Source organism: Robertmurraya siralis, from assembly GCF_005502275.1.
GTDB lineage: Bacteria > Bacillota > Bacilli > Bacillales > Cytobacillaceae > Robertmurraya > Robertmurraya siralis.
This window is the reverse complement of record NZ_SWLZ01000001.1, coordinates 173,015-403,700: the sequence shown is the minus strand read 5'-3', so window position 1 is coordinate 403,700 and position 230,686 is coordinate 173,015. Positions and strand designations below refer to the sequence as shown.

Below are 230,686 nucleotides of genomic sequence, written 5' to 3'. Positions count from 1 at the left end.
CTGTAATAATGGGAATCCCCTTCTCAAGTGCTCTTTCGACCATAGGATTGTGATAAGGAATTCCTGGGTTTTTAACAATCAACTCAAAACCTTCATCCAATAATTCAACAGGATGATCCCCGCAAATGACCGTGATTCCTTGCTCAAGCAATCCTTGCGCTGCTGGATTTTCAGATAAAGGCTTCATATCATTGACCGTTACGAATGCCCCCAATCTATGTAAAAGCGAGGCTGCACTCACCCCGCTTTTGGCTAGTCCTAGTACCAATATTTTCTTATGATAGTATTTTTTTATCTGTTTCAATTACATCCACACCTCAATATAGATTCCAAGAACAGCCAAAAGTAATCCAACTGTCCAAAATGTAACGACGACACGCCACTCAGACCAGCCGACAAGTTCATAATGATGATGAAGAGGACTCATGCGAAAAATTCTTCGTCCCGTTGTCTTAAAAGAAATCACTTGCAATATAACCGACAACGTTTCAATTACAAATACGCCACCAATAATAATTAATAAAATTTCTAGCTTTAATAAAATCGCCACAGCAGCAATTGCTCCGCCAAGCGCTAGTGAACCGGTGTCTCCCATAAAGACTTTCGCAGGATGGGCATTAAAAACAAGAAAACCAAGTACTGCCCCGACAACAGCAACCGAGAAAACAGCGATTTCCAATTGTGAAATATTCCAGGCTAATACTGCAAACGCTCCGAAAGCAATCGCGGATGTGCCAGATACTAAACCATCTAAACCATCGGTTAGATTGACTGCATTTGAAAAACCAACTAGCCAAAAAATAATAAAAAGTACATATCCCCAACCTAAATCAATTGAAAAACCAGTTAGAGGAATCGAAATGACTGTCGAAAAATCATAGTGCTGCAAAATTAAAAAGAAAATAACGGAAACAATGATTTGCCCAATTAATTTTTGCAAAGATGTAAGGCCGAGGTTTCTTTTTAACGCCACTTTAATAAAATCATCTAAAAAACCTAATAATCCAAATCCAAATGTCACAAAAATAAGTAAGTACGTATGGATGGTAGGCTGAGCATATTTCCCGATCATAATAAATGTTGTTGCTACAATTGATAACAAAATGACAAGTCCACCCATCGTTGGTGTCCCTGATTTCTTTTGGTGGGATTTCGGCCCCTCTTCCCGAATGCTTTGTCCAAATTTCAACCTTCTTAAGAAAGGAATAAATATAGGAGAAAGAATGACTGAAATCAAAAATCCTAATAATATGGTAAAAAATATCACTTGCTCGAGCATGTTCTATTCCTTCTCCTCTCGAAACTGCTCTATCAGTTTGTTAAATTTTGCTGCTATTACTGCATTATCATATGTCTCATAAAATTCTTTCAGAAGTTTTTCATCTAAAAAAAGGAAATTTGTTTTGTCCTTTTTTGCCATTTTCTTTCCGCTGATCTTAGCTCGATAGGCTAAAAAAACTTCCTTTACCGCCCTGGCAGGATCGTCTGTATAGAATACGGGAAAATGATTTGGCGTATATTTAGGTATTGCCCTTCCTTTTTCCCAAACAACACCGACAGCACCATTGGCAATTGCTTGTTGAAGATCACAAGAAGTTGAATCCACAGGAATGTAAAGTCCTTTTGGTTGATACAAATCTGCTTTCAGCGAAACCGTTTGATAATCCAAATCAAATTCTTTTGTTCCCATTATATCTGAAAAAATCGTGGATAAGTCTTCGTATGTTAAGAACATCCTATCTCTCCTTTGCCTCGTTGAATGAAGTAACTATAATCGTTCATAGACGTAGGATCCTTCTAGGAAGTAGTTCTAATATTTCTTCAGTCGAGCAATGGCTTCTTTTGCTATTTCTCGATCATCGAAATCAAAAACGTTGTCACCAACTAATTGATATGTTTCATGACCTTTGCCGGCAACTAAAATAACATCACCTGATTCTGCCGTTTCGATCGCATGATAGATCGCCTCTTTCCGATCGCTAAACACTTCATATCTTTTTCCGGCAACCCCTGCTTCCATATCCTTTAAAATCTTCTCGGGATCTTCGCTGCGTGGATTATCGGAAGTAAAAATCGGACGTTCACTATATTCACAGGCAACCTTCGCCATAATCGGACGTTTCGTTCGATCCCTGTCTCCGCCACAGCCTACAACGACAGAAATCTTATTTTGTGCAAACTCTTTAATTGTTTTTAAGACATTTTCCAAGCTGTCAGGTGTATGTGCATAGTCGACAATCACTGTAAAATCCTGACCTTGATCGACTAATTCAAAGCGACCTGCCACCCCTTTTATCCCTGCAATAGACGCAATCGCATTCTCGATGGACACTCCCGAACAAAGTGCAGCAGCAATACTAGCAAGAGCATTGTAAACACTAAATTTCCCAATTAAATTCATTTTAACTTGGTGGATGCCAAATGGACTAACTAGTTCAAACACTGTCCCTTGAGCAGTAATTTGTATATGTGTAGCTCGAAGATTTGCCTCCTTGTCAATTCCATAAGTAAGCACATGGGCACTTGTACACTCGATAAACATATTGCTAGCTTCATCATCGACATTTAAAACTGCAAACTTAGGTTTCTGCAAGTGATATGTATTGCCTAATTGAGAGAATAATAAGCTCTTCGCCCTCTTATATTCATCCATTGTATGATGGTAATCTAAATGATCCTGAGTCAAATTAGTAAATACAGCTACATTAAAATCGGTTCCATGCACCCGCCCTTCGACTAAAGCATGTGATGAAACCTCCATTACGGTCGATTGTACTCCGGCGTCTACCATTTGTTTAAAAGTCTTTTGCAACGTCAAGCTTTCAGGTGTTGTATTTTTCGTTTCCAGTTGTTTTGCGCCAATCTTCGTATACATCGTTCCAATCAATCCAGTTTGCTGGTTAGCATCAGAAAGGATTTTTTCGATCAGATGACTCGTCGTTGTTTTTCCATTTGTTCCAGTAATTCCTATCATATGAAGTTTATGACTAGGTTGACCATAAAATGCATCAGATAATACAGCCATCGCACGTTTTGTACTTTCAACAACAATAACCGGAACCGATAATGACAGTGGTTTTTCAGAAATGACAGCAACTGCCCCTTGCTGAACGGCCGCTTCGGCAAAATCATGACCATCGACCGTATATCCTTTTATACAAATAAACAAGCTTCCTTTTACGACTTTACGATTATCATTTTCTATTGATTCAATTTCTAGATTATTGATATTATCAAAATTAATAAAATGAAGATGGCTCAGTAAAGTATGTAATTTCAATTTAATCATATCCTCTCTTAGAAAGTACGAACACCTTGCATTCATGGGTAAGTTCATCGCTAGTCTCGGCCGTGTACGCATTTTTGCTGGATTCCTTCGAGAGCTCTTTCAAAAACTCGCGTATTTTATTTTACATGAAAACCACACTTTTCGCTATTTTTTCTCAGGATATTGTTTTTCTTTATAAAAAAGCAAAGATTTAGGCCGGCACGAAAAAAGAGAGGCGAATTACTTTCAGCCTCCCCACTCATTATTCCTCTTTCTCATCTGTTGTTTCTGGATCATCAAAATAGAGCCTAATGGTTGAACCTTCCTTCAATTTTATGCCGCCTTGAGGGGTTTGTTTGACAACCGTATTTCCTTGACCGCTTGCATCTATTTTAAAATTCACGAAAATTTCTCTAATCTCTGTTTTTGTCATCCCAACCATATCTGGAACCTCGATCATAACAGGGTCATCCCAGCCCTTTCTTACCTTTTCAATTTGCTCTTTTCTCGGCTTTACTCCCAAAGCCCTTAAACTGTCTCCCATAATGTTTCCAACAATAGGTGCAGCAACTGTGCCTCCGAATTGGATCGTCCCCTTCGGATTATCAACAGCAACATAAACGACGAGCTGCGGGTCATCGGCGGGAGCAAAGCCAATAAAAGAAACGATGTGGTTATTTTCCATATAACGTCCGTTCTTAACCTTCTGAGCTGTTCCAGTCTTTCCACCAACTCGATATCCTTCCACAAATGCCTTTCCACCTGTCCCCTGAGCAACAACAGTTTCAAGAGCATGGCGAATTTCTTTTGACGTTTCTTCTGAAATCACTTTTCTTTTTGCTGTCGGGGAGGTTTTCATAACAATTTCTCCACTAACTGGATCAACCAATTCTTTTGCTATATAAGGGGTATATAGTGTACCTCCATTAATCGCAGCGGACAATGCGGTTACTTGTTGGATCGGGGTAACTGATACCCCTTGGCCAAAGGCAGTTGTTGCAAGTTCAACGGGACCTACACGATCTAAATTAAAAAGAATCCCTTTCCCTTCACCTTGAAGATCGATCCCGGTTTTTTCTCCAAAGCCGAAATCTTTAATATACTTAAACAGCTTTTCCTTTCCCAATCTTTGTCCCAACTCAACAAAACCAGGGTTACAGGAATTTTGCACAACCTCTAGAAAGGACTGGCTTCCATGTCCCCCTCTTTTCCAACAATGAAGCGTTGCTCCATCTACCTTCACCGAACCAGAGTCATGAAAATGATCCTTCTCTAAGTCAACCTTCCCTTCCTCAAGAGCTGCTGCTAAAGTAATGATCTTAAAGGTCGAACCAGGTTCATACGTACTCCAGACTGGTAAATTTCGATTATAAACCTCGGGCGCAACTTCTTGAAAATTGGTCGGGTTAAAACTTGGGCGACTCGACATTCCTAGCACTTCACCAGTATTCGGGTCCATTGCAATGGCGATTGCTCCATCCGGCTTGTATGTCGCTTCCGCTATGTCAAGCTCTCTTTCAATAATCGTCTGCACTTTAGAATCGATTGTCAATTTCAGATCAAGACCGTCTACAGGTGCTTGATATTCGTCGGCTTTATCATTCATACGATTATGCTTAGCATCTGCATAAAATTGAACTGAGCCTTTCTTCCCTTTTAATTGCTCATCATAGTATAATTCAAGTCCCATTAATCCTTGGTTATCTATCCCTGTAAACCCTAACACATGAGATAGATACTCCCCAAAGGGATAATATCTTTTCGAATCTTCTCCAACATAAACACCTGAAAGTTCAAGATTTCGTATCTCTGCTGCCTTTTCGTTTGAAATCTTCCGCCCTTCAGAAATCCGCACTATTAATTCTTTCTCTGTTATCTGTTTGTATATCTTCTCCTTTGAAGCATTTAATACAGCTGCTAATTTCTCTGCAGCTACAGCAGGGTCATTTACCTGTCTTGGAAAGACATAAACTGTTGGCGCGCTCATATTAGTCGCTAATGCCACACCATTTCTGTCGACGATATCCCCCCGTTCTGGCTCGAATGGAATTTCACGGCTCCATAAATTTTCAGCTCCATCCGTTAACCAATTTCCAAGAAAAAATTGAACGTACCCTAGTCTGACATCAATAATGAAAAAAACAAGAAATCCGATAAGCAATGCAATGGTTAACCTTTTTCTAACTGTTACATTCGAAACCCGCATATTCGAACGAACCTCCCTTATGTTTGGCTCGTTCAAATATATGCTTGTACAAATATAAATAGAACGCACCATACGTTGGTACGTTCTGCTTTCTTTTTAACTTTGTTATTAAACGGGTCATCTTCGGTTCATTTCGTAAGAAATCAAGGCTTCTCACAGCTTTTTCGAAGGAGCTTTTTCAATGAAACGTTTAGGAGAGAACAAATTTTCTCCTTCGTTTCATCGAAAAAGCACTAAAATAAGCTCCAGAGCAATAATCAACGGGCTTGTTTAGCCCCATTTTTAAGCTCTCTTCTTAGCCGCCTTTAGGGATTTCTGACTCTTCTTCCCCATCTTCCTTACTCAGCTGTTCTTTTGTATCAGGACTTTGCAAATGAACAACCAAATAATCTCCCTCTTTTAATCTCGTTCCCGCTGCTACATTCTGCTGAATTACATAGCCGTTCCCAGTTATGTTCAATTGCAGCTTCGCGAGATTTGCCACCTTCATTACATCTCTCAATGACCAACCATGCAAATCAGGAAGGGTAATTTCACCATCCGTTTGAATGATTACCTTTTCACCTTCCAAGAGCGGCTGTCCTTTTGCCGGGAGTTGATTGACTATTTCTGTGCCACTACCTAAAACAATCGCATTAACCCCAAGATCTTGCAAAGCACTGACGCCGTTTTCAACGCTTCTGCCGATAACATCAGGAATTTCGATCGTTTTTGAGGACGGTTGTTCACTAGGCTGAATACTTAAATATTGCAGACTATTTTTCATTACCTGTTTAAAGATTAATGACACAGGTTTATATCCTTCAGATGAATTAGCAACTTTTGGCTGCTGAACCATGACATATACAATCAGTTCTGGATCATCCGCCGGTGCCATCCCCATAAAGGAAAAGACATAATCATTATCTCCATGAATGTATGCACCTTGATGCGTTAAATTTGCTGTTCCTGTTTTCCCGGCAATCTCATAGCCATCAATATTGTATCGCTTATAGCCAGTACCTTTCGGTGATGTGATCACTGTTTCCATTACTTCACGCACTTTTTTGGCAGTTCCTTCAGAAATTGGTTTACCCACTACTTCAGGCTCCGTTTTTTGGATCGTTTTATTTGTAGCTGGGTCGACGACTTTATCAATGATTTGTGGCTTTAACATACTCCCGTTCCCTGCGATCGCTGTCGCCGCCTGTATTTGCTGCAAAGGAGTGATGGCCGTCCCTTGACCATACCCAGTCGTTACTTTTTCTGACGGATAATTGTAAACAATTTTCCCCCCGGTTTCATTTGGGAGCTCAATTCCTGTTGGATTTTCAAAGCCAAACTTTGTTAAATATTGCCGATACGTGTCAAATCCAAGCTTTTCCTGGACAATTTTTGCAATCGCCACATTCGATGAACGTTGAAATCCTTCCAAATAAGTGATCGAGCCCCAGCCAACCTTATTATGATCTCGAATTAAATCATCTTTTGTTGGCTTGTAAGAACCAGACTCGTAATAGTCATTCAAATTTAACACTTGTTCTTCAAGTGCCGCTGCAAGGGTGAATATTTTCATTGTGGACCCTGGTTCATACGAAACTTCAACAGCCTCATTCAACCATGTTTTCTCAATACCCTCTCGTGTTTTCGGATGGAATGTCGGTCTTTGCCCCATCGCCAAAATATCACCCGTTTTTGGATCAGCGACAATGGCCACCATTTTCGTCGGTTTGTACTGCTCATCTGCTTGATTTAATGCATCCTCCAAAAAGGTTTGAATTTTCTTATCTAATGTTAAGTAAACATCTTTTCCATCTTTGGCAGGTGTAATCTTTTGTTCACTATTCGGCAGAATATAGCCCCAAAGATCACTTGCATAATGAACAGAGCCATTCTCGCCTGTTAAGATGTCATTTAATGATTTTTCAAGCCCTAATTGTCCAACTGGAGTCGTTTCTCCTTTTTTTGTTTCGACAAAGCCAATTAAATGGGAGGAAAATACACCATTTGGATAGAATCGTTTTGATTCCCTAATAAATGTAATTCCCGGCAATTTTAAATCCTCAATCTCTTGTTTTGTCTGCAAAGAAATATCCTTTCCTGCAAGACCAAATTCCACTTGAAATTTCTCTTTCTTTGACAAAACTCTCAAAATCTCTGACTCTGATAAATCAAGATATTTTGCAAGCTCTCGCGCAGTTTTTTCTTTATCTGAAACATAGTTGGGCTTCATCTTTTCATCTAAAATTGCAATCAACGTGTAAGAAGAAGTATCCTCTGCGATCACTTCTCCATTGCGATCATAAATCGTACCTCTTTTCGCCTCTAATATCCCATTTTTATTGTACATTTGTTGTGCCTTCGCAGCCAACGGCTGCCCCGCTGCCTCTCCTGTTACTTGGATGGAAACGAAGCGAAATAATAAGACAAAAAAGAGCAGACAAAATAAAATAAATAAAATCGCTGCTCCCACATTCATATTCGGCTGTTTCCTAATCATTGTCCTTGCACAACCTTGACGTTATTTTCATTTAGTTTTAAACCCAGCTCTTTAGCTTTTGCCCATATTCTTTCATATGTGCTTAATTCTTCTACCTGCATCGCAAGATCAGCGTTCACTTTTTGTTGCGATTGAATGATAGAAGAAGTTTCTTGGATATCCTTATTTATTTCATATATGGCAGCTTGATTTGAAATAATTTGCACAGCACCAAAGCAAAGCGCTACACAAAAAATGAATGCTAATATTTTCTCACCAGGAGAGAAACCCAATCTATTTTTCCTGACTATTTTCGGCGCTTGCACCTGTTTCTGTTGTTGTTCTTGTTGCAGCTTCCTTGCTAAATTTCCCATTCCGTTCCCTCCTTGGTTTTTTTATGGGTTATAATTTTTCAGCTATTCTAAGTTTTGCTGATCTGGCGCGATTATTTTCTTCCAACTCCTCATCGGAAGGTAAAATCGGTTTTCTCGTTATCAGTTTCAATACTGGCTTATACTGCTCAGGGATAACTGGAAGTCCCGGTGGCAAATCCGGTATTTCACTTGCTTTCTTGAAAGTCACCTTACAAATCCGATCCTCTAACGAATGAAATGTAATGACACTTATCCTTCCGCCTGGAGCTAATATTTCAATCGCTTGCTGAAGCGATTTTTCAAATACACCTAGTTCATCATTTACAGCAATCCGTATAGCTTGAAATATCCTTTTAGCAGGATGTCCCCCTTTACGTCTCGCCGGTGCAGGGATTGCATCCTTAATAATTTCCACTAATTCGCCTGTCGTTTCAATGGCCTTTATTTCTCTGGCGGCTTCAATTTTTCGAGCAATTTGCTTTGAAAACTTCTCCTCACCATACCGATGAAAGATTTTTAGTAAATCATTAAAGCTCCAATCATTCACAACATCGTATGCTGAAATTGGCGCTTCTTGATCCATTCTCATATCAAGTGGAGCATCGTGGTGGTAACTGAAACCTCTTTCCGGAGTATCTAACTGTGGGGATGACACTCCCAAATCGTATAAAATTCCATCTACTTGAGTGACTCCTCTTTTTGCAAGCTCCTTTTGCAAATGGAGAAAATTGCTCTTAATCATCACAATTTGTTCACCATATTGAGCGAGCTTCTCTTTAGCATTCGCTATCGCCGTATCATCTTGATCAAAGGCATAGAGCTTTCCTTTCGGCGAAAGCTTTGAGAGGATTAGCGAACTGTGCCCCGCCCCTCCCATCGTACAATCAACATATACACCATCTGGCTTAATATTTAATCCATCAACCGTTTCATGTAATAACACTGTTGTATGTTCAAACATGCTTGTCCACCTTTCCAATCGTAAGACTTGGAAGTTGATATTATTAAATGATTTTAAATATCAAATCCAATCATATTTTCTGCAATCTCTGCAAAAGATTCTTCTGACTCTGAAAAATAGTCTTCCCAAAGATCTTTACTCCATATCTCAATTCGATTGGAAACACCTAACACAACACATTCTTTTTCTAGTTTTGCGTATTGCATCAAAGGGGAAGAAATATTGATTCTCCCTTGTTTATCAAGTTCACATTCGGTGGCACCTGAAAAGAAAAAGCGAGTAAAAGCACGGGCATCTTTTTTCGTTAATGGCAACCCTTTTAGTTTTTCCTCTATTAGGGACCATTCAGATAGTGGGTATCCAAATAAACATTGATCTAAGCCTCGTGTCAAAACAAATGTTTCGCCTAAATGCTCACGAAACTTTGCAGGTACGATGAGACGACCCTTCGTATCAACATTATGATGGTATTCACCCATAAACATACCCACTACCCCCACTCTCTATCCTAAATGTACCACAATCCCCCACTTTCCTCCACCTTATTTTTAAAATAATTCTTCTTCAAATAAAAAAATCCTTCCGCATTCATGAAAAATAGGAAGGTTGTACTATATGGACCTTACGAAGCATTTTTACCAGCCACTCACTTAGAAGTTACATCACTCTTTTTCAAAAAAAAAGAGTGTAGATAAACTCGAAAATTTCTGAGTTTATCCACACACTCTGTTTCAAGGAACTTTCTATATCTTTACTACTTTATGTGTACCGTCAAATTCGAAGGGAAGCTTTGATAATCGTTCAACAAAGTCTAAGCCGTATTTATTTAAAAAATAGTATATATTCCAAACTCGTTCCTGCGGCCCGCCAAACGGTCTGATTGAATAAGCGATACAGTCAAGCTGCTTTAATGCAACATCATGTTTGATATGCAGCGCTTCTTCAATTTTCCCTTCCATAAAAGCAATTTGCTGCAACAGAATTGACTCATTTTTCTGCAGTAAAGGCAAAAGCCCTCTGTACTCTTTTTCTGTTTGCTTTCTTATTTTTTTGTAGCTTCTCATCAGCTGCTCTTTCGTTTCAGAAAATAATTCGTCAAAGGACGTGTCTTTAACTGAAGTTAGAAATGTTTGCTTCTGTTCTGATATTCCGGCCTGTAAAACTTCTTGTAAATTCAGGCCCCAGTCCGCCATACTTGATTCTATTTCTCGTTCTAGAAATGTAATATTAATCCTTGGAATGATTGGAGGCATTTTCATGTTAAAGATTTCAAAAGCATCTTTTAACTCTGCCCAATAGGAGATTTCCCCCGGTCCGGCAATAAATGCCAGTGTCGGAAATAACGTCTCCTGCATAAGCGGTCTTGTCACCACATTATTGCTCAATTTTTCAGGTTGTTCATTCGCTATCGCAAGTAATTCCTCCTGCGAAAAGGAGATGATCCCATCCTTGCCAATAAATGTTTTCGTTTCGTTGTTAAATTCCAGAAGAACCCGTTCAAAATGCTCTTCATCATAATAAAATAAGTTTGCAGCTTCTGGTGATAGCTCAATCGTTCTTGCAAATCCATATTCAGCAAGCTTAGCTTGTTGATTTTCCACAGAAGCCGTAATATTAGCAGCATGATTAATTTGTTCGGCAAACCCTTTTTTCTCTAACTGTCGTAATTGCCTATTTCCTGAATCAACGAGTAAGAGTCCTTGCTCTTTAAATAATTCCATCACAATATATGCAAAGAAATCAACAAAGGTTTCTGAGCACTCAATAGCTTTTTTCGAGAACTCTAGCAAGCGGTTCGTATGCTCTGTCTCTCCAAAAGTTTCAATCACATCTTCAAGCCAAGATTGACAAACCTCTTTATTTAATACACAGTCTGTAACCATTCTTTTATCTAATACTTTGTTTGGATAAACCCATTTTTCCAATTGATTTCGATGTTCCAGGTACACATGGTTTACTTCTGCGTAATCATGATCTTCACCAGCAATCCAAAAAAGAGGAACAACAGGTACTCCTAGTTCTTTTTCTTTTTGTTCTGCAAACGCAATAATTGAAATCACTTTATGTATAGAATATAAGGGACCTGTTAGAATTCCAGCCTGCTGTCCTCCAATTACAACAACACTATCTTTTTTCTTCAGTTTAGCAATGGATTCTAATACTCTTTCCGAGCTCGGAAATGGTTTCATAAAAAACTCAATATGAGCAGCCAGTTCCTCCCTCATAAACGAGCGCTCAGATAATTCCTCCAACCTTTTTTGGTAATGAGAAGAATTTTGATATTGATAATGAAAAAAATTCTGTACCTCGTCAGTCCCATTATAGTATGCCGTGGCAAACCTATTCGTAGCTGGGAGATTGAGATTCATCATCTCCATTTATGTACTTCCTTTCTAAGCAACAATTTACTACGTATGAGTATATCACTGAATACTCACAAAGAAAAAAACTTTGCCTATAAGAAAAGTGGAGGCGGCTTGTTCAGCACCGTACAAACTGGAAGGACTTCGAATGAGATAAAGGAAAACCAATGAGCTCTAGCGAATTGAGTTTGACTTATCGTAAGGAGAAGGCCTGAAGTTTGATAGGTGCTAGCCGCCGCAACTGGACAATGAAAAGTGGAGGTCTTTTGCTTAGCACCGTACGGACTGGACTGAACCGCAGGAGATAAAGAAAGTTGAAAACATAACAATGTTTCTCTGAACTTAAATTGATAATCTTGTATAAAGACAATAAAAAGCCTAGGAAAGTTGTAGAGCCTAAACAATTTTCTCAGACACTCCCATTCCTAGACGTTATTTATGAAACCGCATGCGAAATGCTACGAACGATCCCAATGATTAATAAAATTATATATGCAGAGAAGAAAACAAGGAAATTAAAACGCCAAAAACCCTTGAATACTTTATGGTAATCAATTTCTTGTTTAATCTTCCAATGGAGCAAAACTACAGCTGCCCCAATTAAAAGGATAAGAATAAGTATCAACCAAAGCAATGATTTATTCCATATAGTCATAATCATATAATGAACTGAAATGATAAATAAGAGCGTGCTACCATCCAGCGCCATTTGAACAGCGCGACGATGCTGCTTTGTTGCTTGCTTACAAATAACAAAAATAATGATATAGCCTAAAATTGGAATGGTAATGAGCGCAGCAGCAACATTTGAAAAGACATTTGACATCTCACTTTCCTCCTCTCTCCAATTGTTTCCCTTTAATAAGATGAAAAAGCGCGGTTATCAGCGGTGCCTCAACTTGCAACCGCTTTGCTTCAGCTATTAAATAACCTAAAATCGCCTCAATCTCCGTTTCTCTCCCTGCTTTCAAATCCTTAAGCATGGAGGATTGATTATGAGCGGTATTTAAACAAATTTGCCGCGCATATTCAAAATATAACTGTTCATCATCAAGCCCCAATATTGTACTAACTTCTGTAAACATTTCAGTAAAGGTTTGATAATAATGGGGATTATCAATAAGCATCCCGTTTTCGACATTCAAAAGAGCTGTGAGCGGATTAATAAGCGCATTGACAACAAGCTTTTTTTGAAGCATGCCTTTATAATCGTCAACAAAGCAAAACCGAAATGAAGGATTTGAGGTTTGAACTAATTCATTCACTATCTTTTGGTTACGCCCTTGATAACAGGCTAACTTCGTCTCACCTATTCCCGTATGAATAACAGTATGTCCATTCTCTCGATAAGCGCCATGCTCCACAGATCCGACATAAACATGATTTAATTTAAATCGATCAATTATGTTTAAATGGGCCATCCCATTCTGAATGAATAGACTTGGTTGTCCATGTATGAATTCCATGTCTTTGAGCAATGATTCCAGTTGATATTGTTTAACACAAACTATAACAAGATCTGCTTCATCTTCTTCCCATTCACTAATGAACTTTACTTGCACATATGTATGAAATAAACCTTCTTGATTTCGAACCGTAATTCCATTTGCTTCTATCTCCATTTTTTGCGAGTGACTCCGAACATATAGAACAACACTATGCTCTTGTTTTAAGTAATAGGAAAATAATAACCCTATCGCTCCTCCACCAATAATGGCAACTCTCATTCTATCGCCCCATTAAAAACAATTTAAAACTTATTTCTATTTTACCAAAGACAAGGGCTATTTTCTCAGATTTTGTTGCATTTCCACGAAAAATATATAACTGGAAAAAGTGTGAGCATATCCACAATGCTAGTTTTTTAATACCATCGTGGTAAAAGACCCAATCAAAAAAAATAAGGGGAGAAAAATAGATTTTTTCACCCCCTTACTTTTCGGTATTTCCATGATTTTAGACAACACTTGAAAGACTAGATAAACTATTTTAGTCCGATTAAAAAATTTGTCCACGGCGGTGAGCAATGCGAGCATCGAACATAAATGAAAAAATGAACTTTTACCGAAAAGCTTTAAAGCTTCTATACAGACGTTTAGCAAATTAAACAGGATAAACTGGATGTTTTTTTTCACTAAAAGCTACATCCTTTGTTTCATAAATCGATAATCTGCCGATAAGTGTATTTCTTAGCTGTGAAGGGACAACAATATCATCAACAATCATTTCAGAGGCTAGCTTGTAAATATTTATTTCTTCTTTATATTCCCGTTGTTTCTCTTCGATAAAGGCCTGCCTCTCTTGCGGTTGAGTCATTTCACTAATTTTATTTAAGTAGACAGCGTTAACCGCTGCTTCCGGACCCATGACAGCTATTTGAGCAGTTGGCAATGCCACACAATAATCTGGTTCAAATGCTGGACCTGCCATCGCGTAAAGACCTGCTCCATAGGCCTTTCTAACAATGACCGAAATTTTTGGTACAGTAGCGGAACTCATCGCCGTTATGAGCTTTGCACCGTGGCGAATAATACCAGCTCTTTCCACTTTCGTTCCGATCATAAAGCCAGGAACATCAGCTAAAAATAAGAGCGGTATATGAAAGGCATCGCAAAGCTGAATAAACCTTGCCCCTTTATCTGCTGAATCGACAAACAAAACGCCACCCTTTACCTTAGGTTGATTGGCGACAATACCGACAGCTCTTCCATCTATCCTTGCGAATCCAGTAATTAACTCAGCTGCGAACAGTTTTTTTATTTCAAAGAAGCTTTCATCATCCACAATCGCATCAATACAATCATACATATCAAAAGAAGCATTTTGATTCAAAGGAATGAGCTCTTCAAGCTGTTTCCCTTCTTTTGGAGGGCACGGTTTTGCCCGCTTCGGCTTTTGTTGATAATTGGCTGGAAAATAGGATAAATACTTTTTCGCTGTCTCGATAGCCTCTTCTTCATCAGAAACTAGAATGTCACCACAGCCACTTACTGTACAGTGCATTCTTGCTCCACCCATTTCCTCTAATGTTACCTTTTCACCAATTACTTTTTCCGCCATCCTTGGTGAGCCTAAATACATGGAAGCATTCTGATCGACCATAATCACCACATCACAAAAGGCAGGGATATAAGCGCCGCCAGCGGCTGATGGCCCAAAAAGAAGGCAAATCTGCGGTACCATTCCAGAAAGTTTAATTTGATTGTGAAAGATTCTCCCTGCACCTCTCCTATTTGGAAACATCTCCAATTGATCCGTTATTCTAGCTCCTGCGGAATCAACTAAATAGAGCAATGGTACTTTCAGTTTTTCAGCGACTTCTTGAATTCGAATGATTTTTTCTACTGTCTTCGCTCCCCAAGATCCTGCTTTTACAGTTGAATCGTTAGCCATAGCGCAGACTGTCTGCCCATTTATTTGACCGATAACCGTTACCACACCATCAGCAGGTAATGTTCCATCCTCACAGTTTGCAAATTTTCCATCCTCTTCGTACTGACCTTCATCAAAGAGCATATCGAGCCTCTTACGAACGAAAAGCTTGTTTTGAGATTTTAATTTTTCGTGGTACCTCGCTCTTCCGCCCTCTTCAATTGCTTTTTGTTTTTCCATAAGGTTTGCTGCCAATGCTTTTACTGTATCCATATTCCCCTCCAAAGATTTTAGTAACTTACTCTAATACAAGCAGAACATCACCATCGTTTATAAAATCGCCTTTGTCCACCTTCACTTCACTTACGATTCCTTCCCCTTCGCTTTCAATTGGAATGTGCATTTTCATGGATTCAATTATGACGACCTCTTGTCCTTTTTTTACTGCATCTGCCTTTTCGACCAGTACATCAGAAACAATTCCTGCAATTGTCGATGTAATTATTTTCATTTCAACCCCATCCTTTTCCTTTTTCTCACAGCTCTTTTGCCGCTCATATCAATAAAACTCTGTAATCGCTTACGTCTTTTTGTGAGTATTTTCCGTCTTTTTGTTATATAATGAAGTGGAGTAAGTATCATTCTTCACATTAAATATATGAGACTTCTAAGTTATTCATGATTAAAGTTGGACTGGGGGGAGCAATATGGATTATAAAGTAGAGAAATTAAAAGTTAATTACAAAACATTAGAGGAATTTAAACGCTTTAAAGAATATGGTTTACAGGAACTATCCATGCTTGAAGACTTGCAAGCAAACATTATTGACAATGACAGTGAATCTCCATTTTACGGGATTTACTTTGGGGATCTGTTAGTGGCTCGGATGAGTCTATATAAAGTAGATGCCAAATTTAATCAATACTTTGAACCACCGCATGATTATTTAGAACTTTGGAAACTCGAAGTATTACCTGATTACCAAGGAAAGGGCTACGGAAAGGCTCTTGTTGAATTTGCTAAAAAATTAAGTTTACCAATCAAAACGAATGCTAGAATGAAGTCAAAAGAATTTTGGGAAAAGATGGGGTTTGAGTCTGTAACCTACGATATGGCAAGAGATCGTGGAGAGAATCCGCTTTTTTGGTTCCCGGAAAATTATACACAAAAGGAATTTTAGCCTTGACAAAAAAGAAGCGAATCAATGATTCGCCTTTTTTTGTCTTCATAAGCTAGCCTTTATTTTCTACCCTTTCAAGATTTCCGTTTTTATCCATTTGAAATTTCACTTTTTGTTGGCGATCCTCTTCTTGAAGGACCACCATTTTTCTTGCCCTTTCCATAATTTCTATAAGAGCCTTATAATCCTGCTCGATCGTTTGCAATTCTTTCTTCAAATTCTCATTTTCTGCGGTTAAATAAGCAATCCTTTTTTCTAATTCTTGAAGCTTCTCCTCAGCTTCGCTTGATTGTTCAAATTCTTGGTAGAGGATCTTTAACGTATTGACTAAATCCTCAAAGCTTATCTTCGGTTTATCAACATGCTGGAATGCTTCTGTAGGTTGTTCTCCCTCAATTTCTCGTGATTCAACTGAAGATTGAGTTTGTTTTCTTAGTTCTTTTCGTTGCTTTTTTGCTAATTCTATCCCTGATTTATATTGTTTACGCACATAAGAATTCCAGCGAAAACCACAAGCGGCTGCTGTTCTTGAAAGTTGCTTTCCTACCTCTTCAAACGCTTGAAGCTGAGTTCCTCCTTCGCGTATATGCCTTAAAACTACTTCAGCAAGTAGCAAATCCTCATCATTTGACCAAGCATCTTGGCGATTCGTGGGCATATGTCAATCCCTCCTAGTGTTTTCGTTTTATTCATACATATGCAACTACTAGAAGAGATAGACTGATCTTCCCGATTTCTATTGAGATTATTGATCAGTCATTTTTTTATTTAAAAACTTGTCAACTTGCTTGTGATGGGCGTCCTTTTCCCATAGTAGTGCGCATTGGCGAATTTCACTTTCTATCCGTTCCTTTAAATCAAGCAATCTCATCTTTCGAACGAACATCATTTTATAAGCAGTTAAAACCGTATCCTCCAGAGAGAAAATAAAATCTAGATTATTTCGTAGTCCTTCCCAACGATCGCCTTCATATATGTATTGGACAAATCCCAATTCAATTAATTGCTGGAACGAGTATATTTTTGCTTCTAATAACATTTTCATCGCTGCTGAATGCTGTACCCTTTCTAATAAAATTGTTCCGCCACCCCAACCTGTTGTAATCGCTAATTTTCCCTGAACAAAACCGGCTTTAATCCCTTTTCGGGCAATCCGGATATCGCAGGCAGCAGCAATTTCACAGCCACCACCAATAGCGATCCCGTTTATCAGAGCTACGGTAGGTTTTGAGAGCATCGCCAATTGATACAATAATTCTCCCATTTTAATCAGCATTTGATAGGCTTGTTCTTCTGTTTTTAATTGATGGAATTTACCTAAATCTCCACCGGAACAAAAAGCTTCTTCACCCTCACCAGTAATGACAAATGCCTTGACCTTCGTTTCATTTGCTAATTGTATAGCCTCATTAAGTCCAGCCATTACTTCAAAATTAACGGCGTTTCTCTTGTCCGGTCTAGTAATTGTAAAGACAAGGATACCATCATTCCGCATGCAAATATCATATGATTTCGACATATACAACCACCCTCTCTTCTTTCATTAAACTTCTAATCACCCAAAAAAACAAGAGAGCTAGGTGGTTAAGACTAGCTTTTCTATTAAGAGCCTCAAGAACGACAAAAGCACAGGAACGAATTCGTCCTGTGCTTTTTATCTCATATTGAAGTATTAGTCGTTTACAACTTCTTTTCCTTTGTATGTTCCACAAGCTTTACATACACGGTGAGCAAGCTTCATCTCACCACAGTTTGGGCATTCTACCATACCTGGTACCTGTAGTTTAAAATGAGTACGACGTTTTCTCTTCGCAGTTTTAGAAGTTCTTCTAAAAGGTACAGCCATTATTCCCACCTCCTTAAAGAGTATTAAGAAAGTCATGAAAGCTAGACTAGCTAAACTTTCAACAGTTTCTTGTCTTCTTCATTCATTATGAATTGGAAGAAGGATCATTTTGATCAAATAATTTTGCAAGTCCTGCCAAGCGTGGATCAATTTTATCCTTCTTCTGCTCATGAATAACCTCCCAATCTTTTCCAGATTGTGGAGCTCCTTCTTCGCTTGACCCTTCGTCACAGAAAACTTGTATAGGTACTTCAAGCAAAAGGATTTCCTGCAAGACCGGCTTTAGGTCGATAACATCCCCTTTTACTTGATGAACTTCCTCATCGGTTTCATAATCTAAACCTTTTAAAAGGAAGGTTTCAGTTGTTTCTACATCGATCGGATAATTCACGTCAACTAAAGTACGAGAACAAGGTAAGACTAAATGTCCTCTAATCTTAAGGTGAAAAGAAACTTTAGATGAGTCAATATCTGCTCGACCAGTGATATGCATTGGTGAAACCGAGCGTATCGTTTGATCGATTTTTTTTATCTCATCAAGGTTTACCATCTCATCAATTGGGAATTCCTTGCTTCGATGTTTTTGTAACTGACTTAATGTCCATTTCATAAGAATCACCCCAAGGCAACAAAGGTTATTATAGCTTTCCTATAATTATTTGTCAATATTTTTTCTTTACAGTCTAAAGTGTCCTCAAACAACGATAGCATACAAATTTACACATCTGCTATTATTATGGACATAATCAAATATTTTGACGCTTCGTTCTTTTTTAATGACCCATTCTTTGAAAATTAGTACAATAACAATAAAAGGATAACATAAATAAAGTCAAATTAGCACTTGGCCATTGTGCCTATATGGTAAGTTTCGGATATGAATTTCAACTATATTTGGCTAGAGCGAATGAGCTCAGTTTATTTTTCCGTAAATATTATCACAGACTATTCCGGACATATAAAAATTGGGTCATTCATTAAAAAACATCCTTTTAAATTTGGCTTTATTGTATATCGGTGTTGATTCTTGGCTCATTTTCTCGCTGGACCTTTCAGCATAACTGAAAGACGTGTGAAACCATGGTTCCACATGAAATGGGCCCAAAAACATTTTAACAAAAATTCTATTTAACAAAGCCTATTTTTAAAACGATATTTTTAAGGGAGCGAAAAAATGAAAGCAGTTGGTATTGTAGTAGAATACAACCCTTTTCATAATGGACATGCTTACCATTTACAACAATCACGACAAATAAGCGATGCAGATATTGTCATAGCGGTAATGAGTGGACAATTTTTACAAAGGGGAGAACCTGCCCTCTTACCAAAATGGCAGCGGGCAAAAATGGCTTTATCCGCTGGTGTCGATATTGTTATTGAACTTCCCTATCAATTTGCCACCCAAAAAGCAGATACCTTCGCTTTTGGAGCCGTTTCTTTGTTAAGTCAAATTGGTGCCAGCATACTTTGCTTCGGAAGTGAATCTGGAGAAATCGAGCATTTTTATCACACTTTACAGTTTTTAAAAAACAATAAAGAGAAATATGAAGAAAGAATTAAATTGAATATGGCTCAGGGTATGAGCTACCCTTCCGCAACATCTTCTGCTTTTCTTGAGCTAGACCCGAGTGAAAAAATAATTGATCTATCAAAACCAAACAATATTTTAGGATTCCAATATGTTAAAGCAATCAATGACTTAGGAATCAATATGCGCCCTATAACGATACCGAGGACAAAAGCAGGCTATCATGATGAACGTTTTTCATCCGAAACGATTGCTAGTGCAACAAGCATTCGTAAGTCATTATTTACAACTGGCGGCAGCTTAAGTGAAATCAACAGCTACATTCCAAACACAACCGCCGCTATCCTAGACGATTATTACAGGACGTACAAACAGTTTCAACGTTGGGAGAACTATTGGCCTTTTTTAAAGTATAGATTGCTCCATGCTTCTGGAACAGAATTACGCAACATATACGAAGTGGAGGAAGGATTGGAAAATCGGGTCATTGAAGCAGCATTAGCTGCAAATTCATTTAAAGATTTTATGAGTATCGTTAAAACAAAGCGTTATACTTGGACAAGACTTCAACGGATGTGCACACATATATTAACCAATACCACCTTCGACGAGATGAATGAGATAATGAAGGAAGCAAACTACATTCGATTACTAGGTATGAACGATAACGGAAGAAAATATTTAAATCAGTGGAAAAAACACGCTTCTATTCCATTGGTCTCAAAATTGTCTTCGTATCATGGCGATGATATCAAACTTGATATACGCGCTTCTAGAGTTTACGCCTTGGGAGCAAAGGAGGAAATGACACAAGAGCTTCTGCAGATGGAATATAAACAGCCTCCTTTTTATATGACAAATTAAAAAGGACAAACCTTCAGAGGGTTCCCTTATTTTGCTGTTATGAGAAGGGAAAAGTGTCGATTACAGGTGATTTTCATTACTGTAATCGACATTATCTTTCCAGAATAGCAAGCTTTTTATATTCGGATTATAAGCAGTTAATCTCCATAGTAGGATAGTCTCTTCAACAGTTGCTAACATCGCAACAGCAAAAAGGATAAAAATAGTCCAACTCGATATATTACCGAGTATAATCACAGCTGGTAAGAATAGAAACAGGAAAACACCTGTCCCTTTATTGCCGAACGTATGGATAATACTCCATTGTCTGAATTTCATTTTTGTCACTAATAAGTTTCCCAACCTCATAATTAAGATCGTCATGAAACATAACCCTAACTGGAACATGATTTCATTGCTCGCCATTCGAACCATAACGAAAACCCAGACAATGTAAAACACGAAATCCCCTAAACTATCTAGTTTGCTACCAAGAATAGTTTCAGCATTTAACAGTCTTGCCAAATATCCATCGACGACATCGCTCAATCCGCATAATAAATAGACAACGAAGAAAAGGAAAGAAGATTGACATAAAAATAATAACGTAACAGATAAAATGATACGCAAATAAGACAGAATATTAGGTAATGATTTCATGTTTTTTCTCCTTATTTTTTGAAGCATGCATTGTTCTTATAAACAAAGCATGAGGCCATTCTCGAAACCTTTAGTGGCTTTGCTAAGCAATATTGTTGTTGTAAACCACCGACATATAAGCATTTTTTAAAAAAGACCTCCAAAAAGCCACTTTAACGGCCTTTTTGGAAGCCCCCTATTTCTTTGGTTGCAGCTCTTTCAAATAATCAATCGCCTCATCAAATGTATCAATTGGAACTATTTTCATTTTCGTATTAATATCTTTTGCCGTTTTAATGGCTGCGTTATAATTTGAATCCTTTGCCCCCTGTTCGTTAGGAGCGAAAAAGATCTCAGCCCCAGCTTTATCGGCTGCAACAATTTTCTGTTCAATTCCGCCAATTCTACCAACCTTTCCATCAGCAGAAATCGTGCCTGTACCAGCAATTGCATAACCTTTCGTCAAGTCTTCTTCAATCAGCTGGTTATAAATTTCAAGAGAAAACATAAAACCAGCAGAGGGTCCTCCTATATCGTCCGTTTTGATTTCAACATTTGGATTCACGTGTAACTCTTTATCATCCACAAGTCCAATCCCAACACCAACACGGGTTGCATCATCAGGAAATGGCTGTACTTGAATCGTCGTGCTCTCCTCTTCTCCTCTTCGCAAATAGGTGAGCGTAATTTCAGTTCCGGCTGTTTGTTTGCTAACAAATTCAATAAATTCCTCTGATGAAGTAAACTCATGACCATTTATTTTAAAAATACGGTCACCTGGCTGCAATTTGTCAGCAGCTGGCATATTGTCCACCACATTTAAAACATATACACCTTTATATTCATACTCAATCGGTATTTCTGCTTTCTTATAAGCAACCTCTATTGCAGATTGCTTCGAACTAGCCATTAGGTGCATTTGTCGTACATTGTACTCCTCTTCAGTTTCTTCTTCACCACGGACAGCATTCAACGGATAAATCTCTTGATAATCACTTAATGAGGCGAGCAAATAGGAATAAATATTTGCTTTTCCCATTCGAATGGTCGTCAACATAAAGCTTCCCTGTTCATCAAAGCCATTCTCAACTTCAATGATCGGTTTCAACTCTTTGGCCATCCCCGGTTTAGATACGTAATATGGCAATGAAATAAATGAGGCGATAACCATAAATAAGGCCGCTAAAATGAAAAAAAACCGAAAATAAAACCTCTTGTTCATCTAGTGCTGCTCCTTCCACTCCTCGATCTGTTGCCGAATTTTTACAATATATTTTTCCGTTTCTTCTTCTCCAATTTGAATAATTTCATCTATGTTTGTAAATGCCCTTGAGCTAAACATTTCAAGGGAAGGCTGAATCATAACATCAGAAGCGATTTCCCTATTTGCGACAATCTCCATTTGCAAAATGTCGATACTCTGCATGATGACATCATAGATAGAAGTAATTTCCGTTGTCCGATTTACACGAGAAACATCAACGGCAATAATAATGTCAGCTCCCATTTCTTTCACAACGGAAACAGGTACCCTATCAACTACTCCTCCATCCACCAACAATCTTCCTTCGAGTTTTTCCGGAACAAAAATTCCAGGAATTGAAATACTAGCTCTAACAGCATCAGCAATCGACCCGTTTTTAAAAACCACTTTCTCTCCGCTCATTAAATCAGTCGCAACAACATGGACAGGAATGTCTAATTGTTCAAGGTTTTTCCCATGGGTAAAAATTCGAATAAGCTCTTTCACACGATTTCCTGCGATGAAGCCCATTTTTGGCAGTGTGAAATCCAGATAATATTTTCTCTTAAACACGCGCGATAAATGATATAGACGTTCAATGTCTGAGCCGGCACCATAAAAACAGGCGACCATTGCCCCCATGCTGCTGCCAGCAATGAGATCAATCGGAATTTTTGCATCCAGCAGCTTTTTTATTACACCTAAATGAGCAAACCCTCTTGCTCCACCTGAACCAAGCGCTAGACCAATTTTCGGTTGCTGCAAAAATAAGCGCCTCCTTTAAAAAGGAATGTGGGCAGACATAAGCTCCATCTTCTCCCACTTTTTATATATTCTTATGGTCTATTTTATTTTTCTATGAGTATATTGATCTATATGAGGACAAGACCCAGTGAAATAAGGCTTCAACAAAGATGGAGCAATCAACATCATTCTAGATTTTACACGATTGAGTAGTCGTGCATTTACTGATTTAATAATCTTTATTTTAGCATTATTTTCTAGAAGATGCACTTTGCTTGCGTCATCAGTAAATCTTCGAGGGAGGATGCATGAGTGGTAAAATCGAAACTAAAAACCATTATACTAGCCTCGGCAGTTTCCATAATGGCTATTTCGCTAATTGCTTTTCCACAAGACTCTGTGAACGCGTCCATTAGAGGATTGGATATGTGGTGGAAAATCGTCTTTCCCTCATTACTTCCATTTTTTATTGTGTCCGAGATGTTAATAGGCTTCGGGGTTGTAAAGTTTATTGGTGTTCTGTTGGAACCTTTAATGAGACCGTTATTTCGTGTTCCAGGAGTCGGGGGCTTTGTGTGGGCGATGGGAATGGCCTCTGGCTATCCTGCTGGTGCAAAGCTAACGGCCCGTTTAAGGCAGGAAGGACAGTTGACAAAAATTGAAGCAGAAAGGCTCGTAACATTCACTAATTGCTCGAACCCATTATTTATCTTTGGGGCTGTTTCTGTTGGCTTTTTTTATAATCCACAACTGGGCATTATTTTGGCATTAGCTCATTATCTTGGTAATTTCACCGTCGGAATTATGATGAGATTTCACGGTAAAAATCATGAACACACCGCAAAAAAGAATGTAAAATTTTCCTTAAAAAATGCTTTTAGAGAACTGCACCGAACAAGAATTAACGACAAACGGCCGCTCGGAAAATTGCTTGGGGATGCAGTGATGTCTTCTATCCAAACGTTATTGATGATCGGTGGCTTCATCATTTTATTTTCTGTGATAAATCAACTTTTATCGAACTTACACATTATTGAAATGGTTGGTTCGTTGGTTGCTTTGCTACTGCAGTTAATCCATCTTCCAGAGTCATTTAGCATTCCATTAATATCTGGAATTTTTGAACTCACTTTAGGAAATAAGCTAACCAGTCAGGTAGAAAATGTTACGCTGCTACAACAAGCGATAATCGCTAGTGTCATTCTTGCATTCAGCGGATTAAGTGTGCAAGCTCAAGTAGCCAGTATCCTTGCACAAACAGACATCAAATTTAAACCCTTTTTTATAGCGAGAATCTTTCACAGTGTTTTTGCTGGATTTTATACATGGTTGCTTTGGAATCCCCTTTATGAAAAATTAAACCCACAAAATCCTGATTCCCAAACGGTCCCTGTCGCCCTTATTGATGAAGGGAAATGGGCGTTTGATACATTGAAACTGATCAGTGACACAGGACCAATATTAACGCTTATTTCATTGCTGGTCTACATCATTGTCTTTGCAAGCCGGATGCAAAGAAACGAACACGAATAAAGATGTGCAATTGCTGTAAAAATAAATTATAGAAGGAGCAGCTACGATTAGACTGTAGAAAAAAAACAACTAGGAAGCAAATAAAAAGCGAGCGTTTGCAGTATCAGTCAAACACTCGCTTTTTCCACAATATGTAACATTCGTTCACTAGCTTTTAAATTTGGCTTGAAGTGCTTGTTCCACTATCGGTGGGACTAATTCAGAAATATTTCCGCTATATTGGGCAACTTCTTTCACAATACTTGAACTCAGGAAGGAATATTGGTTATTAGTCATGATATAAAATGTTTCAATCTCATGATTAAGAAAACGGTTCATAGAGGTTAACTGCATTTCATATTCAAAATCAGAGACTGCCCTTAAACCCCTAATAATTGCATTCGCTCCAATTTCTTTCGCATAATCAACTAATAGTCCATGAAAGGAATCAACCTTAACATTTGGGATATCTTTTGTTACTTCACGAATTAATTGGATACGCTCCTCCACAGTAAACAAAGGCTTCTTTGATGAATTGTTTAGTATCGAAACATAGACTTGATCAAACACTTTCGCTCCCCTAGAAATAATGTCTAAATGACCAAAAGTAATCGGGTCAAAACTCCCAGGACATACAGCTATACTTGCCATCGTTCTCCCCCTCTAAAAATGGGCCTTTTCATATATAGATATGGTAATGATTCCATAGGTTTCTTGTTTGATCCGAACAAGACCTTCGATTTGTGCTGGAATTTGAACATCTGAACTATGTTCACAAACAATAACTCCTTCGTCCTTTAACAATTGATGCTTATCTATCAATGCCAGCGTCTCTTTCAATTGTTGTTTAGCATAAGGTGGGTCAAGAAAAATATAATCAAAACGAAGTTCCCTTTTTATAATTGCCTTTAAAGCTCGAGTTGATTCATTTCTATATACTTCAGCCTGTTCTTCTAAATTACATTGTTTTAAATTCTCATAAATTGTTTGAATGGCTTTCCCATCACGGTCAATAAAGAGCACCTTATCTGTTCCCCGACTTAGCGCCTCTATTCCAAGACCTCCGCTGCCTGCAAAAAGATCAAGACATAATCCACCATTAAAATAAGGACCGATCATATTGAAGATCGCTTCCTTCACTTTATCTGTTGTTGGCCTCGTCGATTTTCCTGGCACTGCTTTTAACGATTTTCCTTTCAATTTGCCTGAAACGATTCTCATGAAATTATCACCTGCACTGTCAAACTTCCTTACCATCCTAACATAATCAAAGCAAAGTGCCAATTATCGACAACCATCTATTTTTTCATTACTAATCAGTTCATTTTAATAAAGCAAATGGCTGTCTATCGCAAAATCAACTGCATGATAACTTTGCAAAAAAAATGATAACGATGTATATCCGACTCTTTTGTGGAAATACTGTAATTAACAACATCTATTCGAGGATGTTGTTGCCAACCGCGGAGAAGACTTACGTTTCCCCATAAGTTCTTCCTCCGGTTTCTCCTCTCCCTTTGCCTTCTTTCCTTATAAAGGAGATGGAAGGACCCTGCAGTTATCTGCAGGGTTTTCTTTTTTTATTATTGACTTAAAACAAAGATCATTGAGAAAATAAGCTAAAAATCCAAGTGTAGTATTTACTCATTCAGCGAAAGTTTGATTTCATCTTCATTTTCATTAAAGGATACTTGAAAAAGTGATTTTAACATACGGTTTGACATATATGGTCGGCCATTAATCATACGAAGCGGGTTTTCCAATAATCCTAAATGCTTTTGATTGTAAGAGTAAATATTTTGACTTACATAAAAACGGTAACTATCATTCCGTAAATTTACAAGTACGGTCTCATGATCGTCGAGCAGCTGTACTTTATAGCCTAGAGCACTCATCGTTTCAATAAACGGAAAATATTGTTCATTACCAACAAGTATCACATCGATGTCTTTTTTTAGAGCGTCTCCGATATAGAGTGAGCGAGAATCATAAAAATAAAGCGGGAGCGCATTCGTTTCAGCATTTTTATTCAATGAAAAGAAACGGGTGTTTTTTTCGGCGATAGAGCTGAGAATCTCGTCCATTTTTTGCGGAGTGAGCGAATTTTCTTTTACGATTAATGCTAAAAACTGGGCGATCTCATCTTCCGTAAAATGACGTTTCAGTTCTTCAATTAGAAGATTTACTTTTGGGTTATGACTTTCTCGTTCCTCTACAATCGATGTTAACACACCGAGTATCCACCTTTCTTCAGATGGAAGTTCAGGAGCCTTTTCAAGAAAATAATGATCGATCATTCTACGCTCAAGTTTTTGACTATCTAGACTTGGTTTCGCAATCATTAAACCATTGCCATTTGTTTCTGCGAAGCTATCGGTTAAAACCACTGCCATCTCATTGAAATTAGGAATTTTTTCGAATGGTCCCTTTGATAGATTAGCTTGAGAATCATTCGTTGTATACAACTGAATTCCGTTGCCACCTGCTCGCTGGACTAAAGGTGTGGGCTGCCAATATAGAGAACCGTTGCCACCTTTGCCTTCAAAAACATAATAGTCAATATATTCTAATTTGCTGTAACCTTTGAGCGGAAAACCAGCAACCCATGTTCCCTCTCTTCCCGTTTCTGAAATAACATCAACTGTTGTATGGGTTACTTCTACATCTGGCAATTGAATCAACCAATCGCGCAAAAGAAACGCAGAGTCGTCATCATTTAGTTTGATTTGGTAGCGAAAAGTTAGCGACTCGTTTTGAGCCTGTAATGAATTAGAATTGTCATCTTCAGAACTACAAGCAGCTCCATCATCAGTAGCACATTCCCACTCTGAAATAATATTAGGCGCATTTATTCGATATTCGTCTTTCCCTTCCAAACCTTCAATCACTTGTGTAACAGAAAGAACTCCGCCTTTAGACTCAATCGTGATGTGTTGAACCGCTTTCTCATCCTTTCCTAGTTCAGATGGATTATGGTATTCAGAATAAGCGTTCCATTGCCACAGCAACATAGCTCCAATAGTAACATTTAAACTAATTAGTAATGTGAACGCAAGCTTCCACATATGCATTCCCCTTATATTTTAATCAAATTATTCCTCTATATTAACAATAGCAGAAGGCAGGATCGACGTCATTAAAAAATAATTAGAACAAAAGACCTACTTTCTCTTTTCAATTCTTTCATAGCCATTCTAGATTAAGCATGGTAAAGTAGTCATGAAGCTAAGATAAGGAGAGAATGCAGTATGATTCAACGTTTTATTGAATTAGGCGAAGGATATTCTGACATTTATGAGTTAATTGAGATAGCAAAAGCAAACAAAGAACGGCTTTTACATATGATGACCTATCATACCGTTATAGAAAATAAAGAAGTCTCTTCTCTGGTGGTTATTCTCAAACCGACTATACCTGGCGATTTCCAGCCTTTATACATTTGTCGCGAAGGCATTCCCAATCCAAATAAAAAACCGAATAAACGTTATCAACTATTCCAACAAGCTGCAACAGAGCTTAAAAAAGAAATTATTGAACTTGAAGTCAAGCCTTCCGTGCAATTCTCTGAAAAGGAACTTTATTATCAATATTTAATTGGGATTTTAAGAATGAACCGTTACATACCACCATTAGCTTAAGAAAACAATTACAGATAAAGCAAAGAACGCATTTTGCTGGTGACAAAGGGTTACAAAAGGAAAAAGCTATGGTCAAAAGGTTATTCCTGAACAACCTTTTGACCATAGCTTTTTAAATTCCCATCCGATAATCATATTCTTTAGCTTTATCCGGCTTTGAATTTTCGTACTCTGTTTTTAAAAATGGTTTAAATGAAGGCTCAACCTTTTTCACAAAGGAATAGCTTTCTATTTTTTTCATAATCGTTTCAACATCCTCTAAATCACAGTAGAGAACAACGTATTTTAATCGTTTGGAGACAAAATGAACATTTCCAAACTTTCTTAACATTTTGGCTTGTTTTAAAGAATACAGCCATACGATAATCCCTTGACGTTGTCCCAGCATACTTTTTTCCCCTTCAAACACCTTATTTTTTTCTAGTCTAGCAGACAAACCTGGATATTTCAATGCTCAAGAACAAAAGGACAGCAACATTATTCCAGCGAGGATGAATCAAAGAGGTTGTTGAAATACTGATTTTTTTACAGGAGCATTTGTTAGGCTTTGCCGCTTCTGCTAGTAAGGAATTAATTCTATATTATTAAGAACTAGTTCTGTAGTTTTAAAAACGCAAAAAAGCTTAGGTAGGTTACCTAAGCTTTTTACGAACATCCACAGCTTCCGCCTGTGCTACATCCGCCACCACAACTAGAGGAGCTATCAAAGAAAGGATTTCCAGTTGGAACCTTTATTTGTTCAGATACAGATTTCCCAATTAAAACACTGACTTCATCCAACAAAGCCTGTAGATCATTTTCAGCTTTTTTGAATTCAGCTACATGAATATCCATATCCATTTCTCTTTTTAACTCCCGAATATTTTTCATCACTTTGTGATATTCTGGATGGTAGCGGCCAAACCGTTGCACCTCTTCATAGAGCTCCTTTTCTTTAGAAAAAGCTCTAATTTTACGCTGTGTATCTCTATTTGATTTTACTTTATTTAAACAGACCATATAATATTCAACGACATCCGACTCCATAATCATCATCGACAACTGTTCAGCCTGATCTAATATTTCCATTCTTTCCAAAGTAGCAAGCAAATCTAGCTCACCTCCGCTACTTATTTTAACATGGAAATGTAAAAAAACGAAAGTTTAATGAACAATTTAAATTAGCAGTAACTCTCAATCACCATTACGATACACCATTAGAAAGTTCATTAAGTTTATCGTTTATGGAATGGATACTGTAAACTCCTTCTCTAACTGATATGGTTCATCATTAGGGGTTACAACCTCTAATTTTACTCGGTGAGTTCCTTTCTCTAATCCTTTAATAATAAATGCAGCTGTCGTAACCTCCTCCTTCTTCACGCCATTAATATAAAGAATGATTTTCCCTTGCTTTTGCTCACTGTCATCGCGGAAAGTAATGGCTGGAAGCATACATTCGACAAAAACGCTATTTCCTCTTATATGATGCTGAACTTTAAAAGGCTCACTACTTTGTTCAATCGTAACTGGCATATCATGGGCTGTGTTGACAGTGCTCATCGGTATAACCATTAACTTTTTGGCCTCTGGCTCCGGTAAGTCCTTTTGACAGCCAACCGTCATTAACACCAGCATCATTAAACTTAAATATATGGTTCTCATTGGCAATCCCCCTCTAATGTAAAGTCCCATAAACATAAATTATAATGATATTGTTTGCTAACAAATCCATTTTTACTCCATTGCATCCATGAAAAAACAACCTTCTCAATACATGCGAGAAAGTTGTTCACGAAAGATTATTATTCATCGCTTGAAACATGCTCATCATCATTTGCGCCATATAGACGCCGTTAGAAAATTTTTCTACCCGATGCGGAATCGTTTTCCTATGATAATGTAATGCTGCGATTTGAAATGCTTGAAAATCATTTGGATTTCTTGCTAATTTCCTATACCATATCGGTTGTTCATGTAAAAACCTTTTCAAATCCGGATCGGCATTAATCATTTCCATCATATCTTTCCTCATATCCATCCCCCTTTTCAATCTTTTCTGAATTGGAATGGATGCGAGCTTTGAGCGGGCTGATTACTGCTCGAAGCGTTTCCTTGTTTTCCTCCTTGAAATTGGAGGATTAATCCTTGTATCGCACCTAAAGCTTGACTCAAGTTGGTAATATGCCCTTGGAGTTGGTTTGGATCTACATTTTTTACAGCATTCATAATTTGTGGAAGCCATTCTTTTTTATCTTCTTCCTTATCCTGTACTCCTTTAAACTCATTCCAACGAGTGTCTTCTTCTCCAAGTAAGTACCATTCCTCAAAAAGCTCCTGCCAAGTCGCATTTCCCTTCCTGACTTCCATCACCATTTTCGGATGCTCCTTGACGAATTCCTTAAATTGCTGAACAGAAGGATGGAGTTTTTTCTTTTCCATACTTATTCACCTCGAACAAAGGGCATGTATAGATGAGCTGGTTCGTATTGGTGTATCGGTCGTATTTCAACATCTTGAAATCAACAGTGATTATCCAATTCTATACCGTATCTTCGTTTCATTTTTTGTTATATTTCGTAACTAAGTTTCCTATGATACGATATGATAAAGCAATAAAAGTTGTGAATCACGCCTACTCTATAGAAAAAATAAGGGGATGAACTTATTGCAAGAAAACTTAAAGAGACTTTTTCAGCAAGTACTGGAAAAAGGTACGAATGAGGAATTAGAAGTTCTAAAACATATTCTGGAAGGTTTGAATCATCAAGATCGTACATTTATTAACCGCTTACTCCATATGGAAAACAAAAAGACGAATGAAGGAATAGAAGTAAAAATTCCTTTAAACGCAATGGTCAATAACCCTTTAAATATTCTTCATGGAGGAATTACAGCTACAGTTATTGATAGCGCAATGGGGATATTGGCGCATCAAAGTTTGCCTGATGGAAAAGCTGCCGTTACAACTCAGCTTTCTATTCATTATATTGCCCAGGGCATTGGAGATTTCATTACTTGCCAAGCAAAAATCGAGCACTTCGGTTCAAAAACACTTCTAGCTTCAGCCGATGTATTTCGCTCTGATGGGCAAAAAATTGCCCAAGCAACCGGCAGCTTCTTCATCATCGAAAAGAGACAGAACAAAAAGTGAGAGCTGTACTTACGAGCTCTCACTTACCTAATGAAATAAATAATTACTGTATATCGTCTAATCTATTCATTTTTACCTATTGACGATTATTCTTCATGCCATTTTTGAATAAAATTCTGTGTGTAGTGGAGATGGTAAACTCCTACACCAATGTGCGTAAATTGTCCGTTTAGAAGTGTCTCGCGATGTCCTTTACTATTCAGCCATCCTTCCATTACGGCAGGCGCATCTGCGTAATTCGCTGCAATATTTTCACCAGCAAGTTGATAAAAAATCTCACTTGCTTCCAATCGATCAGATAGTTCACCAGAAGTCTTCGATGTATGGGAAAATTCTTCATTTTCATACATATCAATACTATGGGCTAAAGCAACCTCCGCTACCATTTCATCCTTTTCGAGCGGAGCTAGCTCGTGCCGTACCCGCATTATATTAGAAATATCAAAAATCTGCTCAGCATTTCCTTTAGCCACTTCAGACTCACTTCCTGCTTCCCACGGCTTAACCTCTACTAATTCACCGACATAAACCAATTCATACGGCTGCAATTTAATTAAAGTCTCCGCATCCATAAACCTTACACTTGACAATGTTCCATCGAACTTATCAATATAAAATTGAGCATAAAAATCTCCCATCTGTACAAGCGGGCGTGTGTTCATATCATCTTCAGTTAATTCAAAGCGATAAGAGCTCCCCTCATACATTAAGCTTATATATGGTCCAATCGGCACTGAGGCATAAATCTCTTCGACTGGCTGTCCTATTTTGAAAGGAGGAATATCCACATCACTGCCTATAGCATATATCGTCACAACCGTTTCATCACGAATACCTACTTGAATATACTCTTGCAAACTTTTTTTGTATATCCACCAATCATATCCATAAGCAGAAGGATCCACTCTAGAAGGCTTGCCTAATTTTTCTTCTAATTGGGACATATCTTTTCCTATCAATGTTGCTATTCCCGAACTTGGGGCATCAATTTGAGGATTATCTGTGCCGTCGTCTGTCTCTTCTTCCAGTGATTCATCAACCTGATGTGAATTTGGATGTTCATTGACTAATATATCGTCTTCAAAAGATAAATTTAAGTAGAATATAACTGCTAACATGGCGGCGATTAATATTAAAATTCTTATAAGGGCACGCAGAGGTATGCCTCCTCTCTTTTCTTGAACTCATTATTAATAATCCTATCTATATTTTCTATTATTCTATGCATATAATAGTTTAATATGATTATATCATCTATTATTTTCTTTGAAATCTTTCAATACAAATATAAATCGTTCCCACCGTTTAAATGGGAACGAAAATATTGACTCAAGTTAGATTTTGTTATGGATTGGCTAATGTTCTATTTGCATATCATTCGGTTCAGATATTTCCGAAAGAGCCTTTCCTGCTTGGCCATCCGTTAACTTTCTTACCGCAAAATCACCAAGGGAAACAATGCCGACTAATTTATCTCCTTCAACGACTGGCAGGCGTCGTATTTGATGATTTGCCATCAATTCTGCAGCATCCTTTGTGCTCATTTCCGCTGTCGCTGTTATCAGTTCTTCGCTCATTACCTCTCCAACTTTCGTGGATCCTGGTTTTTTCTCGGCAATCCCGCGAATGACAAGATCTCTGTCAGTAATCATTCCAACCAATCTCTCCCCATCAACAATCGGAATTGCTCCAACATTCCATTCCTTCATTTTGACAGCCACTTCATAAACATTATCAAGTAACGTACAACATTCCACTTCATTACTCATAATTTCTTTTATCTTTTGCACTTCCTTACCTCCTAATATGCATAATATTATTATTAAAGATTTCCTTTAAATAGTATTCCCAAATCACGTTCATTCATTAATAAGGTTTAATTGAAATGTGAAAGAACTATGTTTTCTTTTAGCATGTCATTGCAACTTTTTCACTTTTCCACTATTATTAGATTTGGGATTATTTTAGTAAAATTCTACAATAGGTATTCACACTTATAATGTTTCACTTGTTTGAGGAGGGATCGAGATGAAATTTGAGAATTTGGGATTCGATAAAGTAAAAGCTGATTTAAAACGGTTAGACGATGTTATGGCGGATTACGGATTGATCCGTGCTGAGCAGTGGGATTATGAAAGAGTATCCTACGATCGCAAATTTGAATTAAAAGAAGGAGTATTCTATCTTCGCATTTTAGGTTATGCAGTCGAAGGTGATGTTGGTGCCAATAGAGCGGTTCTGCAACTCCTCACACCATTGTTAGGGAAGCATTATTATCCTCATGGAGTAGAATATGGTGAGGAAGAAAATTTTCCAAGCTCTTTAGTAAGCCAATGCGAAAAGATTTTAACCGAAGTAAAAGCAGAAATAGACAAGTTTGTTAAGTAATTTCAATTTTATCTTCTCAAAATGACAAAGAAAAAGACCCATTTAGCGAATGGGGTCTTTTTCTTTACCTCTATAGAATGATCCCATCCATCATGTTGTTTCAATAATGGTTGCATACACACGGTCATTTATCTATAGGCTAATGTTAGATGAGTCAGTTATTGATATTGCTTTTTTAAAGTTTACACCCCAAGTTAAAGAGAGTGGGAATCGCCTAAATACATACGGGAAACCAGATTCCATTTTTCAATTGAGCGCTCGAGCTATATCATAAAATACAAATGTTTATATCAAAATAAGCAATCAGCCTATTTTTATAATTATAGAAAATTCGCTCTCTGATTCATCGATTTCAATTTTTAGCATCCATTTCAAAAAAACGGATGGTTGTACTTTTGTTATTGAGAAAGGGGTTCTATCTTGTCCAGTATTTTCACAAAACGGGTGGCAATGATCGTTGTAATCGCTCTCCTCGTCGCTACCCTTCTTTATTTTATTCTACCTGTATCCGTTCCACTGATCGTAGCTTTCGTTACAGCTTTATTTTTGCACCCAATTGTTAAATGGCTGCGTAAAAAGACGAAATTAAATCAACAGCTTGCAGTATTATGCGTGTTCCTACTTTTTCTACTATTCATTGGAGCTAGCGGTTATTTTGTGACAACGAAAGTTGTAACGGAAATTATTAAACTCGTCGAGAATGCGCCACTATACATCAATGAAATTACGAGAGCTTGGCTTAATATTGAAAAAGACTTTGCGAACGCAGCAAAAGATATGCCTAAAGAAGTGGTTAATGAGATCAGTAATCAAATTCAAAGCTTTCTTAATAAAACAAGAAATGATCTCGTCGCTTATGTCAATATCGATACAGTGAAATCTCTATTAACAAATATTCCAAACTATTTAGTAAGCTTCCTTGTCTATTTGATTGCCCTTTTTTTGTTCTTGCTTGAACTTCCACGGCTCCGTAAAGGAATGTATTCCTTCTTAACGGAAAAAACCGCACAAAAAGTTCAGTTTATGACATCAAGACTTTCCTTCGTCATTTTCGGATTTTTTAAAGCACAATTTTTAGTAAGTATTATTATTTTCGTCGTTTCTCTTATCGGCTTATTATTTATTAAGCCTGAAGTTGCCTTAATAATGTCACTTATTATTTGGATCATCGACTTTATCCCGATTATCGGCTCAATCGTGATTTTAGGACCATGGGCGCTCTTCTATTTAATTACAGGGGACATTTCCCATGGTACACAATTAGCTGTTCTCGCGGCAGTATTGTTAATCATTCGCAGAACGGTAGAACCAAAGGTAATGGGAAGTCATATTGGTCTATCACCTTTAGCAACATTAATTGCCATGTATCTCGGATTGAAGCTCCTCGGAATTCTTGGCTTCGTAATTGGGCCGTTATTGCTTATCGCCTTTAATTCTGCAAAAGAGGCTGGTATTATTAAAATGAATTTCAAAATTTAAACCATTCATTATTGAACAAAAAAACAGCTCCAGAATCTTATTTACAGACTTTGGAGCTGTTTTTTTATATTCCTAAGATCGCTTTAATAACCGATGTTGTTTCTCCACCATGGTAAAACACATAAAGGAGCAGGTAGACAGCCACACCAGTAATCGCTGTGAAGAACCATACAACGCTTGTAATCGGCCCTATTTTACGATGCACCGCATATTTTTTTTGGTAACCAGTAACAAGAGATATAATCCCAAGAACCGCCCCGACAGTAGCTAGTGTAATATGGAAAATAAGAAAGAGGGTGTAATAAATTTTAATATCATCAGGGCCGCCAAATGCTGTATTTCCAATAAAAACCGTTCTGGAAGCATAAATAATAAAGAAAATGATCGCAAAAATGGCTGCTAAAAACATTGTTTTTTGATGGGCTTCTCTTTTCCCCTTTTTTATTTGGCCCCAGCCAATGGCTACTGTTATTGCACTTAAAATAATAAAAGTCGTACTGATTGTCGGTAAAATAGGTAAAGTAAAATTCATCTCTTTTTTTCCTTTCTAAATCTCCAAATAAAATGCCAACCTCGCTCCTAGTCAATTGGGAGAAGAGCATTCTCATACATAAAATTAATTTTAGTGGACTGCAAACATATTTTCAATCTTAAGTTAGAAAAACAACAAAAATGTACTGTTTTTGTCATATTTATTGTGATAAATGTGATTTTTTTAACTGATTCTATTTAATTCTGTTAAAACATAAAGGAAAATGGCAAGGTTGAATCATAAAAAAAGCACCCGGGTAAGGTGCCAATGGATTATTTAATTGTTTGTGGATCAAGCAAATGCAACTCTGGCTCTGACTCCTCCTGCTCTCTTCTATACCATTCAAAAAACACTTGAAATAATACTACACCATAAACAATTTCTTGAATGACTTTCATAAGTACTCCGCCTAATTGCTGATCATGAAGCAATGACATTGAATTAAACATTTCAGGTCCACTCAAGTTTAACCCTGATAAGACAGTTGGTGAAACACAAAGCTCGAGAGCCTTTGCCCATGAACTTGGATCAGAAAAAGTAGCATACATCGGAACATCAGCAAAAATAATTAACGCACACGCAGGTGTTAACAATACCCCGTCAGCAAATATATAGCCAATCTTCTTTACTCCGCTTAACCTTTTTTCCCCCTCTACTTGATTAACGAGTGGCCACCACATGAAGATCGCCATTAAGAACAGCAGCATCGTATAGGATGTGTGTAATAACATGTCTGTCTTGATAACATCAAAGATTAATGGGATATGATAAAATGAAAAAATCCCATTAAAAAGAATTAAAGCGATGATCGGTTTTGTAAAAAATTTGAATAGAGACCGAATAACTGGAAGACCCAATAATTTTTTCCAAATCCACTGTGGAATTCCTACTATAAAAAGGGGTGGAATAATTAAATATAAGACAGCCATCTGAATCATATGAGCGTAAAACATAAGATGACTCATTAAGTCAATTGGCGAGCCTTTGATGATATATAAAAGAATAACCCCTGTTGAAAAAATGATGCCTTGTCTTGTGGTTAATGGTTCTGAACCGTTAATATGTTTTCTCCATGTGATCGTGATGAGAAAGTAAGCAGCTAACAATGCAACCATTGCCAAAAAGAAAAATGGACTCCATAACGCTTGAAAACCAAACATATCTAAAGATAACATTGACCCATCACCTCTGTAATTTCCTTTTTCATTTCTCTTTAATGTATTCACCGAAATGTGAATGCCACATTAATATTATAACTTAAACTACTAAAAAGTTCTCCAAAACCAAGGAAAACAAGCATTTCCTTTGCAAAAGGCTTTGTTAAACAATATTGTTAATAAAACAATTTCGGGTACTTTTTATGACACTTTGCTTTCACAGGCCTTTCAGTGAACAAACGAGAAATTGAGCCGAAATCCATACCCAACACATAACAAACTTAGCAAAAAGAAAATCGGCTTAATATAGCCGATTTTCAAATGATTTTACCACCAAACAATCGTCACAAATGCGAGGATTGTTATTAAGCCAACAAGCAGGCCAGAATACAAGAACAATGCTGGTGCTTCATGACCTTTATGGCTCATATGCATAAAATAATAAAGCTGAAAGGCCACTTGAACTGCTGCAAGCAATAGAATGAACGGAACAGTAAACCAGCCTGACATTCCCGCACCAACCGCTACAAAGGCAACAATTGTTAAAAAGATCATCAAAGTAAAAGTAATGACCTGATGTCTCATTTCTTCTGCATTCTTTTTACGACGATAAGCGATATCTACAGTCGCATTTCCCGTATTCGTCTGATTATTTTCCATAGTTTATCCCACCATTCCCATTAGATATACTACAGAGAAGATAAACACCCATACAACATCGATGAAATGCCAATATAGACTAGCAACATAAAATTTAGGTGCATTGTATAGACTTAATCCTCTTTTCGCATTCCGTACCATTAAGGTTATAATCCATGCCAATCCAAATACAACGTGTGCCCCATGAAATCCTACTAATGTATAGAACGCTGAACCAAAGGCGCTACTTGTAAATGTATGACCATAATGGTGTACATAATGATAAAACTCGTAAATTTCGCAGCCAAGGAAAGCAAGACCAAGAGCGACAGTAATCCCAAGCCAAAGCTGCATTTTTTTAAATTCAAAGTTCTTCATATGATACATCGCATATACGCTTGTAATAGAGCTTGTTAAGAGCAACATAGTCATTAAAAATGCTAATGGTATTTCAAACAAATCTTTTGCTAATGCGTGATCTGGCCCTGGAACCTTATCTTTTAAAGCGAGATAGGTTGCAAAGAGAGAGGCGAAAAGAACCGTCTCTCCTCCAAGGAACAACCAGAAGCCAAGAAATTTATTTTTTGCTTCAAGGGTTTGCTTTTCAGGCGAAGCAGGCCATTTTTCAAGTGTCATTTTTTCTTCAGCGTGCATTATGCCTTAACCCCCTTATTATCATCTTCATCGATTAATTCTTCCTTATGAATATGGAAGCCATGATCATCTTTTACAGAACGTAGGAACATGGAACCGAACGTAATGGCCAAACCAATAATAAGCACCGGCAAGCCCCATCCATAGTCTAAACGGTACATTGCCCCAAATGCTGCTACAAATAGTCCAAAGGAGATAACGAAAGGAATGAATGATGCATTCGGCATATGAATATCTCCTAGCGGTTCTGCTGGAGTCATTCCTTTTTTCCCTTCCATTTTTTCAATCCAAAGAGGGTCTAAACCGCGTACCAATGGAAGTTGTTTAAAGTTATAAAATGGTGGTGGAGATGGGATGGCCCACTCAAGTGTTCTGCCATCACCCCAAGGATCATTGCCTACTCTTTCATTTTTAACAGTCGTTATTATAATGTTAATAACTAACACCACTGTTGCAGCGGCCATGAAGAATGCACCTACTGTACTTACAAAGTTTCCTGTTTCCAGACCTTGACCTTCAAGGAATGTGAAAATACGTCTAGGCATTCCCCATAATCCTAAGAAATGTTGGATAAAGAAAGTTAAATGGAATCCAATGAAGAATAACCAGAACGTGATTTTTCCTAAAGTTTCATTTAACATCGTACCGAACATTTTTGGCCAGTAGAATGTAGTTCCGGCTAGGATTGCAAAGACTACCCCACCGACAATTACATAGTGAAAATGAGCGACTACAAAATACGTATCATGGTACTGATAGTCAGCTGCTGCACTTGCTAGCATTACCCCTGTAACTCCTCCCATTAAGAAAGAAGGAATAAAGGCTACGGCATAATGCATTGGCGTCGTAAATTTGATACTTCCTCCCCACATCGTAAAGAGCCAGTTAAATATTTTTATACCCGTCGGTACGGCAATCGCCATCGTTGCAACGGCAAAAATCGCATTGGCAATCGGTCCAAGTCCAACTGTAAACATATGGTGAGCCCAAACCATGAATCCTAAAAAGCCGATTAATACTGTCGCGAATACCATTGAGGAATATCCAAATAGTCTCTTTCTAGAGAAAACTGGAATAATTTCCGAAAAAATACCAAAGGCCGGTAAAACAAGAATGTATACTTCCGGATGTCCAAAAATCCAGAATAAATGCTCCCAAATAATCGTGTTACCGCCTGCAGCAGTAACAAAGAAATTAGAGCCAAAAAGTCTATCAAACATTAACAAGAAAATCCCTACTGTTAATGGTGGAAATGCAAATAAAATGAGTGCAGATGCGACAAATGTTGTCCATGTGAACAACGGCATGCGCATATAAGTCATCCCAGGTGCACGCATGTTGATAATCGTCACGAGGAAGTTAATTCCCCCCATTAACGTTCCTGCACCAGATATTTGCAAACCTAATAGATAAAAATCAATTCCGTGCCCTTCAGATGCAAGAGATAATGAAGCATAAGACGTCCACCCTGCATCAGGCGCTCCTCCTAAAAACCAGGAAAGGTTTAAGAATACTCCCCCAAAGAAGAATAACCAAAATCCAAGTGCATTAATGAAAGGAAACGCTACATCGCGAGCACCGATTTGCAACGGCATAATTGCGTTCATAAATCCAAATAACAATGGCATAGCTGCCAAGAAAATCATCGTCGTACCGTGCATGGTCAAAATTTGATTATACAGGCCAGCACTAACGAAATCACTGTTCGGTACCGCTAGCTGAATTCGGATAAACATTGCTTCGAGGCCACCGACAACGAAAAAGAATCCCCCTGCAATTAAGTAAAGGACTGCAATTTTCTTGTGGTCAACCGTTGTTAAATAGTCCCAAACGGTTGCTCCGAACCCCTTTTTTTGAGCGTACGTACTCACAATTTTACCTCCCTTTGAAAACTAATCCCCTTGCTATACATACAATATAATTCAGGTTTTGTATCGTTGTAATTTGTCGTTCTTCTTTATGAAAATACGACTATTCTTGCACTTTTAACTCCATTAAATAAGCAGTTAAAGCATCAATTTGTTCAGGTGTTAATTCTCCGTATGTCTTACTCATTTTGTTTCCCGGCTTAAGCGTTTCTGGATCTGCCAACCACTTTTTAATGTTTTCTTCATTATTCTCTAAAATCCCCGCTACATATGCTCTGTCACCAAAATCCGTTAAATTTGGTGCAACGCGAGCTGCTTCTGGAGAAGCATTGTTTGGTGTGATCGCATGACATCCAATACAGCTTTGGTTGAAAAGTTCCTGCCCCTCTTGAGCTAATGCAGTTTCCGGTTGAATCGGCTCCTCAATTCCTTGCATCGATGCTACCCATTGATCGAATTCATCACTAGGAACTGCTCTTACTTTAAAGTCCATTAAAGCGTGGGATGGACCGCAAAGCTCTGCACATTTTCCATAGAATAGTTCATTGGCCTTTTCTGCACCTTTGGAATCAAATTTCAACCAGAACTTATTTATATTATCTGTATTCGTATCCATCTTTCCACCAACTGACGGAATCCAGAAGGAGTGCTTTACATCAGATGCTTTTAAATTAAAATAAACCCTCTGATCCGTTGGAACCACTAACTCCTGACTCGTAACGATCTCTTCATTTGGATACTCAAATTCCCACCAATAAAGATTAGCACGTACGTTAATCACTAGTGCATCTGTCTTTCCATCTTCATTTACCTCGTCCATGGCAGAAACATCAGCAAGTCTAAATGTTTCAATTACCGTTGGAACAGCTAAAACAAGTAGTAATAGAATTGGAATAACTGTCCATATGATTTCTAATTTATGACTACCTTCCACTTGTTTAGGAATTTGTTCATCTTTGCGTTTAAAACGGAAAACGACAATAAGAAAGATGATGGTTACAACTGCAATTACCCCAACCATAATAATCGTACTTAATTGCATAAGATCATATTGTCTTTGGGCAACCTCACCAGCTGGCTGGAGAGTTGATAAGTACGGCTTGCCGCAACCGGAAAGAATGAGCGCCATTAACGCTAATAATGAGAACAGACGCCATTTTGCTAGCTTTTTCATAGCTTGAACATACCCCTCTTTCGTAAAAAAATAATTGAATTTGGATGAGTAAATTTCACAAAGTCAACTTATTTAACAAAACGAATACGATTCCAATGAAATGGTCAAGAATTCCATATACACTTCATGCTAAATTAATGTCTGATTCGGAAGTCGTTATCATCAGCCGTGCTTTATGAAATAAACTCTCCCTGAAAATTTTATAGATAAATCCCCTTTACTAATAATAGTGTAAAGAAAAATTCTCCCAAAAAATAAATGTTCATTTTAGATATTCTTAAATTTTGTTAAATCTAAAGTGGAACTTCTTATGTAAGAGACAAAATGTTGTACCATAATTACACAAGCGTGACAATTACCATAGCTACAAACATAATCGTCATATATTGCAGAGAGTATACAAACATCGACTTTGCCCACTTCATGTCATCTTTTTTTCGATAACCATTAATACCAATTAACAACCAGCCTACATTTAATAGGGTAGCTAGTATTAAGAAAGGTATACCTAGTGAAGTTAATAAAAACGGTATTGGAAATAATATGATGACCCAAGCAAGGATATGTTTTTTCGTTACTTCAAACCCCTTGACCACAGGGAGCATTGGAATACCCGCTGCCCTATACTCATCTACTCTTCTCATTGCTAATGAATAAAAATGAGGGGGCTGCCAGGCAAACATGATTAAAAATAAACTCCATGCAATGACATCAAGACTTGGATCAACGGCTGCCCATCCAATCAAAGGAGGAACAGCTCCTGAAATACTGCCAATAATTGTATTTGAAATAAATTTCCTTTTACTCCACATCGTATACAAGAAGACGTAGCTCACGATTCCTAAAATCCCAAGCAGAGTAGCTGTAAACGTTGTCAGTAAAAGAAAAAGAACTCCTAAAACAATAAAGCCAATTCCCAAAAGTAACGTAATTGTCGGACTTATCTTTCCAGTTACCGTTGGCCTCACCTTTGTTCGCTCCATTAATGGATCAATATCCCTATCATAGAAATTATTGATGGCGCAGGAACCGGCAATGATAAGAGCTGAACCCACCAGTGTATATAGAACAATATCAAGATTGGCTAAAAATCTTGCCTCGGTAAAATAAAGTGCCAACCAAAGACCAGTAAAAGTAGTAATCATGTTTGAATTTACAATTCCGACTTTGATCAGTGCTAAAAAATCCTTCCATGCACTTGTTTTCGGTATCACAGCTTCTACATTTTGCTCACAGCTACGCGATGGCACTTCATTTAAAGCCCTCAAATTACTCATTTCCCTTCCTCCTAAATAACCTGTCACGAAGACATCTTAAAGATGCTTGGGCAACTATCAACAATCCCGTTCTTGATCAATGCACTTGCAACAGAGACGAGGGTATCCTTTCAAATTTTTTTCAGGATAATTTTTTCACTATTACCATAGTGTTAATGTTATTTAATAACCGTATTTAATAAGGTTTCCTGTCTCTTTATTAAACCATATTTTAGCATGAACTGTGAACTTTTTTTGAATATTTTTTGCCTATTTTGTGAACTTTGGATAAAACTTCTATTTCTACTTGTTATTTTTTTACAATAACAATGTAATTAACATAAAAATGGTATTTTTGATATTATGTATAGATAGAAAAATCCAACGATATTTTCTTGTTAATCACTTAAGCTGAACCCGTATGAAATTTACTCTTATATATTTCTAGCAAACTCTTATTCTTTTTGCAACCTTTTTACTATAATAACCTTGTTTAATTTTCATACCATTGTAAATTTCATTATTTTTGTGTACTATCAAAAAAGTGGTGAAAAAAAAGTGGTAAATCTGTTCTTTTACTAAAATATTCGTTATATTGTTTACAAGCAGTTTTTCTTTGATTGCAAAGCGAAATTTTTATTTTGGAACTTTTTCTTTTCTTTAATGAAGACCCCATAATTTATTATTTCTAAATGATAATAAAATTTCTTCAGAAATTCTTTTTTTGTTTACTACTAAAAAAGTGCTCTCTTACAATGACAAAATGATCTTAATTAAAGTAGGTGTATTAACTTGAAAAGGTCACTAAAATGGTTTGCTGTGCTCACCACAATCGGAATGCTGTTCATTCTTCTTGGTGGTGCGCTAGTGACGAAAACAGATTCTGGAATGGGGTGTGGTCGCTCATGGCCATTATGCAATGGGCAACTCATTCCAACCGATATTACGATGGAGTTAGTGATCGAACTCGCCCATAGAGTAGTATCGGGAGTTGTCGGTTTAATGGTGCTTATTTTGTCCTATTGGTCATGGAAAGCGATTGGGCATATCCGAGAAACAAAATTCCTTTCTTTGCTTTCATTCTCCTTTTTAGTATTACAAGGACTAATCGGTGCAGGGGCTGTCATATGGGGACAATCTGATTTCATTCTTGCGATTCATTTCGGAATCTCGCTCATCTCATTTGCGGCAGTATTCCTTTTAACCTTGCTGATTTTTGAAGTCGATAAGAAGTTTGCGGCCGAAAAACTGGTGTTGGATGAACGGATGCGCAAGCATATTATCGGAGTTACGTTATATAGCTTTATTGTCGTATACACTGGTGCATTAGTTCGCCATGTCAATGCTAGTCTAGTATGTCGAGATTGGCCATTGTGCGTGAACACAGCCCCGAATATACCTATTTCTTTCCATGAATGGGTTCAAATGGGACACCGTTTTGCAGCAGCGTTAATTTTCTTCTGGATTGCTTATATTACTTATATGGCGATTAAACATTATAAGCACCAAAAAGTTGTGTACTGGGGCTGGATCGTTTCTTTTATTCTCGTTACTCTCCAAGTAATTGCCGGTGCACTCGTTGTATTAACGAAATTAAATTTATTTATCGCGCTATCACATGCATTTTTTATTTCTTGTCTTTTTGGTGTTTTAAGCTATTTTATCCTGTTAACATCAAGAAGCAAGAAAAATGAAATCTTATTAAAACAGCAAAACTCCAATACTTCGCAAATTATTGATTAAACGAAAAGACAGTGGGCCGCCCCACTGTCTTTTTCGTTACCTTTAATAGCAGTTTTTTATTTGGTAAGCTCAATCAGTAAATCACCCGTTTGGATTGCCTCCCCGTTAGAAACAAAAATGTCTTTGACCATACCGGAAAATGGAGCTTGTACCGTTGTTTCCATTTTCATTGCCTCCGTTATCATAAGATGATCGCCTCTTTCGACCTTCTCACCTTTTTCTACAATAACTTTTATTACTGTTCCAGGCATGGAAGCGGCGATATGCTGCTCATTTTTCGGATCTGCTTTCACTTTTGAGACAACTGTTGATTTGATACTTTCATCTTTCACAATCACCTCTCGCGGCTGTCCATTTAACTCAAAATAAACAATTCTCGTTCCATCTGGTTGCGGTTGTCCCACTGAGACTAATTTTACAATTAACGTCTTTCCCTTTTCAATTTCAACTTCAATTTCTTCACCTAGTCTCATCCCATAAAGGAATGTAGGAGTATCTAAAACAGATACATCGCCAAATTTGTCTACTGTAGCCATATATTCTTTAAACACCTTTGGATATAGGGCGTACGCAATCGCTTCAAAGCTTGTTACCGGTCTTCCCAGCTCTTTATATAACTCTGCCTTAATAGCCTCAAAATCAACCGGCTCTAATAATTCACCTGGACGAACCGTAATTGGTTCTTTGCCCTTTAGAATGACCTTTTGCAATTCTTTCGGAAATCCTCCTGTTGGCTGGCCTAAATAACCTGAAAATAATTCGACAACAGAATCTGGGAAATCAAGGCTGTTACCTTTTGCCAGAACATCCTCTTCACTTAACTCATTTTGCAGCATGTATAAAGCCATATCACCTACGACTTTTGATGAAGGAGTAACCTTGACAATGTCACCGAACATTTGGTTAACGCGCGCATACATTTCCTTCACATCATCCCATTTATCACCTAATCCAACTGCTTTTGCCTGCTGTTGAAGATTGCTATATTGCCCCCCCGGCATCTCATGCTGATAGATCTCCGTATGCGGCGCCATCATTCCACTCTCAAAATCCTGATAAAATTTCCGCACATCCTCCCAATAATGTGCCAACTGTTCCAGTGCAGAAATATTAATATTCGGCTTTCTGTCGGTCCCCTCAAGAGCATAATATAATGAATTAGCGCTTGGTTGCGAGGTTAAGCCTGCCATCGTACTTAATGCAACGTCAACAATATCGACACCTGCTTCGATTGCTTTCGCATACGTGATAATGCCATTTCCGCTTGTATCATGGGTATGGAGATGAATCGGAAGATCTATTGTTTCCTTCAACTCAGATATCAATCTATAAGCAGATTGCGGCTTCAAGAGGCCTGCCATATCTTTTATTCCAAGAATATGTGCACCTTGCTGCTCTAGTTCCTTCGCAAGATTTTTATAGTACTGCAAATTATACTTTGTCCTAGCTGGGTCTGAAATATCTCCCGTATAACAAATGGATGCTTCAGCAATTTTCCCTGTTTGTCTAACTGCGTCAATAGCCACTTCCATTCCTTTAACCCAGTTCAAACTATCAAAAATTCGGAAAACATCAATGCCTGCGAAAGCTGATTTTTCTACAAATTCGCGAATAACATTATCAGGGTAGTTTTTATAACCGACTGCATTAGATGCCCTTAGAAGCATTTGCAATAGTACATTCGGCATTTGCTTTCTTACGGTTAGAAGCCGTTCCCAAGGATCTTCTTTTAAGAAACGATAAGCAACATCGAATGTTGCGCCGCCCCACATTTCAAAACTAAACATTTCTGGAAGAAGTTTTGCTGTCGGTTCGGCAATATGTTTAATATCCGTCGTACGTACACGAGTTGCCAGGAGGGACTGGTGAGCATCGCGAAATGTTGTATCTGTTAATAGCACTTTTTCCTGCTTTTTAACCCATTCGACCAGTCCTGCCGCACCTTTTTCATCTAAGATCTGCTTCGTACCGCTTTGATATGGAGCTGTTAATTTAAGTTTAGGGATTCTAGGTGTATCGAAAACCGGACGTTTCTTCTTTTCGATCCCGGGAAAACCGTTTACTGTTACATTCGCTATATATGTCAGCATTTTAGTTCCCCGGTCTTTACTTACAGGGAATAAAAACAATTCTGGCGTCTTATCGATAAATGAAGTATCATACTCGCCTGAACGGAATTTTTTATGCTTTACGACATTAACCAAAAATGGAATATTCGTTTTAATGCCACGAATTCGAAATTCTTGAAGATTTCTTACCATTTTCGATGCTGCATGTTCAAAGCTCAATGCATGTGTTGATAGCTTTACAAGCAATGAATCATAGTATGGAGTAATAATGGCGCCGGCAAAGCCGTTCCCTGCATCTAAACGAACACCGAAGCCTCCACCAGAACGATATGCATTAATTCGACCTGTATCAGGCATAAAGTTATTTAATGGGTCTTCTGTAGTAACACGTGATTGGATCGCATAACCATGGATTTTAATATCTTTTTGCTCAGGTATCGCTACTGTTTCAGAATGGAGGGAATGACCTTCTGCCACCAGAATTTGCGATTGAACAATATCAATTCCCGTTATCATTTCGGTAATCGTATGTTCTACTTGAACACGCGGATTCACTTCTATAAAAAAGAATTCTTCATTGGCAACAAGAAATTCCACCGTCCCTGCATTCAAGTAATTGACATTCTTCATAAGATTAACTGCAGCAACACAAATTTCTTCTCGCAATGAATCGGAAATCGATACACATGGAGCAACTTCTACTACTTTTTGATGACGGCGTTGGACCGAACAATCTCTTTCGTATAGGTGGACAATATTGCCTGCCTCATCTCCAATAATTTGTACTTCTATATGCTTCGGATTTTCAATGAACCTTTCCACATACACTTCATCATTCCCAAACGCCGCTTTAGCCTCAGATTTTGCCCGATCGAAAGCTTGTTCTACCTCATCCATGCTTCTGACAATCCTCATGCCACGACCGCCTCCGCCAAGAGATGCCTTAATAATTAGGGGGAATCCATATTTTTGCCCAAATTCGAGCACCTCTTGTACATTTGAAACCGGACCATCACTGCCAGGGATGACAGGTATTTTGGCTAGTTGTGCCTGAGTACGGGCTTTTACTTTGTCACCAAACATATCTAAATGATGCGATTTTGGGCCGATAAAAATTATTCCCTCTTCCTCGCACCGTTTGGCAAAATGAATGTTTTCTGATAAGAAGCCATAGCCAGGATGAATCGCATCGACGTCACTAGCTTTTGCAATTTCAATAATTCCGTCTATATCCAAATAAGCATCGATCGGTTTTTTTCCTTCACCAACTAAATAAGCTTCATCTGCTTTGTAGCGGTGGTAGGAGCCGGAATCTTCTTTTGAATAAATAGCCACTGTACGAATATTTAATTCGGTGCACGCTCTAAAAACACGAATTGCAATTTCCCCTCTATTTGCAACTAAAACCTTGTTAATCTTTCTAACCATAAGAACACCTCTTTTATCGATATTTTTCATTTACGGTTTATAGCATACTAGCAATTTTTTATTGCTAGTCGGCCATTTCGATGATCTACATACTATAAAAGCACAAATTTTGAAATTATTAAAATATATAAAATTTTATTATTATATTCTACTATAGTTAGATAGAATTGCACAACGCTAGAAAAATGGCTCAGCAAAAAACGGCTCCTTTTTTAGCATCATTCAGTCATACTTTATCTCTTCTGCCATTTTCCCGTACCAGCAAAAATCGTCTTTGCCATTAACGTTGTGCAATCGTTATTTAATCAAAAAAACAATCATTACGCTTTAAATTCACTTTTTTTATTGGGCCGAACGGTGGGTCCTTCCATATTAACTTTGGATTTATATTTTGCTTCGTAATTAACAAACATAGAAACATTAACTAAAATCCCCATTGCAATTGATAATTGTAGCAACGAAGAACCGCCATAGCTTACAAATGGCAGAGGAATTCCCATAAGTGGGAAAATGCCTGAAATTCCAGCTAGGTTGATAAATGTTTGAATTCCGATCATACTCGCAATCCCGATCGCAAGGAGACTCCCGAACGGATCTTTCCCCTTTAGCCCAATGAAGAGTCCTTTTAATACAATATAGCTTAATGAAATAAGAACAAAACCAACTCCAAACACGCCAAGTTCTTCAGAAATGACTGCCATTATGAAGTCAGTATGCGGCTCAGGCAAGTATCCTAATTTTTGAATGCTCTGCCCTAAACCGAGGCCCTCAACTCCTCCTCCTCCGATTGCATAAAAAGAATTAACAAGGTGATAGCCACTATCGTCAGCAACACCTTCTGCAAAAGGATCGACAAGGACTTTAAATCTATCGAGGCGAGTGGCAGAGAAGATTTTATCGCTTAAAAACAACACAAGCGGAATAGACATCACTCCACCAAGTGCGCCAAGCTTGAGAATGCTTTTAAAGTTCATTCCAGAAGAAATAATAATCGTCCCTGAAATTAAAAGAATAATCGCTATAGTTCCGTAATCCGGCTGTAAAGCAATTAAAAATGAAACAAGAATGATAAATACTAAAGGCGGTAAAACCCCAGTATTAAATTGGTTTATGTATTGCTGCTTTTTAGCGTAAACAGCTGCTAAATAGACAATGACTGCTACTTTCACAAATTCCGAAGGCTGCAGTCGGATTGGTCCAAAATCAAACCAGCTCCGAGCATTCCCCGCGATCGTTCCAAATTTTAAAACCCCAATCAATAATATGAGGGAAATAAGCACGATAGGAATTAACACTTTATTATTTAAATAAAGCTTGTACGGAACAATAGCAAAAAATAAAAAAACGACTAATCCTACCAACAAAAATATTTTTTGCCTGATAAAAAAATGATCACTTTCAAAACCATACCTCTGCATCGCTGTGACCATACTAGCACTATAGACCATAACGAGACCGAACAAGGACAGTAATATAACGACAATTATAAGTGAATAATCGTATGATTTTAGTACTTTTTTTAGCATCCTATCTCTTCCTTATCTCCATTTATTCTATTGTTTTTTAATAGAAGCACGTTATCAAAAACATATGTAAAAAAACTCAAACGATTCTTCCGTAACGTTTGAGTTTTTTATTTTAGTCTTTTTCGTGTAGATATTATTCAATGTTCTATCTACCGATTCCTGTAAGAAGGAATGACCTTATTTTTTTTGTGAAGCTTCATGCAAAGCTGAAAGTTCCCTTTCTAATTCATCCAAAATAGCTTTCCCTACTCTATCCTCGATTAAACCGAGGCGAACTGCAAAATCTATTTCTCGAGATAACCCAAACATCTGCGTGTCCAATACCTCTTCATATAAAGGGCATTGCGGCATTGTAAGATTATCCATCTGCACTTTAATTAGCTTCAATATTTTATCAGCATCAGCCTTTAACAGAGCATTTGCCTTTTCACGATGATCGATTATCATTTCTGACGCCAACTTGATCCCCCCGTTTCCGAGCGATTATCCTTCTATAAATTCTAACCTTATAAGAGGAAAAAAGCAAGTAGATTAGGATGATCACTGGATTTTCATCATAAGATTTCAGAAAAACTGAAAATATGACATTTTCATACATTATCGGTATACTATTAGAAAAGCGGAAGCAAATTTCTTTAGCACAACTGCTAACTTAAATGCGCCGATAACTAGTATTAGCCAACATTCATACAAAAATAAGATGTTGAATAACCGCTTTTGCATGTCCATTCACAACGACAAACACAGAAAGTTGAGGGAAACAATGGAATCAATCGTTATGTTATCTGGAAATGTAAAATATACGATTACTTTAGATCCAAGTGTTTGGATTTTCGACGATCGACGCCAAGACCTACTAACCTATTTCGAAAAGCAACATGATGAAAAAAATTCCCTAGAGGAGTATACAAAAGAAGTATCAAAACATTGGGATCGGGAAATTATGGAAGGTGCCATTTTACCTCCAACATTAAAAACCGAGGAAAAATATTTAAAAGAAGAGCTGTTAACAGGTACTTTTTGCATTCCTTTTAAGCCTTTCCTTTTGAACGCTGAAGTTCTTGAACATGCCAAAACAGTGATAATCGAAACAGTTGACGACTCTGTCACCGTCCCTTTAGCAAAAGCGGAGGAAATGGTGCTTGGCTTTTCTGAAGACGGAAAACCATTGAAGGAAGATGGACCGATACATTGCTATTTTGGGGATGGTTCAAATTATGCAAATCCAATCAAAAATGTAAGGGCATTCCGAGTCGAGTAATATAAAACTGAGCTAATTTAAAATTATCGATGAATTATGTTTAGAAAAGCAAGTGGAGAAGAAATGTATTACATCTCTCACTCCACTCGCTTTTTTGCATGACCATTTTTCAGTCCACTAAAGCAAATCTGCAGCTAATTGTGCCAGCCCTGATCTCTCTCCTTTATAGAGCTTTACATGACCAGCGATAGATTGACTTTTTAATTTTTCCACAACATATGTAAGCCCGTTGTTATAAGCGTCTAAGTACGGGTGATCAATTTGCTCCGGGTCCCCCATTAAAACAATTTTACTTCTTTCTCCAACCCTAGTAAGGATTGTTTTCACCTCATGCTTTGTCAAGTTTTGAGCCTCATCAATAATGATAAATTGATCAGGGATGCTTCTACCGCGAATATAGGTTAATGCCTCCACTTCGATCGAACCCATGCCTGCTAAAATCGCATCCAACTCCCCAGGTTTTTTCACATTAAATAAATATTCAAGATTATCAAAAATCGGCTGCATCCACGGGCGCAGTTTTTCTTCTTTTTCGCCAGGTAAAAACCCTAAATCCTTTCCGACCGGAACAATCGGCCTTGCCACCAGTAATTTTTTATAGTCTCCATAATCTTCTGTCTGCATCAATCCTGCCGCTAACGCTAGCAATGTTTTCCCAGTACCGGCTTTCCCTATCAACGTAACTAAAGAAATGTCTTTCCGTAATAAAAGTTCAATGGCCATTGTTTGTTGGACGTTTCTCGAACGAATTCCCCATATATGATCATGATCAAAAACAAGCTTTTTAACGGTCAATCCCGTTTGATCAACCATTCCAATGGCGGAAGTCGATGAACCTAAGGAATCCTTCATCAAAATAAACTGATTGGGATATAAGGATAAATTACCAAGCTCTGATAATGGAAGTTCTTTTTTTTCATAAAAGCTATTTAGTACCGTAATATCAACAAATTTCTCAATAACTCCTGTATAAATATGATCATTTTCAATCACTCGATCACTGAGAAAATCCTCTGAATATAAGCCGATCGCATCTGCCTTCACCCTGACAAGAGCGTCTTTGCTCACCAAAATCACTCGTTTACCATCTATTTTTGTTTCCTCTTCCAATGATAAATTTTTGGCAACTGCTAAGATGCGGTTATCATTTGTTTTTTCCACAAAAATATCCTGAAGCTGATGAAATGAGCGGTGATTTAACTCAATTCGTAACGCGCCGCCATTTTCAAGAGGAATTTTTTCATGGAGCTTTCCAGCTTGTCTTAAGCCGTCAATGAGTCTTGATACTTGTCTCGCGTTTCTTCCAATCTCGTCCATATTGCGCTTTTTCGAATCCACTTCTTCAAGTACAACTGCTGGGATTACTACTTCATTATCCTCAAATGAAAATATGGAATATGGGTCTTGCAACAAGACATTTGTATCTAACACATATATTTTTGTCAAATCTATGCCTCCTGCTCCTCATAGGTCTTTTTTAGGCTTCAGATCCTGATTTTAAGCCCGTTATCCACTCGTTGATTAGATAAAGCTTTGTAAAATATATGTTTTCCCGAATAAAGATAGAAGAAATTTTGCACAATAATCATAATGATTCTCTTAGTAAATTGAAGGCAGATCAAGAACTTGTACATCACTCTCATTCTTCAACAAATTTGGAGGTGCCATACACGATGAAAAATAAACTTTTCGTGCTCCTTCTCGTATTTATCATTACAGGCTGTGGAGCAAATCGAAATGAAGCAAATGAAACAAATAATCAACAGCAAGCATTAAATGTACGAAACTCTACAATTCAAAACGTTGACCGTAAAAGCGGTCAAGAAATTTCCCAACACCTTGTTGACTTAGCTGCAAGCATTCCAAATGTAAATGATGCCGCAGCAGTCGTCCTTGGAAATTATGCCATTGTTGGAATTGATGTAAATGAGGATCTGGAGCGCTCAGAAGTGGGTTCCATTAAGTACTCTGTAGCAGAGAGCTTAAAAAATGATCCTCATGGTGCACGAGCTGTTGTCGTAGCCGACCCAGATATGACGGCAAGAATAAGGGAAATTGCCAATGACATTCGTGACGGAAAACCCATTCAAGGAATTTTTAACGAGCTTGCTGATATTTCTGGAAGATTAATGCCCGAAATACCAGCAGATATGGTTGATCCTGATGCAAAAGAAAACACCGTCGATAAACCGAAAGAGCAATTAAACAATCAACAATCTAAAAAATTGGAGGAAAAACAAAAAGAACAATCCAATCGCCATTTAGATTAATATTGCAAGAAATGCGAACAACAAAAGAGCTTAGCACAAAATGCCGCTAAGCTCTTTTCATTTCATCCATAACCTGACGATCTAAGCGCATTGCTGCTTCTTGATCGTATGTTTTATCATATTGCGGTTCAACAATAATCTTTGAACCATAAAACATTACGTCCCTTACTTCAAGAACATTAATCTTTACTAACGCAAGCTTCAACGGAACATTTTCCATCAGTTCAGCTTCTAGTGTCGCTTCTCCGCTAATAGAATACGTACTTTCATTAACAATGACATTTAAAACGACTTGATTGTTCTCTTGAATATTTTGGACAATTCTGGAACGATTATCGACAGCAAAAAAGATCGTTTTCTCATCCTTGGCAAAAATCCATGAAATTGCATTAACATTGGGTCCGCCTGTTTCATAGTCAACCGTTGCTATCGTGACGAAGCGTTCTTTTTTTAATTCATCAAGTAGTGGCGTGATTAAAATGGGTTCCACTTGATTGGCCATTCCTATCCCTCCTACCATTCCATCCCAATATAATATTATAACCATGTTACCACAAATTCTAATGAAGAAATGTTAAAAAATATGCTTTTATTGATGATTTTTGTAAAACCATCCGACTTGCCACATGTAACGGCAACGTTATAATATTTACAAGCTAAGACTTTTTCTCTTGAGAATGGTATACTAGAAAGAATGAAACCAATATTGTCTAGTAAAATAAAGAGGTGTAATAATGAGAGTTAAATGCGTAATTTGTGACAATATAGAATCCATTGACGATCATTCTTTTCAAGCAAAAAAGTTAAGAAATCGCCCGATCCATACATTCATGTGCAAATCCTGTGAAACAAGAATTACCGAACGAACGAACGAGAGAATTGCGACGGGAAATTTTAGACTATATCGTTCCAACAACGAAGAAGAAGATTGGTGAACAAAAGCGAAAAAGGAAAAACCTTCTGAGTTATTGAAAGGTAAATCTGGAGTGCTCGCCCTCCCTTAGAGCTGTACTAAAAGTGTGATTCTACACCAACTTTACGTCTCATTTCCTAAACGAAAAAGCTTGCTCAAAGCATTTGCGGGACCGATAAGACCTGCTGAAGCGACTGCGAGGCCACTGAAAAAGTTTTTAGTGGTCTTTTTTTTGCAGAATTTCTAGAGCTGCTGTCCTCTATTCTGTCGGGGTAGAAAACAAATGACATTGATTCCGGCAAGGAAGTTAGCTGTATATTAACGCTGTTAATCGAATTGAACTCTTGCAGACCTCATTTGTTTCAGTCAGTCGAATTGAGAGCATAATTCGTCCTTAAAAATTTCACTTGCTCCGAACGAAGAGACTTCTCATTCGGACTGGAGACTTCTCGCTTTCCCGGTTATGTCCGTATACACCTCTTATTGAGCTCCGCATCCGCTGAGGCTCACCGCACGCTCCCCCGGTAAGCAAGCACCTGGGGTGGCAACGTATTTTAACCTCAATGCCAATCCCAAAATACCAAACGATACCGAGATATAATACTCTCGATGCCTGGTTGACAAACAAAACTCCGCTCAAAGCTTTGAGCGGAGTTTTGTTATTGCGGATAATTGCGATACTTTTCTGGTTGCTGGTTAATCTGATTTAACATGATTTCAATTAATTCTCGGGGAAACCTTTGCTTTTTTCTTTCACCCTGTTCATCAAAGTGAACATAGTACATGTCTTCATCCTTGGAAACTTCAATATTCGAAAGCATATGCTTTTCTAACAAAATGTCATAAAACATTTTCTCTGTTTCAACGGCGGCTGTATCCTCCGGGCGTGCATCAATCACAATTTTGATCGTTAACCAATTATAGATTGCATCTTGAACTGAATTCATAGTTTTCCCCTTTACACCTCATGTTCTTTATGTTTTCTCTCTTGATGTAAGCGAATTTTATATATGATTAAAATGAGCGCTGCCACCACTAACCCTTCCGCAATCGGCAAAAACACGGCAAAAAAGGTTAAAATGGTACATCCGAATATTAAGAAGGCATAAATAATAATGTTCTGTAATAAAGGTAACTTTCTGGCAAATCCTAATTTAAAGACGATCACACAGAGAATGATGACAGTAATATAAAGCAGCCACATTCCCAATTTAGGATTCTCATCCACTTTAAACAGTGCAGCGAAAAAAGTCAGGCGTTCAGTAATATCCATTCTCCATTACTCCCCTTTTAAAGCACTTTTTTTCTCTTAAACAGTTTTCTTTTTCTTCGCAACTCTTTCTCTTTCCCCTTTATCAAGGATCTTTTTGCGAAGTCTGATTGATTCAGGTGTCACTTCTAAATATTCATCCTCATTTAAATACTCCAATGCTTCTTCAAGCGACATAATACGCGGCTTTTTCATTGTAGTCGTTTGATCTTTAGTCGCAGAACGCACGTTTGTTGCATGCTTAACCTTTGTGATATTAACCGTAATGTCATTCTCACGGTTATGCTCTCCAACAATCATTCCTTCATAAATCTCAGTCCCGGCATTGACAAAGATGACGCCCCGATCTTCCACTTGCATTATACCATAAGTTGTTGCTTTCCCGGATTCCATTGAGACAAGAACTCCTTGACGTCTTCCCCCGACCTGACCTTGGGCAATTGGCTGATAGCTGTCAAAGCTATGATTAATAATTCCATATCCACGAGTCAATGTTAAAAATTCGGTCGTATAACCGATCAGTCCACGTGCTGGCACCATAAAGATAAGACGCACTTGACCAGAACCATTATTGATCATGTCAAGCATTTCTCCCTTTCTCGCACCAATTGACTCCATTACAGCACCTGTATGCTCTTCAGGTACATCAATTTGCACACGTTCAACAGGTTCACAGCGAACACCGTCAATTTCCCTCACAATTACTTCTGGCTTAGAAACTTGAAGTTCATAGCCTTCACGACGCATGTTTTCAATAAGAATTGATAAATGAAGCTCGCCTCGACCTGACACAATCCAAGCATCCGGCGAATCGGTATTCTCAACCCTTAAGCTAACATCTGTTTGTAATTGCGCCCGCAACCGCTCTTCGATTTTTCTAGAAGTTATAAACTTACCTTCTCTTCCTGCAAAAGGACTATTATTCACAAGGAATGTCATTTGTAAAGTCGGTTCATCAATGCGCAATACAGGGAGTGCTTCCTGATGCTCAAATGGACATACCGTCTCACCAACATTAATGTCTTCCATCCCAGATACAGCGATTAAATCCCCAGCGTACGCTTCTTGAACTTCCTGACGTTTTAATCCAAAAAAGCCGAATATTTTTGTTACGCGGAATTGCTTAACCGTGCCATCAAGCTTCATCAAGGCGACCTGCTGACCAACCTTCATCGTTCCACGAAAAACACGACCAATTCCAATTCTTCCAACATAATCGTTATAGTCAAGCAAGGCAACCTGGAACTGTAAGGGCTCTTCTCTATTATCAATTGGCGCTGGAATATGTTCAACAATCGTATCATATAATACTTGCATATTATCATCTTGCTGCTCAGGATTTGCACTTGCAGTACCATTAATCGCCGAAGCATAAACTACAGGAAACTCCAATTGATCTTCATTTGCGTCCAACTCAATAAATAGATCCAAAACTTCATCAATGACTTCTTTCGGACGAGCAAAATCACGATCAATTTTATTAACAACAACAATTGGTGTTAAGTTTTGTTCTAATGCCTTCTTTAAAACAAAACGAGTTTGCGGCATACAGCCTTCATAGGCATCGACTACTAATAAGACACCATCGACCATTTTCATGATTCGCTCCACTTCACCGCCAAAGTCTGCGTGGCCAGGAGTATCTAAAATATTGATTCTAGTGTCCTTATATTGAATCGCAGTATTTTTCGCCAAAATCGTAATACCACGTTCTCTCTCGATGTCGTTAGAATCCATTGCACGTTCTTCAACATGCTCATTTGTGCGGAATGTCCCCGATTGTTTTAATAATTGATCGACTAGGGTTGTTTTCCCGTGGTCAACGTGTGCAATGATCGCAATGTTGCGAATATCTTCTCTTATCTTCAAAAATTCCACTCCTACCTTTATTCATCTTTACTCTATTTATTATTCTGTAGCCTAACTGAAATATTATAACATAAACAATGTAGAAACCTATACGCTTTTTATGTTAAATTAGATGAAGAAATGGAAAGGAAAGCGCCTTCGAAATGAAAAAAAGGGGGTAAATCCATTTTCAGAGGAAGCTGTCCTATACTTAACAGGGGGAACTTATAGTGAGTAACATTAAATGGCCATTCTTATTTTTAGCAATAGCTGCAGTTGCTTGTATGGGGGGAGTAGGTATTGCTATTAGCTATCGAAGCATAATCGGGGCTGTATTTTCCCTTATTGCATTTATAGTCGTAATGGGGTTTGGCTTTACTTTAAAACGGAAATATAAAAATGAAAGCTGAGTTGATAGAATCTCTGTCGACTCAGCTTTCATTTTTGTAAAATTTACCATTTTTTATTTCCTAAATACTTCTTTAAAATCTCTTCATGGAGTCCAGGTTTAGAAATAAATATTGAATTTTCGTCTAATAGTTGAATTGGCTCACCTTTTAATGTGCTTGCTACTCCTCCCACTTCTTCGATAAGTACTAAACCACCAGCGAAATCCCAAGGAGAAAGGCGTAGGGTCATATAGGCATCCAGCCTTCCAGCAGCTACTTGGGCAATTTCAATTGCTGCAGAACCGTATGACCTTGTCCCACGAGCATCCTTTACTAGCGCCCCCAAAATAGCTGGGTCAATTCTTCTATTCGGTGTGACCCATGTCGCATTTATGCCAATAATCGCTTGAGAAACAGTGGCTTCTTCAAGTGTGTGTAAACGTATATTATTCACGAAAGCCCCTTCACCTTTTATGGCATGGTACAGTTCATCATGAACCACATCATAAATAAGACCGATCTTTCCGACCCCGTTCTCATATATTCCAATAGAGATAGCAAAATTTCTCTGCTGATGAACAAAGTTCATGGTGCCATCGATCGGATCAATGATCCAGACAACTCCAGATAACTCTTTTAATGTGTCACCATTCCCTTCCTCTCCTAATACTTTGTGTGCTGGATACCGCTCTTTTATTTTCGTAATAAAAAAACGCTCTGTTTCTTTATCAATATTCGTGACAAGATCATTGGCATTCGATTTAGTTTCTATATTAAGAGTTGTTTTGAAAGATTCTTTAATCCTCTCTCCGGCTTCTTTTATCCAGCTTGAGGCACTTGCAAAAATCTCATTATTATTCACTTAGATCGCTTCCCATCTTCTATAATTAGTTCTTCTCACTAGCGTAGATCAAATTAGTGTACGGTTCAACTAATTTTACTTTTCCCAAATTAAATTTCATCGACACGTCTCAATCGTTTAAAAAAAATAAAAACGAACACCTACCTTGTTCATAGGAGTTCGCTTTCAACCCGAATACTGTTCCATTTTTCTGAGCATTTATTCATAATTCCCCTTGCCACTATAATGCCTTTAAACGTAAAAGTTCTGCTCGAATTCTTTCAAGCTTTTGCTTTGATTTTTCCTTTTGATCATCATTATCTTCAGCCATCGCATCGAACAATGTTAATAGCTCATAATCCAGTTCCAGCCTTAAAACAGCTTTTCTTTCCTTTTCTAAATCTCTCTTTTTTAACGTATTCATCAATTGCTTCATAAAACAGACACTCCTTTCGCTTTATTAAAACGCTCTTTTAATAAAGATTCGTAAATTATGAACTTTTTAAAGGTGTTTAATAGTTGTTTGTATTGTTTTTTTTCATGTTAATGTCGTTAAAAAATTCTAACTTTTTATATATGATATGAGGATTTGATTTTGGATGCAACTAATTTGTGTTATCGCCTAATTATGACGTGATTCGATTTATTCCGCCATACTTAATTGAATGGTTTCGAAAGTAGGGCGCAAAAGGCTTGATATTTTTTGTTTTGAGGGTGATTATGCTACAATATTTGACAAAGGTCTGAGGAGGGAAAGTATGAAATTATCTAGTTTTACCGATGCTGATTTTAATGTATTTAAAATAGATGGCTTTGAAGATAGAATGGAAGCACTTAAGGAAAATATTAGTCCAAAGCTTGATGCATTAGGTCACCATTTTGCACCAACATTATCTACCCTAACTGGCTCGGAAATGTATGCTCATGTTGCGAAGCATGCGAGAAGGACAGTGAATCCACCGAAAGATACGTGGGTTGCATTTGCCGGCAATTCGCGCGGTTATAAGATGCTACCACATTTTCAAATTGGTTTGTGGGAAACACATGTTTTTGTTTGGTTTGCTGTAATATATGAAGCAACAAATAAGGCTGAGTTCGGAAAAAAATTAGAGAAAAAGCTAACATCGATCTATAAAGATACACCTAAGGACTTTGTTTGGTCTGGTGATCATACAAAGCCTGATGTAATTCCACATAAGAATCTGAAAAAAGAGGAATTAAAGGCTTTGTTTGAGCGTTTACAAACGGTTAAAAAAGCTGAGATTCTCTGCGGCTATCAAATTCCTAGAGAAGAAGCGGTTGCGATGTCAGGCGATGACTTTGTTAAAAAGGTTGAACAAGTATTTAATCAATTAATACCCCTTTACAAAATGGCTTAAACTTGTGAGAATGCCCAATTTAAAAAGCAAATTAAGTTTCAGGCCTTCCATTAATCTAGACTTTGTTAAAAATATTGTTGATAAATCAGCATCTACAAATAACAAATCCTTAATTTAAAGGAATTTACTTCCAATCATTTTTTCTATTCAAAAATAAAAAACTAGCTGATGAGACAACAATCCACCAGCTAGTTTTTGCGTTACACCTTTCGCAATCAAAATCAGCAATTCTCTGCCGAGAACTCCTTTTACATTTTAATCATTTGTCCTTGTTCACTTTCCTTCGCTTTTTTAATGGTGCGATAAGAAGAATAACCGCTGTTCTCTTCAAACTCACCACATAGCTTTTTTTCCTCTGACTTACTTGGAACAATCTCTTTAAATCTTCGATACGATGCCATTAAAACATCCCGTTCAATTCCTCTTTCATATGCTGCTTCAATGTGTTCGAAAAATTTAATCACGTCAACAATTTCTTCCGTAGACCAATGATAGTCAATTGGATATTGATATTCCATGTTTACATCCGCTCGCTTTCCTTAACTACAGTGATTTTAGCGTCTCTTTTCAAGAAAAGCAAATTATCTTCCTTTTTCCTAAAAAAATAATGGCAGCTTCCGGTTATTTTCGTGTTTCCTTCAAAAACTATCAGTATTACGTTAATTTTTCTTTGCACTGGTACGGATTAATGCTATAATTCATTTGTTTTCCTTCATTATGATAAAGATAATACGATGAAATACTTATATTTTAATAAAGAGGTGTGGAAATACTTTGTCACAATTTGAAACACCGTTATTTAACGGTCTACTTGAACATGCAAAAAAGAATCCAATCCAATTCCATATTCCCGGACATAAAAAAGGGGTCGGAATGGATGCTGATTTTCGAGAATTTATCGGTGACAACGCATTATCTATCGATTTAATTAATATTGGACCACTGGATGATTTGCACGCTCCAAAAGGAATTATTAAACAAGCTCAAGATTTGGCAGCAGAAGCATTCGGGGCCGACTATACTTTTTTTTCAGTCCAAGGAACAAGCGGTGCGATCATGACCATGGTGATGACTGTATGCGGACCTGGAGACAAAATTATCGTCCCCCGAAATGTGCATAAATCGGTAATGTCGGCGATTGTCTTCTCTGGTGCCATCCCCATTTTTATCCACCCAGAGGTTGATGAACAGCTCGGCATATCTCATGGAATTACGACTGATTCTGTAACAAGAGCAATAGAACAGAATCCTGATGCAAAGGGATTACTTGTCATTAATCCGACCTATTTTGGTATATCCGCTGATTTGAAACAGATTGTGGAGATAGCCCACTCTTTTGACATCCCCGTGCTGGTCGATGAAGCACATGGAGTGCATATTCATTTTCATGAAAAACTGCCAATGTCGGCAATGCAGGCAGGAGCAGATATGTCTGCCACAAGTGTTCATAAATTAGGTGGTTCTATGACACAAAGCTCCATTTTGAATGTAAAAGAAGGGCTTGTTTCCCCAAAAAGAGTTCAAACAATTTTAAGCATGCTGACGACGACATCGACTTCTTATTTGCTGCTTGCGTCTTTAGACGTTGCTCGTAAGCAATTAGCTGTAAAAGGGCATCAATTAATTGAAGAAGCCATTCAACTGGCCCAATATATGCGTCATGAAATTAATCAAATCGAACATTTGTATTGTGTCGGAGCGGAAATTCTCGGCTCCATGGCTACCTATGACTATGACCCAACGAAATTGATCATTTCGGTGAAAGAACTTGGAATCACTGGTTACGAGGTCGAAAAATGGCTGAGAGGAATGTATAATATTGAAGTCGAATTATCTGATCTTTATAATATCCTATGTATTGTGACCCCTGGAGACACAAGGCGGGAGGCTGATATTTTGCTCAAAGCCCTTAGAGAGCTCTCAAAAAACCGGATCAGGAAAACAGAACAAGTGGAAAGTAAAGTGTTATTGCCAGATATCCCTTTACTTGCATTAACTCCTCGAGATGCATTTTATGCTGAAACTGAACTTGTACCATTTGATCAATCTGAAGGAAGAATCATTGCGGAGTTTATAATGGTATATCCTCCTGGAATTCCGATTTTTATTCCTGGAGAAATTGTCACGAAAGATAATCTCCTCTATATTAAGAAGAATATCGAAGTTGGTTTACCCGTACAAGGACCAGAGAATTTTGATGCACGGATGCTGAGAGTGATAAAAGAACATAAAGCGATCCAATAAAAAATAAACCTGACTTAGCGTCAGGTTTCAGACCGTAGACAAGCTCGAGGAGTTCGAGTTTGTCTACGGTCTATTTTATTTTAAAATAAACTTTTCATATTTAATAAATTCATTTTTGAAGTTAATTGTCAAACAAAATTGATTTAATGTGTTATACAATTTTAACTTGAATATTTAAATATGTTATATTATTATTTAATTAACAGCTATTAAACGCTTACATTCCTAAGTTTATGACAACATTAATAAAAAAGGAGACTGGAAAATGGGTACAATCGTTTGCCAAACATGCGAATCAACTGTTGAGCATTTCGAGGATGAAAAGGTAACTATTCTGTACGCCAAATGCAACTGCTGTCAATCTTCAAAAGAAGAAAAATAAAATTTTCTAATCCTTCTTTCAATGATTGAGCATGTCCTGTCATTATTTCAGACATGTTCTTTTTTCATTCTCATCAAATTTAGACTACTGCAAAAACGAAATTATTACCTATTGTAATAGTCAGAACGTAAAAAAAGACCAAATAGGTCTCATCTTATTCATATTGAGGTTCAAAAGGAATATGTGGAATTGCTGTTTTAAAAAACTCAATTAAATCCGATGCCTGTTGTTCATCTTGAATGCGGAATGCAGATTGAATATATTCAATATCAGCGAGGTCTTTCGAGTCGAGGAGTGTTGAGCGGCCAGTTTGCATACAAACGACTAAAGGCTTACCAAAAAATTGATTCGTGTAGACAATACCAAAATCATATCGTGTTGTCTCCGTCACAAATCCAACAAATCGCACCTTTGCTTTTTCGTGCTCATCATATAACTTATGAAAATATTCCATCATCGTTATCGCCTCCTTTTTATTGTAATATTCCCAATTTTATTATAGTTGATCAAAATAAAGAAAACAACGATATTACCAAAGTGTCAAAATATCGTCAACTTTCCTTTTTCTCTGTTGTCACCTATCTGAAAACTTTGCTAGAATAGAAGAGGATGATGATCTACTTTATCTTTGGGATAATTAGGGGGATGGGACATGTCTAGTCATGCATACATAAGACTCGTACCTTCATCAGAAAAGGAAAGCGTTACCACTGATGAAGTAATCGAACTATTCAATTATTATAAAAATATTACCAATAAAACCGGTGATCAGCTTAATTGGGAATACAGGGAAGCTGCCTTCCCGTATGAGATTGTCGAAAAACCCGAAGGAAAGGGAAAGTGGTTTTATCTAAAATCAAAAGAAGCGAATTACAATATCATTTTAATCGGTGTTGATAAACAGACTTTACATCAAGAAGAAGCGCCATTAGAACAAACGTATATTCAAATCACCCTACCAGAAACCTCAACATTTGGAGATAAAGGAAAAGCAAACGAATTCTGTAAGTTTCTGGCAAAAAAACTAAAAGCTGAACTGCAACTATTTAATGGACGAATCATGTATTTTTATCCACGAAAATAGGCAAGGACAAATATTTGTCCTTGTCCTTCATTTATTCAGGGACCTCTATAAGATCTGGATCTACTATTTCATAGCCTTTCTCCTGCAACCCTTTAACAATCCCTTCTAAAGCTGCACTTGTCCATTTTCGATCATGCATTAATAAATTTGCCCCACTATTTAAGTATGGACTATTAATCATTATTTCCGTCAACGCATCTTTTTCCTGAAAACCTTTTTCCCAATCATATCCGTACGTCCAATTCATAACAACCATTTTTTCTTCTACTGCTATTTTTTTAGACTCGTCAGTGTTTGCCCCATATGGAGCTCGGAAAAACTTTGGTCGTTCACCTGTAATCTCCTCTACTAGATCATTTACAGCGATAATCTCCTGTAACTGTTTTTCCTGATCAAGATTAGTTAAATTTTGATGAGAGTAGGTGTGATTGCCAATGATAAATCCTAGATCATGAATTTCTTTTAAAATTGTTGCTTTTTCATGCGTGTCAATAAAATGGCCGTTTACAAAAAAAATTGCTTTAACACCTAATTTTTTTAATGTATAAGCCATTTCCAACGCATGCTTATCCGGTGCATCATCAATTGTTAGTAAAACAACTTTTTCGTTTGCCTCCTCTATCGGAACAACCGCCCAAGTTCTGTCATCGATCTTATATAACGGTTCATCCGTCTCAGCACCATTTGTTTCCAGCCCTTCCTCATTTAATAATTGCTTCCCGTTTTCCTTTTCAATCAATTCATTCTGATCCTCATCGACCAATTGCTTATCAGTTTTTGCTAGAGAATCATTTGAATTTTCATGACTGCAGCTAACCAAGAGAAGACTAGTTGCCATAAACACTAACCACCGTTTCAATGCTGTCACCTCAAAATAATTACGAATTTTAATATATCCCTATTATTTTATCCATTCATTTTCATCATTGCTAGAAAAGGTTCAAAAAAATATGAATGGCACAATAGACAGTTAAACTAACAAGGGTGACAAAGATCGTTTTTTTTGTTGACTTCAAAATCAAATTACTAGCAACCATCCCTAAATAGACAAATACGAAAAACATCGCAACATTATAAATTATTTGATCATATTTAGAAAGCGATTCAAATAAAGTATAAACGCTCCAAATCATAAGCTGAATTAATATGACAATATAATTTCTCAACTTATATCACCTACTTAAGTATACAATATTTACTAGCATTCTATGATTTCAATTCGAATGATATTTTTCAATTATGTATCATTTAGGTGACATCCCCTATTTATTTTGGTCTCTATGCTACTATATGGGTAATTACGCGTTATTTACTGAACAGAATTTCTTATTTGAATGTGAGGCTATTTCAATGAATTTCGCACCTATAATAATTATTATCTTATTCATGATGATATCTGCATGCCAAAAAAGCGATGCTAAAAGCATCGAGATTGATAGTAGCGTTAAACAAGTTCTCTTTTTTTCAAATGAAACAGAACATGGTAATCTTCAAATGGAAGCTCCTTATTACGATGCGATTATTGAATTGCGGCAACGCTTTCCAGAAGAATTCAGTGAGATAAAAACTTTTGCTCCCACTACTGATAAAGACATTTTTACAAAGCTTGAGGTTCAAGATTGTCCAGCGATTATCATCCTTCACAACGATGAAGTTTTAGCACAAGTAGCAGGTGAAAGCTCTAAAGAAGAAATCCTTCAACCCATCGAAGCTGCATTAACGAATTAATTATTTTGATATGCTCTTTTGAAAGCTCGATTCACAAAAGGTTAGCAAACATTTTTTACAAATAAAAAACGATTGCTGCAAACAGATTGAAGGACAATAGAGCTGTTCTGCACTACACTCTAGTTAAGATAGCTGCGAATCGGTTGCCAAACATTTCCTTTGTTCTTAGAGCCGTACAAACCTTATAACAGGAAAACCCCTTTTATCCACCATAAAATAATACTCAAATAATTACAAAAAAAAGCTGATATCAAAAAGTCGTTTCAACGACCTTTTGACACAGCTTTCCTTTATTGTTACCTTATTTAATAATGTGAATTGGGCTGCCAATTGCTACTTCTGCAGCTTCCATTGTAATTTCACCTAATGTTGGATGAGCATGAATGGTCATTGCTAAATCTTCAGCAGTCATTCCCGCTTCGATCGCTAAGCCAAGTTCTGCTATCATATCAGAAGCACTTGGTCCAGCAATTTGTGCGCCAATAACAAGTCCATCCTCCTTACGAGTAACAAGCTTTAAGAAACCTTCTGCAGCATCTAAAGCAAGGGCACGACCATTCGCAGCAAATGGAAACTTCGAACCGACCACTTCGATTCCTTCATCTTTCGCTTGTTTTTCTGTATAGCCTACAGAAGCAAGCTCAGGATCAGAGAATACAACTGCTGGAATTCCAAGATAATCAATTTGCGCATTATGACCTGCAATCGCCTCTGCCGCGATTTTTCCTTCATAAGATGCTTTATGAGCTAATTGTGGTCCAGGGACAATATCACCTATCGCATAAATGTTAGGGATATTTGTACGGCATTGTACATCAATATTGATGATTCCACGTTCAGTCATATCAATTCCAAGTTGGTCAAGACCCATTTCATCAGTATTTGGACGACGGCCTACAGTTACAAGAACATAATCTGCTTCAACTGTTTTTTCTTCACCTTTAGCTTCATACGTAACAACTACGCCATTTTCATTTTCAACGACACCTTTGGCAAGTGCATTTGTAACGATATCAGCACCTTTTTTCTTTAAGTTGCGGGCTACAATAGAAGACATTTGCTTTTCAAATGCTCCTGCAAATAATTCACCGCTACCTTCAAGAATCGTTACTTCAGTTCCAAAGTTTGCGTATGCAGTTCCCAGCTCAACTCCAATTACCCCTCCACCGATGATAACGAGCTTCTTTGGAATTACAGGTAGGTTTAAAGCACCTGTTGAGTTGATAACACGATTAGAATACTTAAAAGTAGGAAGCTCAATCGGACGAGAGCCTGTAGCGATTATTGCATTTTTAAAAGTATATGTTTGGGCAGAGTTATCATCCATGACACGAATTGTGTTAGCGTCAACGAAATATCCTTCACCGCGAACAATTTCTACTTTGTTTCCTTTTAATAAACCCTCTACACCAGAAGTTAGCTTATTTACAACGCTACCTTTCCATTCTTGAACCTTCGAGAAATCAACTTTTACATTTTCAGCAGTAATCCCGATTGATTCAGAATGTAAAGCCGTTTCATAGCGGTGACCTGCAGCGATTAATGCCTTAGAAGGGATACAGCCAACATTCAAACATACGCCACCAAGATTTGCTTTTTCAACAATTGTAACTTTTTGTCCAAGTTGTGCCGCACGAATTGCTGCTACATAACCACCAGGACCTGCACCAAGGACAAGTGTATCTGTTTCGATAGGAAAATCTCCAACTACCATTTTATTACGCCTCCATTAACATTAATTCTGGATCATTTAATAAGCGTTTAATATGATTTAGGGCATTTTGCGCAGTAGCACCGTCAATCATACGGTGGTCAAAGCTTAATGAAAGTGCGAGCACAGGGGCTGCAACAATTTCACCATCTTTAATCACAGGCTTTTCAGCAATGCGTCCGATACCAAGAATGGCAACTTCCGGATGGTTAATTACTGGAGTAAACCATTGCCCACCAGCAGAACCGATGTTAGAAATTGTACAAGAAGCACCTTTCATTTCGTCTGGAGCTAATTTACCATCACGAGCTTTTCCTGCTAATTCATTGATTTCTTGAGAAATATTGAAAATCGACTTGCGGTCTGCATCCTTCACAACGGGTACTAATAAACCTTTTTCTGTATCAGCCGCAATCCCAATATTGTAATAATGCTTATGAATAATTTCATTTGTAGCATCATCTAATGAAGTATTTAAAGCAGGGTATTCACGCAATGCACTTGTTAGAGCTTTTACTACATACGGAAGGAATGTAAGCTTAATTCCTTTGCCTGCAGCAACTTCTTTGTACTTCTTACGATTTGCTACAAGGTTCGTTACATCGACTTCATCCATAAGTGTTACATGTGGAGCAGTATGTTTAGAATTCACCATTGCCTTTGCAATTGCTTTACGAATTCCGCTCATTTTCTCACGAGTTTCCGGGTATTGACCAGCTGGAATTGGAGCAGATGCTGGTTTTGCCGCTTCAGCCTGTGCTGCTGGTGCATCTTCAGTTGTTGTAGAAGCAGCCGCTGGTGCCCCACCATTTAAGAACGCATCAATATCATCTTTTAGTACCCGGCCGTTATCACCCGAACCTGTTACTTGACGAATATCAACACCTTTATCACGAGCATATTTGCGAACAGAAGGCATTGCAATAATGCGACGGTTTGGATCAGCAGGTTCTGCATTGGCTCCTGCTTCTGCTGCTTCTGCTGTTGCTTCTGGCTGAGCAGCTGGTGCGTCTTTAGGAGCTTCTTCACTTTCATCGCCTTTAAATTTAAGATCTTCATATCCAGGTGCATCAAATGTAATTAATACCTGCCCTACAGTTGCCACTGTTCCTTCATCTACTAGAACTTCCTCAACTGTACCTGCAACAGGAGATGGAATTTCAACAACAGCTTTATCGTTTTGTACTTCACAAAGTACATCATCTTCTTGGACTTTATCGCCTGGTTTCACGAACCATTTTACAATTTCACCTTCATGGATACCTTCACCAATATCAGGCAGTTTAAATTGGAATGACATGGATTCATCCTCCTAAAATATTCTTGTTTGTATGCCGTTTGATCGAATTTAAGGGTAATGGACAACCCATCTCCCTTAAACACGGTCTATTCGTTCAATTTTTTTAGAAATTAAGTACTTTTTTGCTTGTTTCAATAATATCTTTAACGTTAGGAAGCCATACAGATTCAGCTTGTGGAAACGCAAATACTGTATCCGGTGCAGCAACACGTAAAACAGGTGCTTCAAGACTAAGGATTGCACGATCGTTAATTTCAGCAACAACTTGCGCTGCAATACCAGCTTGTTTTTGTGCTTCTTGAACAACAATTGCACGACCTGTTTTTTCAACTGAAGCGACAATTGTGTCAATATCAAGCGGAGCTACTGTACGTAAGTCCACAACTTCAACAGAATGTCCTTCTTTTTCAAGTTCTTCGGCTGCTTTAATTGACTCATGAACCATTGCACCATAAGTGATGATTGAAAGGTCAGTACCTTCACGCTTCACTTCAGCCTTGCCAAGCGGAATTGTATATTCTCCCTCTGGTACTTCTTGTCTAAAGGAGCGGTATAATTTCATATGCTCTAAAAAGATTACTGGATCGTTATCACGAATAGCTGAAATTAATAACCCCTTTGCATCATAAGGTGTGGAAGGGATAACCACTTTCAAACCTGGTTGTTGTGCCATTAAGCCTTCTAAGCTATCAGCATGCATTTCAGGTGTGTGCACTCCACCACCAAATGGTGAACGAATCGTAACCGGCGCATTATAACGGCCACCAGAACGGTAACGCATACGAGCTAATTGACCGGAAATAGAATCCATTACTTCATATACGAATCCAAAGAATTGGATTTCTGGAACAGGACGGAAGCCTTGTAAACTTAGACCAACTGCTAAACCACCAATACCAGATTCAGCTAATGGTGTATCAAACACACGATCTTCCCCAAATTCTGCTTGGAGTCCTTCAGTTGCACGGAAAACCCCACCGTTTACACCTACGTCTTCTCCGAACACTAATACATTCGGATCATTTTTTAATTCAGTGCGTAACGCATCCGTGATTGCTTGAATCATTGTCATTTGCGCCATGGCTTACTTCGACTCCTTCTCTTTATATATTTCATATTGCTCCTCTAGGTTATGCGGAAGCTCTTCATACATAATTGAGATCAAATCCGTTACCTTTTGCTTCGGAGTATTATCTGCTTCTTTAATCGCTACTTTAATATCTTCTTTAGCTTGTTCAATTGTTTCATTTTCCAACTCTTCGTTCCAAATCCCTTTTTTCTCTAGATATTTGCGGAAACGAACAAGTGGATCTTTCTTTTCCCATTCGTTATCTAAATCAGACGTACGGTAACGTGTTGGGTCATCCCCAGCCATTGTATGAGGACCATAGCGGTATGTCATCGTTTCAATTAATGTTGGCCCTTCTCCATTAATAGCACGCTCACGAGCTTCTCTAACTGCACTGTAAACAGCCAGTGGATCCATTCCATCAACAACAATTCCCGGAATACCAGCGGCAACTGCTTTTTGTGCTAATGTTTTAGCAGCAGTTTGCTTTTCACGTGGTGTTGAAATCGCAAATTGATTGTTCTGAATGATAAAAATGGCAGGAGATTTATAAGCACCTGCAAAGTTGATCCCTTCATAGAAATCACCTTGAGAAGTTCCACCATCACCTGTATACGTAATGGCAACCGCTTTTTGACCACGTTTTTGCATTCCGAGCGCAACTCCAGCAGCTTGCACATATTGAGCCCCGATGATGATTTGTGGAGAGATTACGTTAACACCTTCAGGAATATCTCCACCTTTGAAATGTCCTCTTGACCATAGGAAGGCTTGAGATAACGGTAAACCATGCCAGATAAGCTGTGGAACATCACGGTAACCAGGAAGGATAAAGTCTTCTTTTTCTAACGCAAATTGCGATGCTAGTTGTGAAGCTTCTTGTCCAGCAGTTGGTGCATAGAAACCAAGACGACCTTGACGATTTAATGAAATAGAACGCTGGTCAAGTATTCTTGTATAAACCATGCGTTTCATTAGTTCCTGTAGTTGTTCATCACTTAAGTTCGGTACAGCCGCTTCATTTACGACTTCTCCCTCTTCATTAAGTATTTGAAATGTTTCAAACTGCTCTTCTACCTTTTCAAGCTGCTTCTTTGCATCAAAACTAGCTTTATTTGTTTTAGAAGCCATTAAAAGTCACCCTTTCATACAAAATATATTAAAGTACAAATATTTTTGGTTCCCATGTTTGCTTCCATTTCAAGCTATGTATGGGAAAGAAAACAATATTATAGTACCCAAATCTATCTCATCTTAGAAATAATACACTTATCTGAGAATGGTAAAGCGCTTTAAACACACATGATTACGAATAGTTTTCCTCAATCTGTTTGAAATAAAACGCTCCCTTTAAAACCAGTTGTCGGCAAAAGCTGTACTATAATTTCAGAGAGATAAATTGATACAACTACAAACTTCGTTTTTAGTGTACACTAATCAAATCAGCCACGTCAATTACTAAGCTTCAAGTTTTTTAATCTATTCACGTTTTTTAATGTGTTAAATATTTATCAAACTGTATCATTAATATACAATTTCTGTACTATAAAAAATAAAACAATGATAGCGCTGTTATAATAAAGAAAATTATATAATAATAATTATAAAACAAAAATGAAAGGAATCGAATTTTCGATTCCTTCAGCTTTCTTGCTCTTTACTTATTTCTATTCCAGCAGCTTTGTAAAATTCAAGTTTAATCTCATTGTATTGTTTCGTATACTCGTTGAACTCTTCATTAGAATCGAGAACGAGCTTATACGTATCGTTTATTTTTGTAATTTGTTCTTCAAGCTCATCAATCGATAATCCTTCTTCCTGAAACATTTGGTACAGTTCTTTATCATATTCAATCCCCTTCATATAATTATCAAAAAGGGTATCATGAGTGGCAAATCGTTTCTGCATTGTTTCGTAAAGCCCATTCGCTTTAGTTTTTAATTCACCTTCATCAAGCTTTTCGATTAAAGGAACAAATTTTTCAAACTCCTGTTTCGATGCTTGGATGCTTTCTTCTTCTTTTTGCATATGCTCTTGCCTTTTATCAACAATTGTTAAGGCCTTTTCAGAAAGTGATACAATTTGCTCAAATTCCTTCATTCCTAAGCCGATAATCTCACTGTATATTTCCTTTTCTTCTTTCTCTAGTTCTACTAATGGCTGCTGCTGCTTTTCAAAGTCTTGCTCTAAATCGACGACATTTTCTAACACAGCATACATTTCATCCGTAGTAGTGGTTCGATTAAAACAGCCCGTCATAGCAATGATAGTTATGAAAATAAGCAATAAAAACGGATGCCTCCAATTGAAAATTGACACTTTGTAACCCCCTTCATATGACAATTATTACTATATAGTTTGTTGCATATTTTTACAATAGTACATAAAAAAAACCGTACAACAATGACCATTCAGTAAGGTATTGATGTGTATGAAAAATGAGCTTCATTACCATGATATATCATATATATTGCTTGCTGGACACCTGTAAAAAACGAAAATTGATACGATTAATAGATCCTATTCAAATCTATTATTAATTATGTCCCTTACTAGTAAATTGTTGCAACTATACGGTCATTATAAATTCTGTTAAAATAATGCACGAGAGAATTACGTGGGAGTGAAATACATGCTTACGATGGAAGACATTATTAAAGACGGTCACCCTACTTTGCGTTCCGTTGCAAAAGAGGTCCCGCTTCCAGCATCAAAGGAAGATAAAGATACATTAAAAGCTCTAATGGAATATGTAATCGCAAGTCAAAATCCTGAAATTGCAAAAGAAAAAGACTTAAGACCTGGCATTGGTCTAGCAGCACCGCAAATCAATGTTTCAAAAAGAATGATTGCAATCCATGTAACCGATGAAAAAGAAAATCTGTACAGCTATGCCTTATTTAATCCAAAGATTATCAGCCATTCTGTGGAGAAAGCTTATCTTACAAGCGGCGAAGGCTGCCTTTCCGTGGATGAGTCAATTCCAGGGTACGTCCCAAGATATGCAAGAGTAACGGTGAAAGCGACGACATTAGAAGGTGAAGAGATTAAGCTGAGGCTGAAAGGTTTACCTGCTGTTTGTATTCAGCATGAGATTGACCATCTTAATGGAATAATGTTTTATGATCATATCAACAAAGACGATCCATTTGCACCAATTGAAAATGCAACACCAATCGAAAGATAAAAAAAGCAAAGGAGTTCTACAAAGCTCCTTTGCTTTTTTTATATAAAGGCGAAATCGCTTAATTTTAACAAATATGTTAATACCATGTTTATCCATGAGAAAAATAACTATTACTTCATATAATAAAGATAAGAAATATATAACAGGAGAGATTTATCTTTACTTTGGACAAGGATCGTATAATATAGGAAGTAAGGAGATGATCCACAATGTTAAAGAAGCTGAAGAAAAAGCTTGTTCGACATTGGAAAGATTTGCTTCGAAAAAAATCCATCGCGTAAATTAATGATGAGCCCTTCATGCTTGCGAAGGGCTCCTTCTTTATAGTAAATTGGAAAACGATACTTCAAAAAAGCAACTCAACAAAAGGACAAGCATCACTGCAAAAAGAAAATGAATGAAATTACTTCCTATTTTATATATAATAGATAAAGTTACTATCGGAAATACTTGGGAGATAATTAAAAATTTCCCCTTGCTTTAGATTTGATTTAAATCCCACTATGACATGAATCAATTTCATAATGACAATGGTTAAAAACGGGTTTTTTAGAAAATCTATACATATTAGATCCGTACTACAGCATTAATAAAAATTCGTTTTTATAAACAGCTGGTGCTTATGAAATTGAATCACATATTTTTAATTTTTTATAACAAAGGAGAGAAAAAGGATGATTTTTAAAGTTTATTATCAAGAATTAAAAACAGAAGCTCCAGTGCGTGAGAAAACAAAGACCCTTTTTGTAAAAGCGGACTCTGTACGCGAGGTACGTGCAAAATTGGCAGAGTATCCGTACAATATTGAGTTTATTACCCCTGTAGATGGAGCATTCTTAGAATATGAACAGAAAAATGAAAATTACAAAGTATTGGAGATTGGATAATTTATGAAATTTGTTAAAAATGATCAAACCGCTGTTTTTGCTTTAGGCGGCTTGGGTGAAATAGGTAAAAATACGTACGGTGTTCAATTTCAAGACGAAATTATTTTAATTGATGCTGGAATCAAATTTCCAGAAGATGAATTACTTGGCATTGACTATGTCATCCCAGATTACACTTACTTAGTTAAAAATGTCGATAAAATAAAAGGACTATTCGTCACACACGGACACGAGGATCACATTGGGGGTATCCCTTATTTATTGAGAGAAATAAATATTCCCATTTACGGCGGAAAGCTCGCTTTGGGTCTTATTCGAAATAAATTAGAAGAGCACGGTCTATTAAGACAAGCAAAACTTTATGAAATTCAAGAGGACGATATCATTAAATTTAGAAAGACATCGGTTACGTTCTTTCGAACAACTCACAGTATCCCTGATTCGTACGGTATTGTTGTAAAAACACCTCCTGGACAAATTGTTCATACAGGAGACTTCAAATTTGATTTCACCCCTGTAGGTGAACCTGCCAATTTAACCAAAATGGCTGAAATCGGCAAAGAAGGAGTCCTATGCCTCCTCTCAGACAGTACGAACAGTGAAGTCCCTGATTTCACCATGTCTGAACGAAGAGTTGGCGATAATATACACGATATTTTTAGAAAGGTCGATGGCCGCATTATTTTTGCAACTTTCGCCTCAAATATTCACCGCTTGCAACAAGTAACAGAAGCCGCAGTCGCAAACGGAAGAAAAATTGCTGTATTTGGCAGAAGTATGGAAGCAGCGATCAATATCGGACAAGAATTAGGCTATATTCGAGCACCGAAAGATACATTTATTGATGCCCAATCGATTAATCGTCTTCCAGCAAATCAAGTAACGATTTTATGTACCGGTAGTCAAGGAGAACCAATGGCTGCGTTATCACGTATTGCCAATGGTACACATCGGCAAATTCAAATTATTCCTGGGGATACAGTCGTGTTCTCCTCCTCTCCAATCCCAGGAAATACAATAAGTGTTAGTCGAACGATTAATATGCTCTTCCGTGCAGGAGCAGACGTTATTCACGGAAAACTAAGTGATATTCATACATCAGGACATGGTGGTCAAGAAGAGCAAAAACTGATGCTTCGCCTTATTAAACCAAAGTTTTTTATGCCGATTCATGGGGAGTACCGCATGCAAAGAATGCATATGAAACTTGCTGTTGACTGTGGAGTAGAGGAAGAAAACTGCTTTATTATGGACAATGGAGAAGTTCTTGCTCTTAGTGAGGATGCTGCCCAGATCGCTGGCAAAATACCTTCTGGCAATGTCTATATTGATGGCAGTGGCGTAGGTGACATTGGAAATATCGTTCTTCGTGATCGCCGTATTCTCTCAGAAGAAGGATTAGTAGTTGTTGTCATAAGCATCAATATGAAAGATTTCAAAATCGCAGCTGGTCCAGACATTATCTCACGCGGTTTTGTCTATATGAGAGAGTCTGGTGATTTAATTAGCGATGCCCAAAGTCTTATTTCCAAACACTTAAATAAAGTAATGGAAAGGAAAACGACTCAATGGTCAGAAATTAAAAATGAGATTACGGATACGCTCGCTCCATTTTTATACGAAAAAACAAAGCGTCGACCAATGATTTTACCGATCATTATGGAAGTATAGAAACATCGCCGTCCAATCATAAAAGGGCCTGATCTTACGATATAGGAAACCTACGGTGCTAGCACCGTAGGTCAACTTATCGAAGGGAGGGTGAAGTTTGTAAGGCGGTAGGCGGCTGATACACCCATTAAAAGCGTTCACCACAACAAAAGAAATCTATTATTTCCTAGAACATTAAAAACCAAGCATGCGACTTAATGTCAACTGCTTGGTTTTTTACTTTAATCGTTCATCACTTTTTTCTGAAATCGATGGATATCTGAATCAGCACCAATAACAATTAAAACGTCGTTTTGCAGAATAACTTCGTTCGCTTGAGGGGAAACATTAATATCATTTCCTCTTTTAATAGCCACTATGTTTATTCCATATTTCGCGCGAATGTCGAGTTCTAATATCGTGTGCCCAATCAGCGCCCCACCAGCAACAATCTCAACAATACTATGTTCATCAGAAAGCTCTAAGTAGTCTAACACGCTGTTGGAAACCATTTTATGAGCAATTCTTTTGCCCATATCCCTTTCAGGATGGACTACAGTGTCGGCTCCTATTTTTAATAAAACTTTTTCATGATAATCATTTTGCGCTTTAACAGTTATATGTTTAACCCCAAGTTCCTTTAACATTAAAGTCGTCAAAATACTTGCTTGAATATTATCACCGATTGCTACGATAACGTGATCAAAATTTCGAATCCCTAACCCCTTTAAAACAGACTCATCTGTAGTATCACCCATTACAGCGTGGGAAGCAATCATAGAAAATTCATTAACCCGGTCCTCTTTTGTGTCAATTGCCATTACCTCCATGCCTTCTTCAGCTAATTCACGAACAATGCTGCCACCAAAACGACCTAACCCTATAACTGCAAATTCCTTTTTCACTTTCATTCCTCCGAAGCAGATGCTTTTCAAATTTCAAAACAGCCAAAAAGTATGTCCTCATTTTAGCATATTATTTAAAAAAGGACATGTACCAAATTAAACTGAGATTCATTCGATTTCAAGCTTTAGATCACTTTCTAAAAAAAAGCACCACCATGAAGGTAGTGCTGTCATTTATACCGCATTAAGCATATTAAATTGGGCTTTTATCAGTTGATAATATTCGCCCTGCAAATTCATTAGCTCTTCATGATTGCCCTGTTCAATAATTTCTCCATGATCAAGAACAATGATGTTATCTGCTTCACGAATTGTAGAAAGTCGATGTGCGATAATAACTGCTGTTCTTCCTTCCAACAACGTCTTCAATGCTGTTTGGATTTTGATTTCTGTTTCCGTATCAATACTTGCCGTAGCTTCGTCCAAAATGATGATGCGTGGATCTGCAAGTAAAGCTCGAGCGAATGATATAAGCTGCCGTTGACCAACCGAAAGGATATTACCTCTTTCTTCCACTTCAGTTTGATAACCGTTTGGCAAGTTTTCAATAAATGAATGTGCTCCTATCGCCTCCGCTGCTTTTTGAACTTCTTCATCCGTAGCGAAAGGATTACCAAAGCGAATATTATCAGCAATCGTCCCAGAAAAGATAAATGTTTCTTGAAGGACAACACTTATTCGCTGGCGTAAATCCTTTAATGAAATATCTTTTAAATTATGCCCATCTAATAAAATCTCGCCACTCGTTGGATCATAAAAACGGCTGATTAAATTGGCAATCGTCGTTTTCCCGGAACCAGTATGACCAACCAAAGCCACTGTTTGACCTGCTTTCATTTCCAGATTAACGCCTTTTAAGGCAGTTCTTTTTTCATCATAAGAAAAAACAACATCTTTGAACTCGATATGCCCTTTTACTTCCTCCAAGTGGAGTGCTTCTTTCTTTTCGGAAACAATCGGTTTTTCATCCAAAAATTCAAAAATACGTTCAGACGAGGCCATCCCCATTAGTAATTGATTGTATACCTGGCCAAGTCTTGAGATTGGTTCCCAAAACATACCTAAATAAAAAGCGAAAGAGACAAAGATCCCAATTGTCATCGTTTCATTTTGGATTAAGGAAGCACCAAACCATATTAACACCGCTGTTCCTACCGCATTCGTAAGCTCCACCAATGGTCTAAACATCGCATTTTTTTGCGATGCGACACGCCAGCTTTCAAAGGTCTCTGTATTGACTCCATCAAAGAAACTCATATTCTCCTTTTCTTGAGTAAAAGCCTGTGTAACTCGAATGCCCTGAATGCTTTCATTTAGATGCGAATTTAACTTTGATTGAAAGAGTCTCACTGTTTGCCAAGAACGGCGAATATTTCTTCTAAGACTGGTCGAGATAAAGAACATTATCGGCAAAATAACCATGACCGCCAATGTTAATTCTGGGCTTAAGCTAAACAATATAGCAAATATCCCTATAAGCAGGATAATATCCATTAATAAGTTAATAACACCATTTGTAAATAATTCTTGCAGTGAATTAATATCATTCATAATTCTAACGAGAATCGAACCTGCAGACCGCTGATCAAAAAAACGATGGGAGAGATTTTGAACATGTGTAAAAAGATGCTTTCTTAAATCATAGATCACACTTTGACCTAGCTGATTCATCCATCTGATTCTTAAAAAATTTGCCACATACGATAAAGTATACAACCCAGCAATTGCAGCAATTAATATCGTAAGTAAGCCCGTATCCTTATCAACAATCGCCTTATCGAGCACGTAAACCCCGATAAGAATTGGAATAATCAGGCGAACAGCTGTCGTGATTAAGACCATTAAAATTGCTAAGGGCAGCAAAGTTTTTCGATAAGGCTTCATATAGCTGAAGAGCCTGAGCATTTGCTTCCAGTTAAATGGTTTTTCAATGACTTGTTCAGTAGAATAATGAAACCTCTTCAGCACATTTTCATTCATCATGCGTTTTTCATTCTTCATTTCTCTCCCCCCTAACCCATTTGTTTTTTCAAAATTTTGTCTTTATCTTGGTATTGAATATCATATATCCGTTGATATGGGCCTTTATTCTTCAGTAACTGTTCATGCGTTCCGCGCTCAACTATTGTGCCCTTTTCAAGAACGAGGATTTCATCTGCATGTTTGAGCGAGGAAATACGATGAGCAATAATAAAGGTTGTTCTTCCCCTCATAACCTCTTTCAATGCCTTTTGTATTTTAAACTCTGTCTCCATATCGACTGCGCTTGTTGCATCATCAAGTATGAGTATGCTTGGATCCACACAGATGGAACGGGCAATCGCGATTCTTTGTTTCTGACCTCCAGAAAGCCCCATTCCTCTTTCACCTAGCATCGTATCATAGCCATCTGGAAGTTCCATAATAAAATCATGAGCCTGGGCCCTTTTTGCTGCATCAATAATTTCATCCATTGTTGCATCGGGTCTTCCATAAGATATATTTGCCTTGATGGACGAAGAAAACAAAAACGATTCCTGCAATACAAAACCAATATTGCTTCTAATGGATTGCAACGAGTACTCCTGCACATCAACGCCATCAATAAAAATTTGACCCTTATGAGGTTCGTAAAACCTTGTCATCAGCTGGGTTAAACTTGTTTTCCCGGAACCGGTAGAACCAATTAAACCTACTACTTTTCCTGGATGGGCATGGAAAGAGATATCAAACAATGCATCTTTGTCCTCTTCCCCATAGCGAAGGGTCACATCCTTAAATCGAACATCCCCACTAAGCTTTTCAGAATAATATGGCTTCTCTTTTTCAGTAATTTCATTTTCTGCTTCTAAAATTTCCAATAATCTTTCACCAGAGGCTTTTGATTGTGAAAAAAGATTAATAACAAAACCTAAATTCATAATTGGCCACATAATATAACCAACTAAACTGTAAAATGCAACTAGCTCCCCTGGGCGAAGACTTCCATTGATAACTAAATAACCTCCAAAAGAAAGGAGGAGAACCACACTCAAATTCCCTAAATACTCCATTAACGGAAAATATTTTGCCCATATCGCCGAAGTAAAAAGATATTTATCCTTGTAATCGCCATTTGAAGAATTAAATTTATCAATGACATAGTCTTCACGGGATAAAGATTTTACTGTATTAATTCCGCTAATATTCTCCTGAACATTTGTATTCAGCTTTCCAAACGACTTGCGAATTGCTCGAAATGCCGGATGAACTGACTTCTCAAATTTATAGACGACAACTGCTAAAAAAGGCAATGTTATTAACGTGACAATTGTCAATGCAGGAGAATAATAGAACATCACTGCAAAGGTTGACATAACAAGGATGATTAATCGCAGCAGTTCAGAGAACCCAAATGAAAGAAAAAATCGAAATCCTTCCACATCCGCTGTCAATCTAGACATCAAATCCCCTGTTTTCGCATTATCATAATAGCGAAAAGGTAAGTATTGCAGCTTCTCATATAAAGAATTTCTTAATTTATAGACAGAAGTAATTCCAAATAAATCTCCTGTATATTGATGTATGTAAGTACCTATACCTTTTACAATCATTATGGCAATGAAACCTAATGCTAAGTAAGGAATCCAATTGTTTTTCCCACCGAGGACCACTTCATCAATGGTGACCTGAAGGATGATTGGATAAACAACCGTAATTCCAGTTATCAGTAACATAAATACAACCGACCATATAAAATAGCTTTTAAATGGCCAATAAAATTCTTTTAATTTCTTAAAAGTTTCCATTGCTCATTCCCCCCATCTGCTATCCATTTATACAGACTAATTTCTCTATTATTTATTTAGAATGTTAAAAAATGGATTTTATTCATAAGAAAAATATGAACGTATTTACAAATATAACGGAAATCGAAATAATTTGCTACTGTTTTTTTGAATTATGTATCTTTTTTTAAATTTCTTGCAAATGACTAAACAAAGACGGGGTACGTCACCTTCGGAGTAGTTAAAATATGCAAAGGATGAATTTCCTCTCGAGAAAGCACTAGAAATTGTAAGAGATTCAAAGTTTAGAACTACTATACATTCTGATCAAGGGTGGCATTATCAACATAATAAATGGGTAAACACGCTAAAAAAAACAAAGTGTTCCAGAGTATGTCGCGAAAAGGAAACTGTTTAGATAATTCGCCCATGGAGAACTTTTTCGGCTCATTGAAACAAGAAATGTATTATGGAGAATCACTGTGCGCTTTTGAGGAATTAAAAAAGAGAATTGAAGAGTAAATAACAAGCGTATAAAGCAAAAATTGGCAGGCATGAGTCCGGTTCAATACCGTACCCATACCAACCAATTAGCTGCTTGAATTAAAACTCTAACTTTTGGGGTCACCTCAGTTTACCTAGTTCTTTTTTTAGTTCATTATTCACTTTTAGTCCCTTTATAATGAATATATTTTGAAAGCATCGAAATAGCCACATCAATTGCATCTTCCTTCGGATTCAATTTTGAATGGTGCAAACCGTACCGTGAATCCGCCCCAAGCCAAAACATGAATCCTGGAATTTCTTTCAGCATATAGCCGAAATCTTCTCCAGTCATTGCTTTTTCACATTCAATAACTTCAACATTTGTGTCGTTACGAACATATTCCATGAACTCTCTCGTTAACTTCCCTTCATTATATACCTGATAATAGCTGCTTCCAAAGTCAATCTTGGCTTCACATTCATAGCCAACTTCGATACCTCTCACAATCGATAATATTCGCTTTTTAACTTTTTCCATCGATTCCACGGAAAGAGTACGAATCGTTCCCTCTACACGAGCTTTTTCGGCGATAATATTTTGGACAGTGCCACCGCTTATCTTTCCAATTGTTATGACCGCACTGTCTAAAGGATTAACATTTCTTGCAACAATAGTTTGTAACTGAGTAACTAAAGAACAAGCAGCAACTACCATATCATTCGTTTGGTGTGGGTATGCCGCATGCCCTCCCTTACCTGTTAAATCAATAAAGAGCTCAGATGTATTGGCAAATAAAAGACCTTCCTTAACAGCAATTGAGCCAACTGGATATTCAGGAGCGATATGAAGAGCTAAAATCATGTCCGGCTTCCAGTCATTCATAATTTCTGATTGGAGCATCGGCTCTGCTCCACCAGGCCCTTCTTCAGCAGGCTGAAAAATAAATAAAAGATTATCATCAATTGGCTCATTGAGGAAATGAGTGATAAGCCCCAAAGCAATGCTCATATGAAAATCATGTCCACAAGCGTGCATTTTTTCTGGATGCTCTGAAAGAAAAGGAAGCCCTGTTTCTTCAACAATTGGTAAACCATCCATATCCGCTCTATAGCCAATCGTTTTCCGAGGATTGAGGCCCTCAATCCTTACAAATATACCAGTTTTCCATGTTTCTATTCGCATTCGTTTCTGCGGAAGCGATTTTAAATAGTTCAGCAAATACGATTGTGTTTTGTATTCCTGGAAGCCTAATTCAGGGATTTTATGTAAATCTCTTCTAATTTGAACAAAAGACATTATGACCTCTCTCCTTTTACTAAAAAAGCAAAAAGCAGCCTCAAAAAATCGTTCCTGCGCATGTTCTTTGAGTGCCTTCCTCGTGCTCTCGCCAGCACAAAAAATCTATTGAAATCAGCAATCATACACCCGTACAAGCAATTTCATTTTTCTTTAAAAAAAGTGCGGATAAAAAATCCACACTTTTTGTCACGATTAAAGATTGCGTAATGCTTGCATAATTTCTGTTTTTGAAAGAGTTTTTTCGTCAATCTCTTTAATCACTCGCGCTGGAACGCCTGCAACCAACGTGTTTGCTGGAACGTCCTCAATAACAATTGCTCCAGCTGCAACACGAGCACCTTTTCCAACCGTCACACCTTCAAGGACTACAACATTAGCACCGATTAGAACATCGTCTTCAATGACAACTGGCTTCGCAGAAGGTGGCTCAATCACTCCAGCTAACACCGAACCAGCACCTATATGGCAATTCTTCCCAACCGTAGCTCTTCCGCCTAGAACTACGTTCATATCAATCATCGTACCTTCACCAATCACAGCACCAATATTAATGGATGCGCCCATCATGATCACAGCATTTTCACCAATTTCGACTTGATCACGAATGATGGCTCCTGGCTCAATTCTTGCTTTGATCCCCTTCATATCTAATAATGGAATCGCCGAATTTCTACGGTCATTCTCCACCACATAATCTTCAATTTTTGCCTGATTTGCTTCAATTGCTGGGCCAATTTCGCTCCATTCCCCAAATATCGTTCCCGTATTGCCTGAAATGAACGTTTTTGAGCTAGGTCCAAAATCAATTCCAGTTAATTCACCTTTTATGTAAACCTTTACGGGTGTTGACTTTTTACTATTTGCGATAAACGAAATAATTTCGTTTGCATCCATCATTTTGCTCATTTCATAATACCTCCACTCAATTCTATTCTGTACATTATGAATTTTACTTTAGCAAATTAAAAAGAACAAGACAAGCATTAATTGTTATCACTCTTTGCTCTTTCTTCATCCTCCTTGACATGTTCCTTAATTAAATCGACAAATGCTTGGACTTGCTTCAATTTAAAAGCGGAATCATAGCCAATTAATGAAGTATCTCTTTTTAATGGCTCATCATTCTCATCAAGAAGGGGAATTTTAAAGATATCTTGTTCTCCTCCATTAAGAGTGATAGCAGGCAATATCGCATAGCCAATCCCATTAAAAGCCATTTGCTTGCATGTTTCAATTTGATCGACAACAATTGTCCGTTTAGGCATCGTTTGAAATTGCCGATGCCACCAATCTTGTATCTCTTGATAATAATTGGAATCACTTTTAAATTGAATAAACGGTCGATCTGTTTTCAACACTTGTTCTGGAGAAGTGATTTCTTTATCAACCAAATAAAGATGATCTTCGAATAAGGGAATTTTTATCCCTTTCCAATCAGGAGTTCCACGCACAATTCCAATATGTACATGATCTTCATACATCGAGCGCAGGATCTCACTACTCCAGCCTGTTACTAATGAAACTTTTGCATGGGGATAACGCTCGACGAATTTCTTCAATACTTTAGGAAGCCAGTTTTGACTGACTATATTGGCAACGGCAATTTTTAAAGTCCCATAAACCTCTGAATTCATGGCACTGATCGACTCTTTTACTTTCTCCTCTTTTTCCAAAACTTCATTAACAAATTTAATGACGATTTCCCCCGCTGGTGTTAACGTAAGCCCTTTTTGTGAGCGAATGAAGAGCTTCGTTCCCCATTCCGCCTCAATCGTTTGCAGCCTTTGGCTAAGAGCAGGTTGTGAGACAAATAAACGCTCCGATGCTTTTCGCATATTCATTTCTGCTGCTAAAACGGAGAGAAGATGAAATGCTGATAATGTTGACATGAATTCACCTCATTCATTACTTGATCTTCCATTGGATGTTTCTCTCTCCTTCTTAGGTAAAAAAAGAATGAGCATAAAACTTAGCAACGCAAAGATAAATACTGTGATATAAACCGTATGGATGGAAAAGGTTAAGCCTTCCTGTAAAACGGATTTAACCCCTGGAGAGAGGGCGCTTCTTTGTTCTTCATTTAATAATATATTCGCGGCATCGAGAGAAAGCTCCTTCGAAATTGTTTCACCCTGTTTTTTAATATACGAAAGCAACTGACTATTAAGAATTCCTCCTAAAAGAGCTGCTCCAATTGTATTTCCTAAATTACGCATAAACATATTTGCTGCCGTGGCAACACCGCGCTGCTCCCAGCCAACCGTACTTTGGATTGAAACAATAAAGGAGGTTGTCGTCATTCCCATGCCAACACCAACAAAGAATGATGCCAATGCTGCCCAGACAGGCCCCATCTCCGGAGATAAGAAGACAAACATAAGACCACCAATGACCAAGGAAGCTCCACCTATAATCGCAGTAATGCGAAACCCAATTTTCAAAAGGAGATTCCCCGCTACCGTGGCCGCAATTGGCCACCCGATCGACATTGTTGTTAGCGTGAAGCCAGCCACGATCGGCGGTTGTTCCATCACACCTTGAACAAAAGCAGGCAGAAAGCTAGAAATACCGATCAACATAACCCCTGTTGTTAGTGAGGTCATATTGGCAATGAAAATCGAACGCTCTTTCCAAATGGAAAAGGGCATCATCGGTTCAGATGCACGTCGCTCTTGAAAGACAAAGAGCGGAAAAGCAATAAGCGTGACAGCGAGCAAACTTAACACTTGAGGTGAATTCCAAGCCCAATTTGTACCACCTTCAACTAGAAGAATCATTAATGCCGAGATGGCAACCGTTAATAAAAAAGCCCCTTGAAAATCAATTTGATGTTTTTTCTTTTCTACTTTTTCATGCAAGAATAAACTGATTCCGATAATGGCTAAAATTCCCAATGGGACATTAATCCAAAAAACATATTGCCAACTGACGTATTGAACAAGAATTCCCCCGATCGCCGGACCTAAAATTGCCGAGATCCCCCATACGCTTGATAAATATCCTTGAATTTTTGCTCTTTCTTCTATTGTGTAAATGTCACCAACAATAGTACTGGCTATCGGCATAACTGCTCCTGCACCAAATCCTTGTATAAAACGAAAAACGATGAGCATTGTCATTGATTCAGCAAAACCACAAAGGATAGAACCGATTAAAAAAATAATGATGCCAATCGTTAAGATCGGTTTTCTCCCGTACAAATCTGATAGCTTCCCATAAATTAAGACTGTCACTGCATTCATTAATAGGTATGATGAAAATACCCAGCTATATCGAGTAAAACCACCTAGATCACCAACGATTGCAGGCATAGCAGTTGCTACAATCGTCGCTTCAATAGCTGCCATAAACATCGCCAACATAACTGCTGCTAATACAAATGGTTTTTTTGTTTGTTGTTTCTGATTCATTTGACTATGTACTGCGTCCTCCATTACGGCACCTCATATACAAAAATTGAGCCTCCTAATGTTAGGAGGCTGTAGACTAAACATATTCATTGCTTTACTGTAATCCACTCATCATTATGCGCCTTTATTGAAAAACAAGGAAAAATTTTTTAAAGTGTTAAAGTTATGATATCAAAGCGAACAGACCTCTTTACATCGCTTATCCTTCACACTGTTCTGGAAGAAGTATATTGATTTAATTGCATTAATACCGATCTTCTTGTTAAAATCCCTTCAAAAAATCCTTCGTCACTTTCCACACACAGAAAAGGATGATCAATCAACAACGTCAAACAGGATTTGATATCCGAATCAATTGCAATTCTTGGAATTTCTCGATTCATAACACCTTCGACACGTTGTTTCTCCAATAGTTCAAATTCAATTCTTTCAAGCCCGAGTATTGACTCCATAATCAAGGGGGTACTAATAAGACCCTGCAGCTTGTACTGCGGATCTAATACAGGTATTGCCGAATACCCACTTTTAGTAAGAACTAATAAAGCGTGCTCCAAGCTATTTTTTACCTGTACATGGGCAACCCGTTCAGAAGGAATCATCAAATCTTTAATATTAATCTCCAAAAACTCTCCACTGTGAAGATCTATCATAGTCGAAAACTCCTCGTAAATGTTTTCATTCTATTTTATTCTATCACAGTTTCAGCAGTGATGCTTCATAGAACACCCTGGAACACGATAAAATGCATAAAATTCAATTAGCCTTTGCTCGTATGAATATTTCGCACTTCATAATGACATTGCGGACACTTATAAATGACATTTTGATTCGATTGCGCTGTTAAAACATGATTCATTTCTGCAATGTAAGAACATTTTGGGCATTTAACTGTTGGCAACAAACGTGATCGCTCCTCTTCAAATTGATCATTATTCAGCTTTTTCAATAAGTCCATTTCACTTACTGTATCAGGTCAAAAATTTCAATCGTAATCATATCAATATTGTCAAATTGATAACGCTTAGGCTTTTCTTTCTCATTATATACCTCGAGCTCAAACGTTTCTGTTTTGGGGTGATATGTAACCTGACACTTTCTTTCGCCATTTACTTCAAAAAAGCGTTGCGCTGATTCTCCAGCGCCACCTTGTTCTTGAAGACTTTTTAAACGTGTGATGATACCTTGTAGCTGTGACATGTTTCCTCTCCTTTCACAAAAACCATGTATGATATGCATTCCGCTTTATCCTTAGGTTTCTCTTTTGACATGTTTCTATCCATAAGTAATAATTTCAGAAAATTCAAGTTATTATCTTTACATGCCAATATTAACAGCATAAAATAAGACATAGGTTTGTACAAGAAAAAGGTATGAAATGGAGGAATTTTTTTGAGCACTGTTGAAAAGCTTTTTGAGAACCTATATTTAATTGACGCGCTTGATCTCAATATAAAAGAAAGAACTGGCTCCTACGTTTTACTTGAACGGGAATTAACAATTATTGAAACAAGTGCCAGTCCCTCTGTTCCACATATTATCAATGGTTTGAAAAGTCTAGGGCTTTCCCCAAAAGATCTGAAATACATCATTGTAACCCATATTCACCTTGATCATGCAGGTGGTGCAGGTCTCCTTTTACATCATTGCCCTAATGCAAAAGTTATTGTCCATCCTAAAGGAAAAAGACATTTAGCTGATCCTTCCCGGTTAATCGCTGGCGCAAAAGCAGTCTACCGCGAAAAGTTCGACACCTTCTTTCATCCGATTGTCCCAATTCCTGAAGAACAATTAATTTCGATGGACAATGGAGACAAATTACACATATCCGAGGATTGTACCCTTACGTTCTATCATACGCCAGGACACGCAAATCACCACTTTAGCATTTATCATCCAAAATGGAATGGAATGTTCACCGGAGATACAGCGGGAATTTATTATCAACTAAAAAAAGAGATAGAGTTCTACCTTCCAACTACGACTCCTTCAAATTTTGATCCTGATAAAATGGAACAATCGATTGAATTATACAAATCAATGAACTTAGACTATATCTTTTTTGGCCATTATGGAATGTCCGATAACCCAAAAGAAGTCTATAAACAAGTGCTCAGTTGGATTAAACCCTTCGTTGATGTGGCCGCTGCCGCCTTTAAAAATGGGGGTACTCCTGAAGAAATGATAGATGTAACAAAAGTAGGACTCTTTCAATTAGTTTCCTCTCATTTAGACAACTTAAATATACCTAGAGAACATGAAATATACGATATTCTCGCACTTGATCTTGAGGTATGTGCAATGGGATTAATTGATTATCTCTTCAGAAAGAACAAGTGAAAGCATGGCTCCTATGTTCCATGCTTTTTTATTGATGTTATCCTTTGCTAATTTAGCAGCACTCACTTACCATTCTTCCTTTAAAATAATTCGCTGCTTCTTTCATTTTAGCTCCATACCAGAACATTTCTCCATCGACAATTAACGGCACTGCATCTGGTAAAAATTCTAAAAATTCTTGTTTATGCTTCTCCTTAAAATGAAACGGTTCTGTGGCGAGAAAAATGTAATCTAGCTGACTTTCTTGAAACTCTTCTTTTGTAATTGAAGGATATCTTTGAGGAGAAATTGCAAATGGATTTTGAAATCCCATTTCTTCCAATACAGAGTTTATATATGTGTTGCCCCCAACAACCATATATGGATTTCTCCAAATAACATATGCCGCTCTTTTCCCAGTAATCTTCGGCAGTGTCATAAACTCCTTTTTTATGGAGTCTATAAGGCATTGCGCATTATTTTCGTGATTTGTTATGATTCCCATATCTTTTATCATCCTGTATGATTCAGTAATCGAACGCACCTCAGCAACAAATACGGGAAAGTTGTATTCCAATAGCTCAACAATCTCCTTCGTATTCTCTTCTTTTTCTGCAATGATAAGGTCAGGGTTTAATTTTCTTACCATTTCCATCTCAATATCTTTTGTACCTCCGACAATCATTGCTTGTTCCACTTTGTCTTTTGGGAAAATACAATAGCGGGTTCGCCCTACTATTTCGCTTTCTAACCCTAGGGCATATAGAGTTTCCGTAATTGCAGGACAAAGCGACACAATTCTTCTAGGAGGATACTCAAATTCAATCTTTCTTTGAAGATGGTCTTCCATTCTTTTCAGCACAATAAAACCCCCTTCTAATGATTTGGAACTGGTTTCAAAACGGTTAACTTGTAACTGTTTCACAACTGATAAAAGTCTGCATCAGTTTTGCAATGCTTGATCAAATGAACAAAGATGAACCAGTTCTCTTTTATGGATATTATACCGCCAAATCACTATCAACACTTAAAAGAGTTCCGTTTGCTTAACCTGCTCCATCAGAAGGCAATCTTGAAAGTTAGATGGATACTTCTTCTAGTCAAAATTTTATGCAGTACTTATTTCACTAGTCTTCTTTTTTAAGATTAATAGTTTTAAGTCTGCAGGAATAACAATAGTCGATTTGTTCATTTTACATCTCAATGCTGTTTACTACCAGAACGGACGGTACCGCGTTATAATTAATTTATCAAAATGTAAGCGGAGGAACATATATTGACAAAGATTACAATTTATACTCAGCCGGATTGTCCATCATGTGAAATAGCTAAACTTTTTTTACAAGAATATGGCTTTACATTTGAACTTAAAGATATAAAAAAGGACAGCAAGGCTCGCAATGACTTACTCAACAAGTATCAATCATACTCAACTCCTACCTTTGTCATCAACAATGATACTGTGATTACAGGTTTTGAAATTGACAGGCTAAAAAAAGCATTGGCGATTGAATCATAAATAACATTTCATCATGTACGACCATTAATTAAAAACAAACAAGACTAATTTTTCCAATGAACACATCAAAAAGTAGACATGCAACTAAAAACTATAGACAAACTCGATTGTTAGTGAGTTTGTCTATAGTCAGCACCAATTTACCAATAAATTGCTGTAAAAATAATTAACAATAGAACTAAAACTGCAAAAGCAAAAAAAGTGATAAAGACCGGGTTGCGTTGATATATTCCTTCTTGAACTTTGCCGGGAATGGATGTGTCCAACTCACCCTTCAATCTTTTTTGAGTTTTTGTCACCGCCAATGTGTACCCTAAAGCAAAAAGAACGATTGCAACGGCAATAATCGTCAAAACAAGCATATAAGTTGTCAATATTCTCACCCTTACAGAATGTATTACTCTTACATTCCCTCTAAAGGCAAGGGATTATTCGACTCCTCTTTACCAATTTACAGCAATTCAAGATGCTCTAAAATGAACTCATAAGATATATCTATAAATAAAAACTGCTTATCTTTCAATGGATAAGAAAATGTTCGCACGTTTTCCCCAGTCTCAATGTCACTATATAAATCCGACAGAATTCCCTTTTTTTCTTTACTCATTTTCAAAATATTTTCAAGAAAGTACGGTCTCCAACTCCAATTTTTATAGACATACTCACGTTGTACAAGCCATTCATTTTGAGTTTTGAAAAGGTTGGGAGAGAGTTGAAAACCGTTTTCATCACAAATATACATTCTAAAAGCAAAGTTCTCCATTTCCTTTCCCAAAACCATTAATAACTCCTCATATTTTTCTATTTTACGATATTTTTGCAATAACTCAGAAACAACACTTTGGAACTTCTCCGTTTGTTCAAACAGGGCCGCCAGTTTTTTCTTTTCACTATCAATAAATTGCTGACATTCATTTTTCAATTGTTCCTTCAGTATATCCCGGTCAACGAATTGAGAATGCGGTTTTTGCAAATAATAACCTTGATAATACCTCCCCCCATTTTTCCATGCATATTGAAGCTGATAGACCATCTCAATATTCTCGAATAAAAGGGTTGCTCCAATCTTTCTTGCTAAAAGTGAGTAAGAATAAATAATATCTTGAAAGCTTGAGGCGAGCCTTGTTGATCTTAAAGCCTGCAAATCAACTTTTAGAATAGTAGGCGAAATCAGACCAATGAGGTCAATTTGATGACTACTATCTCCGAGTTTGTCAAAGGCAATTTTAATGCCATAAGTTTTGTAATAGTTAATTAAATGACCAATTCTTTCAGCATCATCTAAATGGTTATTGAAAGAAATTTCAATAACCACCCTTTCGATTTTGACTCCTTTCTCGCCAAATTCTAGTAAAAGATGAAGTAACTCTTCATTTTCATCATATAATAATAAATCGGCATCCCGATTAATAAAAAGAAGAACATCGTCATCAAGTGCTGTTGCCTGTTGAAGGGCTTTTCTTAAAACTGTATTGTCAAGCTCTAAGCGATATTCCTCAGGAATACCCTCATCAAGAAAATAAGGACCAAGGCTAATATGATCATCGTCAGTTTTAAATCGGCCTAATACCTCATACCCTATTACACGATGTTCATCAGCACTGAATATCGGTTGGAAGAATGGAATGACATTTTCAAGATCGGTTAAAATATCCAATGCATCCATTTACATCCCTCCTATCAAAGTAAACTATTGCTTTTAAAAATTATATCATGTAACAAAGTTGATTTCACAATGTACAAAAGCAAAGAAAAAGCCAGCACTTTAGCAAGTTATTCTTAAATATTTTCATCCCCCATTTTTATTTCCCGTTCAGCTTAAGCTACAGTATTATTAATGTCATTCATTTTATTTCAAATAACGAATTTTTCCTTCCTTCCAAAGATAAACATCCTTCTTTTTCTTCTTATTATTTGATAGTATTAACTATACAAGCATGAAAAAACATCGTGTTTATTACATTATTGAGTATTACCTATCATGATTCAATCATATGATTGAGGACAGTCCCAACATTCAAAAAAAAGACAATAAATGGATTTTTATTTCATGGTAGAGAGAGCGGAATTTTTAAAGTTAGGTTGGTAAAGAAAATGCCCAAAAAAGTTTCAAGAAGATCTTTTTTGAAAAGATTTTTCGGTACATTACTAACGACAATTGGATTGTCAGTCGGCGGATATACTTATGCTGGAAGGATAGAGCCTAAACTGCTAAAAATCAATAAATATCAGATTTCTCATCTTGATATTCCTGCGGATTTTGAAAATATTAAAATTATCCAATTCAGTGATACCCATTTAGGTTTTCAATATACATTAGAGCAGCTTCAAGAATTAGTTGAGGAAATTAATCATCACAAGCCGGATATTCTCTTTTTTACAGGGGATTTATTAGACGAGCCGAATAAATATGGAGAGTTTGAACGTGTGATCACGATTTTAAAAAAGCTTAAGGCCCCACTCGGGAAGTACGCTGTATATGGAAACCATGACCACGGTGGATATGGAACAGATATTTTTAAAAGAATTATGGAAGAGTCTGATTTCACTTTACTTCTTAATGATTCAATCAAAATTGAAAAAAATGCCCAGAATTCCATCTACCTTCTTGGCATTGATGATGCCATGCTTGGTCAACCTGATATTAGTGCAGCACTCGCCAACGTGCCTGATGACGCATACAAGATTTTATTGTCCCACGCCCCAGATCTTGCAGATAACGCTGCAATGTTTAATATCCAATTACAACTAAGCGGTCATAGTCATGGAGGGCAAATTCAAATTCCTTTACTTGGAGCATTAGTCAAACCGCCATATGGTGAAAAATACTATGAGGGATTTTACACGGTTGGAGAAGAAAAGCCTTTAACATTATATGTAAACAGAGGATTAGGTACAACAAGACTACCCTTTCGCTTCCTCTCCGTACCTGAATTAACGATTTTCACTCTTTCCCGTAAGTAATGCTGTCGTTTTTACAAGTAGCGATGACTTTCTATCTATTGAAAGTATAGGAGGTTTTTAGTCTCCACCTGCTGCATTATGTCCATGTTAACATCGAGCCATAAGTATGAACAACATGAGCTAAAGATTCAGTCACGGCGCTTTTTTATGAAGATATTCAGCTTTTCCACAAAAGCCATCGAGAGTGATGTCTTTTGTTATTCCCACACGAGATTGCGGGTAAATTCATTGATTTCCACTCCAAGTACTTGCTTTCCACGGGGTGTTCGCCAAGCTTTCTCGTTTTGAATTTTCCATCACCTTTATTTAGCTATGTCGGTGTTGATTTTGGGCTCATTTCATGTGAAATGAGCCCAAAATCAACACCGACATATAACAGAGCCTTCTTAAAAAATAACCATTTCCTCATTGCCGTTAAAGATTTTGAATTCAACATCTGTTGCACTAATCGGGCTAGAGAATAAGTATCCTTGACCTTTATGGCAATTCGCTCTCATCAGAAACTCAGCTTGTTCCTTCTCTTCTATACCTTCAGCCACTACTTCTATACCGAGACTATTGGCTAAATGGATGATAGTTGTGGTAATTGCTGCATCCTTCTCACTATTTATAACATCTCGAACAAATGACTGGTCAATTTTTAAAACATCAATCGGGAATTGCTTAATATAATTTAATGATGAATAGCCTGTTCCGAAGTCGTCAATTGATATGGTTACTCCGAGTTCTTTTAAACTATTAAGAATAGGTGAAGTCTCCGCCGTATCCTGCATCGCACCTTCCGTTATTTCAATTTCTAACAGCGACGGTTCAATCTTATGTTTCCGGATCGATTCTTTAATCGTCTCGACTAGCTTTGGTTGTAAAAACTGTTTTGGCGATATATTAATGGCAATTTTTATCCCTTTTTTGCCCAGTTCCGACCATTTCTTAATTTGCCTGCACGCGGTATCGATAACCCAGTTACCGATCGGAATAATTAGACCTGTATCTTCCGCTAAAGGAATAAAATCGGCAGGTGAAATCATCCCTAACTCTTTGCTATTCCAGCGTATTAATGCTTCAAAACTCTTGACCTTGCCCGTTGCTAGACTCACTTGTGGTTGGTAAAACAACATAAATTCATCTTTTGCGAGAGCTTTTCTCAGATGGGTTTCTAATGAAACAATATGGGCACCTACGGAATTCATTTCTGTTTTATAAAATTGAAAATGAGCCTTGCCTCTCTCTTTGACACGAAACAGCGCCTCATCGGCATTTTTTATAATCGTTTCAGCATTTTTTCCGTCATGCGGATATATGCTAATTCCAATACTTGGTGAGATAAAATATTCTTGATAATGAAGATAAAAGGATTTAGTAAAAAGCGAAAGAATTTTTTGAGCTAACGATGTAATTTCCTTTCTTGAACCCTCAAAAAGGATGCTGAACTCATCTCCACCCTGACGATAAACTTTAATATTGTCATTATTAAATATACTTAATCGCTCGGCAACTTGAATCAAAACTTGATCGCCGGCTAGATGTCCTAACGTATCATTCAAATATTTAAAGCGATCCAAGTCGATAGAAAGGAGCGCAAACATGCCTCTGTTTTTATTTGCCTTAATCATTTGCTCCAAATCGTTTAACAAAGCCCGACGATTATATAGACCTGTTAGGTGGTCATGGAAAGCCATATACTTAATGGTTTCAGCATTTTTCGCATGTTCAGAAATATCTCTTGTGATGACATAAACACCTTCAATTTTTGAATTGATGACAATCGGAATTGTCTTAATATGAGTGGTTATACCGTATCCTTTTGAATGAATCAAACGACAATCAAGTGACTCCAACGCAACGCCAGCTTCGACTGTTTGTTGAAATAAATCGATAAATTTTTGCACCTCAGCATCAGGAATTAAATCAAAAAAAGAGCGTTTTGTCATTTGTTTTTCAGCATACCCTAATAATAGTTGGCCAGAAGGATTTACTTCTAAAATCTTGCCTTCCAACGACACAGTAAATACACCATCTAATGTATGATCAACGATAGATCGGTACTTTTGCTCTGCATTAATAAGCCGATTTCGTTCTTCGACCAACTCTGTAATATCCCTTGTCACAGCAACAATATATTTTATTTTATTATGTTCATCCCGAACTGGGGTTAATAAGGATTCTGTATAGCCCATGCTTCCATTCGGAAACATGATTTGATCCGAATAAGTAACTGAATCATTTAAAATGACAACACGATCATATGCCTTTTTTATTTTTAAGTAGCGTTCATATGGCAGAACATCCTCCATTGATTTCCCAATCGCTTCTTCTGATATCCCAGCATAAAGAAGCCCCATTTCATTAACAAATAAGTATTGAAATCGGGGACCTTCTTCAACCTTCATAACAAAAACCATATGCTTTACATAATTGAAAATTAAATTGTAAATGATCGATTCAACTGTACTGTCATCTGATATTAACTTCTCTCTTTCCTTTGCATTTTTTCTCAGTGGCCCCACCTTACCAACCTCATTCCATTGAGAAGGTTTTTCTTGATCATCCCTTTTCCAGTCACTGTTTTTTAAAAATTCATCTCGGCTGCTGCTACTCAGAATGAGTACAACAACGTTTCATTTTTTTTAGGCGAGCAGATCAAATAAATTCCAAAAAACAATGTTTGTGAAAAAATCCTCATCAAGTAAAAAACCTTGTCGTCTCTATCTTTTCGTTTCTCTGAATTAATGCATTAGTATAATATATTATAGCATTGATTAAATAGTGCAATCAATTTCATAAACCGAAAGAACTCCTAAAAAACGAACATTACCAATCATTTTCGAAAATTTTACGATTTATTGACGAAATATAATTATCTTTTTAAATATATTATTCGTTTTTAGATAAATAATTGTATATTTCGCAAATCTTCTGATTCTTTAATCAGATTATTGCTTTCAATAATTATTCAAAGCTACGTTTTATAACGCATTTCCTTATCGTTACCATTTATTCAAGATATTATCAATCACCATTTCCTTTTTTATGATAAAAAGGGTATACTATGTGAAGAAGGAAATTTCATTTTGAAAGGAGCAAGCATTTTGAATCGGGATAGGAATCACTCTCCTCATTTGGACCCAACGGTAGAAAACCTCTCACAAGCAATCTTCACGGTTAATCGTCATGCAAAAACGGCTCCAAACCCAAAATTTCTTTATAAGTTAAAGCATGATGCCTTAAAAAAATTACTAAAGGAAGGGAAAGCCAAAAAAGTTGGTCTTCATTTTTCAAATAATCCTAAATATAGTCAACAACAATCAGATGTTTTAGTTGTCTGTGGCAAATATTCTTTCCACCTGCCCCCTTCAAAGAGCGATTTTGCGTATTTACCTCATTTAGGAAAACTGGACAAAAATGTTCGTAACCCTAAAGCGCATCTTTCATTGAATGAAGCGAAAAAATTACTTTCACTGTATACTGGACTAAAAGAAGAAAAAAAACAGTCTAATAACAATAAAAAACGTTATGAGAAACCTGTATTTAAAAGACTTGGAGACAATTATTTTTAATTCGATCCAAAGCAAATTAACAACCATAGTGTATGTAAACTTTAACAAGCCCATTTTATGGTTCGATATGATAAAACGATTTTTAGCTCAACAATTCCATATAATAAAAACGGCAATTAAAAAAACACCCCTAACTCGTTTAAATTTTTTACTTTTAACCAGTTAGGGGTAGGTTTAGCTCTTATTTATCAAGCTTGTCTCCAAATTTAAAACGCTCACTTTTATTCTACGAATCTTCTCTATCGAATTAGAAACAGTCAATGACATTATTCATAGACGAAAAAGATAAGGCAGTAAAAGATCCGCTCACTTATAAGATGAGTTCGTCAATTAATAAGACTAATTCAGCTATCTCTGGTTTACTCACCTGCCCATCAGCTCCAACCATTTGACCTTTATGGCGTAAATCATCGGTAATTAGGGAAGAAAAAATGATTACTGGAAGTTTTGCAAGTTGCGAATCGTCCTTAATTCTTTTGGTCAAATGATGACCATCCATCTGTGGCATTTCAATATCTGTAATAACTAATTGCACCACGTCTGCGACATCTTTGCCAGCCTCTATCACAGACTCCAAATAGCTTAACGCGTCACGACCATTTTCAAAAAATTCAACTTGTTCATACCCTGCTTCACCAAGAGTGTCACTGAGAAGCTTACGCAATAATGGAGAATCCTCTGCGACAACCAATTTTTTCGATGAGCGCTCTCTTTTTCCTAGCTTCTTTATTTGTCCAACATTAATACCTGAATCAGGGTTAATTTCTACAACAATCTTTTCAAAATCTAGCAATAACACCATTTCACTATTAATTTTTACAACACCGATTACTTGACTATCCGTTCCCTGATACATGTCAGACGGTTTTTCAATTTGATCCCATGAAATACGATGAATTTGAGTCACACTATGTACATGGAACACTACCTTTTGTTTATTAAACTCTGCTACAATAAATTTGTCGAGTTCAGGGTTAGCTGATGGTGGAAAACCAAGAGCTGCTGCTACGTTAACAACTGGCAAAACTTCTCCCCTTAATTCAATAATCCCTTCCACGTTTTGGTGAGAGTGAGGAATTTGCGTTATCGCAACAGGATTAATAATTTCTTTTACTTTTATGACATTAATTCCGAATTTATTTTGACCGATGCTAAATTCAACCATTTCTAACTCATTTGTACCGCTCTCTAATAATATTCCTTTGTTTATTTCCATCCCAGTTCTTCCTTCCTATTTCTTAAGTAACATATATACATACTACTATACCATGAATAGGTAAAAGAACTAATTCCATTTTTCATTTTAATGATAAAAAATTTACGTCCTTTTCATCATTATTGAGCATTATGTGAACTTTATAACAATCATATAGACTTTTTAACGCTAGAGGAATACAATTCAGTTGAACAAATAAGTTAGGATTAAAAGAGGTGCAATTGCAAATGAAGGGAACTGCCATTCTGTATAAGAAAGACCAGACTCTTACAATTATTGAGAATATCGATCATTCCGTATTTAATGAAATTCAAAAACAATGTGGTTGCGATCAATGTACCTGTAAATATGATAACAAGGTTGTGAATTTCGGAGCAGTGTCACCAGTGTTTTGGCACGAAGATGAAATTGATTGGGATTATGGATATTAATATTAGTGCTCCCCCTGCTTATGGCAGAGGGATTTTTTTATTGTTTCAAGCAATGAATAATATTTCATAATCAACTTCACTTTGCTAAAATAGATCCATAAATGGAGGTTGAGGTTATTGGAACATTTAATTAATGCCAAAGTTAAAAATATAGAAATCTCAGGAATTCGGAAATTTTTTAATTTAGTTGCTGGCACGGAGGACATGATTTCCCTAACAATCGGGCAGCCGGATTTCCCGACACCCTTTCACGTAAAAGCGGCGGGAATTAAAGCGATTGAGGAAAACTTTACTTCCTACACGCATAATGCAGGGACGTTAGAGCTCAGACGCGCAGCAGCACAATTTGTCAAAGAAAAATATCAACTTCACTACAATCCAGAAACAGAAATTATTACTACTGTTGGAGCAAGTGAAGCAATTGACATTACTTTCAGAACTATACTAGCTGAGGATTCCGAAGTAATCTTGCCTGGTCCAGTTTATCCCGGTTATGAGCCGATCATTCGATTATGTGGTGCAAAACCAGTATACGCAGATACAACAACAAATCAATTTCGATTATCTGCAGAAATAATTGCAAACTACATAACAGATAAAACTCGCTGTATCGTTCTTCCGTACCCTTCTAATCCGACTGGAGCAAGCTTAACAAAGGAAGAACTAACCGAAATCGCTGCGCTAGTAAAAGAAAAAGAGATTTTTATTGTCGCTGATGAAATTTACAGTGAACTCGTCTATGAACGGGAACATTTTTCAATTGGAACTATACTAAAGGAGAAAGCGATTATCATCAACGGCTTATCGAAATCTCATTCGATGACAGGTTGGAGAGTGGGCTTTATCTTTGCCCCCGAAATCATTGCGAAGCATATTCTGAAGGTTCATCAATACAACGTCTCCTGTGCAACTTCAATCTCTCAAATTGCTGCGCTTGAAGCGTTAACCAATGGAAAAAATGATGCACACGAAATGAAAGAGGAATACTTAAAAAGAAGAGACTATATGTACATGCGTCTAAAGAAGATGAAGCTTAATGTCGTAAAGCCTGACGGTGCTTTTTATTTCTTTGTTAAGCTGCCTTCCCAATACGAGAATTCCTTTGAATTTGCCCTCGCGCTTGTTGAACAAGCTCGGGTAGCTGTTGTTCCGGGCAGTGCATTTTCTCCGATCGGAGAAGGGTATGTGCGGCTGTCTTTCGCCTATTCAATGGAAACCATTAGAGAAGCGATGGATCGCATGGAACAATTTTTCCTGACATCCATATAAATAGGAATACCCCAAGAATACGTTCTAAACCAATAGCATGGGAAGAAAATGGCTTTTTTCTTCCCATGCTTTTTTACACGACAATCCGTGGGATGAGTCTAAAAAAATGGCTTTGTTGAAAAGCGTATTGGCATTTTAGCACAACTAAAGGACATATGAAACTCAAGTTTCACACAAAAGTTTTGAACAGCAACAACAAAAGAACAATCATTGCCAATACTTATATAACGCTTGTGTGCCGCTGTTTTCCTCACCACGCTCAGCCAGCTCTTTATATAATGACAACGCTAACGCCAAGCCTGGCGCTTCCATTCCCATACTTTCCGCTTCTTTGAGAGCAATCGACATATCCTTTATAATATGTTTAATAAAGAAGCCAGGTTCAAAATTACCTTCAATCATTTTCGGCGCCAAATTAGAGAGCGACCAGCTTCCAGCAGCTCCAGAGGAAATGCTTTTTAAGACGTTTTCTGGATCCAGTCCGGATTTGACTGCATAAGCCATCGCTTCGCTAACCCCTATCATTCCTGAAGCAATAGCAATTTGATTACACATTTTTGTATGCTGTCCAGCACCAGCTTTTCCTTGATAAACAATATTTGTTCCTAGCACATTCAAAATCGGCAACACTGCCTCAAAATCTTCCTTATCTCCGCCAACCATAATCGAAAGTTTACCTTCCCTTGCACCGATATCGCCGCCTGATACAGGGGCATCAAGAGCATGTATTCCCTTCTTTTTAGCTTCTTCATATATTTCAACAGCAAGGCTAGGTGTGGAAGTTGTCATGTCAATTACATAAGTATCCCGATTCCCATTTGGAATTACACCATGATCACCTAAATATACTTCTCTTACATCTGAAGGATAACCGACAATCGTAATAATAACATTAGCTTTTGTAGCAACCTCTTTACTTGAACTCCCCCATATTGCCCCTTCTTCAAGGAGACTTTGTGCCTTAGCTTTTGTCCTTGTAAAAACGACAACAGGATACCCTGCTTTTAAGAGGTTTGTGGCCATACTTTTTCCCATAACACCTAAGCCTATAAAGCCAATTACTGTTTGCTCCTTCTTTAACATACATATTCCCCTCTCATTTTTCAGCATTTCGAAATTTATGTCATTATTCTACCATTTAATAGAAGGACAGAGGAGAATTTAGATGAAAAAAAAGCCGACTGGAAAAAACAGTCGACCTTAATTAGGGAGAAAATAGGTTCACCAAGTGCCTTGGTTCCTATACCCTTATTTTTATCCAATTAAACCTAATTCTTGCTTGTAGCAGCCGTCACCATTTCAATGACTTCTTCAGTCGTTGATTTCTGTAATGCCTCTGCCGCTAATTTTTCCATCTCAGCCTTGTTTAAATAACGAATCTGGGAGCGCGCTTTTAAAATGGAAGTTGCGCTCATGGAAAACTCATCCAAACCAAGACCCAATAGAAGTGGAATGGCTGTTTCATCTCCGGCCATTTCCCCACACATGCCTGTCCATTTTCCTTCTTTATGAGCGGCATCAATGACCATTTTTACTAACCGTAAAATAGAAGGATTATATGGTTGGTAAAGATACGAAACTCTTTCATTCATGCGATCTGCAGCCATCGTGTACTGAATGAGATCATTCGTACCGATGCTAAAGAAATCAACTTCTTTTGCAAATTGATCCGCAAGAACCGCTGTTGAAGGAATTTCTACCATAATACCAACTTCTATTTTGTCTGAAACCTCGATACCTTCACCTTGAAGCTTTGCTTTTTCTTCCTCAAGCATTGCTTTCGCTTGTCTGAACTCATCTAAAGTCGCAATCATCGGGAACATTATTTTGAGATTTCCATACGTACTAGCTCGAAGTAATGCTCTTAATTGTGTTCTAAAGATTTCTTTTTCCTCTAAGCATAAGCGAATTGCCCGGAAGCCAAGGAAAGGATTCATTTCTTTCGGCAATTTTAAGTATGGAAGCTCTTTATCTCCACCTATGTCCAACGTACGAACAACAACTGGCTTCCCTTCTAAGCCTTCGAGGACAGCCTTGTAGGATTCAAACTGCTCCTCTTCTGTTGGCAGCTCGTCTCTTCCCATGTAAAGAAATTCAGTTCTATACAGGCCGACGCCTTCTCCTCCGTTATTCTTCACACCTTCGAGATCGTTAGGCGTTCCAATGTTAGCAACTAATTCCACTTGATGCCCATCTGCTGAATAAGTATGTTCATTCTTTAGCTTCGCCCACTCGGCTTTTTGTGCTTCAAAGTCTTCAGTCGCTTTTTTATATTGTTCGACAAGCTCAGGGGTAGGGTTAATATGTACCTCTCCCTTTAGACCATCAACAATAACTAAATCACCATTCTTAATGTCCTTTGTCACTGTTTTTGTACCAACAACCGCTGGAATTTCTAAAGAACGCGCCATAATTGCTGAATGCGATGTTCGCCCGCCAATATCAGTTGTGAAACCTTTGACAAACTGACGATTTAACTGAGCAGTATCTGAAGGAGTTAAATCCTCCGCAACAACGACAACCTCTTCTGAAATCATACTAGGATTGACAATTTTCACGCCAAGTAAATGAGAAAGAACTCGTTTCGTAACATCACGAATATCAGCTGCTCTTTCTCTCATATATTCATTATCCATGGATTCAAACATGGAAACGAACATATCTGCTGTTTCCTTTAGGGCAAATTCAGCATTTACTTTATCAGACTTCACCTTATCCTTTATTGGATTTAGTAATTCTGGATCACTTAATACAAGAAGGTGAGCTTCAAAAATAGCCGCCTTATCAGCACCTAGATTTTCTCTCGCATTATCGCGAATCATTTCTAATTCACTTTTGGATTGAGCAATTGCAGCCTCAAAGCGTTCTACCTCAGAATCTACCTTCTCAATCGTTTTTTTTTCAAAAGATAAATCAGGCTCAACTAAACGATATGCCTTCGCAATTGCAATTCCACTTGATGCAGCAATACCTTGTAAAAAGCTCATTATGCAGTTAACCCTTCTTTTTTCATTAGTTCTTCAAGGCTTTGAAGAGCATTCGCTTCATCTCCACCTTCAGCAGAAATAGTAATTTCAGCTCCTTGACCAATTCCTAATGACATGACACCCATGATTGATTTCAAGTTTACTTTTTTCCCTTTATATTCAAGTTGAATGTCAGCTTCAAATTTACTAGCAGTTTGTACCAACACTGTAGCTGGACGTGCATGAATTCCTGTTTCAGCGATTACTTTAAATTGTTTTTCTACCATAATTCATCAAACCCCTTATCAAATTTAATAATGTTACATGTTTACTTTATAATATATAATACCTTTTTAATAAAAGGAATACCTACCTCCATTATTGTTTTACAAATAAACATGTTTCATGTAACCTCGAAGAAGCTTTTCTATCTAATTCGACAAAAAAAGCACCCAGTGAAAGAATAACAAAAACTTGACTATTTTACAAAAAAATCGCATCAATTTATGTGAAAAGTTTGTGAAAAATCATACAAAATTTTTCGACATATTTCATATTGCTTTGTTTAACAATTATCTGTATCATAATCAATAATTCATTTCCACTTCTCAAAAAGGAGCCATAAAGAACTTATGAAAATGTTGTGAAAACGAAATTCCGCTTCCTTGACCAATGAAAATCCCATTTCGCACGCTTTTCAACATATTCAATAGTAAGGCTTTATTATATGTCGATATTGATTTTCGACTCATTTTTTAGCACACAAACTGAGCAAAATTCGTTTTATCAACCATATGGTTTCCAAAGCCAATAGAAAAAGGAGCGCATTTGCATGCTTTTTAAAAGAGATGAGTCCTTTCGTTTTACATTCGAGAATCCGGTTAAGGCTACATTCAAAGTTTTACGATTAAATCAGCTCAATAACGACTTAAAAGAAGGCTCTGCCTTGATTATAGATTTGAGTCCTAACGGTTTAAGACTCTCTTCCTCTCTAGATTTACCGATAAATGAAAAAAAATATAGTATTGATGATTTCATTTGTATTAAATGCTCAACCACTTTCAATCATGGCAGAGCCAATTTGGAAAAAACGCACTTCTGCTACTTCTTTTTCCTATGGGCTTGTAGGTGTGAACGACGAGGAAACGAAGAGCATGATTATAACTGAATTAAAGGAATACACGAAAAAAAACAGCACTCATAATGTCTAAACGGCAACTTTAAATCTGAAGCCTTGTTCTATGATTTTAGTTTATTTTCTCTCTGATTCCATACATAAAATGAGCCAAAAACAGTTTACCAATATTATTGTATCTCAAAGCCGAATCTTAAAAACAGTTTGACTCAAATCAATAGTTGAATTTTCCACCATTTCACTAAAAATGTGGATATTCGCTAAATATTTACATCTTTTTCTTTACGAATGATGGAATTTAGTGCAAACTGTTACTTATAATCATTCGACTTTGTGAGAAAAAGGAGAGAGGACAGATGAAAAAAGCAGAAGTTGGAAATATTATAGAATTTCGCGATGGCCTTCAGGGCGTTGTTGAAAAAGTAAACGAAAACTCTGTTATCGTGGATTTAACCTATATGGATAATTATCGCGACCTCGAACTTGAACAAAGAACCGTTGTCAACCATAAGAACTATAAAGTAATTAAGGAATCAATTTTGTAATATGTTCAACACAAAACCCTAATGGTTCGCCAATAGGGTTTTTGTATGCTGCTAGAGGGAAATCTTTTATCTTGCCAACTCCTTAAGTGAGTAAATTTAACCCTATCGTGTTGCTCTTCTTTGTTCTTAGTCCAAAGTCTTTTTTGTTTTAGTCAAATAATTGTCCTCCTTTTAACTAACCTATATAATGAATTAATAGATTTACTTCCTCCTTTTTCAATGGAATAAAGATAGTTCTTTAAGTGATTGCAGCCAAACCAACTCCTGCCATTTGACGATAGTAGAAAGGAGCTTTTCATATGGCCATACCTAATTGGGCGAAAGATTATCGATTTATCATTGGTTTTCTTCTTGCTCATCTTTTGATCTTTTTCACCTTCCAAGATAAGAGTATATTTTGGTATATTTTCACTGCGACGATGCTATTTCTTATTAGCTATTCAATCATACATGAAGAAATTGAAGATAGAGTTCCACTCTTCACATATTTATCTCTTGGTGGTATGTCTGGGGTCATTCTCTTTTTAATATTTTTACTAGGGAGTCTTCTTATCGATTTATTTCAGCTCCCCTTTTCAAACGAAATTGCAAGGCTGTACAGTCGTCTTTCTCCTACTGTTCTTTGGCATTACATCGTTTTGCTGCTGGTGATCATCCCTGGTGAGGAGATCTTTTGGAGAGGCTTCATTCAAAAAAGAATTCAAAAGACTGCCAGTGTGACGACCGCAGTATTCATGTCGTCTATACTGTATGCATCGGTACATGTTTATTCAGGCTCGTTCATTCTTCCACTTGCTGCTCTGATTAGCGGTGTTTTTTGGGGATATTTATACGCATGGAAAAAGAGTCTGCCATTAGTAATCGTATCACATCTTATTTTTGATTTATTTTTGTTTGTCATCTACCCATTAAATTAAGTGGATCGATTTCATCATGTACGATCGCTAATTAAAAAACGAACCATATCACGTTTAATAATCATTTTATATCCGTATTTACTCCTTAAAATAATGTAAAAGGTAAATGAACGTTCGTTTTTTAACTTGAAGTGCTCAATGATGAATTGGACTCAAGTTTATGAGAAAGCAATCAATTTCACAATACCATTTTACAAACCGAATATTTACTTTTTGAAAGTAAACATTCGGTTTTTTCGTGTTACACTATTTCAACTGCAGTTAGTTCATTTTTTTTCAATTTTATCTAATGGCTTCATCCAAAGCAAAATGATGAAAATAATGCTAATATAGCCAAAAACAGGATACAGATAGGATAATAACGTACCATACTCAATTTGGCTAATTAGAAAGGCAATAGTAAGTATACCTCCTACAATCGCTATACTTGGCAAAGGCAGAAAAGTTTTAATTTGTCTTTCTAAACCAAAAACATTGCCGATTACAGAAGTAAATATTTCGCCATAAATAATTAATATATACAAGCCGTACAATCCTGCCGCTAAACTTTTCATGACCACTGCCATTGGAATTTCAAAAGCTTCAACGTTAGGAAGCATTACCAATGTGAAATGACTTGATAAGAGGATGAGGGTTAGCGCAGCTCCTCCTATAATTCCGCCCCACTTTACCGTCTGTTCATCTCTTATTTCTGCCGCAACAGGAACCAATACTGCTTGAGCAAGTCCCAAATTCAGCGCAGTATAAGAAAAAGGGGCAACGACTGACTTCCAGCCGTCATCCACAAAGGGAATGAATAAAAGTTGATCTAAAAAATTGGGCAACTGCACCGACATAACCATTAAAATAAAGCTAAAACTAATCATTAGCGGAACAACAATTGTGTTAGCTGCAAATAGTCCTTTTATACCAACGATCATAACGATGATGGAAAGTGATAGTGTTAAAATTAATCCAAAACTTCTCGATAAACCAAGCTGCTCGCTAAACACCGCCCCTGCTCCGGATAACATGACGGCACATACTCCTAAGAGCATAAAAAGCATAATGACATTTATGATTGAACCGAATACTCTCCCAAATAAAAAAATATTAAATTCCTGATAAGAAGTTGCTCCGATCTTGGCAGAAATTCTCATCAGTTTTGAGCCTTGAGAGATAAAAATATAACCACTAAATAATATCCCTATTAACCCTATAAAGCCGAATCTCGTAAAAAACTCAACAATTTCTCGTCCTGTTGCGAATCCAGCTCCAACGACAGTTCCCACGTAAACAGCTGCGATTTGGAAGGCAGCTCCCCAGTTTGTTTTCATAAAATATCCTCCCTCCATTTCAATATATGAAAAGAAGGACAAACAATGACGAGCATTTTAAAATGATTTTAAGTTGCTTAGAAAAATGTTCATTTTTCCCTTTTTACATTAAATTACCAAAATAAATTGGGTAGATTCTGATGCAAATCACTTGAAAGTCAAAAAAGGTCAAATTATAATAAAAACAAGAAGGTCAAAGTTAGTCAAAGTCAAAAAAATAGGAGGAATGTGAAATGCTTTGTCAAATTTGTGAGCAAACAGACGCTCAAGTACATGTAACGATGAATTTAAATGGTGTTGAGAAGCAACTCCACCTCTGTCAAAATTGCTACAAGGAAGAGGAAGCAAAATTGACTTCATCCTTTGGTCCAAGCATGTCAGGTTTCTCTCCCTTCAATCAAACACCAATGGAAGATCTTTTTAAGAAATTTTCAGCAGCAAATAATCAGCAACGGATGAACATACAGCCTTCACACGGTCGTGGAGGAACTGGGGGCTTTATTGATCAATTTGGTCGCAATCTCACCCAAATGGCACGCGCTGGACTCATAGACCCTGTTATTGGTCGTGATGAAGAAGTGAACCGTGTAATTGAAATCTTAAATAGAAGAAATAAAAATAACCCTGTCCTGATTGGGGAACCTGGTGTTGGAAAAACCGCCATCGCTGAAAACTTAGCTGTTCGAATTGCCGATGAAAAGGTTCCTAACAAATTAAAAAATAAAGAAGTATTTCTATTAGATGTTGCGTCTTTAGTTGCGAATACAGGAATTCGTGGCCAATTTGAAGAAAGAATGAAGCAAATTATTGCAGAGTTACAGCAAAGAAAAAATATTATTCTCTTTATTGACGAAATTCATCTATTAGTTGGCGCAGGTTCTGCCGAAGGCTCGATGGATGCGGGAAATATGTTAAAACCCGCGTTAGCCCGCGGCGAATTGCAACTAGTAGGTGCTACAACTCTGAAGGAATATCGTCAGATCGAAAAAGATGCAGCGCTTGAACGCAGATTTCAGCCTGTTCAGGTTCATGAACCTAACACACAACATGCAATTGAGATTCTGAAAGGATTAAGAGAAAAGTATGAGAACTTTCATGAGGTTACTTTCTCAGACGAGGCTCTCGAAGCGTGTGTCACATTATCACAACGCTATATTCAGGACCGCTTCCTTCCGGATAAGGCAATTGATTTAATGGATGAGGCAGGTTCAAAACTTAATTTAATGTCAGACTACAGTTCTGCAGAAAAAATAGAAAAAAGACTTGAAGAGATTGCTAAAGAGAAGGAACAGGTACTAAAAACTGAAAATTATGAAGCAGCAGCTAAACTTCACCAAGAGGAAATGGAACTTGAAAAAATACTTCAATCCAATCCAAATCAAAAGCGACCAATTGTAGATGTTGCACAAATTCAAGCATTGATTGAACAAAAAACAGGAATTCCTGTCGGGAAGCTTCAAGAAGATGAACAAACAAAAATGAAGAACCTTCATAAGCTACTTTCAGAAAAAGTAATTGGTCAGGAAGAAGCTGTTGAAAGGGTTACTAAGGCCATAAAAAGAAGTCGTGCAGGGTTAAAAGCGAAAAATAAGCCAATCGGCTCCTTCCTTTTTGTTGGTCCAACTGGTGTTGGGAAAACAGAGCTGTCTAAGACGCTTGCACTTGAGCTATTTGGCTCCAAAGATGCGATGATCCGCTTGGATATGAGTGAATATATGGAAAAGCACAGTGTATCAAAGCTCATAGGCTCACCTCCTGGTTATGTTGGACATGAAGATGCGGGTCAATTAACCGAAAAAGTCCGCAGAAACCCTTATAGCATTATTCTACTAGACGAAATTGAGAAAGCTCACCCTGACGTTCAGCATATGTTTCTGCAAATTCTTGACGATGGTCGTCTTACTGACAGTCAAGGCAGAGTCGTCAGTTTCAAAGACACAGTGATTATTATGACAAGCAATGCTGGTGTCGGACATAAACAAGTTAAAGTTGGGTTTGGCCAAGATCATACAGCGAAAGAGCTTAATATCCTGGATTCTCTTGGAAGCTTTTTTAAGCCAGAGTTTTTGAATCGCTTTGATAGCATTATTGAATTTAAACCGCTAGAAAAGGATGGTTTATTAAAGATAGTTGATTTAATGCTGCAAGATCTAAATGCCATGTTAAGAGAACAAAATATGACGCTTAAGGTCACAAACGAAGTCAAAGAATATCTTGTAGAGAAAGGATACAATCCAACTTTTGGTGCCCGTCCTTTACGAAGAATCATCCAAGAAATACTCGAGGACAAAATAACCGATCTCATCATCGATGATTCCTCAACAAAAAGCTTCATCGCTGAACTAATTGACGGGGAACCTGTCATCAACCGTTTATAAATGAATTCAGTTGACATCACAAGTTATCCCTGTCAAAATAAAGAAAAACACTGTACATACTACTAATTGCACAGTGTTTTTCTTTTTTTTTAAGCTTTTTTATTTTTTGGGCTGTTGAGCCGGGAAGTAATCATTTGTCGCATGATCCTTCTTCTTAAAGTTATCCGGCTCACTCTTAACAGCCTCTTTTACTTTTTCTATCTCTTTATCTAATTCTTCAATACTTACACCTTTTTTCACTAATTCCTCTGTCGCTATTTTAATTGCTCTGAATGATTCCTCTGAGGAGATTTTCAGTGTATCCATTGCTCCTTGTGGATTATGGAAACCAGCAGCATTTTCGGCTGCAACATAATCCCAGTACCATTGTCCCTTACGGATATGGTTTTGAGCTTCTTTTATCTTCTCTTCACTTACTCCTGAAGTGATCATTTTGTTGACATAATAATGAGCATTAACAGATATATCCTCTGCTTCATGCAATGCTTTCATATGATTATCCTGAATTTCTTCTACACGATCGGCCAGTTCATCTAAATCGCGATTACTATGACAGGTTGCACAAGATTGTTCCATCGTCTTCAAAGGAGATGTCCACCAATGGGAAGTAATTTTCTTTTTACCGTCAGCACGTTCATATGGCATATGACAGTCCGAACAAGTAACATCTGCCTGTCCATGAGGACCAGTCATATGAGTTTCAAACTCAGGATGCTGAGCCTTTAAAATCGGTGTCCCTGATATGTTATGAATCCAATCCTGATTAAACCCGCGATCTTTTGCCACAGTCTCATAGTATTCATACATATCCTCTGCTTTAAATCCTTCAGACCAAGGGAAAGTAACCTCGCTATTTTCTGGAGCAAAATAATATTCAACATGACATTGACCGCAAACATAATTGCGCATTTCATTTTTTGTAGGATTAGACATGTCTACTCCTTGTGATTCCATCGCCTTAATAAAGCTTGGACGGGTAATGCGTAAATCCATTGTTTCTGGATCATGACAGTCAGAACAGCCAATTGGTGAGTGACCCATTGCTTCTGCTGCTGGCCAAATGTCATTATTGAAATTTCCACCCCAATAATCATCACCCATTTCTTCGATTAAATGTGGGACAGCAGTAGATTTACAGGTTAAACAAGAACCGACTGAAGCATCAGTAATACGCGCAATTTCTCTTACATCTTCATTAGCATAGATGTGACCGCGGTCTTCATTATATTCTGTGGCAAATCCATAACCATTAAATAAAATTGGTAGCAGTGGTTCCTTATCTTGATCATACTTACTTCTCTTTACAGAACCACTATATTTTGTATCTTCCATTTCTTCATTTTTCATGTAGCTATCATACTGAAGCGGAAACAGATCTTTAAACGCTTCATTGCTTATTTCATCTTTGCTCAAACCGGTTTTGGCATCAGCGGATGCCTCGGTATTATCTGAACTTGAACAGCCTGAAACAAGTAAAATGACAGCGACTAGGAGCAAATATGCCCAGTGAATTTTCCTAGCCATTATTCATTGTACCTCCTTTGTTCTCCAAAAGTTCTCCTGGTTTCGCTGGTTTAAAATAATCTTCTGTCTTGAAGTCGTTTCCATGCGGAAGACCATCATGACAACTAGTACAGCTATCTTTTGCATCATGGGAAACATTGTTTAACGTCTGCTGATGACAGTCTATACAGTTTTCATTTATGATCTCCTTCGAGTTTTCTGTTGTGTGCAGCACTTTAGGAATTTTATCTGCTCCTAATGTGTTGTAATAAACATGCCCTACACCTGACTTTGCCTTATTTGTCAATTTATTGACAACTGAGTCATGGGGCAAATGACAATCACTACAAGCCAATTCGGCATGAGTGGAATCAGCAAACGAATCATGTACTTGAGTCATAATGTGGCAGCTACTGCAAAATTCGGGTGAATCTGTGTATGCTAGCCCTTTTACTGTAACGACAGACAAAATGATTCCTACGAAAACCCCGATAAACAAGAGTATTTTTTTATCGATTGACAGGAACTTTTTTAACATTTTCTCACCTCCCTCCAAATTAAAGCTATATAGCTAAACAGTTATTAGAGTGAGGCTTTCTCTTCAATTAGTGTAATGAGATCAGTTTTTTTTGTCGGTCCGGTAAAGCGCTCGACAATAACCCCTTCTTTATTAATGATGATGGTGTCAGGCTGACCAATCACTCCATATTTCTTTGCAACCTCCTCTTTTGTATCGAGCAAGTAGAGCAGCTTTGAATTTGTTTCCGAAATATATTTCTCCATTCGTTTCTTTGACTCACCCTTTGCAATAATTAAAAGCTGTGCGTCTTTATATTCTTGGGCGAATGCTTCAAGCTCAGGAGCTTCATCAATACATGGCTGACACCAAGTGGCAAAAAAGTTTAACACCACGGTCTGCCCATTAAAATCAGAAAGCTTATATATATTTCCCTTCACGTCTTTAAGTTCGAAATCAATCGCTTCCTCACCTGGATTGGTCGTTGCTTTTCCTTCAAGACCACTAATGAGAAAAGCAACAATCCCAAATACTGCACAGATGATTAAAATTGGGACAATTTTTTTTGCCATCACTATCACCTACTTTTTGCTTTAAGCATTATTGTTCGCTGTTCCATTCCTCTAATTGCTTCATTTCTTTTTTTAAAGACATTTGTCTTTTCCCAAGCACAATAATATAGCCTGCAATAAGCGCCCAAGTAGCTGTATAAGCGATAAATAAATAATTCATCTTTACTCCCTCCTTATTATAAGAATTCTAGCTTGCTAATTTGTTAATTAATTTATTTTTAGATTTTTTAACGATGTGCCGCATTTTCTCAATTTCTGCCCCCTTACGCATAAGAAACACATAAAGAATGGTAATCGTAAAAACGGAAAATAATAGGGTAGCCAGCATTTCTGGTTCAATCCCCCCTCCAGATTGATTTTTCCCTTCACCAAAAACAACTGGATGAAGCTTAGAGTTCCACCAGCGAATTGCCATAAAAACAATCGGGACATTTAAACAGCCAATGATTCCAAACACAGATGAAAGCTTGGCGATTTTTTCCCATGAACCATCCATTTTTCTAATAAATAAATAGGCGACATAAATAAACAGTAAAATTAGGGTTGTCACAAGTCTCGGTTCCCAGCTCCACCATGTATTCCAGCTTGCTCTACCCCAAGTCATGCCAGATAATAATGTAATTGTTGTAAAAACAACTCCGATTTCAGCAGAAATACCTGCATAAATATAGCGATTCATATTTGGTTTTATCAATGTCCAAACGCTATAGAAACCGACAACAAAGAAGGCGAGAAAGGCTACCCATGCCGTTCCCACATGGATGTAAAATATTTTCTGTGTTTCGCCCATAATTTTCTCAACAGGGGACCAAATAAAAATCAAGTACAATAAGATAAAAACTGACGGGATAAGAATATATAACAATATTCGATCGAAAAGATTTTCCTGTCTCATTAAGATTCCTCCATAATATATTCAAATAGCAAAAAGCAAACAGCTAAAAACAGAAAATCATATGCTATCATTAACTTAAGCCATGAAATGGCATCCGTTATCTCAAGGCTCTCAAGAACAATTCTTGTAGCCTGGACTCCTGCGATCAATAATGGGCTGATTAACGGGAGGAGCAAAACAGGTAGCAGCATCTCACTATTTTTTGCATTAGCAGCAAGTGCCGCCAAAAAGGTGCCGACAATAATGAACCCAATAGTCCCACAAATTACGATACAGCAAAACCACAGATATGACCCGGTAAAGCGGTAACCAAATAAGAGAAATAAAACCGGAATACTGATCAGTTGTACGGAGGTTACGAGCGAGAAATTTGCCAGCACTTTTCCTAAATAAATACTGGATGGATCAATCGGTGCTGTTCGCAAGCCTGTTAAACAATGATTCTCTAACTCTGAAACAAAGGAACGATTTAAACCGAGAATGCCTGCAAAAATTGTAATAACCCAGACAAGTCCCGGAATAATTGCCTTAACCGTATTACTGGTAGGATCAAAGGCAAAGCTAAAAATAATGATGACAAGTGCCGAAAAAACGAGCATCATTCCTATCGTTTGCTTTGACCTTAATTCCCCCTTTAAATCCTTTCCTGCTATCGTTAGGGCATCCAGTAAAATTGTTTTCATCCTTCCGTTACCACCTTTTCATACCATTCCTTCATCTCATAAAGGTTCGATTCTTCCCCCATCGTAAGAGTGTCGATAATCCTCCCGCTTTTTAAAACGGCGACACGATCGGCCAACTTATGAACTTGCTCAAAATCGTGTGAAATCAGAATAATCGATATTCCTGCAGCCTTTTTGCTTAGAATTATGCGATTGAGAAGAGCCACTGCCTCTTGATCTAGTCCAGTATGAGGTTCATCGAGCATTAAAATTTCCGGTTCAGAAAGGAGTACTCTAGCAATAGATAACCGTTGAATCATGCCTCTGGAAAAAGAGCGAATCGGTACATCTTTGAATAAATGAAGCCCTACCTCCTTAAGAAGCAAGGGAATTTTCTCTTCTAAATGATTAACCTTATATAATTTTCCATAAAACAGCAAATTTTCCACTGATGATAAAGAGCTATATAAATAGGATTCATGACCAAGAAAGCCAATTTTACGTTTTGCTATCAGCGATTTTTTCGTCAATTGCCGCCCAGCAAAAGAAATATCTCCACTACTTGGCTGTAGAAGGCCGACTACGCATTTGAAAAATGTACTTTTCCCCGCCCCGTTTGGTCCAATTACAGCTAGAACTTCTCCCTTATTTAATGTAAGGGTGATATTTTTTAAAACTAGTTTATCCGCAAGGACTTTGGTCAAATTTTTAATTTCAAGCATATCAGCCATCTCTTTCATCATGTAATTTTCTTCCACTTCATATGCGCTCAGGCTTTCTTTAAACGGCTACGTGAACTCTCGTAATTGCCCTTTTGTCAACCTTAATTGCCTTTCCAATTCCTTCTTCTTCCTAGCAGTTTCTTCCGAGCTTTCAGGTTGAAGCATCAGCAGTTCTTGTTCGAGCATTTGCTTTTTCTTGAGCAAATGCTGAAATTGAACCTCTTCCTGATCGATTGCTGCACCGCTCCTTTTCTTTCTCCTTAATAGAAAGAGAGCAACGATAACCGTGATGACAACAACGAGCATAAGATGGGGATCTACCTTATTTAATCCAGGAGTGCTGAGCCAAAAATGAATGAGCCAGCTCGGATGTAATGGAGGTGTATCCATTTTTTTTCATCACCCTTCCTGTTTTCTAAGCTTGTGGAGCTCTGCTAATAATTCAAGCTCAAGATTGTCTGTATTTTTAGATTGTGAGCGCTTCGTTTTTTCAGCTCCCATTTGCTTCATCATTTTAGAGGCAAGCAGTTGGTACTCTTCCTTTAATTTCAAGTAATGCTCTTCGTTTACCTTTTTCATCAAATAATCCATTTCAAGTTCGTTAACAGCACGATAAATGGCTTCAAGCGTTAATTCATCATTGCTCTCGTCTCCTTTTTCTTCATCGCTTTCCTTAGTGAGAAAAAAAGGAGAGAGTATAAAATAAATACACGCTAGAATAATAAGCGAACTTATGATTAAAAAAACGTAAATCATGATTATCAGCTCCTAAAAATGCTTGCGGCGCTCTTCTTCAAAAATTTTCTCTGTGATCTCTTTGTCTTCTTCAGACTCCCAGGCTATTTCTGGCACAGATGAATCAACACTTACTTTTTTCTTTCCCCTCTTCAACCAATAAAAGAGAACAGCGATGCCAGTTAATACCCCCACTATTGGCATGCTCCAAGCAATTAATCCACTTTTATCTTTCGCAGGCTCCTTTAATGCTGATTGACCATATTCAGCTACATAAAACTCGATGATCTCTTCAGGGGTCATCCCTTCATCAAGCATTTCCTGCACTTCTTTGTAATACATTTGCTTTACCTTACAGGTTGCCAAATCATCATTGGAATGTCCTTGCATATCAAGCTGGTTTACTACTTCTTGGAATTCCTTTGCATTGTAATCAAAGTTCGCCCATACAGAGGTTGGAGAAGACAAAAAGAACAATAACAAGACAAACAGCAAGTACTTTCCTTTCACTTTAAACACCTGCCTTTTTATGTTGTATTCCCATTTTGTACACACGAGAAGTCGTTGTCTTACCCCCGATTAAGGCTATAGCCGTACCAAATACCATCAGCATGCCGCCAAACCAAATCCAGCTTACAAATGGGTTGACCTTGACTTGAAATGTCGCTTTATCTTTGCTTTCCCATGAGCTTAATACAACATAAAGATCTTCTTTCCAATTTGTTTTGATCGCTACTTCTGTTGCTGGTTCTGGCCAGGTTTCATAGAAGATCTTTTCCGCATTTATGGTCCCTACGCTTTTCCCTTTATAAGAAGTTTCCAGTGCTGCAACAACAATGCCATTTCCGTTCTTAGAGTGCTCCGTTAAACCGTTAAATGTTAATTGATAATCACCAATCTCCACTTTTTCACCAACACTTACCGTTTGCAGCGTGTCTTTTACATAGGCGTGCGATGAGATAACTCCAATTGCAATGACGGCAATGCCAATATGAACGATATAACCGCCATATCTCCTTTGATTCTTGACTAATAGCTTACACGTGGCCATTGCCACACTTTCTTTTGTGGCTTTTCTCCTCGCCCTGATCCCGTCATAAAACTCCTTGAGATGGGAAGCAAACATAAACACAGTTGAGGCAAGACCTACAATTGCAAAACTCCCTTTTATACCGATCGCAACTAAAATGATTGCTGAGATCACTCCGGCAATAAGAGGCCATAATGCGCTCTTAATAAATCTTTCAAAAGTTGCTTTTTGCCACGCAATGAGCGGACAAATTCCCATTAATACAATTAATCCAAGCAGTATCGGCGCCATAACCTTTTCAAAATATGGCGGTCCAACGTTTACTTTTGTTCCCGTCAGAGCCTCGGATATTAAAGGATACATTGACCCCCATAAAACAGCGAATGCTCCTCCAACTAGAATCAGATTATTTAATAAAAATGAACTTTCTTTTGAAAAATATGATTCAATTGGATTTGTTTCTTTTTTGATCAACTGGTACCTTGTTAAGACGACATAAAGTGATAATACAATCATAAAGACCATAAAAATAAGAAAATATGCGCCTAGATTTCCATCACCAAAGGCGTGGACGCTTGTCAAAACACCGCTTCGAACTAAAAAAGTTCCAAATAAAGTTAGTAAATAAGATATAATAACCAGGCTTATATTCCATGTTTTCAGCATTCCTTTTCTTTCTTGAATCATAACCGAATGTAAAAAAGCTGAAACTGTTAGCCATGGTAGGAAACTGGCATTTTCAACCGGGTCCCAGGCCCAGTAGCCTCCCCAGCCTAATTCTAAATAAGCCCACCAGCCGCCAATAATATTTCCTAACGTTAAAAATACCCAAGCAACAAGTGTCCACCTTCTTGTCAGTTTAATCCATTCCGCATCCATACGTTTTAAAATAAGAGCGGCAATGGCAAATGAAAATGGGACAGCGAGTCCAACATAACCAAGATATAATGTCACAGGATGCAGAATCATACCAGGATGCTGGAGCATCGGATTCAAGCCTTTTCCATCTGCAGGTATTGTTTCTGTCATTTCAAACGGATTGCCGCTAATGACAATGACAATAAAGAAAAAGAGAATATTAAGAAGCATAATAATAGAAACATACGGCATCATCGGATTTCTTTTTTCCTTTGAGAAAACAAGAAATCCTGTATATAGACAAAGTAGAAACAGCCACAGTAATAGAGAACCGGCGTTTCCAGCCCAAAAGGCAGTTAGCTTGTAAACTAACGGAAGGTTTTCGCTTGTATACGCAGCTACATATTTGTATTGAAATTGACTTGTTCCTAAGTTGTACAACAAAAGAAACGTCGCTATGCTTGAAAGAAGAACAAGTGATAAAACTCCTCCACGTGCACTGTTAATCATTTTATTATTTTTATTTTTCAATCCCCAAACGTATAGAATAATTGAATAGAATGCGATCCCAATTCCTAAATAGAGGCTTAAATTCCCAATTATATACATGCTGCTCACCGCCTGTCTGACTTAATCTTTTTGCTCCCCTAAAATCTGTTTATGTGTCTCGACATCATAATTTTCCATATCTTCGCCTTCATATTTAGAAGGACATTTCGTTTGCACCTTTTCAGCTTCAAAGACGCCATTTTTATCGAGCATTCCCTCAACGATTACGATGATATCGTCTGAAAAATTGTCCGGTTTAATTCCCTTATGAAAAACGGGTAGTGACACATTATTTTCATCATAAATTTCGAACTGAAGCTCAATTTTATCAGCATCCCATTTAATAGACTCCTTATTTAATAGACCTTGTGTCATTAAATATTCGCCAACATATTCAGCTTTATTTTGTTCTAATTCAGAAATCGATATTTCCTTACTTCCTGCACTGGGCATTGATGAGAACATCATGATCGCAATGGCAACTGCCGCAAGCATTAAGCCCGTAATGATTTTTTTGTTTTTAGTCATTCCTTCAGCCTCCTATATTTTTTTCATTAATTCGTTGTATTCTTCCTCTGTAATAGTACCTTCAAGCAGCATTTCACGAAGCTTGGCTTTCTTTGCATGATTTTCCTCTTTATTTTTAGGTTGCTTTAATTTTGTCTTAGTTTTTGCACTGTATTTTTTTAGAAAATAAACAAGCAAAATAGCAGACATAACCGTAATGACGCTAATGACAGTAATAATCAACCATGTCGGAATCTTCTCCTCGTTATTTCGCACAGAGGCTTGTTGCATTCCAGCACTTCCTGCCATTTCTTCCATAATTTTCGTTGTTGTTCGGTCATCTGCTCGTTCATATTCCAATTTTATTGATTTTTCGTCTCCTTTTTTCATCCCTTGAACTTGGTACAGAAACATGTTCATGTTATAGCTATTTTTTTGGTGCGTTTCTGCTTCAGGTTCAAGCTTAAAGCTTTCGGTCTTTAGCGGTTCCACAAAAATTAAGTTCATTAAACCAATATCGGCAAAGCTTTCGAAATGAAAGTCCAATGTCTTTTTATCTCCATCAACGATAGAGTCTGTATAATATTCAATCACAAAGCGATACAATTCCTGCGGTTGAATTTCTTCACTTGTCTCCCATGAGATAAAGCCTTCTTTTTCATCCAATTCATACTCAATTTCATACATATCCCGCATATCGGCTGAGTAATCTGCAACAAAACCTATTTTAAAATTCTTCTCCTTTGTTGGAAGAGGAATCTGAATTTTTCCCTTCTGTGCTTTGTCTGTATTATTTAATAACGAACCATGATAGCCAACAAGCAAAGGCGGTCGCTTTCCTTCCTTATCTTTTGGATGATAGGAATACTCAGGCAAGATCTGGACAGTAAGTTCTTCCATTTTCAGTGAATCTTTTGTTTCTTCTGCAGTTGCACTTCCCGTTACCATCAAACTTAAACAAAAAACAAACGTCCATAAGAACGATAATCTTTTCAATGTGTGTACACCCTTTCTTCCTTTATGAACACAATAGTGACATTTTTGTGAACTTATTCACATTAATGCTAATGAATAACTAATTCCTCTCCATCATTCAATCATTTATATCAATTCCTCTTCTGTGATCTATCGCACAAAATATGATCATCCTATTACCAAATTGTGAACAAATAAAGATCACTTAAATCAAATCAAGCCTTATGTTTCCTATCGTTGACAGGTTTTGCAAATACAAAAGGCGCCACTCTCTCGCTGTGTCGAAAGAGTGACGCATTCTTGAATCAACAGGATGATTAAATTTTGATAACGACTTTATTGGTATCATTAACTCAAACTTTACTGCGGACTAAAAAAATACAAAGTAAAAATGCGGATAATAACCTAGTAAAAAATATATTTTATTAAGCCAAAATGGCAAAATAAAAGCTGGCGTATATTAATATATAAAGTAAGTGGCGATATTAGTATCCTTTGATTCCAATGTTGAATGGTGGCTTAGATAGTAAAAGCTTAAGATACGGATTATTATGTTCCAAGTTTCGGATATATGTACAAAAAAGAGGGTGATATAATGAACTATATTATGAAATACGGTAAAAATTTTATTGGTATATCCAATAATATAGAAGCTGAGTGTCATAAACACTGGTTATTGCAAATGTTCTTATCCAGCCAAAAGGAATTAACTATTGAAGTTAATGGACAACCTATCCCGTGCAGCTCCATTATTATTAACATGGATACCCCCCATAAATTTAACACCCAAGGAGAACCTCATTTCACCATGCTGATTGATCCTACAACAAAGCTTGGGCAAGTAATGAGAGAGCTGCTAAACAATCGCCCCTTCTTTGTTATTCCATACGAAAAAAATAGGATTATGCAAGAAAATTTCAGAAATATGCTAGAACAGAAAAAGGATGAAGCTATTCAATTCTTTATTCAGAGTGTTATCTTTCCATTTTCTTATAATAATCTTAAAGCATTTGATGATCGAGTGATACAAGTATTGAATCTTTTTGATGACTTTACGCCCGAAGATGAAATCCTTCAAATCAAGTATCTTTCTAAGAGAATCGGACTTTCTGAAAGCCGTTTGGCACATTTATTCAAAGCAGAAACAGGTATTCCATTAAAAAGCTTTATTGTTTTGCGCAAACTTCAGAGAGCATATGAGTTAATTTTTAATGGGGAAAATATTACCACAGCGGCTCTCAATGCTGGCTTTAATACTCCCTCACATCTTGCACATACTAATAAATTGATGACTGGAATGTCTGCAAAAAATATTTTAAGAAATAGCGAGTTTTTGAAAGTTTTCCAATGAGTACTTTGATAATGTGTAATCAAGCAAATAAGGAGGGTTACACAATGAATAAGTATTTGCAAGAAACTAAAATGTTGAATTTTAAACATAACTCAATCCAAAGATTAATAATGGAAAAGAGCTGGGGAAATTATGATGATTTCCAAAAAATTTTACAAATTTATAATTTTGTACGTGACGATATCGTATTTGGATATAATACAGACGATACGATTTCCGCCTCCAGAGTCTTAAATGATGGTTATGGACAATGTAATACAAAAGGTACATTATTTATGGCTCTTCTAAGAGCAGTTGGAATACCTTGCAGATTTCATGGTTTTACCATTGACAAGGAATTACAAAAAGGAGCAATGACAGGAGTCATTTACAGGCTTGCTCCACAAAGTATTGTTCACAGTTGGGTTGAAGTACTGTATAAAGATCAGTGGTATAACATGGAGGGTTTCATTTTAGACAATCAGTATTTGAAAAAGCTCCAAGAAAAATTTTCCGATTGCCAAACTAGCTTTTGTGGATATGGCGCCGCTACCGATAACTTTCAAAATCCTCAAGTAGAATGGAATGTCAATGATACCTATATTCAAAAAGAAGGGATCAACCATGATTTCGGAGTGTTCAATTCACCGGATGAATTCTTTGAGAAATATCAACAGCAACTGACACCACTTAAAAAATGGATTTATCAGAACATTGCACGTAAACTTATGAACCGTAATATAGAAAAAATTCGTAATGAATCCAAAAAATAACCTATATATCTTACGAACAAAGATTAATAGATTAAACCACTTTTACGCTTCTATTTTATGTCGGTTTAAGCAGCCGTCATCTCCTTTCTAAGCGGACTTGCTTTAAACTGATTGAAAACGTTTGTCACATCACCGCAATGAAGCCTTGAAAGGAGAGAGGAACCATAGTCAATAATCTTACTGCCCGAACTTAAGCATTTAAAGCTATTTAGATTCCAAGTACTTTTGATATTGCTGGGAAGTGCAGCCAACAAGGAAAGCAACAAAGAAAGTGAACGTTTGCGGGCAGTAAGACAGTTTGAGCCATCTGCTTAGTATTTTTTTATCTTAAATATAACTGACAGCCCTTTTATATTGGGACTGGTTCGAAAGAAAATGAAAAGGGCAAAAGTCTCAAATCAATCATAAACTTTTATCATCAACAGTGTTTAACCATTTTTCAATTTCTTCAACTACGGACTGTACACAGCCTTCTTTAAATGGAGAAATTAAGTTTGCTTCCTTCACAAGTTCCGTAAATGGTAAACTCCCCCCTAATTTACACAGCTTTAAATAGTCACTCCATGCTTCCTCATGGTTTTCCCTGGAGCGCTTCCAGAATTGAAATGCACAGATTTGAGCCAAAGTGTAATCAATATAATAAAAAGGGGAGTTATAAATATGACCTTGACGCTGCCAAAATCCTCCATTTTCTAAATATACATTGCCATCATAATCTCGATGCGGCAAGTATGCCTTCTCAATTTCTCTCCAGACTGCCTTCCGTTCCTGTGGAGTTGCCTCCGGATGATCATATACCCAATGCTGAAATTCATCTACTGCAACTCCGTAGGGAAGAAATAATAGGCTTGAGCTCAAATGGGAAAACTTATACTTTTCTGTATCTTCTTTAAAAAATAATTCCATCCATGGCCAAGTGAAAAACTCCATACTCATAGAGTGAATTTCTGCTGCTTCATATGTTGGCCAATAATACTCCGGAATGTCAAAGTGACGGCTTAAATAAATTTGGAATGCATGGCCTGCTTCATGCGTTAATACATCAATATCACCGGAAGTACCATTAAAATTAGAAAATATAAACGGAGCTTTGTAATTTTCGATCAAGGTACAGTAGCCGCCTCCAGCTTTCCCCTTTTTTGCAACAAGATCCATTAAGTTCTCTTCTCTCATATATCGAAAGAATTCACCCGTCTCTTTGGAAAGTTCATTATACATCTGTTGACCGTTGTCAATAATCCATTCAGGATTGCCTTTCGGAACCGCATTGCCAGAAGTAAAATTAAATCCTTCATCAAAAAACTTTAAAGAATTGACGCCTATTCTTTCCTGTTGGCGTTTTCTTAATTTACTAGCAATCGGGACAATAAATTCTTTTACTTGATTGCGAAAATTAGCAACCATTTCCGCATTGTAATCCGTTCTGTACATTCTATAGTAAGCTAGTTCAACAAAATTATTATAGCCAAGTTTTTGAGCAATCTCTGTACGAACCTTCACTAATTCATCATAAATACGATCCAATTCATCCTCATGTTCTGCAAAAAAGCCAAAACGTGCAGTACTTGCCTTCTTTCTCATGCTTCGGTCCTTTGACTCTGTAAAAGGTTCTAATTGGGCAAGCGTTCTTTCTTCACCTTCAAACATTATTTTCGCAGAAGCGATAAGCTTAGTATATTCACTTGAAAGTTTATTTTCCGTTTGCAGCAGTGGCACTACTTCTGGCGAAAAAACCTTTAGTTGTGCTTCTGCAAGAGCAAATAACTGTTTGCCCCATTTCTTTTCAAGCTCTGGGCGAAATTTCGAATGAACTAATGCTTCATAATATTTTGTCACAAGCCCATCAATCTGTGGCTCTAATTCATCGGTGGCATCCTGTTCTTGCTTATAAAATACATCATTTGTATCAATTGAATGTCGAATATAGACTAAATTAAACATCGTTCCAACATCGTTGCGAATTTCATTAATCTTTTTCATTATTTCATTTTGCCCATCAGCGGTTTGTGCTTCATTGAAACTTTTAATCAATTCCTCAAAATTTCTTTCAATCGATTCTAAATCCGGTCTCGTATATGTAAACTGCTCAAATCCCACTAAATAGCCCCCTATTCGAAAAATTTAGAAATTACAAAGTAATTATACAAGAAAAAGACAAACCAGTCTATTTAATAGAAAAATAGGGCTTTGTTAAATGACGGTATTGATTTTTGCCTCTTTTACTCACCTTTTCAGGATATCTGAAAAAATATTGATGCTTACTAGATCGGATTTTTACAGCCAATATCCAAAAATGACAAAGGCCATCGAGAGGTTGCCTCTCGATGGCCTTTGTCGACACTCTGCAGCAATATGTCAATTGCCTTCCTTACGAAACAGATAAACCCAATTTTTTCAAAAGGGCAATCGCTTCACCTTTTTCCTCATTAGAAAGTTCGGACATTATTTCATGAATTTTTTGTTCATGCTGAGGAAAAACATCTTCGATGAACTGCTTTCCACTATCGGTTATTTGCGCAAACGTAACCCTTCTATCACTTGGACAAGCTACACGAACTAAATATCCCTTTTCCTCCAGTTTGTCAACCACGTAAGTAATACTACCGCTTGCTAAAAGGATCTTTCCCCCAATTTGTTGGAGAGGTTGATCCCCTTTATGATAAAGCAATTCTAATACAGCAAACTCAGTCGGATTTAACCCATAAGTATGAATTAATTTATTGACATTTTCATTGACCGCGCGATAGGCACGGGATAATACGATAAATAGCTTAAGAGATTGTTTAATTTCATCGTTACTCATTTGTCTCAAATCCTTTAAACGAAATATAGTTATTCAAGACCTATGCCTACTTAGATCATTATTAGGAGAATTAGGAGAAGGTCCCATAATATCTTGATTTAAAACTATTATAGAGAAAACCCTTGTTCTATGTCAATTTCATGAAGCTTTTCACTTTATTATGGAAATTGTGAAGGCTTACTAAATCAAAATCTCTGTTATATTGGTCGTGTTATTTGGCCATTCAGCATAATTAAAAAGCGTTTGAAACCAAGATTTCACACAAATGAACCAAAAATCGTAGTTAAACACAGACAAAAAAGTTCGTCTCTATAAATAATTCGCTGTTATTTAATGCTATAATATTAGTGAACTATCCAGTTTTTACAAAATCTAAAGCACTGTTAAAATTCATCATCATAAGCTGTTGTTTTATGCTGGAAATTAACATGGCGAAATTGCTCAAACTTTGACCATCAACAGCATGTGTACTTTTTTGCAATTTCTCGCTCAAATTTGATAAGGTGTGTATATTAACAAATTCACTTAACTAAAGGCTTTGTTATATGTCGGTGTTGATATTTGGCTTATTTTCTCTCTGGTTTCACATGCAATGAGCCAAAAAGCATTTTATCAACAATTCTATTTAACAAACCTAACTAAATAATGAATAAAGCTTTGGAGCCACTGAATGAAAAAACATCTGAAATTATTGATTATCTATATTTTTGTCGTATTTGTTCCTACCATTATTGGAAGTTCTTATTTCATCCATTTACGATCGATAATTAATTTAAATGAACGAATAAATGAAGCCAACTGGATTGCCTCGATTCATGAATCACATTGGGATAAGTTTATTAGCGGAACCGTTACTTCCCTCGAAATGATCTCTATGACCGCAAAAACTCTATTCGCTGATTTAGAGCAAATGAAACCTTTACTCGAAAAAGCCCACCAATCAGATCCACGCTATGGGGGAATTTATTTAGTAGGGAAAAATGGGGAGATTATTGCCGGTTCAAACCAGCATTTACACGAAAGTAACTATATTGAAAAAGAGTTAGTTGATGAAGTGATGAAAACAAAAGATGTTATCATCTCAAATAAGTCATTTTCTTTAGAAAACGGACAAACGGTCATTGGAATTTCCTATCCAATATTAGCCGGAAACAATGAATTGATGGCAGTATCATTGGCACTGTTACGAATTGATTACGTTGAAAACTTAATGAAAGTTCTCACACCTGACTCAAAAATTTTGCTGTTGAGTGCAAATGAAAATATATTAATGACATTTAATATTAAAAAAACCGATAAAATCGAAGACCTTTCAAATGAGGAGAAATGGGTCACTTACCCGATTGAGCGTCTGCCATGGAAAATAAAAGTGAAGGTGGATGAGGAAGAAAAAACTGCGATATATTCATTGATCATTATTGGAATTCATTTGATCCTCACCCATATTCTATTTTTATTAATCAATTATTTATTGCTTAAGCGTCAAGCAGCAATCGAAAGAAAAGAGAATGAGGTGCAAAAGCTAGAACTAGTCGGCACTTTAGCGGCCAGCACCGCCCATGAAATCCGCAATCCATTAACGGGGATTAAAGGGCTTGTACAGCTTCTTAGTGAAAAATACGATGAACCGACTGATCGCATGTATTTTTCCGTCATTGATAAAGAAATAGAGCGGATCAATGAAATTGTGAGTGAATTTCTAATCTTAGGGAAGCCGACAGCGCAAAAAATGGAGATTGTTGATATTTCTGGTGTTCTTAGAGAACTTTACCCACTGATTTTATCGGAGGCAACGTTTAATAGAGTCCATCTTCATTACGAAGTTGTACCAGAACCAGTTCTTGTCAAATGTACAAAAGACCAAATGAAGCAAGTCATTTTAAATATTACAAGAAATGCTTTTGAAGCAATGAAGGGCGAAATAAAATGCGATGGAATCCTGACAATAGAACTGCGTAAAGAAAACCATCTCTGTGAAATTATCATTACGGATACAGGAGTTGGAATCAACGAAAAGGTGATTGAGCAAATATTTACTCCTTTTTATACTTCAAAAGAAACAGGAACTGGACTCGGTCTAGTCGTGTGCAAACGTATTTTACAATCATTTAATGGAGAAATTTTAATCACAAGCGAAGAACATAAAGGAACTACAGTCACACTTAAACTACCTTTAATAGGTTCTTCTTAACAAACACCCCTCTTTTAAAGGCAGTCCTGTTTTCATCCAAAACAGAACTGCCTTTTGCATTCTTATGAAAAAACGTTTTTGTCGAGTATCCATAAAAAAGGAGAGACGAGTGCTGAAAATTGCTAGTAACTGGATATAAATACCTCATTTGAAAGAGATATTCACAGCAACAAATTCTATAATTTAATGAGCGGCTCATTCCTTTCAATGCGTGCTCTTATTTCCTTTAACAGAGCTTTGACCCGCTCACTTCGATCCTCTGTGGCAATTTTCTTATGAAATACAGAATATAGTGTTACATCTCTTAACCGCAAAAAAAGTAAAACTTGCTTTATCCAATCATCTGGCAAATTATTTTCTGTTGTATAGCCCGCTATGAAAGACTCTAAAAAGATGCTAGCAAATGCATCCCTTTCGCCTTTCTTATTGTCAGGATAACGAAATAAAGTGGCGTAATATATTGGAATTGCAATATCTGAACAAAACCAGTGAAAACAACAATCATCAAAATCAAATACATGAATGTCCTTTCCATCATAAAAGAAGTTACCTTGATGAAGATCAGAGTGAATCAAGCCGTATTGGTCAGCCGTTCTTTCTAAACGTTCAATGTTTGCAATCAGCTTTTTCGCATTGGAAATAACAAGCTCCTCTTCCTTAGGAATGTACCTCTCGATTGCAAGTAGCTCATCTTCATTCCAATGTAACCTTTCTTTCACTCCCTCCCCACGGTGATACTCTTTCGTTGCAGAATGAATTTTCCCAATCGTACTCCCCCATTGATAAAATAATTTCTTTGAAAAATTCTCATCATTAACCTTGACTGGACTGCCTGGAGCCTTTGAGAATAAGGACCCAAAAAAATAGGAACCATCCCTTGCCCGTATGGCTGCAACAAGCTTGCCTTTAACAGTTTCGTAGACTTTTGGCACATTCATCCCGCAATTGTGAAGATAGTTGATCCAATCCAATTCTGAACAAATGGATTCCTGACTTCTATGCGAACTATGAGTGAGCCTTAAAATATATGATTGTTTATTCTTTACTACTTCATAAACATAATTCTCAAAATCACCAAGCTTTTGCATTTCTTTTTGAATTGAAAACTGTTGAAAGGCTGTCTTCATAATTTCGTCTGTAAATACATCAGCAACTCTTTTTTCCAAGCCCAATCCCTCCGATTGATTATTAACATCTTCATTTAATTCCTCTTCTCGAAGTGAAATCCTTCATTCTTTTAAATTTTTTTTACGAAATCGATCAAATTCATCCCAATTTCTTGTAAGATAGCATTATCATTATTCGAAAGAAGGGTATAAATTTTGAGTCAAGCTGCAATAACTTCTCAACTATACAAAAAGGAAATGGAGAAGACGAATTACAAAATTCTGATCATTATGGGTATTTGCCACTTATTAAACGATTCTATTCAGGCAGTTGTTCCTGCTATGTTTCCCATCCTTGAAAAATCGATGGGATTGACCTTTACACAGTTAGGAATTATCGCTTTTGCACTAAATATGGTTGCTTCCATTATGCAGCCAGTCGTTGGAATCATGACTGATAAAAAACCTATGCCTTTTGCTTTACCAGTAGGTTTAACATCCACATTGATTGGAGTATTTGGGCTCGCTTTTGCTCCCTCATTTGCTTCAATTGTCTTGTCTGTCCTATTGATCGGTATAGGCTCTGCCGTTTTTCATCCAGAGGGTTCGCGAGTCGCTTACATGGCCGCTGGACAGAGGAGAGGCCTCGCTCAATCTATTTATCAAGTAGGAGGAAATTCTGGGCAAGCACTTGCTCCACTCATTACTGCTCTAATATTAGTTCCATTAGGGCAAAGAGGTGCAGTCTGGTTTACTTTTGTTGCGGCTATCGCCGTTTTGCTTTTAGTATACATCGCAAACTGGTATACAAAGAAGCTGCGCTTCGATTTAGAAATTTTAAAGCGAAAAGGCAAGGAAGCGACTGCAATAAGTTCCCCTTATTCAAACAAAATTGGGCTCTACTTAACGCTGCTTTTATTTTTAATTTTTGCCCGTTCATGGTACGTATCTGGAATGACCAATTACTATGCGTTCTTTGCGATTGAAAATTACCAGTTTTCCATACAAAAAGCCCAGGTTTATTTATTTGCCTTTTTAGTAGCTGGAGCCATCGGGACATTTTTTGGCGGACCTTTAGCTGACCGCTTTGGAAAAAGAAACATTATTTTGCTATCACTAATCGGAACATTACCATTATCCATTTTGCTTCCATTCGCTTCACCAGCTTTTGCTTTTATCCTTTTGGCATTAACAGGATTTGTCCTCATGTCAAGCTTCTCTGTTACAGTTGTTTATGCTCAGGAACTTGTCCCTGGAAAGATTGGATTAATGTCTGGTTTAACAGTCGGTTTGGCATTTGGCATGGGAGCCATCGGTTCAGTAGTTTTAGGATATTTAGCAGATCAAATTGGGATCACGTTAACCATCATTTTGACAGGCTTTCTCCCAATCTTAGGGGTATTGACATTATTCCTACCACAAGATAAAAAGTAAATTTCTGCAAACAGGAACATCGACCAAGCATTATTGTTCGTATTTTCCTGTTTCTTTTTCGTTTAATCGTTTTAATTTTTCGAAAATTAGTAACAAAATAGAGCTACATTTGCTTACATTACCATATATAATAATAATACAAAATAAAAAATGATGGGAAAGGAGGAATTACACCATGCATTTCCAAAATTATCGCGATTTTTATCAATTGAAACTCATCCCAATTAACTTTAATGACAAAATACCATCAAGTGATGTTACACATTGGCTCATTGCATTAGAAGGGCATGCTCCTTCCGATGTTTCTGAATTTTATATTTGGAATGTCGTCGTTTATCAAGCAAACTCTGATGGGTATTTCCATGAGAAAAAACCATATTATATTTCTTCAAGTTTTAATTGCTTCCATAAAGCATGTCAAGCAGCATCAAAATTAACAGAGAAAATGAAAAACCCCCATTTTAATTTTGTTGCCACTGAAAATATTGGCTAACCTCACTTACTCTTCTATTAGCATCTCCCTTCTTTTTAAAAATCCATGTGAAAAACTATACAGATAGTAAGAAAAACAATTAAAATATCGTAAAAATTTTCTTCATTACCCAAGAAATCATTAATAAAAATTTAATTTTAAGACAAACTAACGATAACAGGTGATGAAGAAGGATAACTAATGTTTAGAATGTGCAACTGCTTCATCCTTGTGAAACTTTTTCTCATAAGAAAGGTGGTTAGTATGGAACATTTTAAGGCATTAGCACTTAAATTTCTTGCAACGTTGGCACTTTTGTATATTATTTTAGGCTTATACTATGGAATGACGTTTGGAACGGTATTTCTAATTACACTTATCGTAGGAATTATTTCTTATATTATAGGTGATTTAGGAATTCTTCCAAGAACAAACAATGCCATTGCAACATTAGCTGATTTTGGACTAGCGCTAGCTGTCATTTGGGTGATGATTTCATTGTTAACTGCTTCAACAAATGCATTTACGATGGCATTATTTTCTGCTATCGGAGTAGCGATCTTTGAATTTTTCTTCCACAGCTATATGGCAAATATCTTGAAAAATCCTCAAGATCGGAATGATCAAACAAAAAGAAGAGATCTGCAATATCAAACTGAAGCGTCGGAAGAATTTACACCAGAGGTTAATAAAGATTACGAAAATAGAAGATAAAAAACAAAAGGCGAAAGCGTCTTCGGAACAATCATAAAACAGATTGTTCCTGTGATGCTTATTCTTAAAGCCTTTCCCTAGTGCTCATCGCCGTACATAACTGAAGGGCCTGTTCTTTCGATAAAGGAAACCTACGGTGCTTATCGTAGGGAGGAGACCTGAAGTTTGTCAGGGGATAGGCGCTGGAGCATAACATAGATACACTCATTGAAAAAATGGTACATTTCCTGCAAAGAAAAAGTGGAAGCTGTTTGCTTCCACTTTTTTTCTAAGCAAGCCTAAAAACGATGCCATGTCCACCTTTTGGATATTCCCACTTAATGTTTTGCTGCGGGCAGCCGATTCGACAACTTCCACATTCATGGCAGCCTTCATACCCAACTTGCATTCTCGTTCCTTCCCATTTATACACTTCCGCTGGACAAAAAATGGTACAAAATTTTTCCGGACAATTGTTTTGGCAAACCTCATGGTTAACAATCGTTAAATGTGATTTTGTGTCTGCCTTAAATCGAGTTAAATATTGTTTTTCTTCAATTGTACTTGTAGACATTATTTCACCGCCTTCCATGCACGGTAAAGATCTTTGATCACATTAAGAGTTCCCTTTTCCCCTGTAAACCCTTTAACAATTTGTTTTTGCTTTTCTCTCTTCGGTGTGCCATCAACGGTAAAAAATTTACTCATTGCTTGATTCAACATTGGAACATAATCGTTGAAATACTGTGGGTGATGCTCAAATGTATGAGCTGCATCCTTATATTTCTCCAAATCTTTTAGGATAAAGCTTTCATACAACGCTTCCCGATACTTATTCAAGCTTGCTTCACTAAAATCTTGACGTTCTTTAGCTTTAATAATCGCCTCTGCAGCCATTTTTCCAGACGCCATTGCCATATTAGATCCTTCGCGATGGATGGCATTGACAAGCTGAGCAGCATCACCAACGACGACCACTCCATGCCCAGCCACTTTTGGAACTGAATGAAATCCACCTTCAGGTATTAAATGGGCAAGATATTCAACAGACTCTCCTCCGGCAAGGAGCGGTGCGACCATCGGATGGTTTTTTAAGTAATCTAATAAATCATAAGGTTTTAGTTTAGCGTTCATCATACTCGATAATGTTGTTCCAACACCGATATTCAAACTGTCTTTATTTGTATACAGAAAAGCTGTTCCTAAGTTTCCTTTTGTTGAATCACCGAATATTTCAATCGTACATCCTTGATTGTCTTCAAGATTGAATCGATCGTTAATTTTTTCCTTCGGTAAATTGATGACCTCCATGACCGATAGAGCGACTTCATCTGGCTTTAGCTCTTTACGAAAGCCTAACTGTTGGGCTAAAAGTGAATTAACCCCATCTGCTAAAACAACTACATCTGCCAAAATCTCTCCATCGGGACGGTCTGTTTTGACCCCAACCACTTTATCATTTTCAACGATACATTCTGTGACAACCGTCTCATTTATTAAAAGAACCCCTTGCTCTACTCCCTTTTGGGCAAACCATCTATCAAAAGGAGCACGTAAAACAGTAAAGTTATTGTAAGGCTCCTTTGCCCACTCCAACCCTTTGTAGCCAAACGTAACGGTCGACTCTTTATCCATCATCCAAAAGCGCTGTTCGACAATCGGCCTTTCTAACGGTGCATCATTCCAAAATTCTGGAATAATCTCTTCCGTTTGCTTACGGTATAATACCCCTCCCATTACATTTTTGCTACCAGGGTATTCTCCTCTTTCAATTTGCAATACTTTTAAACCACTTTTCGCACAAAGATACGCACAAGCGGTACCAGCAGGGCCTGCTCCAACTACTATCACATCGAATTTCTCAGACATAGCTTACTTCACCGCCTTGTTCCACTCGCAATTGTTTTACCTGTTCGATCAATTTCGGAACAACTTCATGGGCATCGCCAACAATTCCATACGTGGCGACTTCAAAAATTGGTGCATTTGGATCGTTGTTGATCGCAATAATAAGCTCAGAATTTTTCATTCCAACAACATGCTGAATCGCTCCTGATACCCCGATCGCAAAATATATTTTTGGAGTAACCGTTTCGCCTGTTTGGCCAATTTGCAACTCATGAGGAAGCCATCCAGCCTCTATTACATCTCTTGTACCACCTACGCTTGCCCCGATTGTATTAGCAAGTTCATGAATCAATTTAAACCCCTCGGCATCCCCAAGCCCTTTACCTCCACAAACGATAACATGCGCATCAGCCAAATTTGCCTTTTTCGTTACATCCTTCACAATGTTGATAACCTTTGTCCTCATATCCTCTTCATTTAATACAATCTCCTCTTCGATGATTTTTCCTTGTCTACTTTCATCAAAGGATAGTGCCTTCATTACTTTCGGACGAACGGTCGCCATTTGCGGGCGATTTTTCTTACATAAAATGGTTGCCATTATATTACCACCAAATGCCGGCCGACTCGCTTCCAGCAGCCTTTTATCAATATCAACATCCAACATCGTTGTATCGGCTGTTAATCCAGTGCTTAAATCTGTTGCAACGGCACTTGCCAAATCCTTACCATTTGGGGTTGCTCCGTATAAGAATATTTCTGGCTTATACTTTTCCGCCAAAAAGTTAACACCCTTCATATAGGATTCTGTTCGGTAATGTTTTAAAACAGGATGATCGATTAAATAAACAATGTCCGCTCCGTAGCCAATGACTTGAGATGAAAGCTCTCTTATTCCTTCACCTAATAAAACACCTGCAAGCGGTACATCTAATTTTTCAGCGAGTTTGCTACCTGCTCCTAATAATTCCTTAGAAACTCCGGCAATCTCCCCATCGCTCTGTTCGATAAATACCCATACACCACGATACTCTTCTATCATGTAGGTCTCCCCCATCATCTTGACTTATTGAAATATTGTTCACTACTTCACATTAAGAAGTTCTTTTCTCTCTGATAATACTTCAATCAGCTGTTTCACTTGTTCATCGACAGCTCCTTCGAGTAGCTTTCCGCCGTCTAATTTCGGAGGTGTAAACATTTTTCCGACGACAGTCGGTGAACCTTTTAATCCAAGCTGGGCTTTATCAACTGCTTCTAAGTCTCCAACTGACCAAATATTTGGCTTATATCGGGCAGCTCTAATCATATTTGGTAATGGAGAGTAGGCAATTTGATTAATTTCCTTTTCTACAGTCAAGAGGCATGGTAGCTGAACTTCGAGCTCTTCATAGCCATTCGTAAGCTTTCTTTTGACTAGTATTATCCTATTCTCCTTGTCAAATTTAGTCACTTCAATGACATTTGTAATCGGTGGAATATCCATTCTTCTAGCAATTCCTGGACCAACTTGACCGGTATCCCCATCAATAGCATGCTTTCCGCATATCACGATATCAATGGGATGCTTAGCAGCTATTTTCTCCAATGCTTTTGACAATGCATAACTAGTGGCCAAAGTATCTGCTCCGGCAAACGCACGGTCTGAGATTAAATAGCCCTCATCTGCCCCAATCTCAATGCTTTTCTTAATCACTTCAGTTGCTTGTGGTGGCCCCATAGATAAAACAGAAATTTTTCCCTGCCCTAAAGCTTGCTTGAGTTTAACAGCTTCTTGTACGGCATGTGCATCATAAGGATTTAAAATGGCTGGTGCGCTCCGCCTGTCAAGCGTATTTGTCTTTGGATTAATTTTAATAATTTTTGTGTCTGGCACCTGTTTAACACAGACGACAATATGCATGCGTTAAAAACCCCCTTCTTAGTTCGATAAATTTCACCATATATTTTGTAATGACTTCTGCTACGAAGACATATTACAAACAGCTACGATTCGGTTATAAATAAATTGTGTTAACCATTCATGTTGTTGGATTTTTTACAATGTTTGAAGTTCTGGAAGCTTGTTGAAGGAATCAATTGGAGTTAGGTTGTTTTTTTACAAGTATGTCGGTCTCGCTAGCGGATTGATGCTTGGCCACAAACTTTTTACCCTTTCATTTGTCCTGTATTTTCTTTTTTACATTTCAGACTATCTCAATGTTGCATTTTATTTTACCGTGTTGCTGAAAGAACACTCTCTCAATGTAAGCTCTCTTTCACTATGTTTTATTGGTTCAGAGCTAAGTCATATTGCTGAACAGAGTCTTAATAAAAACCATTGAAATCGTTTACACTCATCATATATTAATTACTCATCATGCAACTATGATTTTTATCACATAATTCAAAATTTCCCATTTTTCCAATACTGTTTTAAGCGTTGGCTTTGTTAAAAATCTTGTTGAGAGAAACAATTTTTGGGCTCATCTTCTCAGTAAGCCTTTCAGCATGCGTGAGAAACCCTAATTTGACAGAAAATGAGCCAAAAAATCAGCAGCAGCATATAACAAAGCTTAAATATTATAGATTCAAAATGATCTTAATCGGGATAATGAATAAACGTCATCGTAAAAAAAGCGGTAGACAAAGAAAAAGAAGACCTCTTTTGAAGCCTCCAAGCTTGTACAACTATTAAGTTTTTAGGCTAGCACCTGTACTTGTGGGATAATAAACATCATTTGTCTGAAATTTAGCCTCATTTCGTCTTCTCTTTTATTACTAAAAAGACATTGATATTCATAAATGAGTTGATCTAGCTCCTGGCTGTATCGAATCGTATCATCATTTGTGAAACCTTTTCTATTTGCTGTTTCAATCATTTTCTCTCTCTTTTTTTGTATTTCATCCAGCATTAACCTACTATCATATTGCACCTCATATCCCCCTAATCATCATCCCATAATCCATTTCATTAGGCTCTATTTTGTATTTCCAATCTGGAACATACGTTTATCATAGTTAATGCCAAAATCATAGGAAACATATCTTTTATAGTATCCTTGATGAATTATTACAAGAATTAATTCAAAAGTAAATAGAATCGCAATATTAGACAAAAAAATCTCCAAACTTAACAATAAATCTCAATCTTCTAAGGAATCTACCAGTTTAATTCGACATTTTTCTTCTCTTTTCTTTCACTTTTTAAATGAGGCGCCTTCTAGTAAGAGAAGCTGTTCTTTTATATTTGTCCGCTTCCCAGCATAACCTGTCAACGTTTTATCCTTGCCTATTACTCGGTGACAAGGAATAAAAATAGGTAATTGATTTGCTTTATTAGCCTGTCCAATCGCCCTCACTGCTTTTTCATTTCCGATTGCCAATGCAATGTCTTGGTAGCTCTGCGTTTTTCCATATGGAATTTCCTTTAATGCTTCCCATACCTTCATTTGAAATGAAGTTCCCTTTGCCCGTAACGGGAGGTCAAATGTTTGCCTTTCTCCGGCAAAATATTGATGTAATTGGGTAACTGCTTTCATTAATAATGGTTGTTCCTGATCCAAAGCAATGAATTTCTGATCTTCCGCTTCAATGAAATCTTCCTTGCGCTGATAGAGAGCGGTAATACTATTATTTTCTGTAACGATATAAAGCTGACCGATGATCGAATCATAGGTTGCGTAATATTTCATTTTTCTCAACCATCCTTGTTTAAAAATTACGTGCTTGAAAGAACAAAAGGGCAGGGGACAAGGAATAATTGAAGTGCAAATTATTCCTGCATTCTAACAGTCAAAAAAGCTTTCATTTGTGCTCGGACGCAGGACAAACGATAAAGGTCTGCTATCAATAAAGGAAACTTACGGTACAAGCACCACCATTGCCTTAGTCGATTGTATACCGATTTGTGAAAGTCACATGGTTTGCAACGACTGAAATCGCTCAGAAAAAGTAAGTATCATTTCCCTTTTCAAAATATTAATTTAAATCATGCGATGAAATATTGTTCATCTCAATTTACCATTGTACATTTATGAAATCGATTTAATAGGCAATTTAATATGAAAGGTCGTGCCTTTACCTTCCTCACTTTCAACTTCAATTTTTCCTTTATGTTCATCAATAATCCGATAGGAAACCATCAATCCTAACCCTGTACCCTTTTCCTTCGTCGTATAAAATGGCTCTCCTAGTTTTTGGAGCAGTTCTGCATCAATTCCTTCTCCCTCGTCTTGAATGGAGACGTATATATAATCACTCTCTTCCTTCATTGAAATATTAATAAATCCACCATTGCTCATTACTTCAATCGCATTTTTTATAATGTTTATAAACACTTTTTTCAATTGATTGGGCTCGCAATAGATCGATGGAATATCATTCTTTAACTCCAGCTTAAATTGAACATTATGTAGTACGGCTTGTGGCCGTAACAGCTCGATTGTCTCCCTCATAATCTGGACTATGTCTTTTTCTAAAAATTTCGTTGCTTGAGGCTTGGCTAACACTAAGAACTCATTAATGATCGAATCGATCCGGTTCAACTCTGTTTTTATTACGCCAAAGTACATAGAGTGATCGTCGGTCATCGTATCTTCCAATAATTGAATAAATCCTTTCAGGGCTGTCATCGGATTGCGAATTTCATGAGCAATTCCAGCAGCAAGTTGTCCAACTACACTTAAAGTATCTGATTTGCGCAAATGTTCTTCAATTTGGAGTTTATCGGTAATATCTCGAAACGTACTTAAATTTAAATTCGAAAACACATTCTGCTTCGTTGAATATTCCATATTCAGACGGACACCACTCTCGAGTGTCATTGTTAAAATGCCTGTAGCATGACCGTGTAACCGAAGCTGTTTTAAATGCTCCTCGATTTCCTTTGAATCAACTTTTTTGTTTGCAAGTATATCGAGCAAAGAATGGCCAACTAAATCTTCTTTACGACCTCTAAAAAGCTTTTCTCCTGCCGGATTGACATCTACAATTTTAAATTCATTGTTCCAAAGCAATAAGCCCTCTAATGTTTCTTCAAAAATGCTCCGAAATTTTCTCTCTCTTTCCCGCAATTCTTGTTCCATCTCGTATCGCTCTGTAACATTCCGAAAAATAGTCATATGATGGTCGTTTACCGAATGAAGCTTTGTCGTAAATTCGAGTATTTTCTTTTGTCCATTCGGCATTAGAAAAACTAGTTCATCACGTATTGAATCTTTATTGTACATTTCATTAAGCACTTTAATCGATTTACTGGATTTGCTATAAATAAAGTCCTCAATTTTTTTATTTTTTAATTCCTCTTCACTGCTCTCAAAGATTTTACACGCCGATTGATTCGCCTCAACGATTCCCTTTTCACTGCTCCAAAATATTATGCCATCTAACGCCTCTACAAATAAATCCCGGTACAGTTCTCCCTGTTTTTGCACCTTATCTTCACGTATTGGCCATCTTGCGTCCTTTTTTACGGCTACTGACTGTAATTCCATATGATTTTGCTGACACTCTTTCACCGTTTTCCCCCCTTTGTGCAAAGTAAATGAAATCCTCTAGGTTTTTCAAAACTTTATCATACAACACTGCAAGTTTTGAAAAAGACGGCGTTTCGCAACCTTAACAGCACTATTTCAGTTATTTCCTGCGGTTTAAAACTGCTATAATTTTCCTAAGGAAAGATGAATATAGTTTCTATTCTACAAAAGGGAAAAAAACCCTTCCTTCTTAATTAGAAAATGAAGAAGATTTATTGAGAATGTTGAATCTTATCGAATTAAACAATAGAGCCGGTTTCAATTTTGACGCATTCACATGCTCCTGAACGCTAACCATAGCGAAAAACGCCGTAGACTCTTTTCCAATATTAAGAAAAGAGCCTACACGTCGTAATTATTATTCTATTTCAGACAAACGTCCCCAGTTTACTCCTTGTGAAATTTTTCTTTCTACAAGAATGAAATTTTCATGCAGCTTTCACCACTAGCAAATGGCTCTTTATTTCACTTTGGCATAAAAGATTTACAACAATGGATTTTCATGCTGCGCCTTTAATCGATTCCATCTTCTTTCTATTTCCTTCTCAAAATTTGCAAGAAGTTCTTTATTTTCTTCCTTTAATAAATGCTTAGTTTTTCCCATATATTTTAACCACTCAGTTAAAGGAATGGCCTTTTTCTTTGTTTCAGGATTATACGTAATCGTTGTTTCTCCTTGTTCCACTTCATATAATGGGAAGAAATTACAATTTACCGCAGCTTCCATAATCGTATTACCATAACGGTCTTCAGATTTCCAATTTAAAGGACAAGTGATTAAAATTTTTCCATAGACAGTCCCAACATGTTGTGCATACCACTGAGCTTTCGCTGCTTTTTTCACAAGGTCCTGTGGAAAAGCTTCAGTTCCAGTAAACACGTATGGAATGTTAGCAGACGCCATAATTTGTGCTGTATCCTTATGATGGAATGCCTTACCTTGTTGTCTTTTCCCCACATTTGTTGTACTTGTCATATTTCCAATTGGAGTTGAATAAGACATCTGAGATCCTGTATTCATATAACCTTCGTTATCATACTCAAGAATAATCAGCTTATGATTGCGAAGAGCCGTTCCGATCGCTGAGCCCATTCCAATATCCATACCACCATCACCAGTAACCATAACAAACGTGACATCATCAGATACTTGAACTTCACCCCGCTCCTTTAATTCTAAGAAAGCTTCCAAAGTACCGGATAAGGTTGCCGCACCATTTTGAAATAAATTGTGGATCGTCGTTTGCTTATGGGAGGAGTACGGATAAGCAGTTGTCGTCACATAAGCACATCCAGTTTGGAATAAAACAACGACATCTCCTTCTATACCTTTAAAAAACAACTCTAGTCCACCAAAAATGCCACAGCCTGGACAAGCCCCGTGCCCTGAAGCAATTCGCTTTGGTTTTGAAGTTAAAGCCCTTAATGGTGGGATTTTAACCTTTAGTTTCTTTGTTTCTTCATCTTGTGTTACTTGGATCAGTCCCGTTTTGTACACATCTCCATACTGTGGCTCGATCACTGGTTTTAAAGCATTTTCAGATTTACCTGGAACATGGCCATAATAATCAAATGGTTTTACAGCATAGCCCTTTTCCATCGCTTCTAATGCCATATTAAAGAAATGTTCTGCATCATCGGCATAAAAGTCTTTTCCGCCTAAACCAAAGACTCTGCTTAAAACAATCGTTTTATTCTCTTTATCATCCTGTAGTGCAGATTTAACTTCGTGCGTTAAATTTGGACCGTTCGCACCGTAAGAGTCTGCTCTTTCTCCAACAAGTAAGGCTTTGACATTTTTCAATGCATTCCTAATTGCTTCAGAAGGAAATGGTCTGATGATATTCGGACTAATGACACCTGCTTTTATTCCTTGCTTGCGCAGCTTGTCAACGACATCCTTGGCAGACTCTGCCGCAGAATTTAAGAGGAATAAAGCCACCTCAGCATCTTCCATTTTATATAAATCAAGAACAGGGTAATCACGACCGGAAATTTTTGCATATTCCGCTGCCACTTCCTCAAACACCTCAGCAGCTGCATACATTGCTTCTGATTGTTGAAAATGATTGTTTGTTAAATCTTCCCCGTTCATATGGGCTCCAATTGTTACTGGCTTTCGTGGATCTCTGGCAAAGTGATAATCCGTCGGACATTCCCCCACAAAGCTTTGCACGGCATTGCGATCTTTGAAATAGCTTACTTTCCGCTTCTGATGGGAGGTAAAGAAACCATCATATGCCACAATAACAGGAAGTCGTACTTTACAATGTTCCGCAATTTTTAATGCCATAATATTCATATCATAGACAGCCTGGGGAGTTCTTGCTGTTAAAATGACCCATCCTGTATTTAATGCATAATAAAGGTCTGAATGATCACCGCGAATATCTAACGGGCCGCTGATCGAGCGGGTTACTAGATTCATCACCATAGGGAAACGCGTCCCCGATTGAACAGGAAGCTGTTCGAGCATGTACATAAATCCATTTGCACTTGTAGCATTAAAAACCCTTGCTCCAGTTACCGCTGCACCATAGCAAATTCCTGCTGAACCATGCTCTCCATCAGCTGCAATTAGCTTAATATCATGTTCTCCTCGAGCCTTCATTTGATCTAAATATTGTGCTACTTCAGTTGAAGGGGTGATCGGAAAGTACCCCATAATATGATAATTAATTTGAGCAGCTGCCATCGCAGCCATTTCATTTCCTGATTCAAAGGTCATAAGTTGTTCTGCTTTCGTCTCTTTCAACTCAGTTTCTAATATTGACATTAGGAAACACCTCCTGCTACATATGGGAAGTTATGCTTCACTTGATGCTCTTCTGCAAAACCGATTTTTTCCCGGATTTCTTTTAAAGCTGAAGTTGGACATGCCTCCACACACTTTAAACACCCTTTACAAAATTGATAATCAATTCCCTTAAGAAACATTTGCTTCCGCCCTCGTTTGTCTTCTCCCTCTTCCCAGACAAAGCAATAATCAGGACAAACATTGTCACATGCCGCACAATGAATACATTCTTCACGGTTCAATTCTGGCAAAAATCCTTGCCTTGAGCCGCTTAAATCTTTTAATATACTATTTCCTTGAGCTGCAATGACTCCGCCGAGAGCTTGAGTTTCATAGCCTAATAGAGGGTCTGGTCTGCTAAATGTTTTTCCGACAGCATTAACAGGAGTTTCAAATGTACGAAAATGCACTTCTTGATAACCACGATCAAAAGTGCGAATATTTGGCTCAACTAAATGGGGATACTTTTTTTCAAATGTTTTGCGAATAACTGATCTCATCGCATCTGGATCAAGAAAATCACAAATACGGAAAAGAGCACCTAACATTGCTGTATTGACTTTTGTCCGTTCTTCAACAGCAATACCTAGCGCGTCGACAATCGCTAACGTGCCATACTCGATTTGTAAATCTTCCTTTATAGCTGAAAAATCTCTTGTTGAATTTACGAGCACGATTCCATCTGAGGTGAGGCCGCTGACAACATCTACTGTTTTGTAGAGTGCTTCATGAAACACGCCAATCACATGGGGTTGTTCTATTGGACTGTGATCTCGAATTTCGACCTCTTCATCGCAGAAACGGATGAAACTTTTGACTGGAGAACCTTTCTTTTCAGATCCATAGGATGAAAAGTTTGAACCATTTAATCCCAGCCCAAGCACTCCTGCTTCAGCTAGCATTTTTCCTGCTAAATTTGCTCCTAATCCACCGATCGACTCTAAACGTATTTCAAAAAATCCCAATGAATTTTTTTTCGGTAAAATAGACATAATCTCCCTCCCTATATACGTCCTGTGTGAATAGTTTTTTTATCCCCAATTATCAGTTTAGAGTAATTCATTTGTGCTAGCTGTGATAAAAATCAAACATAAGCATAAAAAATTTGAAACAGTTAAAAAAATCTATATATACAAAGGATGAAAGTTATATAACAGTGTTATTTTTGTATTATAACAGAATTGGTTGTTTTCATAACAATGGCACCTTACTTCATCCTTATCATTATGTAAACTTTAAAGGTATGAAGGGAGGGTGCCTGAAGTTTGTGTGGTACCAGAGGCCAACGTAATACATTGTGAAATCGACCATTTTCAAAGTGAAAAAGAGTCGCATCCTAAATTGGTTGCGACTCGAACTATTGAAGTATATTTCTATCTCGATTTAACTTTTCAACTATTTTATCGTATTTCACGAGATTGGCGACAATATTTTTATAAATCTTCGATCACAATGTAAGTTGCCTTAATCGGACCATGAACACCGACGACCAATATCATTTCGATATCTGCTGAATTACTCGGTCCGGTAATAAAGTTCACACACGAAGCCACTTGCTCACCATTTTGAACTTTTTCACGAATAATTTTCGCAGCTTGTGTCATTCGCGGAACGATGCTGCTCTTCGGAACAAGAATAATTGAGGTTGCCGGCAGAAAACTAACTGTTCTGCCCCGATCCTTGTTGCTGAAAAGAACAGCAGTTCCAGATTCAGCTAATGTAATATCACTAATCGTAATGCCAACATTGGCGCAGTTGGCTTTTTCAATATTTTCCGCGCCTTTTGTATAGTCCCATTCATGAAGAGAAATTCCTTTAGCCACCCACTCTTCCTTCATTAATGCAGAAAGTCCAAATTGGGCAAATCGCTCATCCTTCCACGATACGATTGGGCCACCACCATAGCTTTCAACAACCTTATTTAGTGCTGAGGGGAGAGTATTCGTATCCACGAGAACAAAATTTGTATGAATGTTTTTGCATTGTTCCTTTAAAACTTCTACAAGCTGATCCTGAGAAGCATCTTTCAAGACCTCTTCTTGAGGATTGTAGTTCCATTCAGGTTTCGCAATTTCTGTTCGCCTTTCACGTCCAAGACGACTCGCCAATTTATTTAAAAAGGCATCGCGATTTTGGATTGTTCCGATCATGAGTGTTCCCCTCCTTTTGAGCGATTCTTAAACCAATCACGGAATCGTTCTTTATTTGGCGTTGGGAAATCGCGAATTTCAGTCCAAGCCTTTAACGGGCCAGGTCCCTTCGAGATTTTCTCACCGTCAGAAAAAGGATTCATCGCGGCTGGTGCCATTTTCGAACCAATTTTATAAAGTGCTGGTGTTGAAGCACCGATCCCGAATGCCTTCATTAAAAGTTTTTCTGAAATAGGGGCTCTTCCCTCTTTTTCAACAATCACTTGGCGATGCTTATGAAGAAGATCATGTAACGGAATCTTTACCGGACAAGCTTCAGTACAAGCACCACAAAGAGTGGATGCATATGGTAATTCCTTATAATCATCATATCCACCTAATAAAGGTGACAAAACAGCGCCAACTGGCCCTGAATAAATGGATCCGTATGAATGCCCGCCAACATGGCGATAAACTGGACAGACGTTGACACAAGCCGCACAACGGATACATTGAAGGATCGATTGGAACTCTCCTCCTAAAATATCAGAACGTCCATTGTCAACTATGACAAGATGAAACTCCTCTGGTCCATCAACATCTCCCTCATCCTTCGTTCCAGTTAAAGTCGTAATGTAGCTAGTAAGCTTTTGCCCAACTGCACTGCGGGTTAACAGACTAACAAGAACTTCCATTTCTTCAAACGTGGGCACCAACCTCTCCATTCCCATCACTGTAATTTGTGTTTTTGGTAGCGCAGCTACTAAATCAGCATTTCCCTCATTCGTTACTAATGTAACAGAACCGGTTTCTGCAACTGCAAAGTTACAGCCTGTAATCCCCACATCTGCAGATAAATACTCTTGACGTAATTTCTCACGTGCATGCAGTGCCAATTCTTCTGGCTGATCAGAATTTTGATACCCATGCTTTTCTTTAAATACGTCCCTTATTTGTTGCCTGTTTTTATGAAGTGCCGGCACAACGATATGTGACGGAGGTTCGTGATCATCGACTTGAAGAATATATTCCCCAAGGTCGGTTTCAATGACATCACAGCCTATCTTCTCAAGACAAGCATTCAAATTGATTTCCTCTGTAACCATTGATTTCGACTTGACTATTTTTTTCGCATTCTTTTTCTCTATGACGTTCTGAATATATTCAGTGGCTTCTTCTGCTGTTTCTGCAAAAAAAACATGACCACCACGCTTCGAAACGCTTTCACTTAACTCATATAAATAATAATCAATATTTTCTAACACATGCTGACGAATTTCTTCACCATGTGAACGCCATTCTTCCCAATTTCCTAACTCTTCAGCTGCGCTTAATCTCCGAGATTGGAAGCGTTCCTGCGCACTTGAAACAGCTCCACGCATAAAAGCATCTTGAATGCCTTTGTCAACTCTTTCCCCAAATTTTTCATTGCTCGTTTTCATTGCCATACGCTATTCCCCCTTTTGTCGATGTCCATTTTTCATTTCCCTTACTTGTTCATCGACTATTAAGAACCTCCGCTATATGCATTACTCGAATCGGCTTTCCTTTTCGGTCAATTCTTCCACCGATATTCATTAAACACCCTGCATCAGCGCCAATTAGAATATCTGCCTCAGTTTCTTCAACACACTGAACTTTTTCATCTACCATCTGTTCTGAAATATGCGTCATTTTAACTGAAAATGTTCCTCCAAAACCACAGCATTTATCTTTAAAAGGCAATTCGGTAAATTCAAGACCTTCAACATTTTTCAACAATTCCATTGGCGCCTCTTTTACACCAAGCAATCTAGTCATATGACATGATGTATGATAAGTAGCTTTGCCCTTAAGACTTGCGCCGACATTTTTCACACCTAGAACTTCGACGATAAATTGCGTTAACTCATACGTTTTATCTGCTAACGCTTGAGCTTTTCGCTCCCAAATCGGGTCACCTTTAAAAATATGTGGATATTCCTTAAAAAAATAAGCGCACGATCCAGATGGTGAAACGACATATTCAGCATGCTCAAATGCTTCAATCATTTTTTTCATTGCTGGTTTCGTATCCTCAACATAGCCGCTATTATAAGCTGGCTGTCCGCAACAAATTTGCGACTCAGGAAAATCGATTTCACAGCCTAAACGTTCTAGTAACTCTACAGTTGCCTTTCCAACATCTCCTTGAAACATATCTACTAAACAAGTAGCAAAAAGGGTTACTTTCATTTTCCCGCTCCTTAAAATACTTTTTTAAAATTCTTCCTTCAGTCAACCGGTCATCTGATGACTAAAAACTGGAAGACTCAATTTCTGTTATTTTTATACTACTACAAATAATTACGGTGATGAAAGAGTTTTCACAAAAAAAATAATAATGGAAAATATATCCTCACTCAATCTTTCCTATTAAAAAATAGGGCCTATCCCAATACAAGAATAAGCCCTGCTTTTATTACCGAATTTCCTTTTCATCAAAATACTTTTGGAGTATGTCCTCCACATTTTCGAGATGTGAAAGCATCGCTTTTCTTGCATCATCTTCATTTTTTTCCAGAATTGCTTTATAAATGGCTACATGCTGCTCATAAAGTTTTTCACTTGTTGTTTGCTTTGAAAATAACCACAATCTACGTGTTTCTTTCTGCGTCTCAAACATGAGCTCAGAAACTTGAGCCATCAATCCAGATAAAATCGGATTATGCGCAGCCTCTGATAAAGCTAAATGAAACTTAAAATCAGCCTGCTCCCCTAATTCTCCATCCCCTTTCACATTTTTCATTTCCTCCAAAACTTGCTCCATTGCTTTTAAGTCTTCATTCGTACGCTTTCGTGCTGCCGCAGCAGAAGTGCCTGCTTCTATAACTTTTCTAACCTCTAGGAGATTGGCAATATCCTCCTTATTCATAAGAATGGCTGTTGATAAAGGAAATGTAATTTGTTGAGCTTCAAAGCTTTTTATAAACGTTCCTTCCCCCTGCCTCATTTCTACAAGTCCCATTGCTTTCAATGCAGAAAGCGCTTCACGTATTGCTGAACGTCCTACTTGAAAATTTTCTGCAAGTTGTTGGACGGAATCAAGTCTATCACCAGGGCTAAGCTCACCTGTTCGAATCATTTCATGAAGTGCTTCCGCTACCTCTTCATAAATTTTTTTTGGCTTAATTTGTTTATATTTCAAGTATGTCCACCTCATCTAATCCCTTTGTCCATCGTAAGACATAGCTATATTATACTCGAACCCTACTTTAGTTAACAGTATTGAAAATGTAGTCACGCTAAAAAATAGATAAAATTTTGAAAAAACTGTTGAAATATGTTTTCGAACCAAATATAATTTGAAACATCCAGTCATCTGATGACCTTATCATCTTGTAATATGCTATTTTGAAAACGATTACTTTTTTAAAAGGGGAGGAACATTTTTTCACGGGGAGATTCATTTGAAGGTTATTTAAGCTGATCCATTATCAAAAATATTCATCAATTGGGGGAAGTTATTTTGTCATTTACTCAAAACTACACAGCAGTTAATAACAGTTTAGCTTTAACAGCAATTGTAGCTCTTATTCCAATTTTGTACTTTTTCTGGGCGTTAGCCATAAAAAAAATGAAAGGCTATGTCGCAGGTTTGACCACATTGCTTGTTGCATTTGTTCTGGCCATTTTGGCATTTAAAGTACCAGTCAGCACAGCCTTGATGTCTGCCAGCCAAGGTGCAGTCTATGGACTATTACCAATCGGCTGGATTATTATTGCCTCAGTTTTTCTCTATAATTTAACTGTAAAAACCGGACAATTTAATATCATCCGTCATTCTGTATTATCGATTACAGAAGATAGAAGAATACAGGCTTTACTTGTCGCTTTTTCTTTCGGGGCATTTCTTGAGGGAGCAGCTGGATTCGGTGCACCGGTTGCCATTTCTGCCGCCTTATTAGTGGGACTTGGTTTTAATCCATTATACGCGGCTGGTTTATGTTTAATTGCGAACACCGCACCGGTTGCATTTGGTGCAATTGGCGTACCAATTACAGCAATGGAAGGTCCAACTGGAATTGCTGCTACAGAAATTTCAAAGATGGTCGGACGCCAGCTTCCATTCCTATCTGTTTTTATTCCATTTTTCCTAATTGTCATTATGTGTGGCTTTAAAAAAACTTTGGAAGTAATGCCAGCAATTCTTATTTCTGGTGTTTCTTTTGCTGTCACACAATATTTAACTTCTAACTTTCTAGGTCCAGAATTACCAGATATTCTATCCGCATTAGTTTCTTTATTTGCCTTAGCTATTTTTATGAAATATTGGAAACCTAAAAATATTTATCGATTCTCTGAGGAGCAGGAAATGGCTTCAGCTTCTGCAGCAAATGCAGCTTTACAAAACTCCTCTTATACTGGAGGACAAATTTTTAAAGCATGGTCACCTTTTATCGTTTTAACTGGATTTATTTCACTTTGGGGAACACCAATCATTAAAGCTGCATTAACTGGACATTATGAAGGAACCAATATTATTCTGAAAGGCATTAATACTATTGGACATGCCTTAACCTTTGTACCAGAGGTCCCTTTCTTGCATAACAAAGTTATTGACGGGGCAACAGGGGAAGCGATTGCAGCAGTTTATAAACTAGAACTACTAGGTGCAGCAGGTACTGCTATCCTCCTCTCAGCTATTGTGACAAAATTTATATTCAACATGAATTGGGGCGAATGGGGAAAAACATTCTTTGAAACCATAAATGAAATCAAATATCCACTCATAACAATTTGTGCAGTTGTTGCCTACGCATATGTAGCAAATGTAGCGGGAATGACAACAACGCTTGGAATGGTGTTAGCTAAAACGGGGGCATTATTTCCATTCTTTTCACCTGTTCTTGGTTGGCTTGGCGTATTCATTACTGGTTCGGACACTTCAGCAAACGTCTTATTCGCCAAATTACAACAAGTCACAGCGACATCAGTGGGAATGGAACCTGTACTCGCTCTGGCAGCAAACTCATCTGGTGGTGTTACTGGGAAAATGATATCACCTCAATCTATTGCGGTTGCTTGTGCCGCTGTAGGGTTAGCAGGCAGAGAATCAGAGTTATTACGTTTTACCCTTAAATACAGTATTTTCTTATTATTAATTCTTTGTGTGATTACAATGTTGCAGGCTACTGTATTTACTTGGATGATTCCATAAAAGCATAATCGCCTAAAAGCTGTGTCAAAAGGTCTTAAAAATGACTATAATTGACAACAGCTTTTTTCTTTACTTTTTTCCAGCAGAATAAATAGCTTTATTAGGCTTGCCGTAAACGCTTGCTTCTTTTGTAGCTTTGTTTTATCCGGTGCTCGTTTTACCGCTCCACAAAAGCACTTTTGTTAAGGCTTTGTTAAATAGAATGGTTGTTAAAATGATTTTGGGCTCATTGCATGTGAATCCAAAGTTTCACATGCAATAGCTCCATTTTATATTGATCGTTATTAATTACGTTTTCATTTTGTCTGCTCTGCGAAAAATATGTATACTAATAGAGTTAATCATGAAAACTTTTTAAGGAGTCTGCGATAACATGAAGATCGTCTGCACTACATTAAACGCTAAGTACATACATACCAATTTAGCCATTCGTTACCTTAAGGCATACGCAAAACCCGAATTTGATATTGAAATCGTTGAATTCACCATTAAAGACCCTACCCTAAATATCGTAACAGACCTAATTCAAAGAAAACCTGATGTAATTGGCTTTAGTTGCTATATTTGGAATATTGAAGAGACACTTAAAGTGATTAAAATGATAAAAAAGATAAATTCCTCCATTCGCATTGTTGTTGGAGGACCTGAGGTCACCTATGATATATACGAATGGATGGAAAGAGAAACAAACATTGATTTTATTGTCATAGGCGAAGGTGAGGAAACTTTTAAGCAACTTCTGCACCAACTCAGTCACAACCATGATTTTTCGCAAGTGATGGGAATTGCTTACCGCGAAGGTGAACGAATTCGCATAACACCGCAAAGCAATAAAATTGATTTACGCGAGCTCCCGTCACCGTTTCGATTTGAAGAGGATATCCCCCATCTATCGAAAAGAGTTACCTATGTAGAGACGAGCCGTGGCTGTCCCTTTAATTGTCAATTTTGCCTTTCTTCAATCGAAGTAGGTGTTCGTTATTTTGACAGGGAGAAGATAAAGAACGATATCCGCTATTTGATGAAGAATGGTGCTAAAACAATTAAATTTGTGGATCGCACCTTTAACATTAGCCGTAGCTACGCGTTGGAAATGTTTCAATTTCTAATTGATGAGCATGAAAAAGATACTGTCTTTCAATTTGAGATTACAGCAGATATTATGCGCCCTGAAGTGATCGAGTTTCTTAATAAAGAAGCTCCAAAAGGGTTATTCCGCTTCGAAATTGGTGTGCAATCAACCAATGATTTTACAAATGAACTTGTGATGAGAAAACAAAATTTCAAGAAACTTACCCGCACAGTTACAATGGTAAAAGACGGTGGAAAAATTGCCCAGCATTTAGATTTAATCGCTGGTCTACCCGAAGAAGATTATGTTTCATTTCGTAAAACCTTTAATGATGTGTTTGCCTTAAGGCCTGAAGAGCTTCAATTAGGGTTTTTGAAGATGCTCCGCGGAACAGGCTTAAGAATTCGGGCTGATGAACATCAGTATATATATATGGATCACTCTCCATATGAAATACTGGGGAACAATGTACTTTCTTTTGAAGATATTATAAAGATCAAACAAGTGGAAGATGTTCTTGAAAAATACTGGAATGACCATCGCATGGATCATACAATTGAATATCTTATCCACCACTTCCCCAGTCCATTTGATTTCTTTCAGGAATTCGGCTCTTATTGGGAAACTCAAGGGTGGGCAAGAATTGGGCACCAATTAGAAGATTTATTTACAAGACTTGTTCAATTTTTACAATTTATCAAATTTAAAGAACTGGAAACAGTCGTTGGATTAATGAAAATCGACTATTTATCGAAAACGAAGTACAAGCCGCGGAAACCTTGGTGGGAGCCTACATTAACGAAACAAGAGCGTTCAAAAATTTATCAAGCCGTACTTCAGAAACAACTACAAATTGGGCAAAAATTTGAAGCGCTACATTTAAATGAACGAGATCTGTATAAGCATACTCTTGTTGAAGAATTACCATTTGATTTAGGTAAATATTTGAAGACAAAGACTATTGTAAAAACAAATACGTTTATGATTGTTCATTTTGATTCAACTCAGGAAAAAGCAAATTTCTATTATGTAAGTGACTAATTCTTTACAAAACACACGGTCCAATCGACCGTGTGTTTTTAACATTTTTTCTTTTTACTTGAAACATCCTTCTTTTCTTTACTGGCAAACGGGATCTCATGATGTTTGGCGGCATTCAAATCGCCAAATTCATTTCCAAATTCAACACGGCTTGCAGCCTCTTCTTTTTTCTTACTCATTTTTTTTCCCCTTTCGCCCTTTCTTAGCATTACGATTAAAACCCTTCATTTCATTTTCACCATGAGCAAATTCAGCAGAAAACTCTGCTTCTTCTATATTTTTCTTTGGTGTTCTACTATGTTTTGCTACAGCATCAAACTCTGCTTTTCTTTTTGCCATTTTGCATCCTCCTCATGAAATCTCCGCTCATTGTTAGGAAACGCTGTCATTAATACGTTCCTTATACAATATTATTTACAAAGATTTTCACAATACACTCCCTTTTATTTCATCGATAATCGAACTGTCCTTTGGAAAAATTAAATTTGTACCTAAAAAAGGAGTGATAACAATGAAGAAGCTAAAAAAAATTACGGTTGATGAAACAATGCCTCATCAAATTGATTCACCCGATTTTAAAGATACAAATATGAAAATGAAGCGACCATTTGTAAATGATTTTGGTGTGGTCATCGGTGATAGTCAATATTCATCTGCCAATTCCCCACTTGAGCAGTGGAGCGATGAAATCGATCCGGCAATCATGTCTGGTGAAGAGTGGGTTCATCCGACAAATGATATTGGTTGGAATACTCGAGAAAACAGAGAGTTAATTGAAAGCAAAAAAAAACCTAATGCTTTTCCATTTATGCATCCTACAAAAGATGTCAATCACGGAAAAGATTAGGTTTTTTACCCAATAATAACTCTTTCTTTTGGATAATGATAGTTTGTTTTTTCTTCCTTCCCACCGATCATAAAAAGGAAAGAAAGAAGTCCAATTCGACCGATAAACATTAAGATCATAATAACAATTTTTCCAAATGAGGATAACTCCGATGTGATTCCCATCGAAAAACCGGTTGTACCAAATGCCGAACATATTTCAAACATAAGCTCCATCAAGGAATGATCTTCTGATATGGATAAAGCAACAAGGGAAGTCGTACATAGGGCAAAAGCAAGCATCGTTACGGCTAATGACTTGCGGATGTCATCTTCATGCAACTCTCTGCGAAAAATTTTAATATGGCGATTTCCCTTAGCAAAATGCCATAAATAAAGAATATTTAAAGCAAAAGTTGTCGTTCTAATGCCTCCTCCAACCGAGCTTGGTGAAGCCCCGATAAACATCAAACCACTCATAACGATTAAGGTTGCTTGTGAGAAATTGCTAACATCAATCGTCGCCAGCCCGCCACTTCTTGTTGAAGCAGATTGAAACAGGGCATAGAAAAATGATTTATGCCATGTTTCATTTGCAAAGGCATGACGCCACTCTAACAGTAAAATCACCACTGTTCCAAATACAAGAAGAGCAAGGAATGTTATTGAAGTCAATTTTGTAAATAGGGAAAATCGAAATGCCTGTTGACTTTCCTTTTTTATTAAAAACTGTTTCACTTCAATTAGAACTGGAAAACCAATCGCACCAAGGGTGATTAAAATAATATTAATCAACTGGACAAAATAATCATTTGCGTATGGTTCAAGCGATTGACCAGTGATATCAAATCCACCATTTGTGGTCGCACTGATCGATGCAAAAAGACCATGAAAAAAAGCATCCTGCCAGTTTGAATAATAATTCAGGAAATATATCCCTAAAATAAGTGTTCCAATTAATTCAATCAAAAGGATGATTTTTAAAATATCTTTAATCAAATTAACAAGCCCGGCTAGACTCGTTTGATTTTGGTCGACCATAATCAAACGGCGTTCTTTTAAGCCAATCTTACGTCCAAGCAAGAGCCAAAAAAAAGTTCCTAACGTCATGACCCCTATACCACCAAATTGGAGGATCGCCATTAATACGAAAATTCCAAACACACTATATGTCTCGGAAATATTAATGACCGTTAAACCTGTTACACTGACAGCGCTCACCGCAGTGAATACGGAATCAATGAAAGGAATTTCTACTCCATTCTTATGCACTGCTGGAATCCGCAGCAAGAAAACTGAGACTGTGATCGCCAACGCATAATAACCGACAATTACTTGTGCTGGTGTTCGTTTTTTAAGAAAGCTTTTAACATTTGTCCACATTTTATGTTCCTCTTTGCCTAATTTAGTCCATTTCACTTTTGAATTCGACTAGTTTCATTATCTCATGATCTATTCCCCTATCATAAAGAAATTTGTTCTATATTTAAAGCTTTTACGAAAATTTTGTTTGGTAAATTCAAGGCAGCTTCCACTCCACACTTGTTAAATATTCTCCCCTCATAAACGAAATCGATTATACTTAATGAAAAGGAGGCGAAAATAATGCTCTATAAAGAACTAGCAGATAAGATCGTTTCAGAGGTGCGAAGATTATTAGACGAGGACATTATTGTCGTCGACACAACCGGAATGATTATCGCAAGCACTGATCCAAAAAGAGTAAATTCATTTCATGAAGGGGCGTTAATTGCCTCGCAAAGAAAGGAAAAACTTATTATTTCAGAGGCCGATCAAGCGATCTTAAAAGGAGTGAAAGCCGGGATTAATTTACCCATTTTTTTTCAAGGCAACGTAGTTGGCGTTATCGGTATTACCGGCACACCTGAAGCCATATCTCCTTTTGGTGAAATCATCCGCAAAATGACCGAGCTTCTTATTAGTGAAAGCTATTATACAGAACAGTTTGATTGGCAATCCCGTTCAATGGAGGCGTTTCTTCTTGATTGGCTATATTTAAAAGAATGGAACGAAAATTTCCTGGATAGAGCTCATCTTCTTGATATCGACATGAACATCAATCGCCAAGTAATGATTGCAGAAGTTACGCAGGATCCTTCATTTCTCCACCGTGATGTCTGGTTATCGATTTTATCTTGGCAGGAAAAGGGGCATTTTGAAATCATTTCAAGATGGGGAAATAATCGCATCATTTACCTGCTTACCCCACAAAAACAAAAGCAAGATTACAGTCGAGAAAAAGCGAAGCGTTTTCATCAATTTTTAGTAGATTGTTTGCACACAGATGTTTCTGTCGGGGTCGGATTAGCCGTTTCACCACTGCATATTCAAAATTCCTATCAACAAGCAATTAGAGCTTTAAATGCGTGTAAAACAAAGCGTGAAGTTGTTTTTGATGAAGATCTCGCTTTAGATATGATTCTCGATGAAATCAGTCAGCAAACGAGAGATGATTTCGTTAAGAGAACGATAAAAGCGCTACTGACTGAAGAGGAGCTAATACTTACTTTAAAAAAACTAATTGAGCACCATTTCTCCTTAAAAAATACGGCTGAGGCTTTACATATTCACATTAATACACTCCATTACCGCCTTAAAAAAATCACGGATCTAACGAAATTGAATCCTCGCAATATCGATGATCTATTTGTCCTTTATTTAGCACTTCAATTTTTAGAAAACCAATCATGACAATGCTAAAAACTGGGCAAAACGATCATATAGATATATAGACAAAAATAAGGATATAATATCAATATTTTTTATATAAATATACATAGAAGATTTCCCCTTTATTTTTTATACTTATAGTGAGTAAGTAATATTACGACTATACTGTAAGCGTTTTAAAGGCAAATAAAATGACGGGGGAAATGCATTTATGATTAACGAACAAATAAAGGAAAGGATCATCTCTATTGTAGGTACCGAAAACTTTGATGATAGCAAAGTAGGAAGACTGACTTATTCTTATGATGCAACACCAAATTTTCAGGCCCTCCCCGATGGGGTAGTAAGTCCTAGAAATACTGAGGAAGTTGCTGAGCTTGTGAAAGTTTGTAATGAACATCATATTCCTGTTGTACCACGAGGTGCAGGTTCAAATTTATGCGGCGGTACATGTCCTACTGAAGGTGGATTGGTGTTTCTTTTTAAACACATGAACGAAATTTTAGAAATCGATGAAGAAAATTTAACTGCAACAGTTCAGCCCGGTGTTATCACCCTTGATTTAATCAATGCAGTGGAAGCAAAAGGCCTGTTCTTCCCTCCTGATCCTGGTTCGATGAAAACATCAACAATTGGAGGCAATATAAATGAAAACTCAGGCGGACTACGCGGATTAAAATATGGAGTCACTCGCGATTATGTCATTGCACTTGAAATTGTACTTGCTAACGGGAGCATTATCAGAACTGGTGGAAAACTTGCCAAAGATGTAGCGGGATACGATTTCACCAGATTGTATGTTGGTTCAGAAGGCACTCTGGGAATCGTTACGGAAGCAACTTTAAAGCTTGTCCCGATTCCAGAGACAAAAAAAACAATGCTTGCCTTATATGAAGACCTTGAAGCAGCAGCTACAACCGTTTCGAAAATCATAGCGAATAAAATCATTCCAGCCACTCTTGAATTTTTAGATCAAGCGACACTGAAAGTCGTAGAGGATTATGCAAAAATTGGACTTCCTACGGACGCAAAAGCCGTCTTATTAATCGAACAGGACGGAGCTCCTGAGGTTGTCGAAAGAGACATTAAAAAGATTGCTGATCTTTGTACTGAAGAGAATGCCGTATCGGTGCAAATCGCGAAAACAAAAGCTGAAGCAGAAGCGTTAACAACCGCTCGCAGAGCTGCTCTTTCTGCATTAGCCCGCTTAAAGCCAACGACTATTCTCGAGGATGCGACTGTTCCTCGTTCACAAGTTGCGAACATGGTTAAGGCGATTAATGAAATTGCCGAGAAATATCAATTGAATATTTGTACGTTCGGACACGCAGGAGATGGGAATCTCCACCCTACTGTTCCAACTGATGCTCGTAACAAGGAAGAAATGGAAAGAGTGGAAAAGGCATTTGAAGAAATATTCGAAAAAGCAATCGAACTTGGAGGAACCATTACAGGAGAGCACGGCGTCGGCATTATGAAAGCTCCTTATTTAGAATTAAAACTTGGTCAAGAAGGTATTGCAGCAATGAAGGCGATAAAAACAGCTCTTGATCCAAACAATATTATGAATCCTGGAAAAATATTTGCCAAGGATAGCAGAAAACGTGTGGTGATTGGACAATGACAACTTTGCAAGAACAACAAGTAATCCAAGATCGCTTTAAGGAGCGCATGGATGAAGATGAATTATTAAATTGTATGCGCTGTGGTTTCTGTTTACCTAGTTGCCCCACCTATATTACTTCAGGCTTTAAAGAATCCCATTCACCAAGGGGAAGAATTGCCTTAATGAAAGCGGTTGTTGATGGTTTAATTGAACCAGATGAGGATTTTGAGACCTCTCTAAATCAATGTCTTGGCTGCCGAGCTTGTGAACCAGTTTGTCCATCTGGAGTAAACTACGGTCATTTGCTGGAGGAAGCCCGCGATATTATCAATCAAAATAAAAAGCACTCCTTACCTGTAAGAACAGTCAGAAAAGCGGTTTTTGAAGGACTATTTCCACATCAAAATCGCATGAGAAATTTTACCGGTTTGCTAGGATTTTATCAGCGTTCAGGACTACAAAAGGTTGCTAGAGCCACTGGAATTATGAAGCTTTTTCCTGAAAGCCTAGCAACCATGGAACGTGTCCTACCGAAAGTGCCTACGATGAAAGAAATGAAAAACCGTCCACGTTTTTTACCTGCCGAGGCACCTGAGACGAAAAAAGTTGCCTTTTTTACGGGCTGTTTAATGGACACGATGTTTCTTGAAACCAATAATGCAACAATGAAGCTATTGCAGCTAGCTGGCTGTGAAATCATCATCCCGGAGAGTCAAAATTGCTGCGGTGCTTTGCATGGACACAGTGGTGAAAAGAATGGTTCGAAGGAACTTGCCAAAAAGAACATTCAAGCATTTGAAGATTTGGATGTTGATTATATTATTACAAACGCAGGTGGCTGTGGAGCATTTTTAGTTGATTATGATCATCTTTTAAAAGACGATCCAGCATGGAAAGAGCGCGCATTAGCTTTTAAAAATAAAATCAAAGATATTACGGAAATTCTTTTTGAAGTACGCTTCCATGAGAAAGTTAAATTAGAGCTCCCTTTTCAAATTGTGACCTATCAGGATTCCTGTCACTTACGCAATGTAATGAAAACAGCAGCAGCACCGAGAGCACTTTTACAAGCGATCGAGGGCATTGAGTTTAAAGAGATGAAGGATGCTGATCGTTGCTGCGGTTCCGCCGGAATTTATAATATTGTTGAATCCGAAATGTCGATGCAAATTCTTGATTACAAAATGGAGCAGACAAAGGCAACACATGCGTCCACCGTCGTAACGGCAAATCCAGGTTGTCTGCTACAAATGAAGCTTGGTATTGAAAGGGAAGGCTTAAATGAGAAAATGCGTGCTGTCCATATTGTTGATTTATTAATGGAGGCTGTAAAATAATCACAGATATTATCCAAAAGGAACTGAAAATCTTCAGTTCCTTTTTTGTCTCGTTTAGGATTTTTGACAAATTTACCACTCATGGATTTGATTCCATTTCGAATACTATTTTTACAAGGAGTTTTTATCCCTTGTTTTAAAAAATAAAGGAGTTGAGAAAAATGGCAAGAAGCAGCAACAAATTATTAGTTCCTGGAATTGAACAATATTTGGACCAGGTTAAGTATGAAATCGCGCAAGAATTTGGCGTTAATCTTGGCTCTGACACCGTATCAAGAGCCAACGGATCTGTTGGAGGAGAAATTACAAAAAGACTTGTAAAGCAAGCGCAGTCTCAACTTTCTGGTCAACAAAAGTAAGTACTTATAAAATGGAAATAAGTCCGACAAATTTTGTCGGACTCATTTTTAATTCAACGGTAGTGCCTATCATTGATAAATTGTTTTTGGTTATTGTTTTTCTGATTATTATGCTTTTTATTCTTATTTTGGTGGTTATTTTGATTATTGTTCTTTTTATTCTTATTTTGATTATTATGCTTTTTATTATTTTTGTGCTGGCTTTTGCTGTTCTTCATCTGTTGATGCTGTTGATTATTTTTATGCAACTTGCTCTTTTCACTCTTGCCATTTTCTTTGTACTGTCTTTTATGAGCAGAATTACCTTTTTCCTTTTGTTTTTCCTTAACTTGCTTATATCCATTCTCATTTTGTTTTTTTGTTTCTTTATTTATCACTTTTTGCTCTTTAGTTTTTTTAATTTCCTCTCCATTTCTAGTCGGAGTTTTTGAGTTTGATCGATTTCCTTTTAGCTCTTTTTTAAATTCTTTTTTCGGTTTTTTTCTTTGATTCATCTCTTTAGTCGTCGTTTTTTTCTGTTCTGAAATTAATTTCCCCGGCGTAACTCCATTTTCAATCGCCTGATCCCGTTCTTTAACAGTAGCCTCATAAGAAGTGACTTTTGCATGTTCTTCTGAAATTGTTTTTTCTAAATCACTAATGGTCTTTTCAATTTCTTGATCAGCCTCTTGTTTAGATTCAGCAATATGAACTGTACTAATGACAATCTCCTGCTCTTTTTTTAAATAGCCCTTGCTTTTAATTGTATTTAAAATACTGTCTGCCACCTCATGAATGCCTTTAAGCTTCCAGTCTCCCAATTCTTCGATGATCTTCTTGCCCTCTTCATTATAAGGAATCAGTTCAATTACCTTTAAATTTTTATTAAAGCCAAGCTCTATGCTCGGATTCACATCAATGCTCATATATGCATATACTTGATTTTGATTTAACGGAAAAAAGGCAAAGAGCAAAAATAAACAAGCGATTGCCAATGCTACAACGGATTTTCTTTTTAACCTTTGCCAAAAAGCAAAAGGTGAGCTTTTTTCTTCCTCAAGAACAGGGATCGGGATTTCGTCACCTATGTCATGATGCACTCCATCGCTTGAAACTTTTAAAAATTCACCATCAGGGGTTAGCAATGTTAAAAAACGTCCATCTTTATCCATAATAATACCCGTTTTCACGTTTCCAACACCCCTTTTATATAATCTCTTAAATATAAGTAATCCCCGAGCAATATTAAGGAAATCGCTATAATGTATTTACGGTTTCTTTCAATTGTTTTTCTGCTTACCTTAACGGTTTCTTCAAGTTGCTTAATCGGCAGTTTCTTTTTTTCAAGCAAATATTGTTTAAGTTCTGCTTGTTCTACTAGCGTTTGCGCCACTTTCATGGCATTTTTTCTAGCATCAGCATGCTTTGGCGAATTTTTTACAAGTTCATCAAAAGAGAGATCGTATTGTTGTAAGATGCCGGCAAACTGAATAATTTCACTTTTTCGATATTCTGCTTCCATTTTTCTATGAAATTCATCAATAGATAGTTGAGCCTCTATCGATGAATGCTGACTGTCTTCTTCGAATTCATCATTTATTTCAAGACTTATATTTTTATATTTTGCCTGCGAACGAATATAATCAATCACTTTTCGCTTAATTAATATATCAGCAAAGCTCAAAAGAGATCTTCCTTTGGAAGGGTCATATTTTTGGATAGCTTCATTAAATGCTATTAATCCAATACTAAATTCATCATCCGTTTCTGTAATATACCGCTTACAAATAGATGATACTGATTTTGCAACAAAGGGTTTATATGTTTCGATCAATTCATTTTCTAAACTATGATCACCCTGCTGAATGGATTGTACAATTTCTTCTAGTGATTGCTTTTTCTTTTTTGCCATGAATATTAAGCCAAACAACAGTCTCACCCCTCTTTGATCACATATAATATATTACGCTATGACGATCTATTTTTTAAGGGTAAGAATTTGGAAATTTATTCTGTGATTTTTGGGTAAGAGATTTATCATTGTTGGCTTTTTATCAAAAATTAATACTATTAATTATCGTTTTTCCCCCTCTAAAATTTGAGTGGCCACTGTTAATATAAAGATACGGAGAGTCTATTCATATTTATGGGGGTTAATTTTCTGCAGGTATTGTATATGTCGGTGTTGCCATTTTGTTCATGTCTTTTCAGCATCACTTAAAAGGCGTGGGAAGCCTTGGTTTAACCCCCAGTGAACTACATATTTTAGAAAAATATCACTTAGCAAAAAAAGCCTTTCTGTAAAAAAGAAGACCCTTTCTGATCTTTTTTAATCGTCGCCAGGAGGGAGCAAGAACTCCCCTTTGCACTTTCATTCTAGCCCTAAAGACAGTGACTGATTGCTCCTTCTCGAGTATTGGAATAGATATTAACTCCTCTTTGAATAATGAAAAGATCTGAGCCCAGTATTCTGGACTCAGATCTAAGAATTTGCTTAAATTAGGTTTGATCTTTTAGAGACAGTTCAAATTTTCTAAGGATGGTATAGCACTTTCAATCGCCTTGAATTCATAATATCAGCTCTATTAACGCCCTTCCTTTTGGTCATTTTTTTCATCCTTTTGTTCATCTTTGCCACTCTCATGAACGAGCTTTAACAGTTCTTCCAGCATTGAGGCCATATCCGCTTTACTGTATTTTCCCGAATCTGTACTCGGATACTGTTCTTCCCCTTCTGTCATCTCTTCTTCCATTTCAACTCTTTTTTCTAACAAATAGGCCGGAATTAAGTGACCTTCAGGTGTAGCATACATTTTATTTAATCTTCTTGTTTCCTTATCGAAAAAGCTATAAACAATCGGGATAATAAATAGGGTCAGCAAAGTACTGCTAATAAGCCCACCGATAACAACAATTCCCATCGGCTGCATAATTTCTGCACCTTCTCCAATCCCAATCGCCAATGGAATTAACCCTAAAATCGTTGTTACCGCCGTCATCAGTATCGGCCTCACCCGATCTTTTACAGCGACGATGATAGCCTCATAGGTTTTTAGCCCTTTTTCCTTCTTCTGATTAATATAATCTACAATCACGATAGCATTATTAACAACAATTCCAGCAAGCACAATAATGCCGATCATCGCTGTTAGTCCAATCGGAGTTTCTGTTAATATCAAAGCGATGGCAACACCAATAACCATTAATGGTACAGTAAATAATATAACTAATGGATATTTTAATGACTCAAACTGAGCCGCCATGACAATGTAAATTAATACAATCGCTAAAGCAAGTGCCATAAATAAATCATCCATTGTTGATTCTAATAAATCTCTGTCACCGCTGTATACAATTTCTGTTTCTCCATCTAAATCAAGATCAGCAATTTTCTGATCAACCTCTTTGGACATATCTCCTAGATTCGTCGTATTTTTATATTTTACCGTAAACTGGACAGCATTTTGTTGGTTGATTCTTTGAATATGAACCGGTCCTTTTCCTCTTTCAATTGTGACAACCTGATCCAGTGTAATATATTGACCATCTGGCTTTTTGATTAAAAGACCTTCTAGTTGCTCTAAATCCTGAGTGATTTCTGAATCATATTCAACAAAGACACCATAAATATCCCCTGTCTCATCAACCATTTGCGTAGCTTGGCTGCCCCGTGTCACATCATTGACAATCATGGCAATTTGAGCGGGGAGCAAGCCTTCATCAAAAGCTTTTTCCCGGTCAACTGTCAGCTTTATTTCTTCAAGTTCCTCCATTCTGTCTGTTGTTAGCTCGGTTACATCATCTAATCCTGCAAGAGCATCATAAATACGTTCAACCGACTCATTCAAGCGCCCTTCATCTAAATCTCTTACACTGAAAGTCAGCGTATTTGGACTAGAGCCAGTGGAAGATTGAAGCTTAAAGGAAATTTCCGCTGTATCATTGAGCGAATGTGCCGTTCTTTCTACATCTCTTTTGATCTCATCAACAAAATCAAAAGTCGAAATCTCACGCTCTTCTAAATCCTTCATTTTTACATAAAGTTCTGCCATATTAGCATTTTTAGTTCCTCTGAAAGCTCCTTCTTGTGTAGTTCCAATTAAACTGACGTAGGTCTCAACCTCATCGTGAGCAACGAATTTTTCTTCAATTGCACCGATCACTTTTTCTGTTTCAGTTAGTGCTGCTCCATTTTCTAATTCCACTCGAACCGTGAAATACCCTTCGTCTGTACTCGGAATAAACTGTGTTCCCACCGTTGTTAAGCCGTAGCCGCCAACACCTAAAATGAGTAGGCTGACAAGCAGAACGACAGCACGATGACGCAATGCCCATTTTATCGACTTTTCCAACCATTTCATTGAAGATGAATGCTGCCTTTTTTCTTCTACATTATATTTTGGCTCTTTTAGCCATCTGCTTGCCAGCATTGGAACAACCGTTAACGCAACAACTAATGACGCGAACAAACTAAATGATATCGTCAAAGCAAATTCTGTAAACAATTCACCGATAATCCCAGTGATAAATATAACTGGTAAAAATACTGATATCGTCGTTAAAGTAGAAGCGATAATCGCCGGACCGACTTCCTTTGCCCCATCTCTTGCTGCCTCTTTCGGCTCCTTGCCCATCGATAAATGGCGGTATATATTTTCTATTACAACAATTGCGTTATCCACAAGCATTCCGATTCCTAATGCAAGACCACCTAAAGTCATAATATTTAAGGTGAAATGAGAAAAATACATAAGTACAAATGTGACAATCACAGAGTAAGGAATCGCCACTCCAATAATTAACGGGCTTTTCACACTTCGCAAAAAGAAAAACAGCACAATCATGGCTAATATGCCGCCCATGATCAATGTCATCGTTATATTATTAATCGCCAGTTGAATATAATCACCTTGGTCAAAGAGAACATCTGATTCAATACCTTCAAACCTTTCCCTTTCAAGGAGTTTACCTAACTCTTCTGTAAAACTTTTCGAAACAGCCGCCGTATTGGCGTCCGATTGCTGCATGACACTTAACAAAACAGAAGGCTTCTCATTCGTTCTTGTTATTGTTCGATCATCTGCATTGACAATTTCAACGCTGCTTACTTGAGATAGAGCAACCTTTTCACCATTTTGTCGATTCACCGTCACGGTAAGATTCTTTAACGTGTCAACTGAATCTAAAGAGCTGATAATTCTAGTTGTTAGTTCTTTCCCTTCGGTTAAAAGCGTGTCTCCTGGCATTGAGATGTCATTAGAGCGGATTACATCGACGATATCCGCCTGACTTAGGCCATGCTCCTTCAATTTTTCCTGATCGAGCTCCACCCTTACCTCTTTAACAGTCGTACCAGAAAGGTTTACACTCGCTACTCCTTCAACTTTTGAAAGTTCCAGTTGAAGCTGGTCAGCCAATTCTCGCAAGCTCTCTTGATCTGTATCAGAGCTAAGTGAAAGCTGTATAACTGGAAGCTGTGACGGATCAAACTTCATAAACCGAGGTTTTCCAACATCTTCTGGAAGAACAGCACGATCCAATCTTTCGATAACGTCACTTTGAACGTCATCAATATTAGAAGTCCACGAAAATTCCAGCAAAATTAAATTATTCCCTTCCTGAGACGTAGACATCATCGTCTTTATTCCAGGAAGTGTTGCTAATGTTCGCTCAAGGGGTCTCGTTACCTTCTCCATGACCTCTTCTGGGCTTGCCCCTTCATAGGAAGTCACAACAACACCAATTGGAGGATTAATATCAGGAATCAGCTTTAATGGAATATTCGATAATGATACTGCTCCAAGAATAATGACTAGAAGCATTGTTACAAGTGTAAAAACTGGACGTTTAATCGAAAAATTACTAATTTTCAATGACAAAGCCCCTCTCGTAATCAAAACTAAATATGGTAAGAAAAAGCTAATAATAAGGACGAAAGCTACATCTTACTATATAGAAGTCATTTTTTGGATGCAAGTGAAGAGAAATCTTTGAATTCCATAACGCTGTGACAGCAATTGCCCTTCATAATGCGAGGATGAATCAAATCGTTTTCCTTCGCGTTCTTCGCTATCCAAATGCTAAATGTTCTTGTACTAAAGAAAACTTGCAGTTTAATCACCTTCACTTGGCTTATTCAGAGGCTGTAAAAATTCAAGTTTGTAATGGGATCTGAAGTTTGTAAACGTTGGCACTTTGTGAGGGACTGGTTACACTCTTTTAATGTATAATCCACAGTTCATTTCTAAACCATAAAAAAACAGCCGATTATGTGTCGTTAGCTCCACTCGAACACAAATCAGCTGTTTTCTAATCATTCCCTTACAATCGTTAATCCTGTAAATCCGTAGAATAGTGTTATCACAGGACATAGCAAGCAAAAGAATGCAAAAGGCAAGTATTCTATTGTAGGCACCTCGAGCACAGTTGTTAAAAAGATTCCACAAACCCCCCATGGAACGAGTGGATTAATAACCGTCCCTGCATCCTCCAGCACTCTTGATAAATTTTTCAAGTGTAATCCAGCTTCCCTAAATGGCTTTATAAATGCATTTCCAGTTAAAAGAATCGATAAATATTGCTCACCAACCAAGAAGTTTATTCCGACAGCAGTTGTCACGGTTGTCGCATAAAGAGTCGGTAATTTGTAAAGCAGCTTGGACATGCCATTTAATAAAGCCGGGATAACACCTAGCTTAAACAAGAGGCCACCCAGTGCTAATGCGAGAAGCACTAGCGAAATCGAAAATAACATGCTTTCAATCCCGCCTCTACTTAATAATCGATCAATTTCTTCAACTCCACTGTCAATCGTATAACCTGAAAACAACAATTCCAGCATTCCTTTAAAATTCAAATCTTTCTGTATTAAGAAAGCGAGAAGCAAAGAAGAAACAATTCCAGATAATAAGGTAATCATTGCTGACGTCCGCTTGATCGCTAAAAAAGCGAGAATGAAAAATGGCAGGAGTGAATAAATGTGAACGAGATTAAGGTGCTGCAACGTTTCTTTTAGACTGATTATTTCCTCAAAACTAACCGGCATTTCCTTTGGCGATAGAATTGTAAATAGAACCAATGAAATGACAAAAGCGGGAATGGTTGTCCACAGCATATTTTTAATATGTTCAAATAAGTCTACCTTTACAACCACTGATGCAAGATTAGTAGTATCAGACAACGGAGACATTTTATCACCGAAAAATGCACCAGATATTACAGCGCCTGCAGTAATCGGTAATGATAGCTCCAACGCACTGCTTACACCAATAAATGCCACTCCAAGTGTTGCAGCTGTAGTTAAGGAGCTTCCGATACTTATTCCAATAACCGCTGTCACGATAAAGACTAAACTATAGAAAAAATGTCCACTTACTAATTCTAAAGCTAAAAAGATGAAAGTTGGGATCGTCCCACTCACCATCCAGCTACTGATAAGCATACCAATAAAGAAAAAGAGCATAACTGCGCCTAAACCTGATTTTGCCCCTTCTATCATACCATTTTCTAATTCTTTCAGCGGTACCTTTTTCACAATCCCAAAGAACAGCAAAAGAAATATTGCGAGAACAATGGGGATGTGGGGATCTGCATTGTAGCGAATGATCGAAACGCTTATTCCAACTAAAACTATAGCGATAATAATAAACGCTTCTAGCGTTTTTAATTGTATAATCGGCTTTCCCTGATTCATTTTTTATCCTCCAAATTCATTCACTGGAAAGTTCATTTTCGCACTTAAACGCTTTTTAGCACTAAAGTATATATTGCTATTTTAATATATGTTTTTTCATTATCCTTGTCAATGATCATTAAATTATTTTTTTACATCATCGTTCAGTGCGATAAGCAAATTGAACTTGGTTTTCTGTTTCATTAAACAATTTTACGCAGGGTTGTTGCTCTATGTGGACAAAGGTACTGCTTTTCTTCCTTGTTCCAGCTTGAATCGAAGCTTTATTCGGACTAAACTAACTTTGCGCTTCTTCCTACCGGTTCAATCAAGGCTCTATTCGGATTTTACTCTCTCTTCATTTCCTCCTTCCGGTCCTATCATCCCGTTTTCAAATTTAAGACTCTACCCAGATCCCAAAAAAAACGACTCTATAGAAGAGTCGTTTTAGACTGTCGACAAAATCCATCGAAAGGGCTCCCTATCGATGGATTTTGTCATTTTTGGATTGGAATTGCGCTAAAAACGTTGATTTCCTCTCCAGACGCTTGCTTTCCGGGGGGCGTGCGCCGAGCCTCCTCCTCGCGGATGCTCGTGCGGGGTCTCGGCTGTCACGCTATTCCCCCAGGAGTCAAGCGCCTTCCGCTCCAATCAACGAGTTTGGCACTCACTCAAGCAGGTTGCCAAGTCCAAGTGGCCATTTTCTTTAAGTTCATGGCAGCAAACGTAAGCATCGCCTGCATAGATTTGTTTTTAAGACCTCGTCAGGTTGTCCATCGCACACCATGCTTTTCCTTCGCATCCGCAAAGGCACGTTCAATCGTCTCCTTGCGTTTCGCGTATATCTGTTTGATTTCATCGTTGTGACGTAGATGTTCTGCCTCTTCTATGTAAGCTTCCCAAATATGACGCAGTATAAGTTTTTGATGGTTTTTACTTTCCGTACACTGGGATAGAAACGGACATTCTGCACAAATGGATGAATTTGATTTATATTGCCGATATCCTTCTTTGTCGTCGTGTACTTGAAGACCTGCACTTGCAGGCAGAGATAACAATCATCATACTCATCATACACATAATCATGCTTTCGGAAGAAACCATCTTTTGTTTTTGGACGAGTGTAAGAAAGGACAGGGAACATTTGATTCTCTAATAGAAAGTTCGCAATCGCTGGGGTTTTATAAGCTGCATCAGCAGCTACTGCAAGTGATAATTGTGCTCTATCATTTGATTGATTTCTCCTCATCATTGTAAGTCACCTTAAAAATTTCTTTATTCTATATTCAAAAAGATAAAGTGGATTGGAGCGGAGGGTGGCGACTCCTGCGGGAAAAGCGGGAAAGTCGAACCTTGGACTGAGCGTAGCGAGGGAAGCGGCTCGGCCCCGCCCACGGAAAGCGCCACCCGGAGTGGAAATTAACCTACGTTATTTAATTAATTCTATTTTAAAAGAAAAAAGAGTGTAGACAAACTCGAAAATCTTCGAGTTTATCTACACTCTGAAACGACTCTATAGAAGAGTCGTTTTAGAAGTTCTGCAAAATGAGCCGGGAACACTTAGCTCGAGGTCATTTTGTCACGTTAAAAAATGCAAAAATGGTGACAGAAACTAAGCTACCTCGCCCTTTTCTCCTTGTTGATGAGTTGAACAGGGTTAAGAAGCACTCTTTCCCATCTATAAAACATATTTTTGCTTGAAGCATAGGCGGTGTTATTGATAATCATCCATTGGATTATATAATTTAATCTCAGGATTTTTATCTTGGAACCACCTTAAAGCAAAGTCATTTTCGAATAGGAAAGCTTTTTTTCCATAGCGATCATTGACTAGAATACTTCTGGCAGCGGATAAACTTTCATTGACCTCGTCATTTTCGACCCAACGGGTAATTTTTGACCCTAATCGCTCCATAATCACTTCAACATTATATTCATTTTTCATACGGTGCTCAAATACCTCAAATTGAAGCTGTCCAACTGCCCCTAATAAGTACTCTTCCGTTCGGACATTTCGGAACAACTGAATTGCACCTTCCTGCACAAGCTGTTCAATTCCTTTATGAAAGTGCTTCTGTTTCATAACGTTTTTTGCAGTCACTCTTACAAATAGTTCTGGTGTAAACTGCGGTAATTTTTCATACTGAAATTGATTTTTTCCAACTGTTAACGTATCGCCAATTTGATAAGTACCCGAATCGTATAGCCCAATAATATCACCGCTAACTGCTTCATCAACTGTGCTTCTGTCATCAGCCATAAATTGCGTAGATTGAGCAAGCTTCGTTTGTTTTCCTAATCTTGGGATATTAACCGTCATCCCTCGTTCAAATTTTCCTGAACAAATTCTCAGGAACGCGATTCTATCCCTATGTGCAGGATTCATATTGGCTTGTATCTTAAAAATAAATCCGGAAAATTCCTCCGTTAATGGATCAATTTTACCTTCTGTTGATTTTCTTGCCTGAGGCGACGGTGCAAATTGTAGATAAGTTTCTAAAAAAGTTTGCACCCCGAAATTTGTAAGAGCACTTCCGAAAAACACAGGAGTCAGTTCCCCTGTCTCTATCCTTTCTCGGGAAAACTCATTCCCAGCTTCATTCAAAAGCATTATTTCTTCAAGAGTTTGATCATATAATCCTGAATCCTTGAGCGGATGAGGTCCGTCAATTTCGCCCTTATCATTCAGTGCAACATATTTATTCTCCTCGTCGACGCGAAATTGTTCAATTCGGTTGTAAAAGCGATCATAAATTCCAAGAAATTCTTTCCCCATACCGATTGGCCAATTCATCGGGTATGACTCAATCCCCATCACTTCCTCAAGCTCAGCAAGAAGTTCAAGCGGTGCTCTTCCTTCACGATCAAGCTTATTAATAAAAGTGAAAATAGGGATTCCGCGCATGCGACAAACCTTAAAAAGCTTCAGCGTCTGTTCCTCAATTCCTTTGGCCGAATCGATAATCATAACCGCACTGTCAACAGCCGTTAATGTACGATACGTGTCTTCGCTAAAGTCTTGGTGTCCTGGTGTATCAAGTATGTTGACGCGACGATTTTGATACTCAAACTGCATCACACTGGAAGTAACAGAGATTCCCCGCTGCTTTTCGATCTCCATCCAATCGCTTGTTGCAAACTTCCCTGTTTTCTTTCCTTTTACGGTACCAGCATCACGAATTGCACCGCCAAATAACAAAAGCTTTTCAGTTAACGTCGTTTTCCCTGCATCCGGGTGAGAGATGATCGCAAAGGTCCGACGGGATAAAACATCTTCTTTAAAATCTTTAGCCATAAGTAATTGTGTCCTTTCCATCAAACAGCATGTAATATTTTTGCGCTATCGTGTATGAATCTGATATTTGGCTCCCTTTCGCTCAAATTCAATGAAAGCTCACTATCCCAACATTTAGCTATTGTACGAAATTAGCCAAAAACGAGTTATTACCCGTATTGTTTAACATAGCCAATATTTTAAAACAAACATTCATTTTATCGTATTCATCTGCAACGATATATTATATCAAATAGTTGCTTTTTTACATAGTCCTAATCCAATATAATAAGTACAAATCATAATCAAGCAGGTGAGCAAATGGATTCGGTTACACACACATTATTTGGACTAGCATTATACGGAACAATTGATAAATCAACATTTGATTCTAAAACAAAGAAGGCTTATTTTACAACTGCTGTTGGAGCAAGTTTGATTCCTGACATTGATGTCATTTCGCAACTTTGGGATACAGACGGCCTATATCAAATGTGGCATAGGGGCATTACCCATTCCATTTTCTTAACGCCCATTTGGGCACTTTTATTTTACCTTTTAGCCATTTTACTATTTAAGGTGAAAGATAAACGACTTTTTTTCCTTGGTTTATTAGCTGTATTTATCCATAATACAAGCGATCTTTTTAATGCATGGGGAACGGGATACTTAGAACCTTTTTCCTCAATCCGAATCACCTTCGGAACCATTCCAATTGTCGATCTCATTTTCTGGATCATTTTAGCAGTCGCATTTTTACTATCACGAAAGAACAAGAAGCTTTCCCCATTTTACTTTCGAGCTGCTTGGGGGTTTATCATACTCCATCTTGTTATTCAGACAGCACAAGGGGCCCTTATTTATAAAAATTATCAAGCGGACTATGAGCAAATTGCCTTATCAGCTGATTTTGTTCCTTGGAATTTTACTGTCATTACGAAAACAGGAGACGAGGTTATGCTTTTCCACGATAATCTTTTTAAAGAAAAGGAACTTCTCTATACATTAAAATCTTCTGAGGACGCAGATTTAGAAGAACTTTTTGTTGAAAAACCAGAAGCAAAAACACTCGTTGAATGGTCTCCATTCGTTGTCATTGTAGAAGACGAGGAACGGATCGGCGTTTATGATCCGCGTTTTTATCGAAATGGCCAGTCCTTTTTGTTTGAGTACTTGGAAATGAGATAATACTGGAAGAAGATAATCCAACACATCATTGTGGTCTCAAATAAGGAGCTACCAAATGTTATTCTCAAAATTTTCTGGTGGACGAATCTTAAAAACAGGGATTTCTGTCTTTTTGACAGCTTTGATCTGCTTAGCACTGGAATGGCCAGCGATATTTGCTGTTATAACGGCCATTGTAACTATAGAACCAACTGCATCTGATTCAATCAAAAAAGGAATTGTTCGCTTTCCTGCATCGGTAATTGGAGCTGCCTATTCCATGTTTTTCACCGCATGGTTCGGGAATTCCGCCATCACCTACTCCCTTTCTGCCATGCTGACAATTTTCACCTGCCATAAACTAAAGCTTGACGCAGGAATACTTGTTGCAACATTGACCGCTGTCAATATGATCCCTTTTACTGACGCTCAATTTTTTGATAACTTTCTTGTTAGATTAGGAACGACATCGATCGGACTAGCGATTTCAACCGTTGTTAATTTATTGATTTTACCGCCGCACTATGGAAAATTTATCGTTGATTCTACCGCCGAATTGTTGGCTAACAGTGCTATACTGCTCAAAATGGTTTTTATTGATGTTTCAAAAGGAAAAAAGAAAAAAGGCACGCTCGATCTCTTTCATCGCGTTCTAAAGGATCTGGAAAAAGCGGAACAATTTTGTCATTTCCAACGGCAGGAATGGAAGTATCATAAACACAGCGAAAGGGAAATGCAAAAGGTTCATTATGAACATAAAAAAATACTCGTAATAAGACAAATCCTCTTTCATCTTGGCAATATCATTCATGCTCCAATAAATAACAGCAATAATAACCTTAAGAACGGAAAAGAGATAATAGCTGTTGTTAATTCCCTTGCTTTAATGTTAGCTGACAGGGGCAATGACAAATCGCCGGATCATGATGCATTGATCGCCAATCTTTTGCAATATTTTTGGGATTTAAAAAACGAAAAAATAATGTCCTGCCATTTCACGGCTGAAACAACGGTTTTATATGAGGTTCTTGTTTTAAACGATCTAGTGGAAAAACTTCACGAAATCGAATTAACGAAAAAGTAAAAACAAAAAGAGCTTCCTACTCATAAAACTCATCTTTTAATGTAACATTTGAGGATACGAATAATTAACGCACCCTTTAAAAAGTTCTGATTGACCGATTTTACTAGCCAGCATTGCTCCGAATTCAGTTTTTCTTTACTGGCTTGTAGAATTATTAACGCTCATCCACCTCTCAAAAAACGTTTTGCCAAAAAGCTGTATTAACACTTCCTTGCAAAGGGTTGCTGCAATTAGAGTAAACTTAAAAAGACTCGATCGATAAAATCCCTTCCCCTATCCGGCTTTCTATTTGGGATGATGATATCCCCATTAGTCTATCAAAGCAATAATTGCAGACAATGACGGAAGAAAAAAAGAAGGCGGAATTTCCTCCACCTTCTTTTTTCCCTCTTACCACTTAAAGCACGCTGCTCCAACAATAATCAATAGGATGAATAAAACTACAATTAAAGCGAAGCCACCACCATAGCCGGCACCTAAACCGCCGTAACCGTAGCCACCGTAACCACATCCGTATGGCATTCAATCTCCTCCTTTAATGTTCGTTTATTCATTAATAAAATCCGCCGTAACCCCAAGAAGCACCGATGATAATCAATAAAATAAACAGTACTACTAATAGGGCAAAACCGCCGCCATACCCGTATTCAGCTGACATATTTTAGACCTCCTTATTGTGAGTCAATATATCCTATTCACTTCGATAAAATATGGGAATAGACAAACGCACATTTTTTAGGTAAATACATCACAAAAATAGGGCATTTTTCTCGAAATATTAGTGACCAACTGCCTTAAACCAGAACCAAAGTGCAGAGTGAGCTACTGCAGCACAATTAAAATACCGACATATCGCAATTTTTTCCCATAAAAAACACAGACTGCAACTCAGTCTGTGTCCTTTTTTTTCCTAGGAATATAATCAAAAATCTCTTTAGATTCAAAGCTGTTAACTAAACGCTGAAGCCAATCATAATATTCTAATGCGTAGTCTAGTTTAGCTAACATCTTTTCTGCCTCTAATCGAACCTCGTCATCGAGGTTGTCGCAATTTAAAAGTTCAAATAATTCTTTTTTCGACTTTTCAATCGCATTTATGTTGGCCGAGACGCCTGCACGCCACTTTATTGTAAAAAGGTCACTAAAGGTTTGATACCAATCCATTTCGGCGCGATATAAATCCTTTCGTTCTCCTCGCTTCCAAACCTTTTCCACCATCTTTAATTCCATTAATCCCCTTACAGATGTACTCATGCTTGTTTTACTCATTCCAAGCTCATCTTTCATCGCATCCAACGTCATGGGTTCTTCCTGAAAGTAAAGGGAACCATAAAGTCTGCCGACAGATTCGGTTACTCCGTACAAATTAATATTTTGAGCGATCGCATCGATTACTCTCTCTCGTGCTCTTTCAAGTTGTTCATTACCACTCAATTTTCTTCACATCCATTTATTGCGTTACTGATAGACTATCATGTTTAAATTAAAAGTTAAAGTGTTTACTTATCTTGATATATGGTTAATTCCTATGTAGACCTGAAATAGCAATACACGCTATTTCAGGAGTTTTTCCGTTAGTCATTAATAGAAGCCACCGTAGAAAGGATATGGTGGATAATACGGATAGTATGGCGGACTAATCAAAGCACCTGCTGCTAACCCACCAAGAAAACCTAACTGAAATCCAAAACCAAAGCCGAATGGTCTAAAGCCAAATGGTCTAAAACCAAATGGCCTAAAGCCGAACGGTCTTATTATTCGAAGGTCATGATTAGAAGAATGGCTCATATCGGGCACTTGATACACGTCATATTCCTCCCCTAATTAATAAAATGTGGTCCCATTTATAGACTATTCAAATGCATCATAAAACAGCTAGGTAATTGCCCCATTTTCATGAGATTCTTTTCTTACATTAATTAGCAAAAAACTAAGTCAAAGCTTTTTACTGTAGAGTATTTTTATACACGAAACTTTTCACAAGGTAAAGAACTGATTTAATAACTAAATTGGGATAAATAAAGAAAATCAAGGCGACTATATTGTGAAAGTAAATAGGCAGACTTCTGGGCATTAGGTTTTCTTAATGTATTTAGAGCTCTTATCATCTCTTCCTTCGACTTTATCCCTATTCCATGTCCAAAGTATTGATCATCTCCGAAATAAACGGTATTTTCACCAATCCATACCGGATATAAATAATCTGGATTATGAAAATATAATACATCTCCTGGAATAAAGTCTGTACCTACTTTTGTAATAATGCGTAAATCTTCATCATAGCTCCAATCCCATACTAATAAATTAGGAAAAATTCGATTAAATGCTTCAAGATTAATGGAGTTCAAAACAGCATAGTAATAGATGACAACAATAGCCGTTGAGCATTCGAAGGAATATTCCTGGCCGTTTTGAAAAATGTCCTCAATCGCTTGAGATGGGAGGACAAACGGATTAAGCAAATATCCTCCTTGCGTTTTTGTCCAATAACGAGGATTAAACTTTGAGTCCTGGAACACTTTAAATTCAACCGAACTGTGGGCAAGTTTATTAGCTGCTTCAATGATGTTTTTGCGAAGCAGCAGTTCAAAGCGGAGGTGTTTCCATGACTGATATTGATGCGGAAATTCACTTTTCAATAACGCATCATATATATTTTTTTCTAAATCACTTAAATTTGTCGGGGGTGGGCTTTGTAATTTTGCCCCCATCATGATAATCATCTATAGTTACACTCCAATCTTCTGTCATTAGAAAATTTGAGCACATGATAAAACAAACCTTCACTCCCATTATAATCACCATCATGACCCAAATTAGGAATTCTACTATAGAGTATGCGACCTACAGTAAAGGGTTTTAGGCTCTAATTATAAATCCCATTTTTTACTTAAGAAATCAATAGGAGCTGTAAAATCTACATCGACATATCACAATTGCCATTAATAAAAATTTCCTTCGACTTGTCCTTCTCCTTCCTTTCCCTGCATAGAGTATTAAAGGAGGGGATATCAGCATGTTTCAATTTTTAGAGAAAGCAATTATAGGAATGGCTCTTTTAAGAATATTATCAGGAAGTATCGAGATATTCGCAGCACTGTTGATATTAAAAGTAAATCAAATTGAAAAGGCCTTGATAATTAACAGCTCTCTTGCTTTAATTGGTCCAATTATTTTAATTCTCACCACAACGATTGGACTTATTGGGATCGCTGAAAAAGTTTCTTTTACGAAAATGCTTTGGATTTTTTGTGGAGTTGGTCTAATTCTTTACGGGGTTAAAAGCTCATAGACGCTTTTCCCCTTTCCCAAAAAAAAAAGACTCTATTTCCATTAGAGTCTCATAATCTTGAAAGCCGTTCGTATACATCATGCAAATTTTTGCAGCCAAGCGTTTTTAGTTTTTCAATATATATACACCATAATTGTGCAGTCAGCTTTGCATCACCAAGTGCATGGTGCCGAGCAATTACTTTAATCCCATTGTACTCACATAAATCCTCCAATCTTGACATCCTATGTTCTCGCTCCGCAATACGATAAAGAAAGGAGGTATCAACAATTCGATGCTTAAAAGGGGTTCGAAACAACTTCCAGCTTGCATTTTGTAAAAAACTTTTTTCATGCTTTGCATGATGAGCCACCAGCGTCTCATTTTGCACAAATTCAAAAAAAGCGATCAACACTTCCGATAAAGGTTTTGCCTCCTTAAGCTCAGACGATGTTATCCCCGTTAATTTCTCTATTTCTAATGGCAATTCCTGTTCATATCGAACAAGTGAATAAAAAACCTCTTCATCATTCATTTTTCCATTACAAACTCTTACGGCCCCAATGGAAATAATTTCATCCCCTAGGTCTGGATAAAAACCTGTCGTCTCAATATCAAAAACAACTACGCTCAACTGATCGAGCTTAGTATGCAGGGCACTTTCTTGCTTTAGTTCTTTTTGCATTTGCCTAAAAAATGCAATCTGCTGAGAGCTTTGAAGATTCCCGTCGAAAATCGATAATCTACCTTGAATTCCTCTCATTAATTGACGAAACGATTCTAACGGCACTCCTTCTCACTCCTTTCCCCAATCGAAAATTAACGCATGAGTAAATTTGAGACATAATGATGAAGTTTTTTTCCATCCTTCAATATTCTTTTTATTTCCTTCTTTTCTTCCTTGCTTAACTCTTTTACACTTAAATAATGAGTATCATCATAAGTCTCAGCCTTATATAAAGAATTTCGATATTTTAATAGCGTCATAAAATATTTTCTGCTTTCCCTTAATACTGGATTGTAACCATTCATTCTCGCTAAACGATTCATCCGCTCAATTGTTGAGGTTTCATACAAGCCTTCTTTTATAGCCAACAGACGAACTGCATTAACATATGGAAGAAAGGCTGTGTATTTCAAGTTGATGGAACCCTCTTTCGTTCCATGCTCTTCGACAATAAGTTGGCCAAGCGGACCGACACTATTTTTTATATGCTTAACGTTTTCCATAAATCGCTTCAGTAACGAAGGATGTTGTTTTTGATATTCATAAAAAACATCCTTTAAATCTCGAACAAGAAAATCATCCCCTTTTAATGTCCTGGCATCATAAAAAATTTGCAAATTTCGCACCGATTCCCAAGAAGCTTCCTTCATCCATGCTTGAAGCTGCTGTTTCCACCCATCCAAAGACTTGCACCAAAGCGGATTTGAGCTCATTACATTGCCCTGACAGTACGGATAGCCAACTATGTTTAAACCTAATGAAATTTCCTTTCCCAGCTCAGAAAAATAATCATCGTTGGAGCGATTAGATGTCGCATAGACGATCCCATGATCCTGATCACTTATTGGCCCTTGCTCAAATCGCCCTCCACTCCCGGTCACAAACCAGGAAAACTCACATGGAGGCTCACCTTTATTGAGCCTTTGAACAGCCAAATTGAAGACCATTCCCATTGCTTCATCATGGCACTCATTTAATCGAAATGGATCAGAAAAATTCGCTTTTACCTTTTCATCCTTATCATTTTTAATCGTTTCATACGATCTTAGTTGCATCAATCATCACCACACCCTCACATCCTTCAAATATGATAAAAATGTTAAAAAGCCTCTATAAAAGAGGCCCTCATCGTTGGTTCATTCATGTAGAAGTTAAGCTTAGTTTAGCATAAATTAGCTTAACTTCACTTGAGAAGAATCACCTTTAACTGTTTTAGATGCTTCAAATTGTTCAGGATAGCCATAGCTGCCATGTTCACTGATATCAAGACCCATGATTTCTTCCTCTTCAGTAACACGGAGCCCGCCCATCACTTTATCCATAATCTTTAAAAGAATATAAGCAACAACAAAAGCATACACACCAGAAGCAACAACACCTAATGCTTGAACACCTAATTGCGTGAAGCCGCCGCCATAGAATAGTCCTGCTTGCCCCCAACCAATATCAGTTGATAAGGCAGGAACTGCAAATAGTCCATTTGATAACGTCCCCCAAATACCGACTGTTCCATGAACTGATAATGCTGCAATCGGGTCATCAATTTTGGCTTTATCAAAAAACTTCATACTGAAAACAACCATAATTCCACCAATTAAGCCGATTAACACTGCTGCCCAAGGTTCTACGAATCCACATGAAGCTGTGATAGCAACGAGACCTGCCAGAGCACCATTTAAAGTTGTTGGGACATCAGCTTTTCCTGTAAGAACCCAAGCAGTAAACATCGCTGCAATAGCACCAGCCGCTGCTGCTAATTGCGTGTTGAGAATAACAAAACCTAAAAAGCCATCCTCCACTCCAAATGTACTAGCTCCATTAAACCCGAACCAGCCTACCCAAAGGATAAGTACTCCCAATGCTGTAAACACTTGGTTATGCCCGGCAATATTATTAGAAGAACCATCCTTATTGTATTTGCCAATTCGCGGTTTTAGGATTATTGTTGCTGCTAAGGCAGCCATAGCCCCAGTTAAATGAACAACCGTTGAACCCGCGAAATCCTGCTTACCATGATCAGCTAACCAGCCACCGCCCCAAATCCAATGTGCAACAACTGGATATACAAGAGCTGAGAACAAAACAGCAAAAATGACATAAACAGATAATTTAGCCCGCTCAGCAAATCCACCGAACGCAATCGTCAGTGACACAATTGCAAACATAACTTGGAAAGAAAAATCTACTGCTGGAGTCAACCCTTCATCAACTGTTGATGCGTCACCATAAAAGAAGTTTGATAATCCAATAAAGGCATTTCCATCACCGTAAATAAATCCATAACCCACTGCCCAAAATACCAAACTGCCGATTCCTGCTGTAAAAATGGTTTTACCAGCAATATGTCCGGCATTTTTCATTCTAGTAGAGCCTGCTTCGAGTAATATAAATCCACCAATCATAAAAAATACTAAAATTGCTCCAACCGCTACCCACAGGTTATCCATAAGCACAACCGGATCCAAATTAATTCCCCCTTTTATATCCGTTATAATTCCTATCATCATATGTAAGGAAATATAACATTCATTAATTAATACTTATTTTACTCTATAAATTACATATGTCAATACGATTTTTAGATTTTTTTGAATCTTGTGTTATAAAACCTAATATCTTATTTTGATTATGATTTTTATTGACGATTCATTGTAATGCATGTATTATTTTAAGTAGTATTAATAACTACATGAAGAATCAAGGAGGTATTTATGATGAAGTATATTCGTGAACCTATAAATGGATTAACACATTTAAGCGCTGCCCTGCTGTCTTTCGTTGCATTACTTGCAATGGTGATCAAAGCTTCTATCTCAGCGCAGACAGCCCTCTCGATTGCAGCTGTTATCATTTTCGGTGTTAGCATGATCCTACTTTATTCAGCATCAGCTACATATCATATGGTCATAGCAAAAGAAAAAGTGATTGCTTTTTTAAGAAAGATCGATCATTCGATGATCTTTATTTTAATCGCTGGTACGTACGCTCCTTTTTGCCTGATCAGTTTAAACGGAATAACTGGATGGGTGCTTTTTTCCCTCATTACATTTGCAGCATTATGCGGTGTGTTATTTAAAATGATTTGGTTTAATTGTCCTCGATGGCTTTCAACTTCCATCTATATTGTAATGGGCTGGATGGTTATATTTGTTGCTCCTCCATTAGCTAAAGTGTTAAGCAATACCGGTTTGTTTCTCCTTGTACTCGGAGGAATTTTTTATACGATCGGCGGGATCATATACGGAACAAAACCAAAATTTCTTGAATCAAAGTATTTAGGATTCCATGAAATTTTTCATATTTTTATTATGCTTGGCAGCACCGCCCATTTTCTTTCTGTTTATTTATATGTCCTATAAAGAATAAAAGCTAGGAGCGCCTTCGGAACAATTCAAGTTCAAACTGTTCCTTCGATGATGGATCATAATCGTTTTCATTCGTGCTCATCTCTGCACCTGAAACCGTTAGACTTTGGCTCCTTGTGCTAGACGTAGATGCACTCATGAAGAAGTTTCTACAACAATCGAAATTGCTGTTTTCTTAGAGTAAAATAAAAAAAGAAGATGCTTCACTCTGAACGAGTCCAGCATCTTCCTTTTTAGTTATTACAACTATTTTTCTTTCATCATCAAAAGCTTTTGCTTCAAATTGTTTTCCATGGTCGCTAATTCATATTCAGCTTGACGGCGTTTATTTCTACCTTCCTCCTGAATCCTCATTGTTTCTTCAAGAGTGGAAATTAAATTTTCCTGCGTTTTCTTTAATGTTTCTATATCGACGAAGCCACGTTCATTTTCTCTCGCTGTTTCAATCGTATTCGCCTTCAGCATTTCCGCATTTCGCAGCAACAGATCATTGGTTGTTTTCGCCACCTGCTTTTGAGCTTCCACTGCACTTCGCTGTCTAATTAATGTTAACGCAATCGCGACTTGGTTTTTCCATAACGGAATAGCGGTGAGAATCGACGATTGAATTTTCTCGACCAACGCTTGATTTGTATTTTGAATGAGTCGAATTTGCGGTGCACTTTGGATCGTAATTTCACGACTTAGTTTTAAATCATATAAACGTTTATCTAATCGATCGGCAAACTGAATCATATCATTTACTTCTTGAAACTTCATTTGGTCTTGAGAGAGCTCTGCCGCCTTTTGTAATTCAGGAATTGTCTTTTCACGAATCTCTTCTAGCTTTAGCTCCCCAGCTGCAATATAAACATTCAAAGCATTGAAATAATCTTTATTGTTCTCATAAAGCTTTTCCAAATAATGAATATCACTTAAGAGCGTATTTTTGCTCCGTTCAAGCTGTATGCCAATTCGATCAATTTGCGCACCTGTTTTTTGATATTTCGATAACACCTCTTGGATGGAACTTGAAATTCTCCCAAACATCTTCGATAAAAAAGAGGGCTTCTCAGGTTTTAAATCATCTGGATTCACACTGCTTAATTTTTGCATTAAATTATGGATAATATCGCCTATTTCTCCGACATCCTGTTTTTGAACATGCTCTAACATCGTATGGGAAAAGGATAAAAGCTTTCCTTGCGCTTGAGAACCATAAAAAATCATCGCTTCATGGTTTTTCGGATCAATTTGCTCTGCTAATTGATAGGCTTTCGCTCGATTTTCTTCAGGTATGACATCAATAAGCTTGACTGGTTTTTTCCCTTCGGCAGTAGTGTTTGCTTCATTCTCTTTTGATTCTGCAGCGAAAGGATTAGCCAATAAATCGTCAAATACATCACTCGTATTTCCAAAAAGCGAATCGTTTTTTTGTGTCATTTTAGTTTCCTACTTTCATCAAGATATCGCGTTTCTTTCAATGTATTCATGTTATGCTTCGCCACATCAAGCTCCAAATGTAACATATCAAGATCATTTGCTAAAATTTGTTGAAGGTCCTTCTCCAATGAATATCTCATTTCTTCCATCATTCTTCGAGTTTCCTTTAATGCTTGGCTCATCTCGACATTTTTTGTCGGTTGTGAGGATAAAAAAGAATATTTCTCAGCCAATTCAACAAAAGAATCTAAATGATAAAAATAAAATCGCTCAGCAAAATAAAATCTTTTTGGCTCTTTTTTTGTAATACGATAAATCTTTCTAGCAACGCGGGCGATTTCCATATTTTGCTTTAACATCCCCACTTGTCTGACTGAAAATAAAGCCTTCGTAAGTCGATTAATTTTCATTTTTGCTTCGTCTAAATTTTTTTCTATATATTTATATTCACGCCTTGTCAATCCTTGGTTTTTAATAAAGCGATGCTGCATAACCCCTTTTACAACGAAGTAAGCAAGACAGCCACCTACAAATGAAAATCCTGTTGAGGCTAAAAGGGTTTGATCAAAACCGAAAAAACTAATTAGCCAAACGAATCCAGCAGTTGGGATTGCGATAAACGTCCGTAGCATAAACGAGATAAATGGATTCATTTAATATCGACTCCTAACATAAAATCCTCTATTTGTATTACGATTGGAGCGAAAAAAGGTTTCGAATACACCTTACCAAAATTCTACTCTCAAATCTTCTTACTGTTATCATACCAAAAGATTGCAGATTTTCTATAGACTGAGTAAGTAAATGAATCTAAGTCTTAAGACGTATTTGTGAGGTTATTAATGACTATGAGGGAAAAGGCGAAGATAGTTCTCTTTTAAAAAAATAAGCTATATTATATGCTGATGTTAATTTTGGCACTTTTTCCCTACCTTTTTAACATAACTAAAAAGCTTGTAAGACCAAAGTTTCACACGAAATGAGTCAAAATCCTTTATCATTTATCAATCCTAAAATTATTTATGTACGATTTCTCCGTTGCCGTTGCAACAGAGGCAATAAAAGTTTACAAACAAGCATTAGCCAAGCTTGCGGGATCTCATCCAAACAAACAGAGCTTTTTTGCCCGATTGCACCGATCATTAAGGCTGCAACTGATGGGGAGGCCATTGCCCTTGCTGGTGATACAGAATATGGCTTAAATTCTGCCATTTACACAGCTGATCTTCAAAAAGGAGAAGAACTCGCACTTCATATCGACGCTGGCATGACCCATATTAACGACCAAACCGTTAATGATGCCCCATTTATTCCGTTCGGTGGAAATAAATCGAGTGGATTGGGCCGCTTCGGAAATCCGTGGGTTGTCGAGGAATTTACTGCAACCAAATGGGTGTCTGTTCAGACAAGGGATCGTCAATATCCATTTTAATTTGAGGAAGAAAGTTTATCAGGCTGTTCGAATAACATTGTACTATCAAAGGATAGCAAAGGCTTGTCGACAGCCTGAGTATTTATTTCGCAAATGTGTACATCATCCAAAACCCGATATCTTCGAAGCCAATTCGTTTATAAATCGCTCCTGCGGCAGGATTATCATAAAAAAGACAGAGTTCTTTTCCCTCCTGCAGCAACTCTCTACAAAGTTTAAGCACACATGCTGTTGCATAGCCTTTTTTCTTATATGCTTCCAATGTGGCAACTCCAACAACCATCGCCGACATGGAATTTTCTGCAGCCGTTGAGGCAGTGGAAACCATTTTTCCATCCTCCTCAATATAAAAAGTACGGGATGTACCATCCTCTAAGCCTCGACGTTTTTTTTCCACCGTAATGATGGAATCACTGAACTCAGGAATTTGATTAACTAATTCGACTAATCGCTCTGCTTCACCAGGACTTGCCTTCTTCACAATCGAAACCTCGCTCTGTGATATTTGAAGTTTCGTACATTTCGCATAGTAAGTTTCCCGTTTACGGACAAGTCTCTTTTTGAGAAACGGCTCGATTTTTGCTGTAACTTCTCTTAAACCTGACATCATCAAAAAATCTCGATCCTGTTCCATTATTACTGCAAAACCTTCCGCATCAAACTCCGCAACCGCAAAAGGAATATAATTATTTTCATATTTCAACAGGACTGCAATTAGCTTTCCATCCGTACTAAAATCTCCCCAAACCTTCTGAAATTCTTGATCATAGCCATATGCCTCAATATCACCGATAATAAAAAGGTTCTCTGCCGGTGCGGTTTTTAATAGTGCAAAACACTGCTCATGATCGTCTTTTGTTAACCTTCTAATCATTTTCGCTTGCCCCCTTTAATTTTTCTATTTTACCTCAAACTTTTTGGTAAAAGATAGCCCTTTCCAAATCTTTTTAGCGATCGTTATCGGCTTCGTTAATCTAAATTATTGCTAAGAATCATTACCGACATATAGCAAAATCAAATTAATGATGCTCGAATTATCGTAAAACAAAGAAAATAGCGTGCAACCTCTAAAAAAAGATTACACGCCATTTTTTTATTATTGCAGAGCTGTATTATCATTCATTCTCAAAATCACAACAATACTTTCTGCTAGTATTTCCATGATTCCTCACATAGAAAATTGATTCATCCTACCAATCGATTCCAACTTTTAATGGTGATGATGTCCGTGACCCTCTTTTGAGGGATTTGTGATTTCAAATTGTGGTTCTGGAACATAGAAGTATTTAATCCAAACTCCATCGAGAAATTCTTCCCGCTTATCAAGGAGAATGTCAATTCCTTTATCCGTCTTTACAATCTCATCATGCTCGGTAGGTGTATCAAACCTCAAATCATAATGAGCATGATCACCATGCATATGTGTAATGAAAACGCGAATCATCTTACCTTCAGCTTCTTCACGCGCTAACATTTCTTTCAATACCTTTGCTGCATTTTTGTTGATTTTGCAATTCATTTATAATTCCTCCACATAAATAAGTTAGAAAGCTCTTATTCATTATACAAAGAAAACTACAGCATAGATAATGACATGCCTCACTCATATCCTACACAAGGTATAAAAAAACGCAGAAAAAGTGAGCAACACTGCCACCAATCACAAAGACATGCCAGAGGGTATGGTGATATTTAAACCCCCGCCACACGTAAAATACAGAACCGAGCGTATACAATAATCCACCAATCACGAGAAGAAGAATGGCATTTTGCGGCAGGTTATTCATTAAAGGCTGCCAAGCAAAAACAATGAGCCATCCCATCAGAACATACAATAATGTTGAATAAAGAACAAATTTTTTCACAAAAAAAGATTTAAAAACGGTACCTGCAAGGGCTAGACCCCACACAATACCAAAAATAGTCCAACCAAGCCAACCTTTAATAACGAGAAACAAAAATGGTGTATACGTTCCAGCTATAAAAAAATAAATGGCTGAATGATCAAAGATTTCAAAAATATCCTTTGCCTTCCCTGAAGGTAAACTGTGTAGCATTGTAGAACATAGATACATGAGCAGCATCGTACTTCCGAATAATGTAAAGCTTACGATATGCCATGGGCCACCATGAACAACAGACTCGATTATCAAGAACACTAAGGCAACTACACTTAGTAATGCCCCAATACCATGGGTAATTGCATTTGCAATTTCTTCACCTTTCGTAAATGTATGCGTTTCGCTCATTTTATCTCCTTCTTTCCATTTTGTTCTTCCATTATTTCATCAACAAGTTGTTCAGCAGCCCTTCTATACAAATTACTGATATGAGCAAGCGAAGTAATCAGCATCACTTTACGCAAGTAGTCACTTTTTTCTGTTTCAAGTTTGGCTACTTCCTTATCAACCTCCGCTGCTCTCTCCTGAATATCCTTTTTAAAATGAACCGTGTTCTCTTTACTTAGCTGTAAATAACTATGATAAAAAGGTTCTAATTCAAAGCTTTCCTCTTCTACTATCATCTTATTAATTCCCTGAAAAGTCTCCTTAATATCACTGATCGATAATGACCCTTTTAATTGGTAAATAAGACTGATTAATAATAAATGTTCCTTTGAATACTTTTTATTTTTTATTGGAAAAAATAATTTTGCTTTCGCATAATTATTTATCATTGTTTTCGTTAAAATTTTCTCATCTTCATTTCTTTTTGTATCCTTAAAATGATTTTCGAACAATTGAATCACTTGATCCATATATAAATCAATCTCAGGAATATCTGTAAGTGATATTTCATGCTGAAGGTCAAGCCCTTCCATAAACTGATCTAGCCTTCCCATTAACAGACCTCATTTCATCTAAAAATCCCCTTTATTGTAACTTAAAAACCGGATGATGTAAACTCACCACTACATAACAAATTCCACAAACAACAAGAAGTAGTTATAAAAACTACTGATATCTTTATTAAATAAAAGCATTAAAGGAAAAATTCTGTCCTATTTCTTAGAATAATGATAAAATATGAAAAAGTTTAAAAATTTGTATTTGAAAGCGAGGGAATGAAAGTGGCAGAATTACGAAGTAACATGATCAAAAGAGGATTTGACCGTGCACCCCATCGAAGCTTGCTTCGAGCTGCTGGTGTAAAAGAGGAAGATTTTGATAAACCATTTATTGCTGTTGTAAACTCATATATTGATATTGTTCCAGGACATGTGCATTTACAGGAGTTTGGGAAAATTGTCAAGGAGGCAATTCGCGAAGCTGGCGGTGTACCGTTCGAAATGAATACAATCGGCGTTGATGATGGGATTGCCATGGGGCATATCGGGATGCGCTATTCACTCCCTAGTCGCGAGATCATTGCTGACTCTGTTGAAACCGTTGTTTCTGCCCATTGGTTCGATGGTATGGTTTGTATTCCGAACTGTGACAAAATCACACCAGGGATGTTAATGGCTGCTCTTCGTGTAAATATTCCTACGATTGTTGTCAGCGGCGGACCAATGAAAGCAGGAATCGATAGTCAGGGGAATGCCCTCGATTTAACCTCCGTATTTGAAGGCGTAGGGGCATTCCAAGCTGGGAAAATTGATGAAGCTAGATTAACTGAAATCGAGCAAGTCGCTTGTCCTTCATGTGGTTCATGTTCAGGGATGTTTACAGCGAACTCAATGAATTGCTTAGCCGAAGGGCTCGGTCTTGCTCTTCCGGGAAATGGTACTATTTTAGCGGTTGCCGAGGAACGTAAGGAATTTGTGAAGAAATCAGCGAAGCAATTAATGACATTAATCGAGAACGATATTAAACCGCGCGATATCGTCACGATTGAAGCAATCGATAATGCCTTCGCATTAGACATGGCCATGGGCGGCTCGACCAATACGGTTTTACACACATTAGCATTAGCCCATGAAGCTGAAATCGAATACTCACTTGAGCGTATCAATGAAATTGCTGCTCGTGTTCCCCATTTAGCCAAAATCGCACCTGCATCGAATTACCATATTGAGGATGTTCATAATGCCGGTGGCGTCAGTGCGATTATTAATGAAGTTTTAAAGAAACCAGGGGCAATGAATGGAGATTGCTTAACTGTAACTGGGAAAACATTAAAAGAAAATGTTGCAGGCTGTGATATTTTAGATAAGGATGTCATTCGGCCATTAGACAATCCACACTCCGAAAAGGGCGGGCTCGCTGTTTTATTTGGGAATCTTGCTCCAGAAGGTTCTGTCATCAAAGTTGGTGCCGTTGACAAAGAAGTCGGCGGCTATCACAGAGGACCAGCCATTTGCTTTAATTCTCAAGAAGAGGCATTATCAGGCATCATCACTGGAAAAGTTAAAGAAGGTGATGTCGTTGTTATCCGTTATGAGGGACCAAAAGGCGGACCAGGAATGCCTGAAATGCTGGCACCAACCTCTCAAATTGTCGGTCGAGGTCTCGGTGCAAAGGTTGGACTTATTACGGATGGAAGATTTTCTGGTGCTTCTCGCGGAATTTCAATCGGCCATATTTCTCCAGAAGCCGCTGAAGGCGGACCAATTGCTTTTGTCGAAGATGGAGATATTATTGAACTCGATTTAAATAACCGTAAAATCACCTTGGAAATTACCGATGAAGAATTTGCAAAACGGAAAGCAAACTGGAAGGGTTTTGAACCAAAAGTGAAAAAAGGCTATCTTGCTCGCTATTCAAAGCTTGTTACCAATGCGAGCACTGGTGGTGTACTGAAAATATAAGCAAACTAAAGAAACAGCCCACTTTCCAATTGGGCTGTTTCTTTTATAATTATTAAACCAAAACACTGTTTCTTGCACTTTGAATTCTCTAACAATTTCTTGTAATTTTCACGTATTGCCTAACCAAATTAAAAAACTGCTAACAAACTCAATTATAAAGTTTACCTGCAGTTTTACTGTCCATGCTGTTATTCGCTCCTTATATTTTAAACTCTGCAACAGTCTCCTGAAGCTGTTCAGCAATAGAATTTAGGGAATTGGCTGCTGACAATATTTGTTGCATAGAAGCCAGTTGCTCCTCAGTTGAAGCAGATACCGACTGTGTATGATGCAACGATTGCTGGGCAATTTCCGATATCCCGCCTGACGTGGCAGATACTTCCTCGGAACTTGCTGACATTTGCTCCGCAGTTGCTGCCGCTTCAGTAATTTGTATTTCCATCTCTTCCATCGCTTTCATGATCTCTTTAAAGCTAACCTCCGTTTTCTCAACGATTGACAACCCTTGGGAAACATCTTCATTCACCTGATTCATTGATTTGAACGCATCCACCATATCATTGTTAATCGCATAAATCAGTTCAGAAATTTGCGTCGAAGATTGCTGTGCTTGCACAGCCAACTTTTGTACTTCTTCAGCAACAACAGCAAAGCCTTTCCCGTGCTCACCGGCACGCGCAGCTTCTATCGCCGCATTTAAAGCTAACAAATTGGTTTGATTGGCAATCTCAGAGATCGTATTCGTAATCACTCCTATTTGTTTCGAACGCTCATCTAATAATCTTACCGCCTCGGTACTTGCATTGACAGATTCGTGAATGGTTTCCATTTGTGCGACAGTCTCATCAATTAGCACTCCCCCGCGCTGTGCATGTCCTCTTGTCGTTTTAGTAGATTCAGAGATCAGCGAGGACGTTTCTGCGAGATTATTAATGCCAATCGTTATCTCATCCATCGCACGAGCACTCTCTTCTACACTAGTTGCTTGTTTTTCAGCTCCCCCAACAACTTCTTGGATGATCTGTGTAATATGTTCTGTTGCTGCAGTTGTTTGCTCGGCCCCTGCGGTCAATTCCTGAGATGAAGCAGCAACTTTTTCAGAATTTGTCACTACCTTTTCAATCATCACACGCAAATTATCCTTCATTGAATTATAGCTATCAGCGAGTGCACTTAGTTCATCACTTTTACCATCGTTAACTTCTATTGTAAAATCACCATGCTTTGCAGCATCCAAAGCGGTCGAGATTGCCGATAATCTCTTCGTTAATCCTCTAGTGAATAGATAAACAACAATAATAGAAAGGGCAATCATTACGACAAGAACGATGAGAAATATTTTCATAAATGCAACGAGGGTATGATCAATAATATCCTGTGGTGCACCCACATAAAAAATTCCAATCGTCTCACCATTTTTATCATGAATAGGCGTGTATCCGGTTACATAGTTATTACCTACTACATTTGCTTCACCGAAAAAATCCTTATTTTGTTCTAACACGGCTTGAGCAACTTCTTCAGATACTTGTGTACCAACAGCCCTTTCACCGTCAATCATAACATTTGTAGCGACACGGGTGTCTCCTTGAAAAATTGTCACCGTATCCCCAGTTTGTTTCCCTATTTCATCAACAATCTCAAAATTCCCACTGATTTGCGTTTGGCCCTTATAAAGATTTCCATCTTTAATTTCCCAATCACCAGGGTATTTAGCATCAATATAGCTTTTGCCAAGATTTAGGTCTCCCCTCGCCTTTTCCAATGCAAAATCTTTTATTCCCTTGGTAACTTGTTGAACAACTACTCCTCCAACAGCTACAGCTAACAACAACATCATAATTAAAACAATCAAGTTAATCTTTGGACCAAGCTTCAACTTTAATTTCATACATGTGTCTCCCCTAAGTTTCATTATAGATTGTCCAAATAGTATATATTGAGAAAAAAAATGGGCAATGATAAATTTCACACATTCGCCAAATTTCACCAAATACCAAGACTTGGATTATCCGAGTGCCTCAATTGATCCATAACAGTTAAAAACTGCGAAAAATTTCATGCAGTCAACCAAAAATAAACAATCGGCACTGTAACATTTTAAAGGAAGTCTATTGGCTTATTGTGCATCCACCTTACTAAAACAACTATCTATTTTGATTGAAATTTATACTCCTTTAAATTGAGGCTGTCGACCTTCACTAAATGCCAGAAGAGCTTCGGTTCGATCTTTTGTTGAAATGATAGCCTCGTATGCTTTCGCCTCCATCTCAAGACCTGTTTTCAAGTCGACATTGTTCCCATTATTGATGGCATATTTTGCCTGAATAACAGCTAATGGTCCATTTTGCAATATTTCTTTAGCTAAATCAATCGCACTATTGATAAGCTCATTCTGCTCTACCACTCTATTCAAAATCCCCAGCTCTAAAGCTGTACTGGCATCAATCTTTCGAGCTGTAAGAATCAATTCTTTCGCTTTCGAGACCCCGATTAATCGAGATAACCTTTGCGTTCCACCTGCTCCTGGAATAATAGCCCAACTCACTTCTGTTAAACCAAGAATGGCATTCCTACTCGCATAACGAAAATCACATGCAAGTGCTAATTCAAGCCCTCCGCCTAAAGCAAAGCCGTTTATAGCGGCTATTGTCGGTTGGGGCAGCTCTTCGATTTGTGTAAAAACATCACGAATCTTTTGGACATTTATTCGCACTTGCTCCTCATTTAACTGCTTTCTCTCCTTCAAGTCGGCTCCCGCACTAAACGCTTTATCCCCAGCACCAGTAATAATTACAATTCGAATATCAGAATTGGTTTTAATTTCCTGGACTATTTTTTCAAAATCATATAATGCTGCCAAATCGAAGCAATTTAATTTCTTTGGACGATTAATTGTTATAAAAGCAATTTTTTCTTCCTTTTTAAACATAATTTTCTCCATGTCGCTCACTCTCCCTTTTATTACTATCATACTTAAGAGTTTGTAAAACATGCTGTCAATTTATTTGTTACAAGTAACTACAAAATAGGGAATCGGATTACGTTTGAAAGTATTGGATTTTTCAGTGATCGGTCGCTAAAAGGATCAATAAATTTATGATTTAGAAAGACTTAAATGCTACACCATGAGCGGTTTTGACAATTCTCATGCGAAAAACAAAATTGTCCGGTATGGAAACTTTGAACATTGTGAAATATATAGATAAGGTTCTAAACAAGAACTCAAAAGTTTAAGCAGAATCAGATAAGTAATATTCAAGCGCACTTTAAAGGACTTTATGTGGAACGACAAAATGCCTGTAAGAGCAAATACTCAAGCATAAGATAAAACAAAATCATTTGAAGGAGGTAAACGTATGTACTTTTATAGAGAAGATTTGATTAATATGATTGTTCCTGATAAACCAGATCCAGCTGCTGCAAAAGTCATGCAGGAGATACTCGGCGGTCGTTTTGGTGAAATGAGAACCATGATGCAATTCTTTTTCCAGAGCTCAAACTTCCGCGGTCCTGCCAAACAGTTTCGCGACTTGCTTAGAGGGATATTTTTAGAAGAGCTTGCTCACGTGGAACTTGTCCAAACTACCATTAACCAATTATTAAATGGTGCGGGAGATGAAGGGGTAGGAGCAAGCGGAAGCGATGCAGCACCTCTTGATGATGCAGTAAAACATGCAAATCCACACCACTTTATTATTGGTGCTCAAGCATCGTTACCAGTTGATGCCTCAGGTTTGCCTTGGCAAGGAACGTATGTATACGACCATGGCAACTTAATTAGTAACCTGCTTGATAATTTAGTACTTGAGTCTACAGGTGTTCTGCAAAAATCACGGATATACGAAATGAGTTCAAATAAAACATTTAGAGAGACGCTTGCATTCTTAATAGTCCGTGATAATGCACACCAAAATGCATTTGCCAAAGCATTAGAAACACTCGGTGTGGACTGGGCCAAATTGTTCCCGGTTCCAAATTATGATATTAACAAATATCCAGAATGCCGAAAATATGTAGAAGCAGGCTTCCATAATGCACAATTTAATTTTAGATTAGATAGTACTTTAATCGGGGAGATCTTCTCTGGTGAAAGTCCTAGTCGAAATGGCGGAGATCTGACTGTTACAGAACCTCCACAAGGTTATCCGGTACCTCAACTTCCTGAAATGCCAAACGAACACAGCCCTGGTCTTAGCGATCTAAATAGATAAAAAAATCAAAGCTTACTGAATTTTTAGTAGGCTTTGATTCTTTTGATTGCCTTAAAAATATTATCTACTGCTGTAGCTGATATGATCCTATATTGTCCTATACTCATTTATAACAAAAACTTATAAACCCTGGCTCACTCTTTATACACGACGCAGTGTTTCCGCTAAGATTTTTGCTCCCTGATGTAGAGCAGATTTATCAAAAAACATTTTTGGATGATGAAGTCCGGGCTTTAAGTTTGCGCCTACTCCAATCATTGAAGCCTTTACATCTGGCCTCTTAATTGTGTAAAAATGGAAATCATCTCCTCCTGGAGTAATCACGAATGGAACAAATGCTTTCTCACCAAATAGGGATTTTATTGCTTCTTCCACAATCTCTTCAGCTTCCTTTGAAACTTCTGCTGCTGGAGTATAACCGGTCCACTCCCAATTGATTGTCATTTCAAAAAGAGCCTCTAATTTCCCAATTATTTGCTCTACTTTAGTGCAAATTTTTGAAAGAACTTCATTCTTCTGTGCACGAACATCAATAGCAAACTCCGCTACACCCGGAATAATATTGATACTCTCGCCGCCGGCAATAACCTTCGTTAACTTAACCGAGCAGGCTTCAGAAGGATCGATATAGATTGTCTTTAATAATTGATGAAGACTTGCGATGACATCAAGAGCATTCTGTCCCTGATGTGGTCGTGCTGCATGAGCATCTACTCCTTCTACTTTGCCAATAAGCGCGACATGGGCACCATGACGAATTGATGCGGAAACCTTTCCTAATGGTAATTCCTCAATCGGACGAAGATGAATGCCGAAAAGATGGGTGACTTGATCCATCACTCCTTTCTCGATCAACGCCAGTGCCCCTTCACCTTTTTCTTCAGCAGGCTGAAAAATGAAGCGAATTTTTTTTGCTAATCCCGTGTCTTTCAAGGAAAAAATTGCCCCTAACACCATTGCAATATTAGCGTCATGACCGCAAGAATGATTCCCTTGCCATACTCCATCTACCTCTTGCCAAAGAGCATCAATATCAGCCCTAACGGCTATTACCTCGTCACCCTGACCCATCTCGGCAACAATTCCCGTCATGTCGGGGAAGCGTTGGTAGCTGACTCCGATTTCATCCAAAATGGCAGCGATTTTATCTGTTGTCTTGAATTCCTTCCAGCCAACCTCTGGAATCACATGAAGTTCCTCATACCACCTTATTATTTCTTTCATCTCTATGCACTCCATTCAACCCTATACTCAGTCATCCTTCAATCATATAGAATATGTCTGATAATTTCAACTATTAAAAAAGAAAGGAATCTGCTTCAGAGAACAGATTCCTTCTGTGGTAACGGCTTCACTTTTTGCTGAAAATCAAAATCAACCAGTTTAGTAAACTGAGCGTACACAAACTCTCCTTTCGCTATTGGGCCGATTTCACGATATTTCTCCTCATTAAGCTCTGCCTCAAATAATATATCCTCATCAAGGCGAGTTAGTTGGATGCGAACAGTTGAACCAATAAAGTGAACATGAACCACTTTTGCCGGAAAACTCTCGCCAAGAGGAGCCCTTTTTAAACTTACTTCATGCGGTCGAATATATCGGCCATTAACCTCATTCACTCTACCAAGAAAACGATAGACAAACTCATTCACCGGACGTCGGTAAACCTCTTCAGGTGTACCTGTCTGTACCACTTTCCCCTCATTCATGACAACAATCGTATCAGCCATTTCTAAAGCTTCTTCCTGATCATGAGTGACAAAAATAGTCGTTATTTTTAACTTTTCGTGAATCTCTCTAAGCCAGTGCCTAAGTTCCTGACGCACTTTTGCATCCAAGGCTCCGAACGGCTCATCAAGCAAGAGAACGTCCGGCTCGACAGCAAGTGCCCGGGCCAATGCAATCCTTTGCTTTTGACCTCCAGACACTTGTGATGGATAGCGCTCTGCCAAATGTTCAAGTTGGATAAATTTTAATAAATCATATACCTTCTCTTTTATTTCCTCTTTGCTTGGGCGAAGATGTCGTGGTTTTACCTTTAAGCCAAATGCAATATTGTCAAAGACAGACATATGCTTAAATAGCGCATAATGCTGAAACACAAAACCGACTCTCCGCTCTTTCACCGCTTTATTCGTGTAATCTGTATCGTTAAATAATATTCTGCCAGAATCCAAGTTTTCCAAGCCGGCAATCATTCTGAGCAGGGTAGTTTTTCCCGAGCCAGAGGGACCTAAAAGAGCAGTAAAATCCCCTGAAGGAATTTCCAAGTACACATTATTTATCGCTTTGTATTCTCCAAAGTTTTTCGAAACTTTTTCAATTGTAATTCCCATTTTACCTTCCCCCAGTAACATTTTCTTGCCTTTATTTAGTTTTCCATTCCACAACACTCTTTAAAAATAACGTTACAATCGCTAGCATTGCTAAAATGGAAGCGACAGCAAATGCAGCACTGAATTGATATTCATTATATAAAATCTCAACATGGAGAGGGATTGTATTTGTCAAACCTCTAATATGACCAGATACTACAGACACGGCTCCGAACTCCCCCATCGCCCGGGCATTACACAGAATTATCCCATAAAGGAGACCCCATTTTATATTGGGAAGCGTAATGCGGAAAAACATTTGCCAACCGTTCGCTCCTAATATTCGGCCTGCTTGTTCTTCATCTGTACCTTGCTCTTGCATAACAGGAATTAACTCCCTAACAACAAAAGGAAAGGTAACAAATACAGTTGCTAAAATAAGTCCAGGGACGGCAAAAACAATTTTAATATTATTGGCTTCGAGGAAGGGGCCGAGAAATCCCTGTGAACCAAATAAAAGGACAAACACAAGACCAGCGATGACCGGCGAAACAGCAAAAGGAATATCAATGAGTGTGATGAGAAAATTCTTCCCTTTAAATTGAAATTTTGCAATCGCATAAGCAGCTATAACACCGAATATAGTGTTAAGGGGAACAGCAATTGCAGCAACCAGTAAAGTAAGCTTTATCGCTGAACGGGCATCTGGATCCATTAATGAGGCAAAATACAGCTCTGCTCCTTTGCTAAAAGCTTCAGTAAACACCGCGATTAATGGAACAACAATAAACAAAGCTAAAAATGCGAGAGCTACTCCGATCAATCCCCCTTTCCGAAAAGCTTCGAAATTAAAATTCAGACGGTTAATTTTATAAGGTGATTTGATTTTATTCATCTTTTACTCTCTCCTAAACCGTTTCGTACTTCTTCGATATTCTCCACTGCCAGAAGTTAATTAAAAATAAGAGAATAAAGGAAATAACAAGCATAACGGCTGCAACCGCAGCGGCTCCAACATAATCAAACTGCTCCAGCTTAGTGACAATTAATAAAGGTACAATTTCTGTCTTCAACGGCATATTTCCTGATATAAAGACGACCGAACCATATTCTCCCAATGCGCGGGCGAAAGCTAACGAAAAGCCTGTCAAAATAGCTGGAAAAATGGTTGGTAAAATAATTTTCATGAATATTTGCAAAGAATTGGCTCCAAGGGTTGAAGCAGCTTCTTCATACTGTTGATCCAACTCCTGCAATACCGGCTGTACTGACCGAACGACAAATGGCAGTCCAATAAAGATTAATGCAATCATAATACCAAGTGGTGTGAAAGCAACCTTTATTCCGAGTGCTTCAAAGAATCGACCGATCCATCCGTTTGGAGCATAAAGCGTTGTTAAAGCAATGCCTGCCACAGCAGTTGGCAATGCAAAAGGCAAATCAACGATTGCATCAACGATTTTTTTGCCAGTAAATTGATATTTTGCCAGAATCCAAGCTATTAGCGTTCCAAATATCGCATTAATGAAAGCTGCCATAAAAGAGGTAGAAAAGGTTAGTTGAAAGGAGGCCAACACTCTTCGATCCGTAATAATGCTCCAAAAATCATCCCAGCTGATTGCCGCTGCTTTTATGAATAGAAAAGCGATCGGAATGAGAACGATCAGACTTAAATAGACAAGCGTATAACCCATCGACAACCCGAAAGCGGGCAAAACTTGATGATGGCGTTTTTTCTTCTTAAACACGGACTCCCCGCTCCTTCTTTATGGTTGATAAATTTGATCGAAAATTCCTCCATCTGCAAAATGAGTTTGTTGAGCATTTTGCCAACCACCAAATTGTTCATCAATTGTAAAAAGCTCAATTTTGGGGAACTGATCTTCATATTTTTCAACCACTTCTTCTGACCTTGGCCGATAATAGTTTTTAGCGGCGATCTCCTGTCCAGCATCTGAATACAAATAATCAAGATAAGCCTTCGCTACCTCTTCCGTCCCATGTTTTTCCACCGAACTATCAACGATAGTTACAGGTGGTTCTGCCAAAATACTTACAGATGGAATAACAATTTCAAACTTATCTTCACCAAGTTCATTTAATGCTAAAAAAGCTTCATTCTCCCACGCCAGTAAAACATCACCAATTTCTCTTTCAACAAATGTAGTCGTTGCTCCCCGTGCGCCTGAATCTAGAACAGGCACATTTTTAAATAACTTTTGTACAAACTCCCTTGCTTTTTCTTCATTACCGTTATTTTGTTTTAGCGCATACCCCCATGCTGCTAAATAATTCCATCTTGCCCCTCCAGATGTTTTCGGATTCGGGGTAATAACCGAAACATCCTCTTTAATCAAGTCATCCCAATCTATTATATTTTTCGGGTTCCCTGTTCGAACAAGAAATACAATGGTTGAGGTATAAGGAGAGCTATTATGCTCCAATCTTTCCTGCCACTTATCCGCAAGTTTGCCTGCTTCAGCAATAGCATCAATATCATAAGCAAGTGCCAATGTTACGACATCCGCCTCTAGCCCATCAATGACAGAACGAGATTGTTTTCCAGAGCCACCATGCGATTGGTTTATTTTCACCTTTTGCCCGGTTTCCTTTTCCCAATATTCAGCAAAACTTTGATTGAACTCTTCGTACAACTCTCTTGTAGGATCATACGAAACATTTAATAATTCAATTTCTTTACCTTGATTTTCTGACTGTGAATTAGTCGGATCACTTCCGCAACCGCCGATTAATAATAGAAAAATTGATAAATATACGCTGACAAGTATTTTCTTCATTCCCTTACTCTCCCTTTCACTCTTATACTCGTTAGGGCTTTTCAATAGACGATGTGTTATGCTGATGTTGTCCATAAGGCTGCAACATCTGACCTCATATTCCATCGCGTTGGATATGCACTCCATTGCTTAACACAGTCTATCAATAAAAAAAGCCCCAATAATTTTCAAATGTACATGAACGTACTGAAAACTAAAGGGCCTTCGGGTGTCCGATCGGCGTATGATTCATTTTAATACCTCTGTTTTGACTTTTTTCCATTTGGCTGCTGCCTCATCTTTCCTTGAGGTGGGAGACGATATTTTTCCAATCGGTCAATTTGTGTAATTTCAGAATCATGAACAGTAATTTGAACAGTCCCATATTCAAGTCCTTCTAGTAAACTGACTATCTTTTCAATTACTTTTTGATCAAGCGTCCCTTTTAATGGCAACTGAAGCATCTCCTTCCAGCTTTGTCACACGATTTTGCAACAAATCTTCAAGTGTAGTCCGTTCCAAAACATAGGCGATTGTATCTCTAACCAATGTCCACAATGGTTTTAATTGGCAGCCCTCTTCCAGGGCACAAGGTTCATACTTCGTAATCGAAGCACAGCCCATTGGAGATAATGGGCCTTCTAATTGACGAATGACCTCCCCAATATTGATTGTCTCCGCATTCATTTGAAGTATGTATCCTCCCTTTGCTCCCCTTTTGCTTGTTACATACCCAAGCTTTTTTAACTGAAGCAGCAATTGCTCGAGATAATGAATACTGACCAACGTTTTTTCGGCAATTTCTTGTATCCCGATTACTTTGCCTGGGTGATTTCCAAGTAGGATTAACGCTCTTAGTGCATACTCTCCTTTACTTGACACCTTCATCGAATTCCTCCTTGCAATCTTGAGTATTTCAGTCAACATTTGCAGCAAAAATTCCAGCCCATATTGCAATTTTTACTTTTAAAGTATATGCACGAAAGAACAAAAGGACACTTATCCCATTTAAAAGGATAAATGTCCTTCAGTTTATCTGATCAGACAAGCTCAATAAATCCCGATTAATTCCATTGGAATAATATTTATTGATTATCATAATACGGATTTTTAATAAAAGCAATTGTTTTTTTGGAATTTTTCGTTTTTTTAACTGCTTTCTTTTTTAGTTACCATTTCATCCTCCAATTTAAGATACTGGAATTATTGTCAATGTTGATAAATCTCTTCTTTAGAATGGAAACCGTCGGAAATGACAGTTTCGGCAATATTGTTTTTATCAACAGAAATAGGTGGGAGGAGAATGGATGGGACTTCTATTTTTCCATTATTGATTTTTCTCTCCGTTACGATGTTTTCACCTTTTGCCAACCGGACTGCCGCTTTTGCTGCAGCAACAGCTAAAGATTTAATCGGTTTATACACCGTCATCGTTTGAGTTCCATTAACAATCCTTCTGATCGCTGCCAATTCTGCATCTTGACCAGCTACTGGAGTTTTGCCTGCAAGCCCGTGACGAGAAAGAACTTTAACTGCTTCCTCTGCCGTCGCATCATTTCCGGCAAACACTGCATCTATTTCATAATTATTAGCTTTAAGTGCGGCTTCCATATTCGAATAGGCATTCGTCGGAATCCAATTTTTTGTCCATTGGTCATAAACTATCTTGATATCGCCTTTATCGATCAGTGGCTTCAAAACATTAAAAACTCCCTTTTTTAAAAGATGAGCATTATAATCAGTATCAGCTCCGCCTATATAAACATACTTTCCTTTCGGCACGAGAGCGGTAAGTGCCTTTGCCTGCAATTCTCCTACTTTTTCATTATCGAATGAAACATATAAATCAATTTCAGCATTCTTTACAAGACGATCGTATGAAATCACTTTAATTCCTGCGAGATGGGCCTTCTGAACAATGACACCCGCCGCTTCCGCATTATAAGGTACCATTACTAGCACATCTACACCCTGTTTGATCAAGGTTTCTGCTTGAATGATCTGTAAAACCTCATCACCGTTTGCTACCATGATTTCCACTTCGGCTCCAATTTCTTCTACTGCCTCCTTAAACAGTCTTTTATCCTTTAACCAGCGCTCTTCCTCTAACGTATCCATCAGAAACCCCACTTTTATTTTCCTGTCCTCACTTTGAACAGAAGCATCAGCTTCAGGAGGAGATTCTGTTGGATTCGTCATTTGCGGCACAGTTTTCTCGCAAGCTGCGCCAAGGAAAGCAAGGACGATAATGCTCAGGAAGAACATAGGCTTAACAATTCTCTGTTTCATCTACATTCCTCCTACATTAATTATTGGCGGCAAATAAGTTTTTTCTGTAATCCTTTGGCGATATTTTACAGACCTTTTTAAATACTTTACTAAAATAATTAGGCTCGTGATAACCGACCTCATAAGTAATTTCCTTAATACTTTTCTCCGGATCACACATCAATATTTTTGCCTTTTCTATCCGACACTCTGTTAAAAAATCAATATAATTAATCCCTAATTTTTCTTTGAACATTTTACTAATATAGATTGGGCTTAACCCAACCTTCTTTCCTAACGATTCTAAAGAAATATCTTTATGGGAATGCTCCATAATATACTGTTTGAGCTGTCGAATCGTATCGGCTTCGAATTGATCGTAATGCTCAGCATGGGTTTGCTTCATTTTTTCGAGAAGAAGATTAACTTCTGCACGCAATTGACGATAATCCTGAATTTTAAATGAATACAATGGGGTAATCGTTTGAATTCCAATCTCGCTCATAATTCTTGAGATAAGCCAAAGCACTTCCACAACTCTTTGCTGTGTATGAACGATGGGAATTCCTTCTTTTTCATAAGTTTGAATAAAACCCATCACATTCATCTCAACTTTATCCCATTCACCAAGACGAATTTGATCGAAAAACTCCTTTTCCCGTAAAGCCATTATGCTCTTCTCGTTTCCGGCTACCGTCGGCACATCCGAATAAAAACGATATTTATGAGAAAATTTTGTTTCGCTCGTAGCTATTAATGAATCGTGGTAGGATTGTCTTATTTCCTCTAATGAACTGACGACACTCCCTATTCCGATAAACCATTCTTCATGCTCCGATTTCCTGACAGAAAGCAGTTCACGAGCTAGATAAATTGCCTGAGAGCGAAACGTTTTAGCCGGATCTCTAAAGACGATAATCGGAAGCTGTGTTCCATATAAAGCTCCTACCCAACACCCGCCTAATTTTCTTAGCTTCTTTTTAATGAGAGGATATAGATTGTCTTTATCCTGTGGGAGTAATAAACACATCACGAACATTTCATTCGTGGATTTAATATCTAACATTTCCACCAACATGTCTAAGTGAACTTCATGTACGTGATCAAATAAGAGTTGTGTCACAACATCAGTCTCCACAAGGGCTAATGCTTTTTGATATTCCTGCTGCTTTTGTTTGCGCTCTTCTGCCAACCTCTTTTCCTCTTCAATCTGTTGCAATACCTTCCCCACAGTTTGCAATATATCGCTCGCCTTGCTAGGCTTTAATAAATAATCCTTAACCCCGAGCTTGATTGCCTCTCGCAAATATTCAAACATATCATAAGCTGTAACCATGATAAATTTTATATTTTCATGCTTCTTTTGAATGAAAGCAACCGCTTCCAATCCACTCATACCTGGCATTTTAATATCCATTAAAATTAGATCAGGGCAAAAATCCTCTGCCATTTGCACAGCCATTTTACCATTTTTCGCTTGTTCAATTTTAATATTTGGATAAGCCCTCTGCAAAATTGCTTGCATTCCTTCTCTTTCAACTTGTTCATCGTCAACAATTAGGAGCTTTATCATGTTTTTTATCACCCCTTTTTTATTTTGAGCGTAACGGTCGTGCCTTTATTTTCACTGCTCTCAATTGCGATTACATCTTCGTATCCATAAAAAAGTCGCAAGCGTTTTACTACATTACTAAAGCCAATCCCGGTTGAATGTCCTTCAGTTTGAACTTGTTGCTCCCTTAAGATCTGCTCGATTTTTGCCGCAGACATTCCTACTCCATCATCTGCAATGTGAACTTGCACCCAGCCAGGTTGATCTTCAATTTTCAATGAAACCCTACCACCATCTTCCTTTGGCTCCACTGCGTGAATAACGGCATTTTCAATAATCGGCTGTAATGTTAAGGCAGGAATGCGAACATTCAGGCTGGCCTCATCAATTTCTGTCTGAAACGTTAAACGATCTGTGAACCTTGCCTTTTGAATATCCATATACTGTTTTAACACTTCCACTTCTTCCGACAAAGTAACTGAACGATCTAAACGCTTTAAATTATAACGAAGCAATCCTGCTACACTTACAAGCAAATCACTCGTTTGCTCGGAGCCTTCCAAATAAGCCTTTTTCGATAATGTATTAAGTGTGTTAAATAAAAAATGAGGGTTTATTTGACTTTGGAGGCTACGAAACTGGCTTTCCTGTAAAAGTAATTTATTTTGCTGAAGCTCATGTTCAAGCTGTGCTTTTTGTTTAATCTCTAAAATTAAATTATTTATATTGATGCGCATCCGATCGAATGTTTTCGCTAAAAATGCAATTTCATCATTGGCCTCGACATGAATTTTCACGTCAAAATCGCCCCGTGACAATTCATTGGCTGCGTCTGTTAACCTTTGAATCGGTTTTGTGATGCTTAGTGAAAGCCAATATGTGATCATAAGCAGTGCGATCGTAATTAATAAAATGAGCCATATGCCGAGTTTGATTAACTCTTCTGACTGCTGAATGATCGTTCGATAAAAACGATCGTACGTCCTCAGCTCTGTGTCCAGCAAGGTTAATTTCATTTCTGAGATGTAATTAGAAATTCGATTGGCTTCGGAAAACTCTTTGGTAACTGACTCTGAATCATCCCCATTATTGAATAAAATTAATCTGTCAGTCGTCTCAACTAAACTATCCACTAGATTAATATAATTCGTTAAAGCAAATTGATTTTCCTCATTTCTTAAAGGAAATACGTCATATTTTGCTTTTTGAATTTTTTCCTTGCTTAATTCAAGCTTCTGTAAATTTTCTGCAGTTGGACTAAGCATATAGTTATTTAAGTAGGTGACCATTTCTTGACTGACTCTTGTCACTTCATTCATGCTTAAGTACCTTTGTAATATTTCGTTGTAATGATGCTGTGTTTTATAATTGTAATACGTAAGAGTAAACCATATACTTGCCATAATAAAGAGCACAAAGGTTGTCAGCATTAAGATCTTTTTTTGGATACTAATCATCATAGTCCATCGCTTTCACAATCCGAATATCTGTAAAATAACCATCAATATTGAGTGGCATCGTTTCTCCAGTAAGCCAACCCTTTATTAACTGAACGCTTTTTCTTCCCATCATTTCTGGAGTTTGCTCCACTAATCCATCAATTTTTCCTTCTTGAAGAAGCGAAATGGAATCTTGTCCATCATCAAAAGAATAAATATAATAAGGCTCCACTTGAGAACGTTTACTTATTTCTTGAACCAGTGCGGATGCAATATCAGAATTGATCGCAATAATCGCATCAACATCTGGCCATTTATTAAGTATATCCTGCGTTGCGGCAATCACTTCTTCCCGTGAACTTGATGTCTCTGCCTCTACAAGTTGAATCTCCCAATGACTTTCAAGTACTTCCTTCATTCCTTCCAGTCTCTGCAATTGATAAAACTCTTTATCACTATTATACGTAATCAGAACCTTGCCCTTTGATCCCATATCTTTTAATAATTCCTCAGCGATCATCTTTCCTGCTTTATACTGGTCTGAACCAACATAAGTTCTTCTCAAACTTTCTTGAACAGGAACATCATTTGCAACCGTTATAACAGGAATTCCATAAAAAGAAGCTTTAACTTTCGTTAAATATTTAAAATCATCAGAATCAAGCCCTTGAACAATAATCCCATCCACTTTTGAGTGAATGGCAATTTCCAGCTTCTTTAAAAAGTCTTCACGATTATTTCCGTAACTGCCCCAAATTTCGAGTGAAGCGCCTTCCTTTTGAGCCTGATCCATCGCTCCGCTCCCAACCTTATTCCAAAATGGAGTCTCTGTATCTTGTGTAATGAGAACGATCCTATGTTGCAATTTCTCTTGTTCAATAAATTTCGGCATTTGTCTATCTGAGCGAAAAACAATTTCAGATGAAACAAATGTGAGATACAGCAGGAAGGAGAACAGGACAAACAGTAAAATAAAGCCTATTTTTCGCAAAAGCTGATCTCCCCTCATTTTTCCCGCGTTTTCGATAAAACGCTTTCATAATGTAATAGTTTCATTAAGTAAACGACTAGATTTCAGCATCTCTCTTTATCAATAAAGACTGATTTTACTCTCATCATACCACTAACTGGGAATCGACTGAAAGTGTTGGCAAACTTTTATATTTGCGAAATGAATTTCTTGCCTTTTTACTATAGTTATTCAGCTAAACCCTTTACAGACCTCTTCGCTTTGCATCTTCCCCCTCAACTATTACGCAATACCCTTTCGCAGATTGAAAAAGAGCATCCTTTTTTGGATACTCTTTTCTACTCGCCAAGAGTTATCCCAGCGCGCATCTATCTCTTTTTCCTCGTCATCACATCAAATATTACCGCTCCTGCCAATACGCCGCCCCTAATCATGTATTGATAGGAAATACCGACACCGAGCAGATTCATCCCGTTCGTAAGAGAGGCCATGACAATCGCACCGATGATTGCTCCGGTCACTTTGCCGACGCCTCCCGCTGATGATACACCACCTACATACGCAGCAGCAATTGCGTCAAGCTCAAATAAGGTTCCAGCAGTAGTTGTAGCTGACTGTAAGCGAGAGGTAAAAAGAATTCCTGACAATGCTGCAAGCATTCCCATGGAACCAAAGACAATATAAGTGATTTTCTTTACGTTAATTCCGCTTAAATGGGCTGCTTCTGGATTGCTTCCAACTGCATAGATATGCCTTCCGAGTACGGTCTTTGTTGAAAGAAAATGATACACGATAACGACTAATAGCATAATAATGATCGTCCATGAAAAACCATTATAACCTGCTAAAATCCAAGTGATGTAGGCAATAATGGCAGACATAAAGAGCAATTTTAAAATAAATATATTTTTCGAGACGACCTCAAATTGATATTTAATTTTATTTTTGCGGTTGGATATTTCACTATAAATATAGACGATAATCCCAAGTAAGCCAACGATTAAAGAGAGAAAATGCAAACCGTTTATTTGAAAGAGAGATGGGATATACCCATTGCCAATTGCATTAAATTTATCATCTTGGATAATAATCGTTCCTGTTTTTTCTGTCACCTGAAGTAAGGCTCCTCTAAAAATCAGCATCCCCGCCAAAGTTGCGACAAATGCCGGAATTCCTATACTAGCAACTAATAAGCCATTGAATAAACCAATCACAATTCCTAGCCCGAGAATAATGGGAATCGTAACAAAAACGGAAACACCTGCTTGCGTAAGCAAGATGGCAGCAATTGCCCCAAGAAATCCAGCAGCGTAGCCCACTGATAGATCAATGTGGCGAATAACAATTACAAGTGTCATACCTACAGCTAAAACAGCAATATATCCGGCAGAATCAAGAAGATTACTAATGTTTCTAGAAGACATAAACAAACCATTTGTCATGATCGTAAAAGTAAGGATAATCACAACCAAGGCAATATACATTCCATAGTCGCGAATATTATCCTTAATCAAATTTTTTGCTTCATTAATCGTATTCATCGTACTGATTCCTCCTATTGCGTAGCGAGCTGCATAATCTTTTCTTGTGTAGCTTCCCCACTTGCCAGCTCCCCTTTTATTTCTGCCTGGGCCATAACGTATATTCGATCACTCATTCCTAGCACTTCGCCCAATTCTGAGGAAATCATAATAATACTCATTCCCTCTCTTATTAATTTGTTCATTACCGAATAAATTTCAAACTTCGCTCCAACATCAATCCCACGTGTTGGTTCATCCAGTATTAAAAGCTTTGGACTTACAAATAGCCATTTTCCTAGAGAAACCTTTTGTTGATTGCCTCCACTTAAATTTCCAACACTTTGTTCAACAGAGGAAGCTTTTATATAAAGTGATTTTCTGTATTCATCAGCAATTTTTATTTCTTCATTATCGTTGATTAAACCGTTTTGTGAAATCGCTTTTAAATTCGAAGCCGAAATATTATTTTTAATATCTTGGCTTAAGAAGAGCCCATCCCCCTTTCGATCTTCGGTTACATAGGCAATCCCCGCCTTAATCGCCTCATTTGGATGTTTGAATGCACGATGTGAGCCATAAAAAATAAACTCGCCTTGAAGCTTATACCCTTTTGCATTTCCAAAAATGCTTAAGGCAAGCTCTGTTCTCCCTGAACCCATTAATCCTGAAATACCGACTATTTCGCCTTCGTTAACATGCATGTTGATATTTTTAACAATATTTCGACCTAACTGCGGATCATATGCGGACCAATTATGCAGTTCTAAAATTTTCTTACCTATTTTTTGCTCCGGCCTTTTGGGATAAATATCGTTTATCTCCCGGCCAACCATATTTTTAATAATCACCGCCTCTGTAATTTCATCTTTTTTGCTATCTAAAGTACAAATGGTTTGCCCATCACGAAGGACTGTTGCTCTATCGGCAATATGGATCACTTCCTTCAATTTGTGGGAAATCATGATGCAGGTAATTCCTTGTGATTTTAATTCCTGCAACAAATTCAATAGATTCTCACTATCATCCTCATTTAACGCTGCTGTCGGTTCATCTAAAATAAGAAGCTTAACATTTTTACTTAACGCTTTAGCAATCTCGATTAGCTGCCTTTTGCCAACCCCTAAATCCTTTACAAGCGTGTCTGGATTGACATCTAACTTAACTTTATTTAACATCTCCTTCGCTTGGACGATCGTCTGATTCCAATCAATAACTCCACCACGCTTCACTTCATTGCCAGCGAAAATATTCTCATAGACCGTCAGATCTGGAAACAAGGCTAATTCCTGATAGATAATGGCGATACCTGCTTTCACACTATCACTGATTTTATTAAATGTTTGAATTTTTCCTTCAAATATAATATCACCACTATATGTCCCGTATGGATGGACGCCGCTAAGCACTTTCATTAAGGTTGATTTGCCCGCACCATTCTCGCCAATTAAACAGTGAATCTCTCCCTTCTCCACTTTAAAATTGACATCACTAAGTGCCTTAACTCCACTAAACTCCTTGGAGATCTGGTTCATTTCTAAAATGTAGTTCTGCAACCTTAGGTCCCCTCCAATCAATTACAATTCTTGGAAACGGGAATAGTGATAGACGAATCTATCACTATTCCTCAAGCAACATTTATGGTCGAGCTTATAAACCTGTAAATTCACTTGCTTCATAATACTCGGAATCTATTAATTCCTCTTTTACATTTGCTTGATCGACAACAATTACATCTGTTTGTTTCGCTTTTACTTCAATTTCACCATTATCATAGGTACCAGTTGTCTCAGGCGTTTTACCATCAAGAATCTCAACCGCCATACCCATTGCATCCTTAACTAAAGTTCGCACATCTTTAAAGACTGTCATCGACTGTTTTCCGTCAATAATATATTGAATCGAAGCCTTCTCAGCATCTTGACCAGTAATGATATAACTTGAAATCTCAGAGTCTGCGGCAAAGGTATCAGCAATGGAACGAGACGTACCATCATTTGGTGCAAGGATTGCAACATCCCCTTTCATCTCTGCCCCTGCTGCAGTAAGATGTGTTTGTGCTTTATTAATCGCTTCATTAGGGTCCCAGTTAGTCGTGACCTGTCCGAGAATTTTACTCATCTCATCACGAGTCAGCTCAGACTTGTCTTGCAAAGCTGTCGCTTCACTTGAGTTGGCAATTTTAAATGTTCCATCAGCAATTTTCGGCTGAAGGACACTCCATGCTCCCTCAAAAAATAAAAATGCATTATTATCTGAGGCTGCACCGGCGTATAAATAGAGAGGTACACCTGAGCCGTTTGTATTGTCGACTAAGTACTGCGCTTGTGCAGCGCCAACAGCTACACTATCAAAGGTTACATAATAATCAACTGCATCTGTATTCGTAATTAAACGGTCATAGGCAATTACCGTTACACCATCTTTTTTTGCAGCTTCAACCGCAGCCCCTGCTGCCTCGCCATCATGCGGACTAATGATTAACACATCAATCCCTTTATTTAATAATGTTTCAACATTTTCTTTTTCTTTAGCAGAAGAACCTTGGCTGAACAAAATCTCCGTTGTATACTCAGAGTCAGCTAAAGCATCCTTGAAACGTTGTTCATCTTGGACCCATCTAGGCTCATCCTTTGTCGGCAAAACGATCCCTACGCTCACACCTTTGCTGCTGCCGCCAGTGCTACTGCTGTTACATGCAGCTAAAAAAGCCACAACAAAAAACGCAACAAATAAGAAAGAAATGACTTTAAACCCCTTTTTCATCATAAAACTCCTTTCATTTCCCAATATTTTTATTTGGCTTCGCTATTGGCTCATTGTTTGCGAAATCAGGGTATCGAATGAGCGAAACATCACTACTATGATTTAACAAAGCCTTTTTTAATTACAACTAGATTATATCCCTATAACCCAATTATGAAAGCGTTAACAAATGGTAATATTTTGATTACTTCCTATACTTTTTTAACCTTTTATTTAACAACCGCCCTTGAAAAGAGGTAATATAATACTGAAAGCAAAGGAAGGGATGAGGATATATGGAAAGATTAATGTTTATAGAAACTGGCATGGGAATTGATGTCCACGGTCAGGATATTACGACAGCAGCTGTAAGGGCAGTAAAAAATGCGATTCATTTTAACTCGATGCCAGGAATTCGCTCTGTTTTGCCAGATAACAGTCTTGATAATATGAAAGTGAACGTGAAGCTAGCTGTTCCATGTGATAAAGATAAGCTCAATATTGAAGATGTGAAAGCAACATTGCCATATGGACAAGTTACAGTGGAAATTATGGATGGTGGCATGCTTACTACTAGTGGAATCGTTCTTGAAGAAAAGGGCGATAAAAATGATTTAATGTACATAGTTGTCGCTTCCGTTGAAGTTGGTTATTAATTTTGGAAAAACCAAAAAGCAAGAGAAAAACACGTTATTTTCTCTTGCTTTTTTAAATGGATATTTTTTTGTTGAAAAGGTTTCACCCGAAATAAACGAAAAATCGGTAATCAACAATGTAATTTATCTAGGCCGCTGAAAAATCCGCCTTCAATACAAATGACAAAAAGTTGGAAATTCAGAGTGAGTTTGATGGATAAGTCTGACTTAATGGCCGAATGGTTCCTCTATTCGGACTGAAACTTGACAGTAAAACGGTCTTGGCGCAGAATAATCGCTCTATTCGGACTGAACGTACAAGCAAATCCCTCCAAACAGACAAATGTCCAAAACCATCTCTTGTTGCAACTCAAGATTTTGCTAAAAAATTGACTTTGGGTGCATTCTTGTCTGAATCGTCTTTCTTATACAGATGGCAAGCCACATAATGATCCTGCTCTATTTCCTGCCAATTAGGTTTTATTTGAGAGCAAACCTCCATAGCCTCAGGGCAACGGGTCCTAAATACACAACCGCTTGGCGGTTCAATTGGACTTGGAATATCACCTTCTAAAATAATACGCTCACGTGTATCCTCTATATCTGGATCAGGAATTGGAATAGCCGATAACAATGCTTTTGTATACGGATGAAGCGGGTTTTTGTAAAGTTGCTTACTTATTGTCTGTTCAACAAGATGGCCTAAATACATAACACCAATACGATCGCTAATTTGTTTAACCATTGACAGGTCGTGAGCAATAAATAAATATGTTAATCCTTTTTCTTTTTGCAGCCTTTTTAACAGATTGACAACTTGTGCTTGAACGGAAACATCTAAAGCAGAAATTGGTTCGTCTGCGATGATAAAGTCTGGATCCAAAGCCAAAGCGCGAGCAATCCCTATTCTTTGCCTCTGTCCACCACTAAACTCATGTGGATAACGATTGGCATGTTCGCGATTTAAGCCCACATCCTCCAGCAATTGATAAACTCGTTCTAGTCGTTCCAGCTTATTCGCATATAACCCATGAACCTCCATCGGCTCTGAAATGATTTCCTGTACAGTCGACCTCGGATTTAACGAAGCATATGGATCTTGAAAAATCATCTGCATTTTTTGATGCAATTTAAACTTTTCCATTTTAGTGAGCGTATGGACGTTTTGTCCGCTAAACTTAACCTCTCCATCTGTTTGTTCGTATAAACCAATAATTGTCCGTCCGGCAGTTGATTTGCCACAGCCTGATTCACCGACAACTCCAAAGGTCTCTCCTTTATGAATATGAAAAGAGACTCCGTCAACCGCTTTTAGAACTGTTCTTTTTGAAAGTGGAAAATACTTTTTCAGGTTTTTTACCTCAAGCAGAATCTCTTTTTTCATTTTTCATTCCTCCGCATCACCAATAGCGCCTTGCTGCACACAGTTCTTTTTCATAAAAAGTATCCTTCAGTTCAATGATTTCAATTACTTTTCCAGTCTTTGGCGAATGCAGCATCTTCCCATCACCATAATAGATGCCGACATGATGTATTTTTCCTTTTCCTTCTTCATAAGCAAAGAAAAGGAGATCCCCTGGCTCAAGCTCAGATAATTTCACCGGGACTCCATCCTGAGACTGATCCACTGCATCACGAGGGATTATGTATCCATTAGCTTTACACATATTGTAGGTAAAGCCAGAGCAATCATATCCAAAGCTGCTCATTCCACCCCAAAGATATGGTAAATGTAAAAATTTTTCCCCTTCTATAACGATGTCTCTGCCTGTGCGTTTTGTTTGTTCAGACTGGGGAGTGACCAGCGCTACATCAACCTTTTTTAACAAGCCTAACCCTATTGGTGTCCGTACCTTCACCCATTCCCCTTCATGACGAAGTAAAGGTAATCTTGTTTGGTAGCTTAATAGGGTGACACATCTCTCCTCAACATCGTAAAGCGTTGCTTTATTGCTTCTTACTACAGCGATTGCACCGTTTTCCACTTCCCAATCCTCAATCTGAACCAATTGTCCTTTTGGTATCCAGCCTGGATAACCTCGCTCGTCTTTCGATGTAGGCTGACTCGGCACCAATACCTTTAACCACTCAGCTTTCTCCTCTAGCACTTGTACTTTTTCACCAAATAAAACCTGTGTTTGCACTAGATTTGCCTGGTGAAGTTCCAATAATTCCCCATAGGATTGCCCTTCAATCCAGTCTTGGATATCTACTGGGTTCGTAATCGCCTTTTTATCAAGGGGACGAGGTGAACTAGGCAATGTCCATATTGTCGCAACTGGCACATTGACTACCCAATTGTTATTCATCTCAGCCATCTCCCTTCACCATTATTTGTGAAATGCCTAATCCAACTTCTTTTGGAAAAGTAATCCTCCTTCCATTGTAAATTAGGCCTCCTTTTACAATTTCTTTGGCAAGCATAAGCGGAGCATCAAAATCGTAGCGCGTAATATTCTTTTTACTTGCTGCAAAATGAGCAGCCGCTGTAATACCGAGACGGGTTTCAATCATACTTCCAACCATGCATTCTACACCACTGACTTCCGCCAATTGGTTAATAATAGTAGCTTGATAGATTCCCCCCGCTTTCATTAATTTAATATTAATTAAATCAGCACTTCTTGTTTTCACTACTTCCAATGCCTGTTTAGCCGTAAAAACACTTTCATCCGCCATAATCAATGTATCTACCGAATCTGTTACTTTTTTTAATCCTTCTAAATCATGGGCCTTTACTGGCTGCTCTACCAGTTCAATATTTAAATCCAAGTCTTCCATTTCGCGAATCGTTCTTATTGCATCCTTTGCTTTCCAGCCTTGATTGGCATCGAGTCGAATCTTAATGTCTTTTCCGATACGTTTTCTTATTTCAATGATTCTTCTGAGATCAGTTGCTGCATCATCCTTGCCAACTTTGACCTTTAAAACATTAAAACCTTGCTGAATGTAATGAACGGCATCTTCTCCCATTTCTTCCGGTCCGTTCACGCTTACGGTAAAATCCGTTTCAACTTCATCCCTATACCCTCCGAGAAATTGATAAAGGGGCATTTTGCAATATTGTGCTAAGCAATCATACATCGCCATATCAATTGCCGCTTTTGCACTTGAATTCCCGACGAGAATATCCTGTAACCCTTGAAAGAGAGCTTCATAGTTGAGGAGATTTTTATTTTGTAAAAACGGCTTCATGATATGTTCAATTGCCGCTTCAATACTCGCAAGGCTATCACCGGTAATGACATGAGTCGGAGGTGCTTCTCCCCATCCACTGATCCCATTGTCGCAAATCATTTCAACAATGATTGACTCAGCGACTGTAACCGTTCTTAGTGCCGTTTTAAAAGGTTTGTAGAGAGGGACGGCTACTTTAAACGTTTTTATCTCAACAATTTTCATCGCTACCATCCTTTTTTCTCGGACGTGATAGAAAAGGGATGCCTTGAAAGAACATCCCTTCTTATCATATTTATTGCTTATCTGCCCATTTGAATTCAATATACCCAACAGGATGACGAATAACACCTGTTACCGCATCATTCTGTAAATATGGTTGGTTATAATAATAGAGTGGAAAGATAGGCGCTTCTTCCATTAAAATTTGTTCTGCCTTATAGAGGAGCTCAAAACGCTTTTCTTCCTCTGCCTCATTTTTCGCATCTGTGATTAATTGATCGTATTCAGCATTGCTCCAACCAGTACGATTCATCGAATGACCTGTTTGAAAACTTTCCAGAGAATTAATCGGATCGGCAAAATCGTTTAAGAATGAGCTTCTTGAAAGTTGGTACTTTAATTGTTTTTGCTCATCTAAAAATACGCTTGACTCTACACTTTCAAGCTTCACATCAACACCTAACGTCTCTTTAAACATCGGTTGAAGCGCTTCGGCAATCTTCTTGTGCTGTTCACTTGAACTATATGTTAAAACCACTTCTGGAAGGGTATCATAGCCCTCTTCTTCCATCCCTTTTTCAAGCAATGCCTTTGCTTCTTCAATATTTGTTTTAAGAAGGTCCCCGTTTGTCTCGCGAAAATCCTGACCGTTGGCATCTGTGAATCCTGGTGAAACAAAGCCATATGCTGGTTGTTCACGATTTTTCGTTACAAAATCAACAATTTGCTGTTGATCGACTGCCAGTGCAAAAGCTTTACGAATATTTTTATTTTGGAAAGGTTCCTGAGAAACATTAAACCTAAAAAAGTACAGTCCTGCCTGATCAACAATGTCGACTTCACCTTCTTCAAAGAGCTTTTCACTCAGTTCTGCGGGTACATCAGATGAATCTAACTCCCCTGATTGATACATTTGATATTCAGTATTTGAATCATCAACCATTGCCCAATGAATTTTATCGACTTTGACCGTTTCAGCATCCCAATATTGTTCATTCCTTTCCATAACAAGATGACTATCATGCTGCCATTCAGTTAGTTTAAATGGTCCATTCCCAACAAATGTCGCTGCTTCAGCAAACCATTGTGGATTATCTGCTGCAACTTTTTCGTTAATCGGAAAGAATGTTGGGAGTGAAATAATGTTTAAAAAATATGCTTGCGGACTTGTTAACGTTACCTCTAAAGTTTTTTCGTCTAATGCCTTAACAGCAACGTCCTCCGCTGATCCTTCTCCGCTATTGTAGCTTTCTGCCCCTTCGATTAAATAAGCCAAAAAAGCCGATGAAGCTGCTAGCTCCGGGTCTAATGCCCGCTTCCAAGCAAATTCAAAATCACCTGCCGTGACATCATCCCCATTCGACCATTTTGCATCATCACGAATATGAAATGTATAGGTTTTTCCATCTTCCGAGACATCCCAATTCTCCGCAATGGCAGGCTGTGGAAGATGTTCTTCATTTAAGCGGGTAAGTCCCTCCATAATGTTATTCAATGGACTCCATGACACAGCATTAAATCCCACTGGTGGATCAAATGTCGTTGGCTCCTCTCCATTATTCCAATAAATCACTTTTTCACTTGTTTCTTCCTGCCTGTTTTCATCAGAGTCACCATCGGTCTCAGTACCAGCATCTTCTCGTGCCGTACAGGCTGCAAGTAAGAAGATTAAAAGAATAGCCATTAAAAATTGTGACGAGCGTTTTTTCATTTGTTTTCCCCCTTACTTTCTATAAAAATATATAACTTCTAGAGAAAAACTAATTCTCCAAAAGAAGCTACCGTTGTGAAGCAAGCATCTGTTTTGCCCGTTCGTCCTGAAGCCAGCAATTTACGTGGTGTTCTTTCCCATATTTCGTTTTTAACGGATAAACTTTATCACACACTTCCATTGCATATTGACATCTGGCTACAAATGGACAGCCAGGCGGTGGAGCAAATAAATCGGGAGGTGAACCAGCAATTGGAATCAGCTCTGCATTTTCTAAATCCAAGCGAGGAACAGAATTTAACAATCCTTTCGTGTAGGGATGTTGAGGCTTATAAAAAATATCCCTTCTTGTTCCCGTCTCTACCACTTTTCCGGCATACATAACTGCTATTCGATCTGCAACTTGAGCAACTACACCTAAATCATGAGTAATGAGAATAATCGACACTCCTGTTTTCTTTTGAATATCTCTAAACAAATCAAGAATTTGAGCTTGAATGGTTACATCGAGCGCTGTCGTCGGTTCATCTGCAATCATCACTTCAGGTTCACAAACCAACGCCAGCGCTATGACAATTCTTTGTCTCATTCCCCCGCTAAACTGGTGAGGATACTGTTTTAGACGACTTTCCGTACTGGGTATTCCAACTAAGCGCATCATTTCCAGCGCCTTTTTCTGCGCTTCACTCCGTGAAATTTTCTGATGCTGAATGATTCCCTCAACCAGTTGAGTTCCGATCGTCAAAGTTGGATTCAAAGCAGTCATTGGATCTTGAAAGATCATCGAAATATCGGCCCCGCGAATTTTACGCAAATCCTTATCCTTCAATGCCGCTAAATTACTTCCTTTAAAAAGAATCTTTCCATCTGTTATTTTCCCTGGTGGATTTGGAATTAAGCCCATAATACTTTTGGCAGTCACACTTTTCCCACAACCGGATTCGCCAACAATCGCAAGCGTTTCCCCTTTATATAAATCAAAGCTAACACCGCGAACTGCTTGAACCTCTCCACCAAATGTTGTAAAGGAAACATGCAGTCCCTTTACTTCAAGAATTTTCCCCATGATGATTACCTCCTTAACTTCGGATCTAATGCGTCTTGTAATCCATCTCCCAAAACATTAAAAGAAAACATTGTTAAAGAGATGAAAAATGCAGGAAAAAACAGACGCCACCAATCTCCTGAAAGAATGACAGGCAATGCATCACTTGCCATTGAGCCCCAGCTCGCTAACGGAGGCTGGATACCAATTCCAAGGAAGCTAAGGAAAGCTTCAGCGAAAATAGCTGAAGGTACCGTCAATGTCATTTGAACGATAATCGGACCCATCGTATTCGGAAGAAGGTTTCTGCGAATGATTCTAGACGTTTTCGTACCAAAGGTTTGCGATGCAAGGACAAATTCATAGTTTTTGATTTGCAGAACTTGTCCTCTTACCATCCTGGCCATTCCTACCCAGCCTGTAATGGAAATGGCAAAAATGATCGAAAACAACCCGGGCTCCAGAACAACACTTACTAAAATAACTACTAATAAATAGGGAAGACCGTAAAGAATTTCTACAAAACGCATCATGTAATGGTCGATCTTTCCACCTTTATAGCCTGCAATTCCTCCATATGTAACGCCAATGATAAAGTCGATGAGCGCTGCAACAACACCAACAAAGAGTGAAATTCGCGCCCCTTCCCATGTTCTCGAAAAAACGTCACGTCCTAACTCATCGGTGCCAAACCAGTGCTCAGACGAAGGAGGCAAATTTTGTTGTTGAAGCACTTGATGGGTTGCGGAATGAGGCGAGATGATCGGTCCAAAAATAGCCATAAATACTAGTAAAATTAGACAAACCAAACCAACCATCGCCAGTTTGTTCTTGAGCAAACGACGCCACGCATCCTTCCAATATGACACACTTGGCCGAATGACAGTCTCCGCTTCTCCTAATGTTCTTTTTTTAGGTACGAACCACTCATCCATAACGCCGGCTCGTTGACTCTCTTGCTGCTTCGGTGCTTCCATCATTTCGCCTCCTTCTTGTGCAGCTTAATTCTAGGGTCGAGAAGACCGTAGGCAACATCCACTAAAAATAAGAGAAAAATTAATAATGTGCTGTAAAAGATCGTTGTTCCCATAATAACCGGATAATCGCGGTTATTAATGCTGTCAACAAAATACTTGCCCATTCCTGGGATCGCAAAAATCTTTTCAATTACGAAGGTCCCTGTTAATATTCCTGCAGCCAGTGAGCCGAGCACAGTGACAACTGGGAGCAGGGCGTTTTTCAAAGCATGCTTTAAGACAATTTTTGCAGGAGTCAACCCTTTCGCTTTTGCCGTTAAAATATAATCCTGAGTCAATACTTCCAACATACTTGAGCGGGTTAAGCGGGCAATAATGGCCATTGGACCAGTGGCGAGAGCTAAGGTCGGCAGCACCATATGCCTCCAGCTTTTCCACGTCGCAACAGGCAATAGTTCCCAATTGACGGCAACCTGTTGAATAAGTAAGGTTGCAAAAACAAAGTTTGGAATTGAGATCCCTAAAACGGCAATCGTCATCGCCATATAATCAATAAGCCCATTATGGCGAAGGGCAGCAAGGACTCCCAACGTTATTCCTGAAAGAATCGCTACCGTTAAAGTTACGAATCCAAGCTCAAATGAGACGGGAAAACCTCTGCCCAACAATTCATTAACCGTCTGCGAGGATTTTTTTATTGACGGACCAAAATCAAACTGAATAACAGATTTTAAATATTCTATGTATTGGACTGGAACAGGCTTGTCTAAATTAAAATGGGCTTCCAAATTCTTCTGAACTGCCTCGCTTGTGCTCCTTTCCTCATTAAAGGGAGAACCAGGAAGAGCGTGCATCAGAAAAAAGGTTAATGTAATAATAAGCCACAAAGTAATCAGCATAGCGATGAAGCGTTTTACTAAATATTTCGTCATTGTCTCACTCCCTAACAGAAATCGGTATGCATCGCTAACTCAGTCATAACAAGCATTGCTTGATAGGCTTCTAATATATTTTTTGCTTGATAACGCACAATGGTTGAATTTGCTTCAATTTCTGTTCCTGGCATTAAATGGGCCCATTCAGCCTGCCCGTAATTGGCGAATTCAATTCGTAATAAAGGAGCTTCTGGAGGGATGAGTGGTTTAACCAACGCTCTATTTTTCAAAGCGATTTCTGTCTTTTCTTTTAAAAGTTGGCCAGCCTTTGTTGGGGTAAGAGTTTTTACTGCAGAGCGTGTAATCGTTTCTTTCACTACGGCTGTCGTTACGTTAGGAATTAATTCTTCAGCTTCTTTCGCAGCCTGATCATCACCTGCGACCATTAAAACAGGAACACCGTAGTAACCGGCGACATAGGCATTAAAGCCCAGTTCACCAACAGGAATATCATTTATGTAAAAATGTCGAACGCCAAAAATCATCGAATGACTCATAACGCCTTTCATGGAAGCTCGGGCGTGATAACCGACAAAGATTGCCCCAGAAAAACTGTTATCTAAACCTTCAACCATTGAAAAAGGTTTAACACCACCATTGATTAACTGTGTTTCTGGATGAAGTTTTTCTACTAGTAAATTATTCATTTTGGAATGGCTATCATTAACGATTACTTCTTTACAGCCTTGCTCGAAAGCCGTAGTAATTACATAATTGGCTTCATCTGTCATGATTTGGCGCGAACGCTCATAATTATGGGCAGAGGAGTCAACATGAGTATAATCTACTAATCCCGTTATTCCTTCCATATCAACGGACATATAAAGTTTCATACACGAACCCCTTTTTAAAATTATTTTAATATTTTTAATTATTATAAATTATAGAATTATCTTATTCAATGAAATAAAAATAAAATAACTAATTTTTCTAAAAAATTTGAATATAAAGACCTATACTATAAGCTATAGGTCCTAACTTCTCGACAACTTTATAGTTTTCAACCAATGGATGAATGGGAAATCGATATTTGCTTCGCGATTCCCGTACTAACAATTTTGTTATAACTGGTATTTCTCTTCATCATTTTTATTTAGGCTTTGTTAAACAGAATTTTTTGATAAAAATCAATACCGACATTTAACAAAACTTGATTTTAATAAAAATGACCGCTGGCAAGCTTGAATTGATCGAGTTTGCCAACAGCCTAAGTTCTACAATGCTATAGGTCCACATTTTTTATAACTTTCTCTTTGGATAAGAAAGAATTAGTCTTAAAACACTGCCGAAGATAACAACGAGTACAGCAAGATTGACAAGTGTATTTACCCCAACTAAAATGTATGCAAAAACAAACAATAGTAATGGTTTCGTTAGTGTGAAAGCAATCATTTTCCATAATAATTGAAATTTTAATCTTCTCTTCATCAGTTTTCCTATAAGAACACTTAAAAAGGATAACAGAGAAATCCCAATTACAGCATAAAAAACGATAAAAAATGGATATAGAATAAGAATTTGGGCCTTGTAAACATAGGCTGGCACCTCATTCATTACTCTAGAACTTTCCTGCAATAAGATTATTTGCAGCGGTATAACCAGAATCAACAATAATATGAAAAAATAGCCTGCTGCTGCCTTTAGATCAATTCGATTTAAACGTACTACCGCTTCTTTTTTTGGCAACAATAAACAATCTCTAAAAATATCTAATGATTTCAATTTCCTTCCACCGTCTCCCCCTCATGGAACATTATTATGATTAATTAATGGCAAAATTTTTCCTGCTTCTAATTTATCTTTTTTCATTTGTTCAATTAACGGGTCCAAGCCTTGAAATTTAATTTCTTCCCGTAGGTAGTGAAGAAAGGAAACGGCAATTTTTCGTCCATAGAGGTCATCATTAAAATTTAAAAAATGAACTTCAATTAAATAGTGATCACCGTTAACAGTCGGGCGATAGCCCGCACTTATGAGAACATTCCACTTTTTTGAATAAGCATCCACTGTCGCCCGACCGACATAAATACCTGGTTTAGGTAGGACATAAGTATCTGTTAATTCCATATTCGCAGTAGGAAAACCAAGTTTTCTTCCAAGTGCCTGACCACTAATTACTGTTCCAATAATGGTAAACGGGCGATAGAGCAGAGCATTCGCTTCCTTAATCTTCCCTTTTCTAATAAAAGCTCGAATCAAACTGCTGCTCATTTTTGCCCCATTTTCTGTTTCAAGCGGAACGACAATAACTTGAATATTTAATTTTCTGCAATATGTACTGAGCTCCTTAGTCCCACCTTCTCTACCCTTCCCAAAAACAAATCCTTCTCCAACGATGATTCGCTTCACATTTAAGCGTGCAATATGCTCAAGGATAAATGTTTTTGCTGAAAGATTCGCATATTCCTTTGTGAATGGAATACGATAATATCGCTTTACTCCAAACTCTTGAAGAAAACGGATTTTCTCCGGCTCTGGCGTGAGCTTTTCCTTGTATGCAACATCACCTGTCAATATCCAAAGCGGATGCTCTGAAAAGCTCATGACAGCAAGAATTTCCTCTTTTTGTTTGTATAATTGAGCTGTTTCAAGGATTTTTTGATGACCTTTATGAATCCCATCAAATTTTCCAATCATCAATACAAGCGGTTGAGAATCATCTGGAGGCAGTGTTTCAACTTCGATTATCTTCATATAAAAAACTCCTTATTATTTTTTGAAACTTTTTATATAAATTAGTATAAAAATACCGTAAACTTGTTATCAATTAATTAGAACATATTTCTCTCTCTAAAAGCAACAATCTCAGTTAATATTCGTTTTCTCAAAAATAATGTTTAATAATGCATAGGTATAGAAAAATGCTTTGTTGTTTCAGCCAAGCTATTGTTCCTTTCTGAAAAAATAGTATCAATACAGAAGAAATGCTACAGGGATTAATATAAAGCCTTCCCCGTGTTTTAGGGCAACATAAACTATGAAATGCTGTTCTTTCAAGCCAAGAAACCAAGCATACGTAAGTAATTATGACTCTTCGGAAATGAGAAACTAAGATTTTTAGGGATTAATCGTAGTTACACCAATTTTAATGAGTGATCTAATCAAGAAAAAGCTTAGTATCCCAAACAAAAAAACAACCTAGAATTCATCACTGGAATTCTAGGCTCTAACATTATTTCTCAACAATCTCAGTTTGAATTTGCAGTCCTCTTCTTAGTGTATTCCCTATTGTACATGCACGTTCTGCCGAAACTACGAGCTTATTTTTATACTCTTGAGAAAAATGCTGAGGCAATGATATGTTCACATTGCATTGTTCAAAACGTGACGGACTGTCACTCGCCTTAATCGCATTCACTTCTATCGATATATCATCATCTTGCACTTCAACCCCATCTCTTTCAAGCATCCGATTAAGAACTATCGTAATACATAAACCTAACGATGCTTCAAATAATTCTTTCGGGTTTAATCCATCACGATTCGCGGAAAAACTTCCTTCTACTTGAAATCCTGCATTATTATAAATACCAACTTTACCTTGCTCCTTTTTAATAACAGTCACCCAGCTCACTCCTTCAATACTTGTCCAAAAATTATTCATATAAATGACATGCTACATAATGATCTTGTTTCATCTCTTTTCGCTGCGGCACTTCGATTCGGCATTTTTCCAGTGCAAATGGACAGCGAGTATGAAACATGCAGCCTGATGGAGGATTTAATGGAGAGGGAATTTCTCCTTTCAAAACAATTCGCTCCCTTTTTCCACCGCGATTCGTACGCGGTACAGCGGAAAATAATGCCTGGGTATAAGGATGAAGAGGCTTGGCAAAAATGTCTTCATTTCGACCCTCTTCAACGATATTTCCAAGATACATGACCCCAATTCGGTCTGATATATGCCTGACAACACTTATATCGTGGGTAATGAAAAGATAAGTTAAATGCAAATCATCCTGTAATTTCTGCAATAGATTAATTACTTGCGATTGAATTGATACATCGAGTGCAGATACCGGTTCATCGCAAATAACAATTTTCGGATTGACAACCAACGCCCTTGCTAACCCGATTCGTTGTCTTTGGCCACCGGAAAATTCATGAGGAAAGCGGTAATAATGCTCCATACCTAAGCCAACTTTTTCTAAAATATCAAAAACCCGTTCTCTTCTTTCGTTTTTACTGACATTGGTATGGATTATTAATGGCTCCTCTAATATTTTTCCAATTCGCTTTCTCGGATTTAAGGATGAGTATGGGTCCTGAAACACCATTTGTATATCTTTCCGCAAACGGCGAACTTCCTTCTTCGAAGCTTGAAAAATATCTTTATCTTGAAAAAGTACCTTCCCACCCGTTGGTTCAGTTAATCTCAAAATCGTACGCCCGGTTGTACTTTTACCGGATCCAGATTCTCCAACAAGGCCATAGGTCTCTCCCTCATATAGCTTAAGTGTCACATCATTTACAGCTTTTACCTGTCCTTTTATTCCCCCTAAACGTCCAAATGGACCGGTAACAGGAAAATATTTTTTCAGCTTTTGAACTTCTAAAATGGGGTCGAGAGTTCTATTCGTTTGATGATTCATGAACAGCCTCCTTTTTGAGGATCTCTTTGTAATGCCAGCACCTAACCTTTTGAGTGGCACTATAGGCCTCCAATTCTGGAGCCTGTTCCTTGCAAAGCTCATCTGCATATGGACAGCGCGAGGCAAAACGACACCCGTGCGGAACTTTTTGCAAAGAGGGCACTGTTCCATCAATGGTATAAAGCTTTTGTAAACGCTCCCCTTCCAATTGTGGAATTGATTTAATCAAACCTCTTGTATATGGATGAAGCGGCTCTGAAAAAAGGCAATCCGTATCCGTCTCCTCCACAATCTGACCAAGGTACATGACCATCACTCGAGTACAGATTTCAGCAACAACTCCTAAATCATGCGTGATGAAAATAACCCCCATGCCAAGCTGAGCATTTAGCTCAGCGATTAAATCCAGTATTTGCGCTTGAATCGTAACATCCAATGCTGTTGTTGGTTCATCTGCTATTAATAATTTGGGCTGACACGAAAGGGCGATCGCGATCATAACTCGTTGCTGCATCCCTCCGGACAATTGATGCGGATATTCATTTATCCTTTTTTCTGGAGCAGGGATCCCGGTCAATCCAAGCATTTCAATTGCCTTTTGCTGCGCTTCTCGCTTATTAAGATTTTGGTGGATCATTAAAGATTCGCGAATTTGATCACCAATCGTGTACACAGGGTTTAAAGAGCTGAGCGGATCTTGAAAGATCATCGAAATATCATTGCCACGAATTTTCTGCATCATTGCTTTCGATAAGTTTAATAGATTTTCACCTTGAAAAAGAATTTCACCCTCATACTTAGCCGTGTATTTTTCATCGTATAGCCGCATTATCGACTGTGACATTACGCTCTTTCCACAGCCTGATTCTCCGACAACACCTACAATTTCGCCTTCATTCAGATGAAATGTGATTCCATCTACTGCAGTTATTTGGCCACGCTCGGTATGAAAATGAGTTTTTAAATTCTTTACTTCTAAAAGAGGCTTCTTCTCCATTCTTTACCTCCTTGCTTTCTAGAAATCATTTGGATTTTTTTCCTGAGCTGTGCGGATCAATAAAATCTCTCAGCCCGTCACCTAGTAGATTTAGTCCTAATACTGACAAAACGATCGCCAAACCTGGGAATACAACCATCCACCACGCCTTAAAAATAACTAATTTCCCAGCTTGTAAAATATTTCCCCAGCTTGGGTCTGGTGCCGCTATCCCTGCACCTAAAAAGCTGAGTGCCGCTTCTGAAATGATCGCTTCTGCAAACACAAACGTTGCTTGTACGATCAGTGGAGAAATTGTATTTGGTGCAATATGTTGCCAAATAATTCGTGTCGCACTTGCTCCCTGTGCATGCATCGCCTCAATAAATGTCTGTTCTCTAATTACTAATGCTGAAGAACGGACAATCCGTGCAATATTTGGAGTAAAAACAATGCTTAAAGCGATGATTACATTAAGGGGGGACGGACCTAAGGCAGCCATTAATGCGATCGCTAATAAAATTCCCGGAATAGCCATTAAACCATCACATATTCTCATTAAAATATGATCAAGAGCAGCATAATAACTAGCATATAAACCGATGACCAACCCTAAAATGGAGGAGATCAACGTTACGATTAAACCAATCCCCATAGAAACTTGGGCACCATAAACAATTCTTGTAAGCAAATCCCGACCGAATTCGTCGGTTCCGAGCCAGTGCTCTCCGCTCGGTGCATTCAACCTTTCCGCAACCTTCATTTCATATGGATCATATGACACGAGCATTGGACCAATTAAAGCAATGAGCCCTAATACGATGAATATGAAACAGCCCATCACCATTAATTTATTGGCAAAAAATCTACGAAAAAACAATTGACGTTCTTGTTTTTTGAGACTTGCTTTAATAGTGCGAACCCTGTCTACTTCTTTTACAGCGGCCACTCTCTCACCTCCTTGCTATTTGCGTTCGAGCCTTACCCTTGGATCGATCACACCATATAATAAATCCACGATCAAATTGATAAATACATATATTAAAGTCACAAACAGGACAATTCCTTGAATGACAGCAAAGTCTCTGCGTTCAATGGAATTAATAATCAACTGGCCTAAACCTGGTAAATTAAAAATCGTTTCAACAACAACAGCTCCTGTAACCAATGTACCAAAGGACTGGCCGATCACCGTTAAAATAGGGAGAAATGCGTTTCTCAAAGCATGCTTCGTTATGACTTTATGCTCTTTCACCCCTTTTGAACGTGCTGTTTTCACGTAATTTTTATTTAAAACCTCCAGCATTGAAGAGCGTGTCATTCTGGCGACAAGTGCAGCCTGTATGGCTCCTAAAGAAAGCGCAGGTAAAATTAAGTAGCGCAAATGTGTCCATAAGCCTTCAGTTAATGGCTTATATCCAGCAATAGGCAACCATTGCAAATAAACTCCAAATGATAACATTAGCAACAGTCCAAGTAAAAAGCTAGGGACAGCCATTCCTAATAAAGTTGCCACCATAAGGGTATGATCGGTGAAAGAGCCTCTCCGGTAAGCAGCAAAAATGCCAATTGGAATGGCAATAATTAACGCTACAATTTCAGCTAAAATGGCTAGAGAAATAGTCGGACCCAGATGGCTCAAAATCGAATCTAACACAGGTTCTTTCATGAAGTATGATTGGCCGAAGTCTCCTTGAAGAACGCCCCCAACCCAAAGCAGATATTGCTTAACTATTGGTTCATTCAACCCCATTTCTTCATTCAAGCTTGCTATTTGTTCTTCTGTAGCTTCCATTCCTAAAATAATCGCAGCGGGATCTCCAGGAGTAATATGTACGATTAGGAAGATAGCAACCGATACAACAAATAATACTGGGATAAGTGAGTAAATTCGTTTGAAAAGATAACTGAGCAAATGAATCCCCCCTTTATTAAAAATAAGGCTTTGTTATGCTGGTACTGATTTTTGGTCATTTTCTCTTCTTTCAGTCATACAAAAAAAGGTGTACGATATCAATGTCAAAAATCGTTATATCTTCAATTCCTTTTAAAAAGCAAAAATAAAAAAAGAATTAAGCATAGCATGAATCCTCCATCGCAAACAAGCAATGGAGGATTCATTCTATTCGATCACTTTCGTATTCCAAATTATAGGGGCTTCAAATACTTCTAATCCTTCAAGTTTATCAGTAGTCGCTAAAATGCTGTTATATTGACCAATAACCGTGGAAGAAAGAGTTTCATATAAATATCCTTGCAATTCATCCCACTTCGCCTTCGCTTCTTCTGGACTATCGGCTGCTCTAATTTGCGTCAATAACTCTGCAACATTTGCGTCATTTAATCCTGCCCAATCAGGATTAACAGCCAATAACTGCGGCGGTGTTAATTGGTAACCATTGCTTGTGATAAAAATATCCCATTTGCTCAAGTCATTCTTTGTTTCCAAGAAAGTTGGAAAATCATAGTTTTCTATTTTTACATTTAAGCCCAATTGTCTTAATTGTTCTTGCACAACAGTAGTGGCTGTATACATTTCAGCATAATCTTGCGTAGTTAATAAAGTAATTTCCTCACCATTGTAGCCAGCATCCGCTAGGAGTGTCTTAGCTTTCTCAAGATCAGCCTGATTATAGTACTCTTTACCAGCATCACTAGCCCACTGAATTTGATTTGGATTCATATAACTTGGATCTAAGCTGTACAATTCTTCATTGACAAAGCTCGCTAGCAGAATCTCATCCATATTAAATGCAGCATTTATCGCCTGACGAATATTTACATCTGCCAATACGCCTTCGTTAGTGTTAAAAAACATCGTCAGCGTTCCTCCAACAAATGTATATACCTTTATATCATCGATGCTATTTAATTGCTCGTAGCTTTCTGTTGGAATGTTATCAGCAATATCATATTCGCCAGTTTGAATTCCAGCAATGCGTGTAGAGTGGTCTGTCACAAAGTGATAAAACACATCTTCCACAAACGCTTCTTTTTTGCCTGCAAATCCACTTGCTTCTTCGTCGACTGCCTGATACTCATCATATTTACTCAACTTTATATATTGGTCTTGCTTCCATTCTTCAAATTGAAAAGGACCCGTTCCGATATACTCAGTTACGCCTTCAGCAGGAGCAGAATCAATAATTTCCTTAGGCATAATGGCTGGAAAATTAGCCTGAGATGCCATAATAATCAAAACATCTGACGCTGCGTTTTCTAAATTTAAAACTACCGTATACGGATCTTCAGCCACAAAATTAGCATTTTCTAATAGAGATTTTGCACGTGAAGATTTTTCTAACCAACGATTCATTGAAGCTACAACATCCTCGGAAGTCATCTCTTTTCCATTATGAAACAGTATTCCTTCCCGCAGCTTAAAGGTATATGTCTTTCCATCATCGCTAATGTCCACTGATTCAGCTAACATTGGCGTAGGTTCATAGTCTTCATTCAAAGTGTAAAGCGTTTCAAAAATATTACCTGCGATATCTAAGGCAACTTGCGATACAGTCATCGCCGAATCAAGTGTCGGCGGCTGAGCCGTTACTGCAATATTGATTTCATCTTTGTAGCTAACATTTGCGCTGGAATTATCATCTGACTTTCCAGCTTTGCTATCATTATTGCTGCAACCGATCGCTGTCAAGGCTAATAACGCCAGCAAAAATACAACCCCCAAAAATTTCCTATTCATATGTATTCCCTCCTGTTGATTATAATATTTTAGTTTTCTTATAATTCTTACCTTTTTAATAGGTTTTGTAGGTTAGAAGAATCATAACCTATTGCCTATGCAGTGTCAATGTATAAAAACTGGATATTCCTACTGTTTATTTTTATTTCACAGAGAGTTAATCGGATCTCAAAAAAAATTTTTTTATTGAAACTGCTTTAGATCAAACATGGTCGATGGCCTTAACTATTCTTCATCTAAAAAAATATTTTATTGTAATTTTGCATTTTTTTGAAAAACATATTATGTTAGGACGACATAGAACAAAATCTAATAATAACATGATTTATCATTTTGCTTAGCCGTCACCATAGCTTTTTTTGATACAAATAGTGAACAAACCATCGCAGCAATGGCGGCACGACAAAAAAGATAAAAAACAAGCGAAACAATTGATAACCAGCTACAATTGACAAATCTGCATGGATTTCAGCAGCGATAATTCCCATTTGATCCATCCCACCTGGCGCAAGACTAAGAGTGCTGGTAGAAAATGATATGTCTTTAACATAGGATAAGAGCAAACTCAATCCCCAAGAGCCAAACAGTAATAAAGCACCTGAAACAATAGCTATAGTCAACATTTTAAATTTATCTTCTATTTGCTCTAAATCGATTAATAATCCAATGTATGCTCCGATCATTAATTGGGAAACGTCCAATAGCGAAGATGGAAGAGTCGGACCAATATAGCCGAACAGCCCTATAATAGCCGTTGCAAAAATTGGACCGACCAAAAACGGTGTCGGTAGTTTTATTTTCCTCGCGATAAAAATGGACAGGATCACGCCAGGAATAAATAGTAGGATATTGGGGAATAAATTTCCCCAGCGGATGGTTGAAGAGTGGATTAAATCTGCGGCTCCAGTTGTTCCCGTTCCCACAAAAGGACTAAATACGAACAAAGGAACAAAAATAATAATTAGAATCAGTCTGGACACTTGCAGAAATGTGACAATTGAAAGATTGATATTTTTAATCTCTTCGCCAAGAAGAAGCATTTGCGAAAGTCCACCGGGAATGCTGCCAATCAAAACTGAAGGAAAATGTAATTTAGTTATTTTTGAAATAACAAAAGCTAGACCGACACAAAAACAAATCACTACGATTGTACTTAGAAAAATCGCTGGAAGTTGAGACAGAATGAACATGATAGCTTCTTTTGTAAAAGATAATCCAATTGAATACCCAACAATAATGATCGCAATATCTCTGATTGCACTCGGCCAGTATAACTTTAATCCAAAACTAGAAGCAATTAAAACAGCAGTCATTGAACCAAGCAGCCATGGAATTGGAATATGGATTAAATATGCAATCACTCCACCAGTTATGGCAATAATCAACGTTTTTATAAAAACAAATGGTAAAGTATGATTCTTTTTAACCAAAACACGATGCACCTCTTTATTACTTATAGATGAATTACAGTTACTAGTATAGGGCAAACCAGTAACAGATACCACCAGCAATCCACAATTGAAATAATTTGCGTTAATCCCTCAACTTTTTGCGAATGTTAGGAAAAATTGTAAGTTTATTAGAGCTTTTGAAGGATTATATCTGTTATTGTAGAAATTAAGAACTATATAATCAGAAGCTTTGGTTGTTGAGGAGGTATTTCTATTTTGCTGGAAAATGTTGGGTATATACTCTATCATGTATTAATTGTAATATTTCCAATACTCTTATATTACTTTTTGGCTATCCTCAAGAACATTTATTTCAGTAAAGCTCATAAAGGCATATTATTGGCACTAACTTTTCTAATTCTCCTATTAACCATCTCATTTCCAGTGTCTTATGCGAATGGCTTTGTTTATGACCTTCGCATTATCCCTATCATCATTGCCTTTATTTATATCGGTTTTTGGCAGGGAATCGCAGCTATTTTTATAATGCTGCTGTACTTACACTTTTTAGGGCAAACGAATTTATCGATCACTCTATTAAATTATGGCATCATTACCGTCATTTTTTATTTGACCAAAAAAAAATTAAGAACTTTTTCTTTTAAGAAAAGCCTTTTATACATTAGTGCACTCTATTGGCTTATAACTCTTACTCGAAGTTATTCCCTAATACATAATAAACAATATGACCATCTTCTAACAATGTTTCTTTTCTCAATCATTACTTGGATTACTCTAATCCTTGTCATCCTTCTTATCGAAACGTTTAAACAACATATTAAATTACATCAGGAACTACAACGCTCTGAAAAACTTAATATCATAAGTCAACTTGCCGCTTCTGTTGCACATGAAGTTCGAAATCCTATGACCACCATCAATGGATTTTTACAGTTAATGAAAAAAGACGACAACATTAATGAACAACAGCTTGCATATATTAATATTTCCCTATCTGAATTAAATCGTGCCCAGGACATCATTAACGACTATCTTTCATTAGCAAAACCAAACGATAAAACGATCCGTATTGTCAATATTAGTGAGGAGCTATTAAAAACGATTGAATTGATGACTTCCTATACGAATATACAAAATATTGAAGTGCAATCTATTATCGAACCATCCCTTTATATAAAAGGAAACGCCGATGAAATCAAGCAAGTTTTTATCAATATTATTAAAAATGGAATTGAAGCCATGAATAATAGTGGACTTTTAAAAATTGTCGCTTTTACTGACGATGATTATATTATTATCAAAATCTCAGATAACGGTGAAGGAATGTCAAAAGAACAGCTTTCCAGAGTAGGAACTCCTTTTTATTCCACTAAAGACAAAGGGACCGGTATCGGCTTAACCATTTCATTTCAGATAGTAGAACAATTAAAAGGAAAAATAACGGTTGAAAGCGAGGTTGGTTTTGGGACAACTTTTATTCTTTCAATCCCGATTTGCAAAATAGATGGGAATGGGCATCAGGCTGAACATCCTTTGTCAGCAAACTACTAAACTTTAGGCTTTGTTAAATAGAATTGTTGATAAAATGATTTTGGGCTCATTTCATGTGAAACCAAAGTTTCACATGCCTTTCAGTATAACTGAAAGGTCTAGAGAGAAAGTGAGCCAAAAGTCAAAACCAACATATAACAAAGCCAAACGTTAAAAATTAGGTTTTTTCAAACAATATGCTCGCTTATTTCCTAAAAAATAAGAGAGTCCCCCAACATCAATACTGCATTGGGGTCGCTCTCTTATTCTCTATAACCTACCTTGATGATGCCGTTTTAGCATAGCTCTTTTTAAACTTGACATTAAACATTTCTTTCAACAGCAAACCGGGGCCACCAAGAACCAATAAATAGCGTGCTTCAATAACCTGCTTCATAAGAGACGCGAGACGTCCTGTTAATTTAACGCCAAAAACATTGCCAACCGCCGCACGGCTCCCAATTGATGCAACCGTACCTTTATGATGATAGATAAATGGTTTAAGAGCATTGCCACGAATAGCAGCCACTAGATTAGAACTACATACTTGTGCTTGTTGTATAGCCACTTGAGCAGTTGCTGGAAGAGGAGTATTTTCTTCAACTTCAAAATATGCTGCATCCCCTACACAAAATACATCCTCAAATGTTTTTACACGGAGATATTGATCTACAGGAATTCGTCCTTTCACAAGTTGTAAATTCCATCTTTCAAGAAGACGATTAGCTCTCACCCCTCCAGACCAAATAAGGGTTCTTGCTGGTACTTGGTAGCCGTTATCAAGGATAACGGCTTCCTTATTACATTCGACGATTTTAGTAGATGTTACTACCTCTACACGATTCTTTTTCAAGTAAGAGGTTGTAAAATCAATTAACTTTTGATCAAAAAATGGAAGAATGGAATCAGACGCCTCCACATTTACAATTCTAGTATTCTCTAAAGGAATTTCATATTTTTTGCAAAGCTTTGGCAATTGATCAATTAGCTCCCCGACCATCTCAATTCCTGTGAAACCAGCTCCTGCCACGATAAAAGTAAGACGAGATAAATCGCCGTCCTCATTATATTTGTTAAACTGTTCCTGTATATGCTGCTGAATTGCTTTGGAACTGCGAAAGCTTCTAATTTTAAATGCATTCTCCTCTACTCCAGGTATTCCAAAGGTATCGACGTCAAATCCGAGTGCGATTAACAAATAATCATATTCATATATTTCATTGTTTTCTAACATAACTTTTTTATTTACAAAATCGACATGGTCAACTATTCCCTTTTTAAAATTGACAACATTTTTCTTTAGTAAATCAGCTATATGTAAAGCAACTTTCTCATCAACTGCAGTTCCAGCACTCGTTTTGTGCAACTGTGTCGAGATATAATGATAATCATGTTTATTAATTAAGGTTACTTCGGCCTCTCCTTTGTTTAAAATAGTTTCCAGTTCCTTACTGGTAATAATCCCACCATATCCAGCACCTAGAATAATCACTTTTGGCTTTCTCATCCTGCTTCATTCCCTCTTTGTACTATTTGTTCCATTTCTGAATTATCATTGTGATTATTTTCACATAATGTAACAAAAAAAGACTTCGTTAAACACTATAGTTATAAAAGCGATTTTTAGCTCATTTTGTGTGATCCCTTGGTTTCACATGCCTCTTTTTGTTGTGCTGAAAGAAAATAATTCAAAATCAGCAACAACATTTAACAAAGCCTCAAAAATACTTTTTATATGTGAATAACTTCACAATAAATAAAACATAATATGATAGTACTTCACAATATTAAAAATTTCAAGGGAATTTTATATTTTATTGCTTAAAACTTCATAATGAACGTTTTTAGTTATAAGCGCAGTTTCATAAATTCCAAACATTTTCTCCCTGTTTCCTAATTTATATCTTGAGAAAGCCTTATCATATCTCGACACCAAATTCCATTCTCAAAAATAGTTTCTTCATAATGTCGAGTAAAAAAATCAAAATCAACTGCTACAATTCTGAAACCACATTTCTGATACAAAGCTAACTGTGCAATGCTTGAATTACCAGTACCTACTTCAATTGTTTTAAAGCCTTTTTCTTTCGCTTTCAATATGGCATCTTTGACAAGCAGCTTGCCTACCCCATTTCCCTGAGCATGTTCGGAAACGGCAACGTTTACCAACTCCACCGTCTCTGGTCTTGTTGGGAGCAGTACATACACACCTACTATTTCATCGTTATTCTCCGCGATATAGCATTCTCCTCGCATTAAATAATCGTTTATTATCTTTGTGGATGGATCAGCCAATCGCAGCAATTCCATCGGTGGCTCTTGCTCAACAGTTAATTTTCGAATTTTCATAAATATCTCCTCCAACTAAAAAACTCAGCTCGTATTTATTATAATTGCTTTAAAGGAAACGGGGAAATTCATTGTTCCATCATATTTAACTCAGACTCTGAGAAAACATGACAAAAAAGCTGATTTGTCTGTCTATCATCTAAGACAATCAGCTTCTTTTATTCGCATTCTCTCATTTGAAAATAATTTTTTCATTTGCTATTTTCTGATACAGAATTTACTAGCTCAACCATTTTTTCAACGAAGCTCTCCAATAATTTTTCACCCTTTGCTTTACTGGCCAATGTAGCATCACCGTAAACTCCACTTTTGCTCAGTTGCCCTAATGAAATGGAAGATTTTCCATATAAAGCAGGTTTTTCGGGATATTCCCTGACCGCTTTCGACATATTTACTAACTCCGGCTTAAGAGCAAGCATAAGGGATGTTTCTAATTCACAAGCGTGAATCATTCCATGCCATGTCTTTGATTCACAATGCTTTGCCATCATTGACTCAAGCTCCGGGTAAAATAAATAAACTACATTCATGTCTAATTCATCGGTTAATTCTCTAGTTGCATACTTCATACTAGCATTATTGGCATCATGACCATTAACAATAATTAGCGTCTTAACCCCATAACGATTGACACTGTGAGCAACATCTTTAATGATCGCTTCTACATGATGCTGTTGGAGAGAAATAGTACCGGGAATGTCACGCCAAACCCAAGAATAACCAAAGGGTAAAGCTGGTAAGAGCAGGGCTCCTGTCCTTTCACAGATTCTTTTTGATATCCCCTCTGCTAAATAAATATCAACACCTAATGGAAGATGATGTCCATGTTGTTCAGTAGCTCCGATAGGTAAAATAGCTACTGGATACTCTTCTATTGCTGCTTGTACTTCATCTCTAGTCATGTTAATAGCTTCTTTTACCTTTGACATATAATCAACTCCCTAATTCTTGGATGAGATTCGTATATTGTTGAGCTTTTTCTTCAATTTGTTGCAAATTATCCCTTGTTGCCCCCCTCGGAACTAGATCACTACCAATTGCAAATGAGGAGCATCCAGCTTCGTAGTAAGCTTTCAAATTTTTATCATCCACACCGCCAACTGCCATGATATGAACATTTGGAAAAGGGCCTCGAAGATTTTTAATATATGAAATACCTAAATCATTTGCTGGAAATAATTTGACTACATTAATATCATCTTGTACTGCTTGAAGAATTTCCCCCGGTGTGAATACGCCAGGGAAAATTTCTACATTTTTTGCCTTCGCATAACGAACCAATTCCCGCTCCCAGCCTGGAGTAATAATGTATTTCGCTCCTGCTTCAAGAACTTGATCGATCTGTTTTTGGGTGATGACTGTACCAGCTCCTAACTGAATGGTATTTTTAAATTTTGAATGGATTTTTTCAATACAGCGCAACCCTTTTGTTTCATCACTTAAAGATACTTCAACCCAAGTAATTCCATTTTTTTGCAATACTTCTACAATTGAACAAGCATCTTCTGGCTCAATACCGCGAAGTATAGCAATAATTGTTCCTTTACCAACTGACATGATTCCTCATCACCCTTCAAATTGTGCTAACCACCGTGCTGGATTTTCAACAAAAATTGTCTGGATGTCCTCTTCACTAATTCCTTCATTTCTTAATCTTGGAATATACTTTTTCAAAATATACTCAAATCCAGGTCCGCCACCATAAGCATGTAGATAGCTTTGTCTTCCCATATCTGCTGAAATCAAAAGCTGCTTGACAAATCCATTTTTTATCATATTCTTAATCAGTTCAATTCGAGTACTATCAGGGTAATACTTTATTTTACTTGCTCCATCAAATTGAACAAAAGCTCCTCTTTTTGCAAGCTGTAAATGATAATACGGATCGGCATTACGATCGCTATGCCCAACAGCAACCTTCGTTAAGTCAACTCCTTCTTCTTCTAAAATATCCAACATCTCCTCGCCCATTGTTCCAGCTTCTGTATGAAGCCAGACTGGTGCTCCTGTTTCTTTTTGCGCACGAGCAACTGCTCTAGTAACCTTTTCTTCCAGTGGATGTATTAATTGCTCCCAAGAACCTGACTTAAGAAAGCCAGCTTTTGCATCTGTTCCATCCATTCCGATCGTAATATCTCTAACAAGTTTTTGTTGTATTTCCTCAATTGAAAGTGCATTAACCCATGCTGGGAAATATATATGTTTATTAAATCCAGTAGTTGCGATGACATGAACATTCGTTTCAATAGCCATTTGTTTCATTTTTGCAGCATTTCTTCCATAATCAAGTGTCGTTGCATCTACAAGCGCCTGCCCACCTGCTCTCTTAAATCTAAATAGTTCACTAACAGATGCTTCATAATCCGTTAATTCCAAGTCCCGATCTTTCTGACTCGGAGGCGGACACGTCCATAAATGTTCATGGCTATAAGTAAATCCTAAGTCCTTTGCATCAATATCTCCTAAAACAGTTCTGATTTTTCCCATCTTAAAGTTCCTCCTTTTTGAAAGAGCAGCTATAGCAAGTCCCTTGAGCATGACAGAAAATCGTAGTATACGACGAACTAAAATGCTAGACGTTATATAAATGTTTTTAGTCTATCATTATTGTTTTCATTAATCTTCGAAACATATGAAAAGGCTGGCATTAAAGGGTATAGCTGCTCGATTCGCTCTAGTATATGCTTTATATGCCTATTCCGAATAATAAGCCGATTAAACGAATAATCACTACAACAATAATGGCATCTGGGGAAGCAAACCATAGACCTTCCACACCATAAGCATTCATATCCACTAACGGATACGCAAGGGCAACAAGAAGTGTCCATGAAACCCCTAGGAAAAATCCGGATATTATCGCACCACGTCTCCCTCCTGATGCATTACCAAATACACCAGCGGCACCGCCCATGAAAAATAATCCAATAACAGAAGGTAAAACAACAACTGGTAGCATTGTAGAAATAAAGGTTACTAGTAAGCTACCTACTAAAGCTGACAAGAAACCAAGAGTTACTGCGATTGGTGCAAAGGCGAAAAAAATTGGGACATCGAGAGCTGGCTTTGCACCTGGTACGATTTTTTCCCCTATTCCTTTAAATGCGGGAACAATTTCTCCAAGAAACATTCTTACCCCTTGAAGCAATACTAGTATCCCCGCAACGAATGTCAGTGCATTCATAATTGAAAATTGAATAATATCCTGTCCTCCTGAGATTTCAGCTAACACATTTTTATCAACAAATAATGCCGTGACCAAATAGATAACAATCATGACAATCCCCATGAGCACACTCATGTCTTTTAAAAAATCTAAAGTTTTGGGTACTTTTACATCTTCAGAAGATTTTTCCTTATTTCCCGCTAAGCCTCCTACCCATCCAGAAAGACTAATCCATGAACTGCCCCAGAAACCGAAAGCGATATCATCTTTACCCGTGATTTTACGGACAAATGGCTGCGATAACGCTGGAAATAATACCATTGAAACCCCTTGAATAATTGAACCTAAAACGATCGTCATCGTGCTTGATAACCCCATTTGGTTAAACACTATTGCCATTGTACCGGCAAATGAAAACATCATATGTCCTGTTAAGAAAATGTATTTCCATTTTGTTACTCTTGCAATTAATAAGTTGATTAAAAACGAAAATACTAGAATAAGAGCTGTCTCTTTACCTAATAAAGTTTGGACGGCAGCAACTAGAGCATTATCCTCTGCAACAATTCCTGTTAATCCGAAGGCTTCCGTAAACATCGTACTAAATGGAACTAGTGCTGAAACGATAATATTTGATCCTTGCTGTAAAATAATAAATCCAAAAATTGTCTTTAATGTTCCCTTTATTACATCAGATGTTGTTTTGCGCAAGGCTACTAATCCAACAAGTGCAATAATACCAAGAATAATAGCTGGATTGCTTAAAACGTTTACAATTATATCAAGCATATTTCCCTACCCCCTTTGATGCAGTTTTTGAATAACTGGCATTACCTTCGCTTCTATTTCATCCTTATCTAGTAAATTATTAATCGAGATTACTTCTACAGACTCATCACTAAGCTCTGCTGATATTTCACTTGAAGCAACCATAAAATCACAAACTTTTCCTTTAGCAGAACCTAAATCTACAGCTTCTCCCTGAACTTCATATCCATGGTTCTTGGCAATCGACTGAATATCCATAAGCAGCATTAGGCTCGTTCCAAATCCCATTCCACAAACTGTGACAACTTTCATAATAAACACTCCTTTTTATATAATTGATAGGATTTCTTCTTTTGAAGTCGCTGTATTCATAATTACATTTAGTTTTTCTTCATCTCTTAAAATATCTGCGAGAGCCTGTAACATTTGAATATGACTTGTACTATCAGTTCCACAAAGGGCGCAAACAAGTGTTATAGGATCATTAGTAGGGTGCCCGAATACGACTGGTTGACTTAATCTTATTAACGAAACACCCTTTTCTTTCGCACCAAGTTCTGGTCTTGCGTGTGGAAAGGCAATGTTAGGGGCCACTACAATATATGGCCCAACTTCTTTAAACCCCTTGACCATTGCGTCTACATAGCCTTGATCTGCTAATCCTTCATTTACTAATAACTGACCTGCTTTTCGTATTGAATCCTCTGCATCTTTTGCCTTTACATCCAATTCAATTAATCCTTCAGTTAATGTGAGCATGTTAACACCCCTTCTAAGTTAATCAATGGCCAAATGATACTCTTCAAAGTATCGAAGCAAATTATAAACTTAATTGATATGTTTTATTTTGTTTCTCCCATTCAGTTCAATATGATAGTGATATCGATCTCCGCGGTTCGACATTTCAACTAATTCGAATGGAGTTCCATCCTTTAAGTAAGACACCCTAGTTAAGTGGAGTAAGGCTGATTCCGGTGGAATTTGCAGTTCAACTGCTTCTAAGTCAGTAGCAACTCTTGCTTGAATTCGTTCATAAGCTTTCTCGAGTCGAATATTGTATTCTTCTTCTAAGGTTTCATACAATGATTCTCTTTGCAGACCTTTTTCTAGAAAGCCAGGAATAAACTTCCCACGCATATAATTAATCATGATCGCTATAGGTTCACCATCAGAATAGCGTGTACGCTTAAGGCAAATCACTTTCTCATTTGGGGATAGTTTTAACTCTTCTCTTATTTTTTGAGAAGGCTCCAATTCTAACAATAATGTATTATCAGTATGAATTTCTTTTCCCCTAAGTCGCATTTCTTCTGTCCAGCTCGTAATCGATCCCGCAGTCTGAACTATTTTTTTTGATTGAATAAAAGTTCCTTTTCCCTGAATTCTTTTTACTACACCTTCAGAAACTAATTCATCAATCGTTTTTCTAACAGTAGCCCTACTTACCCCGTAAAGCTTTTCGATTTCAGATTCAATCGGCAGAGAATCACCTTCGGAGAGATTTTCCTCTATATAGCGCATTAGCAAAATTTTCAATTGCTTATACAGCGGCAGCTTTGACTTTTTATCAATGAAACTTTTACTCATTTTACCATCACCCCTAAAATGAATACCTTTACATCATGATGTATTTATAATTACACCTTATATTTTTATAATACATCATAATGAATTCGATTACAAGTATCATTCTTCAAAAATTGATCATTATCTATATCACTATTCCAAACAATGAATAGATATATTATCATGATCTATTTATTACGTATTTCTTATGAAAGAGAACATGACCTTTATTAAAAGGCTTTGT

Annotated in this window: 220 protein-coding genes and 4 pseudogenes (1 of these 224 only partly in view); 53 read left to right on the top strand and 171 right to left on the bottom strand. The window is 37.5% G+C overall.

Annotation, left to right across the window (positions count from 1 at the left end):
* The 14 genes from murD to FCJ93_RS01855 form a co-directional block, all read right to left on the bottom strand.
* Positions 1-304, bottom strand: the 5' end (the start) of a protein-coding gene (gene murD, locus FCJ93_RS01920; protein WP_137742797.1) for a UDP-N-acetylmuramoyl-L-alanine--D-glutamate ligase. The gene continues 1,049 nt to the left of window position 1, outside the view; 304 of the gene's 1,353 nt are visible here — the first part of the coding sequence; its start codon is at positions 302-304; its stop codon lies beyond the left edge, outside the window.
* Positions 305-1,279: a phospho-N-acetylmuramoyl-pentapeptide-transferase gene (gene mraY / locus FCJ93_RS01915; protein WP_095313098.1), complete on the bottom strand. Its 975-nt coding sequence runs from the start codon at positions 1,277-1,279 to the stop codon at positions 305-307.
* A 3-nt stretch (positions 1,280-1,282) separates the two neighbouring features.
* Entirely contained in the window at positions 1,283-1,735 is a 453-nt protein-coding gene (locus tag FCJ93_RS01910) for a hypothetical protein (protein WP_137742796.1), read from the bottom strand.
* A gap of 75 nt (positions 1,736-1,810) precedes the next feature.
* A complete protein-coding gene (locus FCJ93_RS01905; RefSeq protein WP_137742795.1) occupies positions 1,811-3,280 on the bottom strand; it encodes a UDP-N-acetylmuramoyl-L-alanyl-D-glutamate--2,6-diaminopimelate ligase in 1,470 nt (489 codons plus the stop codon).
* Positions 3,281-3,530: 250 nt separating this feature from the next.
* Positions 3,531-5,474 (bottom strand): stage V sporulation protein D, encoded by a 1,944-nt coding sequence (locus FCJ93_RS01900; RefSeq protein WP_095313100.1) that lies wholly within the window; start codon positions 5,472-5,474, stop codon positions 3,531-3,533.
* A 295-nt stretch (positions 5,475-5,769) separates the two neighbouring features.
* Positions 5,770-7,953, bottom strand: a complete 2,184-nt coding sequence (locus FCJ93_RS01895) for a penicillin-binding protein (RefSeq protein WP_095313101.1) — start codon at positions 7,951-7,953, stop codon at positions 5,770-5,772.
* Positions 7,950-8,306 carry a cell division protein FtsL gene (gene ftsL, locus FCJ93_RS01890; RefSeq protein WP_095313102.1) on the bottom strand — a complete coding sequence of 119 codons (357 nt, stop codon included), beginning with the start codon at positions 8,304-8,306 and terminating at the stop codon, positions 7,950-7,952. Before ftsL ends, FCJ93_RS01895 begins: the two co-directional genes overlap by 4 nt.
* Positions 8,307-8,334: 28 nt before the next feature.
* A complete protein-coding gene (gene rsmH, locus FCJ93_RS01885; protein WP_095313103.1) occupies positions 8,335-9,267 on the bottom strand; it encodes a 16S rRNA (cytosine(1402)-N(4))-methyltransferase RsmH in 933 nt (310 codons plus the stop codon).
* A 53-nt stretch (positions 9,268-9,320) separates the two neighbouring features.
* Positions 9,321-9,752, bottom strand: a complete 432-nt coding sequence (gene mraZ, locus FCJ93_RS01880; RefSeq protein WP_095313104.1) for a division/cell wall cluster transcriptional repressor MraZ — start codon at positions 9,750-9,752, stop codon at positions 9,321-9,323.
* Positions 9,753-10,010: 258 nt separating this feature from the next.
* A complete protein-coding gene (bshC, locus tag FCJ93_RS01875) occupies positions 10,011-11,645 on the bottom strand; it encodes a bacillithiol biosynthesis cysteine-adding enzyme BshC (protein ID WP_095313105.1) in 1,635 nt (544 codons plus the stop codon).
* 421 nt (positions 11,646-12,066) lie between these two features.
* Positions 12,067-12,456, bottom strand: a complete 390-nt coding sequence (locus tag FCJ93_RS01870; protein ID WP_095313106.1) for a DUF3397 domain-containing protein — start codon at positions 12,454-12,456, stop codon at positions 12,067-12,069.
* 1 nt (position 12,457) lies between these two features.
* Entirely contained in the window at positions 12,458-13,357 is a 900-nt protein-coding gene (locus FCJ93_RS01865; protein WP_095313107.1) for a 2-dehydropantoate 2-reductase, read from the bottom strand.
* A 376-nt stretch (positions 13,358-13,733) separates the two neighbouring features.
* A complete protein-coding gene (locus tag FCJ93_RS01860; protein WP_095313110.1) occupies positions 13,734-15,275 on the bottom strand; it encodes an acyl-CoA carboxylase subunit beta in 1,542 nt (513 codons plus the stop codon).
* Between the two features lie 25 nt (positions 15,276-15,300).
* Complete coding sequence (locus tag FCJ93_RS01855; RefSeq protein ID WP_095313111.1) at positions 15,301-15,513, bottom strand: biotin/lipoyl-containing protein; 213 nt, start codon at positions 15,511-15,513, stop codon at positions 15,301-15,303.
* A gap of 196 nt (positions 15,514-15,709) precedes the next feature.
* Here FCJ93_RS01855 and FCJ93_RS01850 point away from each other — a divergent pair, with 196 nt between their 5' ends.
* Positions 15,710-16,183 (top strand): N-acetyltransferase, encoded by a 474-nt coding sequence (locus FCJ93_RS01850; RefSeq protein ID WP_095313113.1) that lies wholly within the window; start codon positions 15,710-15,712, stop codon positions 16,181-16,183.
* A 52-nt stretch (positions 16,184-16,235) separates the two neighbouring features.
* Here FCJ93_RS01850 and FCJ93_RS01845 read toward each other — a convergent pair whose 3' ends face one another.
* From FCJ93_RS01845 to FCJ93_RS01830, 4 genes are all read right to left on the bottom strand, one after another.
* Positions 16,236-16,841, bottom strand: coding sequence for an RsfA family transcriptional regulator (locus FCJ93_RS01845; RefSeq protein ID WP_095313115.1), 606 nt, complete (start codon positions 16,839-16,841; stop codon positions 16,236-16,238).
* Between the two features lie 87 nt (positions 16,842-16,928).
* A complete protein-coding gene (locus FCJ93_RS01840; RefSeq protein WP_095313116.1) occupies positions 16,929-17,702 on the bottom strand; it encodes an enoyl-CoA hydratase/isomerase family protein in 774 nt (257 codons plus the stop codon).
* Positions 17,703-17,855: 153 nt separating this feature from the next.
* Positions 17,856-18,029 (bottom strand): 50S ribosomal protein L32, encoded by a 174-nt coding sequence (gene rpmF, locus FCJ93_RS01835; protein ID WP_009791160.1) that lies wholly within the window; start codon positions 18,027-18,029, stop codon positions 17,856-17,858.
* A gap of 85 nt (positions 18,030-18,114) precedes the next feature.
* On the bottom strand, positions 18,115-18,639 hold the full coding sequence (locus FCJ93_RS01830) for a YceD family protein (protein ID WP_095313118.1): 525 nt from the start codon (positions 18,637-18,639) through the stop codon (positions 18,115-18,117).
* A gap of 564 nt (positions 18,640-19,203) precedes the next feature.
* On the opposite strand from FCJ93_RS01830, the gene FCJ93_RS01825 reads away from it, so the two are divergent.
* The gene (locus FCJ93_RS01825) at positions 19,204-20,421 is read left to right on the top strand and encodes a nucleotidyltransferase (protein ID WP_095313120.1); all 1,218 of its coding nucleotides are present in this window, start codon (positions 19,204-19,206) and stop codon (positions 20,419-20,421) included.
* Positions 20,422-20,481: 60 nt separating this feature from the next.
* Here the strand turns inward: FCJ93_RS01825 and FCJ93_RS01820 are convergent, their stop codons facing one another.
* From FCJ93_RS01820 to FCJ93_RS01810, 3 genes are all read right to left on the bottom strand, one after another.
* Positions 20,482-21,060, bottom strand: a complete 579-nt coding sequence (locus tag FCJ93_RS01820) for a CDP-alcohol phosphatidyltransferase family protein (protein WP_170211185.1) — start codon at positions 21,058-21,060, stop codon at positions 20,482-20,484.
* A gap of 175 nt (positions 21,061-21,235) precedes the next feature.
* A complete protein-coding gene (locus tag FCJ93_RS01815) occupies positions 21,236-22,261 on the bottom strand; it encodes a SepM family pheromone-processing serine protease (protein ID WP_137742794.1) in 1,026 nt (341 codons plus the stop codon).
* Positions 22,262-23,047: a patatin-like phospholipase family protein gene (locus FCJ93_RS01810; protein ID WP_095313126.1), complete on the bottom strand. Its 786-nt coding sequence runs from the start codon at positions 23,045-23,047 to the stop codon at positions 22,262-22,264. It abuts the gene before it with no gap.
* A gap of 291 nt (positions 23,048-23,338) precedes the next feature.
* Here FCJ93_RS01810 and ylbJ point away from each other — a divergent pair, with 291 nt between their 5' ends.
* The gene (gene ylbJ / locus FCJ93_RS01805; RefSeq protein ID WP_095313128.1) at positions 23,339-24,559 is read left to right on the top strand and encodes a sporulation integral membrane protein YlbJ; all 1,221 of its coding nucleotides are present in this window, start codon (positions 23,339-23,341) and stop codon (positions 24,557-24,559) included.
* Between the two features lie 147 nt (positions 24,560-24,706).
* Here ylbJ and coaD read toward each other — a convergent pair whose 3' ends face one another.
* From coaD to FCJ93_RS01790, 3 genes are all read right to left on the bottom strand, one after another.
* Positions 24,707-25,189, bottom strand: a complete 483-nt coding sequence (gene coaD / locus FCJ93_RS01800) for a pantetheine-phosphate adenylyltransferase (protein WP_095313130.1) — start codon at positions 25,187-25,189, stop codon at positions 24,707-24,709.
* Positions 25,190-25,201: 12 nt separating this feature from the next.
* Positions 25,202-25,759: a 16S rRNA (guanine(966)-N(2))-methyltransferase RsmD gene (gene rsmD / locus FCJ93_RS01795; protein ID WP_095313132.1), complete on the bottom strand. Its 558-nt coding sequence runs from the start codon at positions 25,757-25,759 to the stop codon at positions 25,202-25,204.
* 419 nt (positions 25,760-26,178) lie between these two features.
* A complete protein-coding gene (locus FCJ93_RS01790; RefSeq protein WP_170211184.1) occupies positions 26,179-27,603 on the bottom strand; it encodes a stalk domain-containing protein in 1,425 nt (474 codons plus the stop codon).
* A gap of 183 nt (positions 27,604-27,786) precedes the next feature.
* Between FCJ93_RS01790 and FCJ93_RS01785 the strand changes: the two genes are divergently transcribed.
* Positions 27,787-28,176 (top strand): DUF7147 family protein, encoded by a 390-nt coding sequence (locus tag FCJ93_RS01785; protein WP_095313135.1) that lies wholly within the window; start codon positions 27,787-27,789, stop codon positions 28,174-28,176.
* A gap of 112 nt (positions 28,177-28,288) precedes the next feature.
* Here the strand turns inward: FCJ93_RS01785 and FCJ93_RS01780 are convergent, their stop codons facing one another.
* The 5 genes from FCJ93_RS01780 to FCJ93_RS01760 all read right to left on the bottom strand — a co-directional run bounded on the left by FCJ93_RS01780 (position 28,289) and on the right by FCJ93_RS01760 (position 30,597).
* Positions 28,289-28,564: a YlbG family protein gene (locus FCJ93_RS01780; RefSeq protein WP_095313137.1), complete on the bottom strand. Its 276-nt coding sequence runs from the start codon at positions 28,562-28,564 to the stop codon at positions 28,289-28,291.
* A gap of 257 nt (positions 28,565-28,821) precedes the next feature.
* On the bottom strand, positions 28,822-29,265 hold the full coding sequence (locus tag FCJ93_RS01775; protein ID WP_095313139.1) for a YlbF family regulator: 444 nt from the start codon (positions 29,263-29,265) through the stop codon (positions 28,822-28,824).
* A 132-nt stretch (positions 29,266-29,397) separates the two neighbouring features.
* Positions 29,398-29,820, bottom strand: coding sequence for a hypothetical protein (locus tag FCJ93_RS01770; RefSeq protein WP_095313141.1), 423 nt, complete (start codon positions 29,818-29,820; stop codon positions 29,398-29,400).
* Between the two features lie 127 nt (positions 29,821-29,947).
* Complete coding sequence (locus tag FCJ93_RS01765) at positions 29,948-30,190, bottom strand: YlbE-like family protein (RefSeq protein ID WP_095313143.1); 243 nt, start codon at positions 30,188-30,190, stop codon at positions 29,948-29,950.
* Between the two features lie 14 nt (positions 30,191-30,204).
* Positions 30,205-30,597, bottom strand: coding sequence for a YlbD family protein (locus FCJ93_RS01760; protein ID WP_095313145.1), 393 nt, complete (start codon positions 30,595-30,597; stop codon positions 30,205-30,207).
* Between the two features lie 226 nt (positions 30,598-30,823).
* Here FCJ93_RS01760 and FCJ93_RS01755 point away from each other — a divergent pair, with 226 nt between their 5' ends.
* The gene (locus FCJ93_RS01755) at positions 30,824-31,309 is read left to right on the top strand and encodes a PaaI family thioesterase (RefSeq protein WP_235879387.1); all 486 of its coding nucleotides are present in this window, start codon (positions 30,824-30,826) and stop codon (positions 31,307-31,309) included.
* 86 nt (positions 31,310-31,395) lie between these two features.
* Here the strand turns inward: FCJ93_RS01755 and FCJ93_RS01750 are convergent, their stop codons facing one another.
* Complete coding sequence (locus tag FCJ93_RS01750) at positions 31,396-32,427, bottom strand: CAP domain-containing protein (protein WP_095313149.1); 1,032 nt, start codon at positions 32,425-32,427, stop codon at positions 31,396-31,398.
* Positions 32,428-32,664: 237 nt separating this feature from the next.
* A complete protein-coding gene (locus FCJ93_RS01745; RefSeq protein WP_095313151.1) occupies positions 32,665-33,099 on the bottom strand; it encodes a CBS domain-containing protein in 435 nt (144 codons plus the stop codon).
* Positions 33,100-33,337: 238 nt separating this feature from the next.
* Between FCJ93_RS01745 and FCJ93_RS01740 the strand changes: the two genes are divergently transcribed.
* Positions 33,338-33,697 carry a YugN family protein gene (locus FCJ93_RS01740; RefSeq protein ID WP_095313153.1) on the top strand — a complete coding sequence of 120 codons (360 nt, stop codon included), beginning with the start codon at positions 33,338-33,340 and terminating at the stop codon, positions 33,695-33,697.
* A 420-nt stretch (positions 33,698-34,117) separates the two neighbouring features.
* Positions 34,118-35,176, top strand: a complete 1,059-nt coding sequence (ytvI, locus tag FCJ93_RS01735) for a sporulation integral membrane protein YtvI (RefSeq protein ID WP_095313155.1) — start codon at positions 34,118-34,120, stop codon at positions 35,174-35,176.
* A 64-nt stretch (positions 35,177-35,240) separates the two neighbouring features.
* On the opposite strand, the gene FCJ93_RS01730 is transcribed toward ytvI, so the two are convergent.
* The 7 genes from FCJ93_RS01730 to cyoE all read right to left on the bottom strand — a co-directional run bounded on the left by FCJ93_RS01730 (position 35,241) and on the right by cyoE (position 42,477).
* Entirely contained in the window at positions 35,241-35,708 is a 468-nt protein-coding gene (locus tag FCJ93_RS01730; protein ID WP_095313157.1) for a DUF420 domain-containing protein, read from the bottom strand.
* A 272-nt stretch (positions 35,709-35,980) separates the two neighbouring features.
* A complete protein-coding gene (gene ctaG, locus FCJ93_RS01725; RefSeq protein WP_137742793.1) occupies positions 35,981-36,883 on the bottom strand; it encodes a cytochrome c oxidase assembly factor CtaG in 903 nt (300 codons plus the stop codon).
* 309 nt (positions 36,884-37,192) lie between these two features.
* Complete coding sequence (ctaF, locus tag FCJ93_RS01720; RefSeq protein ID WP_095313161.1) at positions 37,193-37,525, bottom strand: cytochrome c oxidase subunit IVB; 333 nt, start codon at positions 37,523-37,525, stop codon at positions 37,193-37,195.
* A gap of 3 nt (positions 37,526-37,528) precedes the next feature.
* Positions 37,529-38,158 (bottom strand): cytochrome (ubi)quinol oxidase subunit III, encoded by a 630-nt coding sequence (locus FCJ93_RS01715; protein ID WP_095313163.1) that lies wholly within the window; start codon positions 38,156-38,158, stop codon positions 37,529-37,531.
* Positions 38,158-40,029, bottom strand: coding sequence for a cytochrome c oxidase subunit I (ctaD, locus tag FCJ93_RS01710; RefSeq protein ID WP_095313165.1), 1,872 nt, complete (start codon positions 40,027-40,029; stop codon positions 38,158-38,160). The genes FCJ93_RS01715 and ctaD overlap by 1 nt, the downstream gene beginning before the upstream one ends.
* Before the next feature lie 100 nt (positions 40,030-40,129).
* Complete coding sequence (gene coxB / locus FCJ93_RS01705; protein ID WP_095313168.1) at positions 40,130-41,200, bottom strand: cytochrome c oxidase subunit II; 1,071 nt, start codon at positions 41,198-41,200, stop codon at positions 40,130-40,132.
* Between the two features lie 338 nt (positions 41,201-41,538).
* Positions 41,539-42,477, bottom strand: a complete 939-nt coding sequence (gene cyoE, locus FCJ93_RS01700) for a heme o synthase (RefSeq protein WP_095313170.1) — start codon at positions 42,475-42,477, stop codon at positions 41,539-41,541.
* A 771-nt stretch (positions 42,478-43,248) separates the two neighbouring features.
* Here cyoE and FCJ93_RS01695 point away from each other — a divergent pair.
* On the top strand, positions 43,249-44,199 hold the full coding sequence (locus FCJ93_RS01695) for a COX15/CtaA family protein (protein ID WP_095313172.1): 951 nt from the start codon (positions 43,249-43,251) through the stop codon (positions 44,197-44,199).
* 56 nt (positions 44,200-44,255) lie between these two features.
* Here FCJ93_RS01695 and pyc read toward each other — a convergent pair whose 3' ends face one another.
* From pyc to FCJ93_RS01680, 3 genes are all read right to left on the bottom strand, one after another.
* The gene (pyc, locus tag FCJ93_RS01690; protein ID WP_095313174.1) at positions 44,256-47,696 is read right to left on the bottom strand and encodes a pyruvate carboxylase; all 3,441 of its coding nucleotides are present in this window, start codon (positions 47,694-47,696) and stop codon (positions 44,256-44,258) included.
* A 320-nt stretch (positions 47,697-48,016) separates the two neighbouring features.
* Positions 48,017-49,222, bottom strand: coding sequence for an FtsW/RodA/SpoVE family cell cycle protein (locus FCJ93_RS01685; protein ID WP_095313176.1), 1,206 nt, complete (start codon positions 49,220-49,222; stop codon positions 48,017-48,019).
* Between the two features lie 177 nt (positions 49,223-49,399).
* Positions 49,400-49,681 carry a YlaN family protein gene (locus FCJ93_RS01680; RefSeq protein WP_095313178.1) on the bottom strand — a complete coding sequence of 94 codons (282 nt, stop codon included), beginning with the start codon at positions 49,679-49,681 and terminating at the stop codon, positions 49,400-49,402.
* A gap of 304 nt (positions 49,682-49,985) precedes the next feature.
* Here FCJ93_RS01680 and FCJ93_RS01675 point away from each other — a divergent pair, with 304 nt between their 5' ends.
* The gene (locus FCJ93_RS01675) at positions 49,986-50,483 is read left to right on the top strand and encodes a hypothetical protein (protein WP_095313180.1); all 498 of its coding nucleotides are present in this window, start codon (positions 49,986-49,988) and stop codon (positions 50,481-50,483) included.
* A 117-nt stretch (positions 50,484-50,600) separates the two neighbouring features.
* On the opposite strand, the gene FCJ93_RS01670 is transcribed toward FCJ93_RS01675, so the two are convergent.
* Complete coding sequence (locus FCJ93_RS01670; RefSeq protein ID WP_095313182.1) at positions 50,601-51,929, bottom strand: PhoH family protein; 1,329 nt, start codon at positions 51,927-51,929, stop codon at positions 50,601-50,603.
* Between the two features lie 227 nt (positions 51,930-52,156).
* Between FCJ93_RS01670 and FCJ93_RS01665 the strand changes: the two genes are divergently transcribed.
* A complete protein-coding gene (locus tag FCJ93_RS01665) occupies positions 52,157-52,753 on the top strand; it encodes a YhcN/YlaJ family sporulation lipoprotein (RefSeq protein WP_095313184.1) in 597 nt (198 codons plus the stop codon).
* 46 nt (positions 52,754-52,799) lie between these two features.
* Here the strand turns inward: FCJ93_RS01665 and FCJ93_RS01660 are convergent, their stop codons facing one another.
* Entirely contained in the window at positions 52,800-53,255 is a 456-nt protein-coding gene (locus tag FCJ93_RS01660; RefSeq protein WP_095313186.1) for a pyridoxamine 5'-phosphate oxidase family protein, read from the bottom strand.
* Between the two features lie 232 nt (positions 53,256-53,487).
* On the opposite strand from FCJ93_RS01660, the gene FCJ93_RS01655 reads away from it, so the two are divergent.
* A complete protein-coding gene (locus tag FCJ93_RS01655; protein WP_095313188.1) occupies positions 53,488-53,688 on the top strand; it encodes a YlaI family protein in 201 nt (66 codons plus the stop codon).
* A 637-nt stretch (positions 53,689-54,325) separates the two neighbouring features.
* Here FCJ93_RS01655 and FCJ93_RS01650 read toward each other — a convergent pair.
* From FCJ93_RS01650 to typA, 3 genes are read right to left on the bottom strand one after another with little or no spacing between them, the layout of a single operon-like run.
* Positions 54,326-54,613, bottom strand: a complete 288-nt coding sequence (locus FCJ93_RS01650) for a hypothetical protein (protein WP_095313190.1) — start codon at positions 54,611-54,613, stop codon at positions 54,326-54,328.
* An 11-nt stretch (positions 54,614-54,624) separates the two neighbouring features.
* Complete coding sequence (locus tag FCJ93_RS01645; RefSeq protein WP_095313192.1) at positions 54,625-54,939, bottom strand: YlaH-like family protein; 315 nt, start codon at positions 54,937-54,939, stop codon at positions 54,625-54,627.
* A 36-nt stretch (positions 54,940-54,975) separates the two neighbouring features.
* Positions 54,976-56,805: a translational GTPase TypA gene (typA, locus tag FCJ93_RS01640; RefSeq protein WP_095313194.1), complete on the bottom strand. Its 1,830-nt coding sequence runs from the start codon at positions 56,803-56,805 to the stop codon at positions 54,976-54,978.
* A 209-nt stretch (positions 56,806-57,014) separates the two neighbouring features.
* Here typA and FCJ93_RS01635 point away from each other — a divergent pair, with 209 nt between their 5' ends.
* Complete coding sequence (locus tag FCJ93_RS01635; RefSeq protein WP_095313196.1) at positions 57,015-57,194, top strand: YlaF family protein; 180 nt, start codon at positions 57,015-57,017, stop codon at positions 57,192-57,194.
* A 43-nt stretch (positions 57,195-57,237) separates the two neighbouring features.
* On the opposite strand, the gene FCJ93_RS01630 is transcribed toward FCJ93_RS01635, so the two are convergent.
* Positions 57,238-58,035: an inositol monophosphatase family protein gene (locus FCJ93_RS01630; protein ID WP_137742792.1), complete on the bottom strand. Its 798-nt coding sequence runs from the start codon at positions 58,033-58,035 to the stop codon at positions 57,238-57,240.
* 220 nt (positions 58,036-58,255) lie between these two features.
* Positions 58,256-58,450 carry a hypothetical protein gene (locus FCJ93_RS01625; RefSeq protein WP_095313200.1) on the bottom strand — a complete coding sequence of 65 codons (195 nt, stop codon included), beginning with the start codon at positions 58,448-58,450 and terminating at the stop codon, positions 58,256-58,258.
* Between the two features lie 322 nt (positions 58,451-58,772).
* Between FCJ93_RS01625 and FCJ93_RS01620 the strand changes: the two genes are divergently transcribed.
* Positions 58,773-59,393, top strand: a complete 621-nt coding sequence (locus tag FCJ93_RS01620; protein ID WP_095313202.1) for a DUF1054 domain-containing protein — start codon at positions 58,773-58,775, stop codon at positions 59,391-59,393.
* Positions 59,394-59,641: 248 nt separating this feature from the next.
* Here the strand turns inward: FCJ93_RS01620 and FCJ93_RS01615 are convergent, their stop codons facing one another.
* The gene (locus FCJ93_RS01615) at positions 59,642-59,911 is read right to left on the bottom strand and encodes a UPF0223 family protein (protein ID WP_095313205.1); all 270 of its coding nucleotides are present in this window, start codon (positions 59,909-59,911) and stop codon (positions 59,642-59,644) included.
* A gap of 256 nt (positions 59,912-60,167) precedes the next feature.
* Between FCJ93_RS01615 and FCJ93_RS01610 the strand changes: the two genes are divergently transcribed.
* Together FCJ93_RS01610 and FCJ93_RS01605 are read left to right on the top strand one after the other, a co-directional pair.
* A complete protein-coding gene (locus FCJ93_RS01610; RefSeq protein WP_095313207.1) occupies positions 60,168-61,637 on the top strand; it encodes an aminotransferase class I/II-fold pyridoxal phosphate-dependent enzyme in 1,470 nt (489 codons plus the stop codon).
* Between the two features lie 265 nt (positions 61,638-61,902).
* Positions 61,903-62,019 (top strand): GapA-binding peptide SR1P, encoded by a 117-nt coding sequence (locus FCJ93_RS01605; protein WP_095313445.1) that lies wholly within the window; start codon positions 61,903-61,905, stop codon positions 62,017-62,019.
* A gap of 154 nt (positions 62,020-62,173) precedes the next feature.
* Here the strand turns inward: FCJ93_RS01605 and FCJ93_RS01600 are convergent, their stop codons facing one another.
* Complete coding sequence (locus FCJ93_RS01600) at positions 62,174-62,473, bottom strand: DUF3055 domain-containing protein (RefSeq protein ID WP_095313514.1); 300 nt, start codon at positions 62,471-62,473, stop codon at positions 62,174-62,176.
* A gap of 198 nt (positions 62,474-62,671) precedes the next feature.
* Here FCJ93_RS01600 and FCJ93_RS01595 point away from each other — a divergent pair, with 198 nt between their 5' ends.
* Positions 62,672-63,103, top strand: a complete 432-nt coding sequence (locus tag FCJ93_RS01595) for a DUF1885 family protein (RefSeq protein WP_095313447.1) — start codon at positions 62,672-62,674, stop codon at positions 63,101-63,103.
* A 31-nt stretch (positions 63,104-63,134) separates the two neighbouring features.
* Here the strand turns inward: FCJ93_RS01595 and FCJ93_RS01590 are convergent, their stop codons facing one another.
* A complete protein-coding gene (locus FCJ93_RS01590) occupies positions 63,135-63,962 on the bottom strand; it encodes a polysaccharide deacetylase family protein (RefSeq protein WP_235879386.1) in 828 nt (275 codons plus the stop codon).
* Positions 63,963-64,032: 70 nt separating this feature from the next.
* Complete coding sequence (locus tag FCJ93_RS01585; RefSeq protein WP_137742791.1) at positions 64,033-64,269, bottom strand: hypothetical protein; 237 nt, start codon at positions 64,267-64,269, stop codon at positions 64,033-64,035.
* 184 nt (positions 64,270-64,453) lie between these two features.
* On the opposite strand from FCJ93_RS01585, the gene FCJ93_RS01580 reads away from it, so the two are divergent.
* On the top strand, positions 64,454-64,831 hold the full coding sequence (locus FCJ93_RS01580; RefSeq protein WP_137742790.1) for a small peptidoglycan-associated lipoprotein: 378 nt from the start codon (positions 64,454-64,456) through the stop codon (positions 64,829-64,831).
* Positions 64,832-65,132: 301 nt separating this feature from the next.
* Here FCJ93_RS01580 and lpdA read toward each other — a convergent pair whose 3' ends face one another.
* From lpdA to FCJ93_RS01555, 5 genes are all read right to left on the bottom strand, one after another.
* Positions 65,133-66,545: a dihydrolipoyl dehydrogenase gene (gene lpdA / locus FCJ93_RS01575; protein WP_095313453.1), complete on the bottom strand. Its 1,413-nt coding sequence runs from the start codon at positions 66,543-66,545 to the stop codon at positions 65,133-65,135.
* Between the two features lie 4 nt (positions 66,546-66,549).
* On the bottom strand, positions 66,550-67,842 hold the full coding sequence (locus FCJ93_RS01570) for a dihydrolipoamide acetyltransferase family protein (protein ID WP_095313455.1): 1,293 nt from the start codon (positions 67,840-67,842) through the stop codon (positions 66,550-66,552).
* Positions 67,843-67,945: 103 nt separating this feature from the next.
* Positions 67,946-68,923, bottom strand: coding sequence for an alpha-ketoacid dehydrogenase subunit beta (locus FCJ93_RS01565; RefSeq protein ID WP_095313457.1), 978 nt, complete (start codon positions 68,921-68,923; stop codon positions 67,946-67,948).
* 3 nt (positions 68,924-68,926) lie between these two features.
* Positions 68,927-70,042 (bottom strand): pyruvate dehydrogenase (acetyl-transferring) E1 component subunit alpha, encoded by a 1,116-nt coding sequence (gene pdhA, locus FCJ93_RS01560; protein WP_095313459.1) that lies wholly within the window; start codon positions 70,040-70,042, stop codon positions 68,927-68,929.
* Between the two features lie 510 nt (positions 70,043-70,552).
* Complete coding sequence (locus FCJ93_RS01555; RefSeq protein ID WP_137742789.1) at positions 70,553-71,230, bottom strand: YkyA family protein; 678 nt, start codon at positions 71,228-71,230, stop codon at positions 70,553-70,555.
* A 313-nt stretch (positions 71,231-71,543) separates the two neighbouring features.
* Here FCJ93_RS01555 and def point away from each other — a divergent pair, with 313 nt between their 5' ends.
* From def to rnjA, 3 genes are all read left to right on the top strand, one after another.
* Complete coding sequence (gene def / locus FCJ93_RS01550) at positions 71,544-72,098, top strand: peptide deformylase (RefSeq protein ID WP_137742788.1); 555 nt, start codon at positions 71,544-71,546, stop codon at positions 72,096-72,098.
* 674 nt (positions 72,099-72,772) lie between these two features.
* On the top strand, positions 72,773-72,985 hold the full coding sequence (locus FCJ93_RS01545; protein ID WP_095313466.1) for a DNA-dependent RNA polymerase subunit epsilon: 213 nt from the start codon (positions 72,773-72,775) through the stop codon (positions 72,983-72,985).
* Positions 72,986-72,988: 3 nt separating this feature from the next.
* A complete protein-coding gene (gene rnjA / locus FCJ93_RS01540) occupies positions 72,989-74,656 on the top strand; it encodes a ribonuclease J1 (protein WP_137742787.1) in 1,668 nt (555 codons plus the stop codon).
* Positions 74,657-74,877: 221 nt separating this feature from the next.
* On the opposite strand, the gene FCJ93_RS01535 is transcribed toward rnjA, so the two are convergent.
* The 3 genes from FCJ93_RS01535 to FCJ93_RS01525 all read right to left on the bottom strand — a co-directional run bounded on the left by FCJ93_RS01535 (position 74,878) and on the right by FCJ93_RS01525 (position 79,307).
* Positions 74,878-75,546, bottom strand: a complete 669-nt coding sequence (locus FCJ93_RS01535) for a potassium channel family protein (protein ID WP_095313472.1) — start codon at positions 75,544-75,546, stop codon at positions 74,878-74,880.
* A gap of 168 nt (positions 75,547-75,714) precedes the next feature.
* Positions 75,715-77,541 (bottom strand): ABC transporter ATP-binding protein, encoded by a 1,827-nt coding sequence (locus tag FCJ93_RS01530; protein WP_137742786.1) that lies wholly within the window; start codon positions 77,539-77,541, stop codon positions 75,715-75,717.
* 11 nt (positions 77,542-77,552) lie between these two features.
* Positions 77,553-79,307, bottom strand: coding sequence for an ABC transporter ATP-binding protein (locus FCJ93_RS01525; RefSeq protein WP_137742785.1), 1,755 nt, complete (start codon positions 79,305-79,307; stop codon positions 77,553-77,555).
* 247 nt (positions 79,308-79,554) lie between these two features.
* Between FCJ93_RS01525 and FCJ93_RS25335 the strand changes: the two are divergent.
* Positions 79,555-79,888: pseudogene (locus FCJ93_RS25335) on the top strand (transposase); the annotation flags it as partial.
* Between the two features lie 56 nt (positions 79,889-79,944).
* Here the strand turns inward: FCJ93_RS25335 and FCJ93_RS01510 are convergent.
* The 7 genes from FCJ93_RS01510 to FCJ93_RS01480 all read right to left on the bottom strand — a co-directional run bounded on the left by FCJ93_RS01510 (position 79,945) and on the right by FCJ93_RS01480 (position 85,679).
* The gene (locus FCJ93_RS01510; RefSeq protein WP_095313481.1) at positions 79,945-81,069 is read right to left on the bottom strand and encodes an N-acetyldiaminopimelate deacetylase; all 1,125 of its coding nucleotides are present in this window, start codon (positions 81,067-81,069) and stop codon (positions 79,945-79,947) included.
* A 195-nt stretch (positions 81,070-81,264) separates the two neighbouring features.
* On the bottom strand, positions 81,265-81,978 hold the full coding sequence (dapD, locus tag FCJ93_RS01505; RefSeq protein WP_137742783.1) for a 2,3,4,5-tetrahydropyridine-2,6-dicarboxylate N-acetyltransferase: 714 nt from the start codon (positions 81,976-81,978) through the stop codon (positions 81,265-81,267).
* Positions 81,979-82,055: 77 nt separating this feature from the next.
* Positions 82,056-82,961 (bottom strand): LysR family transcriptional regulator, encoded by a 906-nt coding sequence (locus FCJ93_RS01500; protein WP_095313486.1) that lies wholly within the window; start codon positions 82,959-82,961, stop codon positions 82,056-82,058.
* A 9-nt stretch (positions 82,962-82,970) separates the two neighbouring features.
* Positions 82,971-84,506 (bottom strand): MDR family MFS transporter, encoded by a 1,536-nt coding sequence (locus FCJ93_RS01495; protein WP_137742782.1) that lies wholly within the window; start codon positions 84,504-84,506, stop codon positions 82,971-82,973.
* 182 nt (positions 84,507-84,688) lie between these two features.
* On the bottom strand, positions 84,689-85,132 hold the full coding sequence (gene cbpB, locus FCJ93_RS01490; RefSeq protein WP_095313491.1) for a cyclic-di-AMP-binding protein CbpB: 444 nt from the start codon (positions 85,130-85,132) through the stop codon (positions 84,689-84,691).
* Positions 85,133-85,239: 107 nt separating this feature from the next.
* Entirely contained in the window at positions 85,240-85,428 is a 189-nt protein-coding gene (locus FCJ93_RS01485) for a hypothetical protein (RefSeq protein WP_235879401.1), read from the bottom strand.
* 14 nt (positions 85,429-85,442) lie between these two features.
* Entirely contained in the window at positions 85,443-85,679 is a 237-nt protein-coding gene (locus FCJ93_RS01480) for a YkuJ family protein (RefSeq protein ID WP_095313495.1), read from the bottom strand.
* A 192-nt stretch (positions 85,680-85,871) separates the two neighbouring features.
* On the opposite strand from FCJ93_RS01480, the gene FCJ93_RS01475 reads away from it, so the two are divergent.
* Complete coding sequence (locus FCJ93_RS01475) at positions 85,872-86,819, top strand: MBL fold metallo-hydrolase (RefSeq protein WP_137742781.1); 948 nt, start codon at positions 85,872-85,874, stop codon at positions 86,817-86,819.
* A 52-nt stretch (positions 86,820-86,871) separates the two neighbouring features.
* Here the strand turns inward: FCJ93_RS01475 and FCJ93_RS01470 are convergent, their stop codons facing one another.
* Positions 86,872-87,660, bottom strand: a complete 789-nt coding sequence (locus FCJ93_RS01470; RefSeq protein WP_095313502.1) for an ABC transporter substrate-binding protein — start codon at positions 87,658-87,660, stop codon at positions 86,872-86,874.
* 414 nt (positions 87,661-88,074) lie between these two features.
* Here FCJ93_RS01470 and FCJ93_RS01465 point away from each other — a divergent pair, with 414 nt between their 5' ends.
* The gene (locus FCJ93_RS01465; RefSeq protein ID WP_095313504.1) at positions 88,075-88,317 is read left to right on the top strand and encodes a glutaredoxin family protein; all 243 of its coding nucleotides are present in this window, start codon (positions 88,075-88,077) and stop codon (positions 88,315-88,317) included.
* A gap of 140 nt (positions 88,318-88,457) precedes the next feature.
* On the opposite strand, the gene FCJ93_RS01460 is transcribed toward FCJ93_RS01465, so the two are convergent.
* Positions 88,458-88,700 (bottom strand): hypothetical protein, encoded by a 243-nt coding sequence (locus tag FCJ93_RS01460; protein ID WP_235879385.1) that lies wholly within the window; start codon positions 88,698-88,700, stop codon positions 88,458-88,460.
* Positions 88,701-88,768: 68 nt separating this feature from the next.
* Positions 88,769-89,983 (bottom strand): EAL domain-containing protein, encoded by a 1,215-nt coding sequence (locus FCJ93_RS01455; protein ID WP_137742780.1) that lies wholly within the window; start codon positions 89,981-89,983, stop codon positions 88,769-88,771.
* A 428-nt stretch (positions 89,984-90,411) separates the two neighbouring features.
* On the opposite strand from FCJ93_RS01455, the gene FCJ93_RS01450 reads away from it, so the two are divergent.
* Positions 90,412-91,281: a metallophosphoesterase gene (locus tag FCJ93_RS01450; protein ID WP_095313510.1), complete on the top strand. Its 870-nt coding sequence runs from the start codon at positions 90,412-90,414 to the stop codon at positions 91,279-91,281.
* A 386-nt stretch (positions 91,282-91,667) separates the two neighbouring features.
* Here the strand turns inward: FCJ93_RS01450 and FCJ93_RS01445 are convergent, their stop codons facing one another.
* Positions 91,668-93,788, bottom strand: a complete 2,121-nt coding sequence (locus FCJ93_RS01445; protein WP_137742779.1) for an EAL domain-containing protein — start codon at positions 93,786-93,788, stop codon at positions 91,668-91,670.
* Positions 93,789-94,370: 582 nt separating this feature from the next.
* Here FCJ93_RS01445 and FCJ93_RS01440 point away from each other — a divergent pair.
* Positions 94,371-94,838, top strand: coding sequence for a YkyB family protein (locus FCJ93_RS01440; protein ID WP_095313518.1), 468 nt, complete (start codon positions 94,371-94,373; stop codon positions 94,836-94,838).
* Between the two features lie 310 nt (positions 94,839-95,148).
* Here FCJ93_RS01440 and FCJ93_RS01435 read toward each other — a convergent pair whose 3' ends face one another.
* Positions 95,149-96,054, bottom strand: coding sequence for a chemotaxis protein (locus FCJ93_RS01435; protein WP_095313512.1), 906 nt, complete (start codon positions 96,052-96,054; stop codon positions 95,149-95,151).
* A 215-nt stretch (positions 96,055-96,269) separates the two neighbouring features.
* On the opposite strand from FCJ93_RS01435, the gene FCJ93_RS01430 reads away from it, so the two are divergent.
* Positions 96,270-96,485: a hypothetical protein gene (locus FCJ93_RS01430; RefSeq protein WP_235879384.1), complete on the top strand. Its 216-nt coding sequence runs from the start codon at positions 96,270-96,272 to the stop codon at positions 96,483-96,485.
* A gap of 117 nt (positions 96,486-96,602) precedes the next feature.
* Positions 96,603-97,754 carry an aminotransferase A gene (locus tag FCJ93_RS01425; RefSeq protein ID WP_095313522.1) on the top strand — a complete coding sequence of 384 codons (1,152 nt, stop codon included), beginning with the start codon at positions 96,603-96,605 and terminating at the stop codon, positions 97,752-97,754.
* Between the two features lie 207 nt (positions 97,755-97,961).
* On the opposite strand, the gene FCJ93_RS01420 is transcribed toward FCJ93_RS01425, so the two are convergent.
* The 3 genes from FCJ93_RS01420 to FCJ93_RS01410 form a co-directional block, all read right to left on the bottom strand.
* On the bottom strand, positions 97,962-98,837 hold the full coding sequence (locus FCJ93_RS01420; protein WP_095313525.1) for an NAD(P)-dependent oxidoreductase: 876 nt from the start codon (positions 98,835-98,837) through the stop codon (positions 97,962-97,964).
* A 185-nt stretch (positions 98,838-99,022) separates the two neighbouring features.
* Positions 99,023-100,741, bottom strand: coding sequence for a phosphoenolpyruvate--protein phosphotransferase (gene ptsP, locus FCJ93_RS01415; protein ID WP_137742778.1), 1,719 nt, complete (start codon positions 100,739-100,741; stop codon positions 99,023-99,025).
* Positions 100,741-101,007 (bottom strand): phosphocarrier protein HPr, encoded by a 267-nt coding sequence (locus tag FCJ93_RS01410; RefSeq protein WP_095313529.1) that lies wholly within the window; start codon positions 101,005-101,007, stop codon positions 100,741-100,743. Before FCJ93_RS01410 ends, ptsP begins: the two co-directional genes overlap by 1 nt.
* A 720-nt stretch (positions 101,008-101,727) precedes the next feature.
* Here FCJ93_RS01410 and FCJ93_RS01405 point away from each other — a divergent pair.
* The 3 genes from FCJ93_RS01405 (at position 101,728) to FCJ93_RS01395 (ending at position 103,317) form a co-directional block, all read left to right on the top strand.
* Positions 101,728-101,931, top strand: coding sequence for a hypothetical protein (locus tag FCJ93_RS01405; protein ID WP_137742777.1), 204 nt, complete (start codon positions 101,728-101,730; stop codon positions 101,929-101,931).
* A 280-nt stretch (positions 101,932-102,211) separates the two neighbouring features.
* Complete coding sequence (locus tag FCJ93_RS01400; RefSeq protein ID WP_019153004.1) at positions 102,212-102,400, top strand: YkvS family protein; 189 nt, start codon at positions 102,212-102,214, stop codon at positions 102,398-102,400.
* Positions 102,401-102,699: 299 nt separating this feature from the next.
* On the top strand, positions 102,700-103,317 hold the full coding sequence (locus FCJ93_RS01395; RefSeq protein ID WP_170943648.1) for a CPBP family intramembrane glutamic endopeptidase: 618 nt from the start codon (positions 102,700-102,702) through the stop codon (positions 103,315-103,317).
* A 266-nt stretch (positions 103,318-103,583) separates the two neighbouring features.
* On the opposite strand, the gene FCJ93_RS01390 is transcribed toward FCJ93_RS01395, so the two are convergent.
* Positions 103,584-104,633: a YkvI family membrane protein gene (locus FCJ93_RS01390; protein ID WP_095313534.1), complete on the bottom strand. Its 1,050-nt coding sequence runs from the start codon at positions 104,631-104,633 to the stop codon at positions 103,584-103,586.
* A gap of 233 nt (positions 104,634-104,866) precedes the next feature.
* On the opposite strand from FCJ93_RS01390, the gene FCJ93_RS01385 reads away from it, so the two are divergent.
* Positions 104,867-107,011: an ATP-dependent Clp protease ATP-binding subunit gene (locus tag FCJ93_RS01385; protein WP_137742776.1), complete on the top strand. Its 2,145-nt coding sequence runs from the start codon at positions 104,867-104,869 to the stop codon at positions 107,009-107,011.
* 99 nt (positions 107,012-107,110) lie between these two features.
* Here the strand turns inward: FCJ93_RS01385 and FCJ93_RS01380 are convergent, their stop codons facing one another.
* Genes FCJ93_RS01380 through FCJ93_RS01320 form a run of 13 tightly spaced genes read right to left on the bottom strand, consistent with a single transcriptional unit; the run spans position 107,111 to position 116,557 of the window.
* Complete coding sequence (locus FCJ93_RS01380; RefSeq protein WP_095313538.1) at positions 107,111-108,535, bottom strand: ammonia-forming cytochrome c nitrite reductase subunit c552; 1,425 nt, start codon at positions 108,533-108,535, stop codon at positions 107,111-107,113.
* On the bottom strand, positions 108,528-109,052 hold the full coding sequence (locus FCJ93_RS01375) for a cytochrome c3 family protein (protein ID WP_095313541.1): 525 nt from the start codon (positions 109,050-109,052) through the stop codon (positions 108,528-108,530). The genes FCJ93_RS01380 and FCJ93_RS01375 overlap by 8 nt, the downstream gene beginning before the upstream one ends.
* Before the next feature lie 44 nt (positions 109,053-109,096).
* Positions 109,097-109,603 (bottom strand): TlpA family protein disulfide reductase, encoded by a 507-nt coding sequence (locus FCJ93_RS01370; protein WP_095313543.1) that lies wholly within the window; start codon positions 109,601-109,603, stop codon positions 109,097-109,099.
* A 28-nt stretch (positions 109,604-109,631) separates the two neighbouring features.
* A complete protein-coding gene (locus tag FCJ93_RS01365; protein ID WP_095313545.1) occupies positions 109,632-109,763 on the bottom strand; it encodes a CcmD family protein in 132 nt (43 codons plus the stop codon).
* A gap of 27 nt (positions 109,764-109,790) precedes the next feature.
* Complete coding sequence (locus FCJ93_RS01360) at positions 109,791-110,498, bottom strand: cytochrome c biogenesis protein (protein WP_095313548.1); 708 nt, start codon at positions 110,496-110,498, stop codon at positions 109,791-109,793.
* Positions 110,498-111,181: a heme exporter protein CcmB gene (locus tag FCJ93_RS01355; protein WP_095313551.1), complete on the bottom strand. Its 684-nt coding sequence runs from the start codon at positions 111,179-111,181 to the stop codon at positions 110,498-110,500. The genes FCJ93_RS01360 and FCJ93_RS01355 overlap by 1 nt, the downstream gene beginning before the upstream one ends.
* Positions 111,178-111,903: a heme ABC exporter ATP-binding protein CcmA gene (gene ccmA, locus FCJ93_RS01350; RefSeq protein WP_095313554.1), complete on the bottom strand. Its 726-nt coding sequence runs from the start codon at positions 111,901-111,903 to the stop codon at positions 111,178-111,180. The genes FCJ93_RS01355 and ccmA overlap by 4 nt, the downstream gene beginning before the upstream one ends.
* A gap of 45 nt (positions 111,904-111,948) precedes the next feature.
* On the bottom strand, positions 111,949-112,272 hold the full coding sequence (locus tag FCJ93_RS01345) for a hypothetical protein (RefSeq protein ID WP_095313557.1): 324 nt from the start codon (positions 112,270-112,272) through the stop codon (positions 111,949-111,951).
* A gap of 9 nt (positions 112,273-112,281) precedes the next feature.
* Positions 112,282-112,638: a hypothetical protein gene (locus FCJ93_RS01340; RefSeq protein ID WP_095313558.1), complete on the bottom strand. Its 357-nt coding sequence runs from the start codon at positions 112,636-112,638 to the stop codon at positions 112,282-112,284.
* A gap of 12 nt (positions 112,639-112,650) precedes the next feature.
* A complete protein-coding gene (locus FCJ93_RS01335) occupies positions 112,651-113,127 on the bottom strand; it encodes a cytochrome c-type biogenesis protein (protein ID WP_095313561.1) in 477 nt (158 codons plus the stop codon).
* A 1-nt stretch (position 113,128) separates the two neighbouring features.
* Complete coding sequence (locus tag FCJ93_RS01330; RefSeq protein WP_095313563.1) at positions 113,129-115,114, bottom strand: heme lyase CcmF/NrfE family subunit; 1,986 nt, start codon at positions 115,112-115,114, stop codon at positions 113,129-113,131.
* Between the two features lie 21 nt (positions 115,115-115,135).
* Positions 115,136-115,582, bottom strand: a complete 447-nt coding sequence (locus FCJ93_RS01325) for a cytochrome c maturation protein CcmE (RefSeq protein WP_095313565.1) — start codon at positions 115,580-115,582, stop codon at positions 115,136-115,138.
* 12 nt (positions 115,583-115,594) lie between these two features.
* Positions 115,595-116,557 (bottom strand): hypothetical protein, encoded by a 963-nt coding sequence (locus FCJ93_RS01320; RefSeq protein ID WP_095313567.1) that lies wholly within the window; start codon positions 116,555-116,557, stop codon positions 115,595-115,597.
* A gap of 574 nt (positions 116,558-117,131) precedes the next feature.
* Here FCJ93_RS01320 and FCJ93_RS01315 point away from each other — a divergent pair.
* A complete protein-coding gene (locus FCJ93_RS01315; RefSeq protein WP_137742775.1) occupies positions 117,132-117,887 on the top strand; it encodes a helix-turn-helix domain-containing protein in 756 nt (251 codons plus the stop codon).
* Between the two features lie 44 nt (positions 117,888-117,931).
* Positions 117,932-118,639, top strand: a complete 708-nt coding sequence (locus FCJ93_RS01310; protein ID WP_137742774.1) for a transglutaminase-like domain-containing protein — start codon at positions 117,932-117,934, stop codon at positions 118,637-118,639.
* A 402-nt stretch (positions 118,640-119,041) separates the two neighbouring features.
* On the opposite strand, the gene FCJ93_RS01305 is transcribed toward FCJ93_RS01310, so the two are convergent.
* The gene (locus FCJ93_RS01305) at positions 119,042-120,736 is read right to left on the bottom strand and encodes a M3 family oligoendopeptidase (RefSeq protein WP_137742773.1); all 1,695 of its coding nucleotides are present in this window, start codon (positions 120,734-120,736) and stop codon (positions 119,042-119,044) included.
* 271 nt (positions 120,737-121,007) lie between these two features.
* Positions 121,008-121,442 (bottom strand): MarR family winged helix-turn-helix transcriptional regulator, encoded by a 435-nt coding sequence (locus tag FCJ93_RS01300; protein ID WP_095313577.1) that lies wholly within the window; start codon positions 121,440-121,442, stop codon positions 121,008-121,010.
* A 670-nt stretch (positions 121,443-122,112) separates the two neighbouring features.
* Here FCJ93_RS01300 and FCJ93_RS01295 point away from each other — a divergent pair.
* Positions 122,113-123,633, top strand: coding sequence for a PAS domain-containing sensor histidine kinase (locus FCJ93_RS01295; RefSeq protein WP_137742772.1), 1,521 nt, complete (start codon positions 122,113-122,115; stop codon positions 123,631-123,633).
* Between the two features lie 176 nt (positions 123,634-123,809).
* On the opposite strand, the gene FCJ93_RS01290 is transcribed toward FCJ93_RS01295, so the two are convergent.
* Entirely contained in the window at positions 123,810-124,799 is a 990-nt protein-coding gene (locus FCJ93_RS01290; protein WP_095313581.1) for a phosphotransferase enzyme family protein, read from the bottom strand.
* A 198-nt stretch (positions 124,800-124,997) separates the two neighbouring features.
* On the opposite strand from FCJ93_RS01290, the gene FCJ93_RS01285 reads away from it, so the two are divergent.
* From FCJ93_RS01285 to FCJ93_RS01275, 3 genes are all read left to right on the top strand, one after another.
* Positions 124,998-126,173, top strand: a complete 1,176-nt coding sequence (locus tag FCJ93_RS01285) for an MFS transporter (protein WP_095313639.1) — start codon at positions 124,998-125,000, stop codon at positions 126,171-126,173.
* 175 nt (positions 126,174-126,348) lie between these two features.
* A complete protein-coding gene (locus FCJ93_RS01280) occupies positions 126,349-126,666 on the top strand; it encodes a hypothetical protein (RefSeq protein WP_095313583.1) in 318 nt (105 codons plus the stop codon).
* Between the two features lie 243 nt (positions 126,667-126,909).
* Positions 126,910-127,359, top strand: coding sequence for a YndM family protein (locus FCJ93_RS01275; RefSeq protein WP_095313585.1), 450 nt, complete (start codon positions 126,910-126,912; stop codon positions 127,357-127,359).
* Positions 127,360-127,627: 268 nt separating this feature from the next.
* Here the strand turns inward: FCJ93_RS01275 and FCJ93_RS01270 are convergent, their stop codons facing one another.
* The 13 genes from FCJ93_RS01270 to FCJ93_RS01210 form a co-directional block, all read right to left on the bottom strand.
* The gene (locus tag FCJ93_RS01270) at positions 127,628-127,912 is read right to left on the bottom strand and encodes a ferredoxin family protein (RefSeq protein WP_095313587.1); all 285 of its coding nucleotides are present in this window, start codon (positions 127,910-127,912) and stop codon (positions 127,628-127,630) included.
* Positions 127,912-129,207, bottom strand: coding sequence for an FAD-dependent oxidoreductase (locus tag FCJ93_RS01265; protein ID WP_095313588.1), 1,296 nt, complete (start codon positions 129,205-129,207; stop codon positions 127,912-127,914). The genes FCJ93_RS01270 and FCJ93_RS01265 overlap by 1 nt, the downstream gene beginning before the upstream one ends.
* The gene (locus FCJ93_RS01260) at positions 129,200-130,228 is read right to left on the bottom strand and encodes an electron transfer flavoprotein subunit alpha/FixB family protein (protein ID WP_095313590.1); all 1,029 of its coding nucleotides are present in this window, start codon (positions 130,226-130,228) and stop codon (positions 129,200-129,202) included. Before FCJ93_RS01260 ends, FCJ93_RS01265 begins: the two co-directional genes overlap by 8 nt.
* A 42-nt stretch (positions 130,229-130,270) precedes the next feature.
* Positions 130,271-131,089: an electron transfer flavoprotein subunit beta/FixA family protein gene (locus FCJ93_RS01255; RefSeq protein ID WP_095313592.1), complete on the bottom strand. Its 819-nt coding sequence runs from the start codon at positions 131,087-131,089 to the stop codon at positions 130,271-130,273.
* 778 nt (positions 131,090-131,867) lie between these two features.
* The gene (locus FCJ93_RS01250; RefSeq protein WP_170943650.1) at positions 131,868-132,101 is read right to left on the bottom strand and encodes an aspartyl-phosphate phosphatase Spo0E family protein; all 234 of its coding nucleotides are present in this window, start codon (positions 132,099-132,101) and stop codon (positions 131,868-131,870) included.
* Positions 132,102-132,365: 264 nt separating this feature from the next.
* Positions 132,366-132,860: a methylated-DNA--[protein]-cysteine S-methyltransferase gene (locus FCJ93_RS01245; protein WP_095313595.1), complete on the bottom strand. Its 495-nt coding sequence runs from the start codon at positions 132,858-132,860 to the stop codon at positions 132,366-132,368.
* A 339-nt stretch (positions 132,861-133,199) separates the two neighbouring features.
* The gene (locus tag FCJ93_RS01240; RefSeq protein WP_095313597.1) at positions 133,200-134,684 is read right to left on the bottom strand and encodes a PAS domain-containing sensor histidine kinase; all 1,485 of its coding nucleotides are present in this window, start codon (positions 134,682-134,684) and stop codon (positions 133,200-133,202) included.
* Positions 134,685-135,186: 502 nt separating this feature from the next.
* A complete protein-coding gene (locus FCJ93_RS01235) occupies positions 135,187-137,478 on the bottom strand; it encodes a thiamine pyrophosphate-dependent enzyme (RefSeq protein WP_137742771.1) in 2,292 nt (763 codons plus the stop codon).
* Complete coding sequence (locus tag FCJ93_RS01230) at positions 137,478-138,491, bottom strand: 2-oxoacid:acceptor oxidoreductase family protein (RefSeq protein ID WP_095313601.1); 1,014 nt, start codon at positions 138,489-138,491, stop codon at positions 137,478-137,480. The genes FCJ93_RS01235 and FCJ93_RS01230 overlap by 1 nt, the downstream gene beginning before the upstream one ends.
* Before the next feature lie 441 nt (positions 138,492-138,932).
* A complete protein-coding gene (locus FCJ93_RS01225; RefSeq protein ID WP_137742770.1) occupies positions 138,933-139,649 on the bottom strand; it encodes a LutC/YkgG family protein in 717 nt (238 codons plus the stop codon).
* On the bottom strand, positions 139,646-141,076 hold the full coding sequence (locus FCJ93_RS01220) for a LutB/LldF family L-lactate oxidation iron-sulfur protein (RefSeq protein ID WP_095313605.1): 1,431 nt from the start codon (positions 141,074-141,076) through the stop codon (positions 139,646-139,648). Before FCJ93_RS01220 ends, FCJ93_RS01225 begins: the two co-directional genes overlap by 4 nt.
* A 49-nt stretch (positions 141,077-141,125) precedes the next feature.
* On the bottom strand, positions 141,126-141,842 hold the full coding sequence (locus tag FCJ93_RS01215; RefSeq protein ID WP_095313607.1) for a (Fe-S)-binding protein: 717 nt from the start codon (positions 141,840-141,842) through the stop codon (positions 141,126-141,128).
* 226 nt (positions 141,843-142,068) lie between these two features.
* Positions 142,069-142,794 carry a FadR/GntR family transcriptional regulator gene (locus FCJ93_RS01210; RefSeq protein WP_137742769.1) on the bottom strand — a complete coding sequence of 242 codons (726 nt, stop codon included), beginning with the start codon at positions 142,792-142,794 and terminating at the stop codon, positions 142,069-142,071.
* Positions 142,795-143,115: 321 nt separating this feature from the next.
* Here FCJ93_RS01210 and FCJ93_RS01205 point away from each other — a divergent pair, with 321 nt between their 5' ends.
* Positions 143,116-144,807 (top strand): L-lactate permease, encoded by a 1,692-nt coding sequence (locus FCJ93_RS01205; RefSeq protein WP_137742768.1) that lies wholly within the window; start codon positions 143,116-143,118, stop codon positions 144,805-144,807.
* 373 nt (positions 144,808-145,180) lie between these two features.
* On the top strand, positions 145,181-146,920 hold the full coding sequence (locus FCJ93_RS01200; protein WP_137742767.1) for a B12-binding domain-containing radical SAM protein: 1,740 nt from the start codon (positions 145,181-145,183) through the stop codon (positions 146,918-146,920).
* Between the two features lie 38 nt (positions 146,921-146,958).
* Here the strand turns inward: FCJ93_RS01200 and FCJ93_RS24735 are convergent, their stop codons facing one another.
* Together FCJ93_RS24735 and FCJ93_RS24730 are read right to left on the bottom strand one after the other, a co-directional pair.
* Entirely contained in the window at positions 146,959-147,099 is a 141-nt protein-coding gene (locus tag FCJ93_RS24735) for a hypothetical protein (RefSeq protein WP_170211181.1), read from the bottom strand.
* Entirely contained in the window at positions 147,092-147,259 is a 168-nt protein-coding gene (locus tag FCJ93_RS24730; RefSeq protein WP_170211180.1) for a hypothetical protein, read from the bottom strand. The genes FCJ93_RS24735 and FCJ93_RS24730 overlap by 8 nt, the downstream gene beginning before the upstream one ends.
* 172 nt (positions 147,260-147,431) lie before the next feature.
* Here FCJ93_RS24730 and FCJ93_RS01195 point away from each other — a divergent pair, with 172 nt between their 5' ends.
* Positions 147,432-147,767: a DUF3905 domain-containing protein gene (locus tag FCJ93_RS01195; RefSeq protein WP_095313615.1), complete on the top strand. Its 336-nt coding sequence runs from the start codon at positions 147,432-147,434 to the stop codon at positions 147,765-147,767.
* A gap of 5 nt (positions 147,768-147,772) precedes the next feature.
* On the opposite strand, the gene FCJ93_RS01190 is transcribed toward FCJ93_RS01195, so the two are convergent.
* Complete coding sequence (locus FCJ93_RS01190) at positions 147,773-149,128, bottom strand: TrkH family potassium uptake protein (RefSeq protein ID WP_137742766.1); 1,356 nt, start codon at positions 149,126-149,128, stop codon at positions 147,773-147,775.
* A gap of 222 nt (positions 149,129-149,350) precedes the next feature.
* Between FCJ93_RS01190 and FCJ93_RS01185 the strand changes: the two genes are divergently transcribed.
* The 4 genes from FCJ93_RS01185 (at position 149,351) to FCJ93_RS01170 (ending at position 153,738) form a co-directional block, all read left to right on the top strand.
* Entirely contained in the window at positions 149,351-150,457 is a 1,107-nt protein-coding gene (locus FCJ93_RS01185) for a CdaR family transcriptional regulator (protein ID WP_137742765.1), read from the top strand.
* 190 nt (positions 150,458-150,647) lie between these two features.
* A complete protein-coding gene (glcD, locus tag FCJ93_RS01180; RefSeq protein ID WP_137742764.1) occupies positions 150,648-152,060 on the top strand; it encodes a glycolate oxidase subunit GlcD in 1,413 nt (470 codons plus the stop codon).
* Positions 152,057-153,379 carry a (Fe-S)-binding protein gene (locus FCJ93_RS01175; RefSeq protein WP_137742763.1) on the top strand — a complete coding sequence of 441 codons (1,323 nt, stop codon included), beginning with the start codon at positions 152,057-152,059 and terminating at the stop codon, positions 153,377-153,379. The genes glcD and FCJ93_RS01175 overlap by 4 nt, the downstream gene beginning before the upstream one ends.
* Before the next feature lie 161 nt (positions 153,380-153,540).
* On the top strand, positions 153,541-153,738 hold the full coding sequence (locus tag FCJ93_RS01170; protein ID WP_095313626.1) for an alpha/beta-type small acid-soluble spore protein: 198 nt from the start codon (positions 153,541-153,543) through the stop codon (positions 153,736-153,738).
* Positions 153,739-153,791: 53 nt separating this feature from the next.
* On the opposite strand, the gene FCJ93_RS01165 is transcribed toward FCJ93_RS01170, so the two are convergent.
* The 7 genes and pseudogenes from FCJ93_RS01165 to FCJ93_RS01140 form a co-directional block, all read right to left on the bottom strand.
* A complete protein-coding gene (locus FCJ93_RS01165) occupies positions 153,792-154,643 on the bottom strand; it encodes an anti-sigma-I factor RsgI family protein (RefSeq protein ID WP_235879383.1) in 852 nt (283 codons plus the stop codon).
* 156 nt (positions 154,644-154,799) lie between these two features.
* Positions 154,800-154,907 (bottom strand): annotated as a pseudogene (locus tag FCJ93_RS25840) (anti-sigma factor domain-containing protein); the annotation flags it as partial.
* Complete coding sequence (sigI, locus tag FCJ93_RS01160) at positions 154,904-155,656, bottom strand: RNA polymerase sigma factor SigI (RefSeq protein WP_235879382.1); 753 nt, start codon at positions 155,654-155,656, stop codon at positions 154,904-154,906. The gene sigI and the pseudogene FCJ93_RS25840, both read right to left, overlap by 4 nt.
* A gap of 646 nt (positions 155,657-156,302) precedes the next feature.
* Positions 156,303-159,590: an efflux RND transporter permease subunit gene (locus tag FCJ93_RS01155; RefSeq protein ID WP_137742762.1), complete on the bottom strand. Its 3,288-nt coding sequence runs from the start codon at positions 159,588-159,590 to the stop codon at positions 156,303-156,305.
* Positions 159,591-160,030: 440 nt separating this feature from the next.
* On the bottom strand, positions 160,031-161,410 hold the full coding sequence (nhaC, locus tag FCJ93_RS01150; protein ID WP_095313635.1) for a Na+/H+ antiporter NhaC: 1,380 nt from the start codon (positions 161,408-161,410) through the stop codon (positions 160,031-160,033).
* 650 nt (positions 161,411-162,060) lie between these two features.
* Positions 162,061-162,608, bottom strand: a pseudogene (locus FCJ93_RS01145) (transposase); the annotation flags it as partial.
* A 495-nt stretch (positions 162,609-163,103) separates the two neighbouring features.
* Positions 163,104-164,684 (bottom strand): peptide chain release factor 3, encoded by a 1,581-nt coding sequence (locus FCJ93_RS01140; protein WP_095310896.1) that lies wholly within the window; start codon positions 164,682-164,684, stop codon positions 163,104-163,106.
* Positions 164,685-164,984: 300 nt separating this feature from the next.
* On the opposite strand from FCJ93_RS01140, the gene FCJ93_RS01135 reads away from it, so the two are divergent.
* The gene (locus FCJ93_RS01135) at positions 164,985-165,851 is read left to right on the top strand and encodes a metal-dependent hydrolase (RefSeq protein ID WP_137742761.1); all 867 of its coding nucleotides are present in this window, start codon (positions 164,985-164,987) and stop codon (positions 165,849-165,851) included.
* Between the two features lie 55 nt (positions 165,852-165,906).
* A complete protein-coding gene (locus tag FCJ93_RS01130; RefSeq protein WP_137742760.1) occupies positions 165,907-166,914 on the top strand; it encodes an FUSC family protein in 1,008 nt (335 codons plus the stop codon).
* Between the two features lie 390 nt (positions 166,915-167,304).
* On the opposite strand, the gene FCJ93_RS01125 is transcribed toward FCJ93_RS01130, so the two are convergent.
* From FCJ93_RS01125 to FCJ93_RS01105, 5 genes are all read right to left on the bottom strand, one after another.
* On the bottom strand, positions 167,305-167,436 hold the full coding sequence (locus FCJ93_RS01125; protein ID WP_095310902.1) for a YjcZ family sporulation protein: 132 nt from the start codon (positions 167,434-167,436) through the stop codon (positions 167,305-167,307).
* A 31-nt stretch (positions 167,437-167,467) separates the two neighbouring features.
* Entirely contained in the window at positions 167,468-167,572 is a 105-nt protein-coding gene (locus tag FCJ93_RS01120; RefSeq protein WP_019153049.1) for a YjcZ family sporulation protein, read from the bottom strand.
* Between the two features lie 230 nt (positions 167,573-167,802).
* Positions 167,803-168,348 (bottom strand): GbsR/MarR family transcriptional regulator, encoded by a 546-nt coding sequence (locus tag FCJ93_RS01115; protein ID WP_095310904.1) that lies wholly within the window; start codon positions 168,346-168,348, stop codon positions 167,803-167,805.
* 147 nt (positions 168,349-168,495) lie between these two features.
* Positions 168,496-168,720 (bottom strand): hypothetical protein, encoded by a 225-nt coding sequence (locus FCJ93_RS01110; RefSeq protein WP_408014786.1) that lies wholly within the window; start codon positions 168,718-168,720, stop codon positions 168,496-168,498.
* A 191-nt stretch (positions 168,721-168,911) separates the two neighbouring features.
* Positions 168,912-169,637 carry a protein-glutamine gamma-glutamyltransferase gene (locus FCJ93_RS01105; RefSeq protein ID WP_137742759.1) on the bottom strand — a complete coding sequence of 242 codons (726 nt, stop codon included), beginning with the start codon at positions 169,635-169,637 and terminating at the stop codon, positions 168,912-168,914.
* Positions 169,638-169,930: 293 nt separating this feature from the next.
* Here FCJ93_RS01105 and FCJ93_RS01100 point away from each other — a divergent pair, with 293 nt between their 5' ends.
* Positions 169,931-170,206: a YqhV family protein gene (locus FCJ93_RS01100; RefSeq protein ID WP_095310907.1), complete on the top strand. Its 276-nt coding sequence runs from the start codon at positions 169,931-169,933 to the stop codon at positions 170,204-170,206.
* A 49-nt stretch (positions 170,207-170,255) separates the two neighbouring features.
* On the opposite strand, the gene FCJ93_RS01095 is transcribed toward FCJ93_RS01100, so the two are convergent.
* From FCJ93_RS01095 to FCJ93_RS01085, 3 genes are all read right to left on the bottom strand, one after another.
* Complete coding sequence (locus FCJ93_RS01095; protein ID WP_170943606.1) at positions 170,256-170,975, bottom strand: exonuclease domain-containing protein; 720 nt, start codon at positions 170,973-170,975, stop codon at positions 170,256-170,258.
* Positions 170,976-171,004: 29 nt separating this feature from the next.
* Positions 171,005-171,967, bottom strand: coding sequence for a DUF294 nucleotidyltransferase-like domain-containing protein (locus FCJ93_RS01090; protein ID WP_095310909.1), 963 nt, complete (start codon positions 171,965-171,967; stop codon positions 171,005-171,007).
* Between the two features lie 117 nt (positions 171,968-172,084).
* Complete coding sequence (locus FCJ93_RS01085) at positions 172,085-173,377, bottom strand: ammonium transporter (protein WP_095310911.1); 1,293 nt, start codon at positions 173,375-173,377, stop codon at positions 172,085-172,087.
* A gap of 246 nt (positions 173,378-173,623) precedes the next feature.
* On the opposite strand from FCJ93_RS01085, the gene trhA (FCJ93_RS01080) reads away from it, so the two are divergent.
* Positions 173,624-174,271 carry a PAQR family membrane homeostasis protein TrhA gene (gene trhA / locus FCJ93_RS01080; RefSeq protein ID WP_095310913.1) on the top strand — a complete coding sequence of 216 codons (648 nt, stop codon included), beginning with the start codon at positions 173,624-173,626 and terminating at the stop codon, positions 174,269-174,271.
* 252 nt (positions 174,272-174,523) lie between these two features.
* Here the strand turns inward: trhA (FCJ93_RS01080) and FCJ93_RS01075 are convergent, their stop codons facing one another.
* Both FCJ93_RS01075 and FCJ93_RS01070 read right to left on the bottom strand, forming a co-directional pair.
* Positions 174,524-175,699 carry a toxic anion resistance protein gene (locus tag FCJ93_RS01075; protein ID WP_095310915.1) on the bottom strand — a complete coding sequence of 392 codons (1,176 nt, stop codon included), beginning with the start codon at positions 175,697-175,699 and terminating at the stop codon, positions 174,524-174,526.
* Positions 175,696-176,352: a 5-bromo-4-chloroindolyl phosphate hydrolysis family protein gene (locus FCJ93_RS01070; RefSeq protein WP_137742758.1), complete on the bottom strand. Its 657-nt coding sequence runs from the start codon at positions 176,350-176,352 to the stop codon at positions 175,696-175,698. Before FCJ93_RS01070 ends, FCJ93_RS01075 begins: the two co-directional genes overlap by 4 nt.
* A 455-nt stretch (positions 176,353-176,807) precedes the next feature.
* On the opposite strand from FCJ93_RS01070, the pseudogene FCJ93_RS01065 reads away from it, so the two are divergent.
* Positions 176,808-177,131, top strand: a pseudogene (locus tag FCJ93_RS01065) (aldehyde dehydrogenase family protein); the annotation flags it as partial.
* A gap of 82 nt (positions 177,132-177,213) precedes the next feature.
* Here FCJ93_RS01065 and FCJ93_RS01060 read toward each other — a convergent pair.
* The 4 genes from FCJ93_RS01060 to FCJ93_RS01045 all read right to left on the bottom strand — a co-directional run bounded on the left by FCJ93_RS01060 (position 177,214) and on the right by FCJ93_RS01045 (position 179,973).
* Positions 177,214-178,005, bottom strand: coding sequence for a GNAT family N-acetyltransferase (locus FCJ93_RS01060; protein ID WP_137742757.1), 792 nt, complete (start codon positions 178,003-178,005; stop codon positions 177,214-177,216).
* A 336-nt stretch (positions 178,006-178,341) separates the two neighbouring features.
* On the bottom strand, positions 178,342-178,650 hold the full coding sequence (locus FCJ93_RS01055; protein WP_137742756.1) for an iron-sulfur cluster assembly accessory protein: 309 nt from the start codon (positions 178,648-178,650) through the stop codon (positions 178,342-178,344).
* A 91-nt stretch (positions 178,651-178,741) separates the two neighbouring features.
* Positions 178,742-179,380, bottom strand: coding sequence for a PAQR family membrane homeostasis protein TrhA (gene trhA / locus FCJ93_RS01050; protein ID WP_137742755.1), 639 nt, complete (start codon positions 179,378-179,380; stop codon positions 178,742-178,744).
* A complete protein-coding gene (locus tag FCJ93_RS01045) occupies positions 179,377-179,973 on the bottom strand; it encodes a DUF1836 domain-containing protein (protein ID WP_137742754.1) in 597 nt (198 codons plus the stop codon). The genes trhA (FCJ93_RS01050) and FCJ93_RS01045 overlap by 4 nt, the downstream gene beginning before the upstream one ends.
* A gap of 228 nt (positions 179,974-180,201) precedes the next feature.
* On the opposite strand from FCJ93_RS01045, the gene ilvD reads away from it, so the two are divergent.
* Entirely contained in the window at positions 180,202-181,881 is a 1,680-nt protein-coding gene (gene ilvD, locus FCJ93_RS01040) for a dihydroxy-acid dehydratase (protein WP_211344075.1), read from the top strand.
* A 199-nt stretch (positions 181,882-182,080) separates the two neighbouring features.
* Here the strand turns inward: ilvD and FCJ93_RS01035 are convergent, their stop codons facing one another.
* A complete protein-coding gene (locus tag FCJ93_RS01035; protein ID WP_095310931.1) occupies positions 182,081-183,772 on the bottom strand; it encodes a methyl-accepting chemotaxis protein in 1,692 nt (563 codons plus the stop codon).
* Between the two features lie 276 nt (positions 183,773-184,048).
* On the bottom strand, positions 184,049-184,825 hold the full coding sequence (locus FCJ93_RS01030) for an enoyl-CoA hydratase-related protein (RefSeq protein WP_095310933.1): 777 nt from the start codon (positions 184,823-184,825) through the stop codon (positions 184,049-184,051).
* A gap of 415 nt (positions 184,826-185,240) precedes the next feature.
* Between FCJ93_RS01030 and FCJ93_RS01025 the strand changes: the two genes are divergently transcribed.
* Entirely contained in the window at positions 185,241-186,095 is an 855-nt protein-coding gene (locus tag FCJ93_RS01025; protein WP_095310935.1) for a manganese catalase family protein, read from the top strand.
* 141 nt (positions 186,096-186,236) lie between these two features.
* On the opposite strand, the gene FCJ93_RS01020 is transcribed toward FCJ93_RS01025, so the two are convergent.
* The 14 genes from FCJ93_RS01020 to FCJ93_RS00955 form a co-directional block, all read right to left on the bottom strand.
* Positions 186,237-187,319, bottom strand: coding sequence for an amidohydrolase (locus FCJ93_RS01020; protein ID WP_137742752.1), 1,083 nt, complete (start codon positions 187,317-187,319; stop codon positions 186,237-186,239).
* Between the two features lie 95 nt (positions 187,320-187,414).
* The gene (locus FCJ93_RS01015) at positions 187,415-188,431 is read right to left on the bottom strand and encodes a sulfate/molybdate ABC transporter ATP-binding protein (protein ID WP_095310939.1); all 1,017 of its coding nucleotides are present in this window, start codon (positions 188,429-188,431) and stop codon (positions 187,415-187,417) included.
* A 31-nt stretch (positions 188,432-188,462) separates the two neighbouring features.
* Positions 188,463-189,305, bottom strand: a complete 843-nt coding sequence (cysW, locus tag FCJ93_RS01010; RefSeq protein WP_095310941.1) for a sulfate ABC transporter permease subunit CysW — start codon at positions 189,303-189,305, stop codon at positions 188,463-188,465.
* Between the two features lie 13 nt (positions 189,306-189,318).
* Positions 189,319-190,158: a sulfate ABC transporter permease subunit CysT gene (gene cysT, locus FCJ93_RS01005; protein ID WP_095310943.1), complete on the bottom strand. Its 840-nt coding sequence runs from the start codon at positions 190,156-190,158 to the stop codon at positions 189,319-189,321.
* A gap of 18 nt (positions 190,159-190,176) precedes the next feature.
* Positions 190,177-191,208 carry a sulfate ABC transporter substrate-binding protein gene (locus tag FCJ93_RS01000; protein WP_095310945.1) on the bottom strand — a complete coding sequence of 344 codons (1,032 nt, stop codon included), beginning with the start codon at positions 191,206-191,208 and terminating at the stop codon, positions 190,177-190,179.
* Between the two features lie 233 nt (positions 191,209-191,441).
* On the bottom strand, positions 191,442-191,651 hold the full coding sequence (locus tag FCJ93_RS00995) for a YezD family protein (RefSeq protein ID WP_373315038.1): 210 nt from the start codon (positions 191,649-191,651) through the stop codon (positions 191,442-191,444).
* Positions 191,620-192,075, bottom strand: coding sequence for an RrF2 family transcriptional regulator (locus tag FCJ93_RS00990; protein ID WP_095310949.1), 456 nt, complete (start codon positions 192,073-192,075; stop codon positions 191,620-191,622). The genes FCJ93_RS00995 and FCJ93_RS00990 overlap by 32 nt, the downstream gene beginning before the upstream one ends.
* Positions 192,076-192,396: 321 nt before the next feature.
* Positions 192,397-193,476, bottom strand: coding sequence for a sugar ABC transporter substrate-binding protein (locus tag FCJ93_RS00985; RefSeq protein ID WP_095310951.1), 1,080 nt, complete (start codon positions 193,474-193,476; stop codon positions 192,397-192,399).
* A gap of 16 nt (positions 193,477-193,492) precedes the next feature.
* Complete coding sequence (locus tag FCJ93_RS00980) at positions 193,493-195,028, bottom strand: response regulator (RefSeq protein WP_095310953.1); 1,536 nt, start codon at positions 195,026-195,028, stop codon at positions 193,493-193,495.
* Positions 195,029-195,036: 8 nt separating this feature from the next.
* Entirely contained in the window at positions 195,037-196,464 is a 1,428-nt protein-coding gene (locus FCJ93_RS00975) for a sensor histidine kinase (protein ID WP_095311126.1), read from the bottom strand.
* Positions 196,457-197,437 (bottom strand): sugar ABC transporter substrate-binding protein, encoded by a 981-nt coding sequence (locus FCJ93_RS00970; protein WP_137742751.1) that lies wholly within the window; start codon positions 197,435-197,437, stop codon positions 196,457-196,459. Before FCJ93_RS00970 ends, FCJ93_RS00975 begins: the two co-directional genes overlap by 8 nt.
* Before the next feature lie 347 nt (positions 197,438-197,784).
* A complete protein-coding gene (locus FCJ93_RS00965; protein ID WP_095310957.1) occupies positions 197,785-198,957 on the bottom strand; it encodes a sugar ABC transporter permease in 1,173 nt (390 codons plus the stop codon).
* Positions 198,958-198,971: 14 nt separating this feature from the next.
* Entirely contained in the window at positions 198,972-200,492 is a 1,521-nt protein-coding gene (locus tag FCJ93_RS00960; protein ID WP_095310959.1) for a sugar ABC transporter ATP-binding protein, read from the bottom strand.
* A gap of 94 nt (positions 200,493-200,586) precedes the next feature.
* A complete protein-coding gene (locus tag FCJ93_RS00955) occupies positions 200,587-201,702 on the bottom strand; it encodes a sugar ABC transporter substrate-binding protein (protein WP_095310961.1) in 1,116 nt (371 codons plus the stop codon).
* A gap of 275 nt (positions 201,703-201,977) precedes the next feature.
* Between FCJ93_RS00955 and FCJ93_RS00950 the strand changes: the two genes are divergently transcribed.
* Positions 201,978-202,337, top strand: coding sequence for a Lin0512 family protein (locus FCJ93_RS00950; RefSeq protein ID WP_095310963.1), 360 nt, complete (start codon positions 201,978-201,980; stop codon positions 202,335-202,337).
* 349 nt (positions 202,338-202,686) lie between these two features.
* Here the strand turns inward: FCJ93_RS00950 and FCJ93_RS00945 are convergent, their stop codons facing one another.
* From FCJ93_RS00945 to FCJ93_RS00865, 17 genes are all read right to left on the bottom strand, one after another.
* Entirely contained in the window at positions 202,687-203,700 is a 1,014-nt protein-coding gene (locus tag FCJ93_RS00945) for an ABC transporter ATP-binding protein (protein ID WP_095310965.1), read from the bottom strand.
* A 16-nt stretch (positions 203,701-203,716) separates the two neighbouring features.
* A complete protein-coding gene (locus FCJ93_RS00940; protein ID WP_095310967.1) occupies positions 203,717-204,625 on the bottom strand; it encodes a C40 family peptidase in 909 nt (302 codons plus the stop codon).
* Between the two features lies 1 nt (position 204,626).
* Complete coding sequence (locus tag FCJ93_RS00935; protein WP_095310969.1) at positions 204,627-205,718, bottom strand: dipeptide epimerase; 1,092 nt, start codon at positions 205,716-205,718, stop codon at positions 204,627-204,629.
* Between the two features lie 70 nt (positions 205,719-205,788).
* Positions 205,789-207,426, bottom strand: a complete 1,638-nt coding sequence (locus FCJ93_RS00930; protein WP_095310971.1) for a peptide ABC transporter substrate-binding protein — start codon at positions 207,424-207,426, stop codon at positions 205,789-205,791.
* 67 nt (positions 207,427-207,493) lie between these two features.
* Positions 207,494-208,492, bottom strand: a complete 999-nt coding sequence (locus FCJ93_RS00925; protein ID WP_095310973.1) for an ABC transporter ATP-binding protein — start codon at positions 208,490-208,492, stop codon at positions 207,494-207,496.
* A gap of 5 nt (positions 208,493-208,497) precedes the next feature.
* A complete protein-coding gene (locus FCJ93_RS00920; RefSeq protein WP_373315037.1) occupies positions 208,498-209,451 on the bottom strand; it encodes an ABC transporter permease in 954 nt (317 codons plus the stop codon).
* Positions 209,448-210,380, bottom strand: coding sequence for an ABC transporter permease (locus tag FCJ93_RS00915; RefSeq protein ID WP_095310978.1), 933 nt, complete (start codon positions 210,378-210,380; stop codon positions 209,448-209,450). Before FCJ93_RS00915 ends, FCJ93_RS00920 begins: the two co-directional genes overlap by 4 nt.
* Before the next feature lie 11 nt (positions 210,381-210,391).
* Positions 210,392-211,216, bottom strand: coding sequence for a M55 family metallopeptidase (locus FCJ93_RS00910; protein WP_095310980.1), 825 nt, complete (start codon positions 211,214-211,216; stop codon positions 210,392-210,394).
* 406 nt (positions 211,217-211,622) lie between these two features.
* Positions 211,623-212,105 (bottom strand): hypothetical protein, encoded by a 483-nt coding sequence (locus tag FCJ93_RS00905; RefSeq protein WP_137742750.1) that lies wholly within the window; start codon positions 212,103-212,105, stop codon positions 211,623-211,625.
* 21 nt (positions 212,106-212,126) lie between these two features.
* The gene (gene ribF, locus FCJ93_RS00900) at positions 212,127-213,077 is read right to left on the bottom strand and encodes a riboflavin biosynthesis protein RibF (RefSeq protein ID WP_137742749.1); all 951 of its coding nucleotides are present in this window, start codon (positions 213,075-213,077) and stop codon (positions 212,127-212,129) included.
* A 478-nt stretch (positions 213,078-213,555) separates the two neighbouring features.
* Positions 213,556-213,948 (bottom strand): OsmC family protein, encoded by a 393-nt coding sequence (locus FCJ93_RS00895; protein ID WP_095311128.1) that lies wholly within the window; start codon positions 213,946-213,948, stop codon positions 213,556-213,558.
* Between the two features lie 31 nt (positions 213,949-213,979).
* The gene (locus FCJ93_RS00890; RefSeq protein ID WP_137742748.1) at positions 213,980-214,975 is read right to left on the bottom strand and encodes an ABC transporter ATP-binding protein; all 996 of its coding nucleotides are present in this window, start codon (positions 214,973-214,975) and stop codon (positions 213,980-213,982) included.
* Positions 214,956-215,972 (bottom strand): ABC transporter ATP-binding protein, encoded by a 1,017-nt coding sequence (locus FCJ93_RS00885; RefSeq protein WP_095310992.1) that lies wholly within the window; start codon positions 215,970-215,972, stop codon positions 214,956-214,958. The genes FCJ93_RS00890 and FCJ93_RS00885 overlap by 20 nt, the downstream gene beginning before the upstream one ends.
* 25 nt (positions 215,973-215,997) lie before the next feature.
* Entirely contained in the window at positions 215,998-216,900 is a 903-nt protein-coding gene (locus tag FCJ93_RS00880) for an ABC transporter permease (RefSeq protein ID WP_095310994.1), read from the bottom strand.
* 15 nt (positions 216,901-216,915) lie between these two features.
* Entirely contained in the window at positions 216,916-217,866 is a 951-nt protein-coding gene (locus FCJ93_RS00875; RefSeq protein WP_137742747.1) for an ABC transporter permease, read from the bottom strand.
* A gap of 207 nt (positions 217,867-218,073) precedes the next feature.
* The gene (locus tag FCJ93_RS00870) at positions 218,074-219,651 is read right to left on the bottom strand and encodes an ABC transporter substrate-binding protein (protein WP_137742746.1); all 1,578 of its coding nucleotides are present in this window, start codon (positions 219,649-219,651) and stop codon (positions 218,074-218,076) included.
* 344 nt (positions 219,652-219,995) lie between these two features.
* Positions 219,996-221,081 (bottom strand): AbrB family transcriptional regulator, encoded by a 1,086-nt coding sequence (locus FCJ93_RS00865; protein WP_235879381.1) that lies wholly within the window; start codon positions 221,079-221,081, stop codon positions 219,996-219,998.
* 237 nt (positions 221,082-221,318) lie between these two features.
* Between FCJ93_RS00865 and FCJ93_RS00860 the strand changes: the two genes are divergently transcribed.
* Positions 221,319-222,614, top strand: a complete 1,296-nt coding sequence (locus FCJ93_RS00860) for a sensor histidine kinase (RefSeq protein WP_095311003.1) — start codon at positions 221,319-221,321, stop codon at positions 222,612-222,614.
* Positions 222,615-222,870: 256 nt separating this feature from the next.
* On the opposite strand, the gene FCJ93_RS00855 is transcribed toward FCJ93_RS00860, so the two are convergent.
* The 9 genes from FCJ93_RS00855 to FCJ93_RS00815 all read right to left on the bottom strand — a co-directional run bounded on the left by FCJ93_RS00855 (position 222,871) and on the right by FCJ93_RS00815 (position 230,463).
* Positions 222,871-224,100 (bottom strand): NAD(P)/FAD-dependent oxidoreductase, encoded by a 1,230-nt coding sequence (locus tag FCJ93_RS00855; protein WP_095311005.1) that lies wholly within the window; start codon positions 224,098-224,100, stop codon positions 222,871-222,873.
* A gap of 386 nt (positions 224,101-224,486) precedes the next feature.
* On the bottom strand, positions 224,487-224,942 hold the full coding sequence (locus FCJ93_RS00850) for a GNAT family N-acetyltransferase (RefSeq protein WP_095311007.1): 456 nt from the start codon (positions 224,940-224,942) through the stop codon (positions 224,487-224,489).
* Positions 224,943-225,133: 191 nt separating this feature from the next.
* Entirely contained in the window at positions 225,134-225,871 is a 738-nt protein-coding gene (locus tag FCJ93_RS00845) for a creatininase family protein (protein ID WP_095311009.1), read from the bottom strand.
* 4 nt (positions 225,872-225,875) lie between these two features.
* Positions 225,876-226,499, bottom strand: a complete 624-nt coding sequence (locus FCJ93_RS00840; RefSeq protein ID WP_095311011.1) for a bifunctional 4-hydroxy-2-oxoglutarate aldolase/2-dehydro-3-deoxy-phosphogluconate aldolase — start codon at positions 226,497-226,499, stop codon at positions 225,876-225,878.
* Positions 226,500-226,508: 9 nt separating this feature from the next.
* Positions 226,509-227,429 carry a phosphotriesterase family protein gene (locus tag FCJ93_RS00835; protein ID WP_095311013.1) on the bottom strand — a complete coding sequence of 307 codons (921 nt, stop codon included), beginning with the start codon at positions 227,427-227,429 and terminating at the stop codon, positions 226,509-226,511.
* Between the two features lie 199 nt (positions 227,430-227,628).
* A complete protein-coding gene (locus tag FCJ93_RS00830; RefSeq protein WP_095311016.1) occupies positions 227,629-228,897 on the bottom strand; it encodes a PTS ascorbate transporter subunit IIC in 1,269 nt (422 codons plus the stop codon).
* 6 nt (positions 228,898-228,903) lie between these two features.
* Positions 228,904-229,188 carry a PTS sugar transporter subunit IIB gene (locus tag FCJ93_RS00825; RefSeq protein WP_095311019.1) on the bottom strand — a complete coding sequence of 95 codons (285 nt, stop codon included), beginning with the start codon at positions 229,186-229,188 and terminating at the stop codon, positions 228,904-228,906.
* 15 nt (positions 229,189-229,203) lie between these two features.
* A complete protein-coding gene (locus FCJ93_RS00820; protein ID WP_137742745.1) occupies positions 229,204-229,635 on the bottom strand; it encodes a PTS sugar transporter subunit IIA in 432 nt (143 codons plus the stop codon).
* Positions 229,636-229,704: 69 nt separating this feature from the next.
* Positions 229,705-230,463 carry a GntR family transcriptional regulator gene (locus FCJ93_RS00815; RefSeq protein ID WP_095311025.1) on the bottom strand — a complete coding sequence of 253 codons (759 nt, stop codon included), beginning with the start codon at positions 230,461-230,463 and terminating at the stop codon, positions 229,705-229,707.
* Positions 230,464-230,686: the final 223 nt, after the last annotated feature.

What these genes read in the sequence shown, in the direction of transcription:
- FCJ93_RS01135 (WP_137742761.1), top strand. Translation starts at nt 164,985, where the DNA reads ATGGATTCGGTTACACACACATTATTTGGACTAGCATTATACGGAACA.
- FCJ93_RS24730 (WP_170211180.1), bottom strand. Translation starts at nt 147,259, where the DNA reads ATGGCAAAAAGAAAAGCAGAGTTTGATGCTGTAGCAAAACATAGTAGA.
- FCJ93_RS01790 (WP_170211184.1), bottom strand. Translation starts at nt 27,603, where the DNA reads ATGTGGAAGCTTGCGTTCACATTACTAATTAGTTTAAATGTTACTATT.
- FCJ93_RS01060 (WP_137742757.1), bottom strand. Translation starts at nt 178,005, where the DNA reads ATGATTAGAAGGTTAACAAAAGACGATCATGAGCAGTGTTTTGCACTA.
- FCJ93_RS01770 (WP_095313141.1), bottom strand. Translation starts at nt 29,820, where the DNA reads ATGAGAACCATATATTTAAGTTTAATGATGCTGGTGTTAATGACGGTT.
- FCJ93_RS00985 (WP_095310951.1), bottom strand. Translation starts at nt 193,476, where the DNA reads ATGAAACAGAGAATTGTTAAGCCTATGTTCTTCCTGAGCATTATCGTC.
- FCJ93_RS00935 (WP_095310969.1), bottom strand. Translation starts at nt 205,718, where the DNA reads ATGAAAATTGTTGAGATAAAAACGTTTAAAGTAGCCGTCCCTCTCTAC.
- FCJ93_RS00820 (WP_137742745.1), bottom strand. Translation starts at nt 229,635, where the DNA reads ATGCTCACATTAACTGAAGGATTAATTGAATTGGATGTAAAGGCAAAA.
- FCJ93_RS00975 (WP_095311126.1), bottom strand. Translation starts at nt 196,464, where the DNA reads ATGATTAGTATCCAAAAAAAGATCTTAATGCTGACAACCTTTGTGCTC.
- FCJ93_RS01715 (WP_095313163.1), bottom strand. Translation starts at nt 38,158, where the DNA reads ATGCACGCTGAAGAAAAAATGACACTTGAAAAATGGCCTGCTTCGCCT.
- FCJ93_RS01510 (WP_095313481.1), bottom strand. Translation starts at nt 81,069, where the DNA reads ATGTCTTTTGTTCAAATTAGAAGAGATTTACATAAAATCCCTGAATTA.
- FCJ93_RS01860 (WP_095313110.1), bottom strand. Translation starts at nt 15,275, where the DNA reads ATGGATACAGTAAAAGCATTGGCAGCAAACCTTATGGAAAAACAAAAA.
- FCJ93_RS01645 (WP_095313192.1), bottom strand. Translation starts at nt 54,939, where the DNA reads ATGGATATTACTGAACGCCTGACTTTTTTCGCTGCACTGTTTAAAGTG.
- FCJ93_RS01235 (WP_137742771.1), bottom strand. Translation starts at nt 137,478, where the DNA reads ATGTCAATATTAGAAACTGAGTTGAAAGAGACGAAAGCAGAACAACTT.
- FCJ93_RS01185 (WP_137742765.1), top strand. Translation starts at nt 149,351, where the DNA reads ATGCTCTATAAAGAACTAGCAGATAAGATCGTTTCAGAGGTGCGAAGA.
- FCJ93_RS01105 (WP_137742759.1), bottom strand. Translation starts at nt 169,637, where the DNA reads ATGATTATCATGATGGGGGCAAAATTACAAAGCCCACCCCCGACAAAT.
- FCJ93_RS01245 (WP_095313595.1), bottom strand. Translation starts at nt 132,860, where the DNA reads ATGAAATATTACGCAACCTATGATTCGATCATCGGTCAGCTTTATATC.
- FCJ93_RS01405 (WP_137742777.1), top strand. Translation starts at nt 101,728, where the DNA reads ATGAAAAAAAATATAGTATTGATGATTTCATTTGTATTAAATGCTCAA.
- FCJ93_RS01215 (WP_095313607.1), bottom strand. Translation starts at nt 141,842, where the DNA reads ATGAAAGTAACCCTTTTTGCTACTTGTTTAGTAGATATGTTTCAAGGA.
- FCJ93_RS01660 (WP_095313186.1), bottom strand. Translation starts at nt 53,255, where the DNA reads ATGGCCAATCAAGTGGAACCCATTTTAATCACGCCACTACTTGATGAA.
- FCJ93_RS00920 (WP_373315037.1), bottom strand. Translation starts at nt 209,451, where the DNA reads ATGATGGAAGCACCGAAGCAGCAAGAGAGTCAACGAGCCGGCGTTATG.
- FCJ93_RS01375 (WP_095313541.1), bottom strand. Translation starts at nt 109,052, where the DNA reads ATGTTAAAAAAGTTCCTGTCAATCGATAAAAAAATACTCTTGTTTATC.
- FCJ93_RS01285 (WP_095313639.1), top strand. Translation starts at nt 124,998, where the DNA reads ATGGAGAAGACGAATTACAAAATTCTGATCATTATGGGTATTTGCCAC.
- FCJ93_RS01310 (WP_137742774.1), top strand. Translation starts at nt 117,932, where the DNA reads ATGAATAAGTATTTGCAAGAAACTAAAATGTTGAATTTTAAACATAAC.
- FCJ93_RS00950 (WP_095310963.1), top strand. Translation starts at nt 201,978, where the DNA reads ATGGAAAGATTAATGTTTATAGAAACTGGCATGGGAATTGATGTCCAC.
- FCJ93_RS01055 (WP_137742756.1), bottom strand. Translation starts at nt 178,650, where the DNA reads ATGAATTGCAAAATCAACAAAAATGCAGCAAAGGTATTGAAAGAAATG.
- FCJ93_RS01275 (WP_095313585.1), top strand. Translation starts at nt 126,910, where the DNA reads ATGGAACATTTTAAGGCATTAGCACTTAAATTTCTTGCAACGTTGGCA.
- FCJ93_RS01620 (WP_095313202.1), top strand. Translation starts at nt 58,773, where the DNA reads ATGAAATTATCTAGTTTTACCGATGCTGATTTTAATGTATTTAAAATA.
- lpdA (WP_095313453.1), bottom strand. Translation starts at nt 66,545, where the DNA reads ATGGTAGTTGGAGATTTTCCTATCGAAACAGATACACTTGTCCTTGGT.
- FCJ93_RS01355 (WP_095313551.1), bottom strand. Translation starts at nt 111,181, where the DNA reads ATGAAAACAATTTTACTGGATGCCCTAACGATAGCAGGAAAGGATTTA.
- FCJ93_RS01190 (WP_137742766.1), bottom strand. Translation starts at nt 149,128, where the DNA reads ATGTGGACAAATGTTAAAAGCTTTCTTAAAAAACGAACACCAGCACAA.
- FCJ93_RS01655 (WP_095313188.1), top strand. Translation starts at nt 53,488, where the DNA reads ATGAGAGTTAAATGCGTAATTTGTGACAATATAGAATCCATTGACGAT.
- FCJ93_RS01675 (WP_095313180.1), top strand. Translation starts at nt 49,986, where the DNA reads ATGGAATCAATCGTTATGTTATCTGGAAATGTAAAATATACGATTACT.
- bshC (WP_095313105.1), bottom strand. Translation starts at nt 11,645, where the DNA reads ATGGAGATGATGAATCTCAATCTCCCAGCTACGAATAGGTTTGCCACG.
- FCJ93_RS01090 (WP_095310909.1), bottom strand. Translation starts at nt 171,967, where the DNA reads ATGCAACTAAGATCGTATGAAACGATTAAAAATGATAAGGATGAAAAG.
- FCJ93_RS01125 (WP_095310902.1), bottom strand. Translation starts at nt 167,436, where the DNA reads ATGCCATACGGATGTGGTTACGGTGGCTACGGTTACGGCGGTTTAGGT.
- FCJ93_RS01855 (WP_095313111.1), bottom strand. Translation starts at nt 15,513, where the DNA reads ATGAAAATAATTACATCGACAATTGCAGGAATTGTTTCTGATGTACTG.
- trhA (WP_137742755.1), bottom strand. Translation starts at nt 179,380, where the DNA reads ATGAGCGAAACGCATACATTTACGAAAGGTGAAGAAATTGCAAATGCA.
- FCJ93_RS01265 (WP_095313588.1), bottom strand. Translation starts at nt 129,207, where the DNA reads ATGTCTGAGAAATTCGATGTGATAGTAGTTGGAGCAGGCCCTGCTGGT.
- FCJ93_RS01300 (WP_095313577.1), bottom strand. Translation starts at nt 121,442, where the DNA reads ATGAGTAACGATGAAATTAAACAATCTCTTAAGCTATTTATCGTATTA.
- FCJ93_RS01780 (WP_095313137.1), bottom strand. Translation starts at nt 28,564, where the DNA reads ATGCTGGGACAACGTCAAGGGATTATCGTATGGCTGTATTCTTTAAAA.
- FCJ93_RS01595 (WP_095313447.1), top strand. Translation starts at nt 62,672, where the DNA reads ATGTCTAGTCATGCATACATAAGACTCGTACCTTCATCAGAAAAGGAA.
- FCJ93_RS01870 (WP_095313106.1), bottom strand. Translation starts at nt 12,456, where the DNA reads ATGTCAAATGTCTTTTCAAATGTTGCTGCTGCGCTCATTACCATTCCA.
- FCJ93_RS01045 (WP_137742754.1), bottom strand. Translation starts at nt 179,973, where the DNA reads ATGGGAAGGCTAGATCAGTTTATGGAAGGGCTTGACCTTCAGCATGAA.
- FCJ93_RS01785 (WP_095313135.1), top strand. Translation starts at nt 27,787, where the DNA reads ATGATTCAACGTTTTATTGAATTAGGCGAAGGATATTCTGACATTTAT.
- FCJ93_RS01390 (WP_095313534.1), bottom strand. Translation starts at nt 104,633, where the DNA reads ATGAAAACAAACTGGGGAGCTGCCTTCCAAATCGCAGCTGTTTACGTG.
- nhaC (WP_095313635.1), bottom strand. Translation starts at nt 161,410, where the DNA reads ATGAATCAGGGAAAGCCGATTATACAATTAAAAACGCTAGAAGCGTTT.
- FCJ93_RS00980 (WP_095310953.1), bottom strand. Translation starts at nt 195,028, where the DNA reads ATGATAAAGCTCCTAATTGTTGACGATGAACAAGTTGAAAGAGAAGGA.
- FCJ93_RS01385 (WP_137742776.1), top strand. Translation starts at nt 104,867, where the DNA reads ATGCTTTGTCAAATTTGTGAGCAAACAGACGCTCAAGTACATGTAACG.
- FCJ93_RS01615 (WP_095313205.1), bottom strand. Translation starts at nt 59,911, where the DNA reads ATGGAATATCAATATCCAATTGACTATCATTGGTCTACGGAAGAAATT.
- FCJ93_RS01450 (WP_095313510.1), top strand. Translation starts at nt 90,412, where the DNA reads ATGCCCAAAAAAGTTTCAAGAAGATCTTTTTTGAAAAGATTTTTCGGT.
- FCJ93_RS00855 (WP_095311005.1), bottom strand. Translation starts at nt 224,100, where the DNA reads ATGAGAAAGCCAAAAGTGATTATTCTAGGTGCTGGATATGGTGGGATT.
- FCJ93_RS00830 (WP_095311016.1), bottom strand. Translation starts at nt 228,897, where the DNA reads ATGCTTGATATAATTGTAAACGTTTTAAGCAATCCAGCTATTATTCTT.
- FCJ93_RS01820 (WP_170211185.1), bottom strand. Translation starts at nt 21,060, where the DNA reads ATGAAATCATTACCTAATATTCTGTCTTATTTGCGTATCATTTTATCT.
- FCJ93_RS01455 (WP_137742780.1), bottom strand. Translation starts at nt 89,983, where the DNA reads ATGGATGCATTGGATATTTTAACCGATCTTGAAAATGTCATTCCATTC.
- coaD (WP_095313130.1), bottom strand. Translation starts at nt 25,189, where the DNA reads ATGGCAAGTATAGCTGTATGTCCTGGGAGTTTTGACCCGATTACTTTT.
- FCJ93_RS00915 (WP_095310978.1), bottom strand. Translation starts at nt 210,380, where the DNA reads ATGACGAAATATTTAGTAAAACGCTTCATCGCTATGCTGATTACTTTG.
- FCJ93_RS01230 (WP_095313601.1), bottom strand. Translation starts at nt 138,491, where the DNA reads ATGTCTATTTTACCGAAAAAAAATTCATTGGGATTTTTTGAAATACGT.
- rpmF (WP_009791160.1), bottom strand. Translation starts at nt 18,029, where the DNA reads ATGGCTGTACCTTTTAGAAGAACTTCTAAAACTGCGAAGAGAAAACGT.
- FCJ93_RS01840 (WP_095313116.1), bottom strand. Translation starts at nt 17,702, where the DNA reads ATGTCGAAATCATATGATATTTGCATGCGGAATGATGGTATCCTTGTC.
- FCJ93_RS01665 (WP_095313184.1), top strand. Translation starts at nt 52,157, where the DNA reads ATGAAAAATAAACTTTTCGTGCTCCTTCTCGTATTTATCATTACAGGC.
- FCJ93_RS01295 (WP_137742772.1), top strand. Translation starts at nt 122,113, where the DNA reads ATGAAAAAACATCTGAAATTATTGATTATCTATATTTTTGTCGTATTT.
- FCJ93_RS01260 (WP_095313590.1), bottom strand. Translation starts at nt 130,228, where the DNA reads ATGATAGAAGAGTATCGTGGTGTATGGGTATTTATCGAACAGAGCGAT.
- FCJ93_RS00945 (WP_095310965.1), bottom strand. Translation starts at nt 203,700, where the DNA reads ATGAAAAAAGAGATTCTGCTTGAGGTAAAAAACCTGAAAAAGTATTTT.
- FCJ93_RS01015 (WP_095310939.1), bottom strand. Translation starts at nt 188,431, where the DNA reads ATGGGAATTACAATTGAAAAAGTTTCGAAAAACTTTGGAGAATACAAA.
- FCJ93_RS01360 (WP_095313548.1), bottom strand. Translation starts at nt 110,498, where the DNA reads ATGAGACAGGAAAATCTTTTCGATCGAATATTGTTATATATTCTTATC.
- FCJ93_RS01330 (WP_095313563.1), bottom strand. Translation starts at nt 115,114, where the DNA reads ATGTATATAATTGGGAATTTAAGCCTCTATTTAGGAATTGGGATCGCA.
- FCJ93_RS01410 (WP_095313529.1), bottom strand. Translation starts at nt 101,007, where the DNA reads ATGGTAGAAAAACAATTTAAAGTAATCGCTGAAACAGGAATTCATGCA.
- FCJ93_RS01165 (WP_235879383.1), bottom strand. Translation starts at nt 154,643, where the DNA reads ATGAGCATTGATGTGAATCCGAGCATAGAGCTTGGCTTTAATAAAAAT.
- cysW (WP_095310941.1), bottom strand. Translation starts at nt 189,305, where the DNA reads ATGAATAAAATCAAATCACCTTATAAAATTAACCGTCTGAATTTTAAT.
- ptsP (WP_137742778.1), bottom strand. Translation starts at nt 100,741, where the DNA reads ATGAGCTTTTTACAAGGTATTGCTGCATCAAGTGGAATTGCAATTGCG.
- mraY (WP_095313098.1), bottom strand. Translation starts at nt 1,279, where the DNA reads ATGCTCGAGCAAGTGATATTTTTTACCATATTATTAGGATTTTTGATT.
- FCJ93_RS00845 (WP_095311009.1), bottom strand. Translation starts at nt 225,871, where the DNA reads ATGTCAAAGGTAAAAGAAGCTATTAACATGACTAGAGATGAAGTACAA.
- FCJ93_RS01760 (WP_095313145.1), bottom strand. Translation starts at nt 30,597, where the DNA reads ATGGAAAAGAAAAAACTCCATCCTTCTGTTCAGCAATTTAAGGAATTC.
- FCJ93_RS01195 (WP_095313615.1), top strand. Translation starts at nt 147,432, where the DNA reads ATGAAGAAGCTAAAAAAAATTACGGTTGATGAAACAATGCCTCATCAA.
- FCJ93_RS01365 (WP_095313545.1), bottom strand. Translation starts at nt 109,763, where the DNA reads ATGAATTATTTATTTATCGCTTATACAGCTACTTGGGCGCTTATTGCA.
- FCJ93_RS00815 (WP_095311025.1), bottom strand. Translation starts at nt 230,463, where the DNA reads ATGAGTAAAAGTTTCATTGATAAAAAGTCAAAGCTGCCGCTGTATAAG.
- rnjA (WP_137742787.1), top strand. Translation starts at nt 72,989, where the DNA reads ATGAAATTTGTTAAAAATGATCAAACCGCTGTTTTTGCTTTAGGCGGC.
- trhA (WP_095310913.1), top strand. Translation starts at nt 173,624, where the DNA reads ATGATGAAGTATATTCGTGAACCTATAAATGGATTAACACATTTAAGC.
- FCJ93_RS00870 (WP_137742746.1), bottom strand. Translation starts at nt 219,651, where the DNA reads ATGAATAGGAAATTTTTGGGGGTTGTATTTTTGCTGGCGTTATTAGCC.
- ribF (WP_137742749.1), bottom strand. Translation starts at nt 213,077, where the DNA reads ATGAAGATAATCGAAGTTGAAACACTGCCTCCAGATGATTCTCAACCG.
- pyc (WP_095313174.1), bottom strand. Translation starts at nt 47,696, where the DNA reads ATGGTTAGAAAGATTAACAAGGTTTTAGTTGCAAATAGAGGGGAAATT.
- FCJ93_RS01650 (WP_095313190.1), bottom strand. Translation starts at nt 54,613, where the DNA reads ATGAATTCAGTTCAAGATGCAATCTATAATTGGTTAACGATCAAAATT.
- FCJ93_RS01605 (WP_095313445.1), top strand. Translation starts at nt 61,903, where the DNA reads ATGGGTACAATCGTTTGCCAAACATGCGAATCAACTGTTGAGCATTTC.
- FCJ93_RS01100 (WP_095310907.1), top strand. Translation starts at nt 169,931, where the DNA reads ATGTTTCAATTTTTAGAGAAAGCAATTATAGGAATGGCTCTTTTAAGA.
- FCJ93_RS00890 (WP_137742748.1), bottom strand. Translation starts at nt 214,975, where the DNA reads ATGAATCATCAAACGAATAGAACTCTCGACCCCATTTTAGAAGTTCAA.
- FCJ93_RS01525 (WP_137742785.1), bottom strand. Translation starts at nt 79,307, where the DNA reads ATGGAAACTTTTAAGAAATTAAAAGAATTTTATTGGCCATTTAAAAGC.
- FCJ93_RS01570 (WP_095313455.1), bottom strand. Translation starts at nt 67,842, where the DNA reads ATGTCATTCCAATTTAAACTGCCTGATATTGGTGAAGGTATCCATGAA.
- FCJ93_RS01750 (WP_095313149.1), bottom strand. Translation starts at nt 32,427, where the DNA reads ATGTTAGCAGTTATATTCTACTTAAATTTATCTTTTGAAGACGATATA.
- FCJ93_RS01900 (WP_095313100.1), bottom strand. Translation starts at nt 5,474, where the DNA reads ATGCGGGTTTCGAATGTAACAGTTAGAAAAAGGTTAACCATTGCATTG.
- FCJ93_RS00825 (WP_095311019.1), bottom strand. Translation starts at nt 229,188, where the DNA reads ATGAAAGTTGTCACAGTTTGTGGAATGGGATTTGGAACGAGCCTAATG.
- FCJ93_RS01370 (WP_095313543.1), bottom strand. Translation starts at nt 109,603, where the DNA reads ATGGCAAAAAAAATTGTCCCAATTTTAATCATCTGTGCAGTATTTGGG.
- FCJ93_RS01850 (WP_095313113.1), top strand. Translation starts at nt 15,710, where the DNA reads ATGGATTATAAAGTAGAGAAATTAAAAGTTAATTACAAAACATTAGAG.
- FCJ93_RS01175 (WP_137742763.1), top strand. Translation starts at nt 152,057, where the DNA reads ATGACAACTTTGCAAGAACAACAAGTAATCCAAGATCGCTTTAAGGAG.
- FCJ93_RS01170 (WP_095313626.1), top strand. Translation starts at nt 153,541, where the DNA reads ATGGCAAGAAGCAGCAACAAATTATTAGTTCCTGGAATTGAACAATAT.
- FCJ93_RS01220 (WP_095313605.1), bottom strand. Translation starts at nt 141,076, where the DNA reads ATGGCAATGAAAACGAGCAATGAAAAATTTGGGGAAAGAGTTGACAAA.
- FCJ93_RS00835 (WP_095311013.1), bottom strand. Translation starts at nt 227,429, where the DNA reads ATGGGAAAAATCAGAACTGTTTTAGGAGATATTGATGCAAAGGACTTA.
- FCJ93_RS01685 (WP_095313176.1), bottom strand. Translation starts at nt 49,222, where the DNA reads ATGCTAAAAAAAGTACTAAAATCATACGATTATTCACTTATAATTGTC.
- FCJ93_RS00850 (WP_095311007.1), bottom strand. Translation starts at nt 224,942, where the DNA reads ATGAAAATTCGAAAATTAACTGTTGAGCAAGAGCCACCGATGGAATTG.
- FCJ93_RS01070 (WP_137742758.1), bottom strand. Translation starts at nt 176,352, where the DNA reads ATGAATCCATTTATCTCGTTTATGCTACGGACGTTTATCGCAATCCCA.
- FCJ93_RS00995 (WP_373315038.1), bottom strand. Translation starts at nt 191,651, where the DNA reads ATGCTTCAGTTGCCATTAAAAGGGACGCTTGATCAAAAAGTAATTGAA.
- ctaG (WP_137742793.1), bottom strand. Translation starts at nt 36,883, where the DNA reads ATGTTATCTTTAGATATGTTTGGTTTTCAAGCGTTATGGAGTCCATTT.
- FCJ93_RS01435 (WP_095313512.1), bottom strand. Translation starts at nt 96,054, where the DNA reads ATGGAAATAAACAAAGGAATATTATTAGAGAGCGGTACAAATGAGTTA.
- FCJ93_RS01200 (WP_137742767.1), top strand. Translation starts at nt 145,181, where the DNA reads ATGAAGATCGTCTGCACTACATTAAACGCTAAGTACATACATACCAAT.
- mraZ (WP_095313104.1), bottom strand. Translation starts at nt 9,752, where the DNA reads ATGTTTATGGGTGAATACCATCATAATGTTGATACGAAGGGTCGTCTC.
- FCJ93_RS01830 (WP_095313118.1), bottom strand. Translation starts at nt 18,639, where the DNA reads ATGAAATGGACATTAAGTCAGTTACAAAAACATCGAAGCAAGGAATTC.
- def (WP_137742788.1), top strand. Translation starts at nt 71,544, where the DNA reads ATGCTTACGATGGAAGACATTATTAAAGACGGTCACCCTACTTTGCGT.
- FCJ93_RS01280 (WP_095313583.1), top strand. Translation starts at nt 126,349, where the DNA reads ATGCATTTCCAAAATTATCGCGATTTTTATCAATTGAAACTCATCCCA.
- FCJ93_RS00925 (WP_095310973.1), bottom strand. Translation starts at nt 208,492, where the DNA reads ATGGGGAAAATTCTTGAAGTAAAGGGACTGCATGTTTCCTTTACAACA.
- FCJ93_RS01740 (WP_095313153.1), top strand. Translation starts at nt 33,338, where the DNA reads ATGAAATTTGAGAATTTGGGATTCGATAAAGTAAAAGCTGATTTAAAA.
- FCJ93_RS24735 (WP_170211181.1), bottom strand. Translation starts at nt 147,099, where the DNA reads ATGAGTAAGAAAAAAGAAGAGGCTGCAAGCCGTGTTGAATTTGGAAAT.
- ccmA (WP_095313554.1), bottom strand. Translation starts at nt 111,903, where the DNA reads ATGATGAAAGAGATGGCTGATATGCTTGAAATTAAAAATTTGACCAAA.
- FCJ93_RS01865 (WP_095313107.1), bottom strand. Translation starts at nt 13,357, where the DNA reads ATGAGAGTTGCCATTATTGGTGGAGGAGCGATAGGGTTATTATTTTCC.
- FCJ93_RS01730 (WP_095313157.1), bottom strand. Translation starts at nt 35,708, where the DNA reads ATGAATTTTACTTTACCTATTTTACCGACAATCAGTACGACTTTTATT.
- FCJ93_RS01225 (WP_137742770.1), bottom strand. Translation starts at nt 139,649, where the DNA reads ATGATCGGAACAATCCAAAATCGCGATGCCTTTTTAAATAAATTGGCG.
- FCJ93_RS01565 (WP_095313457.1), bottom strand. Translation starts at nt 68,923, where the DNA reads ATGGCGCAAATGACAATGATTCAAGCAATCACGGATGCGTTACGCACT.
- FCJ93_RS01495 (WP_137742782.1), bottom strand. Translation starts at nt 84,506, where the DNA reads ATGGAGGACGCAGTACATAGTCAAATGAATCAGAAACAACAAACAAAA.
- FCJ93_RS00955 (WP_095310961.1), bottom strand. Translation starts at nt 201,702, where the DNA reads ATGAAAAAGGGGTTTAAAGTCATTTCTTTCTTATTTGTTGCGTTTTTT.
- FCJ93_RS00885 (WP_095310992.1), bottom strand. Translation starts at nt 215,972, where the DNA reads ATGGAGAAGAAGCCTCTTTTAGAAGTAAAGAATTTAAAAACTCATTTT.
- FCJ93_RS00940 (WP_095310967.1), bottom strand. Translation starts at nt 204,625, where the DNA reads ATGAATAACAATTGGGTAGTCAATGTGCCAGTTGCGACAATATGGACA.
- ftsL (WP_095313102.1), bottom strand. Translation starts at nt 8,306, where the DNA reads ATGGGAAATTTAGCAAGGAAGCTGCAACAAGAACAACAACAGAAACAG.
- dapD (WP_137742783.1), bottom strand. Translation starts at nt 81,978, where the DNA reads ATGAGCAAAATGATGGATGCAAACGAAATTATTTCGTTTATCGCAAAT.
- FCJ93_RS01625 (WP_095313200.1), bottom strand. Translation starts at nt 58,450, where the DNA reads ATGAAGCAATTGATGAATACGTTAAAAAAGAGAGATTTAGAAAAGGAA.
- FCJ93_RS01500 (WP_095313486.1), bottom strand. Translation starts at nt 82,961, where the DNA reads ATGTCAACATTATCAGCATTTCATCTTCTCTCCGTTTTAGCAGCAGAA.
- rsmD (WP_095313132.1), bottom strand. Translation starts at nt 25,759, where the DNA reads ATGAGAATCGTTTCAGGCAAATTGAAAGGAAAATCGTTAAAAGCAGTG.
- FCJ93_RS01420 (WP_095313525.1), bottom strand. Translation starts at nt 98,837, where the DNA reads ATGTTAAAGAAGGAGCAAACAGTAATTGGCTTTATAGGCTTAGGTGTT.
- cbpB (WP_095313491.1), bottom strand. Translation starts at nt 85,132, where the DNA reads ATGATAGATCTTCACAGTGGAGAGTTTTTGGAGATTAATATTAAAGAT.
- FCJ93_RS01340 (WP_095313558.1), bottom strand. Translation starts at nt 112,638, where the DNA reads ATGATTTACGTTTTTTTAATCATAAGTTCGCTTATTATTCTAGCGTGT.
- FCJ93_RS01815 (WP_137742794.1), bottom strand. Translation starts at nt 22,261, where the DNA reads ATGAACAAGAGGTTTTATTTTCGGTTTTTTTTCATTTTAGCGGCCTTA.
- FCJ93_RS01120 (WP_019153049.1), bottom strand. Translation starts at nt 167,572, where the DNA reads ATGTCAGCTGAATACGGGTATGGCGGCGGTTTTGCCCTATTAGTAGTA.
- FCJ93_RS01825 (WP_095313120.1), top strand. Translation starts at nt 19,204, where the DNA reads ATGAAAGCAGTTGGTATTGTAGTAGAATACAACCCTTTTCATAATGGA.
- coxB (WP_095313168.1), bottom strand. Translation starts at nt 41,200, where the DNA reads ATGAAAAAGCTAGCAAAATGGCGTCTGTTCTCATTATTAGCGTTAATG.
- FCJ93_RS01400 (WP_019153004.1), top strand. Translation starts at nt 102,212, where the DNA reads ATGAAAAAAGCAGAAGTTGGAAATATTATAGAATTTCGCGATGGCCTT.
- pdhA (WP_095313459.1), bottom strand. Translation starts at nt 70,042, where the DNA reads ATGGCTTCTAAAACAAATAAAGCTAGTTTTGATGCAAAGAAGCAGCTT.
- FCJ93_RS01325 (WP_095313565.1), bottom strand. Translation starts at nt 115,582, where the DNA reads ATGACTAAAAACAAAAAAATCATTACGGGCTTAATGCTTGCGGCAGTT.
- glcD (WP_137742764.1), top strand. Translation starts at nt 150,648, where the DNA reads ATGATTAACGAACAAATAAAGGAAAGGATCATCTCTATTGTAGGTACC.
- FCJ93_RS01130 (WP_137742760.1), top strand. Translation starts at nt 165,907, where the DNA reads ATGTTATTCTCAAAATTTTCTGGTGGACGAATCTTAAAAACAGGGATT.
- FCJ93_RS01845 (WP_095313115.1), bottom strand. Translation starts at nt 16,841, where the DNA reads ATGCCCACGAATCGCCAAGATGCTTGGTCAAATGATGAGGATTTGCTA.
- FCJ93_RS01035 (WP_095310931.1), bottom strand. Translation starts at nt 183,772, where the DNA reads ATGAAATTAAAGTTGAAGCTTGGTCCAAAGATTAACTTGATTGTTTTA.
- FCJ93_RS00930 (WP_095310971.1), bottom strand. Translation starts at nt 207,426, where the DNA reads ATGAAAAAACGCTCGTCACAATTTTTAATGGCTATTCTTTTAATCTTC.
- FCJ93_RS01380 (WP_095313538.1), bottom strand. Translation starts at nt 108,535, where the DNA reads ATGGCTAGGAAAATTCACTGGGCATATTTGCTCCTAGTCGCTGTCATT.
- FCJ93_RS01535 (WP_095313472.1), bottom strand. Translation starts at nt 75,546, where the DNA reads ATGAAAGTGAAAAAGGAATTTGCAGTTATAGGGTTAGGTCGTTTTGGT.
- FCJ93_RS01895 (WP_095313101.1), bottom strand. Translation starts at nt 7,953, where the DNA reads ATGATTAGGAAACAGCCGAATATGAATGTGGGAGCAGCGATTTTATTT.
- FCJ93_RS01600 (WP_095313514.1), bottom strand. Translation starts at nt 62,473, where the DNA reads ATGGAATATTTTCATAAGTTATATGATGAGCACGAAAAAGCAAAGGTG.
- rsmH (WP_095313103.1), bottom strand. Translation starts at nt 9,267, where the DNA reads ATGTTTGAACATACAACAGTGTTATTACATGAAACGGTTGATGGATTA.
- FCJ93_RS01910 (WP_137742796.1), bottom strand. Translation starts at nt 1,735, where the DNA reads ATGTTCTTAACATACGAAGACTTATCCACGATTTTTTCAGATATAATG.
- FCJ93_RS01545 (WP_095313466.1), top strand. Translation starts at nt 72,773, where the DNA reads ATGATTTTTAAAGTTTATTATCAAGAATTAAAAACAGAAGCTCCAGTG.
- FCJ93_RS01075 (WP_095310915.1), bottom strand. Translation starts at nt 175,699, where the DNA reads ATGACACAAAAAAACGATTCGCTTTTTGGAAATACGAGTGATGTATTT.
- FCJ93_RS01255 (WP_095313592.1), bottom strand. Translation starts at nt 131,089, where the DNA reads ATGCATATTGTCGTCTGTGTTAAACAGGTGCCAGACACAAAAATTATT.
- FCJ93_RS01530 (WP_137742786.1), bottom strand. Translation starts at nt 77,541, where the DNA reads ATGAAGAATGAAAAACGCATGATGAATGAAAATGTGCTGAAGAGGTTT.
- FCJ93_RS00840 (WP_095311011.1), bottom strand. Translation starts at nt 226,499, where the DNA reads ATGTCAGTTGGTAAAGGAACAATTATTGCTATACTTCGCGGTATTGAG.
- ctaF (WP_095313161.1), bottom strand. Translation starts at nt 37,525, where the DNA reads ATGGAAAATAATCAGACGAATACGGGAAATGCGACTGTAGATATCGCT.
- FCJ93_RS01315 (WP_137742775.1), top strand. Translation starts at nt 117,132, where the DNA reads ATGAACTATATTATGAAATACGGTAAAAATTTTATTGGTATATCCAAT.
- FCJ93_RS00990 (WP_095310949.1), bottom strand. Translation starts at nt 192,075, where the DNA reads ATGAAGGTGTCAAGTAAAGGAGAGTATGCACTAAGAGCGTTAATCCTA.
- FCJ93_RS01020 (WP_137742752.1), bottom strand. Translation starts at nt 187,319, where the DNA reads ATGAAAGAAATAATAAGGTGGTATGAGGAACTTCATGTGATTCCAGAG.
- FCJ93_RS01000 (WP_095310945.1), bottom strand. Translation starts at nt 191,208, where the DNA reads ATGAAGAAAATACTTGTCAGCGTATATTTATCAATTTTTCTATTATTA.
- FCJ93_RS01140 (WP_095310896.1), bottom strand. Translation starts at nt 164,684, where the DNA reads ATGGCTAAAGATTTTAAAGAAGATGTTTTATCCCGTCGGACCTTTGCG.
- FCJ93_RS01765 (WP_095313143.1), bottom strand. Translation starts at nt 30,190, where the DNA reads ATGAGGAAAGATATGATGGAAATGATTAATGCCGATCCGGATTTGAAA.
- FCJ93_RS01580 (WP_137742790.1), top strand. Translation starts at nt 64,454, where the DNA reads ATGAATTTCGCACCTATAATAATTATTATCTTATTCATGATGATATCT.
- FCJ93_RS01025 (WP_095310935.1), top strand. Translation starts at nt 185,241, where the DNA reads ATGTACTTTTATAGAGAAGATTTGATTAATATGATTGTTCCTGATAAA.
- FCJ93_RS01345 (WP_095313557.1), bottom strand. Translation starts at nt 112,272, where the DNA reads ATGGATACACCTCCATTACATCCGAGCTGGCTCATTCATTTTTGGCTC.
- FCJ93_RS00965 (WP_095310957.1), bottom strand. Translation starts at nt 198,957, where the DNA reads ATGAATACGATTAATGAAGCAAAAAATTTGATTAAGGATAATATTCGC.
- FCJ93_RS01395 (WP_170943648.1), top strand. Translation starts at nt 102,700, where the DNA reads ATGGCCATACCTAATTGGGCGAAAGATTATCGATTTATCATTGGTTTT.
- FCJ93_RS01030 (WP_095310933.1), bottom strand. Translation starts at nt 184,825, where the DNA reads ATGGAGAAAATTATGTTTAAAAAGGAAGAAAAAATTGCTTTTATAACA.
- FCJ93_RS01270 (WP_095313587.1), bottom strand. Translation starts at nt 127,912, where the DNA reads ATGTCTACAAGTACAATTGAAGAAAAACAATATTTAACTCGATTTAAG.
- cyoE (WP_095313170.1), bottom strand. Translation starts at nt 42,477, where the DNA reads ATGAGTAATTTGAGGGCTTTAAATGAAGTGCCATCGCGTAGCTGTGAG.
- FCJ93_RS01480 (WP_095313495.1), bottom strand. Translation starts at nt 85,679, where the DNA reads ATGTCACAGCTACAAGGTATCATCACACGTTTAAAAAGTCTTCAAGAA.
- FCJ93_RS00910 (WP_095310980.1), bottom strand. Translation starts at nt 211,216, where the DNA reads ATGAAACTTTATATGTCCGTTGATATGGAAGGAATAACGGGATTAGTA.